This window comes from Frankia sp. R43, from assembly GCF_001306465.1.
Lineage (GTDB): Bacteria > Actinomycetota > Actinomycetes > Frankiales > Frankiaceae > Parafrankia > Parafrankia irregularis.
Window position 1 is genome coordinate 576,715 of the sequence record NZ_LFCW01000004.1, and the last position, 230,686, is coordinate 807,400.

Annotated in this window: 168 protein-coding genes and 3 riboswitches (2 of these 171 running past the window's edge); of the genes, 76 read left to right on the forward strand and 92 right to left on the reverse strand. The window is 72.3% G+C overall.

Annotated features, from left to right (window positions below):
- Window positions 1-559: the 3' portion of an ABC transporter ATP-binding protein gene (locus ACG83_RS19745; protein WP_054567677.1), read on the forward strand. Its footprint begins 176 nt before the window's first position; 559 of the gene's 735 nt are visible here — the last part of the coding sequence; its start codon lies off the left edge, out of view; its stop codon occupies window positions 557-559.
- A gap of 113 nt (window positions 560-672) precedes the next feature.
- Here the strand turns inward: ACG83_RS19745 and ACG83_RS19750 are convergent, their stop codons facing one another.
- From ACG83_RS19750 to ACG83_RS19785, 8 genes are all read right to left on the reverse strand, one after another.
- Window positions 673-1,542: a PaaI family thioesterase gene (locus tag ACG83_RS19750; protein ID WP_054567678.1), complete on the reverse strand. Its 870-nt coding sequence runs from the start codon at window positions 1,540-1,542 to the stop codon at window positions 673-675.
- Window positions 1,515-2,438 carry a MaoC/PaaZ C-terminal domain-containing protein gene (locus tag ACG83_RS19755; RefSeq protein WP_054567679.1) on the reverse strand — a complete coding sequence of 308 codons (924 nt, stop codon included), beginning with the start codon at window positions 2,436-2,438 and terminating at the stop codon, window positions 1,515-1,517. The genes ACG83_RS19750 and ACG83_RS19755 overlap by 28 nt, the downstream gene beginning before the upstream one ends.
- Window positions 2,439-2,444: 6 nt before the next feature.
- Entirely contained in the window at window positions 2,445-3,311 is an 867-nt protein-coding gene (locus tag ACG83_RS19760) for an LLM class flavin-dependent oxidoreductase (RefSeq protein WP_054567928.1), read from the reverse strand.
- Window positions 3,312-3,427: 116 nt separating this feature from the next.
- Window positions 3,428-3,829: a nuclear transport factor 2 family protein gene (locus ACG83_RS19765; protein WP_054567680.1), complete on the reverse strand. Its 402-nt coding sequence runs from the start codon at window positions 3,827-3,829 to the stop codon at window positions 3,428-3,430.
- The gene (locus ACG83_RS19770) at window positions 3,829-4,245 is read right to left on the reverse strand and encodes a nuclear transport factor 2 family protein (RefSeq protein WP_054567681.1); all 417 of its coding nucleotides are present in this window, start codon (window positions 4,243-4,245) and stop codon (window positions 3,829-3,831) included. Before ACG83_RS19770 ends, ACG83_RS19765 begins: the two co-directional genes overlap by 1 nt.
- A 10-nt stretch (window positions 4,246-4,255) precedes the next feature.
- The gene (locus ACG83_RS19775) at window positions 4,256-5,482 is read right to left on the reverse strand and encodes a cytochrome P450 (protein WP_054567682.1); all 1,227 of its coding nucleotides are present in this window, start codon (window positions 5,480-5,482) and stop codon (window positions 4,256-4,258) included.
- 152 nt (window positions 5,483-5,634) lie between these two features.
- Entirely contained in the window at window positions 5,635-6,915 is a 1,281-nt protein-coding gene (locus ACG83_RS19780) for an acyl-CoA dehydrogenase family protein (RefSeq protein WP_054567683.1), read from the reverse strand.
- On the reverse strand, window positions 6,912-8,150 hold the full coding sequence (locus ACG83_RS19785) for an acyl-CoA dehydrogenase family protein (RefSeq protein ID WP_054567684.1): 1,239 nt from the start codon (window positions 8,148-8,150) through the stop codon (window positions 6,912-6,914). The genes ACG83_RS19780 and ACG83_RS19785 overlap by 4 nt, the downstream gene beginning before the upstream one ends.
- A gap of 244 nt (window positions 8,151-8,394) precedes the next feature.
- On the opposite strand from ACG83_RS19785, the gene ACG83_RS19790 reads away from it, so the two are divergent.
- Window positions 8,395-9,609 (forward strand): CaiB/BaiF CoA-transferase family protein, encoded by a 1,215-nt coding sequence (locus ACG83_RS19790; protein WP_054567685.1) that lies wholly within the window; start codon window positions 8,395-8,397, stop codon window positions 9,607-9,609.
- Between the two features lie 185 nt (window positions 9,610-9,794).
- Here ACG83_RS19790 and ACG83_RS19795 read toward each other — a convergent pair whose 3' ends face one another.
- From ACG83_RS19795 to ACG83_RS19805, 3 genes are all read right to left on the reverse strand, one after another.
- The gene (locus tag ACG83_RS19795; RefSeq protein ID WP_006538301.1) at window positions 9,795-10,376 is read right to left on the reverse strand and encodes a TetR/AcrR family transcriptional regulator; all 582 of its coding nucleotides are present in this window, start codon (window positions 10,374-10,376) and stop codon (window positions 9,795-9,797) included.
- A 324-nt stretch (window positions 10,377-10,700) separates the two neighbouring features.
- The gene (locus ACG83_RS19800) at window positions 10,701-12,116 is read right to left on the reverse strand and encodes an aldehyde dehydrogenase family protein (protein ID WP_054567686.1); all 1,416 of its coding nucleotides are present in this window, start codon (window positions 12,114-12,116) and stop codon (window positions 10,701-10,703) included.
- A complete protein-coding gene (locus ACG83_RS19805) occupies window positions 12,116-13,252 on the reverse strand; it encodes an AMP-binding protein (protein WP_054567687.1) in 1,137 nt (378 codons plus the stop codon). The genes ACG83_RS19800 and ACG83_RS19805 overlap by 1 nt, the downstream gene beginning before the upstream one ends.
- Window positions 13,253-14,053: 801 nt before the next feature.
- On the opposite strand from ACG83_RS19805, the gene ACG83_RS19810 reads away from it, so the two are divergent.
- The 5 genes from ACG83_RS19810 to ACG83_RS19830 all read left to right on the forward strand — a co-directional run bounded on the left by ACG83_RS19810 (window position 14,054) and on the right by ACG83_RS19830 (window position 19,188).
- Window positions 14,054-15,325 (forward strand): acyl-CoA dehydrogenase family protein, encoded by a 1,272-nt coding sequence (locus tag ACG83_RS19810; RefSeq protein WP_054567688.1) that lies wholly within the window; start codon window positions 14,054-14,056, stop codon window positions 15,323-15,325.
- A complete protein-coding gene (locus ACG83_RS19815) occupies window positions 15,322-16,353 on the forward strand; it encodes a phosphotransferase family protein (RefSeq protein ID WP_054567689.1) in 1,032 nt (343 codons plus the stop codon). Before ACG83_RS19810 ends, ACG83_RS19815 begins: the two co-directional genes overlap by 4 nt.
- A gap of 6 nt (window positions 16,354-16,359) precedes the next feature.
- The gene (locus ACG83_RS19820) at window positions 16,360-17,127 is read left to right on the forward strand and encodes an SDR family NAD(P)-dependent oxidoreductase (RefSeq protein ID WP_054567690.1); all 768 of its coding nucleotides are present in this window, start codon (window positions 16,360-16,362) and stop codon (window positions 17,125-17,127) included.
- A gap of 257 nt (window positions 17,128-17,384) precedes the next feature.
- The gene (locus ACG83_RS19825) at window positions 17,385-18,383 is read left to right on the forward strand and encodes a dipeptide/oligopeptide/nickel ABC transporter ATP-binding protein (protein ID WP_054567691.1); all 999 of its coding nucleotides are present in this window, start codon (window positions 17,385-17,387) and stop codon (window positions 18,381-18,383) included.
- A gap of 73 nt (window positions 18,384-18,456) precedes the next feature.
- Window positions 18,457-19,188 (forward strand): TetR/AcrR family transcriptional regulator, encoded by a 732-nt coding sequence (locus tag ACG83_RS19830; RefSeq protein WP_161934776.1) that lies wholly within the window; start codon window positions 18,457-18,459, stop codon window positions 19,186-19,188.
- 10 nt (window positions 19,189-19,198) lie between these two features.
- Here ACG83_RS19830 and ACG83_RS19835 read toward each other — a convergent pair whose 3' ends face one another.
- The 5 genes from ACG83_RS19835 to ACG83_RS19855 all read right to left on the reverse strand — a co-directional run bounded on the left by ACG83_RS19835 (window position 19,199) and on the right by ACG83_RS19855 (window position 25,811).
- Complete coding sequence (locus tag ACG83_RS19835; protein ID WP_235498028.1) at window positions 19,199-20,527, reverse strand: beta-ketoacyl synthase; 1,329 nt, start codon at window positions 20,525-20,527, stop codon at window positions 19,199-19,201.
- 324 nt (window positions 20,528-20,851) lie between these two features.
- Window positions 20,852-21,604 carry an AraC family transcriptional regulator gene (locus ACG83_RS19840; protein WP_054567693.1) on the reverse strand — a complete coding sequence of 251 codons (753 nt, stop codon included), beginning with the start codon at window positions 21,602-21,604 and terminating at the stop codon, window positions 20,852-20,854.
- 63 nt (window positions 21,605-21,667) lie between these two features.
- The gene (locus ACG83_RS19845; RefSeq protein WP_054567694.1) at window positions 21,668-21,970 is read right to left on the reverse strand and encodes a putative quinol monooxygenase; all 303 of its coding nucleotides are present in this window, start codon (window positions 21,968-21,970) and stop codon (window positions 21,668-21,670) included.
- A gap of 205 nt (window positions 21,971-22,175) precedes the next feature.
- Entirely contained in the window at window positions 22,176-24,116 is a 1,941-nt protein-coding gene (locus ACG83_RS19850) for a PhoX family phosphatase (RefSeq protein WP_083473384.1), read from the reverse strand.
- 345 nt (window positions 24,117-24,461) lie between these two features.
- Complete coding sequence (locus ACG83_RS19855) at window positions 24,462-25,811, reverse strand: ABC transporter substrate-binding protein (protein ID WP_054567696.1); 1,350 nt, start codon at window positions 25,809-25,811, stop codon at window positions 24,462-24,464.
- Between the two features lie 748 nt (window positions 25,812-26,559).
- On the opposite strand from ACG83_RS19855, the gene ACG83_RS19860 reads away from it, so the two are divergent.
- Window positions 26,560-28,206 carry an esterase-like activity of phytase family protein gene (locus ACG83_RS19860; RefSeq protein WP_054567697.1) on the forward strand — a complete coding sequence of 549 codons (1,647 nt, stop codon included), beginning with the start codon at window positions 26,560-26,562 and terminating at the stop codon, window positions 28,204-28,206.
- Between the two features lie 151 nt (window positions 28,207-28,357).
- Here the strand turns inward: ACG83_RS19860 and ACG83_RS19865 are convergent, their stop codons facing one another.
- Window positions 28,358-29,932 carry a long-chain fatty acid--CoA ligase gene (locus tag ACG83_RS19865; RefSeq protein WP_054567698.1) on the reverse strand — a complete coding sequence of 525 codons (1,575 nt, stop codon included), beginning with the start codon at window positions 29,930-29,932 and terminating at the stop codon, window positions 28,358-28,360.
- 249 nt (window positions 29,933-30,181) lie between these two features.
- Here ACG83_RS19865 and ACG83_RS19870 point away from each other — a divergent pair, with 249 nt between their 5' ends.
- The 3 genes from ACG83_RS19870 (at window position 30,182) to ACG83_RS19880 (ending at window position 32,417) form a co-directional block, all read left to right on the forward strand.
- On the forward strand, window positions 30,182-30,994 hold the full coding sequence (locus ACG83_RS19870) for a ferritin-like domain-containing protein (protein ID WP_054567699.1): 813 nt from the start codon (window positions 30,182-30,184) through the stop codon (window positions 30,992-30,994).
- A gap of 14 nt (window positions 30,995-31,008) precedes the next feature.
- Window positions 31,009-31,266 (forward strand): acyl carrier protein, encoded by a 258-nt coding sequence (locus tag ACG83_RS19875; protein ID WP_054567700.1) that lies wholly within the window; start codon window positions 31,009-31,011, stop codon window positions 31,264-31,266.
- 152 nt (window positions 31,267-31,418) lie between these two features.
- Entirely contained in the window at window positions 31,419-32,417 is a 999-nt protein-coding gene (locus ACG83_RS19880) for an NAD(P)-dependent oxidoreductase (RefSeq protein WP_235498030.1), read from the forward strand.
- 22 nt (window positions 32,418-32,439) lie between these two features.
- Here ACG83_RS19880 and ACG83_RS19885 read toward each other — a convergent pair whose 3' ends face one another.
- Complete coding sequence (locus tag ACG83_RS19885; protein WP_235498031.1) at window positions 32,440-34,302, reverse strand: serine/threonine-protein kinase; 1,863 nt, start codon at window positions 34,300-34,302, stop codon at window positions 32,440-32,442.
- A 263-nt stretch (window positions 34,303-34,565) separates the two neighbouring features.
- Between ACG83_RS19885 and ACG83_RS19890 the strand changes: the two genes are divergently transcribed.
- From ACG83_RS19890 to ACG83_RS19930, 9 genes are all read left to right on the forward strand, one after another.
- Entirely contained in the window at window positions 34,566-35,273 is a 708-nt protein-coding gene (locus ACG83_RS19890) for a hypothetical protein (RefSeq protein ID WP_083473385.1), read from the forward strand.
- Window positions 35,274-35,501: 228 nt separating this feature from the next.
- On the forward strand, window positions 35,502-36,581 hold the full coding sequence (locus tag ACG83_RS19895) for a serine/threonine-protein kinase (RefSeq protein ID WP_054567703.1): 1,080 nt from the start codon (window positions 35,502-35,504) through the stop codon (window positions 36,579-36,581).
- 4 nt (window positions 36,582-36,585) lie between these two features.
- Window positions 36,586-38,211: a hypothetical protein gene (locus tag ACG83_RS19900; protein ID WP_054567704.1), complete on the forward strand. Its 1,626-nt coding sequence runs from the start codon at window positions 36,586-36,588 to the stop codon at window positions 38,209-38,211.
- Window positions 38,204-38,788 (forward strand): hypothetical protein, encoded by a 585-nt coding sequence (locus ACG83_RS19905; protein WP_054567705.1) that lies wholly within the window; start codon window positions 38,204-38,206, stop codon window positions 38,786-38,788. Before ACG83_RS19900 ends, ACG83_RS19905 begins: the two co-directional genes overlap by 8 nt.
- Complete coding sequence (locus ACG83_RS19910; RefSeq protein ID WP_054567706.1) at window positions 38,785-41,286, forward strand: Hsp70 family protein; 2,502 nt, start codon at window positions 38,785-38,787, stop codon at window positions 41,284-41,286. Before ACG83_RS19905 ends, ACG83_RS19910 begins: the two co-directional genes overlap by 4 nt.
- Window positions 41,267-42,274, forward strand: coding sequence for a tetratricopeptide repeat protein (locus ACG83_RS19915; protein WP_054567707.1), 1,008 nt, complete (start codon window positions 41,267-41,269; stop codon window positions 42,272-42,274). Before ACG83_RS19910 ends, ACG83_RS19915 begins: the two co-directional genes overlap by 20 nt.
- Window positions 42,275-42,381: 107 nt before the next feature.
- On the forward strand, window positions 42,382-43,851 hold the full coding sequence (locus tag ACG83_RS19920; RefSeq protein WP_054567708.1) for a tol-pal system YbgF family protein: 1,470 nt from the start codon (window positions 42,382-42,384) through the stop codon (window positions 43,849-43,851).
- A 143-nt stretch (window positions 43,852-43,994) separates the two neighbouring features.
- A complete protein-coding gene (locus ACG83_RS19925; RefSeq protein ID WP_054567709.1) occupies window positions 43,995-44,996 on the forward strand; it encodes an SDR family NAD(P)-dependent oxidoreductase in 1,002 nt (333 codons plus the stop codon).
- A gap of 16 nt (window positions 44,997-45,012) precedes the next feature.
- Complete coding sequence (locus ACG83_RS19930; protein WP_054567710.1) at window positions 45,013-45,651, forward strand: TetR/AcrR family transcriptional regulator; 639 nt, start codon at window positions 45,013-45,015, stop codon at window positions 45,649-45,651.
- A 12-nt stretch (window positions 45,652-45,663) separates the two neighbouring features.
- Here the strand turns inward: ACG83_RS19930 and ACG83_RS19935 are convergent, their stop codons facing one another.
- Both ACG83_RS19935 and ACG83_RS19940 read right to left on the reverse strand, forming a co-directional pair.
- Window positions 45,664-46,881 carry an amidohydrolase family protein gene (locus ACG83_RS19935; protein ID WP_054567711.1) on the reverse strand — a complete coding sequence of 406 codons (1,218 nt, stop codon included), beginning with the start codon at window positions 46,879-46,881 and terminating at the stop codon, window positions 45,664-45,666.
- Window positions 46,882-46,917: 36 nt separating this feature from the next.
- Window positions 46,918-48,645, reverse strand: a complete 1,728-nt coding sequence (locus ACG83_RS19940) for an amidohydrolase family protein (RefSeq protein WP_054567712.1) — start codon at window positions 48,643-48,645, stop codon at window positions 46,918-46,920.
- A gap of 138 nt (window positions 48,646-48,783) precedes the next feature.
- On the opposite strand from ACG83_RS19940, the gene ACG83_RS19945 reads away from it, so the two are divergent.
- Together ACG83_RS19945 and ACG83_RS19950 are read left to right on the forward strand one after the other, a co-directional pair.
- Complete coding sequence (locus ACG83_RS19945) at window positions 48,784-49,491, forward strand: TetR/AcrR family transcriptional regulator (protein ID WP_054567713.1); 708 nt, start codon at window positions 48,784-48,786, stop codon at window positions 49,489-49,491.
- A gap of 163 nt (window positions 49,492-49,654) precedes the next feature.
- Window positions 49,655-51,145: a DHA2 family efflux MFS transporter permease subunit gene (locus ACG83_RS19950; protein WP_054567714.1), complete on the forward strand. Its 1,491-nt coding sequence runs from the start codon at window positions 49,655-49,657 to the stop codon at window positions 51,143-51,145.
- A 30-nt stretch (window positions 51,146-51,175) separates the two neighbouring features.
- On the opposite strand, the gene ACG83_RS19955 is transcribed toward ACG83_RS19950, so the two are convergent.
- Window positions 51,176-51,853, reverse strand: coding sequence for a TetR/AcrR family transcriptional regulator (locus tag ACG83_RS19955; RefSeq protein ID WP_054567715.1), 678 nt, complete (start codon window positions 51,851-51,853; stop codon window positions 51,176-51,178).
- A gap of 128 nt (window positions 51,854-51,981) precedes the next feature.
- Between ACG83_RS19955 and ACG83_RS19960 the strand changes: the two genes are divergently transcribed.
- From ACG83_RS19960 to ACG83_RS19970, 3 genes are all read left to right on the forward strand, one after another.
- A complete protein-coding gene (locus ACG83_RS19960) occupies window positions 51,982-53,019 on the forward strand; it encodes an alpha/beta fold hydrolase (RefSeq protein WP_054567931.1) in 1,038 nt (345 codons plus the stop codon).
- Window positions 53,020-53,075: 56 nt separating this feature from the next.
- Window positions 53,076-54,101: an ADP-ribosylglycohydrolase family protein gene (locus ACG83_RS19965; RefSeq protein WP_054567716.1), complete on the forward strand. Its 1,026-nt coding sequence runs from the start codon at window positions 53,076-53,078 to the stop codon at window positions 54,099-54,101.
- A 67-nt stretch (window positions 54,102-54,168) separates the two neighbouring features.
- Window positions 54,169-55,005 (forward strand): GNAT family N-acetyltransferase, encoded by an 837-nt coding sequence (locus ACG83_RS19970; RefSeq protein ID WP_198955453.1) that lies wholly within the window; start codon window positions 54,169-54,171, stop codon window positions 55,003-55,005.
- An 84-nt stretch (window positions 55,006-55,089) separates the two neighbouring features.
- Here the strand turns inward: ACG83_RS19970 and ACG83_RS19975 are convergent, their stop codons facing one another.
- From ACG83_RS19975 to ACG83_RS19995, 5 genes are read right to left on the reverse strand one after another with little or no spacing between them, the layout of a single operon-like run.
- A complete protein-coding gene (locus ACG83_RS19975) occupies window positions 55,090-55,410 on the reverse strand; it encodes a hydrogenase/urease maturation nickel metallochaperone HypA (RefSeq protein ID WP_006544188.1) in 321 nt (106 codons plus the stop codon).
- Complete coding sequence (locus tag ACG83_RS19980) at window positions 55,403-55,957, reverse strand: HyaD/HybD family hydrogenase maturation endopeptidase (RefSeq protein WP_054567717.1); 555 nt, start codon at window positions 55,955-55,957, stop codon at window positions 55,403-55,405. The genes ACG83_RS19975 and ACG83_RS19980 overlap by 8 nt, the downstream gene beginning before the upstream one ends.
- The gene (locus ACG83_RS19985; RefSeq protein WP_235498032.1) at window positions 55,954-56,793 is read right to left on the reverse strand and encodes a cytochrome b/b6 domain-containing protein; all 840 of its coding nucleotides are present in this window, start codon (window positions 56,791-56,793) and stop codon (window positions 55,954-55,956) included. Before ACG83_RS19985 ends, ACG83_RS19980 begins: the two co-directional genes overlap by 4 nt.
- A complete protein-coding gene (locus ACG83_RS19990) occupies window positions 56,790-58,511 on the reverse strand; it encodes a nickel-dependent hydrogenase large subunit (RefSeq protein WP_054567718.1) in 1,722 nt (573 codons plus the stop codon). Before ACG83_RS19990 ends, ACG83_RS19985 begins: the two co-directional genes overlap by 4 nt.
- Window positions 58,508-59,683 carry a hydrogenase small subunit gene (locus tag ACG83_RS19995; protein WP_054567719.1) on the reverse strand — a complete coding sequence of 392 codons (1,176 nt, stop codon included), beginning with the start codon at window positions 59,681-59,683 and terminating at the stop codon, window positions 58,508-58,510. The genes ACG83_RS19990 and ACG83_RS19995 overlap by 4 nt, the downstream gene beginning before the upstream one ends.
- A gap of 275 nt (window positions 59,684-59,958) precedes the next feature.
- Between ACG83_RS19995 and ACG83_RS20000 the strand changes: the two genes are divergently transcribed.
- Window positions 59,959-60,267 carry a HypC/HybG/HupF family hydrogenase formation chaperone gene (locus ACG83_RS20000; protein ID WP_054567720.1) on the forward strand — a complete coding sequence of 103 codons (309 nt, stop codon included), beginning with the start codon at window positions 59,959-59,961 and terminating at the stop codon, window positions 60,265-60,267.
- Between the two features lie 795 nt (window positions 60,268-61,062).
- Here ACG83_RS20000 and ACG83_RS20005 read toward each other — a convergent pair.
- The 3 genes from ACG83_RS20005 to ACG83_RS20015 all read right to left on the reverse strand — a co-directional run bounded on the left by ACG83_RS20005 (window position 61,063) and on the right by ACG83_RS20015 (window position 63,162).
- Complete coding sequence (locus tag ACG83_RS20005; protein ID WP_054567721.1) at window positions 61,063-61,548, reverse strand: hypothetical protein; 486 nt, start codon at window positions 61,546-61,548, stop codon at window positions 61,063-61,065.
- A 107-nt stretch (window positions 61,549-61,655) separates the two neighbouring features.
- A complete protein-coding gene (locus ACG83_RS20010; RefSeq protein ID WP_054567722.1) occupies window positions 61,656-62,348 on the reverse strand; it encodes an NADPH-dependent F420 reductase in 693 nt (230 codons plus the stop codon).
- 103 nt (window positions 62,349-62,451) lie between these two features.
- A complete protein-coding gene (locus tag ACG83_RS20015) occupies window positions 62,452-63,162 on the reverse strand; it encodes a cyclopropane-fatty-acyl-phospholipid synthase family protein (RefSeq protein ID WP_200931343.1) in 711 nt (236 codons plus the stop codon).
- Window positions 63,163-63,540: 378 nt separating this feature from the next.
- On the opposite strand from ACG83_RS20015, the gene ACG83_RS20020 reads away from it, so the two are divergent.
- Window positions 63,541-64,092: a hypothetical protein gene (locus tag ACG83_RS20020; protein WP_054567724.1), complete on the forward strand. Its 552-nt coding sequence runs from the start codon at window positions 63,541-63,543 to the stop codon at window positions 64,090-64,092.
- Window positions 64,093-64,288: 196 nt separating this feature from the next.
- Here ACG83_RS20020 and ACG83_RS44330 read toward each other — a convergent pair whose 3' ends face one another.
- From ACG83_RS44330 to ACG83_RS20030, 3 genes are all read right to left on the reverse strand, one after another.
- Window positions 64,289-64,504 carry a hypothetical protein gene (locus ACG83_RS44330; RefSeq protein WP_152991446.1) on the reverse strand — a complete coding sequence of 72 codons (216 nt, stop codon included), beginning with the start codon at window positions 64,502-64,504 and terminating at the stop codon, window positions 64,289-64,291.
- A 155-nt stretch (window positions 64,505-64,659) separates the two neighbouring features.
- On the reverse strand, window positions 64,660-65,040 hold the full coding sequence (locus ACG83_RS20025) for a hypothetical protein (RefSeq protein WP_152991448.1): 381 nt from the start codon (window positions 65,038-65,040) through the stop codon (window positions 64,660-64,662).
- Window positions 65,041-65,144: 104 nt separating this feature from the next.
- On the reverse strand, window positions 65,145-70,667 hold the full coding sequence (locus tag ACG83_RS20030) for a diguanylate cyclase (RefSeq protein WP_054567726.1): 5,523 nt from the start codon (window positions 70,665-70,667) through the stop codon (window positions 65,145-65,147).
- Between the two features lie 159 nt (window positions 70,668-70,826).
- Between ACG83_RS20030 and def the strand changes: the two genes are divergently transcribed.
- From def to ACG83_RS45450, 3 genes are read left to right on the forward strand one after another with little or no spacing between them, the layout of a single operon-like run.
- Window positions 70,827-71,393 (forward strand): peptide deformylase, encoded by a 567-nt coding sequence (gene def / locus ACG83_RS20035; RefSeq protein ID WP_054567727.1) that lies wholly within the window; start codon window positions 70,827-70,829, stop codon window positions 71,391-71,393.
- Entirely contained in the window at window positions 71,390-73,039 is a 1,650-nt protein-coding gene (locus ACG83_RS20040) for a rhodanese-like domain-containing protein (protein WP_054567728.1), read from the forward strand. Before def ends, ACG83_RS20040 begins: the two co-directional genes overlap by 4 nt.
- A 48-nt stretch (window positions 73,040-73,087) precedes the next feature.
- Entirely contained in the window at window positions 73,088-73,264 is a 177-nt protein-coding gene (locus ACG83_RS45450) for a hypothetical protein (protein ID WP_161934777.1), read from the forward strand.
- Here ACG83_RS45450 and ACG83_RS20045 read toward each other — a convergent pair.
- From ACG83_RS20045 to ACG83_RS20055, 3 genes are all read right to left on the reverse strand, one after another.
- Window positions 73,239-74,681, reverse strand: coding sequence for a GntR family transcriptional regulator (locus ACG83_RS20045; protein ID WP_131831013.1), 1,443 nt, complete (start codon window positions 74,679-74,681; stop codon window positions 73,239-73,241). The genes ACG83_RS45450 and ACG83_RS20045 overlap by 26 nt on opposite strands.
- 123 nt (window positions 74,682-74,804) lie before the next feature.
- Window positions 74,805-75,590, reverse strand: coding sequence for a class II aldolase/adducin family protein (locus tag ACG83_RS20050; RefSeq protein WP_054567730.1), 786 nt, complete (start codon window positions 75,588-75,590; stop codon window positions 74,805-74,807).
- Window positions 75,591-75,641: 51 nt separating this feature from the next.
- Window positions 75,642-76,415, reverse strand: a complete 774-nt coding sequence (locus tag ACG83_RS20055; RefSeq protein WP_054567731.1) for an enoyl-CoA hydratase-related protein — start codon at window positions 76,413-76,415, stop codon at window positions 75,642-75,644.
- Window positions 76,416-76,758: 343 nt separating this feature from the next.
- Here ACG83_RS20055 and ACG83_RS20060 point away from each other — a divergent pair, with 343 nt between their 5' ends.
- From ACG83_RS20060 to ACG83_RS20075, 4 genes are all read left to right on the forward strand, one after another.
- A complete protein-coding gene (locus tag ACG83_RS20060) occupies window positions 76,759-77,625 on the forward strand; it encodes an SDR family NAD(P)-dependent oxidoreductase (protein ID WP_054567732.1) in 867 nt (288 codons plus the stop codon).
- Window positions 77,626-77,760: 135 nt separating this feature from the next.
- Entirely contained in the window at window positions 77,761-78,513 is a 753-nt protein-coding gene (locus tag ACG83_RS20065; RefSeq protein ID WP_054567733.1) for an SDR family NAD(P)-dependent oxidoreductase, read from the forward strand.
- A 275-nt stretch (window positions 78,514-78,788) separates the two neighbouring features.
- Window positions 78,789-79,796 carry an NAD-dependent epimerase/dehydratase family protein gene (locus ACG83_RS20070; protein WP_083473388.1) on the forward strand — a complete coding sequence of 336 codons (1,008 nt, stop codon included), beginning with the start codon at window positions 78,789-78,791 and terminating at the stop codon, window positions 79,794-79,796.
- A 176-nt stretch (window positions 79,797-79,972) separates the two neighbouring features.
- On the forward strand, window positions 79,973-80,431 hold the full coding sequence (locus ACG83_RS20075) for a carboxymuconolactone decarboxylase family protein (protein ID WP_054567935.1): 459 nt from the start codon (window positions 79,973-79,975) through the stop codon (window positions 80,429-80,431).
- Between the two features lie 75 nt (window positions 80,432-80,506).
- Here ACG83_RS20075 and ACG83_RS20080 read toward each other — a convergent pair whose 3' ends face one another.
- The 4 genes from ACG83_RS20080 to ACG83_RS20095 all read right to left on the reverse strand — a co-directional run bounded on the left by ACG83_RS20080 (window position 80,507) and on the right by ACG83_RS20095 (window position 85,218).
- On the reverse strand, window positions 80,507-81,436 hold the full coding sequence (locus tag ACG83_RS20080) for a sigma-70 family RNA polymerase sigma factor (RefSeq protein WP_054567734.1): 930 nt from the start codon (window positions 81,434-81,436) through the stop codon (window positions 80,507-80,509).
- A gap of 67 nt (window positions 81,437-81,503) precedes the next feature.
- On the reverse strand, window positions 81,504-82,022 hold the full coding sequence (rnhA, locus tag ACG83_RS20085) for a ribonuclease HI (protein WP_235498034.1): 519 nt from the start codon (window positions 82,020-82,022) through the stop codon (window positions 81,504-81,506).
- 11 nt (window positions 82,023-82,033) lie between these two features.
- Window positions 82,034-83,560 (reverse strand): ATP-binding protein, encoded by a 1,527-nt coding sequence (locus ACG83_RS47755; RefSeq protein WP_083473389.1) that lies wholly within the window; start codon window positions 83,558-83,560, stop codon window positions 82,034-82,036.
- A complete protein-coding gene (locus ACG83_RS20095; protein WP_054567938.1) occupies window positions 83,560-85,218 on the reverse strand; it encodes an FAD-dependent oxidoreductase in 1,659 nt (552 codons plus the stop codon). The genes ACG83_RS47755 and ACG83_RS20095 overlap by 1 nt, the downstream gene beginning before the upstream one ends.
- Before the next feature lie 288 nt (window positions 85,219-85,506).
- Between ACG83_RS20095 and ACG83_RS20100 the strand changes: the two genes are divergently transcribed.
- Both ACG83_RS20100 and ACG83_RS42550 read left to right on the forward strand, forming a co-directional pair.
- Window positions 85,507-87,120: an alpha/beta hydrolase domain-containing protein gene (locus ACG83_RS20100; protein WP_235498035.1), complete on the forward strand. Its 1,614-nt coding sequence runs from the start codon at window positions 85,507-85,509 to the stop codon at window positions 87,118-87,120.
- A 235-nt stretch (window positions 87,121-87,355) separates the two neighbouring features.
- Window positions 87,356-89,521: a globin domain-containing protein gene (locus ACG83_RS42550; RefSeq protein ID WP_161934778.1), complete on the forward strand. Its 2,166-nt coding sequence runs from the start codon at window positions 87,356-87,358 to the stop codon at window positions 89,519-89,521.
- A 13-nt stretch (window positions 89,522-89,534) separates the two neighbouring features.
- Here ACG83_RS42550 and pstS read toward each other — a convergent pair whose 3' ends face one another.
- Window positions 89,535-91,727, reverse strand: coding sequence for a phosphate ABC transporter substrate-binding protein PstS (gene pstS / locus ACG83_RS46790; RefSeq protein WP_369812902.1), 2,193 nt, complete (start codon window positions 91,725-91,727; stop codon window positions 89,535-89,537).
- A 163-nt stretch (window positions 91,728-91,890) separates the two neighbouring features.
- On the opposite strand from pstS, the gene ACG83_RS20115 reads away from it, so the two are divergent.
- On the forward strand, window positions 91,891-92,532 hold the full coding sequence (locus ACG83_RS20115) for a carbonic anhydrase (protein ID WP_054567942.1): 642 nt from the start codon (window positions 91,891-91,893) through the stop codon (window positions 92,530-92,532).
- 66 nt (window positions 92,533-92,598) lie between these two features.
- Window positions 92,599-93,735 (forward strand): histidine kinase, encoded by a 1,137-nt coding sequence (locus ACG83_RS20120; protein WP_152991451.1) that lies wholly within the window; start codon window positions 92,599-92,601, stop codon window positions 93,733-93,735.
- A gap of 49 nt (window positions 93,736-93,784) precedes the next feature.
- Here the strand turns inward: ACG83_RS20120 and ACG83_RS20125 are convergent, their stop codons facing one another.
- From ACG83_RS20125 to ACG83_RS20150, 6 genes are all read right to left on the reverse strand, one after another.
- The gene (locus tag ACG83_RS20125) at window positions 93,785-95,173 is read right to left on the reverse strand and encodes a TIGR02679 domain-containing protein (RefSeq protein WP_054567735.1); all 1,389 of its coding nucleotides are present in this window, start codon (window positions 95,171-95,173) and stop codon (window positions 93,785-93,787) included.
- Window positions 95,170-99,363 carry a TIGR02680 family protein gene (locus ACG83_RS20130; RefSeq protein WP_054567736.1) on the reverse strand — a complete coding sequence of 1,398 codons (4,194 nt, stop codon included), beginning with the start codon at window positions 99,361-99,363 and terminating at the stop codon, window positions 95,170-95,172. Before ACG83_RS20130 ends, ACG83_RS20125 begins: the two co-directional genes overlap by 4 nt.
- Window positions 99,363-100,604 carry a TIGR02678 family protein gene (locus ACG83_RS20135; protein WP_054567737.1) on the reverse strand — a complete coding sequence of 414 codons (1,242 nt, stop codon included), beginning with the start codon at window positions 100,602-100,604 and terminating at the stop codon, window positions 99,363-99,365. Before ACG83_RS20135 ends, ACG83_RS20130 begins: the two co-directional genes overlap by 1 nt.
- A complete protein-coding gene (locus ACG83_RS20140) occupies window positions 100,601-102,154 on the reverse strand; it encodes a DUF2397 domain-containing protein (RefSeq protein ID WP_054567944.1) in 1,554 nt (517 codons plus the stop codon). Before ACG83_RS20140 ends, ACG83_RS20135 begins: the two co-directional genes overlap by 4 nt.
- 219 nt (window positions 102,155-102,373) lie before the next feature.
- Window positions 102,374-103,309, reverse strand: a complete 936-nt coding sequence (locus ACG83_RS20145; RefSeq protein ID WP_054567738.1) for an LLM class F420-dependent oxidoreductase — start codon at window positions 103,307-103,309, stop codon at window positions 102,374-102,376.
- Between the two features lie 174 nt (window positions 103,310-103,483).
- On the reverse strand, window positions 103,484-104,278 hold the full coding sequence (locus ACG83_RS20150) for an NADPH-dependent oxidoreductase (protein ID WP_054567739.1): 795 nt from the start codon (window positions 104,276-104,278) through the stop codon (window positions 103,484-103,486).
- Between the two features lie 274 nt (window positions 104,279-104,552).
- Here ACG83_RS20150 and ACG83_RS20155 point away from each other — a divergent pair, with 274 nt between their 5' ends.
- The 3 genes from ACG83_RS20155 to ACG83_RS20165 are packed head-to-tail and all read left to right on the forward strand — an operon-like array spanning window position 104,553 to window position 107,699.
- The gene (locus ACG83_RS20155) at window positions 104,553-105,389 is read left to right on the forward strand and encodes a LytTR family DNA-binding domain-containing protein (RefSeq protein WP_200931344.1); all 837 of its coding nucleotides are present in this window, start codon (window positions 104,553-104,555) and stop codon (window positions 105,387-105,389) included.
- Between the two features lie 41 nt (window positions 105,390-105,430).
- Window positions 105,431-105,922 (forward strand): hypothetical protein, encoded by a 492-nt coding sequence (locus ACG83_RS20160; protein WP_235498036.1) that lies wholly within the window; start codon window positions 105,431-105,433, stop codon window positions 105,920-105,922.
- A 25-nt stretch (window positions 105,923-105,947) separates the two neighbouring features.
- Window positions 105,948-107,699 carry a cation acetate symporter gene (locus ACG83_RS20165; RefSeq protein WP_054567741.1) on the forward strand — a complete coding sequence of 584 codons (1,752 nt, stop codon included), beginning with the start codon at window positions 105,948-105,950 and terminating at the stop codon, window positions 107,697-107,699.
- On the opposite strand, the gene ACG83_RS20170 is transcribed toward ACG83_RS20165, so the two are convergent.
- Complete coding sequence (locus ACG83_RS20170; protein WP_054567742.1) at window positions 107,689-108,174, reverse strand: hypothetical protein; 486 nt, start codon at window positions 108,172-108,174, stop codon at window positions 107,689-107,691. The genes ACG83_RS20165 and ACG83_RS20170 overlap by 11 nt on opposite strands.
- A 332-nt stretch (window positions 108,175-108,506) precedes the next feature.
- Here ACG83_RS20170 and ACG83_RS20180 point away from each other — a divergent pair, with 332 nt between their 5' ends.
- Both ACG83_RS20180 and ACG83_RS20185 read left to right on the forward strand, forming a co-directional pair.
- Window positions 108,507-108,935 (forward strand): DUF485 domain-containing protein, encoded by a 429-nt coding sequence (locus tag ACG83_RS20180; protein ID WP_083473392.1) that lies wholly within the window; start codon window positions 108,507-108,509, stop codon window positions 108,933-108,935.
- A complete protein-coding gene (locus ACG83_RS20185; protein WP_054567744.1) occupies window positions 108,932-110,614 on the forward strand; it encodes a cation acetate symporter in 1,683 nt (560 codons plus the stop codon). Before ACG83_RS20180 ends, ACG83_RS20185 begins: the two co-directional genes overlap by 4 nt.
- Window positions 110,615-110,738: 124 nt before the next feature.
- Here ACG83_RS20185 and ACG83_RS20190 read toward each other — a convergent pair whose 3' ends face one another.
- The 3 genes from ACG83_RS20190 to ACG83_RS20200 all read right to left on the reverse strand — a co-directional run bounded on the left by ACG83_RS20190 (window position 110,739) and on the right by ACG83_RS20200 (window position 113,762).
- The gene (locus ACG83_RS20190) at window positions 110,739-112,124 is read right to left on the reverse strand and encodes a hypothetical protein (RefSeq protein ID WP_054567745.1); all 1,386 of its coding nucleotides are present in this window, start codon (window positions 112,122-112,124) and stop codon (window positions 110,739-110,741) included.
- Between the two features lie 113 nt (window positions 112,125-112,237).
- Window positions 112,238-113,095, reverse strand: a complete 858-nt coding sequence (locus ACG83_RS20195; protein WP_054567746.1) for a bifunctional 2-polyprenyl-6-hydroxyphenol methylase/3-demethylubiquinol 3-O-methyltransferase UbiG — start codon at window positions 113,093-113,095, stop codon at window positions 112,238-112,240.
- Window positions 113,088-113,762 carry a TetR/AcrR family transcriptional regulator gene (locus ACG83_RS20200; RefSeq protein ID WP_083473393.1) on the reverse strand — a complete coding sequence of 225 codons (675 nt, stop codon included), beginning with the start codon at window positions 113,760-113,762 and terminating at the stop codon, window positions 113,088-113,090. Before ACG83_RS20200 ends, ACG83_RS20195 begins: the two co-directional genes overlap by 8 nt.
- 166 nt (window positions 113,763-113,928) lie before the next feature.
- Between ACG83_RS20200 and ACG83_RS20205 the strand changes: the two genes are divergently transcribed.
- Window positions 113,929-115,260, forward strand: coding sequence for a GDSL-type esterase/lipase family protein (locus ACG83_RS20205; RefSeq protein ID WP_054567946.1), 1,332 nt, complete (start codon window positions 113,929-113,931; stop codon window positions 115,258-115,260).
- Window positions 115,261-115,352: 92 nt separating this feature from the next.
- Here the strand turns inward: ACG83_RS20205 and ACG83_RS20210 are convergent, their stop codons facing one another.
- The 4 genes from ACG83_RS20210 to ACG83_RS20225 form a co-directional block, all read right to left on the reverse strand.
- On the reverse strand, window positions 115,353-116,507 hold the full coding sequence (locus ACG83_RS20210) for an epoxide hydrolase family protein (RefSeq protein WP_054567748.1): 1,155 nt from the start codon (window positions 116,505-116,507) through the stop codon (window positions 115,353-115,355).
- A gap of 113 nt (window positions 116,508-116,620) precedes the next feature.
- On the reverse strand, window positions 116,621-118,318 hold the full coding sequence (locus tag ACG83_RS20215; protein ID WP_054567749.1) for an FAD-binding dehydrogenase: 1,698 nt from the start codon (window positions 118,316-118,318) through the stop codon (window positions 116,621-116,623).
- Window positions 118,319-118,399: 81 nt separating this feature from the next.
- Complete coding sequence (locus ACG83_RS20220; protein WP_063793134.1) at window positions 118,400-119,950, reverse strand: hypothetical protein; 1,551 nt, start codon at window positions 119,948-119,950, stop codon at window positions 118,400-118,402.
- A 303-nt stretch (window positions 119,951-120,253) separates the two neighbouring features.
- The gene (locus ACG83_RS20225; protein ID WP_152991452.1) at window positions 120,254-120,691 is read right to left on the reverse strand and encodes a hypothetical protein; all 438 of its coding nucleotides are present in this window, start codon (window positions 120,689-120,691) and stop codon (window positions 120,254-120,256) included.
- 270 nt (window positions 120,692-120,961) lie between these two features.
- On the opposite strand from ACG83_RS20225, the gene ACG83_RS20235 reads away from it, so the two are divergent.
- Together ACG83_RS20235 and prpB are read left to right on the forward strand one after the other, a co-directional pair.
- On the forward strand, window positions 120,962-122,470 hold the full coding sequence (locus ACG83_RS20235; protein WP_054567753.1) for an MmgE/PrpD family protein: 1,509 nt from the start codon (window positions 120,962-120,964) through the stop codon (window positions 122,468-122,470).
- A 54-nt stretch (window positions 122,471-122,524) separates the two neighbouring features.
- Window positions 122,525-123,418 carry a methylisocitrate lyase gene (prpB, locus tag ACG83_RS20240; protein WP_054567754.1) on the forward strand — a complete coding sequence of 298 codons (894 nt, stop codon included), beginning with the start codon at window positions 122,525-122,527 and terminating at the stop codon, window positions 123,416-123,418.
- Window positions 123,419-123,518: 100 nt separating this feature from the next.
- Here the strand turns inward: prpB and ACG83_RS20245 are convergent, their stop codons facing one another.
- Together ACG83_RS20245 and ACG83_RS20250 are read right to left on the reverse strand one after the other, a co-directional pair.
- Entirely contained in the window at window positions 123,519-125,060 is a 1,542-nt protein-coding gene (locus ACG83_RS20245; protein WP_054567947.1) for a PepSY domain-containing protein, read from the reverse strand.
- Window positions 125,061-125,357: 297 nt separating this feature from the next.
- Entirely contained in the window at window positions 125,358-125,987 is a 630-nt protein-coding gene (locus ACG83_RS20250; RefSeq protein WP_054567755.1) for a hypothetical protein, read from the reverse strand.
- 172 nt (window positions 125,988-126,159) lie between these two features.
- Between ACG83_RS20250 and ACG83_RS20255 the strand changes: the two genes are divergently transcribed.
- Both ACG83_RS20255 and ACG83_RS20260 read left to right on the forward strand, forming a co-directional pair.
- On the forward strand, window positions 126,160-129,387 hold the full coding sequence (locus ACG83_RS20255) for a DEAD/DEAH box helicase (RefSeq protein WP_054567948.1): 3,228 nt from the start codon (window positions 126,160-126,162) through the stop codon (window positions 129,385-129,387).
- Window positions 129,380-130,309 (forward strand): hypothetical protein, encoded by a 930-nt coding sequence (locus ACG83_RS20260; protein WP_054567756.1) that lies wholly within the window; start codon window positions 129,380-129,382, stop codon window positions 130,307-130,309. The genes ACG83_RS20255 and ACG83_RS20260 overlap by 8 nt, the downstream gene beginning before the upstream one ends.
- Here the strand turns inward: ACG83_RS20260 and ACG83_RS20265 are convergent.
- Window positions 130,242-131,072 (reverse strand): ABC transporter ATP-binding protein, encoded by an 831-nt coding sequence (locus tag ACG83_RS20265; protein ID WP_083473394.1) that lies wholly within the window; start codon window positions 131,070-131,072, stop codon window positions 130,242-130,244. The genes ACG83_RS20260 and ACG83_RS20265 overlap by 68 nt on opposite strands.
- Complete coding sequence (locus ACG83_RS20270) at window positions 131,069-131,722, reverse strand: FecCD family ABC transporter permease (protein ID WP_369812904.1); 654 nt, start codon at window positions 131,720-131,722, stop codon at window positions 131,069-131,071. Before ACG83_RS20270 ends, ACG83_RS20265 begins: the two co-directional genes overlap by 4 nt.
- A gap of 9 nt (window positions 131,723-131,731) precedes the next feature.
- Window positions 131,732-131,923: riboswitch (cobalamin riboswitch) on the forward strand.
- 35 nt (window positions 131,924-131,958) lie between these two features.
- Here ACG83_RS20270 and ACG83_RS20275 point away from each other — a divergent pair.
- Genes ACG83_RS20275 through ACG83_RS20285 form a run of 3 tightly spaced genes read left to right on the forward strand, consistent with a single transcriptional unit; the run spans window position 131,959 to window position 135,358 of the window.
- A complete protein-coding gene (locus tag ACG83_RS20275) occupies window positions 131,959-133,158 on the forward strand; it encodes an ABC transporter substrate-binding protein (protein ID WP_054567757.1) in 1,200 nt (399 codons plus the stop codon).
- Complete coding sequence (locus ACG83_RS20280) at window positions 133,158-134,438, forward strand: iron ABC transporter permease (protein WP_235498038.1); 1,281 nt, start codon at window positions 133,158-133,160, stop codon at window positions 134,436-134,438. Before ACG83_RS20275 ends, ACG83_RS20280 begins: the two co-directional genes overlap by 1 nt.
- A gap of 26 nt (window positions 134,439-134,464) precedes the next feature.
- Window positions 134,465-135,358, forward strand: coding sequence for an ABC transporter ATP-binding protein (locus ACG83_RS20285; protein ID WP_235498039.1), 894 nt, complete (start codon window positions 134,465-134,467; stop codon window positions 135,356-135,358).
- 61 nt (window positions 135,359-135,419) lie between these two features.
- Here the strand turns inward: ACG83_RS20285 and ACG83_RS20290 are convergent, their stop codons facing one another.
- Window positions 135,420-136,139, reverse strand: a complete 720-nt coding sequence (locus tag ACG83_RS20290; protein ID WP_054567758.1) for an EthD domain-containing protein — start codon at window positions 136,137-136,139, stop codon at window positions 135,420-135,422.
- Window positions 136,140-136,742: 603 nt separating this feature from the next.
- Here ACG83_RS20290 and cobF point away from each other — a divergent pair.
- Window positions 136,743-137,474 (forward strand): precorrin-6A synthase (deacetylating), encoded by a 732-nt coding sequence (gene cobF / locus ACG83_RS20295; protein ID WP_054567952.1) that lies wholly within the window; start codon window positions 136,743-136,745, stop codon window positions 137,472-137,474.
- Here cobF and cobJ read toward each other — a convergent pair.
- The 9 genes from cobJ to ACG83_RS20335 all read right to left on the reverse strand — a co-directional run bounded on the left by cobJ (window position 137,440) and on the right by ACG83_RS20335 (window position 151,088).
- The gene (gene cobJ / locus ACG83_RS20300; RefSeq protein WP_054567953.1) at window positions 137,440-139,161 is read right to left on the reverse strand and encodes a precorrin-3B C(17)-methyltransferase; all 1,722 of its coding nucleotides are present in this window, start codon (window positions 139,159-139,161) and stop codon (window positions 137,440-137,442) included. The two genes, cobF and cobJ, sit on opposite strands and share 35 nt — an antisense overlap.
- 98 nt (window positions 139,162-139,259) lie before the next feature.
- The gene (locus ACG83_RS20305) at window positions 139,260-139,907 is read right to left on the reverse strand and encodes a precorrin-8X methylmutase (RefSeq protein WP_054567759.1); all 648 of its coding nucleotides are present in this window, start codon (window positions 139,905-139,907) and stop codon (window positions 139,260-139,262) included.
- Entirely contained in the window at window positions 139,907-140,452 is a 546-nt protein-coding gene (locus ACG83_RS46795) for a hypothetical protein (RefSeq protein ID WP_083473397.1), read from the reverse strand. The genes ACG83_RS20305 and ACG83_RS46795 overlap by 1 nt, the downstream gene beginning before the upstream one ends.
- A gap of 339 nt (window positions 140,453-140,791) precedes the next feature.
- Window positions 140,792-141,430: a hypothetical protein gene (locus ACG83_RS46800; RefSeq protein ID WP_083473398.1), complete on the reverse strand. Its 639-nt coding sequence runs from the start codon at window positions 141,428-141,430 to the stop codon at window positions 140,792-140,794.
- Window positions 141,431-145,180 (reverse strand): cobaltochelatase subunit CobN, encoded by a 3,750-nt coding sequence (gene cobN, locus ACG83_RS20315; RefSeq protein ID WP_054567760.1) that lies wholly within the window; start codon window positions 145,178-145,180, stop codon window positions 141,431-141,433.
- Window positions 145,177-146,751, reverse strand: a complete 1,575-nt coding sequence (locus tag ACG83_RS20320; protein WP_054567761.1) for a cobyric acid synthase — start codon at window positions 146,749-146,751, stop codon at window positions 145,177-145,179. The genes cobN and ACG83_RS20320 overlap by 4 nt, the downstream gene beginning before the upstream one ends.
- Window positions 146,748-148,223, reverse strand: a complete 1,476-nt coding sequence (locus ACG83_RS20325) for a cobyrinate a,c-diamide synthase (protein ID WP_054567762.1) — start codon at window positions 148,221-148,223, stop codon at window positions 146,748-146,750. The genes ACG83_RS20320 and ACG83_RS20325 overlap by 4 nt, the downstream gene beginning before the upstream one ends.
- A gap of 7 nt (window positions 148,224-148,230) precedes the next feature.
- Window positions 148,231-148,845, reverse strand: a complete 615-nt coding sequence (cobO, locus tag ACG83_RS20330; protein WP_054567763.1) for a cob(I)yrinic acid a,c-diamide adenosyltransferase — start codon at window positions 148,843-148,845, stop codon at window positions 148,231-148,233.
- The gene (locus ACG83_RS20335) at window positions 148,845-151,088 is read right to left on the reverse strand and encodes a VWA domain-containing protein (protein ID WP_054567954.1); all 2,244 of its coding nucleotides are present in this window, start codon (window positions 151,086-151,088) and stop codon (window positions 148,845-148,847) included. The genes cobO and ACG83_RS20335 overlap by 1 nt, the downstream gene beginning before the upstream one ends.
- 114 nt (window positions 151,089-151,202) lie before the next feature.
- Window positions 151,203-151,293: riboswitch (cobalamin riboswitch) on the reverse strand.
- A 122-nt stretch (window positions 151,294-151,415) separates the two neighbouring features.
- Here ACG83_RS20335 and cbiE point away from each other — a divergent pair.
- Entirely contained in the window at window positions 151,416-152,777 is a 1,362-nt protein-coding gene (gene cbiE, locus ACG83_RS20340; protein WP_235498042.1) for a precorrin-6y C5,15-methyltransferase (decarboxylating) subunit CbiE, read from the forward strand.
- 151 nt (window positions 152,778-152,928) lie between these two features.
- On the opposite strand, the gene ACG83_RS20345 is transcribed toward cbiE, so the two are convergent.
- The 7 genes from ACG83_RS20345 to ACG83_RS20375 all read right to left on the reverse strand — a co-directional run bounded on the left by ACG83_RS20345 (window position 152,929) and on the right by ACG83_RS20375 (window position 158,992).
- Window positions 152,929-153,855, reverse strand: coding sequence for a precorrin-6A/cobalt-precorrin-6A reductase (locus tag ACG83_RS20345; RefSeq protein WP_054567764.1), 927 nt, complete (start codon window positions 153,853-153,855; stop codon window positions 152,929-152,931).
- A complete protein-coding gene (gene cobM / locus ACG83_RS20350) occupies window positions 153,843-154,595 on the reverse strand; it encodes a precorrin-4 C(11)-methyltransferase (RefSeq protein WP_054567765.1) in 753 nt (250 codons plus the stop codon). The genes ACG83_RS20345 and cobM overlap by 13 nt, the downstream gene beginning before the upstream one ends.
- A 107-nt stretch (window positions 154,596-154,702) precedes the next feature.
- Window positions 154,703-154,855, reverse strand: a riboswitch (adenosylcobalamin (AdoCbl) riboswitch).
- A gap of 65 nt (window positions 154,856-154,920) precedes the next feature.
- Entirely contained in the window at window positions 154,921-155,256 is a 336-nt protein-coding gene (locus ACG83_RS20355; protein WP_054567766.1) for an STAS domain-containing protein, read from the reverse strand.
- A 268-nt stretch (window positions 155,257-155,524) separates the two neighbouring features.
- Window positions 155,525-156,367: a class I SAM-dependent methyltransferase gene (locus tag ACG83_RS20360; RefSeq protein ID WP_054567956.1), complete on the reverse strand. Its 843-nt coding sequence runs from the start codon at window positions 156,365-156,367 to the stop codon at window positions 155,525-155,527.
- 203 nt (window positions 156,368-156,570) lie between these two features.
- Complete coding sequence (locus ACG83_RS20365; RefSeq protein WP_054567957.1) at window positions 156,571-157,008, reverse strand: TIGR03618 family F420-dependent PPOX class oxidoreductase; 438 nt, start codon at window positions 157,006-157,008, stop codon at window positions 156,571-156,573.
- Between the two features lie 159 nt (window positions 157,009-157,167).
- The gene (locus ACG83_RS20370; RefSeq protein ID WP_235498044.1) at window positions 157,168-157,989 is read right to left on the reverse strand and encodes a class I SAM-dependent methyltransferase; all 822 of its coding nucleotides are present in this window, start codon (window positions 157,987-157,989) and stop codon (window positions 157,168-157,170) included.
- A 7-nt stretch (window positions 157,990-157,996) separates the two neighbouring features.
- Window positions 157,997-158,992, reverse strand: a complete 996-nt coding sequence (locus ACG83_RS20375; protein WP_054567767.1) for an alpha/beta hydrolase — start codon at window positions 158,990-158,992, stop codon at window positions 157,997-157,999.
- A gap of 75 nt (window positions 158,993-159,067) precedes the next feature.
- Here ACG83_RS20375 and ACG83_RS20380 point away from each other — a divergent pair, with 75 nt between their 5' ends.
- On the forward strand, window positions 159,068-159,631 hold the full coding sequence (locus ACG83_RS20380) for a TetR/AcrR family transcriptional regulator (RefSeq protein ID WP_054567768.1): 564 nt from the start codon (window positions 159,068-159,070) through the stop codon (window positions 159,629-159,631).
- Between the two features lie 101 nt (window positions 159,632-159,732).
- Here the strand turns inward: ACG83_RS20380 and ACG83_RS20385 are convergent, their stop codons facing one another.
- A complete protein-coding gene (locus tag ACG83_RS20385; protein ID WP_054567769.1) occupies window positions 159,733-160,506 on the reverse strand; it encodes an SDR family oxidoreductase in 774 nt (257 codons plus the stop codon).
- 86 nt (window positions 160,507-160,592) lie between these two features.
- On the opposite strand from ACG83_RS20385, the gene ACG83_RS20390 reads away from it, so the two are divergent.
- Window positions 160,593-161,219, forward strand: a complete 627-nt coding sequence (locus tag ACG83_RS20390; RefSeq protein WP_235498045.1) for a TetR/AcrR family transcriptional regulator — start codon at window positions 160,593-160,595, stop codon at window positions 161,217-161,219.
- A 218-nt stretch (window positions 161,220-161,437) separates the two neighbouring features.
- Here ACG83_RS20390 and panD read toward each other — a convergent pair whose 3' ends face one another.
- The 5 genes from panD to ACG83_RS20415 all read right to left on the reverse strand — a co-directional run bounded on the left by panD (window position 161,438) and on the right by ACG83_RS20415 (window position 187,704).
- Window positions 161,438-161,929, reverse strand: a complete 492-nt coding sequence (gene panD, locus ACG83_RS20395) for an aspartate 1-decarboxylase (RefSeq protein ID WP_054567770.1) — start codon at window positions 161,927-161,929, stop codon at window positions 161,438-161,440.
- A gap of 114 nt (window positions 161,930-162,043) precedes the next feature.
- Window positions 162,044-163,753, reverse strand: coding sequence for an amino acid adenylation domain-containing protein (locus tag ACG83_RS20400; RefSeq protein ID WP_235498046.1), 1,710 nt, complete (start codon window positions 163,751-163,753; stop codon window positions 162,044-162,046).
- A 442-nt stretch (window positions 163,754-164,195) separates the two neighbouring features.
- Window positions 164,196-183,971, reverse strand: a complete 19,776-nt coding sequence (locus ACG83_RS20405; protein WP_054567772.1) for a non-ribosomal peptide synthetase — start codon at window positions 183,969-183,971, stop codon at window positions 164,196-164,198.
- Window positions 183,972-184,223: 252 nt separating this feature from the next.
- Window positions 184,224-185,972, reverse strand: a complete 1,749-nt coding sequence (locus tag ACG83_RS20410; RefSeq protein ID WP_054567960.1) for an ABC transporter ATP-binding protein — start codon at window positions 185,970-185,972, stop codon at window positions 184,224-184,226.
- Entirely contained in the window at window positions 185,965-187,704 is a 1,740-nt protein-coding gene (locus ACG83_RS20415; RefSeq protein ID WP_235498047.1) for an ABC transporter ATP-binding protein, read from the reverse strand. Before ACG83_RS20415 ends, ACG83_RS20410 begins: the two co-directional genes overlap by 8 nt.
- A gap of 424 nt (window positions 187,705-188,128) precedes the next feature.
- Here ACG83_RS20415 and ACG83_RS20420 point away from each other — a divergent pair, with 424 nt between their 5' ends.
- Both ACG83_RS20420 and ACG83_RS20425 read left to right on the forward strand, forming a co-directional pair.
- Window positions 188,129-189,940 (forward strand): ABC transporter ATP-binding protein, encoded by a 1,812-nt coding sequence (locus ACG83_RS20420; RefSeq protein ID WP_054567774.1) that lies wholly within the window; start codon window positions 188,129-188,131, stop codon window positions 189,938-189,940.
- A complete protein-coding gene (locus ACG83_RS20425; protein WP_054567775.1) occupies window positions 189,937-191,739 on the forward strand; it encodes an ABC transporter ATP-binding protein in 1,803 nt (600 codons plus the stop codon). Before ACG83_RS20420 ends, ACG83_RS20425 begins: the two co-directional genes overlap by 4 nt.
- A gap of 33 nt (window positions 191,740-191,772) precedes the next feature.
- On the opposite strand, the gene ACG83_RS20430 is transcribed toward ACG83_RS20425, so the two are convergent.
- The 3 genes from ACG83_RS20430 to ACG83_RS20440 form a co-directional block, all read right to left on the reverse strand.
- Window positions 191,773-194,514: an ATP-binding cassette domain-containing protein gene (locus ACG83_RS20430; protein WP_235498048.1), complete on the reverse strand. Its 2,742-nt coding sequence runs from the start codon at window positions 194,512-194,514 to the stop codon at window positions 191,773-191,775.
- A gap of 484 nt (window positions 194,515-194,998) precedes the next feature.
- The gene (locus ACG83_RS20435) at window positions 194,999-195,544 is read right to left on the reverse strand and encodes a hypothetical protein (protein WP_054567961.1); all 546 of its coding nucleotides are present in this window, start codon (window positions 195,542-195,544) and stop codon (window positions 194,999-195,001) included.
- An 80-nt stretch (window positions 195,545-195,624) separates the two neighbouring features.
- The gene (locus tag ACG83_RS20440) at window positions 195,625-197,352 is read right to left on the reverse strand and encodes a 2-isopropylmalate synthase (protein ID WP_054567962.1); all 1,728 of its coding nucleotides are present in this window, start codon (window positions 197,350-197,352) and stop codon (window positions 195,625-195,627) included.
- A 396-nt stretch (window positions 197,353-197,748) separates the two neighbouring features.
- Here ACG83_RS20440 and ACG83_RS20445 point away from each other — a divergent pair, with 396 nt between their 5' ends.
- Window positions 197,749-198,444, forward strand: a complete 696-nt coding sequence (locus ACG83_RS20445) for a FadR/GntR family transcriptional regulator (protein ID WP_054567776.1) — start codon at window positions 197,749-197,751, stop codon at window positions 198,442-198,444.
- Between the two features lie 41 nt (window positions 198,445-198,485).
- Here the strand turns inward: ACG83_RS20445 and ACG83_RS20450 are convergent, their stop codons facing one another.
- The gene (locus ACG83_RS20450; RefSeq protein WP_054567777.1) at window positions 198,486-200,054 is read right to left on the reverse strand and encodes a class I adenylate-forming enzyme family protein; all 1,569 of its coding nucleotides are present in this window, start codon (window positions 200,052-200,054) and stop codon (window positions 198,486-198,488) included.
- A 377-nt stretch (window positions 200,055-200,431) separates the two neighbouring features.
- Between ACG83_RS20450 and ACG83_RS20455 the strand changes: the two genes are divergently transcribed.
- From ACG83_RS20455 to ACG83_RS20465, 3 genes are all read left to right on the forward strand, one after another.
- Window positions 200,432-201,328, forward strand: coding sequence for an enoyl-CoA hydratase/isomerase family protein (locus tag ACG83_RS20455; RefSeq protein WP_054567778.1), 897 nt, complete (start codon window positions 200,432-200,434; stop codon window positions 201,326-201,328).
- Window positions 201,329-201,555: 227 nt separating this feature from the next.
- Window positions 201,556-202,062, forward strand: coding sequence for a cupin domain-containing protein (locus ACG83_RS20460; protein WP_054567779.1), 507 nt, complete (start codon window positions 201,556-201,558; stop codon window positions 202,060-202,062).
- Window positions 202,063-202,147: 85 nt separating this feature from the next.
- On the forward strand, window positions 202,148-203,209 hold the full coding sequence (locus ACG83_RS20465) for a dihydrodipicolinate reductase (RefSeq protein ID WP_054567780.1): 1,062 nt from the start codon (window positions 202,148-202,150) through the stop codon (window positions 203,207-203,209).
- A 106-nt stretch (window positions 203,210-203,315) separates the two neighbouring features.
- Here the strand turns inward: ACG83_RS20465 and ACG83_RS20470 are convergent, their stop codons facing one another.
- From ACG83_RS20470 to ACG83_RS20490, 5 genes are all read right to left on the reverse strand, one after another.
- Window positions 203,316-204,935, reverse strand: a complete 1,620-nt coding sequence (locus tag ACG83_RS20470; protein WP_369812905.1) for a class I adenylate-forming enzyme family protein — start codon at window positions 204,933-204,935, stop codon at window positions 203,316-203,318.
- Window positions 204,936-205,044: 109 nt separating this feature from the next.
- On the reverse strand, window positions 205,045-206,727 hold the full coding sequence (locus tag ACG83_RS20475; RefSeq protein WP_054567781.1) for a class I adenylate-forming enzyme family protein: 1,683 nt from the start codon (window positions 206,725-206,727) through the stop codon (window positions 205,045-205,047).
- Entirely contained in the window at window positions 206,724-207,503 is a 780-nt protein-coding gene (locus ACG83_RS20480) for a hypothetical protein (protein ID WP_235498050.1), read from the reverse strand. The genes ACG83_RS20475 and ACG83_RS20480 overlap by 4 nt, the downstream gene beginning before the upstream one ends.
- Complete coding sequence (locus tag ACG83_RS20485; RefSeq protein WP_152991456.1) at window positions 207,500-208,318, reverse strand: enoyl-CoA hydratase/isomerase family protein; 819 nt, start codon at window positions 208,316-208,318, stop codon at window positions 207,500-207,502. The genes ACG83_RS20480 and ACG83_RS20485 overlap by 4 nt, the downstream gene beginning before the upstream one ends.
- Window positions 208,319-208,399: 81 nt before the next feature.
- Complete coding sequence (locus ACG83_RS20490; RefSeq protein WP_054567784.1) at window positions 208,400-209,209, reverse strand: enoyl-CoA hydratase/isomerase family protein; 810 nt, start codon at window positions 209,207-209,209, stop codon at window positions 208,400-208,402.
- Between the two features lie 602 nt (window positions 209,210-209,811).
- On the opposite strand from ACG83_RS20490, the gene ACG83_RS20495 reads away from it, so the two are divergent.
- The 13 genes from ACG83_RS20495 to ACG83_RS20555 all read left to right on the forward strand — a co-directional run bounded on the left by ACG83_RS20495 (window position 209,812) and on the right by ACG83_RS20555 (window position 224,074).
- Entirely contained in the window at window positions 209,812-210,684 is an 873-nt protein-coding gene (locus tag ACG83_RS20495; protein WP_054567785.1) for an SDR family NAD(P)-dependent oxidoreductase, read from the forward strand.
- Window positions 210,685-210,694: 10 nt separating this feature from the next.
- Complete coding sequence (locus ACG83_RS20500; protein WP_054567786.1) at window positions 210,695-211,468, forward strand: SDR family NAD(P)-dependent oxidoreductase; 774 nt, start codon at window positions 210,695-210,697, stop codon at window positions 211,466-211,468.
- Between the two features lie 97 nt (window positions 211,469-211,565).
- Window positions 211,566-212,759 carry a sulfotransferase gene (locus ACG83_RS20505; RefSeq protein WP_054567964.1) on the forward strand — a complete coding sequence of 398 codons (1,194 nt, stop codon included), beginning with the start codon at window positions 211,566-211,568 and terminating at the stop codon, window positions 212,757-212,759.
- A complete protein-coding gene (locus ACG83_RS20510) occupies window positions 212,749-213,798 on the forward strand; it encodes a hypothetical protein (RefSeq protein ID WP_054567787.1) in 1,050 nt (349 codons plus the stop codon). The genes ACG83_RS20505 and ACG83_RS20510 overlap by 11 nt, the downstream gene beginning before the upstream one ends.
- The gene (gene cysD, locus ACG83_RS20515) at window positions 213,795-214,724 is read left to right on the forward strand and encodes a sulfate adenylyltransferase subunit CysD (protein WP_054567965.1); all 930 of its coding nucleotides are present in this window, start codon (window positions 213,795-213,797) and stop codon (window positions 214,722-214,724) included. The genes ACG83_RS20510 and cysD overlap by 4 nt, the downstream gene beginning before the upstream one ends.
- Window positions 214,724-216,658 carry a sulfate adenylyltransferase subunit CysN gene (gene cysN, locus ACG83_RS20520; protein WP_054567788.1) on the forward strand — a complete coding sequence of 645 codons (1,935 nt, stop codon included), beginning with the start codon at window positions 214,724-214,726 and terminating at the stop codon, window positions 216,656-216,658. Before cysD ends, cysN begins: the two co-directional genes overlap by 1 nt.
- A gap of 95 nt (window positions 216,659-216,753) precedes the next feature.
- The gene (locus ACG83_RS20525; protein ID WP_054567966.1) at window positions 216,754-217,467 is read left to right on the forward strand and encodes a 3'(2'),5'-bisphosphate nucleotidase CysQ; all 714 of its coding nucleotides are present in this window, start codon (window positions 216,754-216,756) and stop codon (window positions 217,465-217,467) included.
- 82 nt (window positions 217,468-217,549) lie between these two features.
- A complete protein-coding gene (locus tag ACG83_RS20530) occupies window positions 217,550-218,452 on the forward strand; it encodes an LLM class F420-dependent oxidoreductase (protein ID WP_054567967.1) in 903 nt (300 codons plus the stop codon).
- Window positions 218,453-218,695: 243 nt separating this feature from the next.
- Window positions 218,696-219,616 carry a TIGR03619 family F420-dependent LLM class oxidoreductase gene (locus ACG83_RS20535; RefSeq protein WP_054567789.1) on the forward strand — a complete coding sequence of 307 codons (921 nt, stop codon included), beginning with the start codon at window positions 218,696-218,698 and terminating at the stop codon, window positions 219,614-219,616.
- 326 nt (window positions 219,617-219,942) lie between these two features.
- Complete coding sequence (locus ACG83_RS20540) at window positions 219,943-221,145, forward strand: PLP-dependent aminotransferase family protein (protein ID WP_054567790.1); 1,203 nt, start codon at window positions 219,943-219,945, stop codon at window positions 221,143-221,145.
- An 11-nt stretch (window positions 221,146-221,156) separates the two neighbouring features.
- Window positions 221,157-222,116, forward strand: coding sequence for a D-alanine--D-alanine ligase (locus ACG83_RS20545; RefSeq protein ID WP_054567968.1), 960 nt, complete (start codon window positions 221,157-221,159; stop codon window positions 222,114-222,116).
- Window positions 222,117-222,300: 184 nt separating this feature from the next.
- Window positions 222,301-223,266, forward strand: a complete 966-nt coding sequence (locus ACG83_RS20550; protein ID WP_054567791.1) for a beta-ketoacyl-ACP synthase 3 — start codon at window positions 222,301-222,303, stop codon at window positions 223,264-223,266.
- A 73-nt stretch (window positions 223,267-223,339) separates the two neighbouring features.
- Entirely contained in the window at window positions 223,340-224,074 is a 735-nt protein-coding gene (locus tag ACG83_RS20555; RefSeq protein WP_054567792.1) for a DUF427 domain-containing protein, read from the forward strand.
- Window positions 224,075-224,185: 111 nt separating this feature from the next.
- Here ACG83_RS20555 and ACG83_RS20560 read toward each other — a convergent pair whose 3' ends face one another.
- A complete protein-coding gene (locus tag ACG83_RS20560; protein ID WP_083473428.1) occupies window positions 224,186-225,406 on the reverse strand; it encodes a lipase family protein in 1,221 nt (406 codons plus the stop codon).
- Between the two features lie 645 nt (window positions 225,407-226,051).
- Here ACG83_RS20560 and ACG83_RS20565 point away from each other — a divergent pair.
- Both ACG83_RS20565 and ACG83_RS20570 read left to right on the forward strand, forming a co-directional pair.
- Window positions 226,052-227,167: a hypothetical protein gene (locus ACG83_RS20565; protein WP_054567793.1), complete on the forward strand. Its 1,116-nt coding sequence runs from the start codon at window positions 226,052-226,054 to the stop codon at window positions 227,165-227,167.
- 257 nt (window positions 227,168-227,424) lie between these two features.
- Complete coding sequence (locus ACG83_RS20570; protein ID WP_054567794.1) at window positions 227,425-229,536, forward strand: WD40 repeat domain-containing serine/threonine protein kinase; 2,112 nt, start codon at window positions 227,425-227,427, stop codon at window positions 229,534-229,536.
- A gap of 10 nt (window positions 229,537-229,546) precedes the next feature.
- Here ACG83_RS20570 and ACG83_RS20575 read toward each other — a convergent pair whose 3' ends face one another.
- Window positions 229,547-230,686, reverse strand: partial view of an AMP-binding protein gene (locus tag ACG83_RS20575; protein ID WP_054567970.1) — the 3' portion only. It continues 453 nt past the right edge of the window; the window shows 1,140 of its 1,593 coding nt (coding positions 454-1,593); the start codon falls outside the window, past its right edge; its stop codon occupies window positions 229,547-229,549.

The window sequence follows — 230,686 nt, forward strand, 5'->3', positions numbered from 1 at the left end:
CACCATCAGCGTTGACGGGACCCGGCTGCGCAACGGCCGGCCGGCCGCCGCGAACGCGGCCGGCGTGGTTCTCGTCCCCGACAACCGCGCCCTGTTCACCACCCTCACCGTCGAGGAGAACATCCGGGTCGCGGCCCGCCGCAACGGCCCGAAACCGAAGAGCCTTCTCGAGACCTTCCCGGCGCTCGAGAAGCGGTGGAACCTGCCCGCGGGGGCCCTCTCCGGCGGTGAGCAGCAGATGCTGGTGATGGCGCGAGCCCTCGTCCAGCAGCCCCAGGTGCTGCTCATCGACGAACTCAGCATGGGCCTCGCGCCCCTGATCGTCGAGGATCTGTTCAAGACCGTCAGCGCCATCGCCGCCGACCACAAGTGCGCGGTGATCCTGGTCGAGCAGCACGTCAACCTGGCCCTCGAGGTCGCCGACAGCGCCGCCGTGCTCAACCGCGGCCGCATCGTGCTGCGGGGAGCAGCCAAGGAACTGGCCGCCTCCCCCGAGCTGCTGGAAGGCGCCTACCTCGGCATTCATCAGGAGGAGGTCGCGGCGACCGCCGCGTCCTGACGCCAAGGTCGCGGCGCCGCCGGCCGTCCCGGTCCTGACTTCCGGGACGGCCGGCTACCCGCGTGGTCGTTCCTCGGATGCCGGCGCGGAGGCGCCGGCCGCGTCCGAGGAGGTCAGCGAGAGGGTGCGGGCGCCGTCCGTGCCGTCGCGACGACCGCGAGCGCGCCGGTGCCGGCGTCGTGCACCTCGACGGTGCCGACGTCGCCGCGGACCTCGGCCCGCGCCACCGCCGGGCCGCGGCGCACCGGGCGAAGGTACTGCAGGCTCAGCGAGGTCAGGTACGACCCGGGTGCCGCTGACAGCACCGCCTCCTCGACAGCGAGCGGCAGGATGCCGCCGTTGAGCGTCCCCGAGGCGTTCACGACGTCGTCGGTGAACGGCAGGGACGCCACCCCCGCCCCGACCCGCCGGCAGCCAAGCCGCTCCGCGTACGGCGCAGCCAGCTCCCCACTCGCCGTGGCGAACAGGTCGAGGGGGCGCATGCCTGGTGGCATCAGCAGCATCGGGTCCGGCGCCGCCATGAACAGCGCCGTCCCGACGCCCAGGGGGCGGCCGGTGTCGTCGGCGAACTCGATGGCGGTCACGAGCACGGCCCGCCCGGTCTTCACCACCCGTCCGGTCGCGTGCACCATGCTCGCCGGACCCGCCGCGCCAGCCGGACCCTCGGCACGCGCCGGCGGCGAGATCGGCACCGGCTGGAACAGGTGGACGTCGAGAGCGAGTGTCACCGGGACGCGGGGGCCGAGCTCCCGCACCGCAAGCAGGCCCAGCTGGGTGTCGGCCAGCGCGCAGAGCGCGCAGATCCGCATCGCGGTCGTGCCGGGCACCGCCAGGTTCGCCACCGCGGGCATGGTGGCCTTCAGGACCGCGCCCTGCTCCTCGATCAGGATTCCGAGGTCCGCCAGCGCCGACGAGCGCGGCGCCGTCGCCTCGGCTCCGGTCAGCCCGGGCGCCGTCATGCGCCGGCCGCGGTGAACGTGCACCGGCCGCGCTCCAGGACGGGCACTCCGTCCGCGCTGGTCCGGAAGGTGGCCGAGGTGGCCGGGCCGCCGTCGGCATCGGGGCCGTCGACCCAGATGTCGATCGTGAGCGCCTGGCCGGGGAGGACGGGCCGGCTGAACCGGCCGTACATGGAGCGGAGCCGGCTCGGGTCGGAGCCGCAGAGCGCGTGCAGCAGAGCCCGGCAGGTGAATCCGTAGGTGCACAGGCCATGCAGGATGGGCCGGTCGTAGCCGCGGCCGGCCGCGAACACCGGATCGGAGTGCAGCGGGTTGCGGTCACCCGAGAGCCGGTAGAGGAGGGCCTGGTTGGGCAGGGTCCGGTAGGTCACCGAGTGATCCGGCGCCCGCCCGGGCGGCACAGCCGGCGTGACAGGCGCATCCGGCGTGACAGGCACAGCCGGTGCGGCCGGCACGGCGGCGGTCGTCCGGGTGCCGAAGCCGCCGGCGCCGCGGATGAAGACCCCGGTGCGGGTGCGCACGACGGCGGTGCCCGACTCGGGATCACTCGCCGTCGTCTCGGTCACCACGAGGGCGCCGGACCGCTTGTCGAGGATGTCGACGATCCGCCCGGTGAGCAGCACCCGCCCGTCCGGTCGCAGCGGCCCGAACCACTCGATGCGCTGTTCGCCGTGCACGACCATTCCCGGGTCGTGCGGCCCGACCACGCCCAGGTCCAGCGGGCCCTCCGCGGTGAACAGCAGCGCGAAGGTCGGCAGCACCCGCGGTTCGACGCCGGCGGAGTTCTCGGTGGTGAAGGCGAGCTCCTCGCCGGGGTCGGGGTACCCGGCGCCCACCCCGACCGCGTAGAGCATGGTGTCCCTGGCGGACCAGCTCCGTTCCACCGGGCCGGCGACCGTTCCGATCGCGTCGAGGTTCACCGGCGGTCAGCGCAGCTTCGCGATGACGGACTCGCCGAACGCGGCGAGTGTCTCCGGCTGCGCGAAGTCGCAGAACCAGGTGTAGGAGCGCTCGATCCCGCGTTCGGCGAGCGTGCCGAAATGCTCGACGAGCTGTTCGGCGTCGCCCACGACCACGCCGGTCCGGCCGAAGCGCCGCCGTGCCAGCTCCGCCACCGACGCACGCTGGTCCTCCGACGGGACGAACGCGACGCGCTCCTGGATCGACACCCGGGCCCGCCCGGCGCGTGGACGCATCTCGTCGAGCTTGTCGAGGATCCCGATGTGGACGTTCCACCAGTCCGCGTGCGCGGCGACCAGCTCCATCGTCTTCGGGCCGGCGCCCCCGATCTGGATCGGGATGCTCCCCAGCGGCGTCGGCGCCTGCCGGGCGCCGCGCAGCTGGAAGAACTCCCCGTCGTAGTCGACCGGTTCACCGGTCCACAGCGCGCGCAGGATCTCCAGCGTCTCGCGCAGCCGCCGCACCCGCAGCCGGCCCTCGGGCAGCGCCAGGCCGTAGGAGGTGATCTCGCCGGGAACCGAGCCCGTCCCGAGGCCGAGCTCGTAACGCCCGCCCGAGAGGTGGTCGAGTGACACGGACTCCTGGGCGAGCAGCGCCGGGTTGCGGAAGACGTCGCACAGCACCAGCGATCCGACGGTCATCCGGGTCGTGTGTGCCGCCAGCCAGGTGTTCGTGACGGACGCGGAGAACATCGGCTGGTTCTCCGCGAGCGGTGGCGCCATGTGGTCCATCCCGGCGATGCCGTCGAAGCCGGCGGCCTCGGCCGCCCGGGCGCGCTCGACCAGCTGGGCGGGACTTAACCGCATCTGCGGCAGGTACAGGTGGAACTGCACAGGAAACCCCTCTCCGTCGTCCGCCGCCGACCGGTGCCGGGCTGCGGCCACGGACTCGGCGAGGACCTGTCACCGCTCCACACTGTGCTCCATGACCCGCCGCGCGGGCCCGTGGTTCAGCGGGCTGGCCGGTCGGCGAGGCCGTCCGCGGTGATGAACTGGCATCGGGTGTTCCTGATCCGCCAGCCCTCGGCCGTGCGGACGAGCTCGTCGGTGTACACCGCGCTGCGCGACACTCCGTCCGTGCGGTCGATGAACAGCAGGTTGCGCCGGGTGCGTGCGGTGTCGGCACCGTCCATCTCGATGACGGGCGGGCCGCCGAGGTGCAGCCCGCCCGGTGCCGCGCCCATCATCTTGCGCAGCCCCGCGTGGCCGTCGAAGGAACGCCCGTACACCTGGTAGCTGGCGTCCCCGGTGAACAGCGCGACCCAGCCCTCGACGTCGTCGAGGTCGAGGGTCAGGCAGTACCGGGCCAGCAGGTCGCCGATGGCCACCTGGTCCGCCGGAGAGGGAAGCATCAGGGCACCTCCAGGTTGATCACGTCTCGCCGGGCGATGCGCCACTGGCCGTCGACCCGGCGCAGCTCGTCGTGGTATCGCCCGGCGAGCCTGAGGACCGGGCCGTCCGCGCTGGTGCGCAGGAAGACGTAGTCCGAGACGCTGCGGGCGGTGTCTCCGTCCGGGCGGACGTCCAGGTTGAACGTCAGGTGTTTGCCGCGCTGGTCGGGCCGCCCCTGGGTGCCCTGGAAGAACGCGAGCAGCTCGGCGCGGCCGTGCGCCGTCCGGTCGCCGTAGGTGAAGACGCCGTCCGGGGTGAACAGGTCGACGAGGCCGGCGAAGTCGCCGTCGTCGCAGCGGTGGCAGTAGCGGGCCAGTACGGACTGGACCGCGAGCTGGTCCACAAAGGCGGCCATGTTCCCGGGAAATTCGCTCATGTCAGTCCGGTCAGGCCATCTCGTAGCGGATGGGAACGCGCTTCGGCCCGCCGACGAACAACGCCTCCATGTATTCCGGCGTCCCGGCGAGCTCGATCGAGCGCACTCGCGATCTCAGCTCGGCGTAGAGCGCCTGGCCCTCCAGCCGGGCCAGGTGGGTGCCCAGGCAGTAGTGCGCGCCGAAACCGAAGGCGACGTGGCGGTTCGGGGACCGGCCGACGTCGAAGGTGTTCGGGTTGTCGAAGACGTCCTCGTCGCGGTTGGCCGAGGGGTAGGAGAGCAGCACCGATTCGCCGGCGGCGATGGGCACACCACGAACCACCGTGTCCTCGGTGGTGGTGCGCATGAACTGCTTGACCGGCGAGACCCAGCGGATGGCCTCGTCGACCGCGGTCGGCACCAGGGACGGGTCCGCGGCCAGGCGCTGCCACTGCTCGGGGTTCTCCAGCATGGCGTGCAGCCCGCCGGCGAGCGCCGCGCTGGTGGTGTCGTGCCCCGCCGTCGCGATCAGGGTGTAGTAGCCGGCGGCTTCCAGCTCACCGATCTGCACGTCACGGATCATCGCGTTCGCGATGACCGAGCCGAGGTCGTCGGTCGGGTTCTTGCGGCGTTCGGCGATCAGCGCCTGGAAGTAGTTGAAGAAATCGATCAGCGCGGCCATCTGGGCGTGCTTGTCGCCGTCACGGGCGAGTTCCTCGTCGTCGGCGCCGAAAAGCTCCTGGGTGAGCTTCAGCATCCGCGGGAAGTCCTCCTCGGGCAGGCCGAGCAGCGAGAGGATCACATAAAGCGGATAGTGCGAGGTGACGTCGACGAAGAAGTCGCATTCACCGCCCAGGTCGGCCATGTGGTCGACATACCGCTTCGCCAGCGCCGCGATGCGGTCGCGCAGCCGGCGAACACCGGCCGGCTTGAACCAGTCCGCGCTCACGTGGCGGTAGACGGTGTGGTCCGGGTCGTCCATCTGGACCAGGGAGCGGATCGGGATGTTCTCCCGGTCGGCGTCCTTCGACTTGGGGCCGAGCGCCGGGCGGGGGGCGTTCAGCCAGATGTCGGACGCCCGCGAGATGGACATGACGTCCTCGTGCTTGGTGATCGCGTAGAACGGGTGGAACTTTTCGTGCTCGACGAGGTGCACCGGCGACTCCCGCCGCAGCAGCGCGGCGGCCGCGTGGAACCGCGCGTCATCCGCGTACGCCCGTGGATCGGTGAAGACACTGGCCGCGGCCGCGATGTCCATGCTGGTCCCTTCGCAATCCTCTACCGGGCCAGCTGACCACGGCAGCACCCCTCGACTCCCGGCCCGCCCGCTCCCGGCTGCGCCTCACCTCGGACATTAACATCGATGTCGAGTTCAACAACAGGGGTGCGGGCGGGTGCGGCCAGCGGCAGTCAGGAGCGGGACGCCGTCCCGCCTCCCGAGGAGGGCGCCGTGCGCACCTCCCGGTACGGCACGTTGCGGTCCAGGGCCAGCTCCCGCGGCATCCCCAGCACCCGCTCGCTGATCACGTTGCGGGCGATCTCCGTGGTCCCGCCGCCGATCGAGCCGATCTGGCGCAGCAGATAGCTCGTCCCCAGCGCGCCGGCCTGCTCGTCGTCGCCGGCGGCCACCGCGCTCGCGCCGGCCAGCTCGAACCCGATCGTCGCCAGCCGGCCCATCGTGACGCCGTGCATGAGCCGGCCGACCGCGGCGATCTGGTCCGAGGACCGGCCCGTCGCGATGAGGGCGTGCAGGCGTCCGTCGAGCTCACGCATCGCCGTCCGGAGCATGTGCGCCTCCCCCACCAGCTCGCGCGCCGCCGGGTCGTGCAGGCGCCCGACCCGCTCGGCGATCTGCAGCAGGCCGGTGCCCGGGTCGCCGAACGTCTCCACGTCACCGGCGGGCCGCAACGCGAACGGGGACGAGCTGAACGACCGCTCGTAGAACAGCCAGCGGGTCGCCACCGTCCAGCCGTCGTCGACGGCACCGATCCGGGCACTGTCAGGCACCCGGACGTCGGTCAGGAACTCCTGGCAGAACTCCTTGTTGCCGTCGAGCATCTCGATCCGGGAGACCTCGACGCCCTCCTGGTGGATCGGCAGCATGAACACGGTGAGCCCACGGTGCTTGGGCACATCCCAGTTCGTGCGCGCCAGGCACAGCCCCCAGTCCGACCACCAGGCGCCCGTCGTCCAGATCTTGGAGCCGTTGAGCACCCACTCGTCGCCCTCGCGCACGGCACTCGTCTTCGCCCCGGCGACGTCCGACCCCGCCCCGGGCTCGGACAGGAACTGCATCCACAGCTCCTCGCCGCGCAGGATCGCGGGCAGGTGCCGGCGCTTCTGCTCCTCGGTCCCGAACTCCGCGATCACCGCCGCGCACGGCGTCATGGTCGGCACCTGCAGCCGCGATGGATACCGGTAGCCCACGAGCTCGGCGTTGAACGCCTCGGCATGTGCGGGGGTGAGGCCCTGGCCGCCGTACTCCTTCGGGAAGCACAGCCCGGCGAAACCGCCGTCGAAGAGCAGCCGCTGCAGGCGGCGGTCCTCGGCGACCTCGGCGAGCTCCTCCTCGTCGGGCCGCACAACGAGCCGCCGGCCGCCGCCCACTTCGAGGCGCGGCATGTGCTCCCGCAGCCAGGTGCGTGCCCGCAGGCGGAAGTCCTCGACCGACTCGATCTCGTCGCTGCTCACGCCGCCGCCTCCCGCGCGCCGTCGCCGGCCTCACCCGTGCCTGACTCTCCCGCGCCTGTCTTGCCGGCGCCGGCGTCGCCGCCCCGTCCTTCGAGGATGCCGGCGATCCGTAGCCGATGTTCGCGCGGCGTGCCCAGCAGCGCGCTGCCGACGACGGTGCGCCGCAGGTAGAGGTGCAGGTCGTGCTCGAAGGTCACACCGATACCACCATGCAGCTGGACGCAGTCCTGGCAGAGCTCGGGGCCGTAGTGCCCGATGTACGCCTTCGCCACGCTGGCCAGCTCCGCCGCCCGCTCGTCGTCGTCCTGCACGGCGACGGCCGCGGCGTCGGCGAGGGCGTGGCTGGCTTCCAGCCACATCTTCAGGTCGGCGAAGCGGTGCTTCAGCGCCTGGTAGGAGGCCAGTGGCCGGCCGAACGAGTAGCGGTCCGCCGCCCAGGCGACCGTCAGCTCGAACGCCCGGTCCATCGCCCCGACCATCTCGGCGGTCTGGATGACCAGCGCGATCGACAGCTGCCGCTCGACGGCCGCGGCCGCCCCGCCCAGGTCACCGACGAGTGCCGCCGCGGGCAGCCGGACGTCGGAGAACTCCACCCGCGCGAACCGGCGGGTCAGGTCGAGCGTGCGCAGCGGTGTCACCGTCACACCGGGCGCGTCGGCGGGCACGAGCAGCTGCGCCAGGCCGCCGTCGGCCCCGCGTGCCGTGACCAGGAAGTAGTCCGCCTGGGCGCCGTGCTCCACCGGCGCCTTCACCCCGGAGAGCACCAGGTCGGAGCCGGCGGCGAGGGCCGTCGCGGTGACCTGGCCCAGCCCGTCGTGCGGCACCGGCTCGCCGAAGCACCAGGCCGCGACCGCCTCCCCCGCACAGATCCGCTCGAGCACACCACCGGCCACATCGTCGCCCGCCTCGCCGCCGGCCGCCGACAACGCGCCCGACAGGGCCGCCGCGACAACGTTGGACGTCAGCAGCGGGCCGGGGGCGGCGTGGCGGCCGAACTCGTAGGCGACCAGGGCGAGATCACGCAGCCCCGCGCCGCTGACGCTGCCGCCGCCGCGCTCCTCGGCGACGAGCAGCGACGTCCAGCCCAGCTCGGCGCCGGTCCGCCAGAAGTCCGGCTGGTAGCCGACGGGGCTGTCGCGCAGCTCGCGCAGCACCTCGGGGGGCACGCTGGCCCGCAGGTACTTCCGGGTCGTGCTGACCAGAAGCTCCTGGTCAGCACTGAGTCCCACTTCCATCCATGCCCTCCGGGTGGGTCATCTCGGCGACGGCGAGCCTGCCGGGTACGCGGCCGCGGGGTCGCCCCCTGGCAGCAGCGGCGAACATCGTCCAGAATCGTCGGATCTTGCCAGCCGCGCCACCGTCCGGCTAGGGTCTAAAAATCGATGTCGACGTCAACATGGACATCGTGAGCATAGACCACATCGTCGGCACAGGACACTTCGCCGGCACAGAGCGTCCACCGTCGGAGGAAGCACCGAAATGACCGCAGTGATGAAAGGTGTTCGTGTCCTCGAGGTGGCGGAGCACACCTTCGTCCCCGCGGCGTCGGCGCTGCTGGCCGACTGGGGCGCCGAGGTCATCAAGATCGAGCACGTCGAGCGCGGCGACGCGATGCGCGGCCTGGCCTCGACCGGCACCAGCCCCGTCTCCGGCTCGGTCCACGTGCTGCTCGAGCACTCCAACCGGCACAAGAAGAGCCTCGCACTGGACCTGACCAGCGACGATGGGCTCGACATCCTCTACCGCCTCGCCGCGACCTGCGACATCTTCCTGACCAACAAGCTACCCAGGGTACGGGCGAAGCTGAAGATCGACGTGGAGCACATCCGCGCCCACAACCCGAACATCATCTACGCCCGCGGGACGGGCCAGGGCGAGCGCGGCGCGGACGCCGACCGCGGTTCGTACGACTTCCTGGCCTTCTGGGCCCGCGCCGGCATCGCCGCCGCCCTGATGAACGCGGGCGACGAGCAGATCCGCTTCCCACCCGCCCCCGGCTTCGGTGACTCGATCGGCGCGATGACCATCGCCGGCGGCCTCATGGGCGCCCTGTTCCACCGGGAGCGCACCGGAGAGGCGACGATCGTCGACGTCTCCCTGCTGGGGGCGGGCATGTGGTCGATGGGGCAGGGCATCGCACTCGCCGACCAGCTCCAGCGCCCCCTCGGGCAGCCGCCGACCGGCCGATCCGGCAACCCGCTGGTCGGGACCTACCGGACCGGCGACGACCGGTTCCTGGTCTTCTCCTGCCTGCAGGCCGCCCGCTACTGGCCGGAGCTCTGCACGCTGGTGGGCCGCCCCGACCTGGTCACCGACCCCCGTTTCGTCGACCACGCGGCGATCAGCGCGAACACCGACGCGGCCTTCGACATCCTCGCCGAGGTGTTCGCCCAGCGGACGCTGGAGCAGTGGCGCGAGACGCTGCGCGACTTCAGCGGCCAGTGGGCGGTCTCCCAGACCACGCTGGAGATCACGACGGACCCGCAGGCGACCGACAACGGCTACCTGCAGGACGTCCAGACCTCGGCCGGCACGCCGTTCCGGCTGGTGGCGGCCCCGGTGCAGTACGACGAGCAGCCCGCGCCCGCCGGCCGCGCCCCCGACCTGAACGAGCACGGCGACGAGATCCTGCAGAGCCTCGGCCTCGACTGGGACGAGATCCTCAACCTGAAGATCAAGGGCGTCGTCGCGTAGCCACCGGCGCAATCTCGGGAGGCGGCGACAACCGCGGAATCCCGGGCTTCGGGCTTCCGTCACCGCCGCTGCTTTCGCGCAAGAATTGAGGATTTCGGCTGCTTGTCTTCAACGACCGCAATCCTCAATTCTTGCGGATCACGATGCGACCCCATGCCCCATTTGCACCTATTGGCATGAGTGGGCTACCGCAGGCCCACGATGCGCAGGGCGAACTGGCTGTACTGCCAGACGACGGCGTCCTCCGTCAGCTCACCGTCCTCGCGGTACCAGGCGGCGAGGCCCATCCCCAGGTCGAGGATGGCGAACGAGGCCAGCGACGCGGAGCCGACCGTGAAGTGCCCGGCCTGCGCCCCCGCCTCGATCAGCTCCCGGAAGCACCGCTCGTACTCGGCGCGCAGGCCCAGCACCCGGTCGCGGTGCGGCTGGACGAGGCTGCGCAGCTCGCGGTTGCCGACGAACGCCTCCTGGCGGTGCCGGGCGTGGTAGCGCACGTGGGCCTCGGTCGCCCGCCGCAGCCGCTCCACCGGGTCGTCGGTGCTGGCCACCGCGGACCGGTGCGCCGCGAGCAGCGCCTCCATGGTTCCTGTCATGATCTCCACCAGCACGTCCTGCTTGGACGCCACGTGCTTGTAGAGGCTGGGCCCGCGCATGCCCACGGCGGCGCCGAGGTCGGCCATCGTGGTCGCCTCGTAGCCGAGGCGGGTGAACAGGTCGAGGGCGGCGGCGCGGATCTCCGCGGAACGCGGCGAACTGGCCCGGACCACATCTCCCCCGCTAGCTAACAACTGATAGCCGATCTCGACTGCGACTCAGCCGGATGATACGCGAGTTCCCTGCGGCCAGGATGGAAGTGTCCGCTGGCGGGACTAACAGTCGTTAGCGGGATGGCCGATGCGGTGGCTCGGCGACGGATGCGTCCCGGCGAGGCGGGCCGGTTGAGGTGTAGGTGCGCCGGACGGGATGCGCCGGACAGGGCGGGCCGGACAGGGCGGGCCGAAGCAGCGGGCCCGGTGGGTACGGCGGAGCGAGCCGGTGGGGGGCGAGGTCGCGGAGTCCCGCGGCCGCCGGAACCCACCGGCCCGCCTCACTCAGGGGCTGCCGGCCGCCGGCACGGAGCGGATCATCGCCTTGGTGCGCATGAGGAACTCCCCGAGGTAGCCGTCGTGGGGGATTCCCGGGCGCAGCCACGTCGTGGGATTGTCGCCGAGGTAGAGGTTCGTGATCGAGGGCTCGTTCAGCAGCGCTTCGATGAGCGTCTCCCGCGTCGTCATCGCGGTGAGGACGAGGGAGTCGCGCAGCGGGGCGATGCCGTCCCGCTCGTGCCAGGGCCCGACCCAGACGCACGGAAACGGCAGCTCGACTCCCAGCTGCGGAGCCGTGCTCGAGGCGACGAGGTGCACCGCCGGTCGCAGGACCGAGCCACCGGACGGAAGCTCATCCACGATCGTGTCGCCGCCGAGCAGCGCCCGGGCGTCCCCGGCGACGGTGTGCAGGTAGCGGTCGATCCCGGCGGACACGTCGGTCGGCTGCACGGTCAGGGTCGCGTCGGGGTGCTCCGGTGGCAGGCTGGGGATCAGGCTCAGCCGGTCGGCGAGCGCCCGTGCGAGCGGCTCCGGGTCGCCCTCGACGAGGACGGCGGTGGCGCAGGTGCACGCGGTGCCGCCGAGATGACTGACGGAACCGGCGATGATGTCGATCTTCTCACGCCAGTCGACGTCGGCGGTGACGAGGATCTTCGAGCGGCCCGGGCCCTGGGTGAGGACGCGCGGGTTCGCCTCGTACTTCGCGACGACGTCCTGCCCGCCGTAGACGATCGCCTGGTCGGCCTCCGCGATGATGACGTCCGCGACGGCGTGGTCGGTGGGCAGCAGGGTCAGCGTCGCCGGCGGGATCCCGGCGTCGCGCAGCGCGCTCACCAGCCGGAACGCGGTGAACGGCTCGCGGGTCGACGGCCGCAGCGCCACCTTGTAGCCGAGCGCGAGCGCCTCGGGCCACAGCCCGTGCACCGCCGGGGTGTTGCCGGCGGCATGGACCGCGAAGACCTCCCCACGGCGCGTCCAGACCGCCGCGCCCGCCGTGGTGGCCGGGTCCCGCCAGTCGGCGACCACTCCCCGTGGCATCGCCAGCTCCACCGTGCGGCGCTGGGTCCGCAGGACGTCCGCGACCCAGGCGATGGACGCGCGGACCACACCGAGCGGTACGCCCGACGCCCGCGACACGAGGTGGGCGTAGTCGTCGGGATGGAGCCCCGCCACCGCGGCGCCCTCGAACAGGTCGGCGGCCTTGTCCAGCGCGGCGAACCGCTGGGCGGCCGGTGTGGTCGGGGCGGCGCGCATGGCACTGATCGCCCGGCGCACGTACAACGCCGGTACCTGGCTGATCTCGCCGACGGGCTCGCCGGCCAGGGTGGTCAGAGGCCGGCGTTCCCGGGAGCGGAAGGGCTCCGGGCCGGTGGGGCCGAGCGCGTCGATGTACACCGGCTCGCCGGCGGGTACGGCTCCCATCAGTAGACCCCCTCGATGACGGTCTGGCTGCCGAAGGTCGACACGGGGGCCACATCGGACACGGCGCAGCCGAGCGTGCCCGGCAGCGGCTCGACCCGCCGCGCCAGGTCACGCTCGAGGTTGTTGGGGATGAGCGCGTACCTGGTGAGGTGGTTCATCACGACCTGGCCGCGTTCGCCGACGGCGACCTCGGCACGGGTCTCGGGATCCACCACCTGGAAGGTGATGTAGGGGCTCGGCGGGTCGAACACGGCCGGGGCGTCCAGCTCCGCCGCGAGGTCCGGGCCAACCGGACCGTCCGGGTCATCCGCGTCCTGCCACGGGCGCTCACGCGACATTCCGAGGACGGTGGTGCTCCCGTACAGGCCCTTGAGCGGGATGCCGGGGAAGATCTCCCGGCGGAAGATGTCCCGCGAGTCGGCGTCCATGTGCGCGCCGCTCCAGCAGATGAACCGGACGTCCTTGCGGATCCGCTCGACCAGTTCCTCGCGGCGGGCGATCCGTTCGAGCAGCGGCGGGGTCGTGACGAGAATGCCGACGGACTGGGTCGTCATGATGTGCGCCGCCTGGTCGACGAGGTGCTCGGTGTAGCGCTCGACCTCGTCCATGGCGCCCCGGGCGATGAGCTGCTTGATCCAGCGGGGGTCGAGGTCGACGGTGAACTTCAGGCCGTTCTGGCGGCGGGCCCGGCGCTGCGCGAAGTCCCCGAACATGTGCGGCCCGCTCGGCGCGACCGCCAGCAGGTTCGCCGTTCCGAGGCCGGAGTAGTGGAACTCGTCCCAGCCCAGCGCGAACTCGGCCCAGCGCTCGAACATCACGAACCTCTTCGGAGCCCCGGTCGTCCCGCCGCTCTCGAAGACGCCGGCGACGGCCCGGTCCTCACCGCGCAGGCCGCGCGGGACCAGGTCCTCCACCGCGACCTCGCGGAACTCGTCGACGACGTTCGGGAAGAGGGACAGGTCCGCGTAGGTGCGGACATCGGCGATCGGGTCGAAGTCCAGCGACCGGGCCCGGCGCAGCCAGAAGGGGCTGCCGGTCTCCTCTCCGAAATGCCACCGCATCAGGGCCCGGATGTATTCGTCGGGTTCGGCGGCCGCTAATTGTGTCGAGGTGAGGTCGAGAATGGCGGGAAACATTTGTGGCCTCCGCTGCATGCGGTCGTGAACCTCGGCACGACCAATCCTCTCCGTGTTCGAAATCCCCGCCACCCCGGCGCCGGAAATCCAATAGACCGATCACATGAAGCCGTTCGCACCCCGGGAACCTTGACAACGGCCGCGGACACACCCCCCGTCGCCGGCTGCCACATCACCGCAATCCGGGCGAATCACCGGGCCGCATTCACGGAAGGAATCGGCCGGGGCGAGAATGCGAGATTCCCCAGCGTAACAAGCCGCGACCGGACCCGCGCATCTTTTGGCGTGACGGCCGGGTCGGCAGGCATCGAGCGCGCTCGACCGTGCCATGCCAGGCGACTCGGCGCCAGGCCCGCTCGGCGGCAGAGACAAGGGCAGGGGGCACGCCCTGGCCACCCAGGCCCACGCGAGCGGGCCGACCCCGGGCCGAGCTGGTGAAAGCTTGGCCGAGCCGAGCCGAGCCGAGCTGGGCTGAGCTGGGCTGGCTGGGCTGGGCTGGGCTGGCTGGCTGGGCTGGGCCGGGTCGAGTTGGGTTGAGCTGGCCAGGCCGAGCGGGGCCGCGCAGCCTCCCGCTAACACCCAATAGCCTGATCCGTCTGGGCCGCAATGGTCATCCCACCTCGCAGTCCGCATGTCTTGCAGCAGGTACAAGATCACCGCTACGATCCAGCTAATAGCTGTTAGCCAACGCTTCCCGCCGACCATGAACGCGGTGGCGATGGCGACGGCCTGTCTGACGACCGACGGTCGGCTGCCAGACAGGCCTGCCGGGATACCCACCGACCAGACCCTGGAGGTCCGATGGCTGTCGATCTCGCCCATCCGCCCCACGTCGCCGACCTGGCCCGGCGCACCGCCCAGTTCGTCCGCGAGGTGGTGCTCCCGGCCGAGGAGCGGAACCGTTCCGTGGTGCCCTCGGAGGCCCTGCGCCGCGAGCTGCAGGACGCCGCCCGCGCCGCGGGCGTGTTCGCCCCGCACGTCAGCGCCGAGTACGGCGGCCACGGACTGGACATGCGCGGCCGGGCCGCGGTGTTCGAGGAGGCCGGGTACTCGCTGCTCGGCCCGTTGGCGCTGAACATCGCCGCCCCCGACGAGGGCAACATGCACCTGCTGGAGGCGGTCGCCACCGAGGAGCAGAAGGAGCGCTACCTGCGCCCGCTGGCCACCGGCGAGATCCGCTCCTGCTTCGCGATGACCGAGCCCGCCCCCGGCGCCGGGTCGGACCCCCGGGCCCTGGCCACCCGCGCGGAGCGGATCGACGGCGGCTGGCGCATCCAGGGGCACAAGTGGTTCATCACCGGCGCCGACGGCGCCGGCTTCGCGATCTGCATGGCCCGCACCTCCGGCATGCCCGGGGACGCCGGCGGCGCGACCATGTTCCTCGTCGGCGCCGACAACCCGGGCATGAAGATCGTGCGCCACATCGAGACGCTGGACGAGAGCCTGTTCGGCGGGCACGTCGAGATGGTCTTCGAGAACTGCGAGGTGCCCGACGAGGCCGTTCTCGGCGCGGTGGACCAGGGCTTCCAGTACGCCCAGGTCCGGCTCGGCCCGGCCCGGATGACGCACTGCATGCGCTGGCTCGGTATCGCCCGTCACGCCCAGGACCTCGCCGTGCGCCGCGCCGCCGAGCGCGAGCTGTTCGGCTCCCGACTCGGCGACCTCGGCATGACCCAGCAGGCGATCGCCGACAGCGAGATCGACATCGCCGCGTCCCGCGGCCTCATCCTGCAGGCCTGCTGGGAGCTCGACCAGGGCCGCTCGGGCGGGCAGTCCACCGCGATCGCCAAGACCTTCTGCGCCGAGGCGGTGTGGCGGGTCGTCGACCGTTCCCTGCAGATCTGCGGGGCGCTCGGTGTCTCCGGCGACATCGCGCTGAGCCGGTTCCTGCGGGAGGTGCGCCCCTTCCGCATCTACGACGGCCCGTCGGAGACGCATCGCTGGGCGATCGCGCGGCGCACGCTGCGGCGGCACACGACCGCGCAGGCCGAGGCAGGCGCGCAGGCCACGACAGCCGCGCAGGGCAAGGCAGCCACCCAGGCCGAGGCGCCGGCTGGGGCGCCGGCCCAGTGAGCACCCCGATCGAAGGCCTGGACCTGCCTGCGCTCGAGCGGTTCTTCGTCGAGCGGGTACCCGGATTCGCAGGCGGGCTCACCGCCACCCTGCTCGCGGGCGGCCGGTCGAACCTGACCTACCTGCTGACGGACGGACAGGGCCGGTGGGTGCTGCGCCGTCCGCCACTCGGCGGACTCACCCCGTCGGCGCACGATGTGCTGCGCGAGCACCGGGTGGTCGAGGCTCTCTCCGACAGCGAGGTGCCGGTGGCGCGGGCGATCGCCCACGACTCCGGCACGGTGATCGGTGCTCCGTTCTCGCTGGTCGAGCATGTGGCCGGCCCGGTCATCCGCACCGAGGAGCAGCTGCACGCGCTGGCGCAGGACGACATCGACCGCTGCGCGCACGCGCTGGTGGACGTCCTCGCCCGGCTGCACGCCCTCGCACCGGAGAAGGTCGGGCTCGGCGACTTCGGCCGCCCGCAGGGCTATGTGGGACGCCAGATCCGGCGGTGGTACGACCAGTGGCAGCGGGTGCACACCCGGGACCTGCCCGACATCGACGCCCTGCACGCCGGGCTCGCCGCCGCCCAGCCGGCCGAGGGCGACGCGTCGATCGTGCACGGCGACTTCCGCATCGACAACGTGATCCTGGCACCGGAGGACCCCGGGACCATCCGGGCGGTCGTCGACTGGGAGATGTCCACACTCGGCGACCCGCTCGCCGACCTGGGCGTGCACATCGTCTACTCGGATCCGGCCTTCGCCCACGTGCTGGCCGGGTCGGCGGCGTCGACGAGCCCGCGGCTGCCGGGCACCGAGGCGACGGCGCGCCGGTACGCCGAGACGACCGGCCGCGATCTGAGCGACTTCCCGTTCTATCTTGCGCTGGGCTACTTCAAGGTGGCTGTGATCGCCGAGGGCATCTACGCACGGTTCCTGGCCGGGGTGACCCGGGGTGACGGGTTCGAGGGCGCCGGTGCGGCCACGGCCCCGCTGGCCGCCGCCGGGCTGCGGGCCCTGAGTGGCAATCTGGAGAGGCGATAGAGAGCGATGAGCGAAATCCTTGATCTGTTCCGGTTGGATGGCCGGGTGGCCGTCGTCACCGGCGCGAGCTCCGGCCTGGGCGCCGGGTTCGCCCGCGCGCTGGCCGAGGCAGGCGCCGACATCGTGCTCGCCGCCCGCCGCGCCGACCGGCTGGAGGTGGTGGCGAAATCGGTGCGGGAGACCGGCCGGCGGGCGCTCCCCGTCACCACCGACGTGTCCAGCCCGGAGCAGTGCACCGCGCTGGCCGAGGCCGCGATGGCGGAGTTCGGCCGGGTCGACATCCTGATCAACAACGCCGGCTTCGGCACCGCGGTGCCGGCGCTGCGCGAGCAGCCCGACGAGTTCCGCCGGGTGCTCGACATCAACCTCAACGGCGCCTACTGGGCGGCACAGGCCTGCGCCCGCGTCATGGCGCCGGGGTCGAGCATCGTCAACATCGCGAGTGTTCTCGGCCTGGTCAAGTCGTACGCACCGCAGGCGGCCTACTCCGCGAGCAAGGCCGGGCTGATCGGGCTGACCCGCGACCTGTCCCAGCAGTGGTCGGGCCGCCGCGGCATCCGGGTCAACGCCATCGCCCCCGGCTACTTCGCCAGCGAGATGACGGACGAGATCCCCCGGGACCAGCTGATGACGTTCATCACGAACACGACCCCGCTGGGCCGTCTCGGCGAGCAGCGCGAGCTGGACGCGGCCGTGGTCTTCCTGGCCGGGCCGGGCGCCTCCTACATCACCGGCACGACCCTCGCGGTCGACGGAGGCATGTCCGGTCACTGAGCACGACGCCCCTTGGGGATGAGCACGACGCCCCTTGGGGAGGGGCATCCGACGATCGCCGCGGCCGCACCGAGCCGCGGCGATCGTCGATTCTGGACGGGCTTGACCCTCGACGACCGGTCCTCTACTTTTTCCCGGACGGGAAAAAATAGGCAACATCCCGGCGAAGCCTCCGGGCACCACCGTGGCACCGGCCACCAGCATGCCCGACAGACCACCACGACAGTCGCGGACCCGCGTCCTTGAAAGGCCGAAGGATGAGCGCACTGCTCGATATCGAGAACCTCGTCGTCGAGTACCCGGCCGAAGACCATCGCGACGGCCCGGCGGCAGTGCTGCGGGGCGTCTCGATCGCGGTCCAGCCAGGCGAATGCCTCGGGATCGTCGGCGGCCACGGAGCTGGCAAGACCACCCTCGGCCGCGCGGTGCTCGGGCAGGCCCCGGTCGCCTCCGGCTCCATCCGTTTCAAGGGCCGCGACATCGTGGCGCTCTCGCACCCTCAGCGGCGCCGCCTCGACGAGAAGATCCAGGCGGTGTTCCGGGACGCGCACGGCTCGCTCGACCCCGCGGCCACGGTCGAGGCGGCGCTCACCGAACCGCTGCGTGCCGAGCATGTGCCGGCCGGCGCGGCGGCCCGGCGGGTCCGGGAGCTGCTCAACCAGGTCGGCCTCCCGGCCGGTGCCGGCCAGCGGTTACCCGGCCAGCTCAGCGGCGACCAACGCCAGCGCATCGCGATCGCCCGCGCTCTGACGCTCTCGCCAGAGCTGATCATCTGTGATGACCCGCTCTCGGCCCTCGACCCGCGCGCCGGGCACGCCCTGCTCGAACTGCTCATGAAGGTCCAGGAGTCCACCGGGACCGCCTACGTCTTCTTCTCCCCCGATCTCGCCGCGGTGCGCCGCATCTCGCATCGCATCGCCTTCCTGGAGCAGGGGCGGATCACCGAACGCGGCGAGGGCGGCCGTGACATCCCCGCCCCCCGGTTCGGATGCGAGTGGCGGTGGCCCGAGCCCGAGCCCGATCCGATCCAGTTCGCGCCGGCCTCGCATCAGGCGGCGCGCTGGCAGCAGTTCCAGCAGGCCACGGGACGGCGGCGTCGGCACGCTGACAGCGGCAGCGGCAGCGCAGGTAGCGGTGCCAGCGGCGGCGGCCGAGCCAGTGGCGGCGGCGCTGGTGGGAACCGGCCGGGCGCGCGGCGGACGAGGCCTCCCCAGAGTCGCCGGCCCGACGGCCGCAGCCGTCGCCGGAGGCCTTAGAGGCACCCGGGCCGCCATGCCCACCGAGCACACGGGGCGCCTCGCCCCCTCGAACGAACAGCCTGGGAGAATCGTGACGGCCGACAGCACCAGCTCCGGGTCGCGGAACGTCATCCCGGCGGCCGTGGAGGGGAGCTCCCGGCGCCGTGCCGGTCGACCGGCACGGATCAGCCGGCAGATGGTCGTGGACGCGGCCGCCGCCCTCACCCCCGCGAACGTGACCATCCAGGCCGTCGCGGACCGGCTCGGAGTGGACCGCAAGGCCGTCAGCTACTACGTGTCCGGCCGCGAGGAGCTCCTCGAGCTCATCACCGCCCGGACCCTGGCGAACGAGCTCGAGCACCTGGCCCTGCCCACAGGCGACTGGCGTGACGCCGTCCGCGTCTACGCACGGGGCGTCCGGCGCGTGCTGCTGCGTGAGGCCTCGCTGTCGCTGCTGATCACCCGGCTGCCGGGGGCCGGCGTCCTGATGCCGGCCGAGGCGTTGGTCGACAGGCTCGTCGACGGCGGCTTCGACGAGGGCGACGCCATGATCGCCCTCAACCTGGTGACCCGGATGGTCTTCGCCAACGCCAAGGACATCCTGGTCGCCAGGCACTTCGGGGAACATCCGACGGTCACCGAGGTCCGCCGCGCCCTCGCGGAGCTCCCCGCCGAGCAGGTGCCGCACCTGCGCCGGGTCCTGCGCGACGGCGTCCCGCAGCCCTTCGAGCTGGAGCTGGACTTCGTCGTGGCCGGCCTGCAGTATCTCCGCGACCGCCACGACCCGCCGGACCGGCCAGGTCACCGGTCGGGCGAGCGGTGACGCACCGCGGTCAGCGGACGAACACCAGGCACACGTCGTGGCCACCGAAGCCGAAGGACGTCGAGAGCACGGCGCCGGGGCGCAGCGGCCGGTTGTCGACGGCGACGACGTCGAGATGGATCTCGTCGTCCAGCGAGGTGAGGTTGCGGGTGGCCGGGGCGAGCCCGTCCCGCAGCGACAGGACCGCGAACACCGCCTCGACGGCACCGGAAGCACCGAGCAGGTGACCGGTCATCGACTTCGTCGAGGTCACCGCGACGCCGTCGAGCGCCGGGCCGAGGGCGGCGCGCAGCCCACGGCTCTCCGCCACGTCGCCGGCCGGTGTCGCCGACGCGTGCGCGTTCACGTGGACCACGTCGTCCGGGCCGATCCCGGCGGCGGTCAGGGCGTGCCGGATGGCCCGGGCGGCACCGGCGCCGGTCGGGTCGGGGGCGGCGACGTGATGTGCGTCGGAGCTGATACCGGCGCCGCCGAGGGTCGCGAGGACCCTCGCTCCCCGCGCGGCGGCGTGCTCGGCGGCCTCGAGCACGAGCACACCCGCGCCCTCGCCGAGTACGAAGCCGTCCCGGGACTTGTCGAACGGCCGTGACGCCGACCCCGGATCGTCGTTGCGCCGCGACAGCGCCTGCATCTGGGCGAACCCGGTCAGCGGCAGCGGGTGGACCGCCGCCTCGGTGCCTCCGGCGACGACGACGTCCGCCCGGCCGAGCTGGATGAGGTCCAGCCCGTAGGCGATCGCCTCGGCACCGGACGCGCAGGCGCTGACCGGCGCGTGCACACCCGCCCGGGCACCGAGTGCCAGGCCGACCGCGGACGCCGGCCCGTTCGGCATGATCATCGGAACCAGGAACGGGGAGACCCGTCGGTGCCCGCGGTCGCGGAAGACGTCGCTCTGGGAGAGCAGGGTGGTGACGCCCCCGACCCCGGAGCCGATCACGACCGCGAGCCGCTCCGGCTCGAGCGCCGGATCGCCCGCGTCCGCCCAGGCCTCACGGGCCGCGACGACGGCCAACTGCTGGCCGCGGTCCAGGCTGCGGGCCTCGACCCGGGCCAGCGGAGGCTCGACGGCGACCGGCGCGGCGATCCGGACCGGCAGCTCGCTCGCCCACGGCGCGGTCAGCGCCCGCACGCCGCTGCGCCCGGCGAGCACCCCCGCCCACGAGTCGGCCACGTCACCGCCGAGCGGCGTCGTCAGCCCGACCCCGGTGACGACCACCTGTCGCCCCCCGCCACCACGGCCGCGGTGCCCGGTGCCGTCGGTGCCGTCGGAGTAATCAGTGTCGTGGGAGTAGTCGGATTCGTCGGAGCTCGTCATTTCCTGCGGGCTGTAGGACGTCATCTCCGGGTTTCCTTCCCCGCGTTCGGACCGTTTCGCATCCGGGCATTCCCGCGCCGCGACGGTCGCGGCGGAACGCCAGCCGATCCGAGCTGTCCGCGTTCGGTCAGGAAATGCCGTCCACCGGAATCCAGGCCCGGCCCGGCGGAGACCGTCCCACGAATGCGCTGACCGACCAGAGCCCAGAATAGGAGCCGGGCACCGGTTCCATCCGCGGGCCGGCCTTACTACCCGCCATCGATTCGATGTTTCGAACGGGCGATCCGACCGGCACACGCGAAACGGGCCCGGGCGCCCGCAGCCGGTTCGCTTCAGGGCCGGTTCGGTTCAGGGCCGGAAGGTGGCCCGGTACTGGGTCGGGGTGAGGCCGGTCAGTTCCCGGAAGGCGGCGTTGAACGCCGAGAGCGACGCGTAGCCCACGCCGAGGCCGATCGCCGTGACCGAGGTGTCGTCGGCGGCAAGCCGTTCGATCGCACGGATCACCCGAAGCCGCCGGAGCACCGCGCGCCAGCTCATGCCGATCTCGGTCTCGAACCTCCGGGCCAGCGACCTCGGGGTGAGACCGACCTCGTGCGCCACGTCCTCGAAACGCACCTCGTCGGCCAGGCGCTCCCCGGTCAGGCGCAGGGCCCGCCGTACCTCCGGCGAACGCCCGGCCGGCACGACCATCGGGCTCGGCTGGGTGGCGAGCCGCCAGGTCACCGCGGCGAGCGCCGCGAACAGCGCCCGGGGGTAGTCGGCGAGCGGCTCGTCGCCCTCGCCCCAGGCACCGCACTCGGCGACGAGCGCCCGCGCCAGTGGGCTGAGATCGAACACCGCCAGCGGCGCCGCCGGTGCCGGGACGAATCCCCGGTCGAACAGCACCGAGGCACTGGTGACCGGCTGCGGGATGCTGACCGTGATCGGCTGCCCCGCCTCGATCAGCGCGGCCCGGGCGGGTGGCAGCAGCCACGACTGGTCACCCGCCTCGAGCCGCAGGGCGCCGGCGGAGGCGCAGAGCAGATAGTGACGGTCCACCCGGAGCTCACGCGCCGGCTCCGGCCGGAACGTCCGCACAAAGCTGTAGGCCTCGCGGGTCACTCGCGGGTCACCGGAAGCCTGCCATTGCCTGATCGTAGGAAACCGCCGGTGGCGGCGGGCGCGTCAGGCGACCGTCTCCAACAGCCGCGCGTCGAAACGACGACTCACCGGCGCGGCGGTCATCATGGGCCGTAGCGCGTTGCCCATGCGCGCGAACGACGCGGACTCCAGATAGGCCGCGAACGACTCCGCCCCATCCCATTCGTGCACGATCGTGATCTGGTTCTCGTCCGCACGCGACGCATGCACCCGGAAGCTCAGGTTGCCAGGCATTGCGCGAACCTCATCCCGCTCGTGATCGAGCTCGGCGAGAGCGGCCGGGCGGTCATCCACGGACGTACTGAAGTCGACGATGGCGATGAACATGGATGTCCTCCTGATCCGGGCGGCGATACCGCGGGTGTGCGACACCGATTCTCGGCCGCCGCCATCGCTGCCGGCCTCCGCCCAACGGACGCGTTCACGCTCCGGTCGGTCAGCCGGGCGGGTGTCCGACAGCAACAGGCCCACCGGACGGACAACCGACCGGTGGGCCTGCGGGAGTGCTGAGCGCGGAGTACGGTTCAGGCGATCAGGAACCGATCTTCCTGCCGTCCTTGCGGCGGATGACGACGGTCGCCGCGCGGGGGCGGCCGGCCGGGTCGAAGTCCGGCCAGTTGCTGACCGCACGCGGGTTCGCCGGCGTCGGCTCACCGAAGAACGCGGTGGCCTCACCCGGGTGCTGGATGTTGACGAACAGCGACGTCCCGTCGGGCGTCGCGGTGATGCCGGTGATCTCGCTGCCGCGCGGGCCGGTGAGGAACCGGCGGATCTCGCCCGTACCGGGGTCGGCGGCGAGCATCTGGTTGTTGCCGATGTGGTCGTACTTGCGGGTGGCGAGGTTCTGCGAGCTGTTCGAGACGTCGGTCTCGATCCACAGCCGGCCGTCCGGGTCGACCCACAGACCGTCCGGGGAGCCGAACAGCGGCTGGTTCGCCGGCACGAACTCGCCCTCGGGCAGGTAGGACGGGTCACCGGCGTAGAACGCGATGTCCCAGGTGAAGGACAGCTCGGTGCAGTTGCCCTTCTTCTCATGGAAGCGCAGGATGTGCCCGTAGATGTTGGTCTTGCGCGGGTTCACGGCCGTCGAGCCGGACGACCCGTTGGTGAGGCTGACGAAGACGTCGCCGGTCTTCGGGTGCACCGTGACCCATTCGGGCCGGTCGAGCTTGGTCGCGCCCACGGCGTCCGCCGCCTGGCGGGTGCGCAGCAGGACGTCCGCCTGGTCGGTGAAGCCGGCCGCGGCGGTGAGCCTGCCCTGGCCGAACACCAGCGGCACCCAGGTGCCCGTGCCGTTGTCCGCGAACGTGGCGACGTACAGCGTGCCGTGGTCGAGCGGGCTCCGGCCCTCACGGCGCAGCTTCTTCCACGACTGCGAGCCGACGAACTTGTAGAGGTACTCGCCGTTCTCGTCATCCCCGGTGTAGACGACGATCCGCTCGTCGTGCTCGACGACGGTCGCGCCCTCGTGCTTGATGCGCCCGAGCGCCGTGCGCTTCACCGGGGTGGACTTCGGGGCGAACGGGTCGATCTCGACGACCCAGCCGAAGCGGTTGAGCTCCTTCGGGTTCTTCGCCACGTCGAAACGGGCGTCCGCGGTGTGCCACTTGTAGCCACCGCCGGCCGCGCTCACGCCGTACCGGGACTGGGCCGCGCTCGGCGCCCAGGTGGTGTCGGTGGTTCCGAAGTAGCTGTTCCAGTTCTCCTCACAGGTGAGGTAGGTGCCCCACGGGGTGTAGCCGTTGGCACAGTTGTTCAGCGTGCCGAGGGCGGCGTTGTTCGACGCCAGCTCGGCGTGCCGCAGCGTGACCGGGCCGGAGAAGGTGACCGGCGTGGCACCGGTGACCCGACGGTTGTAACGGGAGTCGACGTTGGTCCACTTCCCGCCCTGCTGGCGGATGGCGATCACGCTGACGCCGTGCGCGGCGAGCGCCTTGGCGACCTTCTCCGGGGTGAGCAGCGCGTCACCGTCCGGGAAAAGCAGCTTCTGGTCGACATACTCGTGGTTCACGACCAGCAGGCCCTCACGGTTCGCGTCGGAACCGCGGCCGGTCGGGAAGAAATGCATTCCATCATGGTGCATTCCGACCTGGAGCGCCTGGTCGGCAGCGCTGTTCGAGCCGTCCTTCTTCCAGGCCGGGCCGTTTTTGGCGAGTGGCGTTCCCCAGGGAATGAGCACCTGGACGGTGTAGCCCTCCGGCACCACGACGGCGTCGGCCGTGCTGATCGGTACCTCGGCGAAGCCCAACAGCCTGGAACTCCCGTGGCCGCTGCCGCCACTGCCACCGCCGGGCCGGCCCGCGGCCGGACCGCTCGCGCCGGCGGCACCCGCGCCGGCCACGCCGAGAAATCCCGCGGTTACCGCCGCGATTCCGCCACCGACAAGCGTCCGACGGCTCAGCCGGGTGGCGATGATGTCGGAAAGGCTCGGGTTATCGGTGGGGTTTGAAGCGGCGTCGTCAGTGTCGCGCACAATTCCTCCGTCGTGAGTCTTCCTCGCTCTCCGCCGACGCTAATAAGCCCCCGTGTTGCTGTGAAGAACCTGTGAACGAACCGCGGGTGAACCGCAGGCCAACGTTGAGGGGTCCACAGATCATTCTGGTCGAAAACAGGTCGGATCGCGCACGGTCTACTTCCCGGTCGCGGCACGATCCGCGAGGAGTGCCGACCGGGCGGGTGCCTGGCGGACCAGACCGCCGCCGGCGACATCGGGAAGTGCTCACCGACGACCCGGACGCGGACGGGCTGGCCGGCAACGCTGCCGGCCAGCCCGTGGCGCAGGGGAGGAACCCGTCTGACGGGAACTACTCCGCGGATCTCAGAAGGAGGTCTTCGTCGGCTCGGCCCAGTCGCGGTTCGCGTTGGACCAGCAGACCCAGGGCTTCTCCTTCGTCGCACCGACCATCTGGAACTTCCCGCCCTTGATCTGGACGAAACTCGTGCATTCCTGCTTGGCGCCGTGCGTCGTCGGATCCTCCTGGGTCGCACTCTCGTGCATCCGGGTCCAGTCGATGGGCGCGATCAGGCCGTCGGCGGTGTAGTCGGTGATCTTGTTCGTCGCGTCGATCACGCTCTGGCGAGTGAAGGACGGGCCGGCCTTGAGGATTCCCTGGTAGGCGATGTCGGCGTCGATCCAGCCGATCATCGCGACCTCGGAGATCTCCGCGCCGGTCTTCTCCATCCACTTCTTGAAGTCGCCGAGGCCGCTGTCACCGGCGTCCGCCTCAAAGGGGCGGAACTGCACCTGCACGATGTCGCCCTCGAACAGGTCACCGGCCTCCTCCACGAACTTCTGGTCGTAGGAGTTCGGGTGCAGGAGCTTGACGTCCGCGAGGCCCTGGCGCTGCAGTTCCTGGGCGAGAGTCTTCTGACCGTTCAGGTCGAAACAGGTGATGACCATATCGGCCCCGGCGCGCTTTATCGCCGACACCTCGGGGCCGACGCCGTTCGGCAGGCCGAACGCCAGGCCCTCGTTGTAGTAGACGACTTCCTGCCCGGTGTCCGCCTTGTAGAGCTCGATCGAGTCGCGCACCGACTGGGTGCACCGCTTCGAGCTGTCCGAGACTCCGTAGCCCAGCGCCGCGATCTTCTTCGCGCCGACCAGCGTGGCGGCGTACGGGTAGTAGCGTGCCGTGCAGTCCAGGCAGATGATGCCCGCGTTACCCCAGATGTCGTCGTGGCCGGCCATGGCCGCCGGCTGGATGGCCCACACGTACTGCGGAACACCGGCCTCCGCCAGGTCACCCCATCCCAGGGGAAGCTGGGCGGCGCTGAAGGTGCCGAAGGTGTTGTTGTCGTTGATGATCTTAAGTGCGCCCTGCTTGTTCTGGCCGAGCTGGTCATCGATCTTCTCGGTCAGCGCGAGCTTGCGGCCGTGAACCCCGCCCTCGCTGTTCCGGAAGGCGAAATAGGCCTCGATACCCTGGGCGTAGCAGTCGTAGATGCAGGCGCCGGTCGGGTTGTTGCTCTTGGTGGCAAGCATGGAGAAGTTGATCGCGTCCGCGGTCACCCCGGGCGCACTGTTCGAGACCACCGCTCCGCCGCTGCCGCCCTTGTTCTCCGTCGAGTCCGATCCCGACGAATTGGAGCATGCGACGAGCAGGACGCCCAGCGCGGCGACCAGTGCCACCAGCCGCCCTAAGTGGAGTTCAAGCCTCTTCACAGGCACGTGGTCAGTCCTTCGGTTCCAGGCGCTCGAAAGCAGTGCGGCCGAGCGCAACCAGCCCATGGATTTGTCACGACGTATACTGCACGACCGGCCCGACGACCGGCCCGCATTTCCGGGTGGAGGCGACCCGTGCGGAGTGGGGTCGATGCTCGGTCAGGCACATCGACCGGAACCGGACTTCACTCGCCGCAGGCTCCACACCCGAATCCCGACGTTCACGACGGACAGGCGAGGGACAGCTCCCCTGGTCACGCGCCGGAATCATGCGGGAAATGGATCACGGCCTGCCCCGCACGCACCCCCACCAGTCCTACAAGTCGACTGCTTTAGGCTATAGAGGGATTAGATGAGACGCAAGTAACACTTAATCATCTAGAGGTACCGGCGGACTCCCTGCTGCCGCTGGGAAGGCCGCGAGGATCCTCACCGCGCCACCGGAGCACCGGCGCACCGCCACACCGGCCGCAACCGACCGGCACGGCCGCGCAGCGCACCTCCGGGCCGACGTCACGCCCACTCCTCCCCGAGGCCCCGCCGAACCGCACCCCGAACGCATCGGAGCGCCACCGGAGCATCACCGCGGGCGCGCCGGAACAGATGAATCACCGCAGGTCAGACCCGTTGCCGATCATCGACATGTCAGGCGCGGTTTACGGATGGTCCATTTGCGGGATGCCCGGCGTCCATCACGGCGGCAGAAGCTCTACGGCGCGTGCCATCGGGCCCGCGACCCACAAGGGGGGAACATATGAATCGACCGAGCCGGACCAGCGTGACAGCTGGCGCGCTGGCTGTCGCACTGCTCGGCGCCGGTGCCGCCGCCGGTGCCGCCCAGGCCGGCGGGGGCGGATCGCGTCCCGGCGAAAGGCTGCAGGCTCGTAACGACACCTACAGCGTGTCGGCCGGAAAGACGCTCTCGGTACGTGCCGGGGGCATCCTTCGTAACGACAGCGGCGAGCCCGCCACCCTGGTTTCGAACACCGCGCCCACGAACGGAACGCTGAGTCTCGCCGCGGACGGCTCCTTCAGCTACACGCCGAAGGCCGGCTTCACCGGCACCGACAGCTTCAGCTACACCGTCAGTGACGCGGTGAGCGTCTACCAGACACAGGTCGCCCCGCTCGCCACCATCGGCGGTGTCACCATCAAAGGCGGCGCCTACGGGTCGTCCGTGTACCCCGTGCCCGGCTCCAGGAACGAGTTCTACGGCCTGACCGACCGTGGCCCGAACGTCGACGGCCCGGGCGGGGTGAAGATCGAGCCGCTGCCGTCCTTCGCCCCGAAGATCGGGAAGTTCAGGCTCGTCGACGGCAGGGCGGTGCTGGAGCGGACCATCACGCTGCGCGCTGCCGACGGCACGCCCTACAACGGGCGGGTCAGCACCGAGGCGAGCACCGGCGAGACGATCCTCGACCTGAACGGGAACGTGCTCACCGCCGATCCGAACGGCTACGACCCCGAGGGCCTGGTCGCGCTGCGCGACGGCACGTTCTGGGTCTCCGACGAGTACGGGCCGTACATCACGCACTTCGACCGTGACGGCAAGGCGATCGAGCGCCTCTCCCCCTTCAACGGCGCGCTGCCCGCGGAGCTCGCCAACCGGATGCCGAACCGGGGAATGGAGGGCCTGACCATCACCCCGGACGGCACGACGCTCGTCGGGATGATGCAGTCCGCGCTGGCGCAGAAGGACCTGACGCCGAAGCCGGCGACCGTGACGACCCTGCGCATCGTCACCTACAACCTGCGGACGAGGGCCACCCACGAGTACCTGTACCTGCTGGACGACCCGGTGCGCAACGTCGGCGCGGTCAGTGAGATCACCGCGGTCGGCAACTCGAGGTTCCTGGTCACCGAGCGGGACGGCGTCTTCGAGCCCGGTGCGGTCAAGAAGATCTTCGCGATCGACCTGGACGGCGCGACCGACGTCGGCCCGCAGGCGTCGGTGCCGGGCGCGGTGTACACCGCGGCCAAGGGCGGCCTGCTGCTGGGCAGCGCCCAGAAGACCATCGAGGCCACGGTCGGCAGCTCCGACACCGCGACCGCGACGGCGACGCTGGCCGCGGCCGGCATCCGCCCGGTTGGCAAGAAGCTGGATGTGGACGTCGCGGGCCTGGTCAGCACCCTCGACCCGACCGGTGGCTTCTTCGGCCACGACAAGGTCGAGGGCGTCGCGACGACCGACGGCGGGCGGACGCTCGTCATCACCAACGACAACGACTTCGGCATCAACGGCGTGACGAACACGGCGGCGCCGTTCCAGCTGAAGGCCAAGATCCTGCCGAACGGCCAGCAGGACGACGGGGCGTTCCTGGTGGTCGACACGACCAGGCTCCCCGCCGGCACCAGCACCGCGACCGTCACCATCACCGTCCGCAACGGCGGCCGGCACTGATCCAGCGGAGGTCAGGCGCCCTGCGCCCCGCGCCTGGCCTCCGCTCCCACCTGCCTCCGCTCCCACCCGGTTGCGCTCCCACCCGGTTGCGCTCCCACCCGGTTGCGCTCCCACGCGCCTGCGCGCAGGCGTGGCGTCCCGCGCTGATCGTTCAGGAGAGCTCGCGCTTGAGGATCTTGCCGGTCGCGGTCATGGGCAACGCGTCCACGAACTCCACGACACGCGGGTACTTGTAGCCGGCCATCTGCTCCTTCGCCCACGCGATCAGTTCCTCGGCGTCGACGGTGGCGCCCTTCTCGCGGATGACGACCGCCTTGATCTCCTCGCCGTGACTCGGATGCGGGATGCCGATGACCGCCGCGAGCGAGACGTCGGGATGGGTCAGCAGGACCTCCTCGACCTCACGCGGATAGACGTTGAACCCGTTGCGCAGGATCATGTCCTTCGACCGGTCGACGATGTAGTACCAGCCGTCGGCGTCCCTGCGGGCGAGGTCACCGGTGCGGAACCAGCCGTCCCGCAGCGCCTGCTCGGTCGCCTCGGGCCGCTTGTAGTACCCCTTCATCACGTTGTGCCCGCGGATGGCGACCTCGCCGATGCCCTCGGGCTCGGTGATCTCGTCCCAGCTCGCCGGGTCGAGCAGCCTCATCTCGATCCCGCGGACCGGAACGCCTATGGAGCCCACCCGCGGCGGCTGGCCGTACAGCGAGAACGCGGCGACCGGGGACGTCTCGGACAGCCCGTAGCCCTCCATGATCGTGACGCCGAACTGCTTCTCGAACTGCCGGTGCACCTCGACCGGCAGTGCCGCGCCACCGGAGATGGCGATGCGCAGGTTGCCGGCCAGTGTCCCGACGTCGATCGACGGGTCCCGCGCAAGCGCGTCGAGCAGGCTCCAGTACATCGTCGGAACCCCGGCGAAGACGGTGACCCGCTCGTCCAGCATGGTCTGGATCGCCGCGCCCGGCTCGAACCGAGGCATCAGCACGCAGCGCCCCCCGAACGCGATCGCGCTGTTCTGGGTGACCGTCTGGCCGAACGAGTGGAACAGCGGCAGCACGCACAGGTAGGTGTCGGGGCGGGCGGGATCACACTGGAACACATCCCGGGCGACCAGCGCGTTGTCACGCATGTTGCGGTGGCGCAGCTCCGCTCCCTTGGGCTGGCCGGTGGTGCCCGAGGTGTAGAGGATGACGGCGGTGTCGTCATCCGCGGTCTCGACGCTGCGGAACGTCGCCGGCTGGTCGGCGACGGCCTGCCCGAGGGTCCGCACCGGGCGCTGCGGTGTTCCCCGCACCGGCGAGGCGGCGGCCGGGTCGAGCGTGATGACGAAGAAGTGCTCACAGCCGGGCGTCTCGACGAACCCGGCATATCCTTCGTCGGCGATGGGCAGCTCGGGAGTGCCCTGGAAGCAGAAGTACGCGCGGGCGTCGGAATCGTCGAGGTGGTAGGCGATCTCCCGGCTCCGCAGCAGCACGTTGAGGGGCACGACCGCCGCACCCGCCTTGAGGATGCCGAAGTAGACGATCGTGAAGTGCGGCACGTTCACGCAGCTGAGCGCGACCTTGTCGCCGGGCTGGATCCCGGTGGCCACCAGCAGGTTCGCGACCTGGCTGGCGGCGGCGTCCAGCTGGGCATAGGTGACGCGGGCGGGGCCGAGGACGAGCGCCTCCCGGTCCGGGTAGGTCGCGGCCGTGTCCTCCAGCAGCTGCGCCAGGTTCGCCATGTCCTCGTCCTCGCCCTCTCGCCGGTCTCGATCAACCACGGCCCGCACCAGCGGACGGATCAGTGGTCGGTGTTGTCCGTATCCGGTCCTACGATGCCACCGCGGCGGCTGTCCGTGACACCGCGCGGATACCGCCCCGCAGGCGGATCAGCCGATTGGGAGATCGAATCCAGGGTTGTGATGATCGGACGCGCATTCCATGGTGAACCCGCGCGGGGCTCGCGCGGAAGCTCGCCGAAGGGTTCATCCATGCCGACCGCCACGTCCGAGAAGTCCCACAGCTTCGAGGTCTTCGAACACTACGAACGGCTCCAGTGGAAGGTTTGCGAGCTGGGGCTCGAGAACATCGACCAGGAGCTCGTCCAGCCGGCTTACCTGGCCCTCGTCAAGGGCGTCGTCGTGGGTGAGGCGACGTCCCTTCCCGGGCTGCACGGCTTCCTCAGCGAGTTCCACGACGACTACGACTGCTCGGCCTTCGTGGCCATCTGGGCCTACCAGGAGCTGCAGCACCACTACGCGTTCCGCGCCTGGCTCAAGGCCGTAGGTGTCCACATCGACCAGGACAAGATCGAGGCGCTGCGCGAGCCGTACGAGGCCGGGATCACGCCGAGCGCGACGCTGACCACCAACGTCATCTCGGAGATCATCGTCAACACGGCCTACCGGGCACTGGCGGAATGGGTGCAGGAGCCCGTCCTCGCCGGCCTCTTCCTGAACGCCAGCCGCGACGAGGCGGGCCACGCCCGCGAGTTCCTCTTCTACCTGAAGCGCCGCCTCGCCCAGCACCCGGAGGAGCTGAAGTCGGTCCTGGAGAGGATCCACTTCTACGTGACCAGCCCGCGGCTGAACCACCCGGTCGGCGTCTACAAGCACCAGCGCGTCGAGGAGATGCGTGACCACGAGACCGTCGACGACGTGATCGACGTGTTCCTGCGGATCTCCCCGCCCGACGCGCAGGAGAAGCTGCAGGCGAAGCTTCGGCGCATGCTCGGCACGGCGGTGGGCCGGGACCTCACCCGCAACTCGACCATCCGCCACGCCATGGCCGAGCTCTCGGTCTGAACGGAGCGACGATCATGCCGTCCGAATCCGAGGTTCTGAGCACCGTCACGGACATCGTCGCCCGCGAGCTCGGGATGCCGGCCGACGCGCTCACCCCAGACCTTGATCTTCGCAACGCCGAGGGCGCGGACTCGATGAAGGTCCTCGTCATGATCTCCCGCATCGAGCGCGCCTACGACATCGAGATCGAGGACGAGGACGTCTTCACCCTCGCCTCCATCAACGACGTCGTCCGCATCGTGCTCGCGACGGTCGCCACGGCCACCGTCTGACACCCGGCCGCCCAACACCCGGCCGCCTCACGCCGTGCCGTGCGGTCCGCACGGCACGGCGTGGGCTTTCTTCATTTTATCGATAGAAAAGTGAAGAAGATCACGCGATACCGGCGTTGGCTCCCACGCGGCCAGCGTGTTTGGGTGTTTTCGTGCCCCAGACGTCCCCCGCCCTGCCCCTCGACGACCGGCCGCCGGCCGCGGCCGCCGTGGTCGCGGCGCTGCTGCCGCAACCGCTCGTCGACCAGCTGCGCACGGCGCTCGGCACCGACATCGACGTTCTCGACGTCCTGGGCGGCGATCCCCTGCCCGCCACACCGGCCGCGCCGCTGATGTCGCTGGTCATGCCCTGGTCGCTGAACAACTCGCCGTCGCCGGCCGCGCTGGATGCCGTCGAACGGGCGGAATGGGTGCATTTCGCATCGACGGGCGTCGACGGGTTCCCCCTCGACCGGCTGGCCGGCCGCACGGTGACCTGCGGCCGAGGCGCGAACAGCGTCGCGATCGCGGAGATGACGGTCGGCCTGCTCCTCGCCGCCGAGAAGCGCTTCCCGGACATCTGGGAGGCCGAGACGAACGACCCGTACATCACCGAGCCGCTGGGCACGCTGGCTGGCCGCACCGTCGGGCTGCTCGGCTTCGGGTCGATCGCCAAGGCCCTGGCACCCCGCCTGGCCGGCTTCGGGACCCGTCTGCTGGCACTGCGGCGCAGCGGCCGCCCTTCCGACGTCCCGGGCGTGACGGTCGTGCACACGCTCGCCGAGCTGCTCGGGCAGGCCGACCACCTGGTGGTCGCCGCCGCGCTGACCCCGCAGACGAACCGGCTGCTCGATGACGCCGCGTTCGCCCTCGCGAAGCCCGGCCTGCATCTGGTGAACATCGCCCGGGGGCGGATCGTCGACACCGACGCGCTGGTCCGGGCGCTGGCGAGCGGGGTCGTCTCCCGCGCCAGCCTGGACGTCACCGACCCGGAGCCGCTGCCGGCCGACCACCCGCTGCGCCACGACCCGCGGGTGCGGATCATGCCGCACGTGTCCTGGTCGGCTCCCGGTGGCTTCAGCCGTGGCCTTGATGTTTTCTCGGACAACCTCCGCCGCTGGCGCGCGGGCGAGCCGTTGCACGGCCTCGTCGACATCACCGCCGGCTACTGAGCCTCCGGGGGAGTCGTCCGCGTCACCCGCCGGCGGCCTCCTGATCGACCCACCACTGCAGCGCCTCCTCGACCTCGCGGGTCTCGGGATGCTCTGGGCCGAGCGCGCGCAGCCGGCTGGTCAGGACGTCCGCGCCGATCTCCCGCGCCCGCGGGTAGCGGCCGAGCCTGCCCAGGTAGACAGCCAGGTTGTAGGCCGACCTCACCGTGTCCGGGTGGCCTGGGCCCAGCACCGCGACGCGCCGGGTGAAGGTGTCCTCCCCCAGCTCGCAGGCCGCTTCGTGATCCCCGAGGGCGCTGAGCCGGACAGCGAGGTTGTACGCCGAGGTCAGGCTGTCGGGATGGCTTTCCCCCAGCACCCGGCGCCGCCGGATGAGGGTGTCCTCCCCCAGCTCGCAGGCCGCCAGGTGGTCCCCGAGGGCGCCCAGCACGATGCCGAGGTTGTTCGCCGTGCCCAGGGTGTCCGGGTGGTCGGGCCCGAGCACCCGGCGGCGCCGGGCAAGCGCCTCGCGATACAGGTCGCGGGCGGCGGCCTGGTCGCCGACCTCGGCGAGGTCGACCGCGAGGTTGTGGGCCGAGGTGAGGGTGTCGGGGTGGTCGGGCCCGAGCACCCGGCCGCGCCGCGCCAGCGTGTCCTCGTCCAGCGCGCGGGCGGCCCGGTGGTCGCCCCGGGCGCTGAGCCGAACGGCGAGGCTGTTCGCCGCCGCCAGGGTGTCCGGATGGTCCGGGCCGAGGGCCCCCCTCAGCCGGGCGAGCCCCTGGGCGGTGGGCTCCGCACCGTCCCACAGGTCCGGCTTCCCGCCCTGTGCCAGCTTCCGCGTCGCGCCGACACCGCGGTCCTCACCACCGTCATCACCGTGATCACTGTCGGCGCCGTCAGCAGCGGACTCACGGCGGGCACGGTCACCAACGGCGACGGCGCCACCGATGGCGACGGCACTACCGGCCGGGGGCTCGTCCCCCGCAGGGATCACGGCCTCGGGGATCACGGCATCGGGGATCACGGCGCCAGGGGCTCGCATGCCACCGAGCGAGGTCCCCTCCGCCGCGCGGCGGACGGCGTCGTCGAGGTGCAGCGGCAGGCCGGCCCGCACGGTCCAGCCCGCGCCATAGGCCTCGGTCGCGGCGTGGGCGAGCGCGGTGGCGAACGTGACGGCGTCCGGCGGCCGGGCGGCCGGATCCTTCGCCAGCGCGTGCAGGACGACCTCGGCGACCGGCCCGGCCACCCCCGGCATGGGCGGGGGTGGCGCCGACAGCTGCTGGTGCCACAGGACGTGCAGCGGCTGCCGGGGGTCGAACGGAGGGCGCCCGGTCAGCAGCCGGTAGAGGACGCTGCCCAGCGCGTACAGGTCGGTCGCCGGGCCCAGGCGCCCACGTTCGATCTGTTCGGGAGCCATGTTCATCGGTGTGCCGACAACCTTGCTGGCGGTGGTCGCCGCGCCCTCGAACACCCGCGCGATGCCGAAGTCGACCACCTTCACCGTCCCGTCCGCGGCGAACAGGATGTTGTCGCCCTTGACATCGCGGTGCAGCACGTTGTGGTCGTGGGTGTGGCTCAGCGCGGCGGCCACCGCCAGGCCCACCGCACACGCCTGCTCCGGGGTCAGCCGGCTGCGGCGCCGGCTCAGCGTGCCCCCGCCCAGCAGCTCCATCACCACGAGGCGGAGGTCGTCATCCTCGACGTAGTCATACACCCGGACCACATGCGGATGATCAAGGCTGCCCAGCAGCCGGGCCTCGGCCGCGAAGTCGATCCACTCGCCGCCGGCGTCGCGGGCCCGCATCACCTTGATCGCACTCGGGCGACGCATCCGACGGTGCTCCGCCCTCAGCACCAGCCCGAACGCGCCCGCACCGAGATCCTCGCCGAGAACGTAGTTGGGCACGGCAGCGGCCACCCGTGCCCGGTCGATCATCATCGAACGCCCCAGAGCATCACAAGCACATCATGCGGCAGTCGTCCCACCCGCGGCCCACGGAGCGCCTGTCTTTCCGCCTAAAGTCCGGGTGCAACTCCGGCCGACCACGGTACTTCTAACCCTGACGCACGCCGACCGCCCCCGTTACAATGACGGGTGGCCGAGCGGGCGACTAGAGTCGGTCCGGTTCCTTCATTTGAATCCGCCGGGCGAGGACCAGGAGCGCGCAGGTGAGCAACGCCGCCATGGGCAGTTCGCTGCCAGGGCCCGTCGTCGTACTCGAACATGGCGGGACCCGGTGGCGGGCCGGCCGCGGCGCGGAAATCACGGTCGGGCGCAGCAGCGCCTGCACCATCAAGCTGCCGGATGACATCTACCTGTCACGGCACATGGCCTCGCTGCGGGTTCTCGACGACTGCGTCCTGGTGTACAACAAGTCCCAGTCCAAGCCGTTCTCGCTGCGCCCGCCCGTCGGGGCGGACAGGGTCATCGAACCCGGCGCGGCGGTCACATCCCTGCCGTTCTCCGAGTTCGACATCGTCCTGGCCCGACAGGGTGGGGCGACCGCCACCATCCATGTCGACGCCTCCGCCGTCACCTATGACCGCCGGTTCTTCGGCGCCAGCACGCTTTCCGAAAGCCGAGCGACGATCGGCGGGCCACTGCAGCTCACCCCGGCACAGCGGGACATCATCGTCGAGCTGTGCCGGCCGCTGCTGACCCGCTGCGGAAGCGACGCCCGCCCGGCCACCTACCAGGAGATCGGGGCACGGCTGAACCTGAGCCCAAGGTATGTGCGCAACGTCATCACCGACATCCGGCAGGAGCTGAGCCGGCGCGGCGTCCCCGAGCTGACGGACTGGGAGTCTCTGGCGCACTGGATGATCCTCAACCGGGTGGTCACCGAGGACGACCTCGGCCCGCCCGCCCAGCAGTAGCCAGGAGCGCCGGCCGCACGCCGGACGCACGCCGGGCGAATCCGTCCACGCGGCCGCCCGCAGGGTACGGACAGGCCCACGGACCCACCCCCGGACCCGGTGCGGCCATGGGGTGTAGCGCTCCACTACCCGGCCGCAGGCTCGTCATCTAGGTTCTCCGGAGTCGGCGGTCGACGCCGACCTGCCGAAAAGAACACCCGTGGTGGTGCCCTCGGAGGTCACAGCGGTATGGCCCTGTTAAGCGTCGGGCAGGTGATACGCGATACCTACACCGTCGAACGACTGCTGGGCCGCGGCGCCTTCGCCGAGGTCTACCGGGTCGAGCACCGGTATCTGGGCCGGCAGGCGATGAAGGTGTTCCGGCAGGAGGGAATGTCCGCGGAGCAGGTGCGGGACGCACTCGGTGAGGCAATGCTGCTCTCCAGGCTGGGTCACCCGAACATCGTTCGTGTCTTTGAGGCGAACACCGTCGAGGCGGACAGCGGCGGCCATGCGTACTTCACCATGGAATATGTCAACGGCGGCACACTGACCGGTTTCCGGCAGTCGTTCGGTGACGCGTTCGTGCCCATTCCCGTCGCGGTCGACGTCATGCGCCAGGTCGCCCGTGGGCTGGCGGTCGCCCATCGGGAATCACCACCGATCGTCCACCGCGACATCACCCCGCAGAACATTCTGGTCGGCTACGACCGGGACGGGCCCCGGGCCCGGATCAGCGATTTCGGGCTCGCCCGGAAGGTCAGCGCGCTGACGCTGCTGGCCAGCTCGCAGGGAACCATCGCGTTCATGGCGCCGGAAACACTGCTGCACCCCCATCTGGCGTCGGTGCCGGGCGATGTCTGGGCCCTCGGCGCGGTGTTCTACCTGCTGCTGACCGACGAGTTCCCCTACCCGCGGCGCGCCGCCGGCGATCCGATCACGGCCGCCTGGGACACCACGGCGCTCGTGCCGCCGAACCAGGTGCGGTACGCGGTCGACGACCTGCTCAACGCGATCATCGTCCGGGCGCTGTCCTTCGACACCGCGACGCGCTACCCGTCCGCGGCCGAGATGCTCGCCGACCTCGAGGCCTGGCCAGCGCGCCAGAACCCGCCCCACCAGGACGGGCCACCTCGGCATGTGCCGCCCCAGGACCCGCCTCCCGCGGACACCGGACCCACAGGCACCGGACCCACGGGCACCGGACCCACGGGCACCGGACGCGACAGCCGACGCGCGGACACACCACGCACAGACCGGCCGCGGCAACGCGGGCGGGAACCGGGGCCGGCCGGGGAGATCGCCGCCGGCAAGAACACAGGGGGCTGACGCCTTGACCACGCACGGCACCGACCTCGCCCCGCTGCGGCGGGTGTCCGCCCAGCTCTACCGCCAGAACGCGTTCCGCCTCACCGGCGTCCCGCTGTCGGCCACGGCCCGCGACATCAGACGGCAGTCGGACATGCTCGCCATCCTGGAGAAGACCGGGGCACCGCTGCCGGTACCGGACCTTCTGCCGTTGCGGCCCGAGCCGTCCAGTGCGGACATCCGGGCCGCTCTCGACCGGCTCGCTGATCCGCGCCAGCGGCTTGTCGACGAGTTCTTCTGGTTCTGGCCGGTCGGCGGCGGCAGCAGCTCCGGCGGCGGCGACGACAGCCGCGGCGCCGACACCGGCGAGGACCCGGCGCTGGCCGCCCTGGCCGCCGGTGACACTCAGGCGGCGGCCAGGTTGTGGGCCGCCACGGCCGAGAACAGTGACCGACAGGTACCCGCGCCGGACGCCGCGAACGCGCTGCACAACGTCGCGGTGCTCGGTCACCTGCAGGCGCTGGACGCCGAGCTGACCCCGGGCTCGGAACCACCGGACTGGGTCCTGGTCTACCGCCGCTGGGGGGACGTCCTGCGCGACCACCAGGTATGGAGCGGTCTTGAGGAGCGTATCCGCCGCGCCGCGGACGCCCGGCTCGACGCTGACCTGGCCGACACCATCCGCACCGGGCTGCCCGCCGCGCTGCTGTCGATCGGTGCCGGGCTGGCGGCGGAGGCCATCGCCGCCGGCGAGCGTGACCGGGCCGAGCGGCAGTTGACGGCCATGCGCGGCGCGCGGCTGGGAAGCGACGCCGAGGAGACCCTGGGCGCCGCCCTGCGCACGGCCGGCGCACCGTGGGCTGACGAGATCGATCGGCTGTGCGACAGCGCCGTGGGGGTGGCCAACGGCACCCGCAAGGAGGGCCTGGCGCAGGCGGAGCGCATCCTCACCGAGTCCACGGGCGCGCTCGAGCGCCTGGACCTGCTGCTGCCCGCCGACGAGTCGACACGGGTACGCACCCGCGACCGGGTGGCCGTCGAGACCCTGACCTGTCTGCTCGCGTTCGACCAGGCCCGGGACCGGCCGGAGCCCCCGACGGAGAGCTCTGTCCGCGAGCAGCAGCGGATGTCCGCAGCGACCGTCCGCGCCGAGGGGGTCGCGGCGTCGGAGACGGTCCGGGAACGGCTGGCTGAGAACCGCCGGATCCTGGAGGCGGCCACGCAGTCGTTCACGTGCTGGTTCTGCGAGGAGGAGCCGGGCGTCTCCGCGGCGATGGAGATCTGGATGCACGGCGACATCACCCGGACCTATCCCCGGGTGAGCTGGCGCAACACGAAGGTCACGGTGCCGCGCTGCTCGTCCTGCGAGAGCCGGACCTCGCGTCGGCAGGGTGCGGCCGTGCTGCGCTGCGCCCTCTACCTCCTGGTCGCGATCAGCATTCCCACCATGCTGTTCCCCGGCTCCGGCGGCGGCTTCATCGCCCTCGCCGTGTTCGCCGCCTTCGCCGCGCTCCTCGTCGACGTGCTCGCCGCGGTCGCGCCCGCCGGGCGCCGGGAGAAGGCGCGGCTGGACTCCTTTCCCGTCCTGAAGGACCTGACTGCCCGCGGCTGGAACCGCGGCGAGAAACCTCTGGGGATTGGCAATGTCTGACAGCCGGTGGCCCGACGGTCTGCGCCAGTGGCGCCATCCGCGTGCCTTCCGCATCGCCCCGCCGTCGATTCCGGAGAAATGGGCCGACGCCCTGTGGGCTTCCCTGCAGGACGGACCCGCGTCCGCCGAGCAACCGGCACCGGAGCCACCCGCCGTGGCGCAGTCGGAGAATGCGGCTGCCGCGGGCACGCTGCGATCGTCGGCCGTGGCCGAGCTCGCCACCGGGCTGTGGCGGCTGCGCCGCCGTCTCGACGCGACCGCGGCCGCGACCGGTGCCGGTGCCGGTGCGGCGGGGGCCCGGTCGGGGGACACCCGCCGGCTGCAACGGCAGCTCGACTCCCTGTGGAGCACCCTCGGCGCGGCGGGTGTCGAGGTCCAGGACCACGACCGCATCCCGTACGACTCCGGGCTCGACCTGCAGGTCCTGGAGTTCCAGCGAACCACCGGGCTGACCGGCGAGACCGTCCTGGAAACCCTGCGGCCCAGCGTCTATCTGCACGGCCAGCGGGTGCAGACCGGTGAGGTCGTCGTCGGCACCCCTGTTGAGGAACCTTCCAGCGGACCGGAGGAACGATGACGCGCTCGACGATGGACTTCGGCATAGACCTGGGCACCACCAACAGCGCGATCGCGGTCCTGGACGGCACCGACGCCCGCATCGTCAAGAACGCCTTCGGTCATGACACGACACCGTCGGCGGTGTTCGCCGACCGCACCGGGCGCATTCATGTGGGTGCCCGGGCACGTGAGCGCGTCGAGTCCGACCCGGCGAACGCCGCCGCCGAGTTCAAGCTGCGGATGGGGCTGCGTGACCAGGCGAAGAGCTTCGCCAACAGCGGCCTCGCGCTGAGCCCGGAGGAGCTTTCCGCGCATGTGCTGCGCGCGCTGCGGGCGAACGTGACACAGCAGCTGGGCGAGGAGATCCGGGCCGCGGTCATCACCGTGCCGGCCGCGTTCGAGCTGAACCAGACCGACGCGACCCGGCGGGCCGCCGAGGCGGCCGGCCTGGAGCTGTCACCGCTGTTGCAGGAACCGACCGCGGCCGCCCTCGCCTACAGCTTCCAGCGCGACGAGGACAACATCTACCGGCTCGTCTTCGACCTGGGCGGCGGCACGTTCGACGCGTCCATCGTGCATATCCGCGACGGCGAGTTCGACATCGTCAACCACCGCGGCGACAACTTCCTCGGCGGGAAGCTCATCGACTGGGCCATCGTCGAGCAGCTGCTGATTCCGGCACTGCTGCGCCAGCACTCGCTGCCCGGCTTCGGCCGCGGTGAGCCGGCCTGGGCGCAGGCGATCGCGAAGCTGAAGGCGGCGGCGGAGAACGCGAAGATCGAGCTCTCCTCGTCGCCCACGGCACTGATCGACATCAGCGAGCCGCCGCTGTGCACCGACGCGGACGGGAACCCGGTCGAGTTCGTCCACGAGCTGCAGGCCGCGGACGTCGAGGCGCTGACCGAGCCCTTCGTCGCCCGTGCGGTCAACATCTGCCACGCCGCGCTGGCCGAGAGCCAGCTCGCGCCGGAGAAGATCGACCGGGTGCTGCTCGTCGGCGGCCCCACCCTCATGCCGTACCTGCGTCGGCGCCTCGCCGAGGGCCTCGGCATCGAGCTGGACGTCAGCCAGGACCCGATGACCGTGGTGGCCCGCGGGGCGGCCATCTTCGCCGGAACCCAGCGCCTGCCGGTCGGGCCGACCCGCCCCGACGTCTCCTTCACCGTCGACCTCGAGTACAAGCCGATCGGCTCCGACCCGACGCCGCTGGTGGGCGGGGTCGTCCGGGGGCCGGCCGGGCGGAGCCTGGAGGGCTTCACCATCGAGCTCGTCAACGCCGACGCCCGCCCGCCGTGGCGCAGCGGGAAGATCACACTTCCGGCCGCCGGCTCGTTCGTCACCACGCTGCGCGCCGAGCCCGAGCGCCGCAACGTCTACAGCATCGTGCTGGAGAGCCCGACCGGCGGCGGGGAGCGGATCCAGCCCTCGGAGCTGACCTACACCCTCGGTGTCGTCGCGCCGGCCGCCACCCTCACCCACTCGATCGGGGTGGGTCTGTCCGGCAACGAGGTCGCCTGGCTGCTGGAGAAGGGCACCCGGATCCCGGCCCGCGGCCACGAGATCCTGCGCAGCACCGTACGGCTGGTCCGCGGCCAGTCGGGTGGGCTGCTGCGGATCCCGATCCTGGAGGGAGAGCACGCCCGGGCCGACCGCAACCGGCAGGTGGGCTCCCTGGAGATCCTCGCCGCCGAGGTGGCGCGGGACATCCCGCCCAACAGCGAGATCGAGGTGGATATCGAGATCGACGGGTCCCGGCTCGTGACCACCAGGGCCTTCGTCCCGATCCTCGAGGAGGACTTCGAGACGGTCCACGACCTGACCACCGAGCGCGCCCCGGACCCGGCCGAGCTTCGCCGCGCGCTGGAGGCCGAGCGGCGCCGGCTGGCCGACCTGCGCTCCGACGCCCGGCGCACCGGCGACCCGGCAGCACAGGCCATCCTTGACGCACTGGACGACGAGCAGGTCGTCGACCAGATCGAGAACGACGTGGCGTCCACCGAGCACGGCGACACGGACGCGGCGAGCACCGCCGGCAAGCGCATGCTGGATCTCCGGGCGAAGCTCGACGACGTCGAGCACGCGCTGGAGTGGCCGTCCCTGGTGGAGCTGGCGAACCGGGTGCTGGCCGACGCCCCCGGCCTGATCGAGGAGTACGGCGACACCAAGGACCGCAAGCGGCACGAGCGGATCGCCGCCGAGGTGCGCCGCGCGCTGGACGGCCGGGACGCCGCCCACCTTCGGATCCTCGTCGACGAGCTGACCGCCCACCTGGCGATCATGGTCGACCGCAAGACGGGCGCCGTGGTGATGGCCAGGTTCTCCCAGCTGGTCGAACGACGCGCCCAGCTGCGCGACCAGGCACTGGCCAACCGCCTGATCACCGAGGGGCAGCGCGCCGTCGACGCCAACGACACCGAACGGCTCCGGGCGGTGATCCGCCAGCTCCTCGAGCTGCTTCCGGACACCGACCGGGGATCCGAGAGCGAGGACTTCAGCAATGTCTACAAGAGCCGCTGACGTGCCCGCCGATGCCATCACCACCGACGTCATCACCACCGACGTGGCCCCCGGTGCCGCGGCCCCCCGTGCCGTGGCCCTCGATGGTGCCGCCGCGGGCCTGAGCGTCGCGGAACCGGCCGCTCTCCTCGGCGAGATCATGCGGGGGCAGGCAGCCGCGCTGGCGCGATCCGGCCGGTACGCCGACGCCGTACGGCTCCTGACGGAGCTGGCCGCCGGTCGTGACCACACCGCGGCGGAACACGACCTGCTCGCGCGGATCCACGCGCAGCAGGGCCGCTTCGACGACGCCGAACGCCACTGGCGGGCCGCGCTCGCCCTGGACGGCACGGCCGGCGGCGCGGTCGCGGGGCTGCACCGCCTGGAACGGCTGCGCGGCCGCCGCGGCGGCAACCGGCTGCGCGACGGCGTCGCCGCCGGGCTGCTGGTCGTGCTCGCCTTCGGCGGCGGCTGGTGGCTCAGCCACGAGCAGAACGACTCCGCACCCGCCGCGGACTCCACGGCCGCGGCCGTGCCCGCCCCGGTGCCGATAGCCGGCACCACCGTGACGGGCGGCGCGCCGATGGGCCCGGTGGGAGAGCTGGCCGCGAGCCTCACCGGCCCCGAGGCCGACGTCATCAGGGCAGGCAGCCAGGTGGCCGTCGTCTTCCACGACCCGCTTTTCACCGCCGGCGACAGCCTCGGGCCGCAGGGCCGCACCGCACTCACCGGGCTGGGGGCGCGACTCGCGGCCATACCCGGCGTCGGCGTCGAGATCGTCGGGCAGAGCGACGGCCTGCCGGTCCGCGCCGGCGGCCCGTTCGCCGACAACGCCGCGCTGCGGCGGGCTCGCGCCACCGCCGCCGCGCTGGCCCTGCGCGAGTCCGGCGTCCCGGCCGCCGCCCTCACGATCTCCGCGGCGGACACCGCGGTCGCGCCCTACGCCGACGGCGCCACCGGTGATCCCCGCAACCGAACGGTGATCCTGCGCATCACCCCACCGGCCTGAGGCGACAGCGGCCCCCGACGCCGGAGATCACGAGACACCGAAGCACAGCAGACACCGACGAGCAGCAGACACCGACGAGCACAGAAACACAGAAAGGACGTCCACCCATGCCTCAGGCCAAGCCGACGCCCGCCCCGGCGCCGGCCCCGGCGGAAAGGTCCCACGACCCGGTCGCCGTGGCGCTGGCCAATGCGGCGCTGCTCGGCGGTGGTTACCTGATGCTGGGCCGCCGGAACCTCGCCGTCGTCACCACGCTGGTCACGGCCGAGCTGCTCATCATCTTCGCCTCGTCGGCGCAGGTGCTGTGGTTCGCATTGGTCCTGCTCGGCTGGTGGCTGGCGCTCGTCGCGCACGGCTGGTACCTGGCCGGCGGCTGGCCGCGTGGGCGCCGACACGAGGCGTCACCCGACGGGTCCGGGCCACAGCCCAGGCCGGGCGGGCCGCGGCCACGCCGGTCGTGGCGGCTGCGGTCGGTCGCCTTCGGGGCCGCGCTGCCGGTGCTGCTGACGGCGGTCTTCCTGCGGCTCGACGTCGAGCGGATCGACAACGATGTCGACAAGGGCCGTCAGGCCAGCGACTGCGGGCGGGTGGAGGCCGCGCTCGACCGGGTGTCACCGGCGCACCGGATGGTCGCCATCTCACCCGGCTCCGACGGTGAGGACATGGTCACGGCGTGCGCGACGCTACACCTCACCGCCGCCAAGCTCACCACCGGGCGCACCCCCGGGTCGAGCTCGGTGGAGATGCTGGAGGCCGGCTTCGAGGAACTTGTCAGTATCCGCGCGCAGTCACCGGACTACCAGGGCATGGTCCAGACGACGGTGGACCAGTTCTTCGACGGCCTGCCGACCAGGGATCCGTGCGTCACCGTACGCGTCCTGGACTGGCTGGCCACCGATCTGCCCGACAAACAGTCGGCGGGCAGGGCGGCCGACGTGGTTCGCCGGCTGGCCCCCGAGGCACTGCTCGACTGCGGCGACGACACGGTGGCCCAGGACCGGGCGGGCGCCCGGACGACCTACCAGACGCTGATCGACCGGTACCCGAACCACCAGCTCGCCGGGCAGGCCCGGGAGAAGGTGGCGCAGATCGACCAGGCCATCGCGCTGGAGAACCTGCAGCGGAACCTGGACCAGGTCCGCGCCTCCCTGGTCCCGCAGAGCAGTGGCAGCCTGCCCGCGTACTGCTCCTCGCCGGCGCCCTACCTGACCGCCCGCACCGGCGGGCCCGGCCGCGCCATGCTCTTCGGCGCCTCCGACTACGTCGACAAGCTGCCCGGGGAATGGCGGACCACCGACGTCAATGACGCGACCCGGGTCATCTGCGCCGGCGATGCCGAGTACGGTGCCGCGGTCCGGACCTGCCCGTATGAGAACGTCGGGAACGTGACGTTCCACCGGGAGGCGGTGCCGGTGCGCGTCTACGACCTGCGGACCGGCCAGCTCATCAGCGACACCCGGGTGGAGATCAGCGGATCGAGCTGCCCGTACTTCATCTACGGCTACGGGACGAAGAAGTTCGTCACCCCGTCCGACGGCGATGTCCAGGCCGCGTTCAGACCACTGATCAGCCCCTGAGGCAGGCCGGGGCGTCAGTTCCAGTCCCCCGTCCGCCCCGCCATCGCCCTGCTTCCAGGGACGGTGGCGGGGCGTCCTGCACCCAGACCTTCGATTAGAATTTTTTTCTAGAAAAATTTTCTAGATCTTGCTAGCGTCCCACCATGCGCGACAACGAAGCGGCGGCGTTCACGGCCACCGCGGTGGTGACCGGCGGCAACCGCGGGATCGGCCTCGCGGTGGCGAGCCAGCTCCTGCATGCGGGCGTGCGGGTGGTTCTCGTCGCCCGCGATCCCGCGCGCGGCGAACAGGCCCGGGCTCAGCTCGACGCCGACTGGCGGGCCCGGAACGCCCGCGGCACCGGGGGCGCTGGGGGCTCTGGGGGCGCCGCTGCCGGGCGCGACGCGGAGCTGCCCCGGGTCGGCCTGGTCGTCGGCGATCTTTCGGACGTCGCCGGGGTGCGCGCCACCGCCGCCGCCGTGCTGGACGCCTGCCCCAACCTGGAGATCCTGATCCACAACGCGGGCATCTGGCCTGCCTCCCGCATCCTCAACGCCGACGGGCTGGAGCAGGCGTTCGCCACGAACCATCTCGCGCCGTTCCTGCTCAACCACCTGCTCCAGGAGCGCCTCGCCGCCAGCCGAGCGCGGGTGGTTCAGGTCAGCGCCGGTCTCTACGTGAAGGCACGGATCGACCTCGACCGGACCCCGCGGGGTGAGGACTTCCACCCGATCCGCACCTATGCCATCACCAAGGCCTGCAACCTCGCGCTCGTCGCGCCGTTCGCCCGCCGCTGGCAGGACGCGGGCACCGGCATCCGGATCAACGCCGTGCACCCGGGCGTCATCCGCACCGGGCTCGGCGACCGGCGCGGCCCGCTCGGCCTTCTCCTGAAGACGGCGAAACGGTTCTGGACCCCGGTGGAACAGGCGGCGCCGCCCATTACCCGGCTGGCGCTCGACACGGAGGCGGGCGCCGGCACCGCGCCCGTCGTCAATGGCGGGCAGGATCTCGGCACTGTCACCGGGCGCTACTTCGAGATCGGCCAGGAGATGCCGCTGGCGTCGCCCCTCGACGACACCGCGCTCGCCCGGCGGTTGTGGGTGCAGGCCGCGGAGCTGACCGGGGTCCGCGACGACCCAGCGGCCTACCCGGCGGCCATGTGAGATCCTCGGGCCAGCCATGGCACCCAGACAACCGCGCGGCGAGGAAACCGTCGAACGCCTGCTCACCGCGGCACTCGACGTGTTCGCGAGCCGAGACGCCGGCGGATTCACCGTCGCCGCGGTCACCGCGGCGAGCGGGGTCAGCCTCGGCAGCCTCTACCACCACTTCGGCACCTTCGACGGCCTGGCGGCCGCGCTCTACGAACGGTGCATGATGCGGCTGCTCGACCGCCTCGTGCCCGCCGTCGAGCAGGCCGACGGCGCGGCAGCCGGCATCCGTGCCGCCGTCACCGACTACCTCGGTTTCGTCCACGACGAGCCGGCGGCCGCCCGCGTCATCCACCTTTCCGGATTCGCGCCGAGGACACCCGAACAGGCCCAGCACTTCGCCCGCAACAAGGCCGTGCGCATCGACCGCCTGCTCGCCTGGCTGCGCCCGCACACGGGCGCCGGACGGATCGTGGACCTGCCGGACCTCCTGATCGAGATGCTGCTGATCGGCCCGCCCGCCGAGCTTTCCCGCCGTTGGCTGGCGACGAGCACGGGCACGGCTGCTCCGACGGAGGCGGGTGCGGGTGCTCGCAGCGACCTCGACGTCGCGGCCGAGCTGCTGCCTGAGCGGGTCTGGCAGTCGCTGCGCGGCCCGAACTCGTGAGCCCGGATCCGCTCAGCGCCCGAAGGTGAGCTCCCGCGCGTTGTCGTACATGATTCGCTGTTGTTCGGCGGCGGTGAAGCCGGCGACGTTGGCGAGGAAGTCCTTCGGCGCCGGGAAACCCTCACCGTGCGGCCAGTCGGAACCGAACAGGATCCGCTCCACCGGCAGGAACTTCGCCAGGTCGTGGACGTCCTCCTCGACGAACGGCGCCACCCAGCAGTGCTCGATGAACTGGTCGCGCGGGCTGGTCGTGAATCCGCCGCCGTGCGCCAGGTAGTCGAGCGCAAGCAGCAGTGACGGTACCCAGGCGCAGCCGTTCTCGATGAACGCGACCTTCAGCTTCGGGAATCGTTCGAAAAGCCGGTGCGCCACCAGGACGTAGGCGAAGTCGTGGACCGTCCGGTGCTTGGTGAGCCCGGAGAAGGTCGACGACTGGCCGAGGCGCTGCGTGTCACCGGGCGCGATGCCGGCCATGTGGATCTCACCCCATGCCTCGCCCATCAGCTCGTTGACCCGGTTGTAGGTCTCGTCCGAGCCGTCGTGCGTGGCGACGACGATGCCGGCCTCCGCGGCGAGATGCCAGAACCGGTCGAACATCGGGTCGGCTGGTGACCGGTTGCCGTCGCGGGTGACGGCGGCGCCGTGGCGGATGTTCACCACCCGGGCACCGTGGTCAAGGCACCACCGCAGCTCCCGCACCGTCTCGTCCGGGTCGCACATGGTGATGTACGGAACGCCGAAGATGCGATCCCGGTAGGCGAATCCCCACTGTTCCTCGACCCACCGGTTGAAGGCGCGGTAGCACTCGATCGCCGCCTCCGGGTCGGTGTGCAACAGCGGCTCGATCACCACCCCCTGGGATGGGAACATCCAGGTGGACTCGACGCCCTGGGTATCCATCACGGCCAGCCGGGCATCGCGTTCGAACCAGTCCGGATGGTCCGCGGCGCTCTCGGTGAAACCGGCCAGGAAGACGTCCCGGCTGGTGCCGCCCTGGAAGTACTCCAGGAACGCCCCGGGCAGTGGCCGCGGGTGCACGTCGGCCGGGCCGGGCAGCCATTCGGTCCGCACCCCGTCGACCAGGTAGCGCAGCGCCCCGTCGACTTCCCTGATCTGGACGCCGCGGTCGGCGAACCGCGGGTCGCGATGGCGCGTGAACGCGTCGGACGTCTCCCAGTAGTGGTTGTCCGCATCGAACAGCCGCGGAGTTCGCGCGCCTAACTCGTTCATCGTGCCGCCCCTCGTGCGCTCTGGTCTGTTCCGTTGTCAGGCGGTGCCGTGCCGCAGCAGCTGGCCGGGCGTGTCGTCCGTGCACACTCCGTCGACGAAGGTCGTGCGGCCGTTCACGATGATCCGGTCGTAGCCGACGGCCTTCTGCACCAGCCGCCATTCGCCGGCCGGGTAGTCGAACAGCCGCTCCTGCGGCAGCGCGTCGACGGTGTCGGGGTCGTAGACGATGACGTCGGCCGGGCGGCCCTCGGCGATCGACCCGCGGTCACGCAGCCCGACGGCCATCGCGGGGTAGGCGGACAGCCGCCAGTGCGCCTCCTCCAGCGACATGATCTCGTGCTCGCGGACCCAGTGGCCGAGCAGCTCGGTGCCGAACCGGGCGGTGGTGACGAACTTGGTGTGCGCGCCGCCGTCGCTGATGCCGGGCAGCGCCACCGCGCAGGACGCCACCTCGCGGACGGCCTGGGTGTCCATGTCGATCATGGTCGTGCCGAAGCCCACGTTGAGGTCACCGGCGACGGCGATGTCGAGCATGGCGTCGGCCAGGTGCTTGCCCTCCCGGGCCGCGATCTCGCCGATGGTGAAGCCCTCGTAACGCTCCTTGAGCGCCAGCGCGTCCCGGGCGTCGCTGGTGATCCAGTTCACCGTGATCTCCGCCAGCGGGTAGCCGGCGGCCCCGAAGCCGCCGCCCAGCTCGTCGACCGCCGCACGCAGTGCCGGCCGCCGCGCCGGGTCGGCGAACTTGGCGATCTTCTCCTCGAGGGTGCCGAGCCCGGCCTCCTTCCAGGCCGGGAAGATGTCCATGAGGTTGTAGTTCTCCAGGACGATCTCGGACTGGAAGCGCACGATCTGCGCCGAGGCGAAGACCCGCAGGCCCTCGGACTCGTTCAGCTCGTTGAGCCGGGCGATGGTGGCCAGGTGGGGGAACTGCGACTCGCCGTGCTGGTTCACCGAACCGGTGGGCGCCAGCGCGTTCCAGATGATCGGGCGGCCGCTCTCGCGGGCGATGAGCGCCGCGGTCTCCAGCTGGCCGGTGATCTGCGTGGTGCCCCGGCCGATCCGGCGCAGCGCCCGAGAGAAGGCGACGACCTCACGCTCGGTCATCATGTCGGTGACCATGGGCGTGCCGTCGTAGTCGAGCTGGACGTTGAACAGGTCACCGGCGATCTGCGAGCTCCAGCCGCAGCCGCCGGCCTCCATCCCCTCGATCAGGAGCTGGCACATCCGGTCCAGCTCGTCGTCGGACGCCCGCAGCTCCTTGGCCTTGTCGACACCGACGACGTACGTGTAGAGCGGCGCCAGGGGCACCAGCGACATCACGTTCACGCCCTTGGGCGTCCGGTCGATGCTGTCGAGGAACTCGGGGTAGGTGACCCAGTCCCACGGCATCCCGGCGCGCATCGTCTTGACCGGCACCGCCTCGTTGCGGGAGAGGCTGAGCATGGTGCGGTCCTGGTCCTCGGGCCGGCACGGCGCGAAACCGAAGCCGCAGTTCCCGATCAGCACCGTGGTGACGCCGTGCCAGCCCGACATCGTCGCCCACGGATCCCAGAACAGCTGGCTGTCGTAGTGGGTGTGGATGTCGACGATGCCCGGGGCGACGATCTTTCCGGTGGCGTCGACGACCTCGGCGCCGTCGGTGGCGCTGATGACCCCGATCTGGGCGATCCGGCCGTCCTTGATCGCGACGTCGGCCCGGTAGCGAGGCGTGCGCAGCCCGTCGATGACGGTGCCACCTTTGATCACGATGTCGTATAAGGCCATCTGCACGCCTCCAGCACCACCCGGGATCGCCCCGGGAACCGCCCACCAGGTCCGAGCAAGCTAACATCCTTGCTGAGCGTTCAACAAGTGTCGCGCGGGACGGCGACGTTCAGACAACGGACAAGTACGCTGCCGTTCATGAACTCGGCCACCCCCGGGCATCGGGCGCAGGTCCAGCCGCGCCGGAGCCAGGTCGAGCCACGTCGGACGCAGGTCGAACGGCGCAACGAGTCCGAGGAGGCCCTGCTCGACGCGGCCGCGGACCTCGTCGCCGAGCGCGGCGTGGAAGGCGCGTCGCTGGCCCGGATCGGCAGCCGTGCCGGGACCAGCCGGGGCCTGCCGAACCACTACTTCGGCTCGAAGGACGAGCTGGTCGCCCGGCTCGCGCAGCGGGCTCAGAACCACATCGACGACGCGATGGTGGCCGCGGCGACCCGGGGCGGGCGCCGGGTCGCCGACACTCCCGGCCTCGACCTGCTGCGCACGACGGTCGACACGTACGTCGAGCGGTTCGAGAACCCCACCAGCGCCGACCGCGCCCTGATCGTCATGTGGGGAGCGACCTTCCCGACCGAGGCCTCGGTACGGGGCATGACCGACGCCGACCGGCGCAGCCGCGACGGCTGGGCCATGCTGATCGAGCAGGGCCAGCGCGACGGCTCGGTCCGGGCGGACCTGGACCCGGCCACCGGGGCGATCCTGCTGCAGGGCCTGGTGCGTGGCCTCGCGGCCAGCCTCCTCGTCGACGCGGACCTGATCGACACGAGCCAGGCCCGCGAGGCCTGCCAGGTCTGGATCACCTCGATCTTCGCGAGCCCGCGCCCATCGGATCCGAGCAGCGCCTGACGCGGCGACGCCACATGTAGGCGGCCGGCACGGCGCACCCGCTCGATACCGAGCCGGTACCGGGCCGACCGTCCTGCCACCATGCCCGCGTGTTACCGTCCAACCCATCACTTTGAACCGCTCGGTTCACTTTGGAGAACGAGCGATTTCATCGGAGGACTCGATGGCGGGAGCTTCGACGGTGGGGCCGAAGCCGGCGGAGGGCGGGCCGCCGCGGCTGGACTCCGGCCTGCTGATCCTGGTCGGGGTGATGGTAGTCGGCGCGATGTTGTCCTACCTCGACGCGACGATCGTCAACGTCGGGATCAGCACCCTGGCCGGCGAGTTCGACGCCTCGCTGGGCACGATCGAAGGGGTCACCACCGGCTATCTGCTCTCGGTGGCGCTCGCCATCCCGCTCACCGGCTGGGCGATGGCGCGGTTCGGCGCCCGGCGCCTGTGGCTGCTCGGCCTGTCGCTGTTCCTCGCCGGCTCCCTGCTGTGCGCGGTGGCCTGGAACGCACCGAGCCTGATCGCGTTCCGCATCCTGCAGGGCCTCGGCGGCGGAACCATCGACCCGGTCATGATGACGGTGGTGGCCGGCGCGGCCGGCCCGGCCCGCATCGGGCGGGTGATGGGCCTGATCTCCATCCCGATCACGCTCGGGCCGGTGCTGGGGCCGATCGTCGGCGGCCTGCTGCTGGAGAACCTGTCCTGGCAGTGGATGTTCCTGCTGAACGTCCCGTTCGCGGTGGCCGCGATCGTGCTCGCCGTCCTGGTGCTGCCCGCCGATCCGCCGCGCGGCGACGCGGCCGCGCCCCTCGACACGCTCGGCGTGCTCCTGCTGTGCCCCGGCTTCGCCGCGATCGTGTTCGCGCTGTCCCGCGCGGGCAGCGACGGTTTCCGCGGCGCCCCCGTGCTGGTCGGCCTGCTGCTCGGCGCCACGCTGTTCGCCGGCTACGTCGCCCACGCCCTGCGCACGGCCGCCACTCCGCTGCTCGACCTGCGGCTGTTCGTGAACAGGGGCTTCACCGCCAGCGTCACCATCATGCTTCTCGTCGGCGGAGGCCTGTTCGCGCTGCTGTTCCTGCTCCCGCTGTACTACCAGCAGGTGCATGGGCACGCGGTGCTGACCTCCGGCCTGCTGGTCGCCCCGCTCGGTGTCGGCGCCATGATCGGGATGCCGCTCGCCGGCAACCTCGCCGACCGCATCGGGGCCCGGCTGCTCGTTCCCACCGGCGCGTTGCTGGTGGCCCTGGGCGCGCTGGCGTTCACCCGCTCCGACGCGGGCACTTCGCAGGCGCTGCTGACACCGGCCCAGCTCGCCGTCGGCCTCGGCCTCGGACTGGTCGGCGCGCCCACCATGAGCTCGGTGTACCGCACCGTCCCGGTGGACGCGGTCGCCGGCGCGACCGGTGCGGTGTTCATCCTCAACCAGATCGGTGCCTCCCTGGGAGTGGCGGTGGTCGCGCTGATCCTGCAGGGCGGAGGAGCGCACGCCACGCCGACGGTCGGCTCCTTCGGCAACGCGTTCTGGTGGCCCGTCGCCGCCGGTCTCGTCGTGTTCGCCGCCGGCTTCCTGCTGCCCGGCCGCCCCGCGACTGCGGGGACCGCCGCGGCCGCGGACACGACCGCGACCCCCGCCGGCCCCGAGCCGGTGTCCCCCACGGCCTGAACGCGGCGGCGGATCGCCGTGCGAGCAGCTCTACGCGGCACCCGTCGGCTCGGTCGGTTCCGCGCCGAAAGCCCGCAGGAACGTGACGGTCGCGCTGTGCGCCGCGGCCTGCCGCTGGACGTCGTCGAACGGCAGGGTGCCCAGCGCACTGCGACCGGCGACGGGGCCGGTGAGCAGCGCGACGAACTGTTCACCCGCCTCGACCGGGTCCGTGAGCCGCAGCCGGCCGGCGAGCGCGAGCCGGGCCAGCCGATCCGCCACAGCCTGGGCCACCTGCCCCGGCCCGCTCGCACCGACCAGGTCGAACAGGTCCGGGAAACGGACGATCTCGGCGTGCAACAGGCGGCGCAGTGCCCAGGAGTCCGCCGAGCAGTAGCAGTCCAGCAGCGCGCGGCCGACCTCGACGAAGGCCAGATGCAGGTCGGGGACGTCGGCGGTGAGCCGGCTGACGGCAGTGAGGGTCCTGGCGGTCGTCCTGTCCGCCGCCGCCGCCATCGCGTGCCGGAAGAGGTTCTCCTTGCCCGCCAGATGGTTGTAGATCGTCGGCTTGGCCACGCCCGCCTCGGCGGCGATCAGATCGATGCTGGCCTGGGCGTAGCCCTCACGTGCGAAGACGACGAAGGCTGCGTCGAGGATCGCCTGACGCTTGTCGATCCTCCCCCGGGTGCTGGCACCTCCAGCCGCGTCCGCGACCTTCGCCCTGCCCACCCGGCCACATTACCCGGACGTGGGTCACCAGCCACCTGACAATGGATCGATCCACCGCTGGTTGCACGCACCGGCAGCCGACCGCGTCCGCGGCGCCGGGCTGCCGAGGAGGGCGAGAGGTGACCGGAATGGTCGAGCCGGCAATCGAACCGGTGGTCCGGCGCGTCGAGGTGGCGGCCGGGGTCGAGCTGCACATCGAGGATCTGCGCCCAGCCGCCGCCCGTCCGAACGGCCCGCACGCCCCGAACGGCCCGAACAGCCCGCCGACCGTGCTGGTGCACGGCATCGCGGGGACGACCGCCGACTGGGCGCGGGTCGCGCCGGACCTCGCCACGGCCCGCCGGGTGATCGCCTACGACCAGCGCGGTCATGGCGCCAGCGACCGTGCCGACAGGCGTTCGTCCTACACGTTCGACCTGCTGCTCGCCGACCTCGTCACGCTGCTGGACGCGCTCGGCCTGACCGCCGTCGATCTGGTCGGCCATTCGATGGGCGGAGTCGTCGCGCTGCGGTGCGCCCTGGAGCATCCCGACCGGGTGCGTTCGCTGGTACTCGTCGACACGGCCGCCGCACCGGCCGCCGCGACCGGCCCAGTCGCCCGGCGAGTCGTCGCGGCGTTGCTGGAAGGCGCGGCGACGGTGGCGCATGCCGTCCACGCCGCACGCGAACCAGTGCCGGCGGCTGACAGTGCCCCGGCCGCCGGCGTCTGGGCCGCGGACAGGCTGGCCGCGGACAGCCTGGCCGCGGACCGCCCAGCCGCAGGCAGGGCGGACGGGCTGGCGATCGTCGATGACACGGCGCACGCGGTCGAGGCCGGCGGCAGTGTCGCCGACCGCCAGCTCGCCGGTTTCGACCAGCTGGATCCGGACGCGCTGGTGGCGTTCGGCCGGGAGCTCGGCGAGTACCCGTCGATGGTCGACCGGCTCGGCGAGATCGGTTGCCCGACGACGGTCATCGTCGGCGAGCACGATGCGACGCTGCGCGCGTCGGCGGCAACCCTGGCCCGGGCCATCCCGGCCGGACGGCTGGCCGTGATCGTCGGTGCCGACCACAGCCCGCACGCCAGCCGCCCGCTGGCCTGGCTCGCCGCCGTCGACGGACACTTCGGCCGGCTGGCGGCGCCGCGCCCGCCGGGAGGTCCCGAGCCGGTACCCGACCAGGTCTGATGCGACTGCGGCGGAACCGTTCCGGCATACTCCCCGGTCGGAGTAGCGTCCCGACGATGACCATCACCGCGCTGGAGCGCGTGCACGGTGCGCTGCTCGGGCTGGCCGCCGGTGACGCGCTCGGCGCCACACTGGAGTTCATGAGCCCGGGTGAGATCCGCCGCCGGCACGGGGTGCACACCGAGATCACGGGCGGCGGACCGTTCGGCTGGCGGCCCGGCCAGGGCACCGACGACACCGACCTGACGATCGCGGTGGCGCGGGCCTACGCCGGCTCCGGCGGCTACCAGCTCGGTGCCGTCGTCGAACACATCATGCGCTGGTACGACGGCCGGCCCCGCGACATCGGCGGTATGACAGCCGCGTCCCTGCGGCGCATCGCCGCCGGCGAGGACCCGTTGACGGCCGGCGCCGCCGCTACCGCCGCAGCCGGGGGCGGTGGCGCGGGCAACGGCAGCCTCATGCGGGCGCTGGCGACCGGTCTCGCCCGCGTCGAACCCGAGCTGTGCTCGCGAGAGGCGGCCGAGATCAGCGCGGTCACGCACGCCGATCCACGCTGCGTGCAGGCATGTGTCGCCTACACCGCGATCGTCTCGGCGCTGGTCGACGGCGCGCCGGTCGGCGCGGCGCTGCGATCCGGCCGCGACGCCGCCACAGCCCTGGGCGCAGTCACGGCCCCGAGCGCCCGCGAGGCGGTGGGCGCGGCAGCAGGCACAGGCACAGGCACAGGCACAGGCACAGGCACAGGCACAGGCGAGGTTGTCGCAGCCCTTGCCACCCCTGCCACCGTCGGGCTCACCGAGCTGCCGACCACCGGGTACGTCGTGCATTCGCTCGCCGTGGCCGTCTGGGCGATCCAGCAGCCCGCGTCGCTGGAGGAACTGCTCGTCGACGTGGTCAACCGCGGCGACGACTCCGACACCACCGGCGCCATAGCCGGCGGCCTGCTGGGTGCACGCGACGGTGTCGGCGCCGTGCCGCACCGCTGGGCGGACCGCCTGGAGTACGCGACGGAGATCGCCGAACTCGCACCCGCCCTGCACACCCTGCGCCGGGTGTCCGGCTCAGTGCGTCCGGGCTAGGCAGTGCCTGTTCAGAAGTACGTCCCGAGGCCGCCTGCGGATCTGATGGTGACTTTCGAGCTGATCCATGCGGTTGGTGGTGCTGCGCGGGATGGCTCGCCGATCGGGTCGGTCTAACATCGCCGGGGTGAACAACGACGCCGTCGTGATCAGCCGAGTCGTCGAGGACCGTCACTGGCACGCGTTGGAGAACGATCTCGTCGTGGGGCGGGGCGAAGCCCTGCGCCGACCGGACGGCCGGCTGTTCCTGGGCGTCGACGCCTGGCAGGACAGGGTCTTCCAGCCGCTGGTGGCCACGATGCTCACCGAGCTACCGGAGATCGTCTACACGCTGGTGGACGACGAGGACGTGGAGGCGCGCGCCCGCTGGCGCGACGCGGGCTTCGTGACCTACCGCCAGGAACGCGTGTACGCGGTCGCCACCGACCCGCAGATCACCAGGCTGGACCAGATTCGGGCGCCATCCGGGATCGAAATCCTACCCTTGGGGCAGGCCGCGGAGGCGCCGCTGTCGGAGCTCGATCGGGTGGTACGCGCCGAAGTGGACGCTGCCGCCGGGTGGCAGTCCATGCCGGTGGAACTACGCACCCGGCCGGACGGAACGGTTGGCGTCATTGACCCCGCGGACTATGTCGTCGCGGCGCAGGACGGGGAGTATCTCGGACTCGCCCGGGTCGCCCGGGTGCCCCGCCGGTCCCGCCTGGGGCTTGTCGCCGTCCGGACGGCGCGGCGCCGCCAGGGCCTGGCTCGGGCGATGCTGGCCGAGTTGCTGGGCTCGCTGCACCGCGCCGGCGTCGACTCGGTGACCGCCGAGGTCGACGACTACAACAAGCCGGCCAACGCGCTGCTGCTCGGAATCGGAGCCCAGCAGGTGGGCAGCGCGTCCGAGCTGCTCCACCGCTGAGCTCCGTGGGCCGGTCCGGCTGGTACGCCTGGATTCCGCGTCGGGCTCGGGAACAAGCCCGCCAAGCCCGACGCCCGGGCATACTCAGTGCGTCCAGCTGATCACGGCCAGTTCGTCGGCCGGGGCGACGACGAGGCCGTTGCCGCCGCAGGCGGTGCAGGGATCGAGCCGGGCGCCGTCGTACTCGTGCCCGCAGGCGAAGCAGCGCAGCCGGTCGGCGGCGCGCTGCCAGCACAGGTCGGTGGTCTCCAGGCTGGTGCCGGCCGCGGCGGCCTGCCAGGCGGCGGTGGCCGAGGCGATGTCGACCCCGGTGGCCGCGGCGAGGACCACGGTGCGCACCGGAGCCCCTTCACTCGCCTCGATGATGGCGGTGACCGCGGCGCGGGCCAGTCCTGCCTCATGCATGTCCGGGAACCTCCACCTTCCACGTGGTCAGAACGGAACGGGCGACCGCGACCAGGACGTCCAGTCGCGAGTCGATCAGGGCGCTGAGGCCCCAGCGGTCGGTGATGGACTCGGGCACGATGCCCACCAGCGCGACGTGCCGCGGCGCGCAGCCGGCGAGCTCGGTGGCGGCCAGCGCGTCGACGAGGCCGATGTCGTGGGCGGTGGCACGCACGCCGTGGCCGCGGCGGACGTCCCCGTCGGCGAGGACGACGACGTCGCCGGGCCGGCCGTGCTCGGTGGACACGGCGTCGATGATGAGCACCGCGTGCCGGCCGGCCAGGTAGGGCATGAGCATCAGACCGAGGGTCCCGCCGTCGAGGACGTCGACGGCGGGGATCGCCGGCTGCTGTAGTTGGCGGGCGGCGACGACGCCGACGCCGTCGTCGCCGAGCAGCTCGTTGCCGATGCCCAACACCAGGACGGGCGCGTCCATCTGGCCGTCGGGCGGCGGCTGGCGCAGGACGTCCACGGAGGTGGGCTCACGGGGAGCGGCCGACGCCGTCACTGGTAGTCCTCTACAGGGTCCTTCTCGTGGTCCTTCTCGTGGCCTTTCATGTGCTCCTTCGGCAGGAACTTGTTGCCGGAGAAGATCGAGCTGAGCACCCCGGTGCCCTCCACCCGGTCGACGAGGATCGCGCTGTACAGGTGGTGGATCATGAAGCCCCAGGTCAGCCACATGATCAGATGGTGGACGAGGCGGATCGTCGGCAGCGGGACCACGTGGAGCAGCCAGCCGGTGAGCCAGGACGCCCAGCCGTTGCCCTCGACACCCCACAGCACCAGGCCGGTGACGATCTCGACACCGAACATCGTGTAGAGCACGCAGTAGGTGAGGCCGGCAAGCGGGTTGTGGCCGACGACCGGAGGCGCCTCACGGGTGAGGAACGTGTAGAACCGCACCGACGGCACGATCTGGCCGATCCGCTCCCGGCTGGCGGGAATCCACTCCGTCCACCGCGACCAGGGGTTCGGCGAGCGCAGGTGCCAGACGAGGCGGCTGAGGATCAGCGCGATGAAGAGGTACGCGGTGACCTTGTGGATGTTCCTCGTCCACGACATCCAGTAGGTGTGGCCGCCCGGGTCGATGGCCGGGGTCCCGATGAGGAAACCGGTGGCGGACAGGACGACGAGGTCCAGCACGAGCAGCCAGTGGATCAGCCGGACGGGCAGGTCCCAGACCCGCACCCGGACGAACTCCGGCGCCCCGCCCCTGTCCGCGCCTGCGACGTCGCCGTGGCCGTCGCCGTCGCCGTGGCCGTGGCCGTCCTTGCCGTTCTCGACGGCCTTCCTGCTCCCGACGTCCTTCTTCGCCCCGGCGCCGGTGGGGGCGGGGGCGGTCACTGGACCCGCACCTCGATGATGTCGCGGCCGTCGATGTCGTAGAGATGTGCGGCGCAGGCCATGCACGGGTCGAACGAGTGCAGGGTCCGCAGCACCTCCAGCGGCCGGTGCGGGTCGGCGACGGGGGTGCCGACCAGGGCGGCCTCGTACGCGCCGGGGTTGCCTGCGGCGTCGCGGGGGCTGGCGTTCCAGGTGGTCGGCACCACCGCCTGGTAGTTGCGGATGCGGTCGTTCTCGATGACGACCCAGTGCGACAGCGCGCCCCGGGGAGCCTCGTGGAAGCCGACGCCGTGCAGCGTGCCGTCCGGCCAGGACGTCGGGCGCCACCGGCCGGTGTCGGCGATTGCCAGGTCGCCGCCGCCCACGTTGTCCCGCAGCTCGGCGACGAGATCGAGGGCGTGCCGAGCCATCAGCTGGGTCTCCAGGCCTCGGGCCAGCACCCGGCCGAGGGTCGACATCAGCGCCTCCGGCGGCAGGTGCAACCGGTCCAGCGCCCCCTGGACGATCGGGCGCAGCCGGGCGTCTCCGGTGCCGTAGCCGACGAGCAGCCGGGCCAGCGGGCCTACCTCGACGGCGATGCCCTGGTAGCGCGGCGCCTTCAGCCAGGTGTACTTCCCGGCGACGTCCAGTTCCTCGAACGGCGGCTCCGGGCCGGTGTAGTGCGGCTCGGTCTCCCCCAGCCACGGGGGCAGCCCAGCGGCGTCGGACTTCTCGTAGCGGAACCACGAGTGGGCGACCGACTCGGCGATGCCCGAGGGGTCGAACGGCTCCACCGCGGCGAGGTTCCCGTTGCGGATGACCCCGCCGGGGAACAGCCCGTCCCGGGGCGGCCGGGCGATGCGCGGCGGGGACGGCGAGTAGTCGCCGAACACCATGTAGGAGCCCAGCCCCCGGCCGTAGGTCGTCCACTCGGGGTAGGCGGCGGCGATCGCCTCCAGGTCGGGCAGGAAGACCTGCTCGACGAAGTCGACGCCGCGCTGCAGGATCTGGGTGATCTCCTGCAGCGTGTTGTCGTTGATCGCGTCCTGGCTGTTCAGGTCGATGGGGGACGCCATGCCGCCGACCACGTAGGTCTGCGGGTGCGGGTTCTTCCCGCCGAGCAGGGCGTGCACCCGGACGTAGTCACGCTGGAAGTCGAGCGCGTCGAGGTAGTGGCTGAACGCGATCAGGTTCAGCTCGGGGCTGAGCCGGTAGGCCGGGTGCCCCCAGTAGCCGTTGGTGAACGGGCCGATCTTCCCGCTCGCCAGGAACGCCCTGAGCCGGGTCTGCACGGCGGCGAACAGGCCCGCGGTCGAGCGCGGGTAGTTGGAGATCGACTGCGCGAGTGCCGCGGCGGCCGCCGGGTCGGCCTTCAGCGCCGAGGTCGGGTCGACCCAGTCCAGTGCCTGCAGGTGGTAGAAGTGCACCACGTGGTCATGGACGGACAGTGACGCGGCGATGATGTCCCGCAGTAGCCGGGCGTTGCGCGGCGGAACAGCGCCGACGGCGTCCTCCACCGCCCGCACCGACGCCAGCGCGTGCACCGTGGTGCACACCCCGCAGATCCGCTGCGCGAACAGCCAGGCGTCGCGCGGGTCGCGCCCGGTCAGGATCGTCTCGATCCCCCGCCACATCGTCGAGGACGCGTACGCCTCGGTGACCTGGCCTCCGTCCACCTGCACCTCGACCCGCAGGTGGCCCTCCACCCGGGTCACCGGGTCGATGACAAGCCGACTCATCTCGTTTCGCCCGTCTCTTCGCCACCGGCACCCGCGCTTGCATTCCCGTTTTCGGCTTCTTCGCTGTCAGCTCTTTCGGCGAGCTCCGCCGCGGCCCGTTTCTCCCGGCGCGCGGCCACCTTGTGCTGGACTACCTTTCCGACGCCGTGCGAGGCGAAGCCCGTCGCCGTCGCCGCCAGTACACCGATACCGATCTGGTCGGCGGTGAGGTCGAAACCGGACGTCGCCACATGCGGCAGCCGGTCGTAGAACGGGGACATGGTGTCCCAGAAACCCGGCTCCGAACACCCCACACACCCGTGCCCGGCCGCCACCGGCCAGGACGTCCCGCCATTGAACCGGACGCTCGGGCAGTTGTGGAAGGTACTCGGGCCCTTACAGCCCAGCCGGTACAGGCACCAGCCGTTACGGTGGCCCTCGTCGCCCCACTTCTCGGCGAACTGGCCGGCATCGAAATGGCCGCGCCGCTGGCAGGTGTCGTGGATACGCTCCCCGTATGCGAACCGAGGCCGGCTGAAACCATCGAGCTCGGGGAACTCGCCGAAGGTCAGGTAATGCACGATGGTGGCGGTCAGGTTGTCCGCGTTGACGGGGCAGCCGGTGAGGTTCACCACCGGCACGCCGCCGACGACGTCCTCGACCCGCACCGCACCGGTCGGGTTGGGCCCGGCAGCCGGGATCCCACCGAAGGCCGCGCAGGTACCGACGTTGATGATGCCGGCCGCGCCGCGGACCGCGTCCCGCAGGATGTTCTCCGCCGACTGGCCACCCACGGTGCACGAACCGGGAATTCCCAGCGGGATGGATCCCTCGACGACGACCAGATGGCCGCCGCGTGCCACCGTGTCGTCGCGGGCCTTCTCCGCGGCCTCACCGGCGGCGGACATCACCGTTTCGTGGTAGTCCAGCGAAATCATGCCGAGGATGAGATCACCCACCGTGGGGTTACGTGAGCGCAGGAAAGCCTCGGTGTCACCGGCGCAGTCCTGGAACTCCAGCCAGATCACCGGAAGCGGGTCGGCCTGGTCCAACGCGTAGGCGACCCGGGGAGCCAGCTGGGCCGGCAACGCGAGCGTCGCGGTGATACCGGCGCAGAACTTCAGGAACGACCGTCGGTCGACCCCAGCGCCCGCGAGCCGCGCGGACAACGGCCGGCCGGATTCGCTCGTCAATTCGGGTGCCTCCCGCCCCGGGTACGTCCACAAACTCCTCGAGTGGACGTTAGTGAGCGCTACGCAACGGCGCAGGAACCGAAGCGGGTGGGCGCGGGAGTCCATCAGAGCCGAATGGGCGGGCCAGACGTCCCTTGCCGGTGCCGAAAACGGTCCGGAAAATGCACTGCAGGACGGCAGACCAGCGCCGCTGCCTCGAAATCCGCCGAACCCCTCACCCGGAATCCCGGTTCGTACCGGCATCCGGCCTAGCACCGGAAGGGGACCACGGCGCCGTGTGCCTCGGGATACCTGGCCGCATCGTCGCGACGACCGACGTCGCCGGCCTGCTCATGGGCACCGTCGACTTCGGCGGGATCACCCGCGAGGTCTGCCTGGCCTACGTCGCCGACGACGCGGCGATCGGCGCGTACGTCATCGTGCACGTCGGCTTCGCCATCAGCCTGGTCGACGAGGCCGAGGCGCACCGCACCCTGGAGCTGCTGCGCTCCCTCGGCGACGTCCTCCAGGACGAGCTCGCTCCCCTGGACGACCCGGTGCGACCGCCCCGGCATGAACCGAGCCGCGGCCCGGCGACCACCTGACCGGGGCCACGGGCGCTAGCCAGCCCCGACACAGGCACAGGCACAGCATCGGGGCGGTGACCAGTTCCCACGCCGAGCGCCCCCATACCGACCAGCCCGCACTGCTGGTCCCGCTGCTCGGCACGTCCGCCTCTCGACGCCGCTCTGCAACACCGCCCCGCCCAGCCACGCCGTCACTTCACGCAGTCGACTTTCGCGATTTCCGACGGTTCTGGTCAGCTTTTGGTGCGGGCGCGTCTGTCGCGTCCTGACGACTAAGGGGCCGATTGTTTCTCGCGCCCGAGGGGTGTTGACACCCTTCCTCGGCGAAGGGCGTCAAGGTCTGGATGCCCGGTTTCCGGAAGAGGCACCAAGAGCTCTTTATCCGCCGCGACGGCGATGCTCGCCGGGGCCCGGCAAGCTTGCCGACACAGGACCGTCCGATGGACGACAGGCGCCGCTGGGGGCCGCGAAAGCGCTGTTCAGGCCGGACGGGACGGGTCCCAGGTCAGCCCTTGACCTGTGTCGTCACGTCGCGCCTGGAGAGCGCTGTCGAGGGCGGTAGGCGCACAGCGCGGGGCCATGGGGCCATTACCCGGGCCCGCACGACTCCCCGGCTCATCTCGTGGATGTGGAGGATTCTAGTTTCAGACACTGATGTCACCCATGCCTGCAACACCTGGTCCGTCCGCTGCGGACCGCCACGCGGAAATGGCGCACGGATCCGACATAGCGCGCGAGCGCGCGAGCGGGCCGACGCTCAGCGGACCTCGCCCGCCCGCCGCCCGCGCCGCCGGCCGAGGTGTGCCCTCCGAGTCACGGCATCTCCATCGTCTGCGCCTGGCGGAGCTCGTCGAAGACGCGGGCCAGCTCGGCGTCGAGTGGGGCGCCGAGCCGTTCGAGCAGGTGGCTGACCACCACCGCACAGGCCGTGAGGAGCACCTCGGCGTCGATGGGTGGAGCGTCCGGCTCGTGCACCGAAAGCACGCCGGTGACGACGACGGCGACCGGGTAGACCGCCAGGCCCGGCAGCCACGCCGCTGCTGGGCGCAGGACATCGCCCAGCAGCGCGCGCAGGTCGGCCGCGTCGAGACCGTCGGGGAACACCTGCTCGATCAGCCCCAGCGTCAGCCCGTGCAGGACGTCCCGGACCTGCGGCTCGTCGAGCGCCCGCAGCCGGCCGCAGGCCGCGTGCAGCGCGTCCGGGTCCTGCGCGACGACGGCCGTGCAGGCCGCGGTCACCTCCCGCCCGATGGCACGACCGATCGGCGGCAGCCCTGCTGACGGGAACTCGGACGACATCACACGCTCCCGGAACCGGGGTGCCGGGGCAACGCCATGACTCGCATGCCGCCATGGTGGCCTGTCGGGCTCCAGACGTTCACCTCAGGGTGCGCCTGGCGGCGAGCTCACCCGCTGGCGAGGTCCGCGTACCGGCGGGCGTCGGCGAGCGCGGCCCGGACTGCGGCGGCGTTGGCCGGCACGGGCTTCGCCTCGAAGCCGTTGGGGGCGTACAGAGGACCGTAGGCCGCGGTGTCACGCTGGTAGCGCCAGCCCTCGGCGAGAGGGCCCGCGTCCACCGTGTCGTAGCCGATCGCGTCGAGGAACGCGGTGACCGTCGCCTTCGCCGCCGGGTCGTCGCCGACGATCGCCAGCGCCGCGCGGTCCGGAGCGCCGGTGGGCCGGGCGAGCTCCAGCAGATGCCTGAAGTAGATGTTGTTGAACGCCTTGACCACCTTCGAGGTGGGCAGGTGGGCCTGGAGCAGCTCGCTGGTCGTGGTCGACTCGTCCTCGAGAACAGGGATGACGCCATCGCGCTCCGGATAGTAGTTGTTGGTGTCGATGACCACCTTGCCGGCGAGCGGCTCGACCGGGACGTCGAGGTAGGCCCGCAGCGGCACCGTCACCACCACCAGGTCGCCGGCGGCGCCTGCCTCGGCGGACGTCGCCGCCCGGGCCCGCGGCCCGAGTTCGGCCACCAGGCCGGCCAGGGTCTCCGGGCCGCGCGAATTACTCAGAACGACGTCATACCCGGCCGAGATGGCAAGTTTCGCCAACGTTCCGCCGATGTTTCCGCTACCGATCAGTCCGAGGGTCGTCATACTCACGGCAACCTCTGGTCCCGCGCCCGACATTCCGCACCGGGAAGATCGACATCGCCCGCCCACGGACGGAGCCCACCGTCGCGTCGAAGGTGCCCAGCGATCAGCGACGCGCGACGGCAAGGAGGCGTGAGCATGCGGAGGAGAGGGGTGCACCGTCGTTCCCATATCCGTCCACGTCGGTGAATCCGGCGGCCAGCAGCCAGTCGCGCAGTTCGGTGAAGGTGAAGAGCCGGACGAAGAACGAGAGGCGGCGGATCCTTCCCTCGCGCACCACGATGCGTTCGGTCACGACTCTGCCGGTCAGAGGTTCGAGCCGGTTGCGATCGATGAGCATGTCGCCGTCTCGTTCGACGACGATGGTCGGTTGGAACTCACGGACCAGCCAGTCGCGGTTGTTGAGGTCGAAGACGATCAGTCCGCCTGTTTTGAGCGCCCTGGCGGCCTGAGTGAGAACCTGCCGGTTGGCGGTGTCATCGAAGTAGCCGAACGAGGTGGACCAGCTGATCACCCGATCGAAACGTTCCACCCAGGGCAGCATACGCATGTCACCCTCGACGTAGTCGACCGCGACATCTCGCGCGACGGCGTCCCGGCGTGCATCTTCGAGGAACAGCGGCACAGTATCCAGGCCGGTGACCCGGCACCCGCGAGCCGCCAGGCGATTGGCGATCCGCCCCTGCCCACAGGCAAGATCGAGTGTTTCCATCCCGGGTTCGAGTCCGAGCAGTTCCCAGATCAGCTGCGCCTCGGCGTCGCTGCGCCGGTCCGTAAGCCGCGGGGCGTAGAAGTGGAGGTAATCCCGGTCGAACACCTTCCGAGCGTCAAAGGTGCTCGCGGAGTCGCCTGGCACCCATGCCGCTGTCACTCCTGCATTTTCGCACCTGGTGCGCGAGTTCGATATGGCAGGATCACCTCAACGATCGTCAGTCTCGATGATCAGGGGCGCGACTGGACCCGCCGCCACTCGAAGATCATGGCATTTTCGTCGTCCTGACGACCGGGATCCTCAACTCTTGCCCGGCAGCAACGGTTGCCCGAAATTCGGGATCCCGCCAAGGGCTCCGCAGCAGCCGAAATCCTCACTTCTTGCTCTCAAGCCAAGACAGAACCACCCCGTCCAGTCCGGCGCCAGGGCGGCGCAGCGAGAAAACGGTTCGCCAGGCCGCCGGCTGGGCTTCAGGCTGACACGATGCGTGTGAGTTTCCGCCGGGTCGACGGCCCGAAGGGTGGCGACGGCGGGTCCGTCGCCGTCATCGAACGCTTGGATGGAGTGTCGCTGCGGATGCACTCCTATGACCGGACCTTCAGCGTGCCCCACGACCTGGCGCATTTCGTGGCCGAGCAGGAGTTCAGGCTGAGCCGGGGTGTCTGGGGCAGCATCGCCGCCGGCGCGATGTTCGGCAGCATGACCGTCGTCGACGGCCGGCTCCGCCATGACAGCCGCCAGCGTTCCCGCGAGCTGATGCGGGCCAACCAACGTGAGATCCGGCTCGCGGAGATCGTCGCCGGTGCGGTGCACGACGCGGTCGAGCGAGATGCCCCGCCAAGCGCGGCGGACATCGCCTCGGCCTGGCAGATCTACCGCACGGACACCCCGTCCTTCCCACCGGACGTGCCGGTGCGAGCCGTCGCCCGGCTGAACGTTCTGCGAGCTGTCTGGCAGGCACTGGGCCCGGACGAGTCGATCGATCTGACCTGGAGTCTCCCCGCCGGTTCACGACGAGCCAGAGGCCAGCGGTGACCGTTCAGTCCCGGTCCCTGATCTTCGGGTGCCCAGCCCGCCCCCATGAGACCGACGGTCGCGTGTCCGTCTCCCGCTGTACTGCCCCATCAGAAAACCCAGGCCTGACCCGACGCCCAGGCGTCAGCAGAATTCCCGGGACTCCGGTTGGCATGGCCGCGATCTGGATTCAGGATTCCCACCGAGTTCCGCGGCCCTACGGCAGCCACTCGACCAACCAGCCCTTTTCGGCGATCGCTTCCTCCAGGTCGCGGAACGTCTCGAACCAGTAGTCCGCCACAAAATCCAGATCGCCGTTCATTTCTGCAAAAAACACTGCTATCACCGAGTCGTTCGGGTCGAGAGCGGCGATCATGCGCTGGCCAACGTGAGGACCAGAGATGATCCGAGCCTCCCTTCGATCGTCATCCAAGACCCACCTCACAGGTTCGGCGCCAGCGGAACGTGATAGTTGGCCGAGGAAAACCGAGTACCCGGCGAACGCCCCGGTCTCCGCCGTACCCGGTGCAGTTCATGCCTGCCGGCGACGTCGGCATCTCGTGCGGCCCGTCCGTCGTGGCAGGAGGTTCATATCCCGGTCGGATAGAACTCCAGATCGTCTGCGCGGAGGAGAACGGAGGTGCCAACCGCCTCCCTGGGCGGATCGTCGATCATCTCCAGCAGAACGATGGAAGTCCCAATCCTGAGTACTACCGTTCCATCCGCGAAGACCTCGGCGATACGCCCGCGAACAAGGTTTTCTGCACCATCGAACGTCTTCCGCCGCCTCCCCTCCAGGACGAGATCCGACCAGTACCGGGGGCGCCGAATTTCGAGTTCGACGTCCACCTCCTCCCCTGCCCGCATCGGGTAGTTCCCCATCCACACTCCCTGAAGCTTCCCCGATCCCGTCGAGACCGTCAGGATCTGGCTGGTCTGGCCCGTGTCGTTCAACGCGGTCACTCTCACCACCAGGAACCCTACGGGAAGGGAACACGGACAACTACATTGTTCGCAATTTCCCGCAGAGAGGCCACCTCGCTGTACGGGTACATGCGACAAGGCCGCGTGGATCAGCGGCGGGCGGTGACCGTCCGGTTGCGGCCGGCGCTCTTGGCGGCGTACAGCGACTGGTCGGCGTGCGCGAGCACCGCGGCCAGCGCGGGCTCGTCCGGGTCGACGGTCGCGGTGCCCACGCTGACCGTGACGTGCAGCGGGCCGGCGGATGTCTGCACGGGCCGGTCACAGACGGCGAGGCGGACGCGCTCCCCCAGGGCGTGTGCCACGTCGGGGCCACCGGTGACGAGGACGGCGAACTCCTCCCCGCCGAGCCGCCCGGCGAGGTCCCCCCGGCGCAGGCACCGTTCGATCCGGCGGGCGATCTCGACGAGCACCTCGTCGCCGACCGCGTGTCCGTGCAGGTCGTTGACCTGCTTGAAACGATCGACGTCGATCATGGCGGCGGAGGTCGGCCGGTCGGCGGGCAGCCGTGCGTCCGCTTCGACGGTCGCCTGTTCGACGAAGTGGCGCCGGTTGGGCAGGCCGGTGAGGGGGTCGGTCGCGGCCGAGTGCCGGGCCTCCTCGTACAGACGCGCGTTGTCGTAGGCGGTCGCCGCGGTGTTCAGGACCATCCGCGCCACCTCCGCCTGCGGGCCCGCCCCGCCCTCGCCGCCCGGGCCGCCCGCGGTGCCCGCCCCCCCCAGCCCGCCCGACCCGTCCACCCCACCGGTCACGCCGTGGTGGGTGGCGAGCACGACGACAGCGGGTACGGGGCGCAGCGCGGTGGCCGGCAGCGCCAGCCAGTTCCGCAGCGGCTCCGGCACCCCCGGGAGGCGGATGGGCCGCGCGGCCGGGCTTCCCCCGACCGTGGCGCCGGCGAAGGCGGGTCCGAGCACGTCACCCGCGTGCTCGACGCTCGACCCGACCGCGCGCGGGTCGACCTCCCCGTGGACCTCGGTGACCCGGATCGCCGACCCGGCGCCCTGGTCGAGGACCCACACGTCGTCGTACGGCAGCACCGGTCGCGCCGCGGCCAGCACCCTGCGCAGGACGTCGCTTGAGCGCAGGGTGGACCCGGCCTGCTCGGCGACGTCCCGCAGCACCTCGGCGAGCTCGCGCTGGCGGCGCTCGGTGGCGAGCCGGGTCTGCAGGCGCGCGGCCTCCGCGGTCCGCAGCGCGACCCCGACCTGCTTGGCGAGCGTGACGAGGACGTCGACGTCGTCCTCGGTGAACAGGCCCTTGGCGACCTGGCTGTCCACGTAGATCACGCCCGGGGCGCCGCCCTCGATCGGGACCGGTGCGGCCAGAATGCTGCGCAGCCCCTGCTGGACGGCGCTTTCGGAGCCCAGTGCCGCGCCCTGCGCGGTGCCGGTGACGACCAGGGGACGTCCGTCCGTGTGAACCCTGGCGACGATGCTGCGGGCGTAGGACGAAAGGTCCGTCGACGACTCGGCCGTGGACGACTCAGCCATGGATGAGTTGGCCGCGGATGGCGGCTCCGTCGCCGCGGCGTCCCTGGCGGTGCGGCCGGCATGCAGGACGAGCGGGCCGTCACCGGCGCCAGGGCCGGTCACGCTCCCGGGGCTGGTGACGCTCCCGGGACCGTTGGACATCGTGTTCTCGGGGAACAGGAGCAGGGCCCGGTCGGCACCGAGGATGTCGATGATCTCGGTGAGAACGATGTCGGCGACCGCGTCGGGGTCGAGGGCACCGGTCGTGGCGGCGCTTACCCGCAACAGTGCGTCGAGGCGGCGGCGGTCCCGGGTCAGGCCGACCGTCCCCTGCCCCCTGGCCAGGCTGGTCACCTTTTCGGTGAGACCGAACTCGCGGCGGACGTCCCGTCCGCGGGCGGTCCAGCCACGGCCGCGGGCCAGGGTGAGCGCCAGCTCCGCCTCCTCACGGGCCTGGCCCTCCCGGCCCAGGGAGCGCAGGCAGCGGGCCCGTTCCACGTACACGTCGAAGGTGATGCGGGGGGCGTCCAGCCGGGTCGAGAGGTGCTGGGCCGCGGCGAGCCAGTGCAGGGCGCGGCGCGGCCGGCCCGCGACCTGCTCCGCGATGGCCTTGAGGACGAGCAGGTCGGCGCGGAACAGGGGCAGCGCCGCCGCCGGCAACGCCTCCCGCAGGCAGCGGCGGGCGACGCGCGCCCGGTCGGCCCGTTCGCTGCCCGTGGCGGCCCGGGCCTGCTCGAGGCGGCCCCGCGCCCTGACCAGCCAGTAGTGCCGGTGGAACTTGACGCTGCGCCACGGCGAGCGGCCCTTGGCCTGGGCGGAGGCGACCAGCCGGTCGAAGGTCGCGCCGACGGCGCGCGAGTCCAGGCCGGCCTCCTCGAGGTCGGTCTCGATCAGGTTGTGGTCGACGATGAAGGCGCGCACCGCCTCCTCCTGTACGGGTGGCACGGCGGCGAGCACCGGTTCGAGGTTCTCGCCGGCACCGCCGAGCGAGCGCGCCATCCGGGATCGCATGATCCGGATGTCGTTGAACACGTAGTCGATGCCGTAGGCGTTCGGCTGCAGGCAGGCGAGGCCTTCGCGCCACAGGCCCCGGTAGGAGTAGTTCATCGCCAGCGCCGTCACCGCGTCGTCGTACAGGGAGGCGTCGACCCAGCGGGCCGCCCGGCGCAGTGTCGCCTCGAGCTGGTCGCTGACGGTGGTGGTCTCGCCGAGGAACTGGAGCGCGAAGCACGAGTAGAGATCGGCCTCGGCGACCAGGGCCGGGTTGCCGGTCTGCTCGGCCAGCGCCCGGAACGTCCTGATCGCGCGGCGGGTCGTCCGCCCGCAGCCCAGCTCCGCCGCCGCGCAGTTGATGATGATGTTGCCGCGGATGAACAGCTCGCCGAACCCGACCCGCTTCATCACATAGAGCCCGCCCACATGCCACAGGAAGGTCGGGATGTCGAACAGGAACAGCGCGTTGACCCCGCCGATCTCGTGCAGGCGCAGCTCGGTCTCGTAACGCCGCCGGGCCGCTCCGGTGGCCGTCCCGAAACCCGTCGCCGGCCAGCGCATCGCCAGCGCGCACAGCATCCGGCCGAATGCGACCGGACCGACCAGGACGGGGCCGGGGATGGGCCGGCCGGCCTCGGCGAGGCCGCGGCGGACATGATCGGCGGCGGCGCTGTAGTTGCGCATCCCGTGCTCGATGCCGGCCGCCTCCGCGCGCAGTGCGGCCCGGGCCAGCGGATCGTTCTCCAGCTCCAGGGCTCGGGCGAAATGGGCGCGGGCCCGGTGCGGCTGGACGATGCGGGAACAGGCCAGGCCGAAGCCCGTCTCGAAAGCCGCGTCCAGGCCGATGTCGGCCCGCGCGGCGGCCTGGGCGGCCGCACGGAACAGGCGCTCCGCCTCGACCGGTGCGCGCCCGGCGACCGCGGCCTCGGCCGCCGCCCGGGTGAGGCGGTACAGCCGGGGCGCGGGCAGTCCGCCGCTGACCGCGTGCCGAGCGAGGGCGAACAGGTCGGGGCCGTGCACGGCGCCGGAGGACTCCATCGCGTCCGCGATCGCCGCGTGCCGCGCGCGGAGACCGTCGGCGCTGATGGTCGACAGCAGCGCCTCGCGCACACAGTCATGTACGAACGACCAGCGATCGGGCGCGCAGCCGTCCGACACCGGCGTGACGAGCTGGTGGAACTCCGCCTCGGCGAGGGCCAGCCGCGCGTGTTCCGGCGTCACACCGGCCGCCACGGCGAGCAGCGCACGGTCGAACTGGTGACCGATCGCGGCCGCGGTGCACAGCACCGGCAGCGACGAGCGGTCCAGCGCACCGACCCGCCGCCGGATCAGGCCCAGCACCTCGTCAGGCAGGGCGAGTGAGTCGAGCCCGTCCCGATCGACGTCGAAACCGTCCCAGGACGGCCGGATCAGACCGGCGTCGATCACGGCCCGGACCAGTTCGAAGACGGCCAGCGGGCAGCCGCCCGAACGGATCGCCACATCCCGGACGAAGCGCTCGTCGGCGACGTCGCCGAGACAGCCGCGGATCAGTTCGGCGACCTCGGGCGCACCCAGCGGCCCCAGCCGGAGATCGACCCGTCGTGATCTGCCCGCCGGCAGCAGCCGGTCGGCACGGCGGGACGTCGCGATGACGAGCAGCGGCGCCGGCTCCGGGTCGTTCGCGACCTCCTCCAGCAGCTGGCGGTCCGCGGCCCCGAGCCACTGGGTGTCGTCCACCCACAGCAGCAGGCCGCCGCTGCGCCGGGCCAGCTCCCGGACGAACCGCACGACGGCCAGCCGGAGCTGGACGCCCAGGTCCCCCGCCGTGACCGACGTCGGCCGGTGGAGACCGGTCGCCGGGCCGGGCTGATCCTCCCGGGGAGGCCCGGGAGCGCCCAGCGCCGGATGCAGGCCGGCGAGGACGGGAGCGTCAGCACCAGCGGCCGCCCGCAGCTGGGAGCGCCGGCCCGCGCCGGCGGCCGCGGACGGGGTCTCGCCCGCGGCGGGCGGGGCGGCCGGGGCGTGCAGCCAGCTTTCCACCAGGGCGTGGAAGGTGACGAAGGGTGCGTCGACCCGTTCGGCGCATTTCGCCTCCATCAGGACCGCGCCCGCCACCGAGCGCGCCTGGCGGACGAACGTCCGCACCAGATGGGTCTTGCCCACGCCCATGTCGCCGGCGATGCCCACGACCGTCCGCTCGCCAGCCCCGCGGCGGGTGAGGTCCCAGGCCTCCCGCAGCCGCGCCAGCGGCGCCTCTCGTCCCACCGGCTGGTCGGATGGCCGCCAGGGACCGGCCCGCGCGGCGACCGCCGGCGCACGCGGCCCGGCCACCGCGGCCAGTGCCACGGCCAGGTCGTCCGCGGACTGGAAGCGGTCGTCCGGATCCTTCGCCAGGAGGGTGGCGACAACCTCCGCGAGAGCTGGCGGGATGTCGGCGCGGACCCGGCTCGGATCCGTGGGCGGCGCGACCGCGTGCAGCCGCATCAGCTCGGCGACGTCGTCGGCCTCGAACGGCGGCCGCCCGGTGAGACAGGTGTGGAGCACGACGCCGAGGGAGTACAGATCCGAACGTGCGTCCACCGGGCGGTTCAGCATGCCGAGCTGCTCGGGTGCGCTGTAGAGGACGGTGCCGACCGCCTCATCGCGCACGACGCCACCGGTGCGGCCCAGCAGCCCGAAGTCCACCAGGATCACCCGGCCACCCGACCCGATCATGATGTTGGCCGGTTTGACGTCCTGGTGCACCAGGCCGAGCCGGTGGGCGGCCGCGAGAGCCCCCGCGACGTCCTGGCCGATGCGCAGGGTGGCGGGCACCGTGAGCGGGCTGAGCCCGGTGCCGGCCAGCCCACGGCCCGGGCTGGAGCCGGCTGAGCCGGCGGGGCCGGCGGCGAGCCGGTCGGCCAACGACTGACCCTCGACGAGCTCGAGCACCAGGTACGGCCGTCCGTCAGCTTCCCCGGCGGCGAACACCCGGGCGATGTTGGGATGCCGCAGGCACGCCAGAACGGTCGCCTCCCGCTGAAAAGAACGAATCACCTCGGGCGGCGGGACACCCCGGGACACCTTCACCGCGTAGCACCGGCCCTGCCGCTCGGCTCGGTACACCACGGCGGAGGCTCCCAGGCCCAGTTCCGTCCCCAGGCTGACTCCCGGGATGTCGACAGGCACCACGCGCACGGGTTCCTTCCGGGACCCGCACTGGTTCGTCGCGGTCCGGCTGGGGCGGGCCTTCCATCCACTATCACCCGCCTGCCCGCAGCCCGCATGCCGGCGGCAGAGGGTGGAGGCCGTCCGCCGGCCGGGGGCAGCGGCGGGTGTAACAGTTGAGGTATGGCACTGTTGCCCATCCGTACCCTCGGCGACCCGGTCCTGCGCACGCCGGCCGAGCCGGTCACCGTCTTCGACGCAGCTCTGCGGCGCCTGGTCGACAACATGATCGAGACGATGTACGCCGCGCCCGGGGTCGGTCTGGCCGCACCCCAGGTGGGCGTCAGCCTGCAGGTGTTCGTCTTCGACACCGAGTACGACCCCCGGGACGTCGCCGTCCCCCGCCGGCCGCTCGTCGTCGTGAACCCGGTCCTGGAGACCGGCCCGGGCGAGCAGCACGACGACGAGGGCTGCCTTTCCGTGCCCGGCCATGCCTACCCGACGACCCGGGCCGCCACCGCGACCGTGCGCGGGGTGGACGCAACCGGCGCGGCAGTCATCTACCAGGCCAGCGGATATCTCGCCCGGTGCTTCCAGCACGAGACCGACCATCTGCACGGCAGGCTGTACATCGACCGGCTCACCGGCGAGGACCGCCGCGCCGCCCAGGCGGCCCTGCGCGACGGCGTGCGGCCGGCACGCCCCGTTCCCTCGATCTTCCGCGGCTCGTCGCGGCCCGGCCAGCCGTGACCCGGGTGTTCGACGCCGAGCAGGTGCGGCGCCTGCTGCTGGCGCGGGAGGAGATCGCGCTGCTCGACCTGCGGGAGGAGGACGCCTTCGCGCAGGAGCACCCGCTGTGGGCGGCGAACCTGCCGCTCTCCCGGCTGGAGGCGGAGGTCCTGGAGCGGGTGCCACGGCTGGAGGTGCCCGTCGTCGTCTACGGGGAACACGACGGGATCGACCTGGCACCGCGGGCCCTCGCCCGGCTGAGAACGCTCGGCTATTCGCAGGCCGGGGCGCTCGCCGGCGGGCTCGCCGGCTGGCGATCGGCCGGCGGCGAGCTCTTCCGGGACGTCAACGTGCCCAGCAAGGCGTTCGGCGAGCTGGTCGAGGCGGTCAGGCACACGCCTTCGTCGTCGGCGCAGGACGTCCGACGCCTGCTGCGGGAGTCGCCGCCGGTCGTCGTCGACGTACGCCGCTACGACGAGTACCAGACGATGAACATTCCGTCCTCGGTGAGTGTGCCGGGCGGTGAGCTCGTGCTGCGCATCCGGGAGCTGGCACCCGACCCCCGCACCCCGATCGTCGTGAACTGCGCCGGCCGAACCCGGAGCATCATCGGCACGCAGTCGATCATCAACGCGGGCGTTCCCAACCCGGTGGTGGCGCTGCGGAACGGGACGATCGGCTGGGAGCTGGCCGGCCTCGTGCTCGACCATGGATCCACCCGGCGCGCACCGGCCGAGGTGACGGCGGAGCACCACGCGGCCGCCCGGGCCGGCGCGCGGGAGATCGCCCGGCGGGCGGGGGTACGTCCGCTGACGCTCGGCGAGCTGGCGGGCCTCGACGACCCGGCGCGCACCACCTATCGGTTCGACGTCCGCGACGAGGGCGAGTACGTCGCGGGGCACCTGCCCGGGTTCCGTCATGCGCCCGGCGGGCAGCTGGTGCAGGAGACGGACCATTTCGCTCCGGTGCGCGGCGCCCGCCTGGTGCTCGCCGACGACGACGGCGTCCGCGCCGCCATGACGGCGTCGTGGCTGGCGCAGATGGGCTGGGAGACCTACGTCCTCACGGTGCCCGGTCCCTCGCTCACGGAGGTGGGGCAGCCGGCCGCGCGGCGGCCCGCGGCGCCGGCCGTCGACGAGGTCGAGCCGGCGGAGCTGGCGACCTGGCTGGCGGGACCGACCCCGTTGACGGCCACCGCGACCGTCGTCGTGGACATCGGGCCGAGTCGCGAGTACGTCCGCGGGCATGTGCCGGGGGCCTGGTTCGCGATCCGCGCGCAGCTGGGGCCCGCCGGGCAGGCGCTCCCGCCGCATTCACGCCTGGTCATCACCTCTCCCACCGGGGAGCTCGCCCGGTGGGCGGTCGCCGACCTCGCCGACGGACCCGGCGCGGCCGACGGATACAGCGCGGCCGGTGGACCCGGCGGCGGTCACGGGGGCAGCGGGCGGGTGTACGCGCTGGCGGGCGGCACACGGGCCTGGCAGGCGTCGGGAGCCACGCTGGAGGCTGGCGGCCAACGATTCCTCACCCCGGCGACCGACCGGTACCGCCGGCCGTACGAGGGCACCGACAACGCCCGCGAGGCCATGCAGGCCTACCTCGACTGGGAGTTCGGCCTGATCGCCCAGCTGGAACGCGACGGCACCCACTTCTTCGCGCCGATCTGACGGGCACCGGCCCACATCGCCCAGCTGGCAGGGGGTACGACGACGGCCGTGGCCGGGCCGGGCCGGGCCGACGCGGTCGAGGCACATGGCCGCGTCGTGCTCAGCGCCGAGGCGGGCTCGTGGGCTACCCCCGATCGGAAAGCCGCCGAACGGGAGATCTTCGCCCGTGTCCGCGCAGCGTTCGTCCCGGCCGGAATCCTCAACCCCGGCATCCTGCCGCGCTGACGCGCGTGGCCCCCGGGTCCCGACGGTCGAGGAAGTCGACGACGCGGTCAGCCACCCCGCTCATCAGTGACCACCACGCCGTTTCGACCTGATCCGTGTCGCCGTCGCGCAGCGCCGCGCAGACCTCGTCGAAGCCCCGCGCCTGGGCCTGCATCGCACCCGGCACCTGCCTGAAGAAGTCGGGGACGATCTCCGGCATGGCGCGCAGCGCGCCGATCAGCGGTGGGCTGTCCGCCGCCTCGATGATCAGATCGAGGATCTCGGCGTTCACCCGCTCGAAGGATTCAGGATCCGAGGCCGCGCGAAGAGCCGGCTGGAAGGTCAGCAGGCGCCCGACGGCGGCCTCGCCGCCGCGTTGACAGGTCAACGTCGTCGCGAGACCGAAGATGATCGCGAAGATCTCGTAGTGATCCCGGACGTAGTCGGCGTCGAAGGCGTTCACGAAGGCGCCCCGGTGGGGTTCGACCGTGATCCACCCTTCGCGCTCCAGCGCGACGACGGCCTCCCGCATCGGCGTCCGGCTCACTCCGATCGCGTCGGCGATCGACTCCCGATCGAGCCGCTGACGCGGAGCCAGCTCCCCCCGGATGATCTGCTCACGGACATGGTGAACCGCACGCTCGGCACCGCTGTCGACCGGCGCGAGGCGGCTGGCCCTGCTACGGCGGCCGAACGCACCGTGCCAACGGACCGGCGAGCGCGGCGCGGTGTCACCCGGCTCCCGCGCGAAGATCCCGCGGCTGGTGAGGAACCGCTCGACGCAGGCTCCCAGCTCGCGGTGGACCTCACGGGCCGCGGCGGCCGCCTGGGCGGTGTTCCGGGCCTCGACCCCCGCGACGACCGCGCGGACGCCGTGGCGCTGGATGCGCATCACCTCCTCGCGGTCGTCGAACGTGTCGGCGGACGCGTACTCGGGCAGCACCCGCAGCAGCCGATCGGCACGCACCGATCTGGCCGCCGCCCGCAGGACGGTGGTGAAGGAGTCATAGACGTCGGTGGTGTCATGAACGCAGCCGGCGCGCCGGATCTGGCGGGCATGCTCCGCGAGCATCCGGACGTCCGCCTCCTGCGCACGCTGCGTCGCTCGGACCGCGACGAAACCGTGGACCGCACCCAGGAGCACGTAGTGATCATGGGCGGTGCGGCGGTCGATACCGCGGACGAAGGAACCACGCCGGGGCTCGACGGCGACCCACCCCTCACGTTCCAGCGCGATGATTCCCTCCCGCACCGGGATACGGCTGATTCCGAGCTCTTCGGCGATCTCCTCGGGCACGAGCCGCTCACCGCTGCGAAGCTCACCCCACACGATCATGGTTCGAATGTGGTCGGCGACGACCTCCCCGTCGTTGCGCCTCGCGGCGGTCCGGAAACGCCGTGTGCCGCGGGAACCGGGATCACGGGGCAGGAAGCTCACCACCAGAGCTGGAAAGGCGCGGGAATGTCATGCAGGCCAGGCTACGGCCGCGCGGAGGACGGCCGTCCCACCGACCGGCCGACCGGCCGACCGGCCGACGCAGGCCGACCGGATTCGGCACGCTCATTCCAGCAGGTCGGGCTCCTCGGCGACGATCCAGTCGTAGAGGGGCTGGAAGGAGAACCAGCCGAAGCGGTGGCTTCCCACCTGGGAGGCGGTGAGCGCCGCGGCCTCGTGCGGGACGAGATGTGGCGCGGTGGCGGCCGCCTCCGCCATCAGCTGCGACTGGGCGCACCGCTCGTAGCTCAGGTGCCACCAGAACGCCTCGTCCACGGAATGGCCGACGGTCAGGACACCGTGGTTGCGCAGCAGGACGGCCTTGTGGTCGCCGAGCGCCGCGGCCAGCCTCCTGCCCTCCTCCTGTTCGAGCACCACGCCGGTGTAGTCGTCGAGAAGGCCCTGGTCCTGGTAGAAGGCGCAGGCGTCCTGGGAGATCGGGTCCAGGGGGCGGCCGAGCGCGGCCCACGTCCGGCTGTACATGCCGTGGGTGTGGACGGCCGAGACGACGTCGGGGCGGGCGTCGTGGACGGCGCCGTGAATGGTCAGCGCGGCGAAGGCGACCAGGTTGCGGGCACCGGGCTCCTTGTTCGGGCCACTCACGACCGTGCCCGAGCCATCGACCAGGCACAGGTCGGACACCTTGATCTGGCGGAAGCTCTGCCCGTAGGCATTCACCCAGTAGTGGTCGGGCAGCTCCGGGTCGCGGACGCTGCCATGCCCGGCGACGCCTTCGTTGAACCCGGACCGGCCGAGCACCCGGAAGGCCGCCGCCAACCGTTGCTTGCGGTGCAGTCGTTCCTGGTCGACCGAGCTGAAGCTCGGGGGCTTGCGGGTGACGAATCCAGCCATCTCGCGCTCCTCACCTACCGCACAGATCGACTCGGCTGACCTCCGAACGCCCTACCTCGCGGCGCCCCGGCGGATGCGGTCTCGGATCGCGGCCACCCGCTCGGTGAATCCGGGCCGGGACACCGCCCACTCCTGCGCGGCGAGCTCAAGCTCCATCGCCGCCTTCGCATCACTCAACGCGACGCTGGCCCGCAGTGACTGCTTGGTCCGAACCACCAGCTCGGCGTCACGCCCCGCCGCCCGCCGCGCGAGCGCCTGGGCCGTGCCGAGCAGGTCATCCTCCGGCACGCAGCGCCACGCAAGCCCGCGCGCGGCGGCTTCGTCCCCGGTCAGCCTGTCACCGAGCAGGACGAGCGCCGCGGCACCCTGGACACCCACCAGCCTCGACAGCCGCCACAGGTGACCTCCACCCGGATGAATGCCCACGTCAAGAAAGCGTGGGTCGAAGACCGCTGACGGCGAACACAGGACGACATCGCAGGCCATCGGCAGATTCAGGCCCGCGCCGACGACGGGGCCGCACACGGCGGCGATCGTCGGAACCGGCGCCGCGGCGAGACGGAGGAAGCCCTCGTACATCTCGCGCAACGGAACCTCGGGTTTGAGCAGGTCGTCCAGCGAGCCGCCGGAGCAGAACACCGGCGGCGTGGCGGTGAGGACGATCGCCCGCGCGCCCGCTGCCAGCACCCCCGTGACGGCGCTCGCCAGCGCGGTGCTCATCTCGAGGGAGAGGGCGTTGCGCCGGCCTGGGTCATCCAGCGTCAGCCGGGCGACTCCGTCGTCGGCCAGGTCCACCAGGACCAGCGCGCCGTCACGCACCGTCATCGGAGTTCTTCCGCGGAGCCGCATGGGCGGGGATCGCCGGCAGGCCTGCCTCCGCCCAGGGTGACGGCCGGACCCGGCGCAGATCCGGGTGCTGATCCAGATTCCACATGGTATGAATCATACAGTTCGCCCGTCCGGCGCGGTCCTCAGGCGGACGACCGGTCGCCTCGCCCGCGACTGATCGCCGAGGTCCGCCGCGCACGGCCGCTGTGGCTGGCCACTCGCTGTGGCTGGCCACTCGCTCCGGACCGGCCACAGCGGTTCCGCTGGACCGTGGCGGTGGGCGTCAGGCGGCCGCCTGACGCGAGCCCGCGACGCGGAACCCGTCGAAAGGAGTCACAACATGGACGATCTCGCTGGTCGCCGCGCATTGGTCACCGGAGCCAGCCGGGGTATCGGCGCGGCCATCGCCATCCGGTTCGCCGCCGCCGGCGCCGCGGTCGCCATCACCGCACGCACCGACCGGGAGGAGGCCAGCGACGGGCCCGGCTCGCTGGCCGACACTCTGCGCGCCGTCGAGGCGGCCGGCGGGAAAGCGGTCGCCCTCACCGCGGACCTGTCCCGCCCGGACGGCGGACGCTCCGGCCTGGTCCGCCGGGCGGAGGAAGCTCTCGGCCCGATCGACATCCTGGTCAACAACGCCGGGGCGGGCGGCTTCGCGCCCTTCCTCGACGTCACCGACCAGGCGATCGACCACGTGCTCGAGGTCAACCTGCGCTCCCCCTGGGACCTCTGCCGCCAGGCCCTGCCCGGCATGCGCGGCCGCGGCACCGGCTGGATCATCAACATCGGCTCGTTCGCCGGCGAGCACCCCGTCGGACCGCCCTACCGCGACACCCCGCCGAACATGCGCGGATCACTGTACGGCTCGTCCAAGGCCGCCCTGCACCGGCTCAGCACCGCACTGGCCGCCGAAACCGTCGCCGACGGCATCGCCGTCAACGTGCTCTCCCCCGACGGCGCCGTGAAGGTCCGCGACGACTGGCCCTATCCCGACGACGTCACCGAGCCGGTCGAGACCATGGCCGAGGCCGCCCTCGCCCTCGCCAGCTGCCCGCCACCGCCCGCTCTCACCGGCCGGCTCGCCTACAGCCTCTCCCTGCTCGTCGAACTCGCCCGCCCGGTCCGCACCCTCGACGGCTCCGCCCTGGTCGACGGCTGGCAGCCGCACCAGATCAACCGGGCCCGCCTGCGCCACCCACCGGCCTGAGCCGCCCACCTGCCTGGCTCACCTGCCGGCCTGAGTCACTCGCCGGCCTGAGCCGGTGCCGACGGCTGGCCGCGATCCGACCGGGCGGCAGCCACCGACGACGCACCATCAACCACCGAACACGAGGAGTTGGCAATGTTCGAACTCGATGGACACGTGGCGCTCGTGACCGGAGCCGGCCAGAACATGGGCGCGGGCGCGGCGCGGGCCCTGGCCGCACAGGGGGCGGCGGTCGCCGTGAACGATCTCGTCGCCGACCGCGCCGAAGCGGTCCGAGACGAGATCGAGGCCGCCGGCGGCAGGGCGGTCGCGGTCCCCTTCGACGTGCTGGACCCCGACGCGGTGCGAGCAGGCGTCGCCGCCGCGGGCGAGGCGTTCGGGCACCCGGTCGACATCCTCGTCAACAACGCCGGAATCCATTCCGACATGGTCGCCCGGCCGTTCCGCGCGCTCGATCCCGCGCTGTGGCGCGGCCCGGTGGACATCAACATCTTCGGATCCCTGAACTGCATCCACGCGGTGATCGAGGACATGGTCAGCGCACACTGGGGCCGCGTCATCCAGATCTCCTCCGGAGCCGGGCGCACGGGCCTGGCGATCGGCGTCGCCCTGTACGGCGCGGGGAAGAGCGGCATCGAGGGCTTCGTCCGGCACCTTTCCCAGGAGGTCGCGAAGGAGGGGATCACCGCGAACACCCTGGCCCTCGGGATGATGGACAACTCGACCGAGAACCCCGATCTCACCCGGGCCCTGGCGGGCATGGTCCCGACAGGGCGCCTCGGCACACCCACCGACGTCGGTGCCGCCGTCGTCTTCCTCGCGGCCGAGGAGACCTCGTGGCTGACCGGCCAGACGATCAACCTCAACGGCGGCTCCACCATGAACTGAGCCGCATACGGTGTCCGCACCCGCCACGCGGACACCGTCGACGGACACGGCGGTGCGTCTGCCAGGGTCGTCGCCCTCGGTGCGGATGTCGCGGCCCGCATCCGGGCGCCAGCCGGGCAGCGCACCGAGCAGGTGCGCGACAATCCCGACAACGTGTATGAACGCGCTTGAACACGACGTTCTCGGGCTCGTCGACGAGACCGCCGCAGGTGTCCGCAGGTCGGTAGGCCGCCACATCGGCAGATCGGCAGCTCGGGTGAGAAGGAGGTCGGTTCGTGGCCGACACGCAACTGGTGATGGGTGCGAGCGGTTTCCTCGGTTCGCATGTGACGCGGCAGCTGGCGGAGCGCGGCGACGACGTGCGGGTCTGGATCCGCAGGACCAGCTCGACGGTGGCCTTCGACGACCTGCAGGTCGAGCGCGTCCACGGCGAGCTGACCGACGACGCCGCGTTGGTGGAGGCGATGCGCGGGGTCGACACCGTCTACTACTGCATCGTCGACGCCCGGGCCTGGCTGCGTGACCCGGCACCGCTGTTCGCGACGAACGTCGAGGGGCTGCGGCACGCGCTCGACGCCGCGGTCGAGGCGAAGGTGCGACGCTTCGTGTTCTGCAGCACCGTCGGCACGATCGGCCGCTCCGACGACGGTGGCCCGGCCGACGAGGACGACCCGAACACCTGGAAGCACCTGGGCGGGCCGTACATCCAGGCCCGGGCCGACGCCGAGGACCTCGTCCTTCAGTACTGCCGCGAGCGTGACCTGCCCGGGGTCGTGATGAACGTGTCGACGACCTACGGGGCTCCCGACCACGCCTCACCGCACGGCCAGCTGGTCGCCGACGCCGCCCGCGGCAAGATGCCGATCTACTTCGGCAAGGCGTCGATGGAGGTCGTCGGCATCCGGGACGCCGCCCGCGCGTTCCTGCTCGCCGCGGAGAAGGGCCGGGTCGGCGAACGGTACATCATCAGCGAGAGCTACATGACCTGGAAGGAACTGGTGACGATCGCCGCCGAGACGGGCGGGGTGAAGCCGCCGCGGATCGGGATCCCGATCCCGGTGATGAAGGTCATCGGCCGCCTCGGCGACTTCGGGCAGAAGGTGCTGCGGCGCGACACCGTGATGAACAGCGTGAGCGTGCGGCTCATGCACTTCATGCCTCCGCTGGATCACAGCAAGGCCACGCGCGAGCTGGGCTGGGAGCCCTCCCCCACCGCCGACGAGATCCGCGAGGCCGCCAACTTCTACCTCGAGCGCGACCGCACGAAGGCCCAGGCCGCCTGACGCGAGGCGGACTGCCGCGGCCCCGGGCTCGGCTCAGCCACCGGGGCCGCTGCGCCCGCCCAGCCGACGCGGTCGGCCAGCCCGCGGCCGCGGTGTTACCTCCGTGCGATCCCGTCCGTCTCCTCCCTGTCAGCCGCGAGAAGGAACATCTCGGCGAGGAGTGAAAGAGGATGACGATGCAGGCACGGATGAAGAACCCGGCGCTGCTGCTGCCGCACGGCATGGAGGCGATACAGGCCCTGTACAAGGCGATGGCCGCGGGCGGGGTCGACCCGAGGACGATGGAGCTCGTTCATCTGCGGGCGAGCCAGATCAACGGTTGTGGGGCCTGCGTGCACGCGGGCGTGACGAACGCCCGCAAGGCCGGGGAGAGCGACGATCGGCTGCACGCGACGGCCGGCTGGTACGACTCGCCGCTGTTCGACGACGCCGAGCGGGCCGCACTCGTGCTCACCGAGGCGGTCACCCGCCTGAGCGACCGGCCCGGTCAGGTCACCGACGAGATCTGGGCCGAGGTGTCGAAGCACTACGACGAGCAGCAGCTCGCCGCCATCATCCTGATGATCGCGACGACGAACTTCTTCAACCGGATCAACACCACGATCAAGGAGCCCGCGGGCACGACCTGGAGCTGACCAGATCAGGTGGTCGTCGCCGGTGCGGGGCGGTTCCGCGGAACCGCCCCGCACCGCACCGCCCCACAGAAACGCCTATGTCACGGGCAGGTCCGGTAGGCGCAGCCGTTCGAGGCGGGCCGGGTCGGCCAGCACGTCGATCGCGACGATGACACCGGCACGTACCGCGAAGCCCATGACCGACAACGGCGTCCCGGCGACGGTCACGACCACGCCCGCTGCGCCGTCGACCAGCACCGGGTGGACGGCTGCGTCCGGCCGGGCGAACATCAGCGCTCGGCGGGCCACCGCTGCCGCACCCCGCACCACCGCGGTGACGGACGGCCGGTCCGAGCCGCCGTCGGCGCGCATGATGACCTCCGGGGCCAGCAGGCCGAGCAGGCCCTCGAAGTCACCGGCCCGTGCGGCCGTGAAGAACGCCTGGACCACCGCGTGGTCAGCGGTCCGGTCCGCCGCCGTTGCCGGCTGCCGCGCGCGGTCGCCACCGAGGGCGTTGCCCTGGACCCGTTGGCGGGCGCGGCTCGCGAGCTGTTTCGTGGCCGCCGGTGTCCGGCCGAGGATCACGGCGATGTCGGCCATCGGGACCGCGAACAGGTCGTGCAGGACGTAGACGATCCGCTCGGGCGGGCTGAGCGTCCCGAGGACGACGTCCAGGGCGAGCCCGACCGCGTCGGCGAGCAGCGCCTCGTGTTCGGGGTCGGCGCCCGTGACCGGGGCGACGACCGGATCGGGCAGGTGTACGTCCAGGGGCACATCGCCATCGAGGGACTGCTCCCGCCGGCTTGCCCGGGCCCGCAGCATGTCCAGGCAGATCCGGCTGGTGACGGTGGTGAGCCAGGCCCGCAGGTTCAGCACCTCGCCGACGTCGGATCGGCTCAGCCGGACCCAGCATTCCTGCACCGCGTCGTCCGCGTCGTCCCACGAGCCGAGCAGGCGGTACGCGACCGACCGCAGGTACGGCCGTTGCTCACCGAACCTTTCCGCCAACAGCTCCAGCCCAGTCACCGACCCACCGCCCCCTTCGCCCACCCCCGGCCCTGCCGCCGCGCTGCCACGATCTGGACGGAGTGGATCAACCCGAGGTAACACCGGAACGCTTCGTGGGCGTTCGGGCCTCCTTCATCCCACGGTTCGCGAGCCGGTCGGCGCGCTCGTTGTCGGGGTGCCCCGCGTGCCCTTTCACCCAGAGCCATTCGATGGTGTGCCGGCCGGCCAGGACGTCCAGCTGCTGCCAGAGGTCGGCGTTCTTGACCGGCTTCTTGTCGGCGGTCAGCCACCCGTTGCGTTTCCAGCGCGGCAGCCATCCGCTGACGCCGTTGCGCAGGTACTGGCTGTCGGTGTGCAGGCGCACCGTGGAGGGGCGGGTGAGCGCCTCCAACGCCCTGATGGCGGCGAGCAGCTCCATCCGGTTGTTCGTGGTCTCGGCGGCCTCCCCGCCGTACAGCGTCTTCTCGTGTGCCCCGTAGCGCAGCACGGCACCCCAGCCGCCCGGACCGGGGTTGCCGCTGCAGGCCCCGTCGGTGAAGATCTCCACTCCGGTCACGAAATCCCTCTCCCCGGCGGCGGCTTCTTCGATGGGTCCGTCACCCACGCGGGGCGCCGTCAGCTGGCGGAGGGCTGGCGCAGGGGCAGGCGGACCCTGATCATGGTGTCGCCGGGCTTCGACTCGATCGTGATCGTGCCGCAGTGGCGCTCGACGACGATACGCCGCGCGATGTCGAGGCCGAGCCCGGTGCCCTTGCCGACGTCCTTGGTCGTGAAGAAGGCCTCGAAGGCACGGGCGGCGACCTCCGGCGGCATCCCGGGCCCGTCGTCGCCGATCTCGACGATCACCGCGCCGCCGCCGGCGCTGGTGTCATCGTCGTGCGAGGTGGTCAGGCGCAGCGTGCCGGCGCCGTTCATCGCGTCGACCGCGTTGTCGATGAGGTTGGTCCACACCTGGTTGAGCTCGCCGGCGTGGGCGTCGACGGTGGGGACGTCGGCCCCGTACCGCCGTTCCACCCGCACTCGTGCCGGCATTTTGTGCCGCAGCATCACCAGGGTGCTCTCCAGGCCCTGGGTGACGTCCACGTTCTGCATGGACGCCTGGTCGAGGTGGGAGTAGGTCCGGACGGCGGAGACCAGCTCGGAGATGCGCCGGGTCGACTCGCCGATCTCGGTCAGCAGGCGGGGTGCGTCGAAAGTGCTCGCGAACCATTCGAACGCCGGTGCCAGCGCCGCGCCGCCGTGGGCGCCGTCGCCGAGTCCGCCCGCGCCGAGGACGTCGCCGACGCGGTCGCACCAGGCGGTGTCGGCGCCGGCGGCGGCCAGCGCCGGGGCGAAGGCCCAGCCGCGGTCGACACCACGTGCGGCCATCCACGAGGACAGGTCCTCCTGGCGGTCCGACAGGTCGAGCGGGTCGACCGGCCCGGGTGGCGGGACGACCTCGCGGCGCAGCTCGTCGAGCTGGAGGAACTGGCTGGCGGAGATCTCCGCGCCGGCGAGCCGGTTGAGCGCCGAGAGCAGGGTGGCGCACACCGCCTGCAGGGACTGGGTGGCCCGCACCGCGGCGGCCGCCGGGTTGTTGATCTCGTGGGCGAGGCCGGCGGCGAGTGTTCCCAGGGTGACGAGGGCGTCCCGCTGGCGGACGGTGGACTCGATGGTGCGGGCCGTCCCGAAGACGCCCTGGATGAGATGGGTGCCGAGCGGGAACCAGGCATCACACAGGCTGCGCAGCCGCCCGGCCGGCACGCGCAGCACCCGCCCGGCGGTGGCGACGCGGCCGGTGGCGAGGTACACGCCCTGCGGGTCGAACGCGCGGAAGCCACCGGCCCACCGGCCGGGCTCGTCCATCCTGCCGACCACGGTCTCCTCGCGGTCGGTGCGCCGCACCAGGTCGATCGTGCCGTCGATCAGGACCCACCAGGCGTCGGCGTACTCGCCGTGGCGGAACAGCTCCTGACCGGGGCTGACGTGGACCTCCTCCCCCGCCGCGGCAAGCTGCCTGAGCTGCTCGTCGTGCAGGCCGGCGACGATCGGCAGGCCGCGCAGGTCATCGACCAGGCCGCCGGCCGGGTCACTGGCCTGACCGCCGACCTGGCCGCCGGCGGGGCCACCGGGCTGGTCGCCGCCCTGGTCGCCGGGCGGCATCAGCTCAGCCCCAGGTACCGGTGGACGAGGTGGATCGACATCGCGCCGTCCCCGACGGCGGAGGCGACCCGCTTCATGGAGTCGAGCCGCACGTCGCCGGCGGCGAAGACCCCGGGCAGGCTCGTCTCCAGCGCGAACGGCTCGCGGGCGTGCGGCCACCGGCCGGCGAACGCCGGGGCGGCCAGGTCCGGGCCGGTGACGACGAAGCCCTGCCCGTCGCGGACGACGGCGTCGCCGAGCCAGTCGGTGCGCGGGGACGCCCCGATGAACACGTACAGCCAGTTCGACGCCAGTGTCTGCTCGGTTCCGGCGGCGCGGTCGGCGATGGTCAGCGACTCCAGGTTCTTGTCGCCGTGCGCGGCGACGACCTCGCTGCGGACCCGCACCTCGATGTTCGGCGCGGCCTCGATCCGCTCGATCAGATAGCTCGACATGGTGGCCTCCAGCGACGGGCCGCGCACCACGATGACGACTTCCCTGGCGTGGCGGGCGAAGTTCAGGGCCGCCTGGCCGGCGGAGTTCGCGGCGCCGACGATGACGACGACGTCCCCCTGGCACCCGGCGGCGTCGCTCGCCGACGCACCGTAGTACACCCCGCTGCCGGTGAGCCCGTCGAGCCCCGGTGCCTCGAGCCGCCGGTAGGAGACACCGGTGGCCACGATCACGGCGTGGGCCTCGATCTCGCCGCCGTCGGCGAACAGCACGGCGTGCACCGGCCCGCGCGGCTCGACGCCGACGACGTCGCGGGCGAGCACCATCTCGGCGCCGAACCGGGAGACCTGGGCGACGGCCCGATGGGCCAGATCGGCGCCGGTCAGGCCCTTCGGGAACCCCAGGTAGTTCTCGATGGCCGCGCTTTGCCCGGCCTGCCCGCCGGGGGCCTGCCGTTCGATGACGACGGTGCTCAGCCCCTCGGACGCGGCGTACACCGCCGCCGCCAGGCCCGCCGGGCCACCGCCGATGATGCACACGTCGTACAGCCGCTGGTCGGCCTCCGTGCGCAGCCGCAGCGAGCGGGCCAGATCGAGCGCCGACGGCGCGCGCAGCGGCTCGCCGTCCGGGACGAGGACGAGCGGCAGGTGTTCGGGTGCGACGCCGGCCAGCTCCCCGAGCCGCCGCCCCTCGGCGTCACGTTCGATGTCGTACCACTGGTAGGGCACATGGTTACGGGCCAGGAACGTCTTCACCTCATGGCTGCCGGCCGACCAGCGGTGGCCGACGACCCGCACCTGGCCGGTCTGGTCCGGATGCGCCCGGCGCCAGTCGGCGAGCAGGTCGTCCAGCACGGGGAACAGTCGCTCCCGGGGCGGGTCCCACGGCTTGAGCAGGTAGTAGTCGAGGCCGATGTCGTTGATCGCCCTGATCGCGGCGTCGGTGTCGGCGTACGCGGTCAGCAGCAGGGTCTTCGCGCCGGGCGCGTGCACGCGGGCCTGCTCCAGCAGCGCGATGCCGGTCATCTCGGGCATCCGCTGGTCGGTGACGATCAGGGCGACCGGCTGCTCGCGCAGCGCGAGCCGGGTGAGGACGCCGAGTGCCTGCTCACCCGAGGTGGCGGCGACGATCCGGTAGTCGGCTCCGTACTGCTCGCCGAGGTCCCGGCTGATCGCCGCGGAGACCTCCGGATCGTCGTCCACCGTCAGGATGGTCGGTCTGGCCATGAAGCTCACCCCAGTCAGCGGTTGCGCGGCCAACCCCCCACAAAGTGACCGTCTCGGAGCAAACTACCGGCCTGACCGGCCCAGTAGTGCCACTGTCCGGCGAGCCGGGACGCCGCGGAGATCGCCCGGTCCACCCGCCCGACCATGGGCGTGCCTCGCTTTCGGGGCGGCTGACTGACTTTCGGGGCGCCTGGCCGCCACCGACGAGTTGATCCTCACCAGGGCAGGCGGCAGGCTCTCGGAAACGTCACACCGGGCTGGCGGCGAAGCCTTTTCAGAGAGGTACCTATGACAGACCTGGGGATTGAAGGACCGCGGTTACACCGGTCGGGCCGCGGCGGCACGTTCCGTGCCGTAGTCGGTGTGCGTGTCGGTGCGCTGGTGGTCGCGGCGCTGCTGCTGCCGGTGCTCGCGGCCTGCTCCGGCTCGATCACCGGCGAACGCCCCGACTCGGCCGGACGGACGTCGTCCGAGCACGGGAGCGACTCCGCCGAGACGACGGCGGCACCGACCGCGGTCACCCGGACGACGCCACGGGCGGACGGGCCGGCGGCGGACCTCGCCACCGAGCTCACCGGCGGCAACGGCGTGTTCATCGGGTCGCCGACGCCCGCGGACCTGGAGCCCGCCGGCTACGTGCAGCACGAGTACGTCGCCGCCGGCACCGCCACCTCCTACCGCTCCGAAGGGGAGCTGAGCTCCGACGGCCGGTGGACCTTCACCCCGGACGGCTCCGCGCCCTACCGCACCCGGGTGCTGGTGCGCCGGCCGGCGCAGACCGAGCGGTTCAGCGGAACCGTCGTCGTCGAATGGCTCAATGTCAGCGGCGGTGTGGACGCCGACCCGGAGTGGACCAGCCTGCAGGAGGAGATCACCCGGCGCGGTGACGTCTGGGTCGGCGTCTCGGCGCAGCGCATCGGCATCCTCGGCGGGCCGGTTCTGGTGACCGCGCCCGGCGCCGAAGGCATCGCCGGGCGGGGCCTGCGCGCGATCGACCCGGCCCGGTACGGGACGCTCACCCATCCCGGTGACGGTTTCTCGTTCGACATCTACACCCAGGTCGCCCGCGCGGTCGGCACCGGCGCCGGGCTGGACGGGGCGAAGCCGTCGGTCATCGTCGCGGCCGGCGAGTCGCAGTCGGCGGCGGCACTCGTCACCTACATCAACGGCGTGCAGCCGCTCACCGCCGAGTTCGACGGCTTCTTCGTGCACAGCCGCGGCGCCGCCGGGCTGCCGCTGGTCGGTGCCGACCAGCCGGCCGACCTCGCCGGTGCCCTGCAGGGCGCGCCGACGGCCCTGCGCACCGACCTGGACGCCCCGATCCTCAACGCGCAGACCGAGTCCGACCTGCTCGGCGTGCTCAACTCGTACAAGGCCCGCCAGCCTGACAGCGAGCGGTTCCGGCTCTGGGAGGTCGCCGGCACCGCGCACGCCGACGCGCACCTGCTCGGCCCGAACGCGGACAAGATGAACTGCGGCGTGCCGATCAACAACGGGCCGATGCACGTCGTCGCCAAGGCCGGCCTGCGGGCGCTCACGACGTGGATCACCACCGGGAACGCCCCGAAGGCCGCCCCGCTCATCGAGGTGACTCCGGGCGCGACTCCGCAGATCCGCCGGGACGCCGACGGCATCGCGCTCGGTGGCATCCGCACCCCACCGGTCGACGTCCCGGTCGCCGCGCTGTCCGGCGCGCAGGGCCCGGACCCGTCGGTGCTGTGCCTGCTGCTCGGCTCGGCGAAGCCGCTGCCCGCCGACCGGCTCGCCGCGCTCTACCCGGACCGGGCGACCTACCAGCAGCGTTACGACGCCGCCGTCGACAGCACCGTCACCGCCGGCTACGCCCTTCCGGAGGACCGCACCGCCCTCGCGGCCTTCGCCGAGCCGGACAGGGTCAGCTAGGGGATACGGACGGCCATCGTCGGCCTCACCCGGCTGGCTGCCCTCGTTCTGACCCTCCCCGGTTGGCCGGGAATCCGGCGTTCACTCACGCGCGCCAGCCGGGAGGGTCCCCAGCGCTTTGTGTCCAGCCGTTGTGGCGGATGCCATAAAAACGACTCCGATAGTAAAAACGAATATCTTCGTGCTTATGCTCCCGACGTCGAGCTTCTACGAGGTGTCGAGATCGGGAGGTCGGATGCACCCGGAACCGCGGCACGTCCGCCCGGCAGGTGACGCCGGGCCCGGCACCGGGGGCGGCGGGGGCGGCGGGCGGGCCCGTCGGCACGGCGCGCTGGCCACCGACAGCCGGCTCGGCCTGCTGGCCGCCCTGCGAGCGGCCGGCCGGCCGCTCGACGCCCGGGAACTCTCCCAGACCACCGGGTTCGCCGTCTCCACCGTGCGCTTCCACCTGGACGTCCTGGTCGGAGCCGGCCTGGTCAGCGCCCGGCCGGAACCCCGTTCCGCCCCCGGCCGACCGAGGGTGACCTACTCACCCGTCGCGGCCGGTGCGACGGCCACCGACCCGGCCGACGACGACGGCGGAGCCGGCTACGAACACGAACAGCTGCTGTTCGTGCTCGCGGAGAACCTGGCCGACACCCCCGCCGAACGTGCCCGGATCGCGCGCCGGGCCGGACAGGCCTGGGCCAGCCGACAGGTCGAGAATCCCCCGTCAGCCCCCGCCGTAGGACCGGACGCCGGCCCGGGCTCCGGCCCGGCGGAACAGGCACGCACGGTCGACCAGACGACCGCTGTCGACCAGGCGGCCGCGGTGTTCGCCGAACTCGGCTTCGATCCCGAAGTCGAACCAGCCGACGCCCCGGGTGCCCCGGGCACCCCGGGGGTGGGCCGGCGGATGCTGCTGCACTCCTGCCCGTTCCGGGCCGTGGCGGCGGCCCACCCCGACGTCATCTGTTCGGTGCACGCGGGCCTGCTCTCCGGCCTGCTCGAACGACTGGGCAGCCCGCTGGTGCCGCGCGTCGTGCCGTTCGTCGAACCAGACCTGTGCATCGCCCACCTCGATGCCCCGCCGTCAGCAGGGCCGGCCTTCGACGGCCCTGCTGACGGCTCCATCCCGTCCGGGCTTCTCCCCTCATCCATCCCGGACCCATCCACCCCCTCAGGTTCCGTAGCCGGCGGAACCGGGTCAGGAGGACGACTCGTGCTCTCCATCGAATCGGCCGCCGTCGTGCGCGCCACCGCCCCGGTCGTCGCCGCCCACAGCGTCGAGATCACTTCGGCGTTCTACCCGCGGCTGTTCAGCGCGCATCCCGAGCTGCTGCGCCTGTTCAACCAGGGCAACCAGGCCAACGGCGACCAGCGGCGGGCGCTGGCGGCCTCGGTGGTCGCCTACGCCACGCAGCTCATCGACCCGCAGGCCCCGTCGTTCCAGCCCGTGCTCGAGCGGATCGCCCACAAGCACGCCTCCCTGGGGGTGCTCCCCGAGCAGTACACCGTCGTCGGCCGGAACCTGCTCGCCGCCGTGGGCGACGTGCTCGGCGACGCCGTCACACCCGAGATCGCCGCCGCGTGGGACGAGGTGTACTGGCTGTTCGCCTGCCAGCTCATCGCCGAGGAAGCCCGTGTCTACCAGCGGGCCGGGGTGGACCCGAGGCACATCTGGCGCCCCTGGGAGGTCATCCGCCGCACCGAGGAGACGCCCGACGTCATCTCGCTGCTGCTACTCCCCGCGGACGGCCAGCCGGCACCGCCCTGGCAGGCCGGGCAGTACGTGTCGGTCGCCGTCGACCTTCCGGACGGACGACGCCAGCCCCGGCAGTACACCATCTCCACAGCTCCCGGACGGGCCGGGATGCGCCTGACCGTCCGCCGGGTGCGTGGGGCGGACGGAAACCCGGACGGGGCGGTCTCCTCGTTCCTCCACGACAGCGTCGACGTCGGCACGACGCTGGACGTGAGCCAGCCCTTCGGGGACGTCGTCCTCGACGACAGCTTCGATCCGCTGCTGCTGGTCAGTGCGGGAATCGGGATCACTCCGATGGTCGCGATGCTCGACCACGTCACCCGTACGCGGCCGGACCGGCGCGTCGTCGTCGCCCACGCGGACCATTCCCCGCGGTCCCACCCGGTGCGCGACGAGGTGCGGATGCTGGGCCGCCAGCTGCGCGGGTTCGAGCAGCTCGCCTGGTACGAGCAGTGCGACGAGGCGCCCGAGCCCGGGGTCGAGGCCGGCCTGATCGACGCCGACAAGCTTCCGGTCCCGGACGGCGTCCGGGCCTACCTGTGCGGGCCGCTGCCGTTCATGCGGGACGTCCGGGCCAGCCTGGTCCGCCGTGGCGTGCCCGCCGAGAACATCCGGTACGAGGTCTTCGGCCCCGACCTGTGGGCCGGCCAGCTCTGACACCGGCCCCGGATCAGGCGATCCCGTCGATCACGGCCTGGACCCTGCTTCGCAGACCCTCGGGAAGCGGCGCGTAGCCGAGTGCGGCGGCCGCTTCCTGACCTGCCGCGGAGGAGACGTAGGTCAGGAAGGACCTGACCAGCGCGCTCTGGGAGGACTTCAGGCCCCTGGTACAGACGATCTCGTAGGTCACCAGGTAGACCGGGTAGGCGCCCGCCGTCATGGCGGAGTAGTCGTTCGCGAAGCTGAGATCACCACCGGTGCCGGTGATCCGCGCCGAGCTGAGGCCCTCCGTCACACCGTCGGTGGAGACGTCGGTGAACTCGCCGGCGCCGTTCTCGATTCTCGCGGTCTGAAGATCGGCGGTCTCCGCGGACGCAAGATCGAGATAGCCGACGGAGTTCGGTGTGTTCCTGACGGCCACCGCGAGGCCGTCGCTGCCTTTCGCCCCCTCACCGCCGGGGGCCTCCCAGCCGACGCCCGAGCCGTACGTCCAGGCGTCACCGGCGGCGGCGTCCAGGAACGTTGTCAGGGTGTCGGTGACGCTGCCGCTGTCCGAGCGGTGAACACCTTGTATGGCCGTGTTGGGCAGTTTCACACCGGGGTTGTCGGCGGAGACCTCCGATGAGTTCCAGACGAGGATCTGGCCGGAGAAGATCCCGGCGAGCGTGGCGGGAGACAGGCGCAGCCCGTCCACACCGGGCAGGTTGTAGACGATCGCGATCGGCGTGACGGCCATCGGAAGCTCCGCGGCGACGCCACCCGTGCAACGTGCGTCGGCCCCGCGCTTCTGGTCACCCTCGAGCATCGAGTCCGAGCCCGCGAAGTCGACCTGCGCGGCGGCGAACTGCGCACGTCCCGAGCCCGAGCCGGTGGGCTGATAGGTGATCGTCGCGCCCGAGCAGTGGTTCTGGTAGTTCGCGATCCACTGATCCATCGCGTTCTTCTGGGCGGTGGATCCCTGCGCGACGATCGCTCCGGTGGCACAGGAGACATCAGACAGGGAGGAGCCTCCGGGCGTGGACGAGGAGGACGCCGCTGAGGTCGCCGTTACTCCACCCGGGGTCTCGGCCCGCGCACCCCCCTTGTCGTCATCGCCCGTGCGGACGACTGCGAGCACGACCACGAGCGTGAGGACGAGACCGGCCGAGGCCAATGCCCCGAGCAGCCGACCACGGGACCGACGGCTCCGGACTGGGACTGGGCCGTCATCCGACTCCTGATGGAGCGGACGAGGCGGCGGTCCTGGTAACGACGGCGGCGCCGAGACCGGCAGCGTCTCGTCGGACGCCGCGGAAACCGCCGCCTCCGGAACCGGCGGCCCGGCGACGGACGGCCCGGGAGCCGTCGGCCCGGGAGCAGGTGCGGGGGTGGCGGTGGGGTGGGGTGGGCGGCCGCCGACCAGTTCGAGGAAGAGGTCGTGTGCGGTCGGGCGCTCGGCCGGGTCCTTGCGCATCGCGCGTTCGACGAGCGGCCGCAGGCCCGCGTCCAGGCCCGTGAGGTCCGGTTCCTCGTTGACGGCCCGGAAGAGGATCACCGGGGTGGGCCCCTCACCGTAGGGCAGCCGCCCCGTACCGGCGAACAGGAGCACGCCGCCCCAGGCGTAGACGTCCGCCGCGGCCGTCACGGGCTGGCCGAGAGCCTGCTCGGGGGCCATGAAGGCCGGTGTGCCGATGCCGCCCTGGGTCATCATCGTCGTCACGTCGAGGGCGCGGGCGATGCCGAAGTCGATGACGCGCGCCCCGGACGACGACAGCATGATGTTGCCCGGTTTGAGGTCACGGTGGACCACGCCGGCGGCGTGGATCGCGGTCAGCGCCGAGGCGACGGCCACCGCGAGCCGTTCCAGCTCCGTGATCGGCAGCGGGCCCCGCTTCCGCACCGCGGTCGACAGGTCGGGGCCGTCGATGAACTCGGTGACCAGGTAGGGGCGCCGGCCGTCCACGCTGACGTCGAGCACCTCCGCGGTGCAGAACCTCGCGACCCGCTGCGCGGCGTGCGCCTCACGCAGGAACCGCTCGCGGAACTCGGGCACCCGCGCGAGGTCACCGCGGATCACCTTCAGCGCGACGGGCGGGCTCTGCCCGTCACGGCGCGCCAGGTACACCGTGCCCATCCCGCCACCACCGAGACGGCCCAGCACCGTGTACGGTCCGACGGTTCGCGGGTCGTCGTCGTCCAGCGGATCCATATCCGGTACGTCCACGGCACGCCCCCTCGAACCGTCCATCACCAGGACGGACCCTACTGGTGATGGTGGTGCCACTCATCCGGCACGAGGTGGTGGGGCCCGGTCGCGTTCGAGTGGATGCTCGTCCGTTGCCGCGTTCAGGCTCGTCACGCTCCGGACCAGCGGTAGGTTGCTGTTCGTGTCCGAACTCGATCCCACTGTTTCCACACCTGCCGAGGCACTCGCGGTCCTGCAGGAAGGCAACGCGCGTTTTGTGCGGGGCGAACGGCTGCACCCGAACCAGGACGCCGACCGGCGATCGGCGGTGGCGCCCAGGCAGCAGCCGTTCGCCGTGCTGTTCGGATGTTCCGATTCCCGACTGGCAGCCGAGATCATCTTCGATCGAGGGCTGGGAGACCTCTTCGTGGTCCGGACCGCCGGGCATGTCGCGGGTCCCGAGGTGCTCGGCAGCATCGAATACGGCGTGGGCGTGCTCGGCGCGCCCCTCGTCGTCGTTCTCGGACACGACGCGTGTGGCGCCGTCACCGCGGCGTCCGAGGCGGATCGTGACGGGAGCGCGCCGGCGGGCTATATCGGGGACCTCGTCGAGCGGGTCATGCCAAGCGTGCTGTCCGCGAGGGCAGCCGGGCACACCGACATCGACGCGTTCGTGCACACGCACATCCGGCGGACGGTGGACGGCCTGGTCGGCCGGTCAGTCCTGCTCGCGACCGAGGTCGCCGCGCGACGTTGTGCGGTGGTCGGCCTGTCCTACCAGCTCGCGGGGGGCACCGTCAGCGTGGTCAACAGCCATGGACCGGTGCCCGCGGCCTCCCGATGACCCGCGCCGCTCCGGGATGGATACTCGTCAGTTCCGGTGCGTGCCTGTCAACGGGCGGTGAATGTGGTGGTGGTGCGGCGTCCGTCCTGGGCCGGTCGGCACCGCCGGGATCTCGGGACGCCGGCTGACCGGGCCACCTTCGCGACGTTGCACACCGCCTCGCTGGCCGCGCCGCACCTGCGCGCCGGGCTGACCCGGGACGGGGCGGTCCGCTCCGTCCGGCATCTGCGCACGCTGCTCGGCACCGACGCGGTGGCCCTCGTCGACACCGCCACGACGCTGGCGTGGGACGGTTCCGGCGGTCACCACGCACCGGCGGCCAGCGGGCACGCCCAGCCGGTGCTGCGCGGTGGTCGCACGCTGGTGCTCGGGCCGGCGGAGATCGCCTGCGGCGACGCGGCCTGCCCGCTGCGCGCGGCGGTGATCGTGCCGGTGACCAGCGAGGGCCAGGTCGTCGGCGCGCTCGCCGCCTACGCGCCGGACGTCGGTGCCAGCCTGGTGCGCGCGGCGGTGGAGGTGGCCCGCTGGGTGTCCGCGCAGATAGAGCTCGCGGAGCTGGAGGCGTCCCGGACGCGGGCCGTCGAGGCGGAGCTGCGCGCGCTGCGGGCGCAGATCAGCCCGCACTTCGTCTACAACTCGCTGGCCGCGATCGCGTCGTTCGTGCGCACCGACCCGGAACGGGCCCGCGAGCTCCTGCTGGAGTTCGCCGACTTCACCCGGTACGCCTTCCGGCGCGGCGGTGAGTTCACCACCCTCGCCGACGAGATGCGCAACATCGAGCGCTACCTGGAGCTGGAGAAGGCCCGCTTCGGCTCCCGGCTGCGCGTGCAGGTTCTCGTCGCGCCGGAGGTGCTGCCGGTGGTGGTCCCGTTCCTGTGCGTGCAGCCGCTGGTGGAGAACGCCGTCCGGCACGGGCTGGAGGGCCGGTCCGGCGTCGGGAAGGTCTCCCTCGGTGCGACGGACGACGGCGCCCAGGCCCACATCTGGGTTGAGGACGACGGCGCCGGCGCCGACCCCGAGGTGATCCGCCGCGCCCTGGCCGGCGACCCGGCCGGCGACTCGATCGGCCTCGGCAACGTGGACGCCCGGCTGCGCCAGGCCTTCGGCGACGACTGCGGGCTGGTCGTCGAGACGGCCCCCGGCGCCGGGACCAAGGTCAGCTTCCGTGTCCCGAAGTACGCGCCTGGCGTCCGCCCCGACTGACGCTCACCCTGTTCGAGGAAAGGCAGTCGGCGCGGCGGCAGGATGGACGTCACACTCCGCCGCTGCGGCGTTCCGTGTCGTGCATGAGGTCGGCGATGAGGATGTCGAGCAGGTACTCCTCGTGGACGGCGACCCCCGTGCGGCCCATCGCCGTGGCCAGGTCGGGATCCCACGGAGTCGCGGCCGGGCTGCCCGCGAGCGGGACGCCCCCGGAGGCTTCGACCCCTCCCGCCGCCCCCAGGTAGTCGCTCGCGGACAGCCTCCACGGAACCGCTCCCAGCGCGAGGACGCGCCCCGCGATGGCGATCCCTGGCCAGTCGAAGTCCCCGTGGTAGCGCACCGGGACACCGCCAAGGACGAGGGCCTGTACCAGCCGTGTCCCGACCTCCGCTGGGCTGCCGGAGAGGCAGATCAGCGGAGCCGGCGCCCCGGCCCGGGCAGCGGCCTGCAGAACCTGCGGGTTCTCGCAGATCGACACCGTCTGCTCCGGTGAGCCCAGGGCGGCCTCACCGGCGCGCCCGAGTTCATGCAGCGTGAGGTGGGTGACGAGGCCGAGGTCCCGGCGCTGGCGCATCATCGCCGACCAGGCGTCGTCGCCAGGTGGCCGAAGCGACCAGACCAGGACCGTGCCGGACACGCCGTCGGTGGCGACGCCGAGGGCGTGCCACAGCTCGCGCCGCTGTGCGGAGGTCAACGGCGCCGGGCGGCCTGAGGCGATCGCCGCGGCCCGAAGAACGGCCGCCGCCGTGAGCCGCGAGTCGTCCAGGCCATGAGCGTCACCTGTCGTCGCGGTCGCGAGGGAGGCGATCTGCCAGCCTACAGGGTCGTCACCGCCGAACGGTCCGGCCGACATCGTCTCGGGGCCCGTCTCCAGGCCCGTCCTGAAGCCTGTCCTGAGGCCCGTCGCCGACGTGCGGGCCAGCAGTCCGAGGGCGCTGGCGGCGCAGGCCAGGGCGCGGCCCGCGGTGTCCGCTCCGGCGCGCGTCAGAATGCCGGTGCGCCTCAGATCCGCGATCCAGCCCGAGACCCACGGGGCCCCGGCGAGGCCCGCGGTGGCCAGCGCCTCGTCGAGCCCTCGCCAGGCCTGTGCCCACTGCTCGTCGGTGGCGCGCCGCGCGGCGGTCCGGTCGTGCAGGGGGCGGCCGTCGAGGTGCTCCAGAACCGACACCAGGCCCCGACCTGCCTTCGAACGCCGCAGCGCGGCGTCGAGTTCGGCGAGTCCGACGGGACGCTTCGGCCCGGCCGTGACACGGACGCCCAGCAGCCCGGACAGCTGCGCGGCGGCGGTCTCGTCCAGGTCCACTTTGAGGGTTCCGGTCGCCTGCAGACCGTTGCGCTCCAGTCGGGACCGTGCCGCGACCCACAGGGGCCGCAGCACGGGCGCTTCGAGATAGGACTGCACCTGCGCGGGCAGTGCCGCTGAGGGCGGGGACGTCATGCGGAGTGGAGGAAGTGGCGGTTACGGCCGTCCCAGCGCACGTGCACCGTCGCGGCCGGGCCGCCGCCGTCCTGGCGGCAGATCTCGTAGATGTCCAGGGCAGGCACCTGCGGCACGCATCCCCACAGCGCGTGGCCGGTCATCGCGAAGTCGACGTCGAGGCGGACCAGGAGACCGAGCAGCTCGGCGATCGTCGGATCGTCGACCTTGGCGAAGGCGTCGTCGAGCAGGATGAGCCGCAGTGCGGTGGCGGTGTCGTCGAGGCCCGACAGGTACGCGTCGACCGCGGCGAACAGCGTCACGTAGGAGACGAACCGGGTCTCGCCCTGGGAGAGCTTCGCACGCCGGCTGATCCGGCGTTCCTGGCCCGGCTCCGGCCCGGTGATGATGACCTCCACGGTGTGCCAGGTGCGGTAGTCCAGCGCCTTCCGCAGGAACAGGGCGTATCCGGCGTTCGGTTCGGCGAGCGCCTCCGCGGCGACCCTCTCGCGCAGCAGCTCGAGCAGCTCGGCGTCCTGAGCCTGGCTGCGAATCGACGCGGCAGTCATGACGAGCTGCCTGATCCGGCTGACGGCGGCGTCGTTGTCCGCGGCGAGCTTCCAGGTGAGCCGGACGCCGATGCCATGGCTGGTCTGGATGGACCGCAGGCTGCGGTTCATCGCGGTGATGAGGTCCTCCGCCTGGTACAGCCGACCGCGGAGCTCCTCCCCGACCTCACCGAGGATGAACTCGGTGAACACCCGCTGTTCGCGTTCGGTCAGTGCCTCCCGGCCCTGGTCGCATTTCCGCGCCAGGTCGGCGGCGGCCTCGACGAGCGGCCGGCGGCCGTCCGCGTCGGCCAGTTCGTAGAGCAGGACCTCGCTGTGCCTGGTGACGATCACCTCGTAGCTGGCTGCGATCTCCCGGTCGAACACCTGTTGGGCACGGATCAGCGCGTTCTCCTCGATCCGCGACCTGCGCAGGCCGGCCAGCAGCGCGGCGGCGTCCGCAGCGACGGCCCCGGCGGTGTGGTCGGTGAACGGTTCGGCGGGCTTCGCCGTGAACGCGGAGGCGACGACACCGGGTTGCCCGAGCTGCGCCCGCACGGCGTCCACCTGCTCGGCGAGGGCGGCCTGCTCGTCGCGGACCTTCTGATCGGCGTTGTCGGCCTGCGCGGCCGCGGTCGCGGCGGTGCTTCGCAGCTCGCCGACGGCCGCCTCCGCGGCGCCGAGTTCCCGCTTCGCCGCGACCTGGCCAGCCTCGATGGCCTTGAGCTCCTCGAGGACCCGCGCGGGGTCGGCCCCCAGCGCCCGCCGGAGTGCCTCGATCCGGGTGTCGCCGGCGTGCCACTCGTTCCAGGCGAGCTCCGCGTCGCCCTCGGCCCACCCCCGCGGCTCGGCCGCGGCCGCCAGGGCGCCCACCGCCCGCTGGTGTCGCTCCGCCAGACCGGTGAGGACGTCGACCTGGCCGATCACCGCGACGCAGGTGCCGGCCGCAACGGTCGCGGCACGCGCCAGGTCGGCCAGTGAGTCGGCGTCAACAGGCAGGCCGAACTCGGCGCAGGCGGCGCGATGTGCCTTCTCGCTCTCGGCCAGCGCGATGGCCCGCCGGTCGGCCTCCGCCCGCAGTCTGGCGGCCTTCGTCGCGGCCTGGGTCGCCTGCCGCTCCTCGGAGGCCGCCCGGACCCGGGCGTCGCTGAGCGGCTTCGACCGCGGTGCCGACCGCAGGTGGCCCCGGATCGCCTTCTTGCGCTCCTCGACGCGGGCGCGCTGTTCCGCCCGCGCCTGCGCCGCCGCGGCCAGCTCCTCGAGCTCCGTGCCGATCTCACGCAGGCGCTGGACCCGGTGGGCCTCCCGGGCGGCGGCGCCGATGTGCCGTGCGGCCGGAACCGCGTGGCGGCCTCGCAGCGGGCCGTTCGCCCAGCTGCCGTCGGGCGCGACCCACATGGCGGCGGACGGGTCGGCCAGACCGATCCGCCCCAGCAGCGCGCTGATCACCCCGGGATCGATCGGTCCCGCCGGGTCGGGCACCAGCTTTGCGGCCACGGAGACGGCGGCCCGGGGGCCGATCGGCGAGACGAGCAGCTGGCCGCTGGTGGCGGTCAGCTGGCCGCGGGCGTCGATGGTGGCGGTCAGCAGGCCCGAGGCGAGCATCGCCGCCTCGATCCCGGCCTGCTCGTCTGCGGACTGGCCGGGTGCGAAGTCGACGCACTGCCACAGGGCCGCGCCGCGAGGGGCGGTGACCCAGAACGGCTCGAGCGGCGGATCGTCGCGGGACGCCTCGAGCTGCCGCCTCTCGGTGACGAGCAGCTCGACCGCACGCCGGTCCGCCGTGTCGTCGGCGTCGAGCCGATGCAGTTCGCCCGCCAACCGGTCGCGGGCACCGGCGGCGGCGTCGTCCGCGGCCCGGTCGAGCTCGGAGAGGTCGACCGGGCCATCCGCCTCGGTGCCGCACAGCACCAGTCGATCCAGCAGCAGTGGGCCGAGGGTCGGCTGGGCGGACCAGTCCACGTCGCCCAGGAGATCTCCCGTTCCGGGATCCCCCAGCCAGGCCCGCCAGCGCTCGACGAGGCCGACAGCCTCTCGGTCGCGCTCGTCGGCCTCCTGCTCGGCGCGGCTCGCCGCGGTCTCCGCCTCGACGGCCGCGTCGTCCGCGGTCTCCACGGCCCGTTGAACGCCGGCCCGGTCGTCGGACAGCCGCCGGGCGTCCGCGGCGCGGCTGGTGGCACGCGCGGCCCGCAGGTCCGCGGCCTCCCGCAAGCTGCCCGCCGCGGCCCGCAGGCCGATCAGATCCGGCGGGACCAGGCGCGGCACGTCCGCCGCCGGCCGGAGCGTCGGGACGGGCGGTGCATCCCGACGGACGCGGACCAGGTCGCTCCGTCGCTCCGGGGGCGTCCGGACCAGACCGATCGACGCGGGCAGCTCATGGGCGGTGAGCCGCACCCTGGTCAGCTGGTCGCGGGCCTGGTCGATCCGCTCGGAAAGCTCGTCGACCGCGCTCGACATGTCGGTGAGCAGGGCGTTCGCCGCGCCGGCCAGCTCCACCTCGCCCTCCCGGCGCAGCTGGGCCAGCTCCAGCTTGGCCCGGGCGGTCTCGGCGAGCGAGCTGACCGTCGCACTCAGCTCGGTGAGCTCCTTCGCCCCGCGATAACGGTCCGACTCCTTGAGCGCGTCCAGCGCCGCCGCGAGCTCGGAGACCTGGTCGGCCAGGAGCTGACGCCGTTCCAGCGTCTCGAGGAGCTCGGAGTCGAGGCCGGTGGCGATCTCGCGCTTCCGCACCGCCTCGGCCTCGGTCTCGAGGCAGTTCGCCGCACGCTGCCTGGTTCCGGTCAGCGACCGGGTCAGCACCCCGGCCAGGTACCTGCGGTAGCTGTCGAGGAACCCCACGACCTGCCCGTGGGCGGCTTCGAGCCGCTTCTGCTCGTCACGGGTGCTGGTCAGGCCGTCGAGCTGCTGGCCGGCGTCCGTCAGTGCCTCCTCGGACAGCGGCGGCAGGGCGTCGGAGACGATCTGCGGGAGTCTGCCTTCCTCGATCCGGTTGCCGACGTCCGGGGAACGCAGGGTGTGCAGGAGTTTCATCAGCCCGTTGAAGCGTTCCTTGCCGGCATCGCCGCCCGCCAGACCGAAGACCTCGGCGCGTACCCGTTCGCGGTGCGGCTCGGGTCCGTCGCTGATCCGGTCCTCGCCGACGGCCTGGCCCAGTTCCTTGCGGCCGCGCGGCTTGCGGTCCGCGGTGAGCAGCGACAGCTCGTGCCCCACCCGCAGTGCCGTCGTGAAGTACCAGACCTTGGCTTCCTTCGTGCTCGCCGAGAACCGGACCAGGGCTCCCAGGGTCAGGTACCCGCTGGCCGGGTCCTCGTCGGCCTCGACGTCCCGACGCAGTTCGAGCCACATGTAGCCGAGGCGGTTCGTCTGCTCCCCGGCACCGGCGGTCATCAGGTCCTCCATGCGGACCGCCGTCCCGGTGCCCATGTTGCGCCGGTCCGCGTCGAGGAGGAACGGCAGCAGCATCTCGAGCGCCCGGGACTTGCCCGAACCGTTCGTGCCGCGGAGGATCAGCCGGCCACCCGAGAGGTCGAACGTGTTGTCGTAGTAGTGCCACACATTCACGAAACCGGCGCGGGACAGCCGCCAGCGATAGGGATGACGCCTGATCGGTGTCGGGCCGAACCTGTCCTCGGTGCCCTCGGTGAGGGCGAGGGTCTGCTGCATCACAGCTCCAGTTCCGGGTGGTACGCCGCCTGCCCGTCACCGAGGCGGCGGGCCGCTCGGGTCGGCCGCGCGGTGTTCGGCTGGGGTCGGTAGCGGGCGGCGGCTGGATGGATCACCAGCCCGCCGGGCAGGATCGACGCCAGGCCGACCTCCGCGAGCGTCGCCGCGATCTTCTCCCGTAGGTTCCGGGGGTCGTCGAGCATGGCCGAGCTCCATGCCTTGCCGTACTGGGACGACAACCGGGCGAGCGTCGCCTCCACGTCGGGCCAGCCAATCGCCAGACCGGCGACCGCGCGCCCGTCGCGCAGCACGGCGGTGTCGCCGGGCCGCGGCTCCCGCTCCGCGAGCAACGCGCCGACCAGAAGCAGCGCCGCCTGCCTGATCGTGCCCGTGCCGGGAAAGGGCTCGTCCGTCAGCGAGCCGGTGGCGTCGTAGGCGAGCGCGCCCTCCGCGCGCACCTCCAGGGTGAGGCCGAAGTTCTCGGCCAGCGCCCGGGTCAGCTCGGAGCGTTCGCGGGAGAGCACGTCGCGCTCGGCGTCGGTGAGATCCTCACGGCGGACGAGCGGGCTTTCCACCAGCCGGCGGCGCAGCGAGCGCCGCGGCTGCTCAGCCGCCGGTGGGTCGGGCGCGAGCAGCTCGTCCGGGGTGACAACACCCGTCAGCGAGCGGGCGAGCAGGTGCGGCAGCTGGTTACGGGCGACATGGAGCAGGGCCTCCTCGATCTGCCGTTCGCCCCAGGCCATGGCCGTGCCGTCGGCCTCGATCAGCACACCCCAGCGGACCAGCAGCTCGACCGCGGTGACCAGGGCACGGCGCTCCGGCAGCGTGTCGCCGATGGGCACGCCGATGGTCGCCGCGTCCGCGCGCACCTGCTCGATCAGCGCGGAGATGAGGATCATCTCGCCGGTTCCGGGAGCGAGCAGCGCGGCGCAGAGCAGAGCCAGATGGGTGTAGGTGACCGGAGCGAACGGACTGTTGTCGCGGCGCCGCGCGGGCCGGGAGGGTGCGCCGGGTGCAAGCGGCCCCTTGAACAGGCGGGCGAACGACGCCTCGACGACGAGCACATAGCCCAGCTGCGCCTTGAACATGCCGCGCAGCGCGGGGGCGTGCAGGCGGACGAACGACAACTCGTCGGGATGCGACGCGGCGGTCAGGACTGGATGTGCCAGCAGCGCACGGGCCGCCTCGACTCGTTCCCGGGCCGAGCTGGCCGCGGTGCCCGTCTCGGGTGTGGGCCTCATGCGCTCGCCGCCGTGCGCGCCCGGCCGGTGCCGGCGAGCGGGACGACCGACAGCAGAAGGCCGTCAACCGTCAGTGTTCCGTCGTCACCGTTGATCACCGTCAGCTGGCCGGGTGCCGGGACGCCGCGCAACGCCAGCCCCAGATCCGAGGCGTGGTGGTCGGCCTCCGTCTCACCGCCGGCCGTGGCGCTGAGCACCGGGGGTAGCAGCTCGAGCAGCAGGTCCCGGGCGGCTCGGCTGAGCCGGCTGCGGTGCAACGAGCCGGCCGCGAGCAGCTCGGCGGCCGCCGCCTCCCGGGCCTGTGCACGTTCCCGCGCCGCATTCATCAGCAGATCGGTCTGCTCCTTCGTGTCGGGTACCCGGGACGCCCGGCCCCGCACCGTGCGATCACCGCGCTCCCGCAGCGACACCGGGACGTCAACGGGCGCGGCCACCCACCACGACGTGCTCGGCCCAGCCCGCAGGTCCTGCTCCTCGGGCCCGAGCAGCAGGTGGCGCGCCGGATACGCGCCGAAAGCCGCGTCGAAAAGGAGGTGCGCGGTCTCGCTGTCCGCGCCGTGGAACCAGCCGGCGAGCTTGAGCAGGTCGGCACGACGCGAAACCCCGGTCCCGGATGCGGCGAGCATCCGCTTCGCGTTCGCGATCAGCTGGCCGAGCGCCTGGCGCGCCGCGACGCGCAGCTGTTCCGGGCCGGAACGGACGCTCGACGCCCCGTACCACGCGGCGAGTTGCTCCCATTCCGCTCGGGTACGCCCTGGCAGACGTTCAACGACGATCAGTGCATCGCCCGTCGCCGGTGGCTCGGGCAGGTTCTCGAGCAGGGTGTCGATGAGGGACGGGGAGAGCAGCGTCTTCAGCCGGCCGAGGATCTCCGGCGCGTTCCGTGAGACGTCGGCGCCGATCAGGTCGACATAGTCGAGCAGGAGGTTCTTGAACTGGGCGTATTCCTCACCAGCGAGGTCATAACGGGTCAGGACGCCGGACAGGTAGGCGTAGAAGTCCGTGACGGACTCGTGGAACAGGCGGTGGTCGTTGAACACACCGGTGACCTGGCCGGCAAGCAGCTCGGAATCGATCGGCCGCTCGCGGTAGGAGAGCTGCAGAAGAATCAGCCGCAGGGTTTCCGAGACACGCGCGAGCAGTTCCCGCGCGACCTCCCGAGCGCCCTCCGTGGCCCGCATGATCTCCTCGGCCTCGCGGTGGAGCCGGCCACCCAGCTTCGAGACCTGATATCGGGATCGGGAACGGTGGTACGCGGCGACCGTGCGCACGCGTGTCTCACGTACGGACGGCACCAGGTTGCCCCAGATGACCAACTGCCGGCACCGGGTCTCGACGGCGTCGGCATCGAGCTCATGGCCGCGTTCGACCAGCTGCGTGGCGACCTCGGCCGCGGACAGGTCCGCGAGCAGCGTCTCGCTGAAGAGCCGCATCACCGCCATGTAGTCATCGGCGGCCTCGGCGGTGAGGTAGCTGAACAGCGCGCGCCTGGCCGCCGCGTCCTGCACAGCGGTTTCGTCCTCTGCTCCGCTGCCCCCGTGCTCCTCCACGATCCCCCCTCGGAGTGGTTCGAGAGGACGGTAACTCGCGGATCCGACATTTCCGTGTGTTCCCAGGTGGTCCTGTACGCCATCGCGCGACGCCACGAGATCACGGCCACTGGGACACGGGCTGGCAGAGATCGCCTGCGACGACTCGGCCAGCCCGCTGCCGGCGCCGGTGATCGGCCTGGTCTCCAACCGCGAGGACCAGATCGAGGCTGGTCCCGGTCAGATGTGCGGCGCTACCTCGGCGGCGACCAGGGCCAGGTGGTCGAGGTCGGTCAGGTCGAGCAGCTGCAGGTAGATCCGGCTGGCGCCGGCGCCACCCGGGCCGTAGGCGGTGAGCTTCTCGACGACTTCGGCCGGGGTGCCGGCCAGGCCGTTCTCCCGCAGCTCGGCGAGGTCCCGGCCGATCCGCTCGGCGCGGAGCTTCAGCTCCGCCTCGTCCCGCCCGCAGCACAGCACCTGGGCGGCGGAGTAGACCAGCTCGTCCGGGTTCCGGCCGGCGGTCTCGGCGGCCTGGCGGACCCGGGCGAACTGGGCCACGGTCCGGTCCAGCGGCGCGAACGGGATGTTGAACTCGGCGGCGTACCGGGCCGCGAGCGCCGGGGTCCGGGTCGCGCCGTGGCCGCCGATGATGATCGGCGGGTGGGGCCGCCGGACGGGCTTGGGCAGCGCCGGGCTGTCGGTCAGCGTGTAGTGCTCGCCCTGGTGGGAGAAGGTCTCACCGGTGGGGGTCGTCCACAGGCCGGTGATGATCGCGAGCTGTTCGGCCAGCCGGTCGAACCGCTCGGTCGTGCCGGGGAACGGAATGCCGTAGCCCGCGTGCTCCTCGGTGAACCACCCGGCGCCCAGGCCCAGCTCGACCCGTCCACCACTCATCTCGTCGACCTGGGCGACCGAGATGGCCAGCACACCCGGCAGCCGGAAGGTCGCGGACGTCACCAGGGTGCCCAGCCGGATGCGGCTGGTCTCCCGGGCGATGCCGGCCAGGGTGACCCAGGAGTCGGTCGGCCCCGGCAGCGGGCTGCCCGGACCCATCCGCAGATAGTGGTCGGAGCGGAAGAAGGCGTCGAATCCCCCCTCCTCCGCCGCCCGGGCCACGGCGAGCTGCTGCGCGTAGGAGGCGCCCTGCTGAGGCTCGATGAACACTCGGAGATCCATGTACCTACCCTGTCAAACTCGTTCGGTGCTGCGACGGACGGGAGCGCCGGCCCCGGCACGTGTCCGGCCCCGGTGCCCCCGGCTGGGGCTCACCTCAGGCTCTGCCCGGGCTCTGCGCGCGCTCTGCCCGGGCTCTGGTCAAGCTCTGCGCGGGCGCGGCTCGGCAGCGGCTCGTCAGCGCGACGGCAGGCCGAGGCGTTCGAGGATCTCGCGCAGCCGGTGCCGGCCCGCCATCGAGTCCGGACCGGCGAGGCGGGACAGTGCCCGGTCGCTCCAGTTGCCGTCGAGGCCGAACCGGGCGTTGTAGGCGGACAGCCGCACGTCGTAGGCCGGGATGTGCGCGTCCGCGGCGACGTCGTAGCGCTCCCGGTGCAGGACCGCCTCCCTCGGCAACCGCGGCTTGACGTCCGCCGCCTCGGTGGGGTCGGGTGTGCCGACGGCCAGCCCGAAGGCTGCCACCGCGTGCGGCGGCAGCCCCAGCTCGGCGGCGATCTCCTCGGGCCGGTTGCGGACGGCGCCGACGAACACGGTGCCTAGGCCCAGCGACTCGGCGGCGACCGCGGCGTTCTGCGCGGCCAGCGCCGTGTCGACGAAGCCGACGATCGTGGTCTCCAGGTATTCCACGGCGCCGACCTGCGTCCCGGCCCGCTCGGCCAGCCGGTGCACCCGGCTGAGGTCGGCGATCCAGACCAGGAACAGCGGGGCCTGCGCGATGAACGCCTGGTTCCCGGCGAGCGCGGCCAGCCGGGCCCGCCGCTGCGGGTCGCGCACCGCGACGACGCTCCACACCTGCAGGTTGGACGACGTCGACGCGGACTGCGCCGCGGTGACGATGGCGGCGAGCTCGTCGTCGCTGACGTCACGTGGCCCGAACCTGCGCACCGAGCGATGCGCGAGCTGCAGCCTGAGCACATCGTTGATCGCGTCGAGCTTCGCGGCGGGATCGCCGTAGCGGGCGGCGGCAGGCATCGGGCGCGGACCTCACAGGAGTCGTCGGTGGTGTGGCGGGCGACCGGGAACAGTAAAATCATATTCTCGATCGACTTATTGTAGATTGCCGGGCGCCTGACTTCCGAGAGGCTTGCTACTCCGGCCGCTCCGGGCGGATGGAACCCCGGCCACAGCGGGCCCGGGATCGCCCGGCCGACCGCGCGACCTGTTGACCGGCCGACCGGCTGACCTGCGGCAGGAGGTGTGCCGCGGCTCTCGCGTGTGACGCGCACCTCGTCGTAAGGTACGGATCATGGTCGTGGCGCGGCAGCGGGCCCGGGACGAGGGCGCAAGGTTACGTGCCCTCGTGGTCGACGACGAGGCGCCCGCGCTCGCGGAACTACGCTGGCTGCTCGAACAGGACGCCAGGGTCGGTCAGGTCTGCGCGGCGGGCAGCTCGGAGCAGGCCCTGCGCCTGCTCGACACCGTGCCCTTCGACGTGGTCTTCTGCGACATCCGGATGCCGGGCCTGGACGGGCTCGGCCTCGCCCGGGTGCTGGCCCGGTTCTCCGAGCGCCCGCAGGTCGTGTTCGTCACCGCCTACGACCGGCACGCCATCGACGCCTTCGAGGTGCGGGCCACCGACTACCTGCTCAAGCCGGTGCGGCCGGAACGGCTGGGCGAGGCCGTCCGCCGGGTGCTGGACGCCGCCGGCAGCCGCGACGCCACCCCGGCCGACGACGACGAGACGATCGCCGTCGAGCTCGGCGGGGTGACCAGGTTCGTCCACCGCTCCGAGGTCACCTATGTGATCGCCCATGGTGACTACGTCCGGCTGTACACCGCCGCCGAATCCCACCTCCTGCGGGTTCCACTGACCACGCTGGAACAGCGATGGGCGGCGGCGGGCTTCGTCCGGATCCACCGCAGTGCGCTGGTCGCCCTCGGGGCGGTCGACGAGCTGCGCAGCGACGAGGGCCGCTGCTCGGTGCGGATCGGTGAGCGGGTGCTGGCGGTCAGCCGCCGCCACACCCGGGAGCTGCGGGACCGGCTGGTCCGGGCCGCGACCCCCGGCCGAGACCCGAGCCGAGACCCCGGCCGGGAGCAGAGCGGCCGGGAGCAGAGTCGAGGCCGGGAGCGTGCCACCTGACCGCGGCCGGGTCACCAGACCCACTCGGCCCGTCCGCCCTGGTGGAGTCCGGGCCGCGTGGGCTGTCCGGGCCGCCGGGCCGGGGCGGGCAGCCATCGCGGGTGCGGGTCACCTCACCGCGGATGTCGGCGGCCGTCGCCAGGCCGGCCCCGCGGCCGCACGCCACCCGGGACGTCGACGACTCGTCCGGGGTGCGTGAGGTCTACCTGCGTTCGTTGCTGCGGGTGCAGCGCCGGCTCGCGCTCGGCGTGCTCGGCGCGGTTGCCGTGCCGCTGGCCGCGGTCCCGGTGGTCTTCGCGCTGGTGCCGGCGATGTCGACGTACCGGGTCGCCGGTCTGCCGCTGCCCTGGCTGCTGCTCGGTGTGGCGGTGCACCCGCTGCTGCTGGCGGCGGCCTCCTGGTACGTCCGGCGGGTGGAGCGGACCGAGGCGGACTTCGCCGACCTGCTGTCCGGCGACGGCGACGGCTGCAGCAGCGGCAGCGGCGGCGGTCGCGACACCAACAGCGACCGCGACACCAACAGCGACCGCTGATGCCGGCCACCGCCGGACGGCGCCGGTGACCCAGGCGCTCGCGGTCGTCCTCGTCTGCGCGGCGACCGTCGCCGTCGGTGCGCTGGGGCTGCGGCTGTCCCGCACCACCAGCGACTTCTATGTCGCCAGCCGCATGGTCAGCCCGCGCTGGAACGCCTCGGCGATCGGCGGCGAGTACCTGTCCGCGGCCAGCTTTCTCGGGGTCGCCGGCCTGGTGCTCGCCGCTGGCACCGACATGCTCTGGTACCCCGTCGGCTACACCGCCGGGTACCTGGTGCTGCTGGTGCTCGTGGCGGCTCCGCTGCGCCGCTCCGGCGCCTACACGCTGCCTGACTTCGCCGAGATCCGGACGTCGTCGCCGGCCGTGCGCCGGGCCGCGTCACTGCTGGTGGTCGGTATCGGCTGGCTGTACCTGCTGCCCCAGTTCCGCGGCGCGGGGCTGACGTTGCGCACCGTCTCCGGCGCCCCGAGCTGGGTGGGCTCCACGGTCGTGGCCGTCGTCGTGGTGGCGAGCGTGGCCGCCGGCGGGATGCGCTCCATCACCCTGGTGCAGGCGTTCCAGTACTGGCTGAAGCTGACCGCGATCGCCTTCCCCGCGCTGCTCCTGATCGTCGCGTGGGGCGCCGACGGCGCACCCGACCCGGTGACCGACCGGCCGCCGGTCGCCGCCGAGACGATCACGGTCACGCTGGCCGACCCCGTCCGGGTGCAGGTGGACGTCCCGGTCACCCTCACCGTCGACGGGACGGTCGACGGGGCGCCGGCCCGGGGCGCGCTGCCGTTGCCAGCGCCGGGCCAGCTGACGTTCGGCGCCGGGACGACCATCGTCATCCCGGCCGGTGCCGTGGTGCCGCGTGCCGAGGACGTCCCGGCCGGCGACGGCGCGAGCTGGGTGGCACCCGTCGCGGCCGACGGCGCCGACGACCACCCGGTGTACCGGACGTACTCGCTGCTGCTCGCTCTGCTGCTGGGGACGATGGGGCTCCCCCACGTGATCGTGCGCTTCTACACCAACCCCGACGGCCGGGCGGCCCGGCGGACCGCCGCGGTCGTCGTCGGGCTGCTCGGGGTGTTCTACCTGTTCCCACCGGTCTACGCCGCCCTCGGCCGGATCTACGCCCCCGACCTGCTGCTCACCGGGCGCACCGACGCGGTCGTCCTGCTGCTGCCGGAGCGGGTGCTGCCGGCCCCGTGGGGCGAGGCGATGTCGGCGCTGGTGACGGCCGGCGCGTTCGCCGCCTTCCTGTCGACGGCGAGCGGGCTGACGGTCTCCGTCGCCGGTGTCCTCAGCCAGGACCTGCTGCGCGGGCGGGCTCGCGCGAGCGTCGCCGGCTTCCGGGCCGGCTCGCTGATCGCTGTCGTGGTGCCGGCCGCGCTGTCCCTGCTGACGGTGCGGGTGGGCCTCGCCGACACGGTCGGCCTCGCGTTCGCGATGGCGGCGTCGACGTTCTGCCCGCTGCTGGTCCTCGGCATCTGGTGGCGGCGGCTGACCGCGGCGGGTGCGCTGGCGGGCCTGGCCACCGGCGGCCTGCTGGCCGGCACGGCGGTGATCGTGACGATGACGGGCATGGACGTCCCCGGGGTCGCGGGCGTGCTGTTGGCCCAGCCGGCGGCGTGGACGGTACCGCTGGCCTTCGTGGTCACGATCGCCGTCTCGCTGCTCACCCCGGGATCGGCCCCGGCCGACGCGGCGCGGGTACTGGTGCGCCTGCACGCTCCCGAGCGGCTGGCACTCGCCACCCAACCGATGAACAGGCGGACGGCCACTAGCCTCTGACGAACTGCTCGCGGTATTCGGGCATACGTGCGGGTTCCGCGGGCTGCGGATCTCCCGTCAGTGTGGCGGCGCAGATCCACTGCGCGTAGACGATGACGTCGATCGCGGCATGGCAGAGGTCGCGTTCCTCGTTGCCCTGACTCCCTGCGACGCCGTGCAGGATGTCGGACAGCATCAGGAGCCGCGGGCCGTACTGGTCCTGCGGCCGGGTGATCATCGCGAGCTGCGCGATGCGGGCCGCGAGCTCCGTGATGTCGGCGTCGAAGGCCCGTCGCCACCCGGGGCTGCCGAGCTGCCGCCCGTGGATGCTCTGCTGACGCTCGTGGAGTTCCAGCCACAGGCCCTTGACGACCTCTCGGGCCACGCTGTGCCGCTCTTCGGCGCGATTCATCCGTAGCTGCACGTACGAGCCGAAGATGGTGAGGCCCGACCCGACCACAGCGCCGAGAACCGCGCTGACCACCACGTCGATCACGATCCAGACCTCCGGCCACGGGCACCGTTCACCCGGCAGGCTCCGCGTGGTGAGGGGCAGCAGGCCAGTCGCGACATAGCCGACACGCGTCGCATCCTAAACGATCAGCCGCCCGCCGGGTGATCGACCAGAACACGGCTACGCCGTTCGTCGTGGGAAACCGACCGTTCGTCGACGGTCTGCGGACCGTCGAACGCCGCACGGGTGCCGCCGGTCGCAGCGCCCGGCGTGGTGCCTTCACGGGCAGGTGCGCGGCCGTGACAGTCGTCCGGAGGCGACAGGGAGATCACCCGTCGTCAACCGGGGGACGGACCGCACCGAGAGGGGAGACCGTGAGTACGACGCAGCTCGCGCCGGGCGATGACGGCGCGACGACCAGTGGGGCGTTAGGAGCTGGGACCGGGCCGGCTTCCGCACCCACCTACGCGGAGATCCAGCGCAGCGCCGAGTTCGCCGACCTTCGGCGCCGGTTCCGCCGGTTCGTCTTCCCGCTGACCGCGCTTTTCCTGGTGTGGTACTTCCTTTACGTTCTGCTCGCCGCGTTCGCGCCCGGGTTCATGGGTCACGAGCTGTTCGGGAACATCAACGTCGGGCTGCTGTTCGGGCTCGGCCAGTTCGTCTCGACGTTCGCGATCACGATGATCTACGCCCGCTGGGCTGGGCGGACGTTCGACCCCGCCGCCGAGGCGCTGCGTTCCCGCTTCGAGGCGGGCCGGCCGGCGGAGACGGGGCGGCTCGCCGAGACGGGGCAGCCGGCATGAGCGCGCTCAGTGCGGCCACCGCCGGCACCACCGTCTCGCCGGGGTCGGCGCTGCTCGCCGCCGACACCGTCGGCAAGCCGGCGGTCAACATCACGATCTTCGCCCTGTTCGTCGTGATCACACTGGTGATCGTCATCAGGGTGTCGCGCGGCAACCGGACCGCCGCCGACTTCTACGCCGGCGGGCGGGCCTTCTCCGGGCGGCAGAACGGCATCGCCATCTCCGGTGACTACCTCTCGGCGGCGTCGTTCCTCGGTATCGCCGGGGCCATCGCGCTGCAGGGCTACGACGGCTTCCTCTACTCGATCGGCTTCCTCGTCGCCTGGCTGGTGGCGCTGCTGCTGGTCGCGGAGCTGCTGCGCAACACCGGCCGTTACACGATGGCGGACGTCCTGAGCTTCCGGCTGCGGCAGGGACCGATCCGGACGGCGGCGGCGGCCTCCACCCTGGCGGTGAGCTTCTTCTACCTGCTCGCGCAGATGGCGGGTGCCGGCGGCCTGGTCAACCTGCTGCTCGGCGTCTCGGGTGAGACCGGCCAGAACGTGACGATCGCCGTCGTCGGCGTCCTGATGATCGTGTACGTGCTCGTCGGCGGGATGAAGGGGACGACCTACGTCCAGATCATCAAGGCGGTGCTGCTGGTCGTCGGCGCCGCGGTGATGACCTTCTGGGTGCTCGGCAAGGCCGGTTTCGACCTGTCGTCGCTGCTCGGCGACGCGGTGGCGGCCAGCCCCAAGGGCGAGGCGGTGCTCGACCCGGGGGTCAAGTACGGCATCTCGAACCTCACCAAGATCGACTTCGTGTCGCTCTCGCTGGCGCTGGTGCTCGGCACCGCGGGCCTGCCGCACGTGCTGATGCGCTTCTACACCGTGCCATCGTCCCTGGAGGCCCGGCGCAGCGTCGTCTGGGCGATCTGGATCATCGGCTGCTTCTACCTGTTCACCCTGGTGCTCGGCTACGGCGCGATGTACCTGGTCGGCGCGGACAAGATCAACGCCGCCCCGGGCAAGGCGAACTCGGCGGCACCGCTGCTCGCCTTCGAGCTGGGCGGGACGTTCCTGCTCGGCATCATCGCGGCGGTGGCATTCGCGACGATCCTCGCGGTCGTCGCCGGCCTGACGATCACCGCGAGCGCGTCGTTCGCACACGACGTCTACAACAACGTCATCAAGAAGGGTGCCGCAGACCCGGAGTCGGAGGTGAAGGTCGCCCGGATCACCGCCGTCGTCATCGGCATCGTCGCCATCGTCGGCGGCATCTTCGCCAAGGACCAGAACATCGCCTTCCTGGTGGCACTGGCCTTCGCGGTCGCCGCGTCGGCGAACCTGCCGACGATCCTGTACTCGCTGTTCTGGAAGGGCTTCACCACCCGCGGGGCGCTGTGGAGCATCTACGGCGGCCTGACCTCGGCGATCGTGCTGATCGCGTTCTCCCCGGTCGTCTCCGGCAAGGTGGACGCGACCGGCGCCAGCGCATCCATGATCAAGGACACCTCGGTCGACTTCTCCTGGTTCCCGCTGGAGAACCCGGGCCTGGTGTCGATCCCGCTGGCGTTCCTGCTCGGCTGGCTCGGCTCGGTGACCTCCCGCGAACCGCTCAACGCGGAGAAGTTCGCCGAGATGGAGGTCCGGTCGCTGACCGGTGCCGGCGCGGAGAAGGCGACGGTCGCGGCCCACTGATCCGGTCGAACCGGTCGGGCTGACCGGCCCGACCGGTGGCCCCGGGCCCGCTGGTGCTCCACGGTAGCGAGAGATCACCAGCGGGCCAGGTGCCCGGGTCGCCCGGGCCGGGGCCCCACCGGCTTCAGTCCAGCTTCGGCAGGTAGTGCTTCGCGAACACCTCGACGACGCCGACCCACCTGTCGAAGCTCAGGTCGTCCCACACCGGAACGTCGATGTCGGCCATGAGGTCCCGGTACTCGAAGACCGCGAGTCCCGCACCCGTCGCCTCGTCGCGATCCATCGGGAACGCGCCCATGCCGTAGTAGGCCGTCTTGTCCTCCTGCGGCTGCGGGAACCGATCGAGATACTGCCGTTCCCGGCCGCGGAAGCCGGGAGGTGGGGAGGCGACATCCTTGCGGAGCCCCTCGCGGCGGGTGTCACCGAACCTCACCGACTCCCACCACTGCGCGACCGTCGGACCGTGCTCCAGGAGCGTCCAGGTGACCGGACCGCGGACAAGGTCCTTCTCCGGTTTCTTCGCCGGCTCCCACTCGTCCAGTTCCACCCCGTCGATGTCCAGCCGGGCCCGGACGTCGGCCGCGGCGGGATCGATGCGGTAGGGCAACGGAAACAGCCGAACCTGGTTGATGTCACCCTGGCCCGCCGGCCAGAGCACCTCGGTCGCGGGCCGGGCCAGGATCTCGCGCTCGGGCTCCGACAGGGACCGGAACATCGAGTGGAAGTCGGTGCGGTGCAACACCGCGAACATGCTTTTCGGGGAGTCCGAGTTGACCAGGACGCGGCACGTCGCCGGCGGTGCCGGCAGCTTACGAACCCGCTGGTTGACGGCTCGGACGGACGCGTTGCCACTGAAGTCGAAATACGCCGTGCTGTCGGTGGGATCCGCGTTCACCCCGTACGGATCAGCGAAATAGCCCGGCTCGGCCTCGGTCGCCCGAAGCAGGAAGAGATGGCAGGCGGTCAGGAAACCGCGCAGGCTCGGGAACGCCTTCGCGGCCTGGTAGCCGGGCAGCTCACCGAACGGCGCCATCCTGTTGACTTCCCGCTTCACCTGGTCGCGCCGTTTGCTCCGCTCCCAGACCTTGGCCAGTAGGGCCTCGAACCCGGCGAGCGGCACGCCCACCGTCCCCTGCGCCTGTGCGCAGAAACTGTCGTCGTAAAATCTGATCGCACAGTCCTTCAGCCACACGCCGCCCGCCGTCACGTCGCCCCGTCTGTAGAGCACAGCGCCTGACCCGCGCCGGGATTCCTCCTGCAGTGCCCTGGCGAGATCAACGGCGGCCTGGGCCGCCGCGACCGCTTCCCTGACGGTGGCCCGCGCCGGGGTGACGAACTCCAGATCGGCGCTGGCCTTCGGGCGACGGGACTCGTCACCCTCCAGCGTGGTCCCGGTGGCATCATGCCGCCAGGCCGTCTCCCGCTCCCTTATCCCGGGCCCCGCGGGAATCGGAAAGCCTGTGGGAATCGTCTCGAACGCGTTCGCGGTCTGGAACTCGAATCCAAACATGCCTGATCCCCCTCGACCTCGGGCGCCCGGCCCGTCCCCGATCTCACACCATAGAGGTGCGGGCAAACCGGATTCATGACATTGCCGGACCCGGAGTTCTTCGGTCGGCGTGGTTACCCGGGGGCCCGGCCCCAGGCGATGGCCGTGGCGAAACCGACGTCGAAGAAGGACGGGTCGGCGAGCCGGTCGAGCGCCTCGTCCAGCGCCGCGTCGGAGGCAAGCCGAAGATCACGGATGCGGGGACGCATCCGGTTCAGTGTCAGGGTCCAGCAGCGCGCCGAGGCGTTGCCACCACCGGTCGTCGGCAGGTGGACGGTCATTCCGACGTCGACGAGGCCCCGGCTGCGCAGCGGCTCCGGGAACCGACGCGCCCAGGTGGAATCGGTGCCGATGGTCTTCGCGAGCACCTGCTCGATGCCGAGCATGGCCTCGCGGAACGCCGGGTGCGGTGACGACTCGACAGGGAACCCGGCGAGTGACTCGAGTACGAGGACCCCGCCGGGCTTCAGCCAGGTGCGAAGGCGGTCGAGAACCCCCTCCCGCTCGCGCAGATGCTCCAGCACGAACCTGGCGTGGACGAGATCGAACGGCCGGCCGCCCGGCAACAGATCCCGGGTGATGTCGTGCCGAAGGACGGTCAGCCGCGGTGCGACCAGCTCCGTCAGATGCCGGGTGTCGATGTCGGTCGCGACGACCTCACCCGCGACGACCTCGCCCGCGACGGACCCACCTCCGACGGTCTCGCCCGCGCCGGACAGGCCGGCGACGCGGGCGGCGAGCCACGCGGCGATCGATCCACCGCCGGCACCCACCTCCAGGCATCGCCAGCCGGCGGCGACGCCGAGCTCGTCGAGAATGCGCGTCGTCGTCGGGTCGCAGACCTCCGCCATGGCCGCGAGCCGGCTGCGTTCGGCCTCGTCCGGACCGCCGAGCACGTCATCGGCGTAACGGAGAATCCGCTGACTATCCATTCGGTTCTGTGTTCGGCTGCGTGAACAATCCGTCAAGCATGACCGTGACCAGCTTCCGCATGGCGGCGCCATGCTGCTCGTCGTCGCGCTGCCCGTCGTCGCGGGACGCGCTGGTCGTGTCGGCTGCCCCGCCGGTGATGGCAATGATGTGGGGGGCCTGCGCACTGGCGGTGGCCGCGAGGTCGAGCGAGATGAGAATGAGCGCGAGGTCGGCTGCGGTGACATCCGGACGGACCTCTCCGTCACGCTGCGCCCGGTGCAGGGCCGGGGTGAGGATGCCGATCCATCGCTCGAAATACCGTTGCTGCTCATGCTCCGGGAGCTCACGCATGAGTGCGACCAGCGGACGCATGGACGTCATCGTGGTCGCCGCCCAGTGCAGCAGGTCCCGAAACGAACGGCCTTCCTCCTCGGCCGCTTCGACCGCGTGGCGCAACGCCTCGAAGTACTCCTCCGCCACCGCCACCGCCATCGCCCGCCGGTCCGGGAAGTAGCGGTAGACAGTCGCCCGGCCGAGGCCCGCCCGCTGCGCGATCTCCTGGAGTGGCACCAGCCGCGGCGAGTTGTCGGTGAATGCCTCGTCCGCGGCCCGAAGGATGGCCGTTCGGTTCCGCCGGGCATCCGTTCGCCGCGGCGCGGATAAGGGGCGGTGGCCTCGCTGCGACATGACGGCATGGTACTCGCGGTCAGACCCAAGGTCTCTTTCCGTTCTCAATCGAGCATCCTACGATCCGAATGCCACGCACCATCGAGGACTGCCGGGATTTTCTGCCTGAAAAAGGTGTGCCCGGCGTGGAAACCTTCACGCGGGAGACAGGGAGGGCGTGCGGTTCATGGGGAGACGCCGGCCGACTTCCGCGGCGATCTCGGCGCTCGTCGCGCTCGCCACGCTCACGGCCACCGTTCTCACCGGTCCCGAGACGGCCGCAGTGGCCACCGTGACCACGGACTGCCCGGGATCCCACTGGGTGGCCAGCTGGGCCGGCAGCCCCACCGACTCGCTCGTTCCGGTGGACGCCACCGGGGGGCGTTCGCCCTCGGCGCTCACGGATCAGACAGCACGCATGGTGGTGACTCCCCACCTGGGCGGGTCCAGTCTTCGGATCCATCTGTCGAACCGTTTCGGCTCGTCAGCGGTGACGTTCGGCCGGGTCACGGTCGGGGTGCCGACGAACGGCGCGGCGGTGGCCGGCGTCGTGCCGGTGACGTTCGGGACCGCGCCGTCCGTGACGGTTCCCGCCGGCCAGGACGTGACCAGCGACCCGGTCACGCTCACCTTCTCCGCGTTCACGCCGCTCGCGGTGAGCATCTTTGTCCCTGGCGTGGTGAACGGTCCCACGAAGCACTGGAACGCCAACGCGACGTCCTACTATTCGGCGGCACGCAGCGGTGACCTCAGCGCACAGCCCGGCGGCGCCGGTTTCACCGCGACCACCGGTGCCTGGCTGTTCGTCGACGGGGTGGACGTCATGGCACCCGCCGGCATCCGTTCCGTCGTCGCGTTCGGTGACTCGATCACCGACGGTTTCGTCGGGGCCACCGCGCTCACCGCTCCCGCGGATGCGTCCGTGGCCGACGCGAACGGGCGGTACCCGGATGTTCTTCAGCGTCGCCTGGACGACGCCGGGATCGGGATCTCCGTCGTCAACGCCGGTATCAGCGGGAACCAGTTGCTCACCGACGGGCGGCCGTTCCACGCCGGGCCCAGCGGTCTGTCCCGTTTCGATATCGACGCCCTGGCGCAGGCCGGCGTCGGCGGCGTCCTGGTGTTGGAGGGCACCAACGATCTGGGGCAGTCGGGCACAACCCCTGAGCAGATCATCGCCGGTTACCTCCAGCTGATCGAGCGGACCCACGCGGCCGGTGCGAAGATCTGGCTCGGCACCCTTCTTCCGGCCTCCGACGCGCTCGTCGACGGCACCGCCCTCGCGCCGAACAGCGAGGACCACCGCCAGCGGGTCAACTCCTGGATCCGTGGCCAGACCCGAGCCGACGGTGTGGTCGACTTCGACGCGGCACTGCGTGATCCCGCGAATCCCGCGGTCCTGCGCGCGGACTACGCCTCCGTCGACAACCTCCACCCCAACCTGGAGGGATACCGGGCCATGGCGAACGCCGTGGACCTCGCCCTGCTCGACACCGCCACCGGCGGCTGCCGGCAATAGCGCCCGCGGCGCTTTCCGCGTTCCCGGCATTCCCGGTGTTCCTGGCGCTCCTGGCGTTCTCGGTGTTCTCGGTGTTCTCGTGCTCCGCCCTGCTATCTGAGCGGCCGGAAGAACTTCCGGACGTCGGAGACCAGAAGCTCGGGCTGTTCCAGCGCGGCGAAATGCCCGCCACGGTCGAACTCGCTCCACTGCCGCAGGTCGTGGTCCGCCTCGACCCATCGACGCCGGCCCAGCAGGATCTCGGCCGGGAAGCTGGCGACTCCCAGCGGCACCTCCCGGGTCGCCGGGGGGAGTACGGCCAACGACGACATCGACTCGTAGTACATCCGGGCGGCGCTGCCGGCGGTGCCGGTGAACCAGTAGATGCTGACGTCGGTGAGGAGCTCGTCCGGAGTGACCGCGTCCTGCCAGCGACCGTCGTGGTCGGTCCAGGCCCAGAACTTCTCGGCGATCCAGGCCAGCAGCCCGACCGGCGAGTCCAGCAGGGCGTAGGCCAGGGTCTGCGGCCGGCTCGACTGGATGGCCAGATAGCCCTGGCCCGCGGCCATGTACTCCTCGCCGCGGGCCCGCTGCCGGGCCTCGTTCGGCGTCAGATCGGCCAGGTCGTCGGGCGCGCCGGACGGGAACGCCGGCAGCATGTTGACGTGCATGCCGACGACACGCTTCGGGGCGAGCGCGCCGAGGTGGCGGGTGACCATGGAGCCCCAGTCACCCCCCTGCGCGCCGTAGCGGTCGTAACCGAGCCGGGCCATCAGCTCGTCGAAGGCCTGCGCGGTCCGGCGGACATCCCAGCCGGCCTCCGTCGTCGGCCCCGAGAACCCGTACCCCGGCAGGGACGGAACGACGACGTGGAACGCGTCAGCCGGGTCGCCGCCGGTGCCCACCGGGTCCACCAACGACTCGATGACCTTCACGAACTCGCTGACCGAACCGGGCCAGCCGTGCGTGAGCACCAGCGGCAGGGCCTCGGCGTGCGGTGAGCGGACGTGCAGGAAGTGCAGCTTCTGGCCGTCGATCACCGTGGTGAACTGGGGGAAGCCGTTGAGCTCCCGCTCGTGGCGGCGCCAGTCGTATCCGGTAGCCCAGTAGTGGGCGAGCTCGCGTACCGCGTCCAGGTTCGCGCCGTACATCGAACCGGAGCCGGGGATCTCCTCCGGCCAACGAGTCGCGAGAACCCGCCGCCGCAGCTCGTCCAGCTCGTGCTGTGGCACCTCGATCGTGAACGGCTCGACAGCGACGTTTCGCATCAAATATCCATACCAGGTGGGACGGGTCGGCCGCGACCTGGCCGAGGCCGTCGGGGCCGTCGGGGCCGGCCCAGGGGTCCGACCTCGACGCCCGGCGGGCGCGACGTCGCGGACTATCCGTTTCGATCTCGGTGGGACCGGCCGGCTTCGCCGCGGCTGAGGGCTCGGCCGGCGGCGCGCCCGGAGAAGATGCAGCCGCCGAGGAACGTGCCTTCCAGCGCGTTGTAGCCGTGCACGCCCCCACCACCGAAGCCGGCGACCTCACCGGCGGCGTACAGGCCGGGCACGGGAGTGCCGTCGGCGGCGAGGACCTGGGAGTCCAGGTTGGTCTGGAGGCCACCGAGTGTCTTGCGGGACAGGATGTTCAGCCGGACGCCGATCAGCGGGCCGTGCGCCCGGTCGAGGATCCGGTGGGGTTTCGCGACCCGGAGGAACCGGTCGAGGCGGGGGCGGCGCCCGTTGTGGATCGCCATGATCTGGACGTCCTTGCTGAACGGGTTGTCGACCTCCCGGTCGCGGGCGACGATCTGCCGCTCGATCTCGGCCAGGTCCAGCCGCGGCCCGCGGGCGAGCCGGTTCATGGCGGCCACCAGCTCCGGCAGGCTGTCGGCGACGACGAAGTCCTGCCCGTGTCGCTTGAACGCCTCGACCGGCCCGGGGGCGCCCTTCGCGAGGCGGGAGCGGAGCAGGAACCCGATGTCGCGGCCGGTGATGTCGGGGTTCTGCTCGGAGCCCGACAGCGCGAACTCCTTCTCGATGATGGACTGGGTCAGGATGAACCAGGAGTAGTCGTGGCCGGTGGCGAGGATCTGCCGCATCGCCCCGATCGAGTCCGCCCCCGGCACGCCGGACATCCCGGTCAGCCGCCGGCCGGCCGCGTCGAACCACATCGACGAGGGCCCGGGCAGGATGCGGATGGCGTGGTCCGCCCAGATGGGATCCCAGTTGTGGATGCCCTCGGTGTAGGCCCACATCCGGTCCCGGTTGACGACCCGCCCGCCGGCGCTCTCGGCGATGGCGAGCATGCGGCCGTCGACGTGGGCGGGGACACCGGCGATCATGTGCGCGGGTGCCGCGCCGACCCGCTCGGTCGGCCAGTAGCGGCGCATGAGCTCGTGGTTGTGCCCGATGCCGCCGGACGTCACCACCACCGCCGGCGCCCGGTGCTCGAACTCCCCGACCGCGGCCCGGGACGACGCGACCCCACGGGCGGCGTCGTCGGGCGCCAGCACGCTCCCACGGACCCCGACCACGGAGGGGCCGTCGAGGAGCAGGCCGTCGACCTGGTGGCGGAAGGCGAACCGGACCAGCCCCTTCTTCTCCGCCGCCAGGACCGGGTTGGCGAAGACCTCCACGACCCCCGGCCCGGTGCCCCAGGTGATGTGAAACCGCGGGACGGAGTTGCCGTGCCCGGTCGCCGAGCCGTCGCCGCGCTCGGCCCAGCCCACCATCGGCAGCGTGCGCAGGCCCAGGTCATGCAGGTACTGCCGTTTGCCGGTGGCCGCCCAGTCGACGTAGGCCTGCGCCCAGCGCAGACCCCACACGTCCTCGTCGGCGGGGCGGTCGAAGGCGGCCGAACCGAGCCAGTCCTGCCAGGCGAGCTCACGGCTGTCGCGGATGCCGATGCGCCGCTGCTCGGGGCTGTTCACGAAGAAAAGCCCACCGAGAGACCAGAACGCCTGCCCGCCGAGGTTGCCGCGGTTCTCCTGCTCGACCACCAGCACCCGTCTGCCGGCGCTCGTCAGCTCGTAGGTGGCGACCAGGCCCGCCAGGCCGGCACCGACCACGATGACGTCAGGCTCGAAGCTCACGAGCGCCTCCTGCGTGCACGGCCACGGACACGGATCACACGTGAACAGTCATTCTGGCCGTTCGCCGCTGCCGGCGCCGGTTCACACCTCCGCACCCGGTGTCGCCTTCACACCGGGCGATGTCGCGGAGACGCCCGCGGCGACCAAGGTCCGGATCGGTGTCGCGTCGCCGGTCTCCATGGCCTGATCGATCAGCTCGCGCAGATCGACGGTCCGGCCGTCGGGTGCGACAAGCACAGCTGTCGTCCACCGGCTCGCCGACGTCCAGCCGGCATCGAGCAGATCCGCGCTGATCACCTGGCCGAGGCAGCCGGCGAGGACCGCCCGAGCCACCGCATCCCGGCCTGGCCGCGCAACGGTGCTGACCGAGGAGTCGATGCGACGGGCGAGGTGGCGCCAATCCGTGCCCTCCCGCGTGGCCTCCACCGCGGCCCCGCTGTCCCGCTCGGTGGACACGGATTCCAGGGCGTCGACCGCGGCGGCCACACCCTCCGCCGCGGTGTCGCGGCCCGTCGCTCCGCGAAGCGCCGTGCGCGCCTCATCTATGGGCATGAGCACCTCGGCGGGTTCATCCAGAATGCGGAGGGGACGAGGCACGTCGTTCATGGAGCGGGTGAACAGCTCCCGGGGCGCCCACCGGTCAAGCTCTCCGGCCTGGTGGACGTGTACCGGTTCGCCCCCGGTGGCCCCGAGCCCGGGGGCGACATCTCCGCCCGACAGCCCGGCGGCTTCCCCGAGCGCCGCCAGCCGCGGCGGCAGGGGAGGCCACGGGCTCGTAAGCCACGGATCCGCAGCGCCGTCCGTCGCGATCGCCGCCCAGAGCTGGCGAACAACATGCGGATCGTCCAGGGCCTTCTCGAGTGCCTCGAAGAGGTCCCCCGGGAACCGCGACCGCGGGGCGAGAGCCGCGGCCCAGCGCCCGCCGAGGTGGTCGAAAGCCCCCGCCACCAGCGTCGCCCTGGTCAGGGCCCCACCGAGCGCGGCGACACCCAGGGCCTCGGCGGCCCGAGCGTCAGCCGCCGCCTCCACCGGCCGGCGGTACTCCGAGGTCGCATGCAGCAGGGCGGCGGCGGCCGCCCTGCGTGGTGGGATCCGGCTGGTGAGAGCGCGCGCGACCCGGTCGCGCGAGGCGTCCAGCAGGTCGTGGCGCCGACCGGTCACCTGGTGCCGGGCGATCCCCCGGGCGACCACCGCTGTGAGCTGGGGCTCGGTCAGTTCACGCACCAGCGGCCAGCCCAGGAACAGCGTCGGCGACCACCTGCCGAAGCCACGGCGTACCTTCGCCACGGGAATCGGCGTGATGCGGATCGCGAGCGGGGAGTCAAAGCCCATCTGGCCGGCGGCCCGGCGCACCAGGGCGGTGAGCTCGGGCTCGTCCTCGGTGCCCACCGCCCGGCCTGGCGGCCGCAGGAACCCGACAACAGGTACCAGTACCGCGATCAGCAGGCCGGCGGCAACCGCGATACCGAGAAACACGTCACGGATGGTGAGCGCCAGGACGATGAAGAACAGGTCCAGCAGCACCTGGGCGATCGCGGAGAACAACCACAGGATGGCTGCCCAGCCAAGCATGGCCAGGGGCGCGTCACCATCGTCTCGGGCGTGGGTTACCGGCGGCGGAACTGTGCTCATGAGAGAACCAGGCGGGGCATGGAATCCTCTTTCGGAAAGGTCAGACCGAACACGCCGGAACGGCGGTTAGGCCGCCACCGGCACGCGAGGTTGGGAACGCCCGGAACTCCGAATGCGGAGACGGGCGTGACGTCGAGGATTTCCAAAGGCCCCCGGGGAAGTCGGTACAACACGGCAGCGGACAGCACAGAACGCTTCGCCGACCAGACTTCCCGGCACACCGGGAGCGACTTTAGCCGATCACCCACGGGCCCACAAGGCCGAGTAGCTGACTATGCCTCGACCAGCCACGATGCCGGGAGCTCACGGTCCGCCGCTGAGGGTGTAGGCCACGACCCGATCGTCGTCAGTCCGCAGATAGACCCCCATCGCGCAGGGAAGTGGCGGGCTGACGGCCGTCCGGGCCTGTTCTGACTGCGGGTTCGCGTAGATGGACCAGCCGAGAGCGCCGAACCCGTAGTGGCCGACCTTCCGGATGACCCCGTTCTCAAACGCTTCCGCCTCGGCCAACGTGACCGGATCACCCGGCCCGAGGTATTCGCGGCCGCAGTAGGTCACCCGGTCCGGCAGGCTCGACGACCACGGCCAGACATGAAAGCTCGCGCGACACCAGACGGCGAAGATGGCGGCACCGACGAGAAACACCGCCAGGAGCGCCGAAAGTACGCCGACGACCAGACTGCGAGCTGGGAAGCCTCGTGATCCGCCGGAAGCGGAGTGGGCAATAGTCCGTTCGGACACGAGGCGGCTCCCAGACGATTCCTGCCAAGAGATCAACATTACCCTCGCTCCCGGCCAGATGCGGTACGACGGCGCTATACCGCTCCGCGCCGAGCACACTCGGCCCACCGACCCGCGGCTTCCTCGCGGGCTCCACGAGCTGGTGTTCAACATCCCGTTCGCGACGCTGGACGAGGCTCCGACCGGTCCGGCTGCGATCCTCGTCTGGACCACACCCTCGGCGCCGATCACAGGCCGGGGGCCCGATGACCCGGAAGAAGGCAGCGGCGCATGATCGACCACCAGGTCCGGGTGTACCGCAGCGCGGAGCGGCTCGCGCCGCAGGAGCAGCTCGCGTGGAAGATCGCGGCGGTCGCCGCCGACCCGGTGGCGGTCGACGGCGACGTCGCCGAGATGGTGATCAACCGGGTCATCGACAACGCGGGGGTCGCCGCCGCCTCGCTCACGCGCAGGCCGGTGGTCGCCGCCCGGGACCAGGCGCTGCGCCACGCGCCCGCTCCCGGCCGGGACGGAGCCACCGTCTTCGGCCTGCCGGCGCGGGACCGGGTCTCCCCCGAGTGGGCGGCGTGGGCGAACGGTGTCGCGGTGCGCGAGCTGGACTTCCACGACACCTACCTGGCCGCGGACTACTCCCACCCCGGCGACAACATCCCGCCAGTCCTTGCGGTCGCCCAGCATCGCGGGCTCGACGGTCGGGCGCTCGTACGCGGGATCGCCACCGGCTACGAGATCCAGGCCGCGCTCGTCCGGGGGATCTGCCTGCACGAGCACCGGATCGACCACATCGCCCATCTGGGCCCGTCCGCCGCGGCCGGCATCGGCACCCTGCTCGGCCTGCCGGCGGAGACGATCTATCAGGCGGTCGGGCAGGCGCTGCACACCACGACGACGACGCGGCAGTCCCGCAAGGGCACGATCTCGTCGTGGAAGGCGTACGCCCCCGCGTTCGCCGGCAAGCTGGCGGTGGAGGCCGTCGACCGGACGATGCGCGGCGAGGGGGCGCCCGCTCCGGCCTACGAGGGCGAGGACGGTTTCATCGCCTGGCTGCTGGGCGGGCCCGAGGCCGGCTACACCGTCTCACTCCCCGCACCGGGCGAGGCCAGGCGCGCCATCCTGGAGACGTACACCAAGGAGCACTCGGCCGAGTACCAGAGCCAGGCGCTCATCGACCTCGCCCGCCGCCTCGGCCCGGCCATCGGCGACTTCTCCCGGGTCAGCGCGATCGTGCTGCACACCAGCCACCACACGCATCACGTGATCGGCTCGGGCGCGAACGACCCGCAGAAGTACGACCCGACGGCCACCCGGGAGACCCTCGACCACTCGATCCCCTACATCTTCGCCGTCGCCCTGCAGGACGGCGACTGGCACCACGAACGCTCCTACTCCCCCGACCGGGCCACCCGGCCCGACACCGTCGAGCTGTGGCGGAAGATCACCACCGTGGAGGACGAGGAGTGGACCCGGCGCTACCACTCCCCTGACCCGGCGGAGAAGGCGTTCGGCGCCCGGGTCGTCGTCGAGCTGGCCGACGGGACGACGCTCACCGACGAGATCGCCGTCGCCGACGCGCACCCGCTCGGCGCCCGCCCGTTCGGCCGGGACTCCTACATCGGCAAGTTCCGCCGCCTCGCCGAGGGGATCCTCCCCGCCGCGGAGCAGGACCGGTTCCTCGACACCGCCGTCCGGCTGCCCGAACTGCGGCCCGACGAGCTCGCCGGGCTCACCATCACCCCGCGGCCGCCGCTGACCGCGAGTGGCACCGAGGGAATCTTCTAGCGGCAGTTCCAGCGGCCAGCCACGGTTCCACCAGGCAAGGGAGATCTCCGACCGATGCTGCACGCGAGAACGCCCGCACATGCCCGCCGGGCCGCGCTGCGCGAGGGTCTGCGCTCCGGAGGGCTGCTGCGGTTCCCCGGCGCGTTCAACCCGCTGAGCGCGGTGCTCATCACCGAGCTCGGCTTCGAAGGCGTCTACGTCTCCGGCGCGGTGCTCTCCGCCGATCTCGCGCTGCCCGACATCGGCCTGACCACCCTCACCGAGGTCGCCAGCCGGGCCGGGCAGATCGCCCGGGTCACCGACCTGCCCACCCTCGTCGACGCCGACACCGGCTTCGGCGAGCCGATGAACGTCGCCCGCACCATCCAGACCATGGAGGACGCCGGCCTCGCCGGCTGCCACATCGAGGACCAGGTCAATCCGAAACGGTGCGGGCACCTCGACGGCAAGGCGGTCGTGCCGACCGCGGAGATGGTTCGGCGCATCGGGGCCGCCGTCGCCGCCCGCCGGGACGAGAACTTCGTCATCTGCGCCCGCACCGACGCCCGCGCGATCGAAGGCCTTGACGGCGCCATCGGACGCGGACGCGCCTACGTCGACGCCGGAGCCGACATGATCTTCCCCGAGGCGATGGCGGACGCGGCCGAGTTCGAAGCCGTCCGGCGGGCTGTCGACGTGCCGATCCTCGCCAACATGACCGAGTTCGGCAAAAGCGGGCTGCTCACCGCCGACACCCTGCACTCGGCCGGCGTGAACCTGGTCATCTACCCCGTCACCCTGCTGCGCCTGGCGATGGGCGCCGTCGAGGACGGCCTGCGCCGGCTGCTCGCCGACGGCACCCAGGCCGGCCTCGTCGACCGCATGCAGACCCGCGCCCGGCTCTACGAACTGCTCGACTACCCCGCCTACAACACCTTCGACACGAACCTCTTCAACTTCCGGATCTGATCGGATCGCGCCCGGGCGGACGGCGCCGGCCGTTCGTCGGCTGGCCGAGTTCGTCGGCTGGCCTTCGTCAGGGCCGGACGCCGCCGCCCGTGATGCCGCCTCAGGCAGAGGCGCCTCGCGCGAGTTTCCGCCGTCGCCGCTGCAGCAGCCCGGCCGTGAGGTCGAGCAGAAGGAAGGCGAGCAGCGTCACCCCGAGGGCAGGCAGCGCCCACCCGACGGCCACGGTGATCAGGATCAGCAGGGCCAGCGCCGGCTTCGGCAGCCGCCGCCACGCACCGCGAGCGGGTAGCGGGCCGACGATGCCCGCCTGATCGGCGCGGGTGGGGCGGCGCTGCCACCACATCCGGTAGCCCCAGACGATCATGCAGAGCAGTCCGAGCGCGAGGCCTGCCAGCAGGATCTGATTCGCGACGCCGAACAGCTCGCCCATGTGCGCCCTCACGCCCAGCTTGCTCAGCTGTGCGAGCAGCGGCCAGTCGTCCCAGCGCACCTCGTTGACGACGCGGCCGTTCACCGGGTTGACCGCGACCTGGTCGAAGCGCACCGGCCAGCGGCCGTCGGTCTGCGCCACCGACCACGCGCTCGCCGCGTCGCCGGCCGGCGTGACCTCGATGGGACCATCCAGGCCAGCCGCACGGGCCGCCGCGACGACCCGGTCGACCGGCGCCGCCGCCGAGGCCGCCACGGCACCGGCATCAGTCGCGCCGGCATCGGTGGCGGCGAGACCGTCCACCGCGTGCCCCTGATGTGCCCCGCCCGCGCCGCCGGTGGTGGTGGACGTCGCCTGGGGCAAGGCTGTGTCGAGGCTCGGCGTGTGGCTGTCGGCCGCGTCCAGCACCCGGGAAAAGTTCTCCCCGGCGTAGCGGGACCAGGTCAGTCCGGTCGCGGAGAGGAAGAGCAGTCCCACGAGCAGCCACATGCCGAGGCTGCCGTGCCAGCCCAGGGTGCGCCGCCGGCCGCGGGCGGTCAGGTCTGGCAGCAGCGCACCCCGGGCCCGCCGGGCCCGGCTTACCCCGAGAGCCTGGCGGCGGCGGGCCAGCCAGAGCACGAGGCCGCCGAGCGCGACGATCCACAGCCAGCTCGCCGCGGTCTCCGAATAGTGCCGACCGAACGAGCCGAGATGCAGGTTGCGGTGCAGGTCGTCCAGCCAGGTGGTCAGTGGCGTGCTGCCCCACCAGGTGGTCAGGACCCCCTGTACCCGACCGGTGTACGGATCGACGTAGACGGTGCGCTGCCGGTCCCCCAGTTCGGGGACGGACAGGACCACCCGGGTGGTCCTGTCCGGGGCGTCGCCGGTGAGCACCGAGGCGAAGGTGCCCTCGGGATGCGCGGCCAGCGCCGCGCTGATCTGTTCGGCGAGAGGCCGCGGCATGGTGCCCACCTCGTCGACGTAGAGCTCGTCGGCGTACACCAGCCGGTCGAGCTGCGGGGTGAGCGTGTACGCGAGGCCGGTCAGCGCGGCGATCGCCAGGAACGGCGCCACCAGCACCCCGGCGTAGAAGTGCAGCCGCAGCAGCAGTGGCCGCCATCCGCGGGACGTCCGTCCGACCGGCGGGGAGACACTCTCGGATTCCGGCTCGCGAGGCTCGGGGACGTCAGCGGTCCGGGCAGCGGGGCTGCGGGTCTCAGGGAGATCGTTCATGTGCGCGGCGTCGGTTGCCGCGTCGTCGGGGGATGACCCCGACTTGTCGAGCGTGGTCACAGGGCTCTCCGAACAGGTGTGTCGAGGCATGCGGTGGCCGCACCGCGTCGCGATCGGCGTGCGCGCCCGCGTCCGCGACTGTGAGCGCGTCGGCGTCAGCGCGTGCGTCCGCAGCGGAGGCGGCGGCGGTGGTCGGATCCGTGCCGCGTCGAAGGCGGAACGGCGGTGCCGGGCCGGATCGCGGCACGACGGATCAGCCGTCCCACCTGTGATCGACGGGACGGCACCGGGTACCGGTCAGGCCGGGCGGGGGTTCGGAGGTCCCCTGCGGACGACGAGATGAACCAGCTGGGCGAGGTGCGGCGCCCGGTCCGCCGCCGGCCGGCGCTGCCGCACAACGGCCGGGACCGGCAGCGGGCAGAGCCCGTACAAACGACGGCGGCGCAGGCGGCCCGCCGCCCGGCGGGCCACGGCCGCGGCCCCGCGGGCGGCCCGCCACAGCAGCCGCTCTCCCACGGAGAGCCACCAGGCCAGGACGAGTGCCGCCGCCAGATGCAGGAGCGCCATCCGCGCGCCACCGGGCAGCAGGTCGATGCCGGCCGAGTCCAGGGCTCCCACCGGCATCGCCATGGAACCGTGAGCGGGCAGGCCGCGGTGGGTGCCGTGCGCCGGCTCCGTCATGGCGAAGCCGAGGTGCAGACCTGCCTGGACGCCCAGCACCAGGCCGCCGAGGCGCGGCGGCGACATCCGCCGCCCGGTGTTGCCCCAGCACACGCGCAGCGCCAGCAGGCTCCCGCACGCGGTGACCGGCAGGCTCGGCAGCCGGTCACAGGCCGCCACATGGGCGAGGACCGCCAGGACGACGGCCAGCACGGACACAGCCGAGGCACGCGCGGCCCGCCCGAGCGGCGTCGCGGCCCAGATCACAGTTCCGGAATCATAGTCAGATCGTGCTCAGTCCGACACGCACTCGATAGGGCCCGCGCTGGTCGCCCCGCAGGCCCTCCCCCGCCCCGGAGCCTGCGTGTTCCCGCATAGGCTCCGGGGTGAGCCGGTGTGGAGACACCCGAATCCGGGTGGTGGCCCCTGGGGAGTGGTGATGCTGGTCGTGCACGGCGTCTGCACGCCTTCGGGCCTGCCGGTGCTGTGGGCGGAGGACGCGCGGCGGTATGGCCGGTCCCCACGAGAGACCGCAGCGGACCCGTCCGCGCACCCCTTCGCCGCGATGGCCTCGGACCTGGCGCCGCTCGCGGGGGTCCGACCCGCCGCGTCCGGGCGCCTCGCCGTGCTCCTGCCAAGCCTGACCAGTGGCGCACCGCTGGCGTCGCCGGAGCTGGCGGCCGCGCTCAGCACCGCGATTGCCGGCTCGGCCGGTCCAGGAGCGCGGAGCACCGCCGGGACGGACCACACCGCGCAGGCCCAGGGCCCGGTTCTGCGGACGTGGCGGGTCGACACGATCTGTCCGGACCTCTCGCCGGCGTCCGGCCCGTGGTGGGAGCCCGGGGAGGGCGTCCGGCTCGGGGCGTCCGCGGGGTTCCTGCTGGCCGTCGACGCCTTCGGGGTGGAGCTGGTCGACCGCGGCCGGGTGCTTCCCGCGGTCGGATGGGACGGCGCGCGGCCCCTGGCCCGCTGGTCGCCCGTCCTGACCGGGCCGGACGCCGTGCGGTTTGACGAGCTGGTCGCGGCCATGCCACCCGCGTTCCGGGCCGCCGCCCCGACCGCGGCGGGGGGCGAGTCCTGGAACGACGCGGTCACGACGCTGGGTGCCGCGCTCGATCACCGGGTGGAGACGCACGTCCGACAGCGGCTGCGGGAATCCGGCCGCCGCCTCGGTGTCCCGGGGCCGCGCCGGACGGCGGCGGCGCGGGCGGCGGCCGGCTGGCTGCGCGCGCTCGACGGCGCCGACAGGACGGATGACTCCGACGGCTCGGGCGGGACGGATGGGACCCACGGCACTCCGCGGTTTACGGCCACCGGCACCGCGGGCCGCGAGCTCGCCGCGAAGGTCGAGACGTGGCGGGCGGGCGGCGAATGGCCGTCCGCGCTGCGGGTGTGCTTCCGGCTGACCGAGCCGGGGGCGCTGTCGCGGGGATCCCCGGGCGACGACGACGCCTGGCGGGTCGACTTCCTGCTGCAGGCGGTCGACGACCCGGGCGTCCAGGTACCGGCGGGCCAGATCTGGCGGCGCCGTCCCACGGGGCCCGCCGGCCCCGCCGGGTGGACCACCGATGCCGAGGAGGCGCTGCTCGCCGGGCTCGGCCGGGCCGTCGCGGTCTGGCCGGACCTCGACCGGGCTCTGCGGGAGGCCCGGCCGGCGAGCCTCGATCTGGACCTGGCGCGGGCGCAGCGGTTCCTGGAGCTCACAGGTGCCCTGGAGCAGGAGGGCTTCGGGGTGCTGGTGCCGTCCTGGTGGGTGCGCCCGGCCCGGCCGACGGCCCGCCTCACCGTCCGCGCGGTGGACCCGGTGACGCCGATCCTGCGGGACGTCACGACGGATCTCGCGCGGATCGTCGACTACCGCTGGGCCGTCAGCCTCGGCGGTGTCGAGCTGAGCCGCGTGGAGCTCGAACGTCTCGCGAAGGCCAGGGCCGGCCTCGTGCGGCTGCGCGGCAGGTGGACCCGGGTGGACCCGGGCCAGCTCGCCGACCTGGACCTGGCCCGCCAGACGGGCGGCGGCCGGATGACCGTCGGCGACGTTCTCGCCCACGCGGGTCTCGGCCCCGACCAGGGCGGCGCGGACCAGGCCGGCGCGGATGTCGAGGTGGTGGCGGACGGCTGGCTCGGCGCGCTGCTCGCCGGCCCGGACGGCCCGCCGGGCGGACCTCGGCCGGGTGACGGATCCGGGGCGGCGGTGTCGCGGACGGAACCCGTCGAACCACCGGCTGGGCTGGGAGTGCGGCTGCGTCCCTACCAGGTGCAGGGACTGGCCTGGCTCACGCTGCTGGACCGGCTCGGCCTCGGCGCGGTCCTCGCCGACGACATGGGCCTGGGCAAGACCATCCAGGTGCTCGCCCTGGAGCTGCGAGCCCGGGCCGCCGCCCGCCGCGGGGCGACCCTCGTCGTCTGCCCGACCTCGGTGTTGGGAAACTGGCGGCGCGAGGCGGCGCGGATCGCTCCCGGTCTGACCGTTCACGCCCATCACGCGGCCGTCCCGCAGGACGGCCCGGGTGTCGCCGAGGCCGCGTCCGGGCATGACCTCGTCCTCACCACCTATCCACGGCTCGTCCGCGACATCGCGGCGTTCCGCGCGGTCGCCTGGGAGCGGCTCGTCCTCGACGAGGCGCAGCAGATCAAGAACGCGGCGACCGCGCAGGCCCGCGCCGTCCGCCAGCTGACCGCCCGGCACCGGATCGCGCTGACCGGGACGCCGGTCGAGAACCGCCTCGGCGACCTGTGGTCGATCATGCACGCGGTGAACCCGGGCCTGCTCGGCTCCGCCGCCGCGTTCCGCGCCCGCTACGCGGTGCCGATCGAGCGGTACGCCGACCCGGAGGCGACCGCCCGGCTGCGCCGACGGATCCACCCGGTCGTGCTGCGCCGGGTGAAGACCGACCCGGCGGTGCTGCGCGACCTGCCGTCCAAGGTGGAACTGCGCCAGCTGTGCACCCTGACCCCGGAGCAGGCCTCGCTGTACCGGGCGGTCGTCGACGACATGATGGAGCGGCTGCGGGACCCGTCCGCCACCGTGCGGCGGGGCGGCGTGGTGCTGGCCGCGATGACCCGGCTCAAGCAGGTCTGCAACCACCCGGCCCACCTGCTCGGCGACTCCTCGGCGCTGCCCGGCCGCTCCGGGAAGCTCGCCCGGCTGGAAGATCTGCTCACCGGCATCGTCGCGGACGGCGAGCGCGCGCTGTGCTTCACCCAGTTCGCCCGGTTCGGGGCGATGCTCGCACCGCACCTGTCCGCCCGGCTCGGGGTGGAGGTGTCGTTCCTGCACGGCGGCCTGCGCGCCGCCGAGCGCGACGCCCTGGTCGAACGCTTCCAGACCAGCTCCGGGCCCGGGGTCTTCCTCCTCTCGCTGAAAGCCGGCGGCAACGGCATCAACCTGACCACGGCGAACCACGTCATCCACATCGACCGGTGGTGGAACCCGGCGGCCCAGGCGCAGGCCACCGACCGCGCCCATCGCATCGGGCAGCGTCGCGACGTGTGGGTCCGCACCCTGCTGTGCATGGGCACCCTGGAGGAGAGGATCGACCGCATCCTCACCGACAAGGCCGCGCTGGCCCGCACCGTCGTCGGCGGCGGGGAGAGCTGGCTGGCCACGCTCTCCACCGACGAGCTGCGGGACCTCGTCACCCTCGCCCCCGACGCCGTCGATGGCTGAGCCGCCCACCCGCGGCCAGCCGGACCGGGGCCGGGACCGGGACCGGGAGCGGAGCCGCCGGGCCTGGTGGTCCGCACGGTTCCTCGAGCTGATCGAGGGCATGACCCTGCCCGAGCCGCTGCGCGCCGGCCGTGCCCTGGCCCGCACCGAGGCGGTCCTGACCGTGCGGCGCACCGGCAACCTCGTCGTCGCCCTGGTCCGGGACCGCGGCGAGGACCTGCACAAGCCCCGGCTTGCCGTCCGGACCTTCGGCGACGACGCCTGGAGCCAGGCCGCGGGCGCACTGGCCGCCCAGGCCCGGTACGCCGCCGCGCTGCTGGCCGGCTCCCTGCCCGCGGACATCGAGGACACGTTCGCCGCCCGCGGGCTCACCCTGTTCCCGCAGCGCGCCGACGACCTGGCGATGGACTGCACCTGCACCGACTGGCAGCGGCCGTGCGCCCACCTCGTCGCGGCCTGCCACCAGCTCGCCGAAACGATCGACACCGACCCGTTCACCCTGCTCGCCCTGCGCGGCCGGGAACGCGACGCGCTGCTCACCGAGATCCGGCACCTGCGCCCACGCTCCCCCGCCCCCGCGACCGGCGACGTCCAGCCGGCCACGGCGCCGCCGACCGACCCGGCCGGGTTCTGGACGTCTCCGGATCCTCAACGGACGGCTCCGGACCCGGCCAGCTGGACGTCGCCGGGCTCCGAAGGCCGCCGCGAAGGCACGGCTGACCGGAGCGGGCCCACGGGACGTCCCGACATCCTGCTGGACCTGTGCGGGCCGCTGGTCGTGGAACCGTTCGGCGATCTGCGCGAGGTGCTGCGCCCGGCCTACCGGATCCTCACCACGCCCCGGGCGTCACCCGCTACGACCCCGCCCGCCGTGTCTCGGGCAGACGGGGCCGGATCTCGGGCACGCCGCGGTGGCGGCTGACCTCCACCGGCAGGCCGTAGACCTGCTCCAGGACGTCGGCGCGGTAGACGTCGGCCGGTGCTCCGGTGGTCAGGACGCGGCCGCCGTGCAACAGGGCGACCTGGTGGCAGAAGCGCGCCGCGAGGTTCAGGTCGTGAATGGCCATCAGCACATGGAGGTCGCGCTCGGCGGCCAGGGTGTGCACGAGGTGCAGGGTCTCGACCTGGTGGCGCAGGTCGAGGGCGCTGGTCGGCTCGTCCAGGAGCAGCACCCGGGGCTGCTGGGCGAGGGCGCGGGCGATGACGACCCGCTGTGCCTGGCCGCCGGAGAGCTCGTCGACATGCCGGTCCGCGAGGGCGGTGAGGTCCAGCAGCTCCATCGCCTCGCGGACGTGGCGGGCGTCCTCGCGTGACGGCCGCAGCCGGGTGTGCGGGGTACGGCCGAGCATGACGGCCTCGGTGACGGTCAGGGCGAACGGGCCGGGCGAGCCCTGCGGGACGTACGCGGTGATCCGGGCGAGCTCCCGCGGCACCAGCCGGTGCAAGTCAGTGTCACCGAGCCGGAACGTTCCCGCCTTCGGCCGGTGGACGCGGCAGATGCCCCGGATGAGGGTGGACTTCCCGCTGCCGTTCGGGCCGAGCAGGCCGACGACGGTTCCCCGGGCCACGGTGAGGTCCAGGTCGGTGAGCACCATCCGGCGCCCGTAGGCGAAACACGCGCCGCGGATGTCGAGGGTGGGCTCCGGCGCGGTCACCGGCGGTGTGCTCGCAGCCGGGGCGCTCACAGGAACTGCCTGCGGCGGGTCAGGACGAGGTTGATGAACAGCGGCGCCCCGAGGAAGGCGACGACGATCCCGACCGGGATGACGGCCGGGGCGAACAGGGTGCGCCCGGCGGTGTCGGCGGCCAGTACCAGCAGGGCACCGGCGATCGCGGCGAACGGCAGCAGGAAGCGGTGATCGGCCCCGACGATCAGCCGGGCGATGTGCGGGGCGACCAGCCCCACGAATCCGATCACGCCGGTGAAGCTGACGATGACCGCGGCCAGCATCACCGCCAGCAGGCTGCACACCAGCCGGGTGCGGGTGACGTCCACACCCAGGCTGCGCGCGGCGTCGTCGCCGGCGAACGCGATCGCGTTGAGGTTGGCGGCCTGTCCGGTCAGCAGCACCAGCGCGACACCGACCGGCACCCCGACCGCGGCGACCTGGCCCCAGGTCGCCGCGTTGACGCTGCCGAAGCTCCACCGGACGATCTCGGCCAGCTGGTTCTCGCTGGCGATGTACTGCATCGTCGAGGTGAGCGCCTGGAACAGGTAGGTCAGCGCCGTCCCGACCAGGATGAGGGTGACCGGCGAGGCGCCGCGCAGCCAGGACAGGCCGAGCAGCAGGCCCGCGCAGAGCAGATCGTCTGCATCGCCTTGCAGATGATGCAGGCGTTCTCGTACAGTTCGTCGCGCCGTGGTGTTCGGGAAGCCGGTGTGGAACCGGCGCGGCCCTCGCCACTGTTATCGGGATGTCACCGGCCAGTCCCCGCCCGTCGGGGAGTCACTGAGCGTCGGAATCGTCGCCTGGGAAGGCGGCCGGTGTCGCACCACCCGTCAGCCAGGAGACCGGCCACGGCACCCCCGCGAATCCGTCCACGAGGTGCTGGAAGGCGGCTTCACTCCGCATGCGCGCACGTCTGGTGGCCCTGAGCGCCACTCTCCTTCTCATCCCCGCACTGCTGGCGGGCTGCGGCGACGACGATCCGTCGCCGGCCGCCGCCGACGCGGGCACGGACGCCCGTGGCTGCGTCAGTTCGTTCGACGAGAACACCGACTACTTCCCGGTGCATTCGACGCTGGAGTACGCGAAGAACTTCACGATCACCTACGAGAAGGCCTACCAGGTCGTCACGGTGAAGGAGCCGTACCCGGACGGCAAGCCCGAGTCGTACGTGCTGTACCGGTGCGGCACCCCGAAGCCGGAGCTCACCGGTGACCTGGCCGACGCACCGCGCATCGAGACCCCGATCACCAGCCTCTACTCCGGCTCGACGACCCACCTGCCGCTGCTGGCCGACCTGGGCCGGCTCGACGTCCTCACCGGGGTGGCGACCGGCACCTATGTGATCAACAAGGAGGTGCGCGGCCTCGTCGACGCGGGCAAGGTCGTCGAGTACGCCAGCAACGGCCAGATCGACACCGAGCGGGTCGTCACCGGGGCGCCGGACGTGCTGATGACCGACGGGTACGACGTCCCCGAGTTCCAGAAGCTGCGTGACGCCGGCGTTCCCGTCGTCGCCAACGCCGAATGGCTCGAGGGCGACCCGCTGGGGCGCGCCGAATGGGTGAAGTTCATGGCGGCGTTCACCGGCGACGAGGAGAAGGCCACCAAGGTCTTCGACAGGATCGAGACCGACTACGACGCGATCGCCGCCAAGGTCCCGGACGAGAAGGCGGTGCCGGTGCTGGTCGGCAGCATGTACCAGGGCACCTGGTACATGCCCTCGGGTGGCAGCTACGTCGCCAAGCTGCTCGCCGACGCCGGCGCCAGCTACCCCTGGGCCGACTCGACGGACGCCGGCAGCCTCGAGCTCGACTTCGAGACCGTCTTCACCAAGGCCGGCAGCGCGAAGATCTGGCTCGCCGACGGCGAGTGGAGGAAACTGGGCGACATCACCGCCGAGGACGCGCGCTACGGCCAGCTCACGGCCGTCCGCGACGGCCAGGTGTGGGACAACAACCTCGTCACCAACACCGACGGCGGCAACGACTACCGGGAGCGCGGCGTGGCCCGGCCCGATCTCGTCCTCGGTGACCTCGCCGCCATCCTGCACCCGGACGCCTTCCCGAACCACACGTTCGCCTTCTACCAGCAGCTGAAGTAGTGACGGCGCTGTTCAGAGCGGCCGCGGAGGCGTCCACCAACCCGGTGGCGCCTCCCGGCCCGGCCCCCACACCACCACCCGTGGTGGCAGCACCAGCGGTCGCCTCCGCGTCATCGGAGGCACCGGTGCCCGCGGTGGCGCCGGCGACCTCGCTGGCATCCGCGAACCGGGCCGCCGCCGGCAGCCAGGGTGCCAGCGGCAGTCCGAGTGCCAGCGGCAGTCCGGGTGCCGTCGGACGGCGTCGGGCCCGTGCCGCGGTCGTCCTCGGCGGGCTCGTCGCCGGCCTGGTCGCGATGTTCCTGCTGGCCCTGGCGGTCGGCTCGGTCTCCATCCCGCTCGACGAGACCCTGCGGGTGCTCGTCGGAAGCGAACCGCACGACCACCGGTGGACGATCGTCATCCGCGAGATCCGGCTGCCTCGGGCGCTCACCGCCGCACTCGCCGGGGCGGCGCTCGGCGTGGCCGGACTGCAGATGCAGACCCTGTTCCGCAATCCGCTCGCCGACCCCTACTCCCTCGGCGTCAGCTCCGGGGCCAGCTTCGGGGTCGCCGCCGTCGTCGCCGGGGTCGGCGGCTCCGCCGGAGTGTTCACCGCCGGTGTCGCCGGCAGCGGCCGGTTCGGGGTGGTCGTCGCCGCGGCGGTCGGTGCCGCCGCCGTCCTCGGTGCCGTGCTCGTGCTCGCCCAGTGGGTGCGGTCCGTCGTCACCCTGCTCGTCATCGGCGTCATCCTGAACAGCGCCGTCAGCTCACTGGTCAGCCTGCTGCTCACCTGGACGGCGCCGGAGCGGGCCGTCCAGTACTGGATCTGGTCGCTGGGCAGCTTCTCCGGGACGTCCAACAGCGATCTCGCCGTCTTCACGCCCATCGTGGGTGTCGGGCTCGGCGTCGCACTGCTGACCGTCAAACCGCTCAACGCGCTGCTGCTCGGCGAGAACTACGCCCGCACCCTCGGCCTGCGGCTGCGCCGGGTCCGCGTGGTCACCCTCGTCGGCGCGTCGGTGCTCGCCGGCTCGGTGACCGCGTTCTGCGGGCCCGTCGCCTTCCTCGGCATCGCCGTGCCGCACATCGCCCGCCGCCTGCTCGGCAGCGCCGACCACCGGCTGCTCGTCCCGGCGACGCTGCTCACCGGCGCGCTGGTCGCGCTGGCCTGCTCGATCGCCGCGCAGCTGCCCGGTACCGACCAGGTGCTGCCGATCAACGTCGTCACCTCGCTGCTCGGTGCTCCGATCGTGATCGCGGTGCTGCTGCGGGCCCGCGCCGCCGCGGCGGGGGCCGCCTGATGCCCGCCGCCGCTCCGGTGCCACCGGTGCCACCCGAGACGCCAGGCCCACCCGAGACGCCAGGCCCACTCGAGACGCCGGGGACGCCCGGGACGCCGGGGCTGGCAGGAACACCCGGGCTGTGCCTGGACGGGCTCGCGGTCGGCTACCGCCGCCGCCGAGCGCGCCACCGGGTCCTCGACGGCCTGACCGCGACCGCACCCCGCGGGCAGCTCACCGTGCTGCTCGGCCCGAACGGCATCGGCAAGTCCACCCTGCTGCGCACCCTCGCCGGCCTGCAGCCGGCACTGGCCGGGCGGGCCCTGCTCGACGGATCGGACCTCAACCGGCTCAGCGGAGCCGAACGGGCCCGGAAGGTCAGCACCGTGCTCACCGACCGCGTCCAGGTCGGGCTGCTCACCGCCGCCGACCTCGTCGGCCTCGGCCGCCACCCACACACCGGCCCTACCGGCCGGCTCGCCGACACCGACCGGGCCGTCGTCGGCTGGGCCCTGGCCGCCGTCGGCGCGTCCCAGCTCGCCACCCGCGACGCCGACGAGCTCTCCGACGGCGAACGCCAACGGGTGATGATCGCCCGCGCACTCGCGCAGGAACCGTCACTGATCCTGCTCGACGAGCCGACCGCGTTCCTCGACGCGCCGAGCCGGGTCACCGTCACCGCGCTGATGCGCCGCCTCGCCCGCGAACGCGACCTCGCCGTCGTCGTCTCCACCCACGACCTGGAACTGTCGCTGCGGGTCGCCGACCAGGTCTGGCTCCTCGACCGCGCCGGCAACCTCCACACCGGCAGCCCGCGGGAGGTCATCGGCTCCGGCGCGGTCAACACCACCTTCGACGGCGACGACCTGCGTTTCGACCCCACCACCCGGACCTTCGAGCTCCACGGCGACGCGGCGCGGTGGGACGAGGCGACGCGCTGAGCGTGCCCACGATGGCCGCGGAAGCCGCGCCCACCAGGTGCCACGCCCGCCACAGGTGCCGTCAGAGAATCTCCTCCCGCACCGCGACGAAGCACGATTCCCGGACGAGGTCGTCCTCGTTGCGGTCGAGGTTCTCGGCGAACCAGGCCATCCGCCGGCGGATGCCGTCGAGGTCGTCGAAGTAGACCTCGTTCACCGCGTCGTACGGCCATTCGGCCTCGGCGCCTGCCTCGGCACCGGCACCGGCACCGGCACCTACGGTCAGCAGGGGATGGTTCTGGATGTAGGCGAGCCCGCGGACCTCGGCGGGAATCGGCACCACGCCGACGGTGCCGGCGCGACTGCGCCACCGGTCGAAGAACTGCGCGAGGGTCAGATCGGTGGCACGGCGGGCCAGCGCCATCTGTTTGAGGCCCGGGCCTCCGTCCTGACGCTGCCGCTGTATCCATTCGTCGCCGCGCATCACATGCTCGTGTGCCACCACGACGCCGGTGGACTCCAGCTCCACCGCCTCGCCCAGCAGGGCGTTCGCGGCCGCGCCCTCGGGCGAGGCCGACCAGGCCTCGAACCGCAGCAGGTGCTCCTCGTCCGCGAACCACTGCAGCCCGACACCGTCGTGCGGCGCCTCGGGGGTGACCTCGGCCAGCACGGTGCCGGCCGCCAGGCGCAGCGGTCGAGCCGGCGGCGGGGCTGTCGCCGCGGCGCCGACGGCGGCACGCCAGGCGGCGGCGAACCGGTCCGACGCGCACGCCCGGGTGACGAACAGGAACCGTTTGATCACATGATCTCCTCTGTCGTCCCGCTCCGTCGCGTCCACCCGTCGCCGGTATCTTCGGGCAGGTGGTGGCGGGCAGTCCGGCGAAAGCGCGAACCGGCGTCCCGAGCCGACAAAGTAGGAAACGTGTGACACGGTAATCCCCAGGAGCGGAGGATTCCGGCCGTCAGGGCGCCTGAGACAGAATCCCGAACTTCGGGAAGCCCTTGCGACCAGACAAGAGTTGAGGATAGCGGTCGTTGGCACGACCAGAATCCCATGATCTTCGAGCGGCGACGTCGGGCCGCGCCTCGGGAAGCCGTTGCGACCAGACAAGAGTCGAGGATAGTGGCCGTTGGGACGACCAAGATCCCATGATCTTCGAGCGGCGGCGGCCTCAGCCGCACCCTCGGCACTATTGATCTTGGTGGGCGTGATTTCGCGACGGACACCCGGACCCGGACGACCAGAATCCTTTGCTCTTCGAGCCGCCGCGGGTGCGGCTACGGCAGCTACCGCCGGGTACGGCCACGGCGATATCGTCGCCAGGTGTCGATTGCTGTTGGCCCAGGTGGGCGCGCTCCCGATGTCCCGGACGCGGTGCCCCGGCGGTCGGTGCTGCTGATCGGAATGGGCGTCGGTGACCCGGAGTCGCTCACCTACGAGGCCGGTCGGGCGCTGGCCGGTGTGGACGTCCTGTTCACGGTCGACAAGGGTGCCGCGAAGGCCGACCTCAACGCGCTGCGGGGCGAGATCTGCGCCCGGTATGCCCGGCCCGGCCTGCGTCTCGTCGAGCTGGCCGAGCCGGAACGCGACCGGGCGCCCGACGACTACGCGGCCGAGGTGCGCCGCTGGCATGCCGCCCGCGCCGAGGTGTGGGCGCGGGCGCTGCTGGCGGAGCTCGCCGACGGCGACCGGGGCGCGTTCCTGGTGTGGGGCGACCCGGCGCTCTACGACAGCTCGCTGCGGATCCTCGACGACGTCCGCTCGCGCGGGCTGGTGGACGTCGACGTGACGGTGATCCCCGGCATCTCCAGTGTGCAGGCGCTGGCCGCCCGGCACCGGATCGCGCTGAACAGCATCGGCGGGGCGGTCCACCTCACCACCGGCCGGCGGCTCACCGCCGAGGTGGCGGGCCAGGACTCGGTCGTCGTGCTGCTCGACGGCGCGGCGGCCTGGCGGGACATCCCCGACACCAACCAGTGGGACATCTACTGGGGTGCCTACCTGGGCGGGCCCGACGAGATCGCGATCGCCGGCCCGCTCGCCGAGGTCGGGGACGAGATCGCGGCGATGAAGCAGGCCGCCCGGGCCCGCAAGGGCTGGATCATGGACGTCTATCTGCTCCGACGACGGCCTTGACCGGAGCCGGCCCCGCAGCTGGGTCTGGGTCTGGAGCCGGTGCCGGTGCCGGCAGGTGGCCGTCGTGGTGGCGTGGGGTGAAGACCAGGCCGGTGTCGGCGTCCCGGCGGGTCCGCGACGAGCCGATGATGAGCAGGGTGCGCATGTCGACGTGGTCGGCGCTCAGATCCGCGAGCCGGATCACCTCGACGCTCTCGCCGGCGTCCCCGACCGCACGGCCGACGACGACGGGAGTGTCGGCGTCCCGGCACTGTGACAGGGTGGCGCGGACCTCGTCGATGTGCGCCCGGCGGGTCTGCGACCCGGGGTTGTAGAGCGCGAGCACCAGGTCGGCCGTGGCGGCGGCGCGCAGCCGGCGCAGCACCAGCGGCCAGGGCTTGAGCTGGTCGGACAGGGACAGCACGCAGTAGTCGTGACCGAGCGGTGCGCCGGCCCGGGCGGCGACGGCGTTCGCCGCCGTCACGCCGGGCAGCACGCGTACGGGCACGTCCCGGTAGTCGTCGGCGCGGACCTCCAGAACCGCCGACGCCATGGCGAACACCCCCGGGTCGCCGGAGGAGACGACCACGACGCGCGCCCCGCGCCGCGCGAGGTCGAGGGCGAAGGCCGCGCGTTCCGCCTCGACCCGGTTGTCGCTCGGGTGGCGGCGCTGGCCCGGCCGGACGGCGACGCGCCGCAGGTACGTCTGGTAGCCGACGAGGTCGTCGGCCTCCGCCAGGGCACGGGCCGTCTCGGGGGTGAGCCAGTCCGCGCCGGCGGGGCCGAGCCCGACGACGGTGACACCGCCGGGCGCGGCGACGGTGGCACCACCGGGCTCGGCCACAGTGACACCGCCGGGCTCGACGACCGTGACGAGCGTCGGCTCGGCACGGGCAGCGCTCGCCACAGCGCAGGTGGCGCTCTGCTCGTTGCCGGCAGCGCTCGGTCTGGCCTGCGCGGCCTCGGCGCGGCGGCACGCCTGGTCGGCCTGGTTCGCCGGTACGAGAACCATCGACATGTACGGGACGTCCTCGACTGCCGCCAGGTCACGCAGCGCCATGACGCGCTCGCCATCCCGGCTGGCGCGGCTGACCAGCAGCGCGCCGTCGAGCCGACCGGCCTCGGTGAGGCTCCGGCGCACGCCGTCGAGGTCGGCACGGACCTTCATCAGGGCGAGGCCGTCCCCGGCGGCGGCCAGGTCACGCAGCCGGTCGGCGGGCATCGTCGCGGGCACGACGGTGAGGGTCTCGTCGCCGGTGGCCAGCGCGACGCCCGCGGCGGCGGCGGTGGCGGACACCGACGTCACGCCGGGGACGACCACACACCCGAACCGCGGAGTGAGCCGGCGCTGCATGTGGGTGAAGGAGCTGTAAAGCGTCGGGTCGCCCTCGGCGAGCAGCACGACGTCCCGGCCCGCGGCCAGGTGCCGGGCGAGCCGGGCCGCGGACTGCTCGTAGAACTCGTCGATCGCGCCCTGGTAGCCGCCAGGATGGACGGTGCCCCCACGGGTGACCGGGTAGACGAGCTCCTCCTCGACGGCGCCGGCCGGCAGGTAGGGGGCCGCGCTCGCGCGGGCCAGCGACCGGCCGGGCCGGGCCGCGTGATAGGCCACGACCTGCGCCTGGCCGATCAGGCGGGCGGCTTTGACCGTGACGAGCTCCGGGTCACCCGGGCCGACGCCGACACCGTAGAGGGTGCCGGCGGGCACGGCGGGGCCCGCCGTCGCGGGGCCGGCGGTCGCGGGGCCGGTGGCCGCGGGGCCGGTGGCCGCGGGGCCGGTGGCCGCGGGGCCGCCGGGTGCGGGACTCACAGTTCCTCCGAGGCGATCGCGTTGACGGCGGCCACCGTCATCGCGCTGCCGCCGCGGCGACCGTGGACGACGAGGTAGGCGAGGCCGAACGGGTTGTCCGCGAGCGCCTGCTTGGACTCGGCGGCGCCGACGAAACCGACGGGCAGGCCCAGGACTGCCGCCGGCCGGGGCGCGCCGGCGCCGATCATCTCGAGCAGGTGGAACAGGGCGGTCGGGGCGTTCCCCACGGCGACGACGGCGCCGGCGAGCCGGTCGCGCCACAGCTCGAGCGCGGCGGCGGACCGGGTGGTCCCGAGCCGGGCGGCCAGGTCCGGGACCCGTTCGTCACCGAGCGCGCAGACGATCTCGTTTCCGGCGGGAAGCCGCCGGCGGGTGATGCCGCTGGCGACCATCTGCGCGTCGCACAGCACCGGCGCGCCGGCGCGCAGTGCCGCCCGGGCCGCACCGACGACATCCGGGCTGGCCTCGACGTCGGCGGGCAGGTCGACCATGCCACAGGCGTGGATCATGCGGACGACGACGTGCTCCAGGTCGGCCGCCAGGTGTGCGAGGTCGGCTTCGGCGCGGATGGTGGCGAACGACTGCCGGTAGATGGCCGCCCCGTCGCGCTCGTAGTGGTACCGGGAATCAGTGCCGGTCGGCATCACGGGCATTCCTTCGGTTCGGTGCCGGTGTCGTGGACGAGGTAGCCGGCGGGGCCGGCGACGACGGCCAGGTGCCGGGAGGCGGGCTGGCCACAGCGGCGCGCGCAGCCACTCCAGTGCGCCCGCGGTCCAGCAGCTGTGGTCGGCCCGGGCGGCGCCGCGGCGCCGAGGGGGATGAGCCGGCCCGCGTCGACCGCCCGGGCGGCGTCGGAGCGTACGTCCGCGAGCGCGCTCGCGCAGCCGGGGCGGCCGGCGCAGGTGGTGACCCGCGTCCACGGCGAGCCGGGGTCGGTGACGAGGCCGACGCGCCCCGCGGCGCCGGTGAAGCTGTCCGGGCCGATGCCGCTGAGGCGGGGCAGGACGACCGACCGCCACGGCGTGACACGCAGCGCCTCACCGGTCGCCGCGGCCTCGGCCGCGAGGACGTCCGCCCGCGGACGGGTCAGCTGGCCGAGCGGCACGTGGACCGCGGCGGCGTGGAGGCCGTCGGGACGCCGCCAGACACCGCCGTGCCAGGCTCCACCGGGCCAGGATCGGCCAGGCAATGCACCGCGCGGGGGACTGGCGGCCGACGGCCAGCAGCACCGGCGACTTTCCGCCGGTCGAACTGTCCGGGCTGGGCGGGCCAGGAGTCGGCCGGGGGGCCCTGCGGGCGGCCGGCCGCAGCGCGGCGGCGAGCTCCCGGCCGCCGTCGGGCAGGTCCGGACCCGCCAGACCGGATGCCGTCGCCGACAACGTCTCGCGGCGGTGCGCAGGAACGCCGCGCGGCCCCGAGCAGCTCCGGGACCACGGCGGCGCCGGCTCGACCCCACCCCGGCCGGCCGACCACCAGCGTCCGCGGGCGGTGGGGCCGCCCACCGCGTCGGGGCGAGGGCCGCGATGTGTCACCGGACGCGTCGTCCCAGGCCGAACAGGAACCGGCCAGACAGGCCGGCGAGCTCCGGGTCCGCGCACAGCGCCTGGTCGAGCGTGCGCACGAGCTCCTGGAGCCTCGGGTCCTCGGGCCTCGGCCCCTCAGGCCTCGGGTCCTCGAGGCCAGGGTCCTGGCCGGTCAGGCCGGCGAAGGGCGCGGCGACGATGTTGCGGACCCGCTCGTGGGTGGCCGAGGGCAGCAGCCCCAGCCCGGCGACCCGCTCCGCGAGCTCGGCCCGGCGGCCGGCGGGAACGCCGCGCAGCTGGACGTTGCCCCGTGAGGTCAGCTCGACGGCGCCGTGCTCGCCGAACGACCCGGCGAGCACGGCGAGCGCGAGCAGCACCTCGCCGTCGACGAAGCCGCCGGGCAGCCGGATCCGGGCGAGCCCTCCGTCCGCCGCCTCGTGCAGGACCAGCGCGCCCGGGCAGCGGTCGGCCCGGCCCGGCCGAACGGGCTGTGCTGGCCGGACGGCCTGTGCAGATCGGACCGGCTGTGCAGGTCGGACGGACTGTGCGGGCCGAACGGACTGTGCGGGCCGAACGGACTGTGCGGGCCGGGCCTGTGGGGCCAGTTCGGGCTGACGGGCCCGCGGGGTGGACGCGGCGGGCATCTAGGACCGTCCTTCGAGGTCGCCCTCGGCGCGCAGGTAGACCTCGCGCAGCGCGTCCAGGGTCGCCGGCTGCGGCTCGGACCACAGCCCGCGGTCGACGGCCTCCAGGAGCCGTTCGGCGATGCCGTGCAGCGCCCAGGGGTTGGCGTCGGAGAGGAACTTCTGGTTCTCGTCGTCGAGGACGTAGGCCGCGGTCACGGCCTCGTACATCCAGTCGGCCACCACACCGGCCGTCGCGTCGTAGCCGAACAGGTAGTCGACCGTGGCGGCGAGCTCGAAGGCGCCCTTGTAGCCGTGGCGGCGCATCGCGGCGATCCAGCGCGGGTTGACGACCCGGGCCCGGACGACCCGGGCCATCTCCTCGCCGAGGGTGCGGGTGCGCACGTCGTCGGGCCTGGTGGAGTCCCCGATGTAGGCGCGCGGGCTGCGGCCGGTCAGCGCCCGGACCGCCGCGATCATCCCGCCGTGGTACTGGAAGTAGTCGTCGGAGTCGGCGATGTCGTGTTCGAGGCTGTCGGTGTTCTTGACCGCCACGCTGATCCGCCGGTACGCCGCCTCCAGGTCGTCACGGGCCGGGCGGCCGTCGAGGCCGCGGCCGTAGGCGTAGCCGCCCCAGGCGGCGTAGACCTCGGCGAGGTCGGCGTCGTCGTGCCAGGTGCCGGCGTCGACGAGCGGCAGCAGCCCGGCTCCGTAGGCACCCGGCTTCGAGCCGAAGACCCTGGTGGTGGCCCGGCGCCGGTCGCCGTGGACGGATGTGTCGGCGTCGGTGTGGGCCCGGACGTAGTTGTGCTCCGGATCCTCGTCCAGGTCGGCCACCAGCCGGACGGCGTCGTCGAGCAGGTCGACGACGTGCGGGAACGCGTCGCGGAAGAACCCGGAGATCCGCACGGTGACGTCGATGCGGGGGCGGCCGAGCTCGGCGAGCGGAATCGGTTCCAGGCCACGCACCCGCCGCGAGGCCTCGTCCCACAGCGGGGCGACGCCGAGCAGGGCGAGGATCTCGGCGATGTCGTCGCCGGACGTTCGCATCGCCGAGGTCCCCCAGGCCGACAGGCCGACCGAGCGGGGATACTCGCCGGTGTCGGCCAGGTGGCGTTCGAGCAGCGAGTCGGCCATCGCCCGCCCGGTCTCCCAGGCCAGCGGGCTGGGCACGGCCCGCGGGTCGACGGCGTAGAAGTTGCGCCCGGTCGGCAGGACGTTGACGAGGCCACGCAGCGGCGAGCCACTCGGGCCGGCGGGGATGTAGCCGCCGGCGAGCGCGTGCAGCGTCCGGTCGAGCTCGTCGGTCGTCCGGGCGAGCCTGGGCACGATCTCGGTGGCGGCGAACGTCAGCACGTCGACCACCGCGGCACGGTCGACGTCCCGGGCCGTGGCCGGCGCGTCGAGCGCGGCCGGCTCGGCCGGCTCGGCCGGTGCGTCACGCAGGGCCGGCTCGGCCGGTGCGTCGAGCACCGTGCCGACGACCTCGGTCACGGCCGCCGGGTCCCAGGCACGCTCCTCCAGGGCGCTGACCAGCGTGCGGGCGACCGCCTCCACCGCGTCGGTCCGGACCGTCCCGTCGTCGGTGCCCAGGCCGAGGGCCTGGCGCAGCCCGGGCAGGGCGACGGCACCGCCCCACAGCTGGCGGGCGCGCAGCATCGAGAGCACCAGGTTGACCCGGGCCTCGCCGGTCGGCGCCGCACCGAGGACATGCAGGCCGTCGCGGATCTGCGCGTCCTTGATCTCGCAGAGCCAGCCGTCGACGTGCAGGAGGAACTCGTCGAACTCGGCGTCGTGCGGCCGGTCGGCCAGGCCCAGGTCGTGGTCGAGCTTCGCCGCCTCGATCAGCGTCCAGATCTGGGCACGGATCGCGGGGAGCTTCGCCGGGTCCATCGCGGCGATCTGCGCGTGCTCGTCGAGCAGCCGTTCGAGGCGGGCGATGTCGCCGTAGCTGTCGGCGCGGGCCATCGGGGGGACGAGATGGTCGATGATCGTGGCGTGTGCCCGCCGTTTGGCCTGGGTGCCCTCGCCGGGGTCGTTGACGAGGAACGGGTAGACCAGCGGCAGGTCGCCGAGGGCTGCGTCCGGTGCACAGCCCGCGGACAGCGCGGCGGCCTTGCCCGGCAGCCACTCGAGGTTGCCGTGCTTGCCGACGTGGACCACGGCGTGCGCGCCGAACCCGGCGCCACCAGTGCCGTCGGCGCCGGCGGGGCCGCTGCGCAGCCAGTGGTAGGCCGCGAGGTAGTGGTGGCTCGGCGGCAGGCCTGGGTCGTGGTAGATCGCGATGGGGTTCTGGCCGAACCCGCGCGGTGGCTGGATGAGGATGACGATGTTGCCGGCGGTCAGGGTGGCGAGGACGATCTCGCCGTCCGGGTCGGCCGAGCGGTCGACGAACAGGTCGCCGGGCGCCGGGCCCCAGTTCTCCTCGATCTCGGCGCGCAGGCCGGCGGGCAGCGTGGCGAACCAGGCCCGGTAGGTCGCGGCGGACACGCGGACCGGGTTGCCGGCGAGCTGCTCGGCGGTCAGCCAGTCCTCGTCCTGCCCGCCGGCGGCGATCAGCCCGTGGATGAGGGCGTCCCCGTCCCCGGCCGCGAGGCCGGGCAGCGCGCCGGGCCCGTCGGCCGGGCCGACGTCGTAGCCGGCGTCGCGCAGCGCGCCCAGCAGCGCGAGCACGCTGGCCGGGGTGTCCAGACCGACGGCGTTTCCTATCCGGGCGTGTTTCGTCGGGTAGGCCGACAGCACCAGCGCGATCCGCTTCTGCGCGTTCGGGATGTGGCGCAGCCGCGCGTGGCGCACCGCGAGCCCGGCGACCCGCGCCGCCCGCTCCGCGTCGGGGACGTAGTGGGTCAGGCCGTCGGCGTCGATCTCCTTGAAGGAGAACGGGACGGTGATGATCCGGCCGTCGAACTCGGGGATCGCCACCTGGGTCGCCGTGTCCAGCGGCGACAGGCCGTCGTCGCTGCCCTCCCACTGGGCCCGCGGCGACGTGACGGCCAGCGCCTGCAGGATCGGCACGTCGAGCGCGGCCAGCGCCCCGATGTCCCAGTCCTCGTCGCGCCCGCCCGCGCCGACCTCGGCCGGGTTCGCGCCGGACGCCGCCCCGCCGGCCGCCAGCACGGTCGTCACCAGCACGTCCGCCTCACCGAGCACGTCCAGCAGCCCGCGGTCGGCGGCGCGCAGGGACGCGCAGAACACCGGCACCGCCCGCCCGCCCGCGGCCTCGACGGCGTCGGCGAGCGCGTCCACGAAGGCGGTGTTCCCGGCCAGCTCGTGTGCCCGGTAGTAGAGGATCGCCACCGTCGGCCGCTCGGCGGCCGGCTCGGCGGTGGGCTCGGCGGCCCGGCCGGGCCGCGGCCGCACGCCCCACGGCGGGGTCGGCAGCGGCGGGTCGAACCCGTGGCCGGTCAGCAGGATCGTGTCGGAGAGGAAGCGGGCGAGCTGGCGCAGGTTGTGCTGGCCGCCGTGGGCGAGGTAGGCGTGTGCCTGCGCCGCGGCCCCCGCGGGCACCGACGACAGCTCCATCAGCTCCGCGTCGGGCACCTGCTCGCCGCTGAGGACCACGACCGGCAGGCCACTGGCTAGGACGACGTCGAGCCCCTCGGGCCAGGCCCGACGGCCGCCGAGCAGGCGCAGCACCACGAGGTCGGCGCCGTCGAGCAGCGCCGGCAGCTCGGAGTCGTCGAGGCGGGTCGGGTTCGCCAGCCGATAGTCCTCCCCGCTGGCACGCGCGCACGACAGGTCCGTGTCGGACGTCGACAGCAACAGGATCACGGACGGCTCCCCAGGGTTGGCCGGGACGACGACAGATGTTCGGCGGAGCCGGCGGCCGGCGGCGCACCGGGCGGGAGGAACGGAAGGCCCGCCGGCGGACCGCCGGCGAGCAGTGCCCGCAGCGCGCCGGTGTCGAGATGGTCGGCGACGAGATCGCCGAGGGCGTCCAGGCGGCGCTCCCGGACGGCGGCGAACGAGATCTCGCCGCGGGGCCGCCAGGGCGAGCCGGTCCGGGCGGCGACATCGGCGAGGAACGCCCGGCGGAACCCGTCGTTCTCGAACGCGCCGTGCCAGGTGGTGCCCCAGACCGCGCCGGCCCGGCAGCCGTCGAGGAACGGCTCGCCGCCGTGCACCGTCGCCACCCCGTGGTGGATCTCGTAGCCGCGCACCGGCTGGCCGTAGGCCACCCCGACCGGCCGGCCGAGGGTCTTGCCCGCGGCGAACCGGACCGTGACCGGCAGCAGACCGAGGCCGTCGACCGCTCCCGCGCGGCTTTCCACCTCGTCGACGATCGTCTCGGCGAGCATCTGGTAGCCACCGCAGACGCCGAGCACCGGACGCCCGGACGCCGCCCGGCGGGCCAGCGCGTCGTGCAGCCCGCGCCGGCGCAGCCAGCCCAGGTCGGCCACCGTCGACCGGGTCCCGGGCAGCACCACGAGGTCGGCGGCGTCGAGGTCCTCGGGCCGGTCGGCGTAGCGCACCGCGACACCGGGCTCGGCGGCGAGTGCGTCCAGATCGGTGAAGTTGCTCAGGTACGGCAGCCGCACCGCCGCCACCCGCAGCGGCCCGGCCGGGTCTCCCCTGGTCTCGCCCGGCGCGGGCAGGCCGAGCGAGTCCTCCACGTCCAGGTCGAGCCCGTCCTGCCAGGGCAGCACGCCGAGCACGGGCCGGCCGGTGAGCCCCCGCAGCATGTCCAGGCCCGGCTCGAGCAGCGCCCGCTCGCCGCGGAACTTGTTCACGACGAACCCGGCGACCAGCGCCTGGTCCGCGGGCTCCAGCAGGGCGAGGGTGCCGTACATCGCGGCGAACACGCCGCCGCGGTCGATGTCGCCGACGATGATCGTCGGCAGGCCGGCGGCCCTGGCCAGGCCCATGTTCGCGATGTCGTTCGCCCGCAGGTTGATCTCCGCCGGGCTGCCGGCGCCCTCGCACACCACCACGTCGAAGCGGGACCGCAGGTCGGCCAGGCTGGCGAGCACCTCGGTGAGCAGCCGGCCCTTGAGCTCCCGGTAGCCGAGCGCGCCGGTCTCGGCGACCGGCCGGCCGCGTAGCACGACCTGGCTGCGGTGCCCGGCACCCGGCTTGAGCAGCACCGGGTTCATCGCCGCCTCCGGTTCGATGCCCGCGGCGGCGGCCTGCATGACCTGGGCGCGGCCGATCTCCGCGCCGTCGGCGGTCACCCACGAGTTCAGCGACATGTTCTGGGCCTTGAACGGCGCCACGCGCACGCCCTGGCGGGCGAGGAACCGGCAGATGCCGGCGGTCAGCACCGACTTGCCGGCGTCCGAGGTGGTCCCGGCGACCAGCAGCGCGTCGCCAGTCCTGCCCATCTGCCCCGCGCCGCCGGTCATGCCGCGACCGCCCGGGCCTGGCGGGCGGCGGCGACGAACCGGGTCGCGGCGGCGGGCATCCCGGCCCAGTGGGTGTGCAGGTAGGAGGCGTGGACGCCACCGCGGACGAAGCCCTCCACGAGCTCGGCGCCCGCCGCGTCGCGCCAGCGCCAGGCCGGGGCCGAGTCCCGTACGGTGCCGCCACCGGCCGGCGGGATGGTGGCCGTGCGGTGGAACTCGTGCCCGCGCACGACCGTGCCCCGCGGCGCGAGCACCGAGTCGGTGGCCGCGGCCGCTTCCCGGTAGCCCAGGGTGAGCCGGGGGGTCATCGCCGCCGCCACCTCGCCGAGCACCCCGCACATCGGCGCCCCGTCGAGGGCACTGCTGAGATAGAGGAGCCCGGCGCACTCGGCGGCGACCGGCGCGCCGGTTGCCGCGAACGCCCGCACCGCGGCTCGCAGAGCGGCGTTCGCGGTGAGCGCACCGGCGTGGACCTGCGGGAACCCGCCGCCGATGACCAGCGCCGAGGTCCCGCTCGGCAGCGCCTCGTCCACGGTGGGATCGAAGGGGGCGACGGCGGCGCCGGCGGCTGTCAGCAGCTCGGGTAGTTCGGCGTAGCCGAACGTGAAGGCCGGACCACCAGCGACGGCGACCACCGGACGCGGACCGGCGGCGGTCGCGGCAGCGCCGACGACCGCGCCGGCGCCTTCGCCTTCGCCTTCGCCAACCCCAGTGCCGTCGCCAGCGCCGGCGACGGCGGCCCGCGGATCCCAGGGCTCGGCGGGGAGGTCGGGTGCCGTCGCGGCGAGCGCGAGCAGCGCGTCGAGGTCGAGGTCCTCGGCGGCGACCGCACCGAGCTCGGCCACGACGTCCCGGGCCGCACCGGCTCGCTCGGCGGCCGGTACGAGGCCCAGATGACGCGACGGGGTCGCCAGGCTGGCCCGCCGGCGGACCACGCCGAGCACCGGCATGGCGATCTCGGCCATCGCCGCGCGCAGGATCTCGGCGTGCCGTGCGGAGCCGACCTGGTTGAGCACGACGCCGCCGATCCGCACCCGGGGGTCGAAGGCGCGGAACCCGTGCACGGTCGCGGCGACGGACCGGCCGGCCGCCCGTGCGTCGACGACCAGCACGACGGGCGCCGCGAGCAGCGTGGCGACGTGCGCCGTCGAACCGAACCCGGGACGGGTCGCGTGCCCGTCGAACAGGCCCATGACGCCCTCGATGACGGCGATGTCGGCTCGTCTCGGGGTGAGTGCGGCGTGCAGGAACAGTGGGCCGATCCGTTCCTCGCCGACGAGCCACGGGTCCAGGTTGCGCCCCGGCCGGCCGGCGGCCAGCGCGTGGTAGCCCGGGTCGATGTAGTCCGGGCCGACCTTGTGCGGCGAGACGGCGAGCCCGCGCGCCCGCAGCGCGGCGAGCAGGCCGGTGACGATCGACGTCTTGCCTGCGCCGCTGGCCGGCGCGGCCAGCACGATCCGCGGAACTCTCATGGCCCGCTCACCATTCGATCCCCCGCTGGCCCTTCTGCCCGGCGTCCATCGGATGCTTCACCTTGGTCATCTCGACGACCAGGTCCGCGGCGGCCACCAGCCGCGGGTGCGCGCGGCGGCCGGTGATGACGACGTGCTGGAACCCGGGGCGCGCGGCGAGGGTCGCCACGACGTCCTCGACGTCGACCCAGCCCCACTCGATCACGTAGGTGAACTCGTCGAGCACCAGCAGCCCGTAGGTCTGCGCGGCGAGGTCGGCCTTGATCCGCTCCCAGCCCTCGGCGGCGGCCGCCGCGTGGTCGTCGAGCGGCCCGCGCTGGGTCCACGACCAGCCGGAGCCCATCTTGAACCAGTCGACCGGCGCGCCCTCCCCGGTCTGCTCGTGCACCCGGCCGAGCGCCCGCAGCGCGTTCTCCTCGCCCACCTTCCACCGGGCGCTCTTGACGAACTGGAACACGCCGATCGGCCAGCCCTGGTTCCAGCCGCGCAGCGCCAGCCCGAAGGCGGCCGTCGACTTCCCCTTCATCTCACCCGTGTGGACGATCACCAACGGGCGGTTACGCCGCTGCCGCGTCGTCAGACCGTCGTCGGGGACGCTCGTCACCTGCCCCTGCGGCGCCATCAGGCGACGTCCCTCAGCGCACGGACGGTGGCCGCGAGCCCGGCTCCGACCGCGGCGCTGTCCAGGCCTGGACTGGCCCCGTGGCCTCGTCGCCCGTCGGCTCGCGCGGCCCGGGAGCCGGCTGTGGCCCGGGTTGTGGCCCCCGGCGCCGCCCCGGGAGCGAGGCCCGGTGCGGAGCCGGGGGCAGCCAGCTCGGCGAGGCCGAGCAGCGGGGCGCCCAGCATGCCGGCGAGAGTGCCCGCGAGTCCGAGCCGGACCCGGCCCGTCTCACAGTCGACGACCACCGCCGCGGCCCCGCCGCGGGCGAGCAGCTCGGCCGCCGGACCCGGCGCGGGCCCGGCGGTGTGCCGGCCGTCGGTCAGCACGACGAGCAGCGGCCGGCGGCTCGGGTCGCGCAGGCGCTCCCGGGCGAGGGTGCGGTGCGCGAGCAGCAGGCCGTCGGCGAGCGGGGTGCGCCCACCCGCCGGCAGGTCCGCGAGCCGCGCCGCCGCGACGTCGACCGACGACGTGGGCGGCAGCGCCAGCTCGGCGGCCTCGCCCCGGAAGGTGATCAGTCCGATCTTGTCGCGGCGCTGGTAGGCGTCGAGGAGCAGCGAGAGCACCGCCGCCTTCACCGCCCCCATCCGCGCCCGCGCCGCCATCGAACCGGAGGCGTCGACGACGAACAGGACGAGGTTTCCCTCCCGGCCCTCGCGGCGCGCCTGCCTCAGGTCGGCCGCCCGCAGCGCCAGCCCGGGGCCACCCCGCCCCCGGGCCGCCTGATGCGGTGCCGCGGCCAGCATCGTCGCGACGACGTGCAGGTCCCGCGGCCGGCCGGCGGGCACGTCGGCGCCGACGACCGCGCCCGCGCCGGTGACCGCGCGGGACCGTCGGCCAGGGACGCCCCAGCCGACGCCGGGCACCTCGAGCCGCCGGGCACGGAACGTCTCCGCCGGGGCGACCACCCGGGAGGGTGCCGCGCCCCCGCTCGCGCCCGCGGGGGCGGGCGCGGCGGTGGCCGGCGGGGCGTCGTGGGTTGGCCGGTCGGACGCGTCGTCGCCGACCGGTGTGTCGCGCTCCGCCGCGCCGGCGGAAGCGCCGCCACCGGGCCCGTCCGGCCCGTCCGGCCCATCAGACCCGTCCGGCCCGGGGGGCGACTCATCCCGCTCGCCGGGCGGGCCGGGCGGGCCGCCGGCGGCGGCAGAGTCCGGATTCGCGTCATGGGCCGGGTCGTCGGCGCGGTGCTCGCCGCCCGGCTCCTCGGCGGTCTGCTCCCGGGCGGCGTCCAGCGCGGCGTCGAGCTGGTCGGGGTCGAGACCGGGCTCGTCGAACGGGTTGCGGCGGCGGCGGTGCGGCAGCGCGAGCGCCGCCGCGATCCGGACGTCCGCCTCGGTGACCTCGGTGCGTCCCTCCCAGGCCGCGTGCGCCACCGCGGCCCGGGCGGTCACCAGGTCGGCCCGCAGCCCGTCCACCTCGAACGCCGCGCAGACGGCGGCGATCCGGACCAGTTCCCGATCGGGCAGCCGCACGGCGGGCAACGCCGCCCGGGCAGCGGCGATCCGTGCCGACAGCGCCCGCTGTGCCTCGGCGTAGCCGGCCGCGAACGCGTCCGGCGCGGCGTCGAAGGCCAGCCGGCGGCGGACCACCTCCGCCCGCGCCGTAGCCTCCCGTGGGGCCGCGACCTGCACGGTCAGGCCGAACCGGTCGAGCAGCTGCGGTCGCAGCTCGCCCTCCTCCGGGTTCATCGTCCCGACCAGGAGGAACCGGGCCGCGTGCCGGACCGACACCGCGTCCCGCTCGACATGGGCGACACCGAGCGCCGCCGCGTCGAGCAGCAGGTCGACGAGATGGTCGTGCAGCAGGTTGACCTCGTCGACGTAGAGCACGCCGCGGTGCGCGGCGGCGAGCAGCCCCGGCTCGAACGCGACGACACCCGCGGTCAGTGCCCGCCCGAGGTCGAGCGAGCCGACCAGGCGGTCCTCGGTCGCCCCGACGGGAAGCTCACACAGCCGGGTCGGCCGGCGCCGCGCCGGAGGGACCCGCTGCCCCGGGCTCGCGGGGTGCGGGCCGTCGGGGCAGTCCTCGGCCGGGCGGCCCGGATCGCAGGAGAACCGGCAGTCGGCCACCACGTCCACCGGCGGGAGCACCGCGGCGAGCGCACGCACCGCCGTCGACTTGGCCGTGCCCTTCCCCCCACGGACGAGCACGCCACCCACCTCGGGCGAGACCGCGTTGAGGATCAGCGCGAGGCGCAGATCGTCCATACCGACGATCGCGGTGAAGGGAAAAGGGGGCACGGGCCACCACCTCGCACCGGCAGATATCCACGCCTGCCGCTAGCACGGGCCCAGGAACTGCTGTTCACGGGCGGGCGGCCGAGGTGTTCTGGCTCACCGCGCCAGCTGGTCGCGGCTCACAGTGGCGGGACCGCCCCGGCCTTGGCGCCGCGCGCCGCACCGGAGTTCCCCTCGTTTCGCCTGGCAGGAATCGTGCCATGGGAGGGCGCCCCGCGAACAGTGACTAACAACACCCGCGATCCGGCCGCCGCCATCCAGGTGACGCCCCGGCCCCGGCCCCGGCACAATCACCCCGTGCCAGGCAGCCCCTCATCGCCCGAACCGCCCGCGGCGGAACACGCGACCGCCCGGGCCGGCGCCTTCGGCGTGACCGTCGTCGGAATCGGCGAGGACGGCTGGGACGGCCTCGCCGACGCGGCTCGCGAAGCCCTGGCCGGAGCGGATGTCGTTCTCGGCGGTGCCCGCCAGCTCGCCCTCGTCGCCGGCTGGGTGCGCGCGACCGAGGCCTGGCCCCGCGACCTCGCCGCCGCGGCCGCGGCCCTGCCCGACACCCACGCCGGGCGCCGCCTCGTCGTGCTCGCCAGCGGCGACCCGATGCACTACGGCGTCGGCGGCACCCTCACCCGGGCGCTCGGCCCGAGCCGGGTGCGGGTGCTGCCCGCGCCGTCGTCGATCTCCCTGGCCTGCGCCCGGCTCGGTTGGCCGGTCGAGGAGGTCACCGTCGTCAGCACCCTCGGCCGGCCCTACGCCGCGATCGGCCCCGAGCTGCGGGCCGACGCCCGGGTGCTGGTCCTCACCGGCGACGGGGACGGAGCCGACCGGGTGCGCCGACTGGTCACCGAACGTAACCTCGCGGCCGAGCTCACCGTGTTGGAACGCCTCGGCGGTCCGCACGAACGCGTCCATGTCCACCAGGCCGGGCCGGCCGCCCTGCCACGGCATGACCGGCTCGCCATCGTCGCGGTCCGCTGCGCGCCCGGCGAGCGCCTGGCCGGCGCCGGCCAGGCGCCGGGCCTGCCCGACGAGACGTTCACCACCGACGGCGTGCTCACCAAGCAGGAGGTGCGGGCGATCACGCTGGCCGTGCTCGCCCCGGCGCCCGGTGAGCTGCTCTGGGACGTCGGCGCCGGCAGCGGCGGCATCACCACCGAATGGCTGCGTGCAGACCGCCGCTGCCGGGTCATCGCCATCGAGCCGCGGGCGGATCGCGCCACCCACGTCCGGGCGAACGCCGAACGCCTCGCCGGCGTCGTCGCATCGCCCGCCGGCCCCGCCGGCCCCGCCGCCATGCCCGCCGCGGCCGGGGCCAGGGCCGGAAGCGGGGCCGCGGCCGGACGGCTACGGCTCGTCGAAGGTCGCGCACCGGACGTGCTCGCCGGTCTGCCGACGCCGGACGCCGTGTTCGTCGGCGGCGGCGCGAGCATCCCCGGAGTCATCGACGCCTGCCTGGCGGCGCTGCCGCCGGGCGGGCGCCTCGTCGTCAACGCGGTCACGATCGAGACGGAGGCCGTGCTCGTCGACTGGCATCGGCGGGCCGGCGGCCGGCTGCGCCGGATCGCGATCTCCCACGCCGAGCCGGTCGGCTCGTTCACCGCCTTCCGCTCGGCGCTCCCGGTCACCCAGTGGGTCCACACCGCCCCAACCGATTCCAGGTGATCACTGGCACGCCAGACCCGTCGCGGAACCCCGAGCTTCGGGCTTCCACTGATGCCACTGATCCCCAGCAAGAAGTGAGGATTTCGTTACTGAAACGACCGAAATTCTCACTTCTTGCGTATTGCCAGATGGCCCTGCGTCCCATTTGCACCTATTGGCGACGACTACTTCCGCTATTTGGCGGCGACTCGGCAGTATGGCCAGCGGCCAGCTCCCGCAGAGCGGTCAGGATGCCGGCGGCGTCCGGCCAGGTCCGTGGCGCCGGGCCCGCGGCCGCCGGGCGGTCGACCATGACGACCGGCACGCCGACCGTGCGGGCCGCGTCCAGCTTGGCGACGGTCAGCGTGCCGCCGCTGTCCTTCGTGACCAGCACCCGGATGTCGTGCTCGCGCAGCAGTCGGGTCTCTCCTTCGACGGTGTAGGGACCGCGGTCGAGCAGCACGGTGTGCCGCGATGGCAGCGTGTCCGTCGGCGGGTCCACGGCCCTGATCAGATAGTGCCGGTCCGGGTCCGCGGCGAACGGCGCGAGCTCGCGGCGACCGGTGGTGACGAACACGGCGCCGCCCGGCGGGCAGAGCTCCCGGGCCCGGTCGGCGGCCGCCGCCAGGTCGCCGACGCGACGCCAGTCGTCACCGGGCCTGGCCTGCCAGCCGGGCCGTGCCAGCCGGAGCAGCGGCACCGCGGAACCGGCGCCGCCCGCCCACGCGCCGCCTGAATGCGCACCACCTGAATGCGCACCGCTCGAATGCGCACCGCTCGAATGCGTGCTGCCCGCGTGCGTGCCGCCCGCCTCGTCCGATGCGGGCGAGGGGGCCGCGCAGGCGGCGACGGCGTGCGCGGACATCCTCGCCGCGAACGGATGCGTGGCGTCGACGACGACGTCGATCGCCCGGTCCCGCAGGAAAACGCGCAGGCCGCCGACTCCACCGAAGCCGCCGATCACGGTCTCGCCGGCGGGCAGCGCCGGATCGCGCACCCGCCCCGCGAGCGACGAGACGACGTCCATGCCCTGCTCGGCGACGAGCGCGGCGGCGAGGTCACGTGCCTCCCGGGTGCCACCGAGGATCAGGATACGCACGCACGGTCCCGTTCCGCCGAGTACAGGTGGCTGTCACGGAAGCCCGTCGCGGCGAGCGCGTCGCCGACGACGATGACCGCCGCCCGGCCGATCCCGGCGGCGCGCACGGCGGCGGCGATGGTGTCGAGCCGGCCGCGCAGCACGACCTGGTCCGGGCGTGAGGCCCAGGCAACCACCGCTACCGGGGTGGCGGCGCCGTAGACCGGCAGCAGCTCCTCGACGACCGCCTCGATCCGCTGGATGGACAGGTGGATGACCATCGTCGCCCGGGCGGCGCCCAAGGCCGCGAGCGTCTCCGCGGCCGGCATCGCGGAGGCGTTCTCGCTGGTCCGGGTCAGGACGACGCTCTGCGCCACGCCCGGCACGGTCAGCTCTCGGCCCAGCTCCGCTGCCGCCGCCGCGTACGCGGGCACCCCGGGGCACACGTCGTAACGGACGCCCGCCGCCTCCAGCCGGCGCATCTGCTCGGCGACGGCGCTGAACACCGACGGGTCACCGCTGCAGAGCCGGGCGACGTCCTGGCCGGCGGTGTCGGCCTCGACGAGATGACCGACGATCTCGTCGAGGGTCAGTGGAGCGGTGTCGACGATCCGGGCGCCCGGCGGGCAGTGCGCCAGCACGGCCGGGTCGACCAGGCTGCCCGCGTAGAGGCAGACCGGGGAGGCCGCGATCAGGTCCCGGCCGCGCAGGGTGAGCAGGTCCGCGGCACCGGGGCCGGCGCCGATGAAATGAACGGTGATCGCGTCGCTCCCTAGAAAGGCTTGGAGGACCGTGCCACGGCCAGCCGGAAAGTCATCACGGCGTGCTCAGGGACGGGAGAAGTGAAGTCGCGCAACGGTGGTCACCGGAGCCTCCTTCGGGGATTGTGCGTCCCCGCGGACGGATGGGCATCATGACGGCGAAGTATCTGACTCACCCGCGGCGTTTCGCGGGCTCACAGTGGCGCAACCGTGCCGGACTTCCACCGGCTTCCTTACGCCGTCACGAGGCCCCACCGTAGGTCCGTACCGGATCGGGCGTCAACACCCGCTCCGGCGGCCGACGTCTCCCCCGCCCGGGCCGGGCTCAGAAGCTGCCGACGGCCTCCTTCTCGTCGTCGTAGACCTCGAAGATGGTGATCAGCTGGGTGATGTGGAGCAGGTCCTGGAACTTGGGAGGTGGCTTCAGCAGCTTGAGGTGGCCGCCGCGATGCTGCGTGGCCGTGTAGGAGCTGACGAGCTCGCCGATGCCGCTGCTGTCGACGGTGGTGACGCTGGCGCAGTTCAGCAGCAGATTGCGGGTGCCGTTCTCCATCTCCTCACGGACGGCCCAGCGGAGCTGCTCCGCTCCCATCCCTAGGACGATCTTCCCGCCCAGGTCGAGGATGGTGACACCGTTCTGCTCGCGACGGTCGATCTTCATGAGAATCAGGTGCTCCTTCCGGAAGGTGTTTCACCAGGACGGCTGCCGCGGAAAGCGCAGCACCCTGCGCCCCATGCCCACCCCGCCCCAGCGCCCAACCCGGAGAATTCGTCCGGGCACACAGGGCAATAGTCCCCTGAGTCAACCTGACACAAACACAGCCAGTTACCATCCGTAACAGCAACGCTTCGGGTTTGCGGCCTTCACCGACCCACCTTCGCGGCGTGGCCCCCGGAACGAACCGGGGCCGGTCACCCGACCGGAGTTGTCAGCCAGCCGGGTTCGTCGCGGTGACCAGCCAGGTCGCGGCGGGAAAACGGACGGCTCCCCGCACGAGATGCCGACGCAGCTCCGCCCGCACCTCGTCGAGCAGCGCCGACCAGCCCTGCGGGCCCAGGGCCGGCTGCAACTGCTGCCGGGCCGACCGGCCGGTGGAGGTGCTCAGGATGGTCGCCAGCCGTTCCTCGACCCCGTCGGTGCCATCGGCCCCGTAGTCGCATTCGAAGTCGAGCGCGTTGATAACGATGCCGGACCAGCCCGCCGCACCCAGGACGCCCGCCAGCCGGTCGGCGTCGGCGAACGCGGTCGGGCCAGGCTCGCCAGGCGCCGGGTCCGCCGGTGGCGGGACCAGCCGCCCGGCGAGCACGCTGGAGCCGAGCGAGAACATCGGGTTCTCCTCCCGGCCGCGCCAGCAGGCGAAGACCAGCCGGCCCTGCGGGGCCACAACCCGGCGGATGTTCGCGAACGCCGCCGTCGGGTCCTCGAAGAACATCACCCCGAAGCGGGAGACGACCAGGTCGAACGGCGGGCCGGGCGCTTCCCCGCCCAGGTCGAGAACCTGCGCGTCCCCCACCACGACGGTGGCCACGGGAACCCTGCGCCGCGCCGCCTCGGCCATGCCCGGCGAGATGTCGACCCCGACCACGCTCGCTCCCGCGCCGGCCCCGGCCGCGAGCAACGTGCCGGAGCCGCAGCCGACGTCCAGCAGCCGCTGCCCGGGCCGGACTGCCGCCGCACGGCTGATCGCCGCGGTCACCGGCGCGAACAGGGCGTCGAAGAGCGCCTCGTTCGCGACCCAGCCGGAGGCGTTGTCGCCCCAGGTCAGCCGCATCTGCTCGTTCAGCACACCCTCGACGGTAGCGTGGGCTGTAGCCAGAGCCCGATCAAGAGAGGCAAACGGGGGCGAAGGGTTTCCTGGCGACCCGCAAGAAAGAAGGATTCTGGTCGTCGGAACGACCGAAATCGTTCACTCTTGCGACTCACCAAACCCTCCAACGACCAAAAATCCATCGAACTACCGGGGCAGACACACCACTAGTTGCTGTAGACCCGCCGGGGCACCAGGAAAACGGCGGTTCTCCGTTGCTCGGCCATCACCCGGTCATACGTGGCCCAGTCGTCGTGCGTGCCGCCCGCGGCGACGAAGACCTCCCGCAGCAGCAACCGGAGCCGCTCGGCGTCGATGTCGGGATGCGGGTCGTCCGGGCCGATGAGCTGCGCCTCGCCCTCGGCGGACACCCATCGCCACCCCGACCTGACCGTGACGGTCAGCGCGGGCCTGGCACGCAGGTTCGCGAGCTTGACCCGGCCGTAGGTGACGAAACCGACGACAGGGGTGGTGCTCAGCGGATGCCGCAGGACGCCGACGTTGACCACGGACGACTGAATGCTCTGGTCGGCCCGCGACGTCGAGACGACCGCCAGCCCTTTCTCCTCCCGGCCCAGCTCCGCCAGGTCGTCCATCGTCGCCACAGCCATGCCTCCCCGTCTGTCGGCGCGTCCACTCGCCCGCCCAGCATCGTTTCACGGCTCCGGGCGGCGGACCGACGGCGAGCGCCACGGCCCGCAGCACCTGTACCGGGTCAGGCCGCCCCGCCGGCGCCACCCGGCTCGCCGCGCAGCTGCCCGCGGTCACCCGGCGAAGGTCAACAGGGTGGCTGACGGGCGCAGATCACGCGGGCCGGGCAGGGCCGCGATCCTCCGGAGCGTTCGCGACCGCCATGCCCTGCGGCCGGGCGGTGGCTGCAGGTCCTCGGCGGTGGCCACGCCGGGGATCTGCGCGGGCAGGCGAGCGGCCGCGGAGACCGTGAGGCCGAAGGGCATGGGCGGCGCGGTGTAGCGGTCCGACATGCGGTAGCCCTTCATCGTCCGCCTGCTGAACGCGGGGGGTATCGAGTCGAAGAACAGCTGCCCGGCGGGGAACCGCGCGGCACACTCGGTGATCAGGGACATCACCTGGTCTCGTTCCAGGTACATGAACAGGCCCTCGGCGGAGATGAACACCCCACGTGCCGGATCGGGGACGTCCATCCAGCTGTGGTCCAGCGCCGAGACCGGGATCGCGGTCATGCGTGGCTCCGGCGGCAGCAGGCGCCGGCGCAGGTCGATCACCGGTGGCAGGTCCACGGTCAGCCAGTCGACGCCGGGCCGCCCCAGGCGCCAGTAGGTGGTCTGCAGGCCCTCGCCGAGGGCGACCACAGTCGCCTCGGGGTGCCGGTCCAGGTACGCGCGGATGGCGAGGTCCAGGGCGAGGGCGCGCAGTGGATGGCTCTGGCTGGGCCTGCCGAAGCGTTCGAAGTCGTAGTCGATCCTGCGGTAGAGACGCTCCGCCAGCGGGTCGTCGAACGACGAGCCCGGGTGGATCGACTCCTCGGCCCGGTTGCGCAGCGTCCACAGGCAGGTGGCCGCCACCCCGTCCAGGGCCGTGCCGTCGATCTTCTCTTCTGTCGTCACGGCGGGATCAACGCGTTTCGTGATCAGGCGCCGAAGCATCGGCGGCTCGCGGCGGGCCGGCGAACGAGGCACGGAGGAACTCGAGGATCTCCGCCCGCGCCGCCTCGGCCTGCGGCGCCAGACCCGGGATGCTGAGGAACGCGTGCCCCGCTCCGGCGTACTCGGCCAGCCGTGTCGGCGTCCCGGCCGCCTGCAGCCGTTCGGCGTAGCGGCGGCCGTGGTCGGCCAGCGGGTCGTGGGTCGGCACCACCACGAGCGCCGGGGCCAGCCCGCTCAGACTGTCGGCGTGCAGCGGCGAAAGCTCGCGAGGGTCGGTTCCCGGTGGAACGGCGAGCCGCTGGAACAGCCGCAGCACCGGCACGGCGAGGGTCGGGGTGTCGGCGTGCTCGGTGACCGAGGCGTGGTCGAGCATCGTCCCGGTCACGTCGACAGCGGGGTTGACCAGCACCTGTGCCGTGAGCCGCAGGCCGGACTCGCGGGCGCGGATCGCGGCCAGCGCACTGATCAGCGCGCCGCAGCTCTCGCCGAACACAGCCGTTCGCGCCGGGGCGATGCCCCACGGCCCGGGGTCGCGCACCACCTGCCGGAGCACGTCCCAGCCATCCGCGACGGCCGCCGACAGCGGAGTTCGGTGGTCGAGGAGGCGGTGCTCGACGGAGACCACGACCGCCGGCAGCTGGGCGGCGAGGTGGCTGTTGACCCAGTCGCTCTGCACGGCGGTGCCCACGAACCCACCGCCGTGCACGTGGAGCACGAACGGCAGCTCGGCGCCTTCGCCGGAGTCCGCCGCCGGCCGGTGGACGCGGACCGGGAGTTCGCGGCCGGGCAGCGTCACCTCCTGCCAGTCGATCACAGCGCCGGGGTCCGGGTCCCCCGTGACCGGCCGTATCGCGCTGGACGCCCGAAAGCGGTTCTCCGCGTCGCGGTAGGCGACCAGCTCCTCGTCCGTCATCGTCAACCAGTCCGGCTCCGGCGGACGCTCCGTAAGCACAACCTCACTCATACCTTCTCCTCGTCAACCGAGTTTCGCGACCCAAGGTATCGAAACCTACGGTAGCGAAAAAGGTATCGTGTGGCCATGGCATCGGCCGGATCCGCCAGACCACCCGGCCGCCCGCGCGCCGGCGTCCACGCCACGGTGTTCACCGCCACGCTGAGCACCGTCCACGAGCTCGGCTACGCACGCGCGACCGTGGAGCGCATCGCCGCGGCGGCCGGCATCGCCAAGACGACGATCTATCGGCGCTGGCCGTCCAAGGGTGAGCTGATCGTGGACTGCCTGCTGGACGCGTTCGGCCCGGTGCCGCTGGAGGGGGCCAACCGAGCCGAGATCATGTCCTCGGCCATCCACTGGATCGCGGCGAAGATCGGCGAGCCCGGGGTGGGCGACGCGTTCGCCGGCGTCTTCAGCGATGCCGTCAGCGACCCGTCTCTGCGCGAGATCCTGTCGACGCGGCTGCAGGACCCGTATCGGCTCGCAATCCAGGCAGCGCTGGACGAACCGGAGAACCGGGTCCTGTTCTTCATCGACGTCGTGGTCGGAACCCTGCTGCACCGGATGGGCATGACCGGCGAGCCGATGGCCGACACCGACGTCGCCGCACTGGTCGACATGGTTCTGCCCGCGATGCGCGGAACCTGACCACACGCCTCCCGTTTGTCATCGCGTCCGCTCGCCCGCCCGGCGTCGTTTCACCGGCCTGAGCGACCGCGCCCACCGTTCGGCGCCCCGGGTTCCGGGTTTCAGAACGCCGGGCCGAGCAGGAAGCCGCCGGTCGCGTCGATGGTCTGCCCGGTGATCCACCGTGATTCCGGCGAGGCGAGGAATGCCACGACATCGGCGATGTCGGCCGGCTGCCCGATCCGGTTGAACGCCGACCACGACGCCGCCAGCTCACTCATCCGGGGATCGGAGAGGAAGAACGCGATGTCGGTCTCGACGATGCCCGGCTCGACGGAGTTGACGGTGATGTCGCGTGGCCCGAGCTCCAGTGCGAGAGTGCGCGTCAGCGCGTTGAGCGCACCCTTGGTCATCGCGTAGGCGACGAGCATCGGTGTCGCCAGCCGGGCGGCACCCGACGAGATGTTGATGACCCGGCCGCCGTCACGGAGCCGGTCGAGGCCGTGCTGGAGAATGAAGAACGGCGCCTTGGCGTTCACCGCGAAGACCTCGTCGAAGCTGGCGTCCGCGACGTCGCTCATCGAGGCGTGCAGCGCGATCCCGGCATTGTTGACGATCACATCCACCTGCGGCGAGTCGGTGAACTCCCGGACGCCCTCGTCGAAGGCCGACCACAGCGCGTGTGCGTCCCCGGCCCGCCCGAGCTCCGTCCGCAGCGTGAACGCCCGGCCGCCGGCCGCGGTGATCGCGGTCAGCGTGGCTCGGGCGGCCGCCTCGTTGCTGCCGTAGTGAACGGCGACGAGGGCGCCCTCGCGCGCCAGCCGCCCGGCGATGCTCCGGCCGATGCCCCGGCTGGCGCCGGTGACCAGCGCCGTCTTGCCGGCCAACGTACCCATGCTCAGCCACCCTTTCCTAGCGACCGCTACAGAACCATGCCGGGCCACCGTAGCATGTTCTTTAGCGATCGCTATAGAATCCGGTCGTGACCACCTCCCCCCGTGGTGGGCGACCGAGAGAGTTCGACCGGGCCACCGCTCTCGAGCGGGCGCTGGTGCTGTTCTGGGACCGGGGCTACGAGACCACCTCGATCGCCGACCTCACCGCCGCGATGGGCGTCGCCCCGCCGAGCCTCTACGCCGCCTTCGGCAGCAAGCGGGCGCTGTTCGACGAGGTGCTCGACGCGTACTGCGAGCGATACCGGTCCTTCATGGTGCGGGCGCTGCGGGAGGAACCGACCTTCCGGCGCGGGCTGGAACGGCTGCTGCGGGAGGCCGCCGCCGCCTACACCCGCCCGGATCGGCCGCCCGGCTGCCTCGTCGTCAGCACCGCGGTCAACTGCGGCTCGCCCGAGGTCGAGCAGTCGCTGCGGGCACTGCGCAACAGCGGGGTCGAGGCGCTCGAGCACAGAATCGATGCCGCCATCCGCGCGGGTGAGCTACCGGTCGGCACCGACGCGCGGTCACTGGCCGTGTTCACAGGCGTGGTCCTGCAGGGGATGGCCCAACAGGCACGGGACGGTACGACACGCCGAGAGCTGGAGTCCACCGCGCTGATCGCGATCAGCGCGTGGCCGTGGTCGACAGCGGTGCCAGGCCGCACCGGCGACTGAGAGCGCAGCCAGGGGACTTCCGCGGCTACGGCGCCCCGGGCGGGGCTCGGCGCCGAACCCACCCGGATCGGATCCTCGGGCCCAGCACACAGCCCCAGCACGGCACGGCACGGCACGGCACGGGCCGCTCGTATCACCGCGCGGGCCGAGGGTGCGGACGCGACCGACGTACGGCTCCGCACCCTCCGCGCCGCCGGGGAGGGACCTGTGCGACGACCCTAGGACGGGCCGAGCGCGCCCTGAAGGTCAGCGCCTCTGCACGCCTCGCCCTCGGCCACCTGGCCCCCGGACCGGATCGCGGTCCCGTTTCCGGGAATCTGGTTGACCGCCCCGGGAACCGGCGCGGACAGATCGTCGCCCAACGTGACGATCCGATTCAGTTCGTCGATGTGAACGACTCGCGGGACATACGTGCCGACCTCGCTTTCATCCATCTGCCGGAACGACATGATGATGATCAGATCGCCAGGGTGGACCAGGCGGGCGGCGGCACCGTTCATGCCGATGATCCCGGAGTCCCGGGGCCCGTCGATCGCATAGGTGACCAGCCGGGCGCCGTTGGTGATATCCACCACCTGAACCTGCTCACCCTCGACGATGTCGGCGGCCTCCATGAGCGTCCGATCAATCGTGATCGATCCGACATAATGCAGATCCGCCTGGGTCACGGTGGCCCGATGAATCTTCCCGCCGAGCAGAGTGCGCTGCATGCGATTTCCTTCAGAATTCGGTCGAGATCACGAGTGGGAGTTCCGGGTCAGCGAACACCCGCAAACATCGCGCCATCCGCGGCCCCGGCGGCACAGGCAGCCGGCACGCCTGCGTCATGCCCTCCCCGCAGGCTGTTCCCGTGCGGGGTCAGCTGCGGTCAGGGCACGTCGGTCGATCTTTCCGCCAGCTGTGACGGGAAGCGTGCCCAGCACCGTCACGGCGCTCGGCACCATGTAATGAGGAAGAAGATCCGCGCACCAGCTGAGCACCTCGTCCGCGAATGCGCCGTCCGCGGCCGGTCCCGAAAGCGCCGCGCCGCCGTCGGCCTGATCGGCGCCACGATCGGCATCAGGAACGACGAAGGCGAGCAGCCGGGGCGCCGCGGTGTCCCGGGACACCACGACCGCCGCCCGCCGCACCCGGGGGTGGGTGGACATGGCGGCTTCCACCTCCTCCAGCTCGAGCCGCATTCCCCGGATCTTCACCTGGTTGTCAGCCCGGCCGACGAACTCCAGCCAGCCGGCGCTGTCCCACCGCGCGAGGTCCCCGGTCCGGTACATCCGGGCGCCATCGCCGGAGAACGGGTTGGCGACAAAACGCGACGCGGTCAGCGCCCCGCTGTTCACATAGCCGCGGCCGAGCAGGAACCCGGCGACATACAGCTCGCCGATCGCACCGTCCGGCACCGGCTCCAGCCGGTCGTCAAGGAGGTGAAGCTGGGTATGCGGATTGGGCCGCCCAATGGAGGTGGCGAGACGCTCAGCACTGTCCCGGTAGATCACATGAGAAACGCCGATCGTCGTCTCGGCCGGGCCGTACCCATGGTAGAGATCGGTGTCGACCTGAGCTCGGAAGCGTGCGAAGAGGGCCGGTGTGAGTACCTCGCCTCCGCACCAGACATGCCGCAGGGAGGCCAACGCGGGCGTGCCTTCCGCCGCTTCCAGCACGACGTCCAGCATCGACGACACCAGATAGACGAAAGTGATCCGCTCGGCCTCTATCAGGTCGACCAGATATCCCGGGTCGAGCTCACCGTCCGGCTCCGCCACGACCACCCGGCCCCCGCAGACGAGAGGCAGCAGGATCTCGTTGATCGAGATGTCGAACGACAGCGGCGCCTTGAACAGGGAGGCGTCACCCGCGCCGAAGGTGAACAGGTCCGTCACCTGCCACCGCAGTCGCTCGGCGATCGCCTCATGGCGGATCATCGCCCCTTTCGGGGTGCCGGTCGAGCCGGACGTGAACATCACATAGGCCAGGCCGGCCAAGGGGATCGAAAGATCCAGTGGTTCCGGCGACTCGTGGCCCCAGGCCCACGCGTGCAGATCGACCGGCACGGCTCGCACCCCGTCGACCAGCCCGCCGGGCTCATCCGGCTCCCCCGGCCCCTCGGACGTCTCCGGACCCGTCACGATCAACTGTGCGCCCGCGTCCGTCAGTACCCGCCGACGCCGCTGGTCAGGCCAGGACGGCTCGACCGGGACGAAGGCGCCACCGGCGACCATGGCCGCGAGAACCGCGACGATCATCTCCGCGGATCGCCCCAGCCGGACACCCACGACGCCCTCCGGCTCGAGGCCGTGGCGACGCAGGGCCCGGGCGAGCTGGAACACCCGGTCTCCGAGCTCCCGATAGGTGAACCGCCCTTCCGGCGCCACGACAGCTGGCGCATCCGGCGTTCTCCGCACCTGGGCGACGAAAAGATCGACCACGGTCGTCACGACCGCGGGCGCGCTGGTGTCGTTACAGCATTCGAGAGCGACAGCCCCGTCCGCCGCCGGCGCCGGCGCCACGCCACCCCTGAAAAGCGCACTCACAATCATGCCCCATCTGTCGATGGCGAAACGGAACTCATCGCTGCCCGCACCTGGCCGGACCACCGGGACGCCCAGGCGTTACCCCGGAGCCGGACGACACAGCCGACCGGGAAGCGGACAACAGAAACCTTAGCAAGTGGATCTATGCTATTCAAGGACATTCACACCCACACGACTCAGCCAGTTGAGCATTTTCCACCGCCGACCCGGACTCGCGACATTCCTGTCAGTGAGCTGTGAGACGGAAATAACCCGGTAGCAATCCGATGCCCTGCGATCATCACATCCGGCGATTCACCGGCAGCCGACAGAACCCCTCCCGGCATAGCCCGAAGCCTTTGCCGGAACAACTTCCGTCGGAATCCGACAATCGCGGCGCCGGCAGGCCCGAAAGCTTCTTCGAGAAGATGGCCACGGCCGCGGTGGATCCCGCGGCCGTGGCGCGCCGTCAGCTGGAGTCGTCTGTTCCGCGCCCCGATGCCAGGACGGCGAGGGCGTCCAGCGCCCGGACCCACGACGTCGCGAGGTCGCGGACGACCTCCATGGCGGGGCCGTCCGGTCCGCGGGACCATCGCGCCGTGAGCTCGGGACCGCCCGGACCGTCGAGAACCCGCACGATCAGGCTCACCGGGAAGGGATCAGGCTGCTCGGCGTTCCAGTCCGCGAAGAGCTCCTCGTCCTCCGCGGCGACCGCCCAGTCGGCCGTCTCGCCCCGTGTCAACCGACCGACGTAGTTCAGGTAGACCGTGGGCAGCGGTGCGGCCGCGAGCTCGGGCGCGGTCCGCGGATTGAGGAACCGCAACATGCTGTAGTCGGTTCCGCCGTCCGGAACGGACGCCATGAGCGCGTGCACCCGGGCCGCCGCGGCGTCCACGGAACGATCGCCGAAGACGGCGCCGTCGGTGGCGTCCCGTTCGAGGAGGAACGGGAAGATCTCCGCCATCCAGCCGACCGTGCGGGACAGGTCCACATCCCCCACGATCTGCTCCTGCCGGCCGTGCGCCTGGACGGCGACGATCATCCCCGATGACCCGTTCTCGCCTGGGCGGGTCCGGTCGGCGACGGCCAGGGACAGCGCGGTGAGCAGCAGCTCGTCCACACCGATGCCGAAACCGGCGGGCACCGTCGACAGCAGCGCCGCCGCCCGTTCCGCAGGCACGCTCACCGTCACCGCCTGAGCCGCGGCCGCATCCGCCAGCCCGGCCGCGCTCACCTGCCCAGCCGCCGAGCCGGTCTGCCCGGCGGATTCGGTCTGCCCGCCGGCCTCCGCCGGTTCCACCGGCCGGGCGACCCATTCCACGGTCGTGGCCCGGCCCAGCAGGTCCGACCAGAACGGCAGCCGTGACGCCGTCTCCGGGGCCCGCGCACGGTCGTCGAGGCGGCGTGCCCAGTCGGCGTACGAGACGGGAACCGGCGCGAGCCGGGGCAGTTCGCCTGCCGCCAGCGCCTGCCACGCGGCCGCGAGATCCTCCAGCACGATCGACCAGGAGACCCCGTCGATCAGAGCGTGATGGATGATCAACAGCAGCCGGCCCGGAAGCGCGCCGCCCGCGTCCAGCCAGACGGCCCGGATGGCCTGCCCGGCGTCCGGATCGAGCTCGCGGTTGGTCGCCACCGCCAGCTCCGCGATCAGCGACCGACCGGCCTCGCTGTCGAAACCGTCGCCCGAGGCGAGGTTCGTGGCGTCGACCCGCCGGATCCAGCCGCCGACGTCGACGCCCCCAGGCGGCGCGATCACCAGTGACCAGGCCGGACCGCCGTCCGCACCCACCGTCGCCGCCCCCGGGGGAAGCGCCGGCCCGCCGGGCAGGTCCGAGCGGACAAGCCTGGCCCGCAGGACGTCGTGCTGGTCGACGACGGCCGTGAGCACCCTGGTCAGCGTCGCATGATCCAGCCCGGCGGGCGTGCGCAGCAGCACCGGCGAGGAGAAGGACGTGAACGCGTCCGTGCCGTCGCTCGTGCGCCCGCGCCCGCGCGCCGACTGCAGCGCCGGTGTCGGTGGGACGACCGCCGCCGCCGCGGCCTGGCCGGGCTGCGGGGCCTGCGGGCGCGGCGCGCGACGCCGCACGACCGTCGCGAGCGCGCCAGGTGTGCGATGACCGAACAGCAGCCGCGGAGTCACCACGAGACCGGCGGCGCGGATCCGGTTCACCAGCCGCATCGCGACGATGCTGTCGCCGCCGAGCGCGAAGAAGTCGTCGTCGACGCCGACCTGGTCAACCCCCAGCACCTGCAGGAAGGTGTCGACCAGGATCTCCTCGATGTCGTTCGCGGGCGCGCGGCCGGCGGTGGCCGTCGCGGCACCCCCGTCACGGCGATCGTCGCCACCGGAGCCACCGGAGCCGCCAGAGCCACCGGTGCCGGTGGCCACGAGGGCGGCACGAGGCGCGGTTGCCGCGGGGATCGCCGTCCAGCTCAGCCGCAGTGCACTGACCGGTACGGACGGATCCGCGGCCACCGCGGCGAGGACGTCGCGCAGGCGCTCGGCGATCCGGTCCACGCTGGCGCGGTCGAACAGGTCGTCGCTGTAGGCGACGCCGATGGTCATACCGCCGTCGGCCCCGCCCCGTTCGATGAAGTCGAAGGACATGTCGAACTTGGCGTCCGCCCGCAGCACCGGTTCGGGACGTGCGCCGATGCCGTCGAACGCCAGCTCGTCGACGACGTCGGACGCCGCGAGATACACGATCATGACCTGGAACAGGGGATGGCGGGCCAGCTGGCGCGGTGGGTTCACCGCCTCCACCACCCGGTCGAACGGCAGCTCCTGGTGGTCCAGCGCGGCGAGGTCACCCGCGCGGACCCGTCCGAGCAGCTCACCGAACGACGGGTCGCCCGCCAGGTCGGTGCGCAGGACCACGGTGTTGAGGAAGAAGCCGACGAGGTCGTCGAGCGTGTCGTCGGTCCGGCCGGCGACCGGGCTGCCGATGGGGATGTCCTCCCCCGCCCCCAGCCGGTGCAGCAGCGTCGCGACGGCTGCCCGCAGCACCATGAACATGCTCGCGTTGTGGGCCCGGCCGACCGCGCGCAGCGCGCCGACGACGTCGTCGGCCAGGGAGATCTCGACGATTCCGCCGGTGTGGCTCGGCTCCGCCGGTCGCGGCCGGTCGGTGGGCAGCGCGACCTCGTCCGGCAGGCCGGCCAGCGCGCCGCGCCAGAACTCCCGCGAGCGCGCGGCGGGGCTGGTGACGTCGGACTCGTCGCCGAGCAGCCGCTGCTGCCACAGCGTGTAGTCGACGTACTGGACGGGCAGCGGCGCCCAGTCCGGCGCGGCACCCGCCGCCCGCGCCCGGTAGGCCACCGACAGGTCACGGGCCAGCGGCCGGTCCGAACCCTCGTCCGCCGCGATGTGATGCACGAGGAACTGCGCGATGTGCAGCCGGGACGAGCAGCGGACGACGGTCACCCGCATCGGCGGCTCATGCTCGAGATCGAAGGGATACGCCGACGCCCTGGCGAGGATCTCCGCCAGACCCGCCTCACCCGGCTCCGGCTCCGGCTCCGGCTCCGGTTCGGCGTGGCCCGCGCCCGTCGGCGGGATCCAGTCGACCACGTCGAACGGGATCCGTGCCTGGGCGGGATCGAGGACACGCTGGAACGGCTCGCCGTCGGCGCTCGGGAAGACGGTGCGCAGCGACTCGTGCCGGGCCACCACGTCGTCCACCGCGGCGCGCAGGGCGGCCACGTCCAGCGGGCCGGTCAGCCGCCAGGTGATCGGGATGTTGTAGGTCGGGCTGGGGCCCTCCAGCTGCGCCAGGACCCACAGGCGCCGCTGCGCGGCCGACAGTGGTGGGTGCTCCGGCCGCTGGTGGCGGCCGACCGGCGGGCGGGCGGTGCCCGCCGCCTCCATCCGCCGCGCGAGCCCGGCCACCGTCGGCTCCTCGAAGACCGTACGGGGTGTGATCTCCACCCCGAAGGTCGAGCGGATCGCCGCGCACAGCCGCATGACGAGCAGCGAATGGCCGCCGAGGGCGAAGAAGTCGTCGTCCCGGCCCACCTGCTCGACGCCGAGCACCGCGGCGAACCGCTCCGCGAGCAGCTCCTCGCGGGCGTCCCGGGGCCGCCGGCCACCGGCCAGGGCCGGCGCGGCCGGCTCGGGCAGCGCCGCCCGGTCGAGCTTGCCGTTGACCGTACGGGGCAGCCGGCCCAGCACGACGAACGCCTGCGGAACCATGTGCACCGGCAGCACCCGGGCCAGGTGGGCACGAGCGTTCTCGGTCAGCTCGCGCTCTGCCGGATCGTGCGCCGCCAGCTCCTGCTCGGCCGGATCGCCCGCCGCTGGTTCCAGCCCCGTCGGCGCGGCTGAGCCAGCCACCAGGTAGGCCACGAGCTGGAGGGCGGGTGGTGCGTCCGGGCGGAAGACGACCGCGGCCGCGCTGACACCGGCGACGGTCTCCACCGCACGCTCGATCTCCCCGAGCTCGATCCGGAAGCCCCGCAGCTTGATCTGGTCGTCGGTACGCCCGAGGAAGGCGAGCGCGCCGTCGGGCCGCCGCCGGGCCCGGTCCCCGGTGCGGTACATCCGCTGGCCCGCCGGGCCGAACGGGTCGGCGACGAAGCGGCCCGCCGTCAGGTCGGGGCGGCCCAGGTAACCCCGGGCCAGCCCGGGACCGGCCAGGTACAGCTCGCCCGCCACCCCGTCCGGGACCGGCGACAGCGCCGCGTCGAGCAGGTAGGCGTACGTGTTGGCGATCGGCCCCGCCCAACCGGGCACATCCCGGTCCTGGCCCGGTGCGTCCTGGGCGGGGTGTTCCGGACCGCCGGCCGGCGCGGGCCGCGGGTCGGTGCCGGCGCTGTGCCAGCCGTAGGCGTCGACCGAGTACTCGGTCGGCCCGTACAGGTCGTGGCTCACCATTCCCGGCGTCGACCGCAGCCGCTCCCACAGCGCCGGCGCGGTGGCCTCGCCGCCGACCATCAGCACCCCCGGCCGGTGGCCCTCGGCGCGCAGGAACCCGTGGTCCAGCAGCTCCTGGAGGTAGGTCGGCGTCAGGTCGAGCACGTCGATCCGGGCCCGCTCGATGTGTTCGACGAGCGCGGCCGCGTCCCGCGCGGTCGCTTCGCCGACCACGTGGACCTCATGTCCGGCCAGCAGCCACAGCAGAGGCTCCCAGGAGCCGTCGAAGCTGAACGAGGCCGCGTGTATGACACGCTGGGCGCCGTGGTCCGGTCCGGCCGCCTCCTCAGCCGGCGCCATGAGGTCGACGGCGTGGGACGCGAAGAGGTTGGCCAGGCCGCGGTGGGTGCCGACGACCGCCTTGGGGCGCCCGGTCGAGCCGGAGGTGTAGATCACGCTGGCGGCGCTGTCCGGCAGGGGCCGGGTGTCCGCGGCGAACGCCCGGCCGGAGCCCTCGCCGGGCGCGGCTGTGCCGTCAGGCAGCAGCACGACCTCGGTGGCGGCGGGCGGGAGGCGGTCGGCCAGCACCGCCGTGGTGAGCACGGCCACGGGGGCCGCGTCGGCCAGCACGAACGAGAGCCGTTCGGGGGGATGCTCGACGTCCAGCGGCAGGTAGCTCGCGCCCGCCGCCAGCACGCCGAAGATCGCCGGGACCATCAGCGCACGTGGCAGCGCGAGGGCGACCACCGCCTCCGGGCCGCCGCCGATCCCGCGCACGAGCCCGGCGATCCGGTCGACCTGCGCCGCGAGGTCGGTGAACGTGGCCTGGCCCGTGTCGGTGACCAGCGCGACCCGGTGCCCGAACGCGGCCACGGCCCGTTCCAGCAGGTCGACCACCGTGTCACCGCCCGCGGGCAGTTCGCGCCGGGGGCCGGCCGCCGCGCGCAGCGCCGCCGCGCGCTCACGGTCGTCCACGATCTCCAGCTGGCTGACCGGCCGGTCCGGCTCGGCGACGAGCCCGGCCAGCAGGCGGGTCAGCCGGTCGGCCAGCCGGGCGCCGCCGGCCGGTTCGATCACGTCGGTGGCGAACTCGACCAGAATCGTGATCTCGTTGCGCGCGGCCCGGTCGACGAAGGTGACGTCCAGGTCGAACTTGGCTGTCCCGGCCTCCGGGTTGATCCAGGTGACCGGCCCGCCGAGCAGGTCCCGGTCGTCCTCGGCGAGGTGGTGGTAGCCCGCCATCACCTGGAACAGCGGGTTCACCCCGGGCACCCGGCGCGGGTTGACCGCGGCGACCACGTCCTCGAAGGGGAGGTCCTGGTGGTCGAAGGCGGCCAGGTCGGTGCTGCGGGTCCGCGCCAGCAGCTCCCGGAAGGTCGGATCGCCGCCGAGGTCGGACCTGATCACCAGGGTGTTGACGAAGAAACCGACGAGCCGTTCGAGCGCCGTGTCGGTCCGTCCGGCGATGGGAACGCCGATCGGGATGTCGTCACCCGACCCGAGGCGGTGCAGCAGGACGGCGATGGCCGCGTGGGTGAGCATCGACATGCTCGTCCCGGTCCGGGAGCACAGCTCGCGCAGGCCGGTCGCGACCGCGCCCGGCAGGACGCGGACCGCCCGTCCGGACGCCCCGTCGCGCACCGCTGGCCGTGGCCGGTCCAGCGGCAGCCCGATCTCCTCCGGCAGGCCGCGCAGGGCCTCCAGCCAGAACGCGCGCTGCCGGGTGGCCAGGCTGTCCTCGGCATCCGGATCGCCGAGCAGGGCGGTCTGCCAGAGGGTGTAGTCGGCGTACTGGACGGGCAGCGGAGCCCAGTCCGGCGCCGTACCGGCCCGCCGCGCGGTGTAGGCGGCGTCCAGATCCAGCAGGAACGGCCGGTCCGACCATTCGTCGGTCGCGATGTGGTGCAGGATCACGACCAGTGTGTCGCCGGCGGCGCCGGCGGCGCCGGTGTCGCCGCGCAGCACCATCAGCCGCAGCGGGATCTCCGCGGTCAGGTCGAACGGCTCCGCCGCCGCCTGGGAGATGCGGGCGGTCACCTCGTCCCGCGCGCACTCCTCGACGGTCAGACGGGCCCGGGTGGCGCCCGGGTCGAGGATCCGCTGGTAGGGCTCGCCGTCGACGACGTCGACGACGGTGCGCAGCGCCTCGTGCCGCTCCAGCAGGTCACCGACGGCCGCGCGCAGCGCCTCGACGTCGATCCGCCCGGTGGTCTGGAACGCGATCGGGTAGTTGTAGGCGGTCGACCCGTCGCCGGCCGAGGAGGCCAGCGCCTCGACCAGCCACAGCCGGCGCTGCGCCGCGGACAGCGGGATCCGGTCGGGACGCTCGCCGGCGACCAGCGGCGGGCGGGTGGTCGCCGGTGCCTGGCCGGCCACCTTCGCCGCCAGGGTCTCGACCGTGGGGGCGTCGAACAGGTCGCGGATCGCCAGGTCGATCTCCAGCGTGGCCCGGGCCCGGCTGACCACCCGGGTCGCGAGCAGCGAGTGGCCACCCAGGGCGAAGAAGTTGTCGTCGGCCCCGACCTCGGGCAGACCGAGGACGTCGGCGAACAGATCGGCCAGGGCCTGCTCCAGCTCGGTGGCCGGTGCCCTCCCGGAGCTGGTCGCCACCGGTTCGGCCGGCGGCAGCGCCGCCACGTCGAGCTTGCCGTTGGCGTTGCGGGGAATCGCCGGCAGCGGCACGAAGGCCGACGGGACGAGGTAGTCGGGCAGCACGGCGGCGAGGTCGGTACGCAGGCGACCGACGATCGCGGCGGCGGCACGGGCCGCCGTCGGGTCGTTCGTCACCGCGACGCCCGGAGCGGGCCGGGCAGCGGGATCGTCGGCTGGTCGGACCACCGGCAGCGCCCGCGGGCCGGAGCCACGCACGAACAGGCCGTCGAGCCGCCCCGGATCGTCCGGGCACGGGGTGAGAGCGGCCTCGTAGCCGAGGCTGTCGGCCAGCTCGTACAGGTCCTGTGGCTCGACCGTGGCGACCGCGGACGTCGGGCCGGCGGACGTCGGGCCCTCCCCGGCGAGAGCCTCGGCAGCGGCGAACTCGGCCGCGATCCGGGCATCCGGAATACCGGTGAGTCGCACCCGCGCCGGCGCGTCGGCGCCCAGCAGCGCGCCGAAGCTCGCAAGGTCACCGGTGTCGACGCCCCAGGCCAGCGAGAGCGGCTCGGACGACACGGTTCCGGCATCGGTTCCGGCATCGGTTCCGGCATCGGTTCCGGCATAGGTTCCGGCATCGCCCGACGCGATCCCGGCGTCGCCGGCGGCCACACCGGACCGCAGCACCACGTCGTACCGGTGCCTGGTCAGCTCGTTGCCGAAGCGTCCCCGCCGGACCCGCACCGACGCCGCCAGGCCCTCCTCGGCGGCGATCCCGAGGAAGAACGCCGGTGCCACCACCAGCTCCTTCTCCAGCAGCATGCGCCGATCCACCGCGGCGGTGAGCCTGGTAGAGGCGGCGGGCCTGCCACCGGAGCGGGCGAGCTCGATCGCGGTATGGAAGATCCGCAGCCGACCCAGGTCACGGACGTCGCCGACGAACAGCGAGCCGCCCGGGGCCAGCAGGCCGAGCGCGGAGCGCAGCACCGAGGCCAGGTAGCCGGCGCTCGGGAAGTACTGGATCACCGAGTTGATGATGATCGTGTCGAAGTAGCCCGCGGGCAGCCCGTCGGTGACATGCGCCGGCTGGTTGCGCAGCTCCACCCGGCCGAATCGATCCGGGTCGGTGGCCAGCTCGGCACGCAGTTTCGCGATGACCGGCGCGGCCAGGTCGGTGCCCCAGTAGGACTCGACCTCGGGTGCGAGCCCGCCGAGCAGAAGGCCGGTGCCGACGCCGATCTCCAGGACGCGCCGGGGTTCCAGCGCCCGGATCCGGTCGAGGGTGGCCGCCCGCCATTCCCGCATGTGCTCGAACGGGATCGGCTGGCCGTCGTAGCTGGAGTCCCAGCCGGCGAAGTCCTCGGTGAGCGCGGCGGTCGGGATTCGCTCGTACTCGTCGCTGTAGATCTGGCGCCACTCGCCGACCTGGTCGTCCTCGCTCGCGGCCGTCTCGGCGGCGGTCCGCTCCGCCGGCACGACGTAGGCGACGAGCCGCTTGGAGCCCGGCAGGGCCGGGTCGTCCGTGGCGATCACCGCCGACTGGCTGACCGCCGGGTGGCTGTCGAGGGCGGACGTCACCTCCCCGAGCTCGATCCGATGGCCGCGGATCTTCACCTGGTCGTCGGTCCGCCCGAGGAAGTCGATGTTGCCGTCGAGGCGGCGGATGACCAGGTCACCGGTGCGGTACATCCGGTCGCCGGCCCGGAACGGGTCGGCGACGAACCGGGTTGCGGTCAGGCCGAAGCGGTCGAGGTAGCCCCGGGCCAGGCCGTCGCCGGCGATGTACAGCTCGCCGGGTGCGCCGTCGGGCACCGGGCGCAGCCACCGGTCGAGCACGTAGATGCTGGTGTTGCGGATCGGCCGGCCGACGGTCGGCGTCGAACTGTCCGCCGTCGCGGCACCGAGCGTGTTGATCGTGTACTCGGTCGGCCCGTACAGGTTGTAGCCGGTCGTGCCGTCCGTGTCGCGCAGCCGGTTCCAGATCGAGTCCGGGACGGCCTCGCCGCCCAGCATGACCAGGGGCGGCCGATGGCGCCCCCCGGCCGCTCCGGTGACGGCCGCTCCGGCGGCACACGGTTCAACGCGGGCAGGTTCGGCGCCGGCGGGATCCTCGTCGCGGTCGAGCAGGCCGGACTCGAACAGATGGGCCGCGTAGGTCGGCGTCACGTTGACGACGTCGATCCGGTGCCGGTCGCAGTAGGCGACGAGGCCTTCCGCGTCCCGGCGCAGGTTCTCGTCGCAGATGTGCACCTCGTGGCCCTCGACGAGCCAGAGCAGCTCCTCCCAGGACATGTCGAAGGCGAAGGACACGGTGTGCGCGATCCGCAGCCGGCGCCCGCCGGCCGCCGCCACCGTCGGAGTGAAGATCTCCTCCTGGTGGTTGAGCCACATGTTGGTCAGGCCCCGGTACGGCGTCACGACGCCCTTGGGCCGGCCGGTCGAACCCGACGTGTAGATCACGTAGGCCGGGTGCTCGAGCCGGTCCGCCCGGTCACGGGCGAAGGCGCCGAGCTCGGCGTCCGACAGCGCGTCTGACCCGGCCGCGGCCAGCTCGGCGGCCACCGCGTCCTGGTCGAGGACCAGCCAGGTAACACTCTCCGAACCTGGTGCGTCCGAGGTGGCCGGCACGTCCGCGCCGGCGGGCACAGCCGCGTCGGCCGGCGCACCCGCCAGGTAGCGGGCGGTCGCCCTGGTGGTGACGAGGATCGCCGCCCCCGCGTCGCCCACCATCTCCAGCAGGCGTGCCGGCGGATGGTCCAGCTCGAGCGGCAGATAGGCGGCGCCGGTGCGCAGGACGGCGAACAGCGCGACAACCATGTCGACCGTCCGCCCGAGCCCGAGGGCAACCACCGTCTCCGGCCCGGCGCCCCGCGCGATCAGCAGCCTGGCGAGCTGGTTGACCCGGTCGTCGAGCTCCCGGTAGGTCAGCCGCTGCTCACCCAGGACCAGCGCCACCTGCCCGTCGAGGCGCTCGGCCGAAACGGCGAGCAGGTCGGCGATGGTCTCGGTGCCCGTCGGCCGCGGCGGCACCGCCAGGGCCTCCTCCAGCCGGGACCGTTCCGCGGGGAGCAGGGCGTCCAGGGATCCGACCGGGGCGTCAGCGTGCGCGGACAGCGCGCCGACCAGCGCCAGAAGGCGGTCGAACAGCCCCTGGGCGGTCTCCCGGGTGAGCACGTCCGAGCGGTACTCCAGCCGCGCGGTGATGCGCGCGCCCGGGAACAGCACGAAGGTCAGCGGGTAGTGGGTGTGGTCGAGGCTGGTCCCGCCGGTGATCCCGTGCCGGGCGCTGGTCTCGTCGTTCGCCACCTCGTCGATGAAGTTCTGCAGGACGTACAGCGTGTCGAACAGCACCGGATGACCGCTGGCCTGCTGGATCTCCCCGAGCCCGAGGTACTCGTGGTCGAGCAGGTCCAGCCGCTGCCCGGTGATGCGGCGCAGCAGGTCACCGACCGTCTCGCGGGGATCGAGCCGGACCCGGACCGGCACCGTGTTCAGGAACAGCCCGACGACCTCGTCGATGCCCTCGACCTCGGTCGGCCGGCCGGCGACGGTCGTGCCGAACACGATGTCGTCCGACCCGGTCGCCGACGCCAGTACCAGCGCGAGCGCGGCGTTGAAGAGCGTGTTCAGGGTGACGCCCTGGGCACGGGCGGCTGCCCGCGCCGCGGTCGCGGTCGCCTCCGGCAGCTCGGCGGTGATCCGGCCCGGGGCGACCGGTGGCAGGCCACGCGCGGCCGGCACCACCAGCGTCGGCTCCTCCAGATCGGCGAGCGCCGACCGCCAGGCACGCCCGGTGACCTCGGTGTCCCGCTCCCGCAGCCAGGCCAGGTAGTCCCGGAAGGAACCCCGCGGCGCGGGGGGCGCCGCCGCGCCGCCCTCGGCGGCGTACAGCCCGAGCAGGCCCTCGACGACGAGGGCGCCCGACCAGCCGTCCCACAGCAGCACCTGGCGGTTCACGACCAGCCGGTCGCGCCGTTCCCCCAGGTGGATGACGGTCAGCCGGAACAGCGGCGGCCGGGCGACGTCGAAGGGGCGGGACCGGTCGGCCGCGGCGATCCGTTCGGCCTCGGCCGACCGCTCGGGCTCGGCCAGCCCGGACAGGTCGACCTCGGTGACCGGGACGGGCAGCTCAGCCGCGATGACCTGCACCGGCTGAGGCAGGCCGTCGCTGAGGAAACCCGCGCGCAGCGTCGGGGTCCGGGCCATGAGGGCCGTGCAGGCCCGGCGCATCCGCTCGGCGTCGAGGCGGTGGTCGAAGTCGAGCGAGAACTGGGCGGTGTACGCATCACTCGTCTGGTCCAGGGACCACTGGAAGTACAGGCCCTCCTGCAACGGCGACAGCGGCCAGACGTCCTCGACCACCGCCGGGAAGTCGCGGGAGATCCGTTCCCGCTCCTCGTCCGAGAGCGCGACGAGCGCGGCGGACGCCTCCGGCGGCGGGTACGGGAGCCGCTCGGGCGCGGATTCGGGCCGCGGGGGCGCGAGCGTGGCCAGCTCCAGCAGGGCGTCCCGGAAACCGGTGGCGAGGCGTGCTGTCTGCGGCTGCGACAGCACGGTCGTCAGGTAGGTGAAGGTCGCCCGAAGCACCGGGCCGTCGGCCGTCTCCACACCGACCACGTCGACGGTCAGCGGGTAGCCGACGCCCAGGCCGGGGTCGGGTGTGGCGGCGAGCGCGTCGAACTCCGGCGCGGGCCCCCAGTCGGCGCGCTGGTCGGCGCCGAAGCGGCCCAGGTAGTTGAACAGGATCTGGGGCCGGCCGGCGCGGGCGAGGACCGGCCCGGCCAGCGGATTGGCGTAACGGAGCGGGCCGAAACCAGCACCGCTGTCCGGGGTCGCCCGCAGGCTCGCCGCCACCTCGGCGAGCGTCGTGCGCGCGTCCTGGCGCACCGGCCCCAGCCGGACCGGCGCGATGCTGGTGAACCAGCCGACCGTGCGGGACAGGTCCAGGCCGGGGACGATCTCCTCGCGCCCGTGCCGCTCGAGATCGACGAGAAGGTCGCTCTCGGCGTCATCCCGGGCAGCGGCCGGATCGTCATCGGCCGGGCGGACCGGGACCGCCAGCCGCAGGCCGGCGAGCAGCACAGCGGTGATCTCGGTGCCGGTCGCCGCGGGAACACCGGTGAGCAGGGCCGAGGTGGCCTGGGTGGGCAGCTCGACGACTAGGCGTTCGGTGTCGGCGGCCGTCCCGACCGCGGCGGGTCCCAGCGCGGCCGCGGCCGAGGTGCCCGCGATGGTGAGCACGGGTGCGGGCGGCCCGAACGGGCGCCCGCCCGGCGCGAGTGTCTCCAGCCAGTGGGTCAGCTCGGCGAGCCGGTCCGGTGCGGTCGCGTACCCGGCGATCACCTCGCTGAACGCCTTCAACGACGTGCCGACCGCGCCGAGCCGCGCCGGCCGGCCGGCGCTGGCCGCCGCGTACGCGGCCTCCAGATCGGCGAGCAGGATCCGCCACGACACGCCGTCCACGACGAGGTGGTGGGCGACGATCACCAGCCGGCCGGGCTCGGCCGGGCCGGCGTCGAGCCAGACCGCACGGACCATCACGCCGGCGTCCGGGTCCAGGCCACCGGCGGCCGATTCGGAGGCGGCCGCGATGGCCGCGCGCAGCCCGTCCGGCGCGAGGCCGGCGACGTCGACGCGGGTCAGCAGGTCGGTGTCGGCCGTGCTGCCCGGTGCGCCGGTACCCGTGGCCGCCGGATCGATCTGGAACAGCCAGATGCCCGGCGCGGGCCGCAGCAGCCGGGTCCGCAGGGCGTCGTGGTGCACGAGGATCGCGCCGAGCGCGGCGCGCAGCGACGCCTCGTCGGCACCGGCCGGCGTGCGGATGAGAAATGCCTGGTTGTAGCGCTGGATCTCGCCGCCCCAGTCGGCGAGCTGGGCCACGATCGGCGGTGGGGTCAGCACGCCGGTCGATGTGCCCGTCCCCGGGAGTCCCGGGACCGGGGCTGTCTCGGGTGGCGTGGCAGTCTCGGACGGCGCGCCTGCCACGGCTGCCTCGGCCGCGGTGGACGTCCCGGCCGGTGCGGCCGGGGTGCGCCCGGCCACGAGCGACGCGAGCGCGGCCGGGGTCCGCTGGACGAAGACCTCGCGCGGGGTGAGTGCCACGCCGTCGCGCCGCGCCCGGTTGACCAGCTGGATCGCGATGATGCTGTCACCACCGAGCGCCACGAACTCGTCGTCGGCGCCGACCCGGTCCAGTCCCAGCACGTCGGCGAACACCGCGCACAGGGTGCGTTCCAGATCGGTGGCGCCCGAGCGGGCCGAGGTGGCCGCGGTCGGGTCCGGCGCCGGCAGCGCGGCCCGGTCGAGCTTCCCGTTGCTGGTCAGCGGCAGCGCGTCGAGGACGACGACGGCCGACGGGACCATGAAGTCCGGCAGCGCCGCCGCGGCCCGCGCCCGCAGCGCCGGGCCGTCGACCTGGTGGCCTGCCCGCGGCACGGTGTACGCGACCAGCCGGTGCCGGCCGGCGTCGTCCGCACGCGCGATGACGACGGCCCGTTCCACCGCCGGATCGGCGGCCAGGACCGCCTCGATCTCACCCGGCTCGATGCGGAAGCCGCGGATCTTGACCTGGTCGTCGGCGCGGCCGAGGTACTCCAGCGCGCCGTCCGGACCCAGCCGGGCCAGGTCGCCGGTGCGGTACATCCGCTCGCCGGGGTTGCCGTAGGGATCGGCCACGAACCGGGTGGCGGTGAGGCCGAACCGGCCCAGGTACCCGCGGGCGAGCTGGGCACCGCTGACATAGACCTCCCCCGGCACGCCCGGCGGGACCGGGGTGAGGTGGCGGTCGAGGATCCGGGCCCGCAGGCCCGGCAGCGGCTCGCCGATCAGGCCTCGCCGGGCGGCGGCACCGGCGGCGCTGTCCCGGTCCAGCGGCAGGTACGTGACGTGCACCGTGGTCTCGGTGATCCCGTACATGTTGACCAGGGTCGGCGCGTCGTCCGGATGCCGCTCGTACCACGGTGCCAGCCGGCTGGTGTCCAGCGCCTCGCCGCCGAAGATCACCAGCCGCAGGCTCAGCTCGTGCTGCCCGCCGGCGCCCGGATCGTCGCGATCGGCGTCCATCAGCGTGGCGAAGGCCGAAGGGGTCTGGTTGAGGACGGTGACCGACTCCCGCCGCAACAGGTCGAGGAACTGCCCCGGTGAGCGGGAGACCTCGTGGTCGACCACCACGAGCCGGCCGCCGTACAGCAGCGGGCCCCACAGCTCCCACACGGAGAAGTCGAACGAGACCGAGTGGAAGAGGGTCCAGACGTCGGAGGAGCCGAAGTGGAAGTGCCGCTGGCTGTCGGCGAACAGCCGCACCACGTTGCGGTGCGGTATCTGCGCGCCCTTCGGCCGACCGGTCGACCCGGAGGTGTAGATCACGTAGGCGAGGTTGTCGGGCCTGGCCCGGCCGGCCGGGTCGAGCGGGCCGAACTGCCGCTGCCCGGACTGCTGCTGCCCGGACTGCTGCTCGTTCAGGGCCGCGTCGACCAGCGGATCGTCCAGCACGACCATCGGCACGCCGAGGCGGGCCGGGAGCGCCGTCCGGGTGGCCGCCGTCGTCACCGCGCACACCGGTGCCGCGTCACGCAGCATGAACGTGATCCGGTCCGCGGGGTAGGCCGGGTCGACCGGCAGATAGGCGCCGCCGGCCTTGAGCACGGCGAGCAGGCTCACGACCAGGTCGAGTGACCGGGGCAGCGCCACGGCCACGATCGACTCCGGCCCGACACCGCGCTGGCGCAACAGCCGGGCCAGCCGGTCCGCCCGCTCGTCGAGCTCGGCGTAGGTCAGCTCTGTCTCGCGCCAGCGCAGCGCGACCGCGTCCGGGGTCCGGCGGGCCTGGGCCTCGAAGAGGTCGGGCAGGGTGGCGGCCGTCGCGTCGCCGGACGGCAGGTCGCCGGCCTCTGCGGGCACCGCGGGCGCCGGAGCGAGGGCGGCGAGACCGCGCTCGGCGGCGGGAACGGCCGTCACGGAACCGATCGGGCGGTCCGGGTCGGCAGCGATCTCCGCCAGCAGGAGGAGCAGCCGGTCGGCCAGCCCGGCGACGGTGGCGTCGTCGAGGACACCGTCGGAGTAGCTGACGGTCACCCGCAGCCGGTCCCCGGGAATCACCCGGATGGTCAGCGCGTAGTGGGTTCCGTCGTGGCCGTCGACGGCTTCGAGCCGCGGGCCGCCCGGGGGGATCAGCGTCGCCGTGTCGAACGGGAAGGACTCCAGGACGAGCAGGCTGTCGAACAGCTCACCCCGGCCGATCGTCGTCTGGATGTCGGCCAGGCCGACGTGCTGGTGGGCGAACATCCGGGCCTGGGTGACCCGTGGGTCCGCCAGCAGCGCGGCGAACGTCATCCGCGCGCTCACGGTGACCCGGACCGGGACGGTGGTGACGAAGAGCCCGATCATGGACTCGACCCCGGGCAGCTCCGGTGGCCGGCCCGCGGTCGCCACGCCGAAGACGACATCGTCACGCCCGACCGCGCGGGCGAGCGCGACGCCGTACGCCGCTCGCAGGATGGTGCTCAGCGTGACGCCTCGCTCGCGGGCGAGCGAGCCCAGCCGGGCGGTCAGCTCGGGGCCGACCTCCCGCTCGACGGCGGCCGCCGGCCCACCGGCCCGCGGCCCGCCGACGGCGGTAAGGCCGGCCAGCAGGGTCGGTTCTTCGAGATCGGCCAGCTCTTCACGCCAGGCGTCGTGGGCGGCGTCGGAGTCCTGAGCCTGCAGCCAGCGCAGATAGTCCGCGTACGGGCGTGGCGCCGGCAGCCGCGAGGCGACGGCCGCCGGGCCGGCCGGGTCCGCGGCCAGGGTGAACAGCTCGCGCAGCAGCAGCGGCAGCGACCAGCCGTCGACGATGAGGTGGTGGGCGCAGACAGCCAGCCGCGCGCTGTCCGGCCCGGTGCGGATCCACAGGAAACGCAGGAGCGGGGGCTGCGCCAGGTCGAACCGGGCCGTCCGGTCGGCCGAGACGAGCCGTTCCATCTCGGCCGCCCGCTCCGCGGCCGGCCAGGAGGAGAGGTCGACGACCGTCCACTCCGGCTCCGCCTCGGCGACGATGACCTGGGCCGGCGCACGGCCGTCGGAGAGGACCGCGGCGCGCAGCAGGGGGTGCCGGTCGAGCAGAACCCGGGAAGCGGCCCGCAGGCGACCGGGATCGGGATCCCCCCGCAGGTCGAGGACGAACTGGACGACGTAGACGTCAGGTGTGTCCTCGCCGTCGACGAGGCGCTGGAACAGCATGCCCGCCTGCGACGGCGACAGCGGCCACACGTCGGTAAGGCCGGGCAGCCGGGCCCGCCAGCGCTCGACGTCGTCCGGGTCGACCGGGGGCAGCTCCGCGAGCGCGGCCGTCGAACCGACCGCCGCCGTGCCGGCGGCGCCCGGCTGATCCACAGCGGCGGCTGCCGCGGCGTCCGCCGTCGCGGCCAGGCCGGCGGCGGTGGGCGTGGCGAAGACGTCCGCGAGTGCCACCGTCACCCCGGCGGCCGCCGCGCGGGTGACCACGGAGAAGGCCAGGATGCTGTCGCCGCCACGGTGGAAGAAGTCCTGGTCGACGCCGATGTCGGGCTGGCTCAGCACGGCCGCGAAGACGTCGCGCAGGATCTCCTCGGTCCGGGTGGCGGGCGCCCGTCCGGGCTGGGCCGCCGCACCGAAGTCGGGCGCGGGCAGGGCACGCCGGTCGAGCTTCCCGCTGGGGGTGATGGGCAGAACGGGCAGCACCACGAAGGCCGCCGGCACCATGTAGCCGGGCAGGAACGACGCGGCGTGCGCACGCAGCTGGTCGGTGAGCGCCCCGGTTCCGGCCGGGGTGGCCGCCGGGACCGGGGCAGCCGCAGGGACGACGTAGGCGACGAGCGCGCGTCCCGCCGGCCCGTCCTCCCGCGCGATGACGGCGCAGCGCGCGACCGCCGGGTGGCGCGCCAGCACCGTCTCGATCTCGCCCGGCTCGATCCGGAAACCACGGATCTTGACCTGGTCGTCCGAACGGCCGGCGAGGAGCAGCTCACCGTCCGCAGTCCAGCGGGCGAGGTCACCGGTTCGGTACATCCGCTCGCCGAAGCCGAACGGGTTGGCCACGTAACGGTTGGAGGTCAGCGCCGGGCGGGCCAGGTAGCCATGGGCCACGCCGGAACCGGTGAGGTAGAGCTCGCCGATGACGCCAGGCGGCACCGGCATCAGCGCGCCGTCCAGCACGTAGGCGCGGGTGTTGCGCAGCGGCGTGCCGACCGTGATCCGCTCGCTCTCGCCCGCCGACCCGCGCACCTCACCGGTCGTCGCCCAGACCGTCGTCTCGGTGGGGCCGTACACGTTGGTCAGGCTCGCCGCGCGGGAGCGCAGTTCCCGCGCGAGGTCGAGGGTCAGCGGCTCGGCGCCGCACAGGACCCGTACTCCGGGGTAGGGGGCGGGGTCGGCGGCGAGGATGGAACGCCAGCGCGACGGGGTCGCCTGGGCCAGCGTGACCGCGCCGGCGCTCAGGAGCCGGGCGAGCTCCGAGGGGTCCCGAGCGGCCGCACTGGCGACGAGACGGACCGAGGCGCCGACGGTCAGCGGCGCCAGCAGCTCGACCGTGCTCGGGTCGAACGCCAGTGTGGTCGCGGCCAGCACGCGGTCGGCCGGCCCGATTCCCACGGTCTCGCTGAACTCCGTCAGGAAACCGGTCAGCGATCGATGGCCGACCAGGACGCCCTTGGGCCGGCCGGTCGAGCCCGATGTGTAGATGACGTACACCGGGCTGTCCGGTGCGATGGCAGGCGGCCACGGCGCGGACGCGGACGCGGATTCGGGCTCCGGCGCCGCCTCGGACACCGGCGCCGCCTCGGACCCGGATGCCGGGTCGGGCACCGGTGCCGGCTCGTCGTCGACGAGGTCGACGAGAACGAGGCGGGTCCCCGGCCCGAGCGGGATCCCGGGAGCCAGCTCGCGCGTCGTGACCAGCACCGCCGGCGCCGCGTCCTCGACCATCAGGGCGAGGCGGTCGGGTGGGTAGTCGACGTCGAGCGGAAGATAGGCGGCGCCGGCGCGGCCGGTGGCCGCAAGCGCGACCACCAGCTCGATCGATCGGGGCAGGGCGATCCCGACGATGGTTCCCGGCCGGGCGCCGTGGGCGGCCAGCCGGCGCCCGAGCGCGTCAGCCGCGGTGGCCAGCTCCCCGTAGGAGACCGAACGCTCGGCGGTGACCAGGGCCGTCCGGTCCGGGTCGGCCTCGGCCCACGACATGAAGGGCACCACCCACGGCTCGCCGGGCGCCGGGCCCGCCGTGATGTCGGCCACCGCCGCGGGGTCGGTCCAGGCCCCCGCGAGGCGGGCGTGCTCGGCCGGCGTGAGCAGGTCGATGAAGCCGATCGCCGCGGCCGGGTCGGCGAGCGCCGCGGTGAGCAGCCGCTCCAGCCGGGCTCCGAGGGAGCGTGCGAACACCCCGGACACCGAGCGCGGCTGGAAGGTCGTCTCCAGTTCGAGTGAGTCGGCCCCGTCCGGTCCAGTGCCGATCTCGGCCACGACCATCAGCGGGAACTGCGCCGTGCCGTTGTGCAGGGGACGGCGCTCACCACGCAGGCCGTCGCCGTCACCCTGGCCGCCGACGGCGCGCAGCGCGGCGGCGGCCTGCGTGCGGACGGCGAACATCGTGGTGAACAGGCTGGACACGCCGTCCGACCGGTCGGGGTTGAGTTGACGCACGACGTCCGCGAGGTCGACGTCGGCGTGCGCGAACGCGCCCCGGCAGACGTCACGGGTCCGCCGCAGCAGGTCGGTGAAGCTGTCCAGCGGCCCCACCGGCAGACGCAGGCAGATCGTGTTGCCGAAGTAGCCGATGACGCCCTCGGTCGCGGCACCCTCCCGGTTCACGACCGGGGATCCGACGGTGACGTCGGTCGCCCCGGTCACCCGGTGGATCAGCGCCGTGTAGGCGGCCAGCAGCACCATGAACGGTGTCGCGCCGTGGGCGGTCGCCAGTTCGCGGACCTGCCCGGCGAGCTCCCCTGCCGTGAGGTGGACGACCTGTCGGCCGGTGTCGCGACGGTGCGGGGCCGCGGCGACCGGCAGGTCGTCGGGGCCGCGGTCGTCGGGGTCGCGGTCGTCGGCGTCCGGCCCCGGCAGCCGCACGGGTTCGGCCAGCGGCAACAGCCGGTCGCGCCAGTAGGTGAGGCCCTCCGCCGGGACGGGCTGGTCCGCGACCGGGGCCGCGGCGTCGAGGAACTGGACGGCGGCACCGGCGCCCGCGCCGTCCTTCCCGGCGTAGGCGGCCTGCAGGTCGCCGAAGAAGACGTCCCAGGACGCGTCGTCCCAGGCGATGTGATGGGCGGCGAGCGCCAGGGTGTGCAGCGCCGGCCCGTGCCGCAGCAGGGTGACCCGCAGCGGGGACTCGGCGGTCAGGTCGAACGGGCGCCGCGCCGCTGCCAGCGCGATCGCGCGCGCACGCTCGTCGGGTTCCGCGCCCGGCTCGGCCGAGAGATCCACGCTGTGCCACGCCGGCAGGATGTCGTCCCGGACCACCTGCTGCAGCTGCCCGTCCGAGGTGGCCCGGTAGGTCGTGCGGAGGATCTCGTGCCGACCGGCGACGGCGATCAGCGCGCGGTGCAGGGCCTCCGGGTCAAGCGGGCCGGTCAGCTCGAACGCGGCCGAGATCGTGTAGGCGGCGCTGGTGGGGTCAAGCCGGGACAGGAACCACATGCGGCGCTGCGCCGGACTGACCGGGTGCCCCTGGCCGGCGCTCCGGCGAGACCTCTCGCCGACGCCACCCACCGGGTCGCGCGTCAGCCGCTCGGCCGCCAGCTGACGGCGAAGCAGGTCGCGCCTGCGCTGCGCGGAGTCGGGACTCGCCACAGTGGACGTCCTTCCGGTGATGGGGGTCGGGACGAGGGGCATCGACTGGTAACCGATGGGTTACCGCTTCAGGGGCCGGTGAGCGGTCGGTGACTGACAGGGGCGACGGCCGCCGCCTGGGGCAACGACCGCTGGCTGGCAGGCGGGCGCACCATCCTCGCACAGATTAGGTGAAGTTAACCTAATGTAGACGAGATCGGAAATGCAACCACCAGTTCGGATCGGCCCAGCTGGTCGGGCCCTGCAGTGCGCTCAGACCAGGCGTCCGGCATCAAGTCGGACGATGCGCGGGAGGCGTTCGATGGTGCTCGGCCGATGCGCGATGACGACCAGCGTCCGGCCGGGTCGCAGCCGCTCGACCGCCGCTTCCAGCCGGAGCGCGGCATCCGGGTCGAGGTCGGCCGTCGCCTCGTCGAGCAGCAGTACCGGTGGATCGATGAGTGCCGCCCGCAACAGCCCGACGATCTGGCGCTCGCCGGCGGAGAGCCGGTCACCCCGGGTGCCGAGATCGGCGTCGAGACCGCCCAGCCGGGCCGCCCAGTCGCCGAGGCCGAGGATGTCGACGACGCGCTCCATCGCCGGCCGGCCCGGCGCCCCGGGCACCAGCGCCAGGTTCTCCGCCAGCGTGCCGGTGATGATGTGCACCTGCTGCGGAACGAGGACGATGCGGGCCCGAACCTCCCGCGCCGGGACGGCCCGCAGATCGACGCCCCCGTAGCGCACCGCCCCGACGTCCGGCTCGTAGAGCCCGGCGAGCAGCTTCGCCAGGGTCGTCTTCCCGGACCCGGTGACGCCGACGAGGCCGGCCCGGTCGCCGGTCGGGAAGGTGACCGAGACGTCGCGCAGCACCTCCGCGCCGTCGGCGTAGCCGAAGCCGAGGTCGTCGGCGACCAGGTCGCCGTGCGCCGGCAGGCCGCCGCCCCCGCCGCCCCCGTCGCCTCCGCCGCGGGCGCCGCGGGCGCCCGGCACTGCCGCCAGGCCTGTCCCCGGGACCGGCGCCGAGTCCGGCGCCGGCGGCAGTGCGTCGAGCAGGTCCGTCAGGCGAGCCAGGCCCACCCGGGCCAGCTGGGCCTGGCCGGCCAGGCCCGACAACGTGAGCACGCCTTCGAACAGGTTGCGGGTCGCGACCACGAAGACGACGACCGTGCCGACGCCGAGATGCCCCGCGCGCACCAGCCAGACGCTGAGCAGCAGCAGCGCGGCGGTGGCCAGCCCCTCGATCATGCCGAACAGCTCCAGCCGGTTCTGCACGACGAGCGTGCGGTCCGCCACCTGCTGGAGCCTGTCGTTGTCCTCCCGGAACCGGCGGATCCACTCCTGGGGTCGTCCGGGGGCGACCAGGGCCTCATGCGCGCTGAGCGTCTCGGTGAAGGCCGCCGTCATCGCCGCGTCGGCCGCGGCCTGGCGGCCGTACGCCTCCGACGCGCCCCGGTTGAACCAGGCCACGATCGCGATCGCCAGAGGCAGGAACAGCACGACGAGCAGCAACGTGAGCAGCCATGAGTAGACCAGCAGCAAAACCGTGGTCAAAGCGATCGTGAGGCTGACGCCGAGCAGGTTGGGCAGCTGGTCGCGCAGGAAGAGCGTGAGGTCGGCGATCTCGCCGGTCGACCGGCGCAGCAGGTCACCGGTCCGGTGGGCCTCGATGAAGCGCAGAGGTGCCCGGGCGAGGCGTGCCACGACGAGATCCCGCAGGCCGCGGATGGTCCGCTCCCCGGCCGCGGACAGCAGCAGCTCCGACCAGCGCAGCAGGAGCATCCTGGCCAGGGCGAGCCCGACCATCAGGACGACCGCCTGCCACAGCCGGCCCCGGTCGCCCGCGGACACGGCGTCGACTCCCCACCCGATGGCGGGCGCGAGGCCCACCACCGCCGCCGTGCTGGCCACACTCGCCAGCAGCGCGGCGGCCAGGATCGCCCGGTGCGGGCGCAGGTACGGCCAGAAGCGCCGGAAGGTGCCCGCGAGGGGCGGGTCGTCGGCCAGTACCCGGACCTCAGCCATCGCCGCCCCGCACACCGACGGTGCCCGCGCCGCCACGTGAGCCGGCGGGCACGTGCTCGGCGGCCGGCACGGACCGTGCGGGCGCCGGGGCAGCGGCGGGGGCGAGCCGGACGACCCGGTCGGCGGCGGCCAGGACAGCCGGTCGATGGGAGATCACGACGAGCGCGGTCCGCGGCGACCACTCGCGCAGCCGGCGCAGAATCGTGGCCTCGGTCGCGGCGTCGACCGCCGCGGTGGCATCGTCGAGCACGAGCACGTCCGGACGTCCGACCAGCCCACGCGCCAGCGCGAGCCGCTGCCCCTGCCCGCCGGAGACGGTCGCCCCGCGCTCCCCCAGCTCGGTGTCGTAGCCGTCGGGCAGACTCGTCACGAAGTCGTCGATCGCGGCCACCACGCAGGCCGCGCGCACCTCGTCGAGATCGACCTCGCGGCCGACCCGGATGTTGTCCGCGACCGTGCCCGCCAGAATCAGTGGCCGTTGGGGCACCAGGCCGATCCGGTGGGCGAGCTCGACGCGGGACACCCGCCGCAGGTCGACGCCACCCAGGCTGACCGAGCCGCGCGCCGGGTCCTCCACCCGGCACAGCAGGCGGGCGAGCGTCGTCTTGCCGCTGCCGGTCGGGCCGGTCACCACGACGAGCTCGCCCGGGCCGACGGCCAGGTCGACCGGGCCGAGCACCTGCCTTCCCTCGCGCCGGGCGGTCAGGGCGGTGGCGCGCAGCGCGGCGCCCGGTGGCGGAACCTCGGCGTCGGCCGAGTCGTCGTCGGGCACCGGGGTGGCGAGAACCCCGGCGATGCGCCCCGCCGCGACGCGGGCCTGGCCGCGAGCGGCGAGCAGCTCGACCGCGACCGTGACCGCCAGCGCCAGCGTCGTCATCCAGGAGGTGAAGGCGACCAGGCCACCGATGGTGAGGTCGCCGCGCAGCGCGGCCGTACCGCCGATGGCCAGCCCGGCCGCGATCGCCAGCCTGGGCACGGCCGGCGGGACGGCGGCCCAGGACGCCGAGATCCGCGCGGCGGTCATCGTTCGGTCGGTGAGGACCGCGCTGCGGTCGTCATGACGGCGGACGAGTGCCGTCTCACCGCCGAGGCCGCGGACCGCGGCGCTGGCCGACAGCAGATCGTCCACCGCGTCGGCGCGGGCGGCGAAGGCCGCCGACAGGCTCTCGTTCGCCGCGCCGAACCGGCCGGGGAAGTAGCCGTTGACGAGCACGACCAGCGGGATCGTGGCGACGCCCACCACCAGCAGCCGCCAGTCGAGCAGGGCGAAGGCGGGCAGCACCACCACGATGGTCACCACGATCCGGACCCAGATCGCGAGGCTCTGCACCCACTGCCGGACGAGATCGACATCCCGGGTGACTCTGGTCGCCAGGTCGCCGTGCCCGAAGCGGGCGAGGGCGGGCCGGTCGAACGCGGCCACCCGCTCGACGAGCGCGGCCCGCAGCGCGTGGGCGACCCCGTTCGCGGCCCGGCCCGACCACCACAGCCCGCCGGCCCCACCGATCATGAACACGACGGCGAACAGCGCCGTCGGAATCGCCCAGGCGGCCGTGCCCTGCACCGAGTGCGCGGTGACGCCTCGGTCGAGCGCGCGTTGGATACACCAGGGAAGCGCCAGCATGGCGGCCTGCTGGGCGACGGTCGCCAGGCCACCGAGGGCGAGATCACGCCGCCGGGCCAGGAGCTGCCCGCGGAGCAGTCCTGTCGAGCCGTACAGCCCAGCGCCCAACCCAGCACCGCCCTGATCGGATGTGCCCACGCCGTCCGACCGCTTCCGTTCCCGCGCTTCGGGCGCTCCGCCGGAACCGAAGCCGTTCGTCCGGGCGGCCGTGAGTACTCGCGGCCCCCGCGTGATCGGAGATCGCGGGAAAGTGGATTTCTCGCCTGTTAGGTATAGCTAACCTAAGACCGATGGTCAACCCGCACGGCCGGCCGGCACCGGGCGACATCCGACCCGGGGACCGCGACACAGGATCTCAGAGCCCGGCCACCCACCGCGACCAGTCGAGCCGACAGCCGCACACTTGACACTCCGGAACTCCATCCGAAAAATAGGTAAGCCTTCCTTTACCAGACCATCGGAACATATGCCGTCCCTCTGCCTCTCTGCCGTCGGGAAAGGCACGGCACACGGGGAACCGGAGGATTCGGGCGTGGTGAAAGTCACGGCACCGCCCCAGGACGCGGACACGGTCGACGCCGACCGGGCCGCCGCCGACAGGGCCGCGGCCGACCAGACAGCGGCCGAGCTGGCTGAGCTGCGTCGTGCGGTCCGCGGCCGGATCGGCGTCGCGGCCGTGCTGCAGGCACTGGCCGCGGTGCTGTCGATAGCTCCCGCGGTCGTGCTGGTGGAGATCGCGCGGCGGCTGCTGAACGACGAGGGCGCGTCGGTGTGGCCGCTGGCCTGGCTCGCGGCCGGCCTGCTCCTCGCCCGGTTCGTGCTGTACGCGTCGGCGAGCCTGCTCAGCCATCTCGCCGACGCCGACCTCGCGTACCTGCTGCGCCGCCGGATGACCGAGCACGTCAGCGCCCTGCCGCTGAGCTGGTTCGCGGGCGGGGTGTCGGCTCGGGTGCGCTCGACGGTGCAGGACGACGTGGGCTCGTTGCACCACGCGGTTGCCCACGCCCGCGCCGACCTGGCCTCGGCGGTGGCCGGCCCGAGCGTCGTGATCATCTACCTGCTCTGGGTCGACTGGACACTCGCACTGGTCACGGTCGCGCTCATCGCGGTGGCCCAGACCATCCGCTCGCGGCTCGCGGTGCGTGCGACCGACCAGGTGAACCGCATCGCGGCAGCCAACAGCGAGCTGACCGCGGCCGTGCTGGAGACGGTGCGCGGCATCAGCGTCGTCAAGGCCTTCGCCGCCGACCAGAGCTCCCGCCGGTTCACCGCGGCCGCGGCCGAGCACGCCGACGCCGACGAGCAGGCCCAGCGCATCTTCCTGCGGCCGCGCGGCGTCGCGCGGGCCACGGTGGCCCCCGCGACGGTGATGTTCGTGGTCACCGCCGTCGGGACCGGCCTGGTCGCCGCCGGCTGGACCGACCCGGTGGACCTGGTGGCCTTCATTCTCCTCGGCGTCGGCCTGTTCGAGCAGATCACCCCGATCTACCTGGCCCAGGACCTGCGGGAACGCGCTCAGGACGCGGCCGGGCGGATCAGTGGCCTGCTGCGCGAGCCCCGGCAGCCGGAGGTCGACCCCACCCGGGCCCGCACCGTGGGCATCCCGCCGACCGTCGAGCTCGACGACGTCCACTTCGCCTACCCGGACGGTCGCGAGGTCCTGCACGGCGTGAGCGCGACGCTGCGCCCCGGGACCGTGACCGCGCTGGTCGGCTCCTCCGGGGCGGGCAAGTCGACGCTGGCGATGCTGATGGCCCGGTTCGCCGACGTCACCGCCGGCACGATCCGCCTCGGTGGCGCCGACCTGCGCGACATCGACCGCGACGAGCTCTACCGCCACATCGGATTCCTGCTGCAGGACGTCGTGCTGCTGCGCCGGACGATCCGGGACAACATCGCCCTCGCGGTCCCGGACGCGTCCGACGAGGCGGTCCGCGCCGCCGCCCGCGCGGCCGCCGTCGACGACCGCATCCTCGCCCTGCCGCGGGGCTACGACTCGGTCGTCGGCGAGGACGCGCACCTGTCCGGCGGTGAGGCACAGCGGATCGCGATCGCCCGAACCCTGCTGGCGCGGACGCCGATCGTGCTCCTCGACGAGGCCACCGCGTTCGCCGACCCCGACTCCGAGGCCGCCATCCAGGACGCGCTGGCCGAACTGGCCGCCGGCCGGACGCTGTTCGTGATCGCGCACCGCCTGTACACGGTCACCGCCGCCGACCAGATCCTCGTCCTCGACGACGGACGGATCGTCGAGCGCGGCCGGCACGACGACCTGCTCGCCGCGGGCGGGCGCTACGCCCAGCTCTGGCGGGCGCAGCAGAGCGATCGGGAAGGACGAGCTTGACATCCTCGACGAACACGTCGGGTACGGCGGGTACGGCCAGCGTCGCGGGCAGCCTGCGCGGCCTCGTCCCAGCCGGCCAGCACCGGCCGCTGGGGTGGTACCTCGCGTCGGTGGCCGGCTACGCCGTCAGCGAGGGAGTGGCCTTCGGCGTGCTGTTCCCACTGCTGACCGCCCTGTTCGACGGCGACACCACCACGGCGGCATGGTGGCTGCTCCCCCTCACCGCGGCGGCGGTCGCCGGGTGGTTCGCGCACTACTACCTGGGATCGCGGGCGCTGCGGCTGTCCTCGGTCTGGCGCCGAGACCTCTACAACCGGCTCGGCGCCAAGCTGGTGACGCTGCCGCTGGGCTGGTTCGACGGGGCTCGGGGGGGCGAGGTCCCGCAGCTGGTCATCGGTGACGTGGCCAGGGTCTCCTCCACCGTGTTCCTCGCGCAGGCCCTGATCAGCGTGGTCGCGACGCCCGCGACGATCGCCGTGTTCCTGCTCGGCTTCGACTGGCGGATCGGACTCGCCGCGCTGATCTCCGTCCCGGTCGTGCTGGTCGCGCTCTCGGTCAGCCGCCGGCTCACCGAACGCTCCGAAGCGGCCGAGAACGCCGCCACCACCGAGGCCGGCAGCCGGCTCGTCGAGTTCGCCGGGGCCCAGCCGACGCTGCGGGCCACCGGCCAGACCGCCGCCGGCCGCGCCGCGCTGGACAACGCCTTGGCCGACCAGCACCGCGTCTCCCGGCGCAAGATCGTCCGCTCGCTGCCCGGCGAGTACATCGGGGAGATCGGCCTCCAGCTGGCGCTCACCGCCCTGTTCCTCGTCGGGCTCGCGCTCACCACGCAGGACGGCCTCGAACCGGGCCGGATGATCGCCCTGGTCGTGCTCGGCATCAGTCTGCTGCGCCCACTCGACGCCCTGGTCGGCCTCGGCGGCATCCTGCAGAGCTGCGCGGCCTCCGCCCGGCGGATCGCCGAGCTCCTGGCGGTCGAGCCGCTCCCCGAGCCCGCGGACGGCAAGCAGATCGGCCACGCCGGGATCGAGCTGACCGACGTCCGCTTCTCCTATCCCGACGGGCCCGAGGTCCTGACCGGGCTGAACCTCACCGTCCCGGCCGGGCGGACCACCGCGCTCGTCGGCGCCTCCGGCGGCGGGAAGACGACGGTCACGAAGCTGATCGCCCGTTTCCACGACGTCGACTCCGGGTCGGTGCGCGTGGGCGGCGTGGACGTCCGCGACGTCACCGGCCGCGAGCTGTTCGGGCACATCGCGCTGGTGTTCCAGGATGTCTACCTGCTCGACACCACCATCGAGGAGAACATCCGGTTCGGTAACCCCGGTGCGTCCGAGGAGCAGGTCCGTGACGCGGCGCGGCGCGCCCAGGTCGACTCGATCGTCGCCCGGCTCCCGAACGGCTGGGCCAGCCATGTCGGTGAGGGCGGTCGGCTGCTGTCGGGCGGCGAGCGCCAGCGCGTGGCCATCGCCCGCGCCCTGTGCAAGGACGCGCCCATCGTCCTGCTCGACGAGGCCACGGCATCCCTCGACACGGAGAACGAGGCGGCCGTGCACGACGCCATCGCCGAGCTCGCCACCGACCGAACCGTCCTGGTCATCGCGCACCGGCTCGACACGATCATCCGTGCCGACCAGATCGCCGTCCTGGACGGCGGCCGGATCGTCGAGTGCGGGACGCACCCGGAGCTCGTCGCACAGGATGGCCGGTACGCCGCCTTCTGGCGCGAACGCGAACGCGCCCGCGGATGGCGGCTGACAACCGGCGCCCGGACCGGCACCGCTGGAGATCGGGGCTGACCTCCGCCGGCATCCCCGGCACAGCCCTCGCCGTCAGCGGGTGGCGGACGTCGCCACGCCGGGGCCGCTGCGCGTCGGGCGGGTCAGCCTGGGATCGACGCGGCGCACCATGGCCGCGGTCAGGGCGAGGGTGGCGCAGGCCAGGATGACGCCGAAGCCGATGTCGAAGGTCCAGATGTGCTGGTTGTGCTCCCACAACGGGTCCGCCGGGTCGGTGCGCAGCCCCTCGTAGCCCAGCTTCGAGACCTCGTTGATGTCCGCGGTGGACGCAAGCGCCGCGTAGCCCCACCGCGCCGGCGCGATCCAGGAGATCTGCGCCACCCAGGTCCGACCGGACAGCGACACCAGACCACCGGAGAGCATGAGCTGGGCCATCGTCACCAGCACCAGGACGGGCATCGTCTTGTCCGCGGTGTCGACGATCGTCGACACCAGCAGACCGATCACCATCGACGCGTTCGCGGTGACGATCATCGCGATGAGGATCTCGACCAGCGGGGAGCCCAACACGACGGCGTCCGTCGGCGCCCGGCCCACCAGGCCGATGAAGGTGCAGACCACGCACTGCACGGTGGTGATCCCGGTCAGCACCACCGTCTTCGAACCGAGATAGGCGGCCCGGGAAAGCCCGATGGTCCGTTCCCGCCGGTAGATGTCACGTTCCTTGACGATCTCCCGGACGGAGTTCGCCATCCCCATGAAACAGCCGCAGAGGATCAGCACGACGAGCACCTTCGGCGCGTTGGGGTTCGGTGCGTCCGGCAGGGCACCCAGCCCGTCCGGCGCGGGAATCATTCTGGGAATGAAACCGAGCAGGAACGGGAAAACGATGATCAGCCGCAGGTAGGAATGGTCGGCCCGTATCACCCGAAGGTAGCGGCGGGTGAGAGTGGAAAGCTGGGCGGCGACCGGCCGTTTTCGCACCCTGGGCAGATCCGCCGGCGGCCTGCGGGCCATCGGGGCGACCACCGCCGACGGCACGAAGTACTCCGACGCCCGGAACCGGGCGGCGGCCCCCGCCCCGGAGGAGTGCTCCAGCGTGCGGAACACCGACGCGAACTCGCGGAAGTCGTTCTTGCCGAAGAAGTGCAGCGCCCCGTCGACCGGGCCGAAATAGGCCACATGCCCACCCGGCGCCAGGACGAGAACGTAGTCACAGAGATCCAGAAAAAGCACGCTGTGGGTGACCACGATGACCGTGCGGCCGTTCTCGTCCGACGGGCCCGTGCCCGCGCCCGCGCCCGTACTCGCCCCCGCCCCCTTGGCCAGGCCGCGCAGTGTCTGCATCACGGACTGGTCGTTGGCCGGGTCGAGGCCGGAAGTCGGTTCGTCCAGGAACAGCAGCGACGGGCAGGTGAGCAGCTCCAGCGCCACCGAGGTGCGCTTGCGCTGGCCACCGGAGAGCCGGTGCACCACGGTGTCGGCGTGCGCGGTCAGCCCGAGCTCGTCGAGAACCTCCGCCACCCGGGTGCGCCGCTCGTGCGCGGTGGTGTCCGCGGGGAAGCGCAGCTCGGCCCCGTACTCGAGGGCCTGCCGGACGGTGAGCTGGCCGTGCAGCGGGTCGGCCTGCGGCACGTACCCGATCCGTCGCCGTAGCTCGTCGTAGTCCGCGTACAGGTCCCGGCCCGCGTACCGGACGGTTCCGGCGTCCGCGGGCCGGAACCCGGCCAGCGCGTTGAGCAGCGTCGACTTGCCCGCGCCGCTGGGCCCGACCACGGCGAGCAGCGACCGGGCCGGCAGCCGGAAGGTCACGTTGTGCATCAGCTGCTTGGCGCCGGCGTGCACGGACAGCGCCCGCGCCTCGAAGGCGACGTCGCCGGAGTCGATGTACTCGACGAGGTAGTCGCCCTTGAGCTGGTAGAGGTGGTGGCCGATGGCGATCACGTCGCGCTCGCCGACCGGGGCCGCCGTCACCCTCCGGCCGTTGACGAAGGTCCCGTTCGCCGAACCGAGATCGACGATCCGCACGCCGTCGGCGCGCACCTCCAGCGCCGCGTGGTAGCGCGAGGCGAGCAGGTCCCCGACGGTGATGTCGTTGTCGCTGGAGCGGCCCAGATGCAGCCGCCCCGGACGCAACGTGTGCAGCCGGTGGTGGGCGCCGGCCGGGATGGTGGCGGCACCGGTGGCGGCGGGGAACGGGGCCACGGCGGTGGCAGCCGTGGCGGAGAGCGACACGGTGCCGTTGCCGGAGGTGGCAGCGGTGACCGAGCGCGACGCGGTGCCGTAACGCGACGCGGTGCCGTGACCGGAGGTGGCAGCGTGCCGCCAGCCGAACGCGGTCGGCCTGCCGCCGACCGAGGCGCTGGCCGCGGGGATCATCTGCGGGACAGCCGAGGCCTGGCTGCGACGCCACTGGACGCCCAGCGGCACGGTGTTCTCGTCGCTCGCCCACCGGGGGGCGGGCCACCGCGTGTCCACGCCGGCAGCCACGGAGTCGTGCCGCGCACGCCCGCGCCGGGCCTGCTGTTCATGGTTTCGCTCGTCATGGTTTCGCTCGGCTCGCAGCGCCCGCTGCTCCAGTTTCGCCACATACGCTCGCCCACGCCGCAGCCGGCACCCCAGGAAGGTCGACCCGACACTCCACAGGAGCACCCCGGCGACGGACTGCACCACAGCGTCCGGCCTGGCCAGCGCCGCCGGCAGGATCAGGATGACGGCGCCGGCGGCAGCGGTCCACGCGACCTTCGGCGGCCGGTAGGCCCCGGCGCTGTAGAACGCCACCCAGGCCGCCAGCAACGACGGCCCGTCGCCCAGTGGCCCGGCCAGGAGATTCACGAGGCAGGACCACCCGGCGACGAATCCGAGAACCAGCGGCGGCCAGCGGCGGCGCAGCACCAGAACTGCACAACTAATCGCAGTTGTAACAAGGAAAGTCGCACTCAGTCCGGAACTATCCACCGGGGCCTGCGTGGCGATGGCCACACCCAGCCCAAAGGCAACGCAGGCGACGGCGATATCGGCTAGATACGTCCGACGCCGCGACTCCTCCCGACCGACATTTCGGAACCCCGCCAGCCATCCGGACACGGCATCACCGTACATAGCCGACGCCGATATCCACCGCACCGAAACCCGAAAGTGCCACCGGCTACCGCATCTGCAGTAGCCGGTGTACGGCGAATCCGCCGCCTCCCCTCGACGCGGGATCTCGTGGGATGACCGGACATCGCACCGGCCGGAACGTCCGGCCGGGACGCCATGGACGCCACGGACGCCGACAGCACCACCAGCCGGACCGAGCCCGCGAAGCCCACACGGATCAGGAACGACCGGGAACCGAAGCCACCTCCAGCTGCCGGTGACAGGCCTGCCGAACAATGCTCCGAAGCTCCTGCACCGGCCGCCCCCAGCCAGCATCCCATTCATCCGCAAGGTGAAACAACGAACCGAGCGGAAGATTCATCACTGATTCGTCGAAGTAGTGGTCACCGGCTATCTCATGAACCCTGTCGACGACCCATCGCTCGGTCGCGCGCCCCGCAAAGAGCAGTTCGGCCACATTGGTGAAAGCCATCAGCGCAGCTGCCCGCAGGTGGTCTCGCTCCACCGCCGCGACGTCAACCTCCAGCGGGCCGCATTCCCGCAGAGCCGCCTCGATCAGATCACGGACCGCGGCCGGATCCCTGCCGTCGAGGCCGGCGAGCTCGACCAGCGCCGCACCGTCATAACCACGCGCGATCCAGTGCGCCGCCCAGCCTGGAACCCGCTCCGTCGGAAGCATTCCCAGTACCAGCCACGCCGCGACCAGGCCCGGCGCGGGAACGCCGTCATCCGGTTCGGTCGGTGGGTCACCGGCGTTCGTCATCTCCGGCCGCATCTCCTCGTTCTAACACCGGTCGGCCGCCGGCTGGGCGACACGGACGAATCAGACCCGCGGGCCGGCGTTCAGCCGGCCAGCCGGCCGTTGACCGCGGCGATGACGGCGTTGACCGACGCGGTGAGCGCGGAGGTGTCCTGGCCGACGCCCCAGCGTTCCGTACCGCTGAGGCCGATCTCGATGTAGGCCGTCGCGAGGCTGGCGCCGCCACGGTCCATGGCGTGCTCGCTGAAGGCGACGACCTCCGCCTCGACGCCGATCCCGGCGAGCAGCGCTGTCAGCGCCGCCAGCGGTCCGTTCCCGATCCCCCGGCGAGGCGTCCGCGCCTCGCCCCCGGGCGTCGCCAGCTCGGCGACGAACTCGTGCTCACCCGGCGCGGTCTCGGCGGTCCGCCAGCTGGACAGCAGGATCGGCCCGTGGTGCACCGGTGCCAGATAGCGGGCCTGGAACATCTCCCAGAGCTCCTTGGCCACGAGCTCGCGTCCGTCGCGGTCAGCGGCTTCCTGCGCGACCCGGGAGAAGTCGGCCCGCAGGCCCCTGGGGAGCTCCAGGCCGTAGTGAAGGTTCAGCAGATGCGCGATCCCGCCCTTGCCGGACTGGCTGTTCACCCGGATCAACGCCTCGTAGCTGCGCCCGACGTCCGCCGGGTCGATCGGCAGGTACGGAACAGCCCACGGGGCTCGCCCCTCTGGCACCGACCGTGCCGCGGCGAGGGCGGCATGATGTGCCAGTCCCTTGCTGATCGCGTCCTGGTGGGTGCCGGAGAAGGCGGTGTAGGCCAGCTCGCCCCCGTAGGGGTGCCGGGGATGGACCGGCATCCGGTTGCAGTGCTCGACGGTCTCCCGGACGACGTCGATGTCCGAGAAGTCAATCATCGGGTTGACGCCCTGGGAGTAGAGGTTGAGCGCGAGGGTGACCAGATCGACGTTGCCGGTGCGTTCGCCGTTGCCGAACAGGCAGCCCTCGACCCGCTGCGCGCCGGCGAGCAGCGCCAGCTCCGCACATGCGACCCCGGTGCCGCGGTCGTTGTGCGGGTGGACGGACAGGATCACCGACTCCCGCCGCGCCAGGTGGCGGTCCATGTACTCGATCTGATCGGCGTAGACGTTCGGGGTGGAGATCTCGACCGTCGCCGGCAGGTTGTGGATGACCGGTCGCTGCGGGCAGGCGTCCCACAGCTCGCTGAGGCTGTTGCAGATCTCCAGCGCGAAGTCGGGTTCGGTCGCGTTGAAGACCTCGGGTGAGAACTGGAAGCGGACGTCGGGAAAGCGCGGGGACGCGGCGAGTCGCGCCATCTGCTCCGCGGCGTCGCGTGCCAGCGCCAGCAGTTCCGCACGGTCATGGCCCAGGACGACCTGCCGCCAGACCGGTGCCGTGGCGACATAGAGGTGAACGACGACGCGAGGCATCCCTCCGGCCGCCGGCATCCCGGCGATCGCCTCGAAGGTCCGCTCGATGAGATCTCGCCGCGCCGGGGTGAACACCACCGTTGTCACATCCGGTGGGACGGCATCGTCCTCGACCAGGTGCCGGACGAAGTCGAAGTCCGTCTGGCTGGCGGAGGGGTAGCCGACCTCGATCTCCTTGAAACCCATGGCGACGAGCAGATCGAACATCATCCGCTTGCGCGGTGTGTCCATCGGCTCGCGCAGGGCCTGGTTCCCGTCCCGCAGGTCCACCGACACCCACAGCGGCGCGGTGTCCACGCGGCGCGTCGGCCAGATCCGGGTGGAAGGAGGGTCGACTGCCGGCAGCTCGACCCGCTCGTGGATGGGCAGGTACCGCTGGTGCGGCATCGAGCTGGGGCGCTGCGCGTTCCACGCCGCGGCATCTGCCGGCAGCGCGCCCCTGGGACGGACGACGGTGGGGAAGCTGACCGCGTCAGCAAAGGCGGAGACGGTGGAGACGGTCGAGAAGGCGGCGGATGTCGAGGGTGCGGTGGGTGCGGTGGGTGTCGAGGAGGCGGCGGCCGGCGCCGCCGTGACAGACGGACTGCTCGAACAATCGGGCATAGGAGGTGATCGGCCCTTCGGGTCTCGGTCGCGCGTGGTCGACCGGCGGCACAGCGGCCCCGCGGCGGGGTGCCGGTCGCCTCAGGCCCCGCCGCGGCGGGTAAGAAGCAGCCACACGCCCAGCGTCACGGGGGTACCATACTCCACATCTCAGCTCCTCAGACAACCTGAGAGGTTCACATGGCGCTCGGCGCGTTGCGATCGACGTCGCTGGTCGACCAGGCGACACAGCTCCTGCGTGACCAGATCACCGGCGGCGAGTGGCCGGTCGGAACCCGCCTGCCCGGGGAGAACGCGCTCGCGGCGACGCTGGGTGTGGGCCGCTCCACCGTGCGCGAGGCGCTGCGCGCGCTGGCCGGTGCGGGGCTGGTGGCGTCCCGGCAGGGGTCCGGCGTGTTCGTCATCGCCACCGAACCGGCGCAGGACTGGAAGGACGTGCTTCGCCGCGCCGCGGTGGGCGACGTCTACGAGGTCCGGATGTTCCTGGAGGTGCAGGCCGTGCGGCTGGCCGCGCAGCGGCGCACCGAGGTGGAGATCACCGCCATGCGCGACGCCCTCGACCGGCGACGGGCCGCGGCCGGCGGTGACGACGAGATGTTCGTCGACGCCGACATCGCCCTGCACGCCGCCGTTGTCGCGGCCGCGCACAATCCGGTGCTCGACGGGCTGTTCACCGAGTTCCTGCCCGTGCTGCGCCGGGGGCTCATCGAGCTGGTCGACCTGCTCGGCCTGCGCGCCACCGACCACAACCACGGTGACGCCGCGCACGCCGCCCTCGTCGAGGCCGTGGCCGCCGGCGACGGTGAGCGTGCCAGCGAGATCCTGCAGGCCGAGCTGGACCAGACGCTCGCCCTGCTGCGAGCCCCGACGGCCTGAGCGCGCATCAGAGCCGAGGACGGATCAGCGCTGAAGGCCGGTCAGAAGCGAAGCTGGCGCTTGAGGATCTTGCCCATCGGGTTGCGCGGCAGCTCGCCGACGAGCTCCAGGCGCTCGGGGCACTTGTACCGCGCGAGTCCCTCGGCCTGGCAGTGGGCGGCGAGGCCGGCGAGAGTGACCGCGGTACCGGGACGCACGACCACCACGGCGCAGACCCGCTCCCCGGTACGTTCGTCCGGCACGCCGACGACGGCGGCGTCCGCGACCGCCGGGTGACGCAGCAGCACCTCCTCGACCTCGGAGGCCGAGATGTTCTCCGCGTTGCGGATGATGACGTCCTTGAGCCGGCCCTCGACGCGGACCCGGCCCTCCCCGTCGACCGAGCCGAGGTCACCGGTGCGCAGCCATCCCTCGCCGTCGAAGGCATCGGCGTCCAGCGTGGCGTCGACGTAGCCGAGGAAGCACTGCGGGCCCTTCAGCCGCAGCTCACCGTCGACGACACGGACCCGCACACCGGTCATCGGCCGGCCCACGGTCGAGCCGGCTCCGGAGTCCGACGGCGTCTCGCTGGTCGCCACCGGGAACTCGGTCAGCCCCCAGGAGTTCACCACTCCCGCAACACCGAACACCTCGGCGACCTCCCGGCTCACGGTCTCCGGGGTCGGCGCCCCGCCGCCGACGCAGACCCGCACCGCGGGGAACAACGGCCTGTCGCCGTGCCGGTGCTCGGCCGCCACGTACGCCAGGAAGAACGGTGTGGCGGAGCCGAGGAAGGTCGGCCGGTGGGTGGCCATCCGCCCGGGGGTCGTCGCCGGGTCGAACACGTCGAACAACACCAGCCGGCCCCCGGTGCGCAGCGCCGCCGCGAGCATGGCCACGCCCCCGATGTGGGCGAGCGGCCAGGCGATCGGATACACGTCACCGGCGCCGAAACCCAGCCCGTCCACCACGCCGTTGGACGACGCGATCACCGAGGAGTCGGTGTGCCGCACGCCCTTGGGGTCGGCCACCGTCCCCGACGAGTAGTAGATCCACCTGCACTCCCCGACGCCGACCGGAGGCGCCGAATCCCCGGCAGGGGCGGACGGCACCGGCAGCCCGGGTCGCTCCGGCAGCGTGCCGGGGTCGGCGGCGGGAAGCCGCAGACCACTGCGCGGCGGGCTCTCAAGATCGAGCGAGACCACCTCGACACCGAGGGAACGAGCCATCTCCCCGTGACCGAAGCCCCGCCACCGCTCCGGCACGACGAGCAGGCGGGTGCCGACCTGCCGCGTGATGTACCCGACCTCCCGATGCCGGAACACCGGGATGATCGGATTCTGCACCAGGCCGAGCCGGGCACACGCCACCATCAGCACCGCTGCCTCGAGGGTGGTCGGCAGCTGCCACGAGACGACGTCACCCGGCCGCAGCCCGAGCGCGTACAGACCGGCCGCCACCCGCTCGGCCTCCTCGCGCAGCCCGGCGAACGTCAGTGCCCGACCGTGGTCGTCCGCCAGGATCACCGCCGTGGGCAGGCGAGACGCCGCCTGCTCGACCAGGGACCAGAACGCGGCCGCTGGTGGCAATCCGAGGTGAGGCCCGCTCGACGCGCTCGCCGTGGTCGTCATTTGTCAGGCCCCGACCCCTCCGACAGCAGCAACTCACCCGAAGGGACTGAATCTATCTATACTTTTGGGTGCTGTCGAGCAGATCAGGTGCCACCGTCAGTGCGCCGCCGCGGGACCACCTGAGACCACGCCGATGCCGGCAGCCTGCATCCAAGCACCTCCCGGCGGGCCATCGCCCCGGCCGCAGCGGATCTCGACCGGCCAGGACTGAGGCACCGGTGGCCGACCGGAGATCAGGCGGCTCGACACCTCTCTCCCACCTCCGCCCAGGGCCACCCGAGGGCTTCACTGGAAATATATATAGATTTACCTTACGATGGTCTCGACCTGGGAGTAGCGGGAAGAGGGACGAGTCGTTGACTGACGGACGTGTGTTGATGGAGCGGGAGCCGGAGTCCGGCATCGCCCGCATCACGATCAACAATGCGCAGCGGCGCAACTCCTACGACCCGCCGATGCGCGACCAGCTCGCCGCCTACCTCGACGAACTGGCAGACGACGACGACACCAAGGTCGTCCTCCTCCGCGGCACCGGCGGCTACTTCTCCTCCGGCGCCGACATGCGCAACGCCTACGGCTGGTACGGCGAAGGCACCGACCAGACCCCCCACAGCAACGGCGACGGCAGCACCACCGGCAACGGAGACGGAAGAACCACCCGACGACGCCGACCCAGCCAACGCCGCCGCCTCGCCGTCGACCGCCGCACCTTCGCCTTCTACCACGAACTCCTCGGCTACCCCAAAGCCACCATCGCCCAGGTCGAAGGCCTCGCCCTCGGCGGCGGCTTCGAAATCGCCCTCATGGCCGACATCGCCGTCGTCGGCGAAAACACCCGCCTCGGCATGCCCGCCACCCGCTTCCTCGGCCCCGCCCTCGGCTCCCTGCACCTGTTCTTCCACCGACTCGGACCCGTCCTCGCCAAACGCATGCTCCTCACCGGCGACCTCCTCACCGGCGCCGAACTCGACGAACGCGGCATCTTCACCGAAACCGTCCCCGACACCGACGTCCCCACCCGCGCCGAATGGTGGGCCCGCAAAGTCTCCCGCATGCCCGCCGACGGCATCGTCATCGCCAAGGAAGCCTTCCGCCTCGTCGAACAACTCCAGGGCTACCAAGGCGAAGAAGTCCTCAGCTACCTCTTCCACGCCTACGGCACCAACCTCACCTTCGAAGACAACGAATACAACTTCGTCAAAGTCCGCGCCCAACACGGCGTCAAACGCGCCTTCGAACTCCGCGACGAACACTTCGAAATCCCCGAACCGTGAGGACCCGGCCCGGCGGTTCCGCGGAACCGCCGGGCCGCGCAACGGCGGTCGCCACGCTCGCGGCCCAGTCCCAACGTCGGACGTGGCTTGACGTGGCTTGACGTGGCGCAGCCCTCTCAACATTATCGAAGTCGACATCGACACCGAGATAGTGACCGGGAGTGACCTGGGCGTCCGCACGCGCACCCCGTGCACGTCCGACGGCGGCCCGGCGGCGAGGAGAGGCCATGTCAGCCGACGAGCGCAGCAACAGGATGTCCTTCTTCACCTCGGCGGGCGCGCCGACGCTCGACGAGGACGGGATGATGTCGCCGCCGCGGATCGACCGGGAGGTCTACACCAACCTCGACATCAGCCCGATCGCGGACGGGCAGCATGTCACGGTGCCGTTCAAGGGCGAGGGGCCGAACGGGTTCAGCCTCGTCCACTCGTGGTTCGGCGCGGGCTTCCGCCTGCCCCGGCACAGCCATTCCGCGGACTGCCTCTACTACGTCCTGTCCGGCGAGATCATCATGGGCAGCCGCACCCTGGGCAGGGGCGACGGGTTCTTCGTCGCGGCGGACGCGCCCTACACCTACACCGCCGGCCCCGACGGTGCGGAGGTGCTGGAGTTCCGCACCTCGACCAGCTTCGACATGAACGTGCGGGACCAGACCGCCGAGCGCTGGAAGCCGATCGTCGACGCCGCGCTGGCGAACCGCGAGAGCTGGGCCGCCGCCCGCGCCGCGAGGTAACCGACCCCCTTGCAACAGCCATTACATCTAGATATTTTGACAGGCACCGACCGGGGGCCAGCCTCGGCGAGAACCGGAGGTGCCTGTGCTTCGGGTGGTTCAGTGGGGCACGGGCTCCGTGGGGCGGCACGCGCTGCGGGCCGTGCACCAGCACTCCCGGTTAGAGCTGGTGGGCGCGCTCGTCTACAGCGACGCGAAGCACGGCCGGGATGTCGGCGAGCTGTGCGGCCTCGGCGACATCGGGGTCCGGGCGACCCGCGACCAGGACGAGATCCTGGCCCTCGACGCGGACTGCGTGCTGTACATGGCCCAGGGCGAGATGAACCCCGGCGGCGCGCTCGACGACATCTGCCGCCTGCTCGCCTCGGGCAAGAACGTCATCTCCACCGCGGTGACCTCCCTCATCTACCCGCGCAGCTCCGGGCCGGCGACCGTCGCACGGCTGGAGGAAGCCTGCGCCGCGGGCGGGGTGTCCTTCCACGGAACGGGGATCGAGCCGGGCTGGGCCGCCGAGGTCCTCCCCCTGACGATGTCGCCGCTGTTCCGGCGGATCGACTCGCTGCTCGTCCAGGAGCTGCTGGACTACTCGACCTACGACAGCGCCCCGATGCTCTTCGACATCATGGGCTTCGGCCAGCTCCCGGACGCCCCCGTCCCGATGGCCGACCCGAAGATCGCCGGTGCCGTCTTCCACGCGCCGATCATGATGGTGGCGGACGGCCTCGGCGCCACCATCGACGACTTCAGCTATGACCGGTCGGTCGCCCTCGCCCCGGCGGCCTTCGACATCACGGCCGGCCGCATCGAGGCCGGGACGGTGTCCGCCCAGCGCTTCTCCTGCACCGCCGTGATCGGCGGCCGGCACGCGCTGACCGTCGAGCACATCACCCGGGTCGGGCACGGGCAGGCACCGGACTGGCCGACCGGGCGCGGCTGGCGGGTCAGCGTCGAGGGCCAGCCGTCGATGCGGCTCGAGGCGACCATCGCCGTCCACGACGAGGACGAGAACGACCAGGGCTGCCTGGGCACCGCCATGCACGCCGTCCACGCGATCGCGCCGGTGTGCCAGGCGGCGCCGGGCATCCGGACGTTCCTCGACCTCCCCATGATCCTCGGCCGGGAGGTCTTCGCTCCGGCCCTGCCGTAGCGGACCCCGGCCGCAGGAGTACGGCGGTCGCGGCCGGCCGGCGCTGCCGACGCTGCCGACGCAGCCGACCGGCCGACGCGGCTGACCGGCCGCGCCGGCGGCGACGTCACCTCCGGGGGCCGGCCACGCCCTCCTCGGTGAGCAGCAGGCGCAGCGCGTTGATGTCGACCTTCCCGCTGGCCAGCCGCGGCACACGGTGCGGGTCACCCAGGACGAGCCAGCGGGTCGGGACCTTGAAGCTGCTCAGCCGGGCCCGGGCCTGCTCGGTCAGCTGGTCCGGGTCGTGCGCGGAGCTGACGACGACCGCCGCGACCTGCCGCGCACCCGCTCCACCCGCTCCACCCGGGTCTGCCGCGGGCAGGTCGGTGACGTAGGCGTCGGCGACACCGGGCAGTGCGCGCAGGGCCGCCTCGACCTCCATCGGGTACACGGTCGCGCCGCTGACCTTGAACATGTCGTCCAGGCGGCCCCGGTACCAGAGGTAGCCGTCGGCGTCGAGCGCACCGCGGTCAGCGGTCCGGTAGAAGCCGTCGGCGTCGAACACCTCACCGTGGGAGCGGCCGATGATGCCGCGCATGACGTTCGGCCCGCGCAGCCGGATCTCCCCCTCGCCGCCGGGCGCGACCGCCGCCCCGGTGTCCGGATCGACGATGCGGACCTCCACACCGGCGAACGGCTGGCCGCAGCTGCCGTGCTTGTCCGGCGGCAGGTCGGTGTCCAGCCGCGAACCGCAGTAGGGCCCGAACGTCTCCGTCATCCCGAACAGGTTCGCCCGCGCCCCCGGCGCCGGCCGGGACGCCGCCGGCAGCACCGCGGGAAGGCTCGCGGGGCGCAACGCCGACAGGTCGGTGGCCGCGAACGCCGGATGCGCCGCGAGCCGGGCCGCCTGATCCGGCCAGCCGCGGAACAGCGTCACCCGCTCCCGCTCCAGGAACGCCAGCGTCCGCGCGGGTTCGGGGACCGCCTCCGCGAGCAGGGTCGCACCGGCGACCAACGCCGAGAGCAGCCCACCACCGAACCCGCCCGTCCAGAAGAACGGCATCGGGATGTACAGGCGCTCACCACGCCCGATCCGCCGGCAGTCCAGGCTCGCCGCGACCGCCCGCAGGCCGTTGCCATGGGTGTGCACGACACCCTTCGGCGTGGACCGGCTCCCGGAGGTGAACAGCACCACCAGGTCGTCGGCGGGACGGACGGCGTGCTCCAGACCGCCGACGACGTCGAGCAGCACAGCCGATGGCACGGTCGCGCTGGTCGCGTCGGGAAGCTCGTCCGAGCGCCAGATCCGGCGCAGCGACGGGACCGCCGCGTGCCGGCGCCCGGCGCGGGCCTCGGCGACCAGCCCGGGCGCGACCGTCTCCAGCTCAGCGAGGTAGTCGCGGCCGCGCAGCCGCGGCACCACGACCAGCTCGGTCACCGCGGCGACGCGCAGCTGCGCGAGCAGCTCGGGCGGCCGCAGCAGGGTGCTGAGCGGGACGAGCACGGCGCCGACCCGCATCACCGCGAGCGCCACCGTCGCCCATTCGATGCCGTTCGCCATCACCAGCCCGACCCGGCTGCCTTTGCTGACACCCGCGCCGACGAGGCCCGCGGCGAGCTCCCGGCTGGCGTCGTCCAGCTCGGTGAAGGTGACCGCCTCGTCGTCGTTCACGAGCGCCTGGACCGGGCCGTCGAGCCGGCGCCGGAGCGCGAGCAGCGCCGGAATGGTCAGCTCCGCCGGCAGCACCACGCCGTCCCGGCCACCGTCACCGGCGGGCCCGGTCTCGACCACGGCCTCACCCACGGTCTCAGCTTCGGTCTCAACCTGCGGCACGGACTCAACCTGCGGCACTGACTCAACCTGCGGCACTGAGCAGCTCCCTGAGCGCCGGGACGTCGATCTTCCCGCTGGACATGGTCGGTACCTCGTGCTCCGCCAGCAGCATGATCCGCCGCGGCACCTTGTAGGCGGAGAGCTGCTCGGCAAGCTGCCGGCGCAGCTGGTCGGCGTCGACGCTGCGACCCGCGGGCACCCGCACGGCCGCCGCGACGATCTGGCCTCGGGCCTGGTCGGGCAGACCGACCACGTGCGCGGTCAGCCCGGCGACGTCCCGGATCGTCGCCTCGACCTCGACCGGCGACACGTTAGCCCCGCCCGTCTTGATGACGTCGCCGTCACGGCCCTGGAAGTACAGGTACCCGTCGGCGTCGGCGCGGAAGAGGTCACCGCAGTGATACCAGCCGTCGGCGTCGAACACGTCGTGCCGCTCCCGCCCGTGGTAGCCCTCCATCAGGAACGGGCCCCGCAGCCACAGCTCCCCCACCTCGCCCGGGCCCAGCACACGCCCGTCGGCCGGGTCGACGATCCGGGCCGCGAAGCCGGGTGCCGGCTGGCCGAACGAGCCGCGCCGATGCTCGGGCTGGTCGCCCTCGTCCTCGCTGACCAGGCAGACGGAGCCGGCCTCGGTCATCCCGAGCATCTGGTGCCGCAGCTGCGGATCAGCCGGCCGGACGTCCGCCGGCATGATCGAGTACAGGTTTCCGCGCCGGATGGACGACAGGTCCCGGCGGGCGAACGTCGGATCGGCGGGCAGCTGTGCCACCGACTGGGCGTATCCGTTGACCATCGTCGGGCGCTCACGCTCCAGCACGTCCAGGACGTCCGCGGCCGCCGTCGCGTTCGAGCAGACCAGACGTCCGCCGGCGAGCAACGTGCCCAGCAGCGCGTAGGCGAAGCCGCCGATCCAGAAGAACGGCGAGTTCGAGAACAGCACGTCGTCCGGGGTGTACCGACGGATCTCGTTCAGGTTGGCCAGGTGCCGGATCAGGGCGCCGTGGGTGTGGATCACGCCCTTCGGCGCGCTCGTCGACCCGGACGTGTGCACGATGACCATCCGGTCGCTCGCCCGCACACCGTCCTCGGCGGCCGTCAGGACGTCCACGCCGACCTCGGCGCCCCGCGCCAGCAGGGCCGACACCGTCCAGGCCGGGTCGACACCCGCGACATCCCCGGCGTCCCCGGCTTCCTCGGCGTCCCCGGAGCCCTTGGCACCGTCGGCGGTGGGCCCGAAGAGGACCTGGCGTAACACCGGCATCGACGGCGCGAACATCGGCGGTGGGGCCTGCGCGATCTCGGGCACGGCGGCCCGCAGCGCCGCCACGTAGTCGTGGCCACGGTAGGAGGTGGCGCTCAGCAGCACCCCGACATCGGCGCGGCGCAGCAGGCCGCCCAGCTCGGCGCCGGTCGAGAAGGTGCTCAGCGGCACCGTCACCGCACCGATCCGCGCCGCGGCCAGCCAGCCGACGACGAAGTCGCTCCCGTTCGGGTACAGCAGCCCGATGTGCGTGCCGCTGCCCACGCCCAGCGCCAGCAGGCCACGGGCGAGCTCACCCGAGCGCCGCTCGGCCTCGGCATAGGTGAGCACGTCGTCGTCGCAGCGCAGGAGCGCCCGCGTCCCGTGGCGCGCGGCCTGCTCGCGCAGCAGCGCCGGGACAGTCAGCGCAGGACCGTCGCCGGCGTCGACGGCCGTAGCGATCATGATGACGCCCGCCGCGGCGACACCGCCGGCAACCGGGATCGATCGCCCTTCACCGCGTCCATCGCCGCTTCGCACAGCAGGCGATCCCCGGCGAACAGCTGACCGGTCGAGGAGATCCTCGGCCCGTCGGCCGACCGGCTCAGGACGAAGCTCAGCTCGGTGAGCAGCGGAGTGGGCCGCCGGTAGCGCAGCGACAGGCCCGCTGTCTTCCCCGCCAGCCCCAGGTCACAGTTGTGATGCTGGATCACGGCGTCGAAGAACAGCGCGAGGAAACCACCGTGGACCAGGCCCGGCGGCCCTTCGTAGGCGATCGGGAAGGTGACCGTGCCCTCGGCGTGGTCGCCCGCGACCGTCAGCTCGTACTCGGGGAACATCGGGTTGAAGGCGCCGATGTTCCGCGAGTGGTCGAGGTAGACCCGGCCGCTCAGCCCCTCCCCCGCGTTCTCGGCACTGCCGGCCTCGGCGGTCGCGGGGGCCGCACCGGCGTCAGCGGTGCCGACGCGCGGCGGCCCGCCCGCCGGGCTGTGGGGCTCGAGGCTGCGCTCCGCCTCCTCGAGCGCGGTCAGCAGGGTGTCGACCGCCGGATCCTCGTGTTCGAGCGCGAGCACCAGGCTGGTCACCCGCCGCAGCCGGGCGGCGGCCTCGGCGGTCTGCGCGAGCGGCGCGACACCGAACACCCAGGGCTCCACCGGCGCCGATGCGGGTGCCGGCGCGGGCGCCAGAGCGGGCGCGGGCGCGGGAAGTGCCGTCGCAGGTGCCGGTACCTGCGACGTCATCGCAGTTTCCATGCCGGGCGAGGCGCCGGGGTGCCGGCCGCGTCGGCCGCCGCGGCGGCCGCCTTGGCCGCCGCCTCCGCCTCGGCCATCCCGGCCGCGTTGCCGAGCCGGGTGTAGATCAACGACTGTTCCATCGCCGCGCGGTACGGGCGGTCCAGCGACTCCCAGATCGCCCGCACGGTGCCCTGCGTCGCCGTGGACGGATGCCGGGCGATCCCCGCCGCGATCTCATGGGCCCGGTCCCACAGCCGCGCCCGCTCGACGACCTCGGTCACCAGGCCGATCCGCAGCGCGGTCTCGGCGGACACCCGCTCGTCGTTGCCCATCAGCGCGATGCGCAGCGTCTCCCCGAGGCCGATCCTGCGCATCAGGCCGATCGGCTCGACCGCGCACACCCGGCCGTGGGTGACATGCGAGTCGAAGAAGGTCGCCTCGCTCGAGCAGATCACCACGTCGGCCTCGTTCAGGAAATAGAACGCGCCGGCCGTGCAGATGCCCTGCACCGCACACACCACGGGCTTCCAGCACTTCTGCCACTTCGGGCTGAGCATCTCGCCCGGGTCCTCGTGGTTCCACACGTCGTCGGGCTGGCCGAACGCCTTCTTCACGTCAAGCCCGGCGCTGAACGCGCGGTCGCCGGCCGCCCGCAGCACCACCGCGTTCACCGCCGGATCCAGCTTGACCCGCTGCCAGACGTCCCGGATCTCCTCGCACATCTGCCGGTCGAAGGCGTTCATCGCCTGCGGACGGTCCAGCGTGATGGTCGCGACCCGGTCGGGCCCCGTCTCGTACCGGATGGTCGAGTAGGTCGACATCATGATCTCCTGACTGACCGGGAAACGTGCTCGCGCCGGCTGACGCCCACAGAGGCCGGGCCAGCGTCCAACGAGGTCGGCTCAGCGCCCACTGAAGTCGGGCTGGCGGCGCTCCTTGAACGCCAGCAGCCCTTCCTTGAAGTCCGCGGTGCGCGAGGCCAGCTCCAGGGCGAACGCCTCGTCCTGCATGGCCTCGGTCAGCCCGAGCTCCAGGCCCCGGTTGACCAGCCGCTTCGTGAGGCCGACCGCGACCGTCGCCGCCTGGCCGAGCGTCTCCACCAGGGCCGCCGCCGCCTTGTCGAGGTCGGCGTCGGGGACCGCCTGGTAGATCAGCCCCCAGCCGGCGGCCTCGGCACCGGACAGGCGCCGGCCGAGCAGCAGCAGCTCCTTGGCCCGCGCGACCCCGACGAGGCGGGGCAGCATCCAGGTCGCGCCGCTGTCCGGGCTGAACCCACGGGCCAGGAAGGGCTCCCAGAACGTGCTGTCCTCGGCGGCCACGGTGAAGTCCGCGGCGAGCGCGAGCTGGAAGCCGAGACCCGCGGCATATCCGCGCACCGCGCAGACGACCGGCAGCTGTATTTCCGACACCAGCTGGATCAGGCGGTGTGCCTGCAGTGCCGTGCGGCGCTGCACGCTGCCGGGGCGCGGCCGGGCGGCGCCGGCGGCGTTGGAGCTGACCCAGTCCGCCCCGGAGCAGAAGTGCGGGCCGCGTGTCTCGATCAGCACCACCCGCAGCGTGTCGTCGGTCGAGGCCTCCTCGAGGGCGTCGATGATCCGCCGCACCGCCACCGTGTCGAGCGCGTTGCGCCGCTGCGGGCGATCCAGGCCGATCCGCAGCACGCAGCCGTCACGGTCAAGGGCGACTCCCGGCTCGGGAGGCATGTCCACCATCGATCCGCTCCTCCAAGGCCTTCGAACACCCCACGGCACCATCGCCGCCCCCGTGCTGGCTGGCGGTGGCGCGGTGGCGTGCGTCGCGAGCAGCCTAGGCCGCACCGTTCGAAATGTCTAGAGGTATTCACCCCGTGCAGGACCGCGACCGTTCAACCGGTCGCGGCGGTCGCGGCGGTCGCGGACTCCACTGGCCAGGCGGCCCGGATCACACCGCACTCCCAACCCTACGCACCCAACGCGCTCCGGCGCGGGAGTCCGGGGCTGCCCGACATCCACGCACGGAAGCGGTGCGGCGCCAGACCTCGCCAGCACAAGCATCTCGGGCAAATTCCCCGCTCGGCCTGCCGACGGCCACCTTTACCGGGGCCCGGCAATCGTGATAGGCGAGCGGTATACCGAGATGTTATAGCTGGCCGCCGAAAGTTGTATTGGCCACAGTCGCCGGCAGCGTCCTAGCATCAGGAAATCCTCGCGGCGGCCGGCACCGCCGAAAGCAATGAGCCATCCGCGCCGCACGGTCCACAGGCAGGGCCGCTGCGGGTCCGAGTCGACGGCGGAAAAGGGTCGACACCCACCGCCAATGCAGAGCGGAGAGATTCATGGAAACGGATGACCGTGACTGGGCGCAGGAACTGGGACTTGACCGCCTGCCCACCCACACCATCGGAATGCGGGTTTCCGAGCTGCTCGACCTGAGCGGCAGAAAGGCGATCGTCACCGGGGCCGGCGGCGACGGGCTGGGCCAGGCCATCGCGAATCGCCTGGCCGGCCTCGGGGCCGATGTCGCGCTGGTCGGGCGCACTTTCTGGAAGGTCGAGAAGCGGGCCGCGGAGATCGAGCAGCGGTGGGGTGTGAAGGCATTCCCCGTTCTCGCCGACATGTCGGACTGGGATCAGGTGCACCGCGCGGTGCGGGAAAGCCACGAGGCACTCGGCGGGCTGGACATCATGGTGAACAACCCCGTGATGGTCGTCGGTGGCCCGTTCGAGAAGCACACCAAGGAGGACATCGACCAGACGGTACTCGGAAGCCTGACCATGATGATGTACGGCGCCCATGCCGCCCTGGAATACCTGCTTCCGCAGGGATCGGGGCGGATCCTCAACATCGGGGCGGTCGGCGGGCGGATCCAGCAGAAGGGCCTGACGGTCTACTGCGCGGCCAAGGCCGGTGTTATCGGCTTCACCCGCAACCTCGCGCACGAGGTCGCGCCGCGCGGTGTCAACGTTCTGGGCGTGGCGCCCGGAATCATGATCAATCCGACTCTGCGGCAGCGGGTTCTCGACCCGCAGAGCGAGCAGGACCTGGTGGGCCGCACCGCGGTGCTGAACTCGATCGTCAACCAGGTCCAGCTGGGACGGGTCTGCCTGCCGGAGGAGGTCGCCAACATGGTGGCCTATCTCGCCTCGGACGCCGCCAACTACATGTGCGGGCAGACCATCGACGTCGCCGGCGGCCAGTGGATGGGATGAGGAGCCGGACATGCGCGGACTCTCAGACAGGTCCTTCATCGTGGCGGGGGGGGCGACCGGTATCGGCGCCGGGGCGGCGCTGCGGCTGGGAGAGGAGGGTGCGGGCGTCGTCGTGGGTGACATCAACCTCGCCGGCGCGCAGGCGACCGTCGAGCGGATCACCAGGATCGGCGGCCAGGCGATCGCGGTGCACTTCGACCTCGCCGACGAGGAGTCCGTCCAGGCGCTGGTCGACGCGACGATCGCACGCTTCGGTGCCGTCGACGGCCTGTTCAACGTCGGCGCGGACCTCTCCCCCGGCAACCTCGGGCGGGACCGGACCCTGCTCGACACCGACCTCGACGTGTGGGCCCGCACGCTCGACGTCAACGTGGTCGGCTTCGTCCGGACGGCTCGCGCGGTTCTTCCGCACCTGCTCGCGAACGGCGGCGGGAGCATCGTCAACACCTCGTCGGGTGCGTCCGTCAGCGCCACAGATGGCAAGCGGCCCGCGTACGGGGCCTCCAAGTCGGCCGTCAACGCGCTCACCCGGCACATCGCGACCAACTGGGGCCGGGCGGGCGTGCGCTGCAACTGCGTGATGCCCGGCCTGGTCATGGGCGAGCTACAGGAACAGCAGAACGACATCGCCCTGCAGAAGATGTTCCTCGACCGGGTTCCCACGACCCGGCTGGGCCGCCCGAGCGACCTTGCCGCGGTGGTCGCGTTCCTGCTCTCCGACGACGCCGAATGGATCAACGGCCAGGTCTGGGCGATCGACGGCGGCGCCAACATGCGCAACTGACCCGCGGGCGACCGGGGAACAACCCGACAGACCGACAGACCGCAGGCGGACGGTTTCCCAGGCATGCGCGCCCACCTGCGTGCTCAAAGGAGTGATCATGGCATTACCTGACGAGCTGATGGACGCGGCCCGGGCGGCGACCGGGCTCGAGGACTTCGGTGAGCGGTCCTTCGAGGAAGGCCTGGAAATCCTCACCCGCGCCCTGCGGACCGAGGCGCGGCTGAACGCCACCGGGCAGGCGACGCTGCGCGGGCTTCTCGTCGGTCTCCTCTCCCAGCGCCTGCAGGTCGAGGACTGGTACCGACGCCATCCGGAGATCGACGACGAGCAGATCGTCGCGCCGCTGATCGGCCTGGGGCTGCCGCGCACCGGCTCGACCGCCCTTTCCTTCCTGCTCGCCGAGGATCCCGAGGCCCGCTCGCTGCGCATGTGGGAGGCCAACGCTCCGTGCCCACCGCCTTCTGTCGGCGAAGGCGTCGAGGACCGGATCGACCGCGGCCGGACGGAGGTGGAGTTCCGCACGAAGACGTCGCCGCGCCGCGGCCGGCTCGTGCCCGCCAGCGCCACCGGGCCGACCGAGTGCCAGAGCCTGATGGCGCTCGACTTCAAGGCGCACTACTTCCAGGCCTTCGCGCACATCCCCACCTATTCGAAATGGCTGCTCGAGAGCGCGGGCCTCACCACCACGTACCGGTACGAGCTGCGCGTCCTCAAACTGCTGCAGTGGGGTTTCCCGAACCAGCCCTGGCGACTCAAGTGCCCGTCCCATCTTCTTTTCCTGGACCAGCTCGCCGAGGTCTTCCCGGACGCCCGCTTCGTCATGACGCATCGGGATCCGGCCGAGGTCATGGTGTCGGTCGCGGACCTCTACGCCGCGGTCGCCCGCTCCTACTCCGACGACATCGACCTGCCCTACCTCGGCGCGCTCAACGTCGAGCACTGGTCGGTGGGAATGGAGCGAGCGCTGGCGTTCCGGGACAAAGGTGGCGACGGCCGGTTCTACGACATCGACTTCCGGGCCATGCAGCGTGATCCGATCGGTGAGGTGACCGGGCTGTACACCTGGCTGGGCGAGCCGGTCACCGCCGCCTTCGGAGCCGGAATGCGGCGCTGGTGGGAGGAGAACGCGCAGCAGCGCGAAGCCAACGTGCACCCGGACCCGGCCACCTTCGGCCTCGACATCGACGAGATCCGACCGCTGTTCGCCGCCTACACCACCCGGGCCGCGCAGTGGACCACCCGCGAGACCTCGACCAGCGGCGCAGAAGGGCACGGCCATCATGGCGACTGACCCGTCGATTTCCTTCTCCGGCGGCCTGCCCGCCGAGCGGGAGTACTTCTTCCCGGCCCGGCCGGACAATCCGCAGATGCGGGATTCGGCCAGCTTCTGGATCGCCGACGACAGGGGCGAGATCGGGCTGCCCCGGTTCGGGATCGAGGCCGTCGGTGCGAACTGGGACGAACACCTCGTCACGTTCAACCTGGTGTTCAGGGACGGCCGGGTCTACCGGCTGCGCGGCAAGGGCACCCCGCACTCACCGTTCAACGCCGCCGGCGAGCCGGCGATTCTCGGCGCCGGCGGGCTCGCGTTCGAGGTGATCGAACCGTACCGGACGTGGCGGGTGACCTACGACGGTCCGGCCGTCGCCACCACGTCACAGCGGCTCATCGACGGCGACCAGACCGGACCGACGGTCAACCTCCGCGTCGAGGTGAGCACCACGATGGCCGTGCCGCCGTGGGAGCAGGGCGCGCTCCTGACGGACGCGGCCGCGCTGCTGCACAACACCAGCGACGGCGACATGATGGGCCACGGCCCGCGGATCGAGCAGTTGTTCACCGCCGCCGGAACCGTCGAGGTCGACGGGGAGACACACACGTTCACCGGCAGTGGCCTGCGGATCAAGCGGCAGGGTGTGCGGCATCTGGAGGAGTTCCGCGGGCACGCCTGGCAGTCCGCGGTGTTCCCCAGTGGGAAGGCGTTCGGCTACATCACCTACCCGCCGCACCCGGACGGCCGGCCCGTCTTCAACGAGGGCTACCTCTATCTCGGCGAGGGGAAGCTCGTTCCCGCCCGGGTGGTCGAGGCGCCCTGGCTGCGCAGGCTGGTCCCGGCGGGTGACCCGGTGCCGGTGGTGTTCGAGTCCGAGCTCGGAATCACCCGCATCGAGGGTGTCACCGCGCTGACCACGCATGACACGGCCTTCCGGCCGGAGCTGCCGAACTTCCCGGTGCTGTTCCAGGGCGAATGCCGCTACACCTGGGACGGTGAGGAGACCTACGGCATGCTCGAGCGATCCACCGTGCGCGAACTGATCGAGTGGACATGAGCGCGGGAGGCAGTTCTCCGGCCGCGGGTCACCTGAGCCATCTGCAGCGCCTGGAGGCGGAGAGCATCCAGATCTTCCGGGAGGCCGCCGCCGAGTCGGAACGACCGGTGATGCTTTACTCGGTCGGCAAGGACAGCTCGGTCATGCTGCATCTGGCAATAAAGGCCTTCTACCCGTCGAAGCCGCCGTTCCCGCTGTTGCATGTGGACACGACGTGGAAGTTCCGGGCCATGTACGAGTTCCGTGACCGGCTGGTGGCCGAGCGGGGCCTGGATCTGGTCGTCCACCAGAACCCGGACGCGGTGCAGCGGGGCATCAACCCGTTCGACCACGGCTCCGCGCTGCACACCGACATCTGGAAGACCGAGGGCCTCAAACAGGCTCTGGACAAGTACGGGTTCGACCTCGCGTTCGGCGGGGCACGCCGCGACGAGGAGAAGTCCCGCGCCAAGGAACGGGTCTTCTCCATCCGCTCGGCGGCGCACCGGTGGGACCCGAAGGACCAGCGGCCGGAGCTGTGGAGTCTTTACAACACCCGCAAGGCACCGGGGCAGTCGATCCGGGTGTTCCCCCTGTCGAACTGGACCGAGCTGGACATCTGGCTCTACATCCACCGGGAGAACATCCCGATCGTCCCGCTCTACCTCGCCGCGCCACGGCCCGTCGTCGAACGCGACGGCGCGCTGATCATGGTGGATGACGACCGGATGCCGCTGGCCCCGGGCGAGGTCCCCGAGCAGCGCTCGATCCGCTTCCGGACACTGGGCTGCTACCCGCTGACCGGCGCCGTCGAGTCGGAGGCCTCGACACTCCTGGAAATCATCCAGGAGATGCTGCTGACGACGAGCTCGGAACGCCAGGGCCGGGTCATCGACCACGACTCGTCCGGGTCGATGGAGAAGAAGAAGCACGAGGGGTATTTCTGATGGCGCACGTGACCGACGATCTCGTCGCCGACGACATCGAAGAATACCTGCGCCGGCATGAGAACAAGTCGATGCTGCGGTTCATCACCTGCGGCAGCGTCGACGACGGCAAGTCCACCCTGATCGGCCGGCTGCTCTACGACGCGAAACTCGTCTTCTCCGACCAGCTCGCCGCCCTCGAATCCGACTCGAAGAAGGTGGGCACCCAGGGCGGCGACCTCGACTTCGCGCTGCTCGTCGACGGCCTGGCAGCCGAGCGCGAACAGGGCATCACCATCGACGTGGCCTACCGGTTCTTCTCCACCGAGAAACGCAAGTTCATCGTCGCCGACACCCCGGGCCATGAGCAGTACACACGCAACATGGTCACCGGCGCGTCGACGGCGCAGCTCGCGGTCATTCTCATCGACGCCCGCAAGGGGGTCCTCACCCAGACCCGGCGACACAGCTACCTGGTGTCACTACTCGGGATCCGTAACGTCGTCCTCGCGGTGAACAAACTCGACCTCGTCGACTACTCGCAGGACGTCTTCGCCGCGATCGAGGCCGACTACCGGGCCTTCGCCGCGCGGATCGGGCTGGAAGGCGACGCCATCCACGCCATCCCGCTCTCGGCGCTGCGCGGCGACAACATCACCGCGCCCTCGCCGAACACGCCCTGGTACACAGGGCCGACACTCGTCGGGCACCTGGAGACCGTCCAGATCGTCGACGCTGCCTCCGCCGGGCCGTTCCGGCTGCCGGTGCAGTGGGTGAACCGGCCCGACCTGGACTTCCGCGGCTTCTCCGGCCAGGTCGCCGGCGGCGTGATCCGCCCCGGCGACAAGGTCCGGGCCCTGCCCTCCGGCCGGGAAAGCACCGTCACCCGCATCGTCACCGCGGACGGCGACCTGCCCGCCGCCACCGCCGGGCAGTCCGTCACCCTCACCCTCGCCGACGAGATCGACATCTCCCGCGGCGACGTCCTCACCGCCGCCGACAACCCCGCCGAGGTCGCCGACCAGTTCGAGTGCCACCTCGTCTGGATGGCGGGCGAACCGATGCTGCCCGGCCGGCCCTACCTGCTCAAACTCGGCACCCGCACCGTCACCGCGACCATCGCCCAGCCGAAGTACAAGGTCAACGTCAACACCCTGGAACAGAGCGCGACGAAAACCCTCGAGCTCAACGAGATCGGCGTCGCGAACCTCAGCCTCGACCGGCCCGTCCCGTTCGACCCCTACACCGCCAACCGGAACACCGGCGGATTCGTTCTCATCGACCGCTTCACCCACGCCACCGTCGCCGCCGGCCTCCTGCACTTCGCGCTCCGCCGGTCGCACAACATCCACTGGCAGGCCGTCGAGGTCGACAAGGCCGCCCGCGCCCGGCGAAAGGACCAGCGCCCGGCCGTCGTCTGGTTCACCGGCCTGTCCGGCGCCGGCAAGTCGACCATCGCGAACCTCGTCGAGAAACGGCTCCACGACCAGGGTCACCACACCTACCTGCTCGACGGCGACAACATCCGCCACGGCCTCAACAAGGACCTCGGCTTCACCGAGGCCGACCGCGTCGAGAACATCCGCCGCGTCGCCGAAGTCGCAAAACTCATGGCCGACGCCGGTCTCATCGTGCTGACGGCGTTCATCTCCCCGTTCCGCGCCGAACGCCAGCTCGCTCGCGACCTCCTCGACGAAGGCGAGTTCGTCGAGGTCTTCGTCGACACCCCGTTGGACGTCGCCGAGGCCCGCGACCGCAAGGGCCTCTATGCCAAGGCCCGCCGCGGCGAACTGACCAACTTCACCGGCATCGACTCGCCGTACGAGGCGCCGATCCACCCCGAGATCCACCTCGACGCCTCCGGTGCCGCCCCCGCCGACCAGAGCGCCGAGCAGGTCGTCGCGTACCTCCGGGACGCCGGCCTTCTCGTCGCACCAGCCGAACAGGCCCCGTGACCAGCATGAACCAACTGACCGGAACGGATGATCCGAGCAACGCGAAGGATCTGACCAGCGCGGAGGATCTGACCAGCGCGGAGGGTGCGGCCGGCCTGGACGATCACGCGCTCGCCGCCTGGCTCGCCGGGCGGGCCGGCGCCCACCTGATCGCCATCCGTTCCCAGGGCGGGCAGGAAGGCGACCGGCAGTCCAACGAGCTGCTGCTGGACCTGCTGGCAGCGGCACGCCCCGACGACGCGGTCCTCTCCGAGGAGAGCGCCGACGACCTGGCGCGCCTGGACCGGGAGCGGGCCTGGGTCATCGACCCGCTCGACGGCACCCGCGAGTACGGCGAACCGCCCCGCGAGGACTGGGCCGTCCACGTCGCTCTGGCCGTGCGCGGCGAACCGGTGGTGGGCGCCGTCGCGTTGCCCGCCGCCGGTCTCGTCCTGCACACCGGCGCACCGCCGACGCTGGCCCCCCGCCCGCCGGGGCCGATCCGGCTCGCCGTCTCACGGACCCGCCCGCCGGCCTGCGTCGACCAGCTGCTCGGCCGACTGGACGCCGAACTGGTGCCGATGGGCTCCGCCGGCGCCAAGGCCATGGCGGTCGTCCGCGGCGAGGCCGATGTCTACGCCCATTCCGGCGGGCAGTACGAATGGGACTCCTGCGCACCCGTCGCCGTCGCCGCCGCCGCGGGCCTGCACGTCTCCCGGCTGGACGGAGCCGCCCTGCGCTACAACCAGCCGAATCCCTATCTCCCGGACCTTCTCATCTGCCGTCCGGCGCTCGCCGACCGCATTCTCGACGCCCTCCGGAACCTCTGACCCCGCCGCGGGAAACGGGCTCCGGCCGCCGGGTTCCCGACGGTGCGCGAATATTCCAAACAACTCAGGAAGTGACGTGGTGTTGCGCTTCATCTACCACTATCCGGAAACGAACGGAGCCGAGCGCGACATGCTCGACGCCGGTTCGCTGCAGGAAGTGGCGGCCGCGGCCGAGAAGGCCGGATTCCACGGATTCTGTCTCAGCGAGCATCCCGCCCCGGGCGCCCGCTGGCTCGACAACGGCGGCCATCAGAGCCTCGACCCGTTCGTCGCACTCGGATTCGTGGCGGCTGCCACCGAGCGGCTGCGGCTGCACACGAACCTGACCGTCGCACCGTATCGGAACCCGTTCCTGTTGGCGAAGGCCGCGGCGACCGTCGACAAGCTCTCCGGCGGGCGCATGGTGCTCGGTCTCGGGACCGGTTACATGAAATCCGAGTTCCACGCGCTCGGGGTGGACTTCGAGGAGCGCAACACCCTGTTCGACGAGGCGCTGGACGTCCTTCCGCTGCACTGGAGCGGCGAACCGTTCAGCTACCGGGGCGTGCATTTCGAGGCTCGCAACGTCATCGCCCGGCCGCGGCCGCTCCAGGCACCCATCCCGATCTGGATCGGCGGGAACTCGAAGCTGACCCGCCGCCGGGTCGCCCAGCGTGCGCAGGGCTGGATGCCGCTGATCGGGCCGCCGGAGCTCAGCAGCGCCGTCCGCACGGCCGCGATCGGCTCGCTGGCCGACCTCGCCGAGCGCATCAGCGAGGTCCGTGACGCCGCTGCGGCCGCCGGGCGCACGGACATGATCGACGTGCAGTACTCCTACAAGGACCGGTCCATGGCCACGCCCACCCTCGACGCCGACCGGCACCGCGCGGCCCTGGCCGACATCGAGAAGGCCGGCGTCACCACCGTCGTCATCTCCAGCCCGTCGGTCTCGGCCCAGGCCACCGTCGAGTTCCTCGAGGCCTTCGGCGCCACCTACCTGTTCTGACAGCCCACGAGACGACCGACAACCGGAGCCTTTACCTCCATTTCGCTGCGATGAAAGGCAGCTCACTGCTAGAGTCCGCCATCGTGCTGGAGTTGGGCCAGTAGCGGGCAGCTGTTCGGAGTGGCCGACGAGTTCCGCTCGGCCGCTCCGCAGCCCGGTTCCTCGGTCCGGCGAATCATCCTGGCTTCGGCACACCATGCCGACGCCCGTCGATGATTCCGACCCGGCCACCGAGGAGAGAACGTGAAACTGGGCTTTGCCATGCCGCATCTGTTGCGACTGAAGGCCACCTGCCAGCCGTGGGAGGCAGCCGTGACCGGCGCCGACCAGACCCGACTGGCACGGTGGGCGGAGAAGCTCGGCTACGCCATGATCGCGGTGCCCGAGCACCACATCATTCCCAGGGCACATGTCGACCTGTCGGGGCCGCACTATTTCAGCGCCTTCCCGGCCATGGGTTACTGGGCGGGCGCGACGGAGCAGATCCGGGTCAACTCCTGCATCTCGATCCTGCCGTTGCAGAACCCGATCGTGACCGCGAAGGCGATCTCCACGATCGACTGGCTTTCCAGCGGCCGGGTCACGGTGACGTTCGCGGTCGGCTGGCTCAAGGAGGAGTTCGACATCCTCGGTGTTCCCTTCCACGAGCGCGGTGCGCGGGCCGAGGAGTACATCCGAGCGATCATCGAGCTGTGGACCAGCGACACGCCGGAGTTCGAGGGGCGGTTCGTCTCGTTCCGGGATGTCGCCTTCGAGCCGAAGCCCGTCCAGAAGCCGCATCCGGTGGTCTGGTTCGGCGGTGACGCCGACCCGGCGCTGCGGCGGGTCGCCCGCTACTCGTCCGGGTGGTGGCCGTTCCTCACCAGGCCCGAGGACATTCCGGCCCGGCTCGACTTCATCAGATCCCAGCCCGACTACAACGGCCGTCTGGCCGAGGTGTTCTACGGCCTGGGCACCGCCCGGATCGGCGAGGGCCATGCCGTCAGGAAGGACCCGCACGCCCGGCCTGGAATGCCGAAGCAGGAGATCATCGACCGCCTCGGCTGGTTCTCGGAACTCGGCGTCACCATGAGCTCGGTGCCCGTTCCCAGCCTCAACCACATCGAGGAGTACTACGACTACACCCAGTGGGTCGCCGAGGAGATCATGCCCGCGATTCGCTGACGTGGCAGGCACTTCTACGCGCCGGTCGGGGAACTCGGACCTACTCGCGGCACCTAGGAAGCGAGGGATTGGCCCCGTCGACTCCGAAGCTCTACCGGCTCCCGCCCCAGGGTGCGGGGCCGCCCCCGGTCCTCAATCCGACCCGGCCGCCTCCCCCAGTCGGTTAACGATCATCCCCGGCGGAACTCGCGGGCCATGCGCGCGCCGGGGCGATAAGGTCCCCCCGACGTCGACGATGGGGTAGACGGATGGACACGCAACAGCCGGTAGACAGCACAGGCCCACGCGATCGCTGGTGGGGGTCCTACGCGAGCCGGGCATCCGGGATGCTCGCCTCCGAGGTCCGGGCCCTGTTCGCGGTCGCGAGCCGGCCGGAGATCGTGTCCCTCGCCGGTGGCATGCCCGCCGTCGACGCGCTCCCCCTCGAAGCGGTCGCGGCCACCACGTCAGACCTGATCACCCGGCGCGGGGCCGTCGCGCTGCAGTACGGCTCGGCGCAGGGCGACCCGCAGCTGCGGGCCCGGATCTGCGACGTGATGGCCATGGAGGGCATCACGGACGCCCACCCGGACAACGTGGTGGTGACCGTCGGCTCACAGCAGGCGCTGGACCTGCTCACCAGGGTGTTCATCGACCCCGGGGACGTCGTCCTCACCGAGGGCCCGACGTACGTCACCGCGATCAACACATTCGCCGCCTACCAGGCGCGGGTCGTGCACGTGCCGATGGACGCCGACGGGCTCAGCCCGGAGGCGCTCCGGGAGACCCTGGCCCGGCTTGCCACCGAAGGCTCCCGGGTGAAGATGCTCTACACGGTGCCGACGTTCCAGAACCCGAGCGGTGTCACCCTCACGGTCCCGCGCCGTGGCGAGGTGGTCGAGGCCTGCCGGCGCGCCGGGGTTCTGGTGGTCGAGGACAACCCGTACGGGCTGCTCTCGTTCAACGGCGATCCGATCCGCGCGATGCGCGCGGACGCCCCCGACGATGTCGTCTACCTGGGCTCGTTCTCGAAGACGCTCGCGCCGGGGATGCGGGTCGGCTGGGCGCTGGCGCCGCCTCCGGTGGCGGCCCGCCTGGTCCTCGCCGCGGAGTCCGCGATTCTGTCGCACTCGATGTTCACCCAGCTCACAGTCGAGCAGTACCTGGCGACCCAACCGTGGCCCGAGCAGCTCAAAGCCTTCCGGGAGATGTACCGGGAACGCCGGGACGCCATGCTCGAAACCCTCGCCGAGACCATGCCGGCCGACAGCACCTGGACCCGGCCGGACGGCGGGTTCTTCATCTGGCTCACGCTGCCGGAAGGCGTCGACGCGAAGGCGATGCTGCCCCGGGCGATCGCCGCCCGGGTCGCCTACGTCCCCGGAACCGGCTTCTACGCGGATGGATCCGGCCGAAACGCGATCCGGATCTCCTACTGCTATCCGCCACCGGACCGGGTCCGTGAGGGCGTGCGCCGGCTCGCCCGGGTGTTGCACGCCGAGCTCGACCTACGCGACACGTTCGCCCCCCGCCGTCCCAACGACCAGTGAAGGGCACCACGATGACCGACCTGGGACGTGTGCTCGTCCTCGCCGGAGGCCTGTCCGTCGAGCGGGAGGTCTCACTGAGTTCAGGCAGCCGGCTCCACGAGGCGCTGAGCCGCATCGGGGTCGACACCGAACTCCGTGACGTCGACGACGCGACCCTGACCGCGCTCGCGGGGGACCCGCCCGCGGTCGTGATCCCTGTCCTGCACGGAACCTCCGGGGAGGACGGCACGATCCGCGAGGTGCTCGACCTGTACGGTCTGCCGTACGTCGGCGCGGAACCGGCGGCGTGCCGATCAGCGTTCGACAAGGCCGCCGCGAAGGCGACCGTGACCGCGTCCGGGATCAGCACCCCGCGGGCCGTCACGCTGCCCCGTGAGGCGTTCCACGATCTGGGTGCGGCCCAGCTCATCGACCGTGTTGTGGGCCGGCTCGGCCTGCCGCTGGTGGTGAAGCCCCGCGCGGGCGGGTCGTCGTTCGGAGTCGGGCGGGTCGAGGAGGCCGGGCAGCTCGCCGAGGCGCTGATGGCCTGCTTCGGCTATCACGACTGGGCGCTCATCGAGCAGGCCGTCACCGGCGTTGAGATCGCCGTCGGTGTCGTGGACACCGGCAGTGGTCCGATCGCACTGCCCGCGGTCGAGATCGAGCCGGTGACCGGCCCGTACGACTACGCCGCGCGGTATACCCCGGGCGCCACCACGTTCATCACCCCGGCCCGGCTGCCCGCCGCGGTGCTGGACGCCGCAGCGGCAGCGGCCGTCACGGCACACCAGGCGCTCGGGTTGCGTGACCTGTCCCGCACGGACCTGATCGTGGACGCCGCCGGGGTGCCGCGGTTCCTGGAGGTGAACGTGGCGCCGGGGATGACCGACACCAGCACCTGGCCGATGGGTCTGGAAGCCGCCGGACTTGAGTTCGGGGTGGTGTGCCGGGACCTGGCGGCAGCCGCGCAGAACCGGTCCCGGCGTCGCTGACCGGCAGGCGCGGTCCTCCGACCGCACCGACCGCACCGACCGCACCGACCGCACCGACCGCACCGACGATCACAACAGGTACGGAACCGACCCCGTAGAGCCACCCAATCCAACCCCCGAGCAGCGATTATTTGGCGTCCTATATTTTTATGGCCGCCTAGATTGCGGATCTTGAGGGGGACATATGGCGGACGGTGTCAGGCACGCGGCGCGGCCGGCCGGAACCCGGTTGCTGGGCCTCGGGGCCTACCGCCCGGCACAGCTGATCACCAGCGAGGAGCTGGGCCACCGCTTCGGCCGCACGGCCCAGTGGATCGAGTCCCGCACCGGTTTCGCGACCCGGCGGGTCGCCGCGGCGGACGAGACCGTGCACAGCATGGCGACCGTGGCGGCGCAGGAGGCGGTGCACGACAGCCAGGTGTCCGCGGCGGAGATCGACCTCGTCATCGCGGCGACCTGCAGCACCGACGGGACGGGCGGCGTCGCCGCCGAGGTCGCCGCCGCGTTGGGCGCGCCGCACGCGGGGGCCCTCGACCTCAACGCCGCCTGCGCCGGCTTCTGCTACGCGGTCGCGGCGGCCTCGGACGCGGTGCGGGCCGGTTCGGCGCGCCACGTGGTCGTCGTCGCGTCCGAGAAGATGACGGCGCGGGTCGACCCCGATGACCTGGGCACATCGATCATCTTCGGGGACGGGGCCGGCGCAGCTGTGATCGGCCCGGGCGGCGACGACGCGATCGGGCCGGTCGTCTGGGGCCACGACGGCTCCCAGTCGTCGCTCATCCGGATCGACGAGACCACCGGTCGGCTGCGGATGGAGGGCCAGGCGGTCTTCCGGTGGGCCGTCTCCACCGCCCTCGACGTCGCGCTCGCCGCCTGTGCGCGGGCCGGGATCTCGCCGGCCGATCTGGCCGCCTTCGTCCCGCACCAGGCCAACCTGCGCATCGTGGACGCCGTCGCGGCCAAGATCGGCGCGACCTCGGCCGTGGTCGCCCGCGACGGCGCCGACTGCGGGAACACCTCGGCCGCGTCCATCCCACTCGCGCTGCACGGGCTGCGCCGCCAGCGCGCGGTCGCCGCGGGAGACCTGGCGCTGCTGGTCGGCTTCGGCGCCGGGCTGAGCTGGGCCGCCCAGGTCGTCCGCGTGCCCTGACAGCCTCCGCGTCCCGCCACCGGGACAAGCGCTGTCCTGCACGCGGACCGGCCCGGCTGACACACTTCGAGCCATGAGCCTCACCGCCGCCCAGGGGCCGCTGGGCCCGACGCCCGCCGGGCGCTTCTCCGCCCCGGTGCCCGCCGGTGTCGTCTATGTCGAGCCGCACCCGCGCCGGGTGCAGGCCGTCCGCGACGGCCAGAAGGTGATCGACACCGAGGCGGCGGTGCTCGTGCACCGGTCGATGCGGCCGCTGGCCTACGCGTTCCCGCTCGACGTGGTGGGCACCCTGCCCGGCGAGCCGCTGCCCGAGGCACCGGGCTATTTCACGATCCCGTGGGACGCCGTCGACGAATGGTGGGAGGAGGGGCGCCGGCTCGTGCACTACCCGGCGAACCCCTACCACCGGGTCGACTGCCGGCCGACGACGCGCCGCCTGCGAGTCGAGGCCGCCGGTGAGGTCCTGGTGGACACGTCCGACACCGTGATCCTCTTCGAGACGTCGCTGAACGCCAGGCTCTACGTGGATCCGGTGCACGTCCGGACCGACCTGCTGCGGCGCAGCGGCACCACGAGCTACTGCAACTACAAGGGCAACGCCACCTGGTGGACGGCCGTGGTCGGCGACACCGTCCTCGCGGACGTCGCCTGGAGCTACGACGAGCCGTTGCCCGAGAGCCTGCAGGTCGGCGGCTTCCTCAGCTTCGACCCGGAGGTCTGCACGGTCACCGCGGAACTCCCGGCCGGGTCCGTCATGCCGGAGAACATGTGCGACGGCTCGTGCGCGGTCCCCGTCCGCGTGGGCTGAGCGCTCCTGCTCCCCCGCGAAGTATTCCCTGGAAACACGAGTGGTGTGCCGGGCCGACAATCGCGGCCGGCCCGGCACACCATCTGCGCTTAGTGCTGACTGTCTGCCAGATCAGCAGTCGCGGGTGAAGGGCTTGTTGGCGAAGCGGTCGGCGAGGAAGTTCACGGCGTCACTCTGCGAGGTGAAGATGACGGTGGCGTGCTCGCCGAGGTAGTCCTTCCAACGGACAGGTGCCCCCGCCGCGCAGTAGGTGTCCTTCAACGCCACGCCCTGCGGCCGCGCGACCAGTTCGTCGATCGGCCAGGCGTGCCACATGAAGGTCGGCACCTTCGGCGCGACCGCGCCCAGCTTCTGCTCGTTGAGGCGGGTCTGCCAGGCCACGGTGTTCAGCGGGTTGCTCGTCGTGTAGTCGCTGATCTTCCGGAACGGGTAGATGATCAGTGATTCCACACAGTCGTCACTGAAGTCACCGAAGAACTTCTTGCCGTTGGCGTTGAGGTAGCTTTCCAGGTCCAGTTCGGGGTAGGCCGCGTCGAGCCCGAGGGCGGCCATCGCCAGGACGGCGAAACCGAGGCCGCCGTCAAGCTGCTTGGAGACCGCCAGCAGATCGGCGGGAATGCCGCCGGCCGAGATGGCCTTCAGGTTCAGTTCCGGGGCGTAGCTGGGCTGCAGTTCGCCGGCCCACGCGGCGGCGCCGCCACCCTGCGAGTAACCCAGCAGGCCGACGGGGTTCGCGGTGCTCAGGCCGGTCTCCGGCAGCCGCTGGGCGGCGCGCACGATGTCGAGGACCGCACGGCCCTCGGAACGACCGACGACGTAGGTGTGTGTCCCGGGGGTGCCGAGCCCTTCGTAGTCGGTCATTGTCACGGCGAAGCCCTTGGCGAGTGCCTTGTCGATGAAGCCCTGGTTCTGGGCAACACTGACCAGCGGGTTCTTCGACGGGGCGCATCCGTCGCCCAGACCGACGGTGCCGGAGCCGAGCGAGACGATCGGCATGCCGACCGGGCTCTTGCCCTTCGGCACGTAGATCGTGCCGGAGACCGCGTTCGGCTGCCCCAGCGCGTTCTGGGAGAGGTACAGGACGAGGTACGAGCTCGCGTTGCCGGAATCGGCCTGCTTGCGGTACCAGATCACGTCACCGGGATTACCCGCGGGCAGCGGGGACGGTGGGGTGTAGAAGGCATCGCCGGCCGGTCCTTCGACAGCGGCGGCGGCAGGAGTGGCGATCGCGGCCGGAAGCACGACGCCCAGCGTGGCAAGTGCCAGCGCTGCCGCGAGTGAGCCGATTTTCGTTCGTGACCACAGACCTCGGCTCGATAAGTTCGGGCGCATGTCGATCAACCTTCTTTCCTTGTCCCGGTAACGGCGCGGCAGCGGTCGCGACCGATCCCCGGAGCCGGGAGGGCTCCGGACAACAGCGCGGCCGAGCACCGCCTTCCAGCAAGTTACCGGTGGGTGTTACCAGCGGGTGTTACCTACCGGTAGGGTCCGGACCGTAGCAAGTCCGGCGCCTTTTGCCCATACCGAGACTGGAATCACGTCTCGAAGCGCCCTCGACTGCGGTCTCCAGCTGCCCGAATCCCGGGGTCACCGGACCGGGGCACAGCCTTGCGGCGACCCGGCGAGCGAACGGTCTTCCCAGCTCAGGAGCGTTATCGACCGCTTCTCACCCGCGCTGGAGGGGTGCCGGCGCGGGCAGGGCCGGAGCCACGCCGAGGCCGGATCCGGCGGGGTTCCGACGCGGCTCACCGCCTGGCACCAAAGTGGTCTTTCGTTCGGGGCAACCGGGTGATGCCGACGTCAGATGCGGGCAACCACCGGTCGGCGGGTGCCGCCGTTGACGGTGTTCCACGCTCGTCGAGGCCCAGTTCTCCCCACTCATGCACAACCGGCCCCCGAAGTTTCGCCGCGCATGATCCCCTGAGGTGACATGTGTCTTACTCAGTGCGCTCACACGGAGACGGGGGTCTGACCGGTATGCCCGAGCACCTGACCGGGAACGTCCTGGAGGCCGACTACCTCGTCGACCTTTCCAACGTCGTTCGGCGACCGGGACCACGAGGGCCGGGGCTCTACCGGCTTGACCAGGTCATCGACGCGCTGATCGACCGGGACCACGACCCCGACGTGGTCCTCTATCTCGTCGCCGACCGCAGCCTCCCCCATGCCGGGCTGCCGCACGCGGACACCCGCACGCTGCGGGACTGGGAACAGGCGGGGCTGGTCGAGCTGCTCGGCGACGCGGACGTCCGGCTGCTGGAGCTCGCGGAGCTCACCGGGCTCAGTGTCATCACCCGAGACCGCTACCGTGGCCATCGCACCGAGTTCCCCTGGCTGCAGGGCAACAAGGACCAGTTCATCGAGCCGTTCATCGAGCGCGACGAACACGAAGGGCACCACGGGAACCAGGGGCCGGACGGACCCGAAGGGCGCCTGCTCCTACGCGACGTCGACATGGGGGTCGTGGACGACTGGAACATCTCTCGTTATGCCGAGCACGACGTCCTGAAAAAACAGGGTGTGCTGACCCGGTTCGACGTCCTCGAACGTGCGTGGCGCTGCCCGCACCACGCCTGCACCCTCTATGACCGCGACCACGGCAGTTTCGTGCTGATCCCGCGGATCCGGGCCGGCGAGCCGACCTGCGAGCTGCACGGCTCGCGGCTGCTCGACGAAGGCCCCCGCCCCGGCGCCGCCGCGATGAAGGTCCTCGTCGACCGCAGGTGCGTCGACCGGTTCGTCATCCCCTCCGGCACCGAGGTGGTGGTCGGCCGGGCGCCGGTGGACGGCTATTCCCTCGACCCCTGGCTGGCCAACCACGAACGCCTCAAGGTCAGCCGCCGCCATTTCGCCCTGTCGTTCGCGGACGGGAACCTGACCATCCGGGACGTCAGCACGTACGGCACCCACCTTCAGCTCGCGCCCGGCGCCCCGCTGACCGTGCTGCGCGGCACCGAACGAATTCTGGGCGTGGGCGAGAAGGTGCGATGCACCCGCCGGATCACCCTCACCCGCAGCGGCCGCCGCTTCCCGAACGAACTACGCACCAAGCGTGCCCAGCTGACAACAGAAGACCACGAGGCCACCCAGTAAGCCAGAGCTGTCGCACTGACCGATTAACCCACAACCCGCCGATGACGACCGGCAAGCATACCCACGTGCGCGGACATACCTGTCCGCACCGGACCGACAGGCAAGTCCGTGGCGGGCCTGTTTGACGGCAGCCTGTACCCACGTCGGGGTGCGGCGTTCGAGTGATTAGAGTTGTGCGCCACGCGCCGGCGCAGGCGCGACTCAGAGCCGGTCACGCGCGCCTGTTGCGCATGTCCTGACAGGGGAGACACCGGGTCATGCTTCTTGACCAGGCACGGGTGGCAGCGGCGCTGCCCGGCTACGATCTCGGCAACGAGATCGGCGCGGGATCCTTCGGACTGGTACTGGCAGGCTGGCACCGCAACCTGCAACGCGAGGTGGCGATCAAGGTGCTGGCCTCGGGCGGGCGTCGCCGGCCCTTCGGCGCCGACGAGGCGCAGATAATGGCGAGTCTCGACCACCCGCATATCGTCCGCGTCCATGACTTCCGCCCAGGTGACGACTTCGATGTGATCGTGATGGAGATGCTGGCCGGCGGAAGCCTTTCCCGCCGGCAACGAGAAATGGGTCAGGAGGAGTTCTGCGCGGTCGGTCTGGCGGTCGCCGGGGCCCTGAGCTACGCGCATTCTCGTGGCGTGCTGCACCGTGACATCAAGCCCGACAATGTGATGTTCGATTTTGCGGGCCATGTGAAGGTGGTCGATTTCGGGATAGCGAAGCGGGTGTTCGGGTCCGCGGCCACCGCGAGCGCGGTCATCGGCACCCCGTTATTCATGGCCCCTGAGCAGGTCGCACGCGGCCGGCTTGGACCGGCCACAGATCTGTACGCGTTGGGCATGATGCTCTTCCTGCTGCTCGCCGGGAAGACTCCCTTCGACGGTGAATGGTCTGACGAGGTCTTCGGAGAACCTCACCTGGCACGGCCCGGCCACAGTATTCGGCGCCCGGCCGGGGTTCCTCCACCAGTCGCCGACGTAATACTGCGGGCGCTGGCGAAGGACCCGGGGGGCCGGCCGCCGTCCGCGAAGGCGTTCGCGATCGACCTCGCCGAAGCGGCCGCGGACAGCTACGGCCCGGGCTGGCTCGGTCGCTCGGGGATCCGGGTGCATCTGGACGACGACGTCCGTGCCGCTGCCGAGGCTCGCTCCGTCCTCCCGATCGCGGTAGCGGCCGCGACCATTCCGCGAACGATCGACCCCGCTGGCCAACCGGCGCCAGCTCCGAATCCATCCCGGTCCGCCCGGTCTGGGCAGCAGAAGTCGCGCTCGCATCGCCGCTCCACGCGGCCGCGACTCCGTCGGCGTGGCGCGGCAGCCACCGGCGTGCTGCTGCTGTCCGCGGTCGCCGCACTTCTCTTCGCCACCATCAGCCGGGGAGCAGGTGACACCAGACCCCATCAGGTGGGTCTGCTGGAGGGCCACACCGACTGGGTGACGGCCGTTGCCTTCTCTCCGAACAGGCGCACGCTGGCCAGCGGCGGCCGGGACAGAGCGGTACGGCTGTGGGATGTGAGTGATCCATTCCACGCGCATCCAATCGGTGCTCCCCTGCTCGGGCACACCGACGGAGTCACCTCGGTCGCCTTCTCTCCCGACGGGCGGACCCTGGTCTCCGCCGCCAAGGACAGCACAGTGCGCCTGTGGGACGTCACCGACCCGTCCAGGGCTCGTTCTCTCGGCACCCCGCTGCCAGTGGCCGGCGGCTACGCGCACGCGGTGGCGTTCCCGTCGTTCGCGGGCCGCGTCATGGATGGACGTGGACGTGTTCTGGCCAGCGGCGGCGAAGTCGGCCGGGTGCAGTTGTGGGATCTCACTGATCCGTCCGCGCCGCGACCGTTCGGTCAGTCTTTCGCCGCACACGACGACCTGGTGTGGTCGGTCGCGTTGTCCTCGGAAGCGCGAACGCTGGCCAGCGGCAGCCTGGACGGCACCGTGCGGCTGTGGGACGTGAGCGATCCGGATCATCCTCACCCGCTCGGCGCACCGCTGGACGGTCACCGCGGTGGCGTCTACACGGTGGGGTTCGCACCCGATACCCGGACGCTCGCCAGCGGCGGAAAGGACGCTCTGATCCGCCTGTGGGATGTGACCGACCCTGCCAGCCCGCGGCCTCTCGGGCCGCCGTTGACCGGCCACACCAGCCTCGTCTGGCAGGTGGCGTTCTCTCCGGACGGGCACACCCTGGCCAGTGTGGCCGCCGACCACACTGTGCGGTTGTGGGACCTCACCGACCGGACGTCAGCACGCCCTCTCGGGCACCCTTTGGTCGGGCACACCAACTGGGTGACGTCAGTTGCGTTCTCCCCGGACGGGCACCTTGTGGCCAGCGGCAGCTGGGACAGAACTGTCCGGTTATGGGCGGTCCGGTGACCTCCGGCTATCAGATCCGTTTTTCCTGGCCGGCCCAGGCCTGCTCGCGCAGCACATATTTCTGGATCTTGCCGGTGGACGTCTTCGGCAGCTCGCCGAACTCGACGATCCGCGGGGCCTTGAAGCGGGCGAGACGTCCGCGGACATGGTCGACGATCTCCTCGGCGGTCGCCGACGCTCCCTCGTGGAGGGTCACGTACGCGGCCGGGACCTCGCCCCACCGGTCGTCCGGGACGGCGATCACGGCGACCTCCAGCACCGCGGGATGGTCCGCGATGGCCTGCTCCACCTCGACCGACGTGATGTTCTCCCCGCCGGAGATGATGACGTCCTTGCTGCGGTCGCGCAGCTCGACGTAGCCGTCGGGGTGCAGGACGCCCAGGTCGCCGGTGTGGAACCAGCCGTCGGGCGCGGCGGCGGCGGTGGCCTCGGGGTCCTTGAAGTAGCCGAGCATGATGTTGTTGCCGCGCAGCACGATCTCGCCGACCGAACGGCCGTCGGCGGGCAGGTCGGCGCCGGCGGAGTCGACGACCCGCACCACGCAGGAGATCATGTTCCCGACACCCTGGCGTGCCTTCAGCCGGGAGCGGGCCGCGTCGTCGAGGGCGTCCCATTCGGGCCGCCAGTCGCAGATCATCGCGGGGCCGAAGGTCTCGGTGAGCCCGTACAGGTGCGTGACGTCGAAGCCGAGCGCCGCCATCCGCCGCAGGATCGCCGGGGACGGCGGCGCCCCGCCGGTCGCCACCCGCACCGGCGGGCCGGCCAGCGGCGCGGCCTCGGGTGCGTAGGCGAGCATCGACAGCACGGTCGGCGCGCCTTCCAGGTGGGTCACGCCCTCGGCGCAGATCAGCTCCCACACCCGCGCCGGGTCGACCCTGGGCAGGCAGACGTGGGTGGCCGCCGCCGCCGTCACCGCCCACGGGAAGCACCAGCCGTTGCAGTGGAACATCGGCAGGGTCCACAGGTGCACCGAGGATGTGGACAGCCCGGTGTGCCCGACCATCGCCAGTGCCTGCAGGTAGGCGCCGCGGTGGTGGTACATGACGCCCTTGGGCCGGCCGGTCGTCCCGGAGGTGTAGTTGATCGACAGCAGCGCTCGTTCGTCCGTGGGCGTGATCGCGGTCGGTGTGGCGGCGGCCAGCATCTCCTC

Excerpts from the sequence above, each read along its gene's own strand:
- ACG83_RS20205 (WP_054567946.1), top strand. The coding sequence starts at position 113,929 with ATGGGGAGACGCCGGCCGACTTCCGCGGCGATCTCGGCGCTCGTCGCG.
- ACG83_RS20125 (WP_054567735.1), bottom strand. The coding sequence starts at position 95,173 with ATGACGTCCCCGCCCTCAGCGGCACTGCCCGCGCAGGTGCAGTCCTAT.
- panD (WP_054567770.1), bottom strand. The coding sequence starts at position 161,929 with ATGCAGCGCACTCTGCTCGGCGGGAAGATTCATCGGGCCACCGTGACC.
- ACG83_RS20450 (WP_054567777.1), bottom strand. The coding sequence starts at position 200,054 with ATGACGACCACGGCGAGCGCGTCGAGCGGGCCTCACCTCGGATTGCCA.
- ACG83_RS20155 (WP_200931344.1), top strand. The coding sequence starts at position 104,553 with ATGGTCGTGGCGCGGCAGCGGGCCCGGGACGAGGGCGCAAGGTTACGT.
- ACG83_RS20150 (WP_054567739.1), bottom strand. The coding sequence starts at position 104,278 with ATGCCTGCCGCCGCCCGCTACGGCGATCCCGCCGCGAAGCTCGACGCG.
- ACG83_RS20565 (WP_054567793.1), top strand. The coding sequence starts at position 226,052 with ATGCCCGAGCACCTGACCGGGAACGTCCTGGAGGCCGACTACCTCGTC.
- ACG83_RS20400 (WP_235498046.1), bottom strand. The coding sequence starts at position 163,753 with ATGATTGTGAGTGCGCTTTTCAGGGGTGGCGTGGCGCCGGCGCCGGCG.
- ACG83_RS20005 (WP_054567721.1), bottom strand. The coding sequence starts at position 61,548 with ATGTCGTCCGAGTTCCCGTCAGCAGGGCTGCCGCCGATCGGTCGTGCC.
- ACG83_RS20325 (WP_054567762.1), bottom strand. The coding sequence starts at position 148,223 with ATGAGAGTTCCGCGGATCGTGCTGGCCGCGCCGGCCAGCGGCGCAGGC.
- ACG83_RS20570 (WP_054567794.1), top strand. The coding sequence starts at position 227,425 with ATGCTTCTTGACCAGGCACGGGTGGCAGCGGCGCTGCCCGGCTACGAT.
- ACG83_RS19905 (WP_054567705.1), top strand. The coding sequence starts at position 38,204 with ATGTCTGACAGCCGGTGGCCCGACGGTCTGCGCCAGTGGCGCCATCCG.
- ACG83_RS20545 (WP_054567968.1), top strand. The coding sequence starts at position 221,157 with ATGACCGACCTGGGACGTGTGCTCGTCCTCGCCGGAGGCCTGTCCGTC.
- ACG83_RS19805 (WP_054567687.1), bottom strand. The coding sequence starts at position 13,252 with ATGTTTCCCGCCATTCTCGACCTCACCTCGACACAATTAGCGGCCGCC.
- ACG83_RS20445 (WP_054567776.1), top strand. The coding sequence starts at position 197,749 with ATGGCGCTCGGCGCGTTGCGATCGACGTCGCTGGTCGACCAGGCGACA.
- cobF (WP_054567952.1), top strand. The coding sequence starts at position 136,743 with ATGGGCGTCGGTGACCCGGAGTCGCTCACCTACGAGGCCGGTCGGGCG.
- ACG83_RS20490 (WP_054567784.1), bottom strand. The coding sequence starts at position 209,209 with ATGGTGGACATGCCTCCCGAGCCGGGAGTCGCCCTTGACCGTGACGGC.
- ACG83_RS19950 (WP_054567714.1), top strand. The coding sequence starts at position 49,655 with ATGGCGGGAGCTTCGACGGTGGGGCCGAAGCCGGCGGAGGGCGGGCCG.
- ACG83_RS20335 (WP_054567954.1), bottom strand. The coding sequence starts at position 151,088 with ATGGACGATCTGCGCCTCGCGCTGATCCTCAACGCGGTCTCGCCCGAG.
- ACG83_RS19965 (WP_054567716.1), top strand. The coding sequence starts at position 53,076 with ATGACCATCACCGCGCTGGAGCGCGTGCACGGTGCGCTGCTCGGGCTG.
- ACG83_RS20455 (WP_054567778.1), top strand. The coding sequence starts at position 200,432 with ATGGAGCGGGAGCCGGAGTCCGGCATCGCCCGCATCACGATCAACAAT.
- ACG83_RS19960 (WP_054567931.1), top strand. The coding sequence starts at position 51,982 with ATGGTCGAGCCGGCAATCGAACCGGTGGTCCGGCGCGTCGAGGTGGCG.
- ACG83_RS19975 (WP_006544188.1), bottom strand. The coding sequence starts at position 55,410 with ATGCATGAGGCAGGACTGGCCCGCGCCGCGGTCACCGCCATCATCGAG.
- cysN (WP_054567788.1), top strand. The coding sequence starts at position 214,724 with ATGGCGCACGTGACCGACGATCTCGTCGCCGACGACATCGAAGAATAC.
- ACG83_RS20555 (WP_054567792.1), top strand. The coding sequence starts at position 223,340 with ATGAGCCTCACCGCCGCCCAGGGGCCGCTGGGCCCGACGCCCGCCGGG.
- ACG83_RS19790 (WP_054567685.1), top strand. The coding sequence starts at position 8,395 with ATGACCGCAGTGATGAAAGGTGTTCGTGTCCTCGAGGTGGCGGAGCAC.
- ACG83_RS19870 (WP_054567699.1), top strand. The coding sequence starts at position 30,182 with ATGCCGACCGCCACGTCCGAGAAGTCCCACAGCTTCGAGGTCTTCGAA.
- ACG83_RS19860 (WP_054567697.1), top strand. The coding sequence starts at position 26,560 with ATGAATCGACCGAGCCGGACCAGCGTGACAGCTGGCGCGCTGGCTGTC.
- ACG83_RS20055 (WP_054567731.1), bottom strand. The coding sequence starts at position 76,415 with ATGACGGTGCGTGACGGCGCGCTGGTCCTGGTGGACCTGGCCGACGAC.
- ACG83_RS20195 (WP_054567746.1), bottom strand. The coding sequence starts at position 113,095 with ATGGATAGTCAGCGGATTCTCCGTTACGCCGATGACGTGCTCGGCGGT.
- ACG83_RS46800 (WP_083473398.1), bottom strand. The coding sequence starts at position 141,430 with ATGCCCGCCGCGTCCACCCCGCGGGCCCGTCAGCCCGAACTGGCCCCA.
- ACG83_RS20220 (WP_063793134.1), bottom strand. The coding sequence starts at position 119,950 with ATGAGCACAGTTCCGCCGCCGGTAACCCACGCCCGAGACGATGGTGAC.
- ACG83_RS19910 (WP_054567706.1), top strand. The coding sequence starts at position 38,785 with ATGACGCGCTCGACGATGGACTTCGGCATAGACCTGGGCACCACCAAC.
- ACG83_RS47755 (WP_083473389.1), bottom strand. The coding sequence starts at position 83,560 with ATGCCGCCCGGCGACCAGGGCGGCGACCAGCCCGGTGGCCCCGCCGGC.
- ACG83_RS19835 (WP_235498028.1), bottom strand. The coding sequence starts at position 20,527 with ATGACGTCCTACAGCCCGCAGGAAATGACGAGCTCCGACGAATCCGAC.
- ACG83_RS20360 (WP_054567956.1), bottom strand. The coding sequence starts at position 156,367 with ATGCGGCTGACCTGGGGCGACAACGCCTCCGGCTGGGTCGCGAACGAG.
- ACG83_RS20320 (WP_054567761.1), bottom strand. The coding sequence starts at position 146,751 with ATGACCGGCGGCGCGGGGCAGATGGGCAGGACTGGCGACGCGCTGCTG.
- ACG83_RS20060 (WP_054567732.1), top strand. The coding sequence starts at position 76,759 with ATGGACGATCTCGCTGGTCGCCGCGCATTGGTCACCGGAGCCAGCCGG.
- ACG83_RS20305 (WP_054567759.1), bottom strand. The coding sequence starts at position 139,907 with ATGCCGACCGGCACTGATTCCCGGTACCACTACGAGCGCGACGGGGCG.
- ACG83_RS19875 (WP_054567700.1), top strand. The coding sequence starts at position 31,009 with ATGCCGTCCGAATCCGAGGTTCTGAGCACCGTCACGGACATCGTCGCC.
- ACG83_RS20200 (WP_083473393.1), bottom strand. The coding sequence starts at position 113,762 with ATGTCGCAGCGAGGCCACCGCCCCTTATCCGCGCCGCGGCGAACGGAT.
- prpB (WP_054567754.1), top strand. The coding sequence starts at position 122,525 with ATGCTGCACGCGAGAACGCCCGCACATGCCCGCCGGGCCGCGCTGCGC.
- ACG83_RS20010 (WP_054567722.1), bottom strand. The coding sequence starts at position 62,348 with ATGACGACCCTCGGACTGATCGGTAGCGGAAACATCGGCGGAACGTTG.
- ACG83_RS20375 (WP_054567767.1), bottom strand. The coding sequence starts at position 158,992 with ATGAGTGAGGTTGTGCTTACGGAGCGTCCGCCGGAGCCGGACTGGTTG.
- cobO (WP_054567763.1), bottom strand. The coding sequence starts at position 148,845 with ATGGCGCCGCAGGGGCAGGTGACGAGCGTCCCCGACGACGGTCTGACG.
- ACG83_RS20475 (WP_054567781.1), bottom strand. The coding sequence starts at position 206,727 with ATGATCGCTACGGCCGTCGACGCCGGCGACGGTCCTGCGCTGACTGTC.
- ACG83_RS20435 (WP_054567961.1), bottom strand. The coding sequence starts at position 195,544 with ATGACGAACGCCGGTGACCCACCGACCGAACCGGATGACGGCGTTCCC.
- ACG83_RS20385 (WP_054567769.1), bottom strand. The coding sequence starts at position 160,506 with ATGGGTACGTTGGCCGGCAAGACGGCGCTGGTCACCGGCGCCAGCCGG.
- ACG83_RS19845 (WP_054567694.1), bottom strand. The coding sequence starts at position 21,970 with ATGTTCATCGCCATCGTCGACTTCAGTACGTCCGTGGATGACCGCCCG.
- ACG83_RS20050 (WP_054567730.1), bottom strand. The coding sequence starts at position 75,590 with ATGGCTGGATTCGTCACCCGCAAGCCCCCGAGCTTCAGCTCGGTCGAC.
- ACG83_RS19935 (WP_054567711.1), bottom strand. The coding sequence starts at position 46,881 with ATGAACGAGTTAGGCGCGCGAACTCCGCGGCTGTTCGATGCGGACAAC.
- ACG83_RS19930 (WP_054567710.1), top strand. The coding sequence starts at position 45,013 with ATGGCACCCAGACAACCGCGCGGCGAGGAAACCGTCGAACGCCTGCTC.
- ACG83_RS20185 (WP_054567744.1), top strand. The coding sequence starts at position 108,932 with ATGAGCGCGCTCAGTGCGGCCACCGCCGGCACCACCGTCTCGCCGGGG.
- ACG83_RS20210 (WP_054567748.1), bottom strand. The coding sequence starts at position 116,507 with ATGCGAAACGTCGCTGTCGAGCCGTTCACGATCGAGGTGCCACAGCAC.
- ACG83_RS20075 (WP_054567935.1), top strand. The coding sequence starts at position 79,973 with ATGCAGGCACGGATGAAGAACCCGGCGCTGCTGCTGCCGCACGGCATG.
- ACG83_RS20095 (WP_054567938.1), bottom strand. The coding sequence starts at position 85,218 with ATGGCCAGACCGACCATCCTGACGGTGGACGACGATCCGGAGGTCTCC.
- ACG83_RS20065 (WP_054567733.1), top strand. The coding sequence starts at position 77,761 with ATGTTCGAACTCGATGGACACGTGGCGCTCGTGACCGGAGCCGGCCAG.
- ACG83_RS20500 (WP_054567786.1), top strand. The coding sequence starts at position 210,695 with ATGCGCGGACTCTCAGACAGGTCCTTCATCGTGGCGGGGGGGGCGACC.
- ACG83_RS20495 (WP_054567785.1), top strand. The coding sequence starts at position 209,812 with ATGGAAACGGATGACCGTGACTGGGCGCAGGAACTGGGACTTGACCGC.
- ACG83_RS19920 (WP_054567708.1), top strand. The coding sequence starts at position 42,382 with ATGCCTCAGGCCAAGCCGACGCCCGCCCCGGCGCCGGCCCCGGCGGAA.
- ACG83_RS20510 (WP_054567787.1), top strand. The coding sequence starts at position 212,749 with ATGGCGACTGACCCGTCGATTTCCTTCTCCGGCGGCCTGCCCGCCGAG.
- ACG83_RS20505 (WP_054567964.1), top strand. The coding sequence starts at position 211,566 with ATGGCATTACCTGACGAGCTGATGGACGCGGCCCGGGCGGCGACCGGG.
- ACG83_RS19925 (WP_054567709.1), top strand. The coding sequence starts at position 43,995 with ATGCGCGACAACGAAGCGGCGGCGTTCACGGCCACCGCGGTGGTGACC.
- ACG83_RS20145 (WP_054567738.1), bottom strand. The coding sequence starts at position 103,309 with ATGGATCTCCGAGTGTTCATCGAGCCTCAGCAGGGCGCCTCCTACGCG.
- ACG83_RS20560 (WP_083473428.1), bottom strand. The coding sequence starts at position 225,406 with ATGCGCCCGAACTTATCGAGCCGAGGTCTGTGGTCACGAACGAAAATC.
- ACG83_RS19915 (WP_054567707.1), top strand. The coding sequence starts at position 41,267 with ATGTCTACAAGAGCCGCTGACGTGCCCGCCGATGCCATCACCACCGAC.
- ACG83_RS19770 (WP_054567681.1), bottom strand. The coding sequence starts at position 4,245 with ATGAGCGAATTTCCCGGGAACATGGCCGCCTTTGTGGACCAGCTCGCG.
- ACG83_RS20540 (WP_054567790.1), top strand. The coding sequence starts at position 219,943 with ATGCTCGCCTCCGAGGTCCGGGCCCTGTTCGCGGTCGCGAGCCGGCCG.
- def (WP_054567727.1), top strand. The coding sequence starts at position 70,827 with ATGGCACTGTTGCCCATCCGTACCCTCGGCGACCCGGTCCTGCGCACG.
- ACG83_RS42550 (WP_161934778.1), top strand. The coding sequence starts at position 87,356 with ATGCACCCGGAACCGCGGCACGTCCGCCCGGCAGGTGACGCCGGGCCC.
- ACG83_RS20480 (WP_235498050.1), bottom strand. The coding sequence starts at position 207,503 with ATGACGTCGCAGGTACCGGCACCTGCGACGGCACTTCCCGCGCCCGCG.
- ACG83_RS19765 (WP_054567680.1), bottom strand. The coding sequence starts at position 3,829 with ATGCTTCCCTCTCCGGCGGACCAGGTGGCCATCGGCGACCTGCTGGCC.
- ACG83_RS20245 (WP_054567947.1), bottom strand. The coding sequence starts at position 125,060 with ATGAACGATCTCCCTGAGACCCGCAGCCCCGCTGCCCGGACCGCTGAC.
- cysD (WP_054567965.1), top strand. The coding sequence starts at position 213,795 with ATGAGCGCGGGAGGCAGTTCTCCGGCCGCGGGTCACCTGAGCCATCTG.
- ACG83_RS20255 (WP_054567948.1), top strand. The coding sequence starts at position 126,160 with ATGCTGGTCGTGCACGGCGTCTGCACGCCTTCGGGCCTGCCGGTGCTG.
- ACG83_RS20410 (WP_054567960.1), bottom strand. The coding sequence starts at position 185,972 with ATGGCTGAGGTCCGGGTACTGGCCGACGACCCGCCCCTCGCGGGCACC.
- ACG83_RS19785 (WP_054567684.1), bottom strand. The coding sequence starts at position 8,150 with ATGGAAGTGGGACTCAGTGCTGACCAGGAGCTTCTGGTCAGCACGACC.
- ACG83_RS19945 (WP_054567713.1), top strand. The coding sequence starts at position 48,784 with ATGAACTCGGCCACCCCCGGGCATCGGGCGCAGGTCCAGCCGCGCCGG.
- ACG83_RS19940 (WP_054567712.1), bottom strand. The coding sequence starts at position 48,645 with ATGGCCTTATACGACATCGTGATCAAAGGTGGCACCGTCATCGACGGG.
- ACG83_RS19820 (WP_054567690.1), top strand. The coding sequence starts at position 16,360 with ATGAGCGAAATCCTTGATCTGTTCCGGTTGGATGGCCGGGTGGCCGTC.
- ACG83_RS20380 (WP_054567768.1), top strand. The coding sequence starts at position 159,068 with ATGGCATCGGCCGGATCCGCCAGACCACCCGGCCGCCCGCGCGCCGGC.
- ACG83_RS20460 (WP_054567779.1), top strand. The coding sequence starts at position 201,556 with ATGTCAGCCGACGAGCGCAGCAACAGGATGTCCTTCTTCACCTCGGCG.
- ACG83_RS19895 (WP_054567703.1), top strand. The coding sequence starts at position 35,502 with ATGGCCCTGTTAAGCGTCGGGCAGGTGATACGCGATACCTACACCGTC.
- ACG83_RS20550 (WP_054567791.1), top strand. The coding sequence starts at position 222,301 with ATGGCGGACGGTGTCAGGCACGCGGCGCGGCCGGCCGGAACCCGGTTG.
- ACG83_RS20100 (WP_235498035.1), top strand. The coding sequence starts at position 85,507 with ATGACAGACCTGGGGATTGAAGGACCGCGGTTACACCGGTCGGGCCGC.
- ACG83_RS19990 (WP_054567718.1), bottom strand. The coding sequence starts at position 58,511 with ATGAGTCGGCTTGTCATCGACCCGGTGACCCGGGTGGAGGGCCACCTG.
- ACG83_RS20440 (WP_054567962.1), bottom strand. The coding sequence starts at position 197,352 with ATGCCGCACCAGCGGTACCTGCCCATCCACGAGCGGGTCGAGCTGCCG.
- ACG83_RS19775 (WP_054567682.1), bottom strand. The coding sequence starts at position 5,482 with ATGGACATCGCGGCCGCGGCCAGTGTCTTCACCGATCCACGGGCGTAC.
- ACG83_RS20190 (WP_054567745.1), bottom strand. The coding sequence starts at position 112,124 with ATGTTTGGATTCGAGTTCCAGACCGCGAACGCGTTCGAGACGATTCCC.
- ACG83_RS20260 (WP_054567756.1), top strand. The coding sequence starts at position 129,380 with ATGGCTGAGCCGCCCACCCGCGGCCAGCCGGACCGGGGCCGGGACCGG.
- ACG83_RS19865 (WP_054567698.1), bottom strand. The coding sequence starts at position 29,932 with ATGGCGAACCTGGCGCAGCTGCTGGAGGACACGGCCGCGACCTACCCG.
- ACG83_RS20275 (WP_054567757.1), top strand. The coding sequence starts at position 131,959 with ATGCGCGCACGTCTGGTGGCCCTGAGCGCCACTCTCCTTCTCATCCCC.
- ACG83_RS19825 (WP_054567691.1), top strand. The coding sequence starts at position 17,385 with ATGAGCGCACTGCTCGATATCGAGAACCTCGTCGTCGAGTACCCGGCC.
- ACG83_RS20235 (WP_054567753.1), top strand. The coding sequence starts at position 120,962 with ATGATCGACCACCAGGTCCGGGTGTACCGCAGCGCGGAGCGGCTCGCG.
- ACG83_RS19810 (WP_054567688.1), top strand. The coding sequence starts at position 14,054 with ATGGCTGTCGATCTCGCCCATCCGCCCCACGTCGCCGACCTGGCCCGG.
- ACG83_RS20485 (WP_152991456.1), bottom strand. The coding sequence starts at position 208,318 with ATGTCGACCTACTCGACCATCCGGTACGAGACGGGGCCCGACCGGGTC.
- ACG83_RS19800 (WP_054567686.1), bottom strand. The coding sequence starts at position 12,116 with ATGGGAGCCGTACCCGCCGGCGAGCCGGTGTACATCGACGCGCTCGGC.
- ACG83_RS19970 (WP_198955453.1), top strand. The coding sequence starts at position 54,169 with ATGCGGTTGGTGGTGCTGCGCGGGATGGCTCGCCGATCGGGTCGGTCT.
- ACG83_RS20020 (WP_054567724.1), top strand. The coding sequence starts at position 63,541 with ATGCGTGTGAGTTTCCGCCGGGTCGACGGCCCGAAGGGTGGCGACGGC.
- ACG83_RS20130 (WP_054567736.1), bottom strand. The coding sequence starts at position 99,363 with ATGCAGCAGACCCTCGCCCTCACCGAGGGCACCGAGGACAGGTTCGGC.
- ACG83_RS20355 (WP_054567766.1), bottom strand. The coding sequence starts at position 155,256 with ATGAAGATCGACCGTCGCGAGCAGAACGGTGTCACCATCCTCGACCTG.
- ACG83_RS20135 (WP_054567737.1), bottom strand. The coding sequence starts at position 100,604 with ATGAGGCCCACACCCGAGACGGGCACCGCGGCCAGCTCGGCCCGGGAA.